The sequence below is a fragment of the Nocardia sp. NPDC051900 genome (assembly GCF_044452545.1).
Taxonomy (GTDB): Bacteria; Actinomycetota; Actinomycetes; order Mycobacteriales; family Mycobacteriaceae; genus Nocardia; species Nocardia sichangensis.
Map to the genome: position 1 here is coordinate 226172 of NZ_JBITBU010000006.1, position 168056 is coordinate 394227.

Here is a 168056-nt window from a genome sequence, read left to right on the forward strand (position 1 = left end):
GAGCGGCTACCCGCGATCTAGCCTGCTGCGGAGAAATATCTGCGCTGGGCCGATGAATTTCGTTCGTGCACATCGTCCGCATTCCGAAGAGGGAACCGACTGCACGAGGAGAACCCATGACCCATCTGCCGTCCGCGGTCACCGCGCGGACCCTCGACGTCCCGGGTGCGCACCTGTACTACGAACTGCGTGGCGCGGGCCCGCTGGTCGTACTGGCGGGCGCGCCGATGGACGCCGCCGCGTTCGCGCCGTTGGCCGATCTGCTCGCCGTGGACCACACCGTGCTCACCACCGACCCGCGTGGGCACCAAGGTTCCACGCTGAAGGACGCCGAAGAGGACTCGACGCCGGAACTGCGCGCCGACGACCTCGTCCGGCTCATCGCGCACGTCGACGCCGGGCCCGCCGTGGTCTTCGGTTCCAGTGGCGGTGCGGTGACCGCGCTCGCACTCGCCCAGTCTCGTCCTGATCTCGTCACTACGGCGATCGCGCACGAACCACCGATCAACGCGCTGATCGCCGACCGGGACGCGCATCGAGCCGCGACCGACGACCTCGTCGCCACCTATGCCCGAGGCGACGTGCTCGGCGCTTGGCGGAAGTTCTTCGCGGCCGCGAACATTGCGATGCCCGAGCCGGTGCTCGAGCAGATGTTCGGCCCGGAGCGCGACCCGCGGCAGCTGGCCAGTGAACGTTACTGGTTCGCCCACGAGATCCGCGGCACCACCACCTGGGAACCCGATATCCGCGCCCTGCGCCACGCGTCCACTCGTCTCGTCATCGGTATCGGCGCGGAATCCGCCGGGCAATTCTGTGATCGCACCTCGCGCGCGCTCGCCGCGGCGCTCGACCTGACGCCAACGCTGTTCCCCGGTGGACACACCGGATTCGTCGACGATCCCGGCGCCTTCGCCGACCGGCTGCGCGAAATCCTCGACAAGTCCTGAATCGGCTGGAGTCGCCTGCGAAGTCTCGGGATCCGGCTCACAACGTGAATCTGCGGCCCTTCGCGGCCCACTCGCCGCGGCCGCGCGGCGTGATGGCCCAGCGGCCGCGGTGCTGGCAGTCCATGATCAAACCGCGCGACTGCAGGCGCAGCAATGCGCTGCGCACCGACCAGGCGGTCAGTCGCGCCTGCTGCGCCAGCTGCTCCACAGTGAGCAACCCGCCCGGCGCCAGCACACCCAGCACCGCGAAATCGGCGGCAGTCCTGGGGCGTCTCATCATGTCGCGGCCCTTTCCCTCGAGGAGAAGGCAGCCCGGGACCGACATCGGCGCAGTGGCCCGGGCTGCCGAATCGACGGTAGAAGCCACACCGATACCGCCGCCCACATTTTGCGCGACTTTGCGAAGTGCGTTGACCGGCATCGGGTCCGGTGGGGACGATTGCACGACATCGTCCGCCCGCTCTCGCAAAGGATCAGCTATGAACCTGCGACTTCTCGGATCCGGATCCGACCATGGAGCTTGCCCCGCCGTGTATGCGACCGACACCGGCGTGCTCGTGGTGCAGGGCGATGCCACCGACCGCACGGGCACGGTGCGTGTACCGCACCAATTGCTGGACTGGCTGGAACCAGGCATGTGGCTACGGGTGGAGCCGAGTGGAACCTGCGGTTCGGTGCTGGTGGCCGGCGAACCGGTCACCGACCCCGAACTGCTCGCCCAGTTGACCCTCGACTGTCACGAAACCGCCGTGGTGGTGCGCTGATGCTGCACGTCGCCGGTGACCGCTGTTTCGAGCCGCTCTTTCGGGCGGCTCGATTCCGCGCTTTCCACTTGGAGGTGAGAGATCAGTACCTGATGGAGGACGAGCAGGAAGCGTTGCGCCGCTTCGATGCCGGAGTAGCGTACGAGCGAGAGGAACAGCCCGAGTCGTGGAAAGCCTGGGATGCTCTGATGGTCGAGTCGGCCACCCGCGGAGTCACGCTGGAGCGACTACGTGTCGTGACGGTCCCGCATACCGGCTACACCCGGTGGTTGTTGTCGGCGACCGACGACAACATCGCCACCGGCGAGGCGGTGCGCTGGCTACCGCGGCATCTGGTCGACGCGGCGGATCTGCCGCACGACGACTACTGGCTGTTCGACTCGGACACGGTGGCCTTCAACACCTTCGCCGAGAACGGGGCGTTCACCGGGCTGTCGATCAGTACTGATCCGGCGCTGGTCGCCCGGTACCTGCGGGTGCGGGAACGGCTGTGGCCCATGGGCATCGATCATCAACGATATTGCGAGAGTGAGCACGTACCCGAGTGAACGGTGTGTCGGACGCACGCGAGGTGCTGGGCGCGCGCCTGCGTGAACTTCGTCGCGCTGCCCACCTCACCGGCCTGGAGCTGGCCGCGAGGTGCGGCTGGCATTCGAGCAAGGTCTCCCGGATCGAGGGCGGCAAGCAGACGCCGTCGGAAGCGGACCTCGCCGCGTGGTGTGAAGCGTGCGGTAACACCGCCGTGCTGGACGATCTGGTCGCCAATGCGCGCAATCTACAGTCGATGTACCTGGAATGGCAGCGCACCGTCGCCTCCGGGCACGCGCGCAGGCAACGGCAATCGATCCATTTGGAATCGCAGACCACGCAGATCCGCTGGTACGCGCCGGACACGTTACCGGGCCTGCTGCAAACCGAGGGCTACGCGCGCGCGATCCTGACCGCCTGCATCGCGGTGACCGGTGGGCGCGACGACCTGGAAGAAGCGGTGGCCGCGCGCATGACCCGTAAGCAGGTGCTCTTCCGGGCGAAACACCGGTTCCACTTCGTGGTGAACCAGGCCGCGCTCTGGCGCACGGTCGGCGACGCGACCGTCATGGCCGAGCAGCTCGCCCACCTGCTCGCGGTGATGGCCAACCCGACTGTGCGGTTGGGCATCATCCCGATCTGCGCCGAGTACCGCGCCCCCGCGACGAACTTCGTCATCTACGACCGCTCACAGGTGCTGACCGAGACGGTCTCGGCGGAGCTGACCATCACGCGCCCGTCCGAGATCGCGCTGCACGAGAAGACCTTCGCGATCCTTGCCGACCAAGCCGAGTACGGCGATCGCGCCCGGGCGCTGATCGCGAAAGCGCTGCAAGGCCGGCGCGGCGCCTGAGTGCATCGAGCCAGCCGTGAGACGACGATGCCGCCGCGGTCGTGCGGCGGCATCGGGGCGAGCGGGCCGGTCAGCGAACGAACGTCGCCGCCTGCTCGGCGAGGTCGAGCAACGGCTGCGGAAAGACACCGAGCGCGAACGTGATCGCCGCGGTGACCGCCACGATCGTCGTCGTCAGCGGCGGGCTGACCAGCACCGGCGCGTCGGCGGGCGGGTCGGTGAAGAACATGAGCACGATGACCCGCAGGTAGAAGAACGCCGCGACGGCGCTGCAGATCACGCCGATGACGACCAGTGGCGCCGCGCCGCCCGAAGCGGCGGCCTCGAAGACGGTGAACTTGCTGACGAAGCCGCTGGTGAGCGGCAACCCCGCGAAGGAGAGCAGGAACAGCGCGAATACCGTTGCCAGCCAGGGTGACCTGCGGCCGAGCCCAGCCCACCGTGGCAGGCCGGTGGCCTCGTCACCGTCCGGCTCGCGGACCGAGCTGACCACCGCGAACGCGCCGAGTGTGCCGATTCCGTAAGCCAGCAGATAGAACAGCACGGCCGCGACACCGCGGTCGTTGGCCGCCACCGGGCCGGTGAGCAGGAACCCGGCATGCGCCACCGAGGAATACGCGAGCATTCGTTTGACGTCGGTCTGCGTGATCGCCATGACCGCGCCGACGGCCATGGTGGCGATCGCGACGGCCGCGAGGATGGGCCGCCAGTCGTCGCGCAGACCGGGCACCGCGACCTGCAGCACACGCACCAACGCGCCGACCGCGGCGATTTTGGTGGCGGCGGCCATGAACCCGGTGATCGCGGTGGGAGCGCCCTGGTAGACGTCGGGCACCCAGGACTGGAACGGCACCGCGCCGATCTTGAACAGCAGGCCGACCGCGAGCATCGCGATCCCGAGGACCGCCAGCGTCGCGTTGTCCGGATGCTGGGCGATCGCGTCGGCGATGCCGCCGAGTCGCACCGTAGCCGCCTGGCCGTACAGCAGCGCGACGCCGTAGAGGAAGAACGCCGAGGAGAACGCGCCGAGCAGGAAGTACTTCAGCGCCGCCTCTTGGGAGAGCAACCGCTTGCGCCGGGCCAGACCGCACAGCAGATACAGCGGCAGCGACAGCACTTCGAGGGCGACGAACATGGTCAGCAGGTCGTTGGACGCCGGGAACAGCAGCAAGCCGCCGACGGCCAACAGCGTCAGGGGGAACACCTCGGTGGTCGCGACACCCGCGCGCAGCGCCGCGGCTTCGGTCGCGCTGCCGGGCACCGCCGAGGCCTGGGGCGTGAAGGCGTCCACGCCGCGTTCGAGGGTGGCGGCGGCTCGGCTCCAGGTTCCGGGGCCCGACCGCGCCCGCAGACGCGGCTCGGCTCCGCGCTCGGCGATGAACAGGATCCCGAGCAGCGACACCACCAGGATCGTGCCCTGCAGGAACAGCGTCACGCCGTCGATCGCGACCGCACCGGCGACAGCGGTGGATTCGGTGCCCGCCAGCAGCACCACCGCGATCAGCGCGGCGACCAAGCCGACCACGCTCAGTACCAGATGGGTGGCATAGCGGTAGTGCCGGGCGACGAACGCTTCGGCCAGTACACCGAGTACGGCGGCGCCGAACACGATGAGCATGGGGGACAGGGCGCCGTATTCGATGCTCGGCGCGGGAACGCTCGCGGCGAGCGTCGCGGTGGAGGCGAGGTCGGTCATTTGTGGACACCTCCGGGATGGTGGGTCGATCCCGCTTCCGCCGGTGGTGTCGACGGTGCGGGGTCGGTCCGGCCGATGGTGGTGAGGGTCTGGCTCACCGCGGGATTGATGAAGTCGGTCAAGACTTTCGGGTAGATGCCGAGGAACAGCAGCGCGGCGATCAGCGGTATCACGACGGCGAGTTCGCGCGGGGCGAGATCCCAGATCCGCTCGTTGCCTTTCTTCACCGGTCCGGTCATCATCCGCTGGTAGAGCCACAGGACGTAGAGTGCAGCGAGCACCAGCGCGCTCGCGGCGATCACGGCGGCGAACTGGTAGCGGGTGAAGGTACCGATCAGCACGAGGAATTCGCTGACGAAGGGTGCGAGCCCGGGTAGCGAGAGCGTCGCGAGACCGGCGATGAAGAACGTGCCCGCCAGCACCGGGGCCACCTTCTGCACGCCGCCGTACTCGGCGATGAGCCGGGTTCCGCGCCGGGACACCAGGAATCCGGCCACCAGGAACAGTGCGGCGGTGGAGATGCCGTGATTGACCATGTACAGCGTCGCGCCGGTTTGACCCTGGCTGGTCATGGCGAAGACGCCGAGGATGATGAAACCGAAGTGGGAGATCGAGGTGTAGGCGATCAGGCGCATCACGTCGGTCTGCCCGATGGCCAGCAGCGCGCCGTAGACGATGCCGATCACCGCGAGCGTGATCACCAGCGGCGCATAGGTGCTCGACGCGTCGGGGAACAGGGGCAGGCAGTAGCGCAGCATGCCGAAGGTGCCCACTTTGTCGACCACCGCCATCATCAGCACCGCGCTGGAAGGCGTGGCGGCGACGGCGGCGTCGGGCAGCCAGGTGTGCAGCGGCCACAAGGGCGCCTTCACCGCGAAAGCGAACATGAACCCGAGGAACAGGGCATTGAGCACCGCGGGACCCGCGCCGAGCTGCCCGGCGTTGGCGGCGGCGACCACGGTGCGGAAATCGAACGTCCCCGAGGACCCTTCGCCCAAACCTTCGCGGGCGGTGAGTACGTACAACCCGATGACCGCGGCCAGCATGATCAGCCCGCCGAACAGGTTGTACAGCAAGAACTTCACCGCCGCGCGCGAGCGCTGCCTGCGCACCAGCGCGTCGCCGGTACGCGGCCCGAACCCGCCGATGAGGAAGTACATCGGGATGAGCATCGCCTCGAAGAAGACGTAGAACAGCAGGATGTCCAAGGCGACGAAGGAGACCAGCACCATCGCCTCGACGAGCATGATGAGCGCGACGTAGGTGTGGGCCACCCGCTTGCCGCTTCCGACTTCGCGTTCGTCGTGCCAGCCCGCCAGGATCAGCAGGGGCACCAGTGCCGCGGTCAGCAGCACCAGCACCAGTGCGATGCCGTCCAGTCCGAGGGTGTAGCCGGCGCCGAACGCCGGAATCCACTGATGGGATTCGACGAACTGGTATTGCGCGCCGCCGGGATCGAAGCGCACCGCCAGCGCGATGCCGATACCGAGCGTGAGCACCGAGAAGGCCAGTGCCACCGCGCGCGCGAGCGTGCGTCGCGCGGCGGGCAGCACGAGCACGATCGCCGCACCGACGACCGGTGCCAGCCACAGCGTCGTCAACCAGGGGAACTCGCTCACCACAACCTCACCGCCAGCAGGGCTGCGGCCACCAGGGCCGCGCCGGTGAACATGGACAGGGCATAGGAGCGCACGAAGCCGGACTGCACACGCCGGGCTCGTGCGGACAACCCGCCGATCAGCGCCGCGGTGCCGTTCACGACGCCGTCGATGCCGCGATTGTCGAGGAATACCAGCGCCCGGGTGAGGTACCGTCCCGGCCGCATGAACGCCGTTTCGTTGACCGCGTCGCCGTAGAGGTCGCGGCGCGCCGCGACGGTGAGCGCGGAGACGGCTTCGGGTGCGGTCTCGGGGATGTCGCGCTGCGCGTACTGCGAGTAGGCCACCCAGACTCCGACGGCGACCACGCCCAGCGCCAGTATGGTGACCAGCGCCGCGGGAACGGTTTCGGTGCCGTGGTGGGCGCCCACGACCGGTTCGAGCCAGTTCTGCAGCGAGGAGCCGAAGACGAACACCGCGCCCGCCCCGATCGAGCCGAGGGCGAGCAGGATCATCGGCCCGGTCATCACCGCGGGGGCTTCGTGCGGGTGGGTGTCCGGTTTCCAGCGCCGTTCGCCGAAGAACGTCATCAGCATGACCCGCGTCATGTAGAACGCGGTCAGGCCCGCGCCCAGCAGCGTGACCAATCCCAGCGCGACTCCACCGAGACCGCCTTGGTTGAACGCCGCCTCGATGATCCGGTCTTTGGAGAAGAATCCGGCGAACGGCGGAACACCGATGATGGCGAGGTAGCCGAGGCCGAAGGTGACGTAGGTGATCGGCAGCAGGGTGCGCAGTCCGCCGTAGCGGCGCATGTCGGTTTCGTCGTTCATCGCGTGCATCACCGAACCGGCGCCGAGGAACAGCCCGGCCTTGAAGAACCCGTGGGTGAGCAGGTGCATGATGGCGAAGGCGTATCCGGCGGGGCCGAGTCCGGCGGCCAGCACCATGTAGCCGATCTGGCTCATGGTGGAGGCGGCGAGCGCCTTCTTGATGTCGTCCTTCGCGCAGCCGATGATCGCGCCGAACAGCAGGGTGACCGCGCCGACCAGCACCACGCCGAGGCGCGCGTTCGGTGCTAGGTCGAAGATCGCGTTGGAGCGCGCGATCAGGTACACGCCCGCGGTGACCATGGTCGCCGCGTGGATGAGCGCCGACACCGGGGTGGGGCCTTCCATCGCGTCACCGAGCCAGGATTGCAGCGGCACCTGCGCGGACTTGCCGCACGCGGCCAGCAGCAGCAACAGGCCGATCGCGGTGAGTGTGCCCTCGCCCGCGGCGGACGCGGCGCCGAACACGACGTCGAAGTCGATCGACCCGAACGTCGCGAACATGACCATCATCGCGATCGCCAAGCCCATGTCGCCGACCCGGTTGACGACGAAGGCCTTCTTGGCCGCCGTTGCCGCCGAGGGCTTTTCGTGCCAGAACCCGATCAGCAGGTAGGAGGCCAGGCCGACGCCCTCCCAGCCGAGGTAGAGCACGAGGTAGTTGTTCGCCAAGACCAGCAGCAGCATGGCCGCGAGGAACAGGTTCAGGTAGGCGAAGAACCGCCGCCGCGCCGGATCGTGGCTCATGTAGCCGATCGAGTAGATGTGGATCAGCGAGCCGACGCCGGTGATCAGCAGCGCGAAACAGATCGACAGCTGATCGAGTCGCAGCGAGAAGTCGACCTGGAGACCGGCTACCGGAACCCAGCTGAACAGATCCTCGCGCACCGCGCGGTCGGCGGTGTCGCGTCCGAGCATGTCGGCGAACGCGAGCGCGGCGACCACGAACGAGGCCAGGGCCAGCGCGGTGCCGAGCAGATGGCCCCACTTGTCGGCGTAACGTCCGGTCAGCAGCAGGACGATCGCGCCCGCCAGGGGGAGGGCGGGCAGCAGCCACAGCGTTGCGGTGTCCACGTCAGAACTTCAGCAGGTTGGCGTCGTCGACCGAGGTCGAGCGGCGGGTGCGGAAGATGGTCATGATGATGGCCAGGCCGACGACCACCTCGGCCGCGGCGACCACCATCGTGAAGAACGCGAACACCTGTCCGTCGAGGTTGGCGTGCATCCGGGCGAAGGTGACGAACGCGAGGTTCACCGCGTTGAGCATCAGCTCGATGCACATGAACACGACGATGGCGTTGCGCCGCAGCAACACTCCGGCCGCGCCGATCGTGAACAGCAGGGCGGACAGGAACAGGTAGTTCTCGGGATTCACCGGTTGCCTTCCTCGTCGCTGGGTGTGTCGGCCGCGTCCGCCGCGGGCGTGGTGCCGACCGAGATGACGGCCGCTTCGGTGAGCGCCCTGGTGCGGCGGTGCCGCAGGATGGTGCTGACCGACAGTTCCTCGAACGACCCGTCGGGCAGCCGCGCGGGGATGTCCACCGCGTTGTGCCTGGCGTAGACGCCGGGGGTGGGCAGTGGTGTGGCGCGGTGGCCCTTCTCGCGGAAGCGGCGGCGCGACAGTTCACGCTGATCGGTGCGGGGGCCGAAGTGCTCGCGGTGCGCGAGCACCATGGCGCCGATGGTTGCGGTGATCAGCAGGGCGCCGGTGAGTTCGAAGGCCCACACGTAGCGCAGGAAGATCAGTTCGGCCAATTCGGCGATCACGTTGCGGCCGGGGAAACCGTTGGCGGGGAAGGTGGTTCCGGATTCGCGTACGCCGTGGGCGATGCCGCCGCTGAGCAGCAGCCCGAAGCCGATGCCGACCGCAGCGGCGGCGAGTCGCTGGCCGCGGATGGTCTCTTTGAGCGATTCGGCGGAGTCGACGCCGACGAGCATCAGCACGAACAGGAAAAGCATCATGACCGCGCCGGTGTAGACCACGATCTGCACGATGCCGAGGAACAGTGCGTCCTGGGCGATGTAGAACGCGGCCAGCGCGATCATCGTCGCGGCCAGGCACAGTGCGGAGTGCACGGCCTTGGGGGCGAACACCATGCCGAGCGCGCCGAGCACGGCGATAGGGGCGAGGATCCAGAATTGGACGGTCTCGCCGGTGGATGCGCGAGTCAGTGGCTCCGCGGCCAGGATCAGTTCGGTCATCGTGTCACTCCTTCCGCGCCGGCGGCGGCGGGCTTGCGGAGCGCGTCGGTCGCCGTGGCACCGCTGGTGGCAGGCGCGCCGGGCACCCGGCCGAGGTAGTAGTCGGCCTCGTCGGCGCCGGGGTGCATGGCGTGCGGCGGTGGGGTCATTCCGGGCTGCAACGGGGCGAGCAATCGGTCCTTCTCGTAGATCAGGTCGGCCCGGTTGTCATCGGTCATCTCGTAGTCGTTGGTCATCGTCAGCGCCCGGGTGGGGCAGGCTTCGATGCACAGGCCGCAGCCGATGCAGCGCAGGTAGTTGATCTGATAGACCCGGCCGTATCGTTCACCAGGCGAGAATCGTTCGGTCTCGGTGTTGTCGGCGCCCTCGACGTAGATCGCGTCGGCGGGGCAGGCCCATGCGCACAGCTCACAGCCGATGCACTTCTCCAAGCCGTCGGGATGCCGGTTGAGCTGGTGTCTGCCGTGGTAACGCGGCGCGGTCGGCGTCTTCTGCTCGGGATAGAACTCGGTGTTCGGCTTCTTGAACATGGTGCCCGCGGTGACCGCGAACCCGCCCAGTGGATCGAACAGCCCGGCTTTGGTGCGGGTGGCGTCGCGTGTGTGCGCGTCGGCGGGCAGCGGCGGAACCGGGAAGCCGAGGAAGACCGTCGACTCGGGGGAATCCGCGGTCACGGGTTGCTCGACCGGTGGCGGCGCCGCCTGCGCCCGGCCCGCCCGCAGGAATTGCAGCACCAGCAGACCGGTGACCACCAAGCCGCCGATCACCAGGATGGGGGTTTGCACCCGATAGCCCTCGGCCTGCAACACCCGTGCGGTGGCCACCACCATGACCCAAGCCAGCGAGGTCGGGATCAGCAGTTTCCAACCGAGGTTCATGAACTGGTCGTAGCGCAGCCGGGGCAGTGTGCCGCGCAGCCAGATGAACACGAACAGGAACGTCCAGACCTTCGCGGTGAACCACAGCACCGGCCACCAACCGGAATTGGCGCCGTCCCACATGTTCAGCGGCCACGGGGCGTGCCAGCCACCCAGGAACAAGGTGGTGGCCAGCGCGGACACCGTTCCCATGTTGACGTACTCGGCCAGCATGAACATGGCGAACTTGAGCGAGGAGTACTCGGTGTGGAAGCCGCCGACCAGCTCGCCCTCGGCCTCCGGCAGGTCGAACGGCGCCCGGTTGGTCTCTCCGACCATCGAGACGCAGTAGATCAGGAACGACGGCAGCAGCAGGAAGACATACCAGGTGCCTTCCTGCGCGGACACGATGCCGGAGGTGGCCATGGTGCCCGCGAGCAGGAACACCGTCGCGAAGCACAGCGCCATCGCGATCTCGTAGGAGATGACCTGCGCGGTCGAGCGCAACCCGCCCAGCAGCGGATAGGTCGAGCCCGACGACCATCCGGCCAGCACGATGCCGTAGACGCCGATGGAGGTGATCGCGAGGATGTACAGCACCGCCACCGGCAGATCGGTGAGCTGCAGCGGCGTCATGACACCGAAGAACGACACCTCGGGCCCGAAGGGGATCACCGCGAACGCCATGAACGCGGGCACCACCGAGATGACCGGCGCCAGGATGTAGATCGGCTTGTCCACGATCGCCGGGACGATGTCCTCCTTGAGGGCCATCTTCACGCCGTCGGCGATGCTCTGCAACGAGCCGAACGGCCCGGTCCGGTTGGGGCCGATCCGCATTTGCATGCGTGCCACGATCTTTCGTTCCGCGAGCACGGCGATCAGCGGAATCAGCATCAGGTAGACGAAGACGGCCAGCGCCTTGACGATCACCAGCCACAAAGGGTCGTGCCCGAAGCCCGCGGGCGCGTAGGGATCGGAGGCGGCGTGGGTAACCGTGGAGGTCAAGGCGAGCGCGGCGAGATCACTCATGACGGTGCTCCTTCATCCTCTCGTCGGCGTGCCGCAGATGCACGATCGCGCCGGGCTGCACGGCGAGTTGCTCGGCGATGGAGCAGCCGGGCGAGTGCTGCGGCAGCCAGACCACCCGGTCGGGCAGGTCGCTGATCAGCAGGGGGAGCGTGACCGTGCCGCGGCTGGTGGCGACCGTGACCGGGTCGTCGGGTTGTACGCCGATCTCGGCGGCGGTGGCTGCCGACAGGCGCACCACCGGGGGCCGGGCGATACCGGCCAGATTCGGTTCGCCGTCCTGCATCCGGCCTTCGTCCAGCAGCATGCGCCAACTGGCGAGCACCGCCGTTCCCGGCTCGAGCCGCGGCAACGGGTTCGGCGGGTGCGTGGGGGCGGTGACGGGTGCGCCGTCCCACGCGCCGAGTTCGGCGAGCTCGGCGCGGGCGGATTCGATGTCGGGCAGGCCGAGGCGCACCGACATCTCCTCGGCGATGGCGTGCAGCACGCGCTGATCCGACAGCGGCGCGGTCTGGCGGCGCACCATGTCGTCACCGAGCGCGGCGGCGAACGGGCGCGGCCTGCCCTCCCAGGTGCGGAAGGTGCCGGACTTCTCCATGGCCGCGGCTACCGGGAAGACCACGTCGGCGCGTTCGGTGACCGGGCTGCGGCGCAGTTCCAGACTCACCACGAACCTGGCCGCGTCGATCGCGGCCAGCGCTGCGGCCGGGTCGGGCAGGTCGGCGACATCGACTCCGCCGATGACCAGCGCGCCGAGGCCGGAGGCGGCCTCCAGGATCGCCGTGGTGTCCCGGCCCGCGCCGACGGGCAGCTCCGGCACGTTCCAGACAGCCCGGACCTGTTGGCGGGCACGGGGATCGGCGACGGGCCTGCCGCCGGGAAGCAGGCCGGGCATGGCGCCCGCTTCGACCGCGCCACGTTCGCCTGCCCGGCGCGGCACCCAGGCGAGGGCGGCCGCGGTTTCGTCGGCGAGGCGCACCGCGGCCGACAGCGCGCCCGCGACGCCCGCCATCCGCTCGCCGACCATGATCACCGCACCGGGTTCGCGCAGCAGCCGGGCCAGATCGGCCAGCTGGGCGGGATCCGCGCCGGGCGTGGTGATCTCGCCGGTGCGGATGGCGTCGAGCAGATGCGGTTCGGCGCCCGGCACGGCGCGCATCAGCCGTCCGGACATGCGCTCGAGCCCGCGCGAGGAGTACGGCGCGAGCGAGTAGATCGGCAGGCCGCGCTTGCGGGCCGCCTTGCGCAGCCGCAGGTAGACGATCGGCGACTCTTCCTCGGGTTCGAATCCGACGAGCAGGACGACCGGTGCGGCTTCCATGCTGTCGTAGGTGACCGCGCCGTCCTGGCCCGCGACGCGGGCGGCGAGGAAATCGGCCTCCTCGGCAGAATGCGCGCGGGAGCGGAAGTCGACGTCGTTGGTGCCGAGGGCGACTCGCGCGAACTTCGCGTAGGCGTAGGCGTCCTCCTCGGTGACCCGTCCGCCGACCAGCACGCCGGCGTTGCCGAAGGACGCGGCCAGCCCCTCCGCGGCCGCGGCCAGCGCCTGCGACCACGAGGCGGGGGCGAGTTCGCCGTCCCAGCCGCGCACCAGAGGGGTGGTGAGCCGGTCGGGTCCGGTGGCGTAGGCGAAAGCCCACCGGCCCTTGTCGCAGTTCCACTCCTCGTTGACCTGCGGGTCGTCTCCGGCCAGCCTGCGCAACACCTTGCCGCGCCGGTGGTCGGTGCGCTGGGCGCAGCCGGAGGCACAGTGCTCGCAGACGTTCGGGCTGGACACCAGGTCGAACGGGCGCGCGCGGAATCGGTAGGCGGTGCCGGTGAGCGCGCCGACGGGGCAGATCTGCACGGTGTTGCCGGAGAAATAGGAGTCCAGCGGTTCGGCCTGCGCGGTGCCGACCTGTTGCAGCGCGCCGCGATCCATCAGTTCGATGAACGGGTCGCCCGCGATCTGCTGGGAGAAACGGGTGCAGCGGGCGCAGAGTACACAGCGCTCTCGGTCCAGCAGCACGGCCGTGGACAGCGGAATCGGTTTGGGATAGGTGCGTTTGCGGCCGTCGAACCGGCTTTCGGCCCGGCCGGTGGACATCGCCTGGTTCTGCAACGGGCACTCGCCGCCCTTGTCGCACACCGGACAGTCGAGCGGATGGTTGATCAGCAGCAGCTCCATCACGCCCTCCTGCGCCTTGTCGGCGGCGGGGGACGTGAGCTGGGTGCGCACCACCATGCCGTCGGCGACGGCCATGGTGCAGGAGGCGACCGGCTTGCGCTGCCCTTCGACTTCCACCAGGCATTGACGGCATGCGCCGACCGGGTCGAGCAGCGGATGGTCGCAGAAGCGGGGGATCTGGATGCCGATGAGCTCGGCGGCCCGGATCAGCAGTGTGCCGGGCGGCACGCTGACGGCGGTGTCGTCGATGGTCACGGTCACCAGGTCGGCGGGCGCGGGCCCGCCGTTGTTGTCACGCACGGCGGCAGGCCCGTTTGCCGCCCGGCCGCCACCCCTGATCGAATCGCTCCGCGATACCGGTTTCATCGGACCTCTTCTCCTGACTCGGCCCATGCCGTGCTGCGCGCCGGGTCGAACGGGCAGCGGCCAAGCCGCAGGTGTTCGACGTACTCCTCGCGGAAGTACTTCAGCGAGGAGATGATCGGGCTGGCCGCGCCGTCGCCGAGGGCGCAGAACGACTTGCCGTTGATGGTGTCGCTGATGTCGAGCAGCTTGTCCAGGTCGGATGCGACGCCGGTGCCCGCCTCGATACGGTGCAGCAGCTGCACCAGCCAGTAGGTGCCCTCCCGGCACGGGGTGCACTTGCCGCAGGACTCGTGGGCGTAGAACTCCGTCCAGCGCAGCACGGCGCGCACCACGCAGGTGGTGTCGTCGAAGATCTGCAAGGCTTTGGTGCCGAGCATGGATCCCGCACCCGCGACGCCTTCGTAGTCGAGCGGGACGTCGAGGTGTTCCTCGGTGAACAGCGGCGTGGACGAGCCGCCCGGAGTCCAGAACTTCACCCGATGCCCGGCGCGCACGCCACCGGCGTAGCCGAGTAGTTCGCGCAGCGTCACGCCCAGCGGGGCCTCGTACTGCCCGGGCCGGGTGACGTGACCCGACAGCGAATAGAGCGTGAAGCCGGGCGAGCGCTCGCTGCCCATGGAGCGGAACCACGCGATGCCGTTGCGGATGATGGGCGGCACGCTGGCGATGGACTCGACGTTGTTCACCACGGTCGGGCAGGCGTACAGACCCGCGACGGCGGGGAACGGCGGGCGCAGCCGAGGCTGGCCGCGGCGCCCTTCCAGCGAGTCCAGCAGTGCGGTCTCCTCACCGCAGATGTAGGCGCCCGCGCCCGCGTGCACGATCAGCTCGAGGTCGTAGCCGGAGCCGAGGATGTCGTGACCGAGGAAGCCCGCCTCGTAGGCCTGGGCCACCGCGGCCTGTAGCCGCCGCAGCACCGGAACCACCTCGCCGCGCACGTAGATGAACGCGTGCGCCGCGCGGATGGCGTAGGCGGCGATGACGACGCCTTCGATCAGCGCGTGCGGGGCGGCCAGCATGAGCGGAATGTCCTTGCAGGTGCCTGGTTCCGATTCGTCGGCGTTCACCACCAAGTAGTGCGGCTTGGTGACACCGTCGGGACCGGGCCCCTGCGGGATGAAACTCCATTTCATGCCGGTGGGGAAGCCCGCGCCGCCGCGCCCGCGCAGGCCCGCGTCCTTGACGGTCTGGATGATCTGATCCGGGTCCATCCGCAGGGCGGTGCGCAGGGCCTGATAGCCGTCGTGGCGCAGGTAGGTGTCCATCGTCCAGGACTGCGGATCGTCCCAGTAGGTGCTCAGCACCGGGGTGAGCGTCATCGCCTGCCCTCCGCGTCCTCTTCCGGCGTGGGGGCGCGCATGCCCTGTTCGCGGGCCACCCGCAGGCCGGCGAGTGTCGCGTCACCGGCCGCGCCGTCGAGCACACCGGGGCGCTCATCGGGGAAACCGGCGAGGATGCGGGCGGTCTGCTTGAACGTGCACAGCGGCGCGCCCCTGGTCGGGGTGACCTGCTGTCCGGCTCGCAGCGCGTCCACCAGCGCCCGCGCGGACTCGGGGGTCTGGTTGTCGAAGAACTCCCAGTTGACCATGACGACCGGCGCGAAGTCGCAGGCCGCGTTGCACTCGACGTGCTCCAGCGTGATCGATCCGTCCGCGGTGGTCTCGCCGTGCCCGATGCCGAGGTGGCGCTCGAGTGCGGCGAGGATGGCGTCGCCGCCCATGACCGCGCAGAGCGTATTGGTGCAGACGCCGACGTGGTAGTCGCCGGTCGGTGTGCGCCGGAACATCGAGTAGAAGGTGGCGACCGCGGTGACTTCGGCGCCGGTCAAGCCCAATTGCTCGGCGCAGAACTCGATTCCGGTGCCGGTGACGCAACCCTCCTCGGACTGCACCAGGTGCAGCAGGGGCAGTAGCGCCGAGCGCGGATGCGGATAGCGCGCGATGATCTCCTTGGCGTCGGTTTCGAGCCGTTCGCGCACGAAGGGCTGGTACGGCTCGGGCCGGGCGCTGAGCTTCAGCAGGACCCGCGTGCCGCCGGTCCCGTAGCCGCCGTTCGGGGTATCGCCGTCTGTTGCCGGGTTCATCGGTCCACTCCGCCCATGACGGGGTCGATGCTGGCGACCGAGGCGATGACGTCGGCGACCATGCCGCCCTCGCACATCGCCGCGACCGCTTGCAGATTGGTGAACGAGGGGTCGCGATAGTGCACGCGGTAGGGCCGGGTGCCGCCGTCGCTGACCATGTGCACGCCCAGCTCGCCGCGCGGTGACTCGACGGCCGCGTACACCTGGCCGGCCGGAACGCGGATGCCTTCGGTGACCAGCTTGAAATGATGGATCAGGCCCTCCATGGACCTGCCCATGATCTTGCCGATGTGCTCGGGAGAGTTGCCGAGTCCGTCGGCGCCGAGTTGCAGGTCGGCGGGCCAGGCGATCTTCTTGTCGTCGATCATGACCGGGCCGGGCCGCAACCGGTCCAGGCACTGCTCGACGATCTTGAGCGATTCCTTCATCTCTTCCACCCGGATGACGTAGCGGCCGTAGCAGTCGCATCCGGTGGTGATGGGGACGTCGAATTCGTAATTCTCGTAGCCGCAGTAGGGCTGGGCTTTGCGCAGGTCGTGCGGCAGGCCGGTGGCGCGCAGCACCGGGCCGGTGATGCCGAGGGCCATGCAGCCCTGCAGGTCGAGATAGCCGATGTTCTGGGTGCGGGCCTTCCAGATCGGGTTGGCGGTGAGCAGGCGCTCCATATCGCGCAGCCGTTCGGGCAGCAGCGCGAGCAGTTCGCGCACCTTGGTGACGCCGTTGTCGGGGAGGTCCTGAGCCAGGCCGCCGGGGCGGATGAACGCGTGATTCATCCGCAGGCCGGTGATCGTCTCGAACACGTCGAGGATCAGCTCGCGTTCGCGGAAGCCGAACAGCATCGGCGTCAACGCCCCGAGCTCCATGCCGCCGGTGGCCAGGGCGACCAGGTGCGAGGAGATGCGGTTGAGCTCCATCAGCAGCACGCGGACGATCGTGGCGCGCTCGGGGATCTGCTCGGTGATGTCGAGCAGTTTCTCCACGCCAAGGCAGTACGCCGTCTCGTTGAAGAACGGCGACAGGTAGTCCATCCGGGTGACGAACGTGACGCCCTGGGTCCAGTTGCGGAATTCGAGGTTCTTCTCGATCCCGGTGTGCAGGTAGCCGATTCCGCAGCGGGCCTCGGTGACCGTCTCGCCTTCGATCTCGAGGATCAGGCGCAGCACACCATGGGTGGACGGATGCTGCGGACCCATGTTGACGACGATGCGTTCTTCGCCCGCGCCGGACAGCGTCTCGGCCACCTGGTCCCAGTCCTGGCCTGCGACGGTGACCGTGGCGGGCTCGGGCGCGGTGACCTCGGGTTCGGTGTCGGTGTCGCTCATCAGCTGTATGCCCTCCGCTCGTCGGGCGGCGGGATGCGCGCGCCCTTGTATTCGACCGGGATCCCGCCGAGCGGGTAGTCCTTGCGCTGGGGGTGACCGCGCCAGTCGTCCGGCATGGTGATCCGGGTCAGCGAGGGGTGCCCGTCGAACCGGATGCCGAAGAAGTCGTAGGTCTCGCGCTCATGCCAATCGGTGGTCGGATACACCTCGTAGAGCGAGGGGATGTGCGGGTCCGCGTCCGGTGCGGAGACCTCCACGCGTAGACGGCGGTTGTGCGTGATCGACATGAGGTGGTAGACGGCGTGCAGTTCACGGCCGGAGTCCGCCGGGTAGTGCACGCCGTCGACGCCGAGGCAGAGCTCGAATCGCAGCGCGGGATCGTCGCGCAACGCGCGGGCCACCGTGGGTAGATGCTCCCGGCGCACGTGCAGAGTGAGTTCGCCACGGAAGACGATCACCTTCTCCAGCGCGGCGTCCGAGCGGGCGCCGGTGGCGGCGAGCGCGGCGTGGAGCGCGGCGACCAGCTCGTCGAAGTACCCGCCGTAGGGGGCGGGCGTGCCGCCGGGCAGGGTGACGGGGCGGACCAGGCGGCCGTAGCCGGAAGTGTCGCCGGTGCCGGTGACGCCGAACATGCCGCGGCGCACGCCGATCACGTCGGCCTCCGCCGGCCTGGAATCCTCTTCGGGCAGTGTGCCTTCGGGGCCCGCGGTGGCGGCGGCATCGATCGCGTCGTGCGCGGGCGGTGTTTCGGTGTCGTCAGGGGTGTCGAAGGTCATCGCAGCAGACCCTCCATCCGGATTGTCGGCGTCGAGGCGAGCGCGGCCTGTTCGGCGGCGCGAATGGCCTCCTCGCGGTTGACGCCGAGCGGCATCTGTTGAATCTTGGCGTGCAATGCCAGGATCGCGTTCAGCAGCATCTCCGGCCGGGGCGGGCAGCCGGGTAGGTAGATGTCCACCGGCACCACGTGATCCACGCCCTGCACGATGGCGTAGTTGTTGAACATCCCCCCGGAGGAGGCGCAGACGCCCATCGCCAGCACCCATTTGGGTTCGGTCATCTGGTCGTAGACCTGGCGCAGCACCGGAGCCATCTTCTGACTCACCCGGCCCGCGACGATCATCAGATCGGCCTGCCGCGGCGAGGCGCGGAAGGCCTCCATGCCGAAGCGGGCGATGTCGAAACGGCCCCCGCCGGTGGCCATCATCTCGATGGCGCAGCAGGCGAGCCCGAAGGTGGCCGGCCACAGGGAGCCCTTGCGAAGGTATCCGGCGAAATCCTCGACGGTGCTCAGCAGGAAGCCGCTGGGCAGTTTTTCCTCGAGACCCATGTTCTACTGACTCGCTTCCACTCGTCGGCTACGAATTCGGCTGCGCGGTGGTCAGTCCCAGCTGAGGCCACCCCGTCGCCATTCGTAGGCGTAGGCCACCGAGACGTTGACGATGAACAACGCCATCGCGGCCAGACCGAAGAGACCGAGCGCATCGAAGTGGACTGCCCACGGGTAGAGGAACACGATCTCGATGTCGAAGATGATGAACAACATGGCGGTGAGGTAGTACTTCACCGGAAAGCGTTGCCCGGTAACGTTTCCCGGTCCGCCCGCCACGGCATGCGGCGTGGGTTCGATACCGCATTCGTAGGGTTCCAGCTTTGCCCGGTTTCGTCGTTTCGGGCCGACCAGGGCGGACAGGACGATGGAGAACAGCGCGAACGCCGCCGCGATCGCGCCGAGTACAAGTGTCGGCACCTCGATGTTCACGACTGCACTTCCCCTCCTTGCGAGCGGCAGCTGACAACAGCGTCCGAGGCGGGCTGACGTCGTTGTCCGCCTCGGCCAGACTCGCCCCTCGGCTCCACCCGGGGACGGTCATGACCGGATCCGTCTCCGTGTGAGGTAGGGCACAGCCTACAACTGAACCGGCGGCCCGCACCGCGTTTGGCGACGGCGTTTGATCGAATTCAGTACAAGCATTTATGACCGAAACGGTGGTAATCCGCGCGAAGGGTCCGCACCGTTGGGTGAACGGTCAGTTGGAAACGTTGAGGTGTCGGGTACGGCGACGTCAAATGTGGTCCCGAGCGGGTTCGCAGTCGGAAAAGGCGGCAAACTGCGCGGCGAACAACGGCGCCGAGGGGCGGCGCGGTCGAGGGTCGTTACCGGCGGTCCTGGCGCGGTGGAGCGCCCGGGTGGATTAATTCATGATCGCTATGAATAACTGGCGGGATCAGGCCGCCGAGCGGCTGCGCAGCAGAGCCACGACGGCCTCGGTGAGGCGGAGCGGATCGATGGGATGCGCCACGGCTGCCTCCGCGCGCGACCAGCTGGCAAGCCATGCGTCGTCGGCCCTGCCGGTGAGCACCAGCAGCGGCGGGCACGGATCGACTTCGTCCTTCAACTGCTTCGCGATGCCGAGCCCGCCGACGGGGGCGGCCTCGCCGTCGAGCACGGCCAAGTCGATGCCACCGGCGTCCAGCTGCGCGATCACCACGGGAGCGGTGGCGACCTCCAGGTACTCGAACTCCGGTAGCTCCGCGCTCGGACGCTTGCCCAAGGCCTGGATCACCTGGCGCCTGGTGTCGGCGTCGTTGCTGTACACGAGGACCCGCAGTGGGGTGGAACGAGTGGAATCGGCCACGAACGGCATGGTACGTCCGCGAGGGCGTACCGCGTGGCAGGTTCGGCGCAGATGGTTCGCACGCGTCGTGCGCGGCGCGTCACCAGTGCGGTCGTCCGGCGAAAGCCGATGGCAAGCAGTTGATAAGGATCTGCCGGTAAAGTCCGGCCAATGCGGGGAGATATCACGCAGGCCCTCGTCGACACCGACGTATGGACCGATGAAATGCTCGGCAGCGCCGGGATTCCGGTGTTCGACGTACCGTTCGTGACCATCGGCAGCGGGATCGGATCGTTCGTCACCTACGACACGCTCCGGATCTTCGGCGTGCCCGCTGAAGCGATGGCGGTGCTCGGTCCGCAGGAGCACCCGTGGACCTCCTACGAGTACCTCACCAGGGTGTCGCAGATCCCCCGTGGCGAACGCCTGCGCAGCGACTCGGCCTCCACGCCGGACAACATCTGGGGCTTTCCGTCCTACGCGGTGCGGGAGGCGATCGCGGACAAGTCGATCAAGCCGCTGTGGAACGTCTTCGTCGAGCCGATCTTCGCCAACTACTACACCCCGCGTGCGGGCCAGGCGTTCGCCTCCATGGAGCGGGAGTTCCACCGCATCGGCTATGCCCGCTCGTTGCACCGCGGGCACGTGCGCATGGTCCGCAAGCGCCACGGCGGCGGATACTTCACCATCCTCACCCCGCCCGCGGGTTCGGCACCGACCAAGCGGGTCGCTTTCCGCAGCACGTACGTCCATGTCGCCGTCGGCTATCCGGGGCTGAAGCTGCTGCCGGATCTGCAGGAGTATCGCGAGACCCATCGTGATCCCACCCGTGTGGTCAATGCCTACGAGCCGCACGAGCACGTCTATCAGGCGCTCCAGCGGCGGCCCGGCACGGTGCTGATCCGCGGCAGCGGGATCGTGGCCAGCCGTGTCCTGCAACGGCTCATCGACGATCGGGACAAGTACCGGCTAGACACCCGGATCCTGCACCTGTTCCGCACCTATATCGCCGGCTCGCACGGCAAGAACATCTTCAGCAGGCGCAAGGGCGGCGACGGATGGGCCTACCAGGGTTTCAACTATCCGAAGTCGGTGTGGGGCGGTCAGCTCAAGCAGAAGGTGCGACGACTGCAAGGCGAGGAACGGGCGCGCGCGTACAAGGAGATCTCCGGCACCAACACCCCCATCCGCGACAACTGGCAGGAACAGTTGCGCCGTGGCCGCCGGGAGGGGTGGTACCAGGTGATGGCCGGCACGATGCGCGCTCCGCGTCCTGCCGCTGGACGGCAAGGCGTGGTCGCCACGATTCTTCCGGATTCCAGCGCGCCCTTGCCTTTTCCGCCGCCGACGCAACCGTTCGACACGACCGTCGACTACATCATCGACTGCACGGGGTTGGAAGCCGACGTCCGGGAGCACCGGCTGTTGGCAGACCTGCTCGACCACACCGGCGCGGGCCGTAATCCGCTCGGTCGGCTGGACGTGGACACGACTTTCGAGCTGATCGGCACCCGCAGCGGCACAGGACGGATATACGCCTCCGGCAGCGCGACGCTCGGCGGGCCGTTCGCCGGGGTGGACACCTTCCTCGGCTTGCAGATCGCCGCGCAGGAGATCGCCGACGACCTGGCCGCGGTCGGGTTCTGCCGCAGGATGGGGCCGCTGCGCTCGACGCGGCAATGGTGGCTGTGGGTTACGAACGAGAAGATCTGAGCGATGCTTCCTACCTTGAACGGGCGAATCCAGACCCGTCTGCTCGCGCTGAGCGTGATCGGCTTCGTCGTCGCGCTGCTCATCACCCCGTTCCTGCCGACCGGGTCCTCGAGCATCGGTCAGGCGTACCGGGTGACGTTGTCGGTGCTGCTGGCGACCGTTCTGGTCGGTGTGCTCTGGGAACTGCTCTACCACCTGCTCCAACAGTTCCGCTGGGAGAAGGACTGGCCGACCTTGTTCGGTCTGATCACCATCCTCAACGAGGGAGCGCTGATCTGGGTGCTCGTGCGCTACACCACGGTGGTGCTGCCCGAGCATCTGCGTCCGCCGCTCGCTGCCTTCCTCATCCAGTTCGTCGTCACATGGATCGCCTTCTGGCTCATCGTGAACGGGCCGATGCGGGTGGTCTTCCATCGGTGGCGCTTCCAAGGCGGCCGGTTCCTGTGAGCGCGCAGATCGAGGTGTTGCCCGGCGCCCACCTGGTGGCGAGCGCGAATGGCGCAGTCGTGGTCGTCGCGCACCGGGGCGACGGGCTCCTCACGGCGGACACGGTCGCTGCCCGCACGATGACGGCGCTGCTGGACATCGTGCGCGAAGCCGTCGCGCGCGACCGGCGCCGCAGCGGGCGCGCGGTGGCGCGACTGGCCACGACCTGGTTGATGGGCCTGTCCAACGGCGAGGAGGACGAAGTCGAATTCGGGGTGATCACGCCGGTGGACCAAGGTCTCGCGGTGTTCCTGCACGGTGGGGTCACCGCGGTGCTCGCCGGTCCGGGCCACACGGAGGTGCTGCGCGGCCGGGACGCCGGATTCACCGTCGACCGCATGGTGACGCCCGCACCCGGCAGCGGCGCCGGGTTGTTCGTGGACGAGGCGGGCTGGACCGCGGAATCGCTACCGGGGCGGGGGATTCTGTCGCTGGATGCGGGCGCCGCGCCAGGGTCCGGCGCGGTGCTGTGGTCGGGCGCGCTCGGTGATGAGCCGGACAGCCACGGTGACGCCGAGTCCCCGCGGCGACCGGACGCCGGATCCGCGCCGCCATCTTCCGTCGAGCCCCGGCCGGAGCCGCCGCACGTCGCGCCACGACCGGCGGCCGAACCGCATCGCGTCGAGGATCGGCCGCCGATGCCGGATCAGATGCCGCAACCGAGTCGCACCGCCGGACCGCAGGCGATGCCGCAACCACACCGGCCGGGCGGGCAGGCGGGTTCCGGGGCGTCCGAAGCGCAACCACGGCGGGCGCCGAGCCTGCGGAAGGGCGAGGAGTCCGGCGATGCCGCGACGGAAGTCGATCTCCAACCGCCGGCGCGGCGGGCCACACCACGCGAAGGCGTGACGCCTCCGGCGGCGCAGCCCGTACCACCGGCGCCGGACCAGAGCCCGGCTCGGCCCGCGCACCGCACCGATCGGGATCACGCGATCGCCAACGACGCGAATCTCGCCGAGACGATGGTTCCCTCGACCGGCGTCGTCGCCGACGCGCTCGGGTCGACCGGCTCGAACGCGCTGGGACATCGCGTGATCGTGCCGGGTTTCCAATGCGCCCGGCATCATCACAACGATCCTCGGGTGTCGTTCTGCGCGGTCTGCGGGATCCGGATGGATCAGCTCACCTGCGTGCTCAGCGAAGGGGTGCGCCCACCGCTCGGTGTGCTGCTACTGGACGACGGCACGTCGTTCGTCCTGGACAGCGACTGCGTTCTCGGCCGCGAACCGGAGCATTCGGACGCGGTCGCGCGTGGTGCGCGCCCGGTGCGGCTGGAGGACAGCTCGGGCGGAATGTCGCGGGCGCACGTGGAGATCCGCCTCGTCGACTGGGATGTCACGGTCGTGGACGGCGGTTCCACCAACGGCACCCACATCCGTCATCCCGGACGCCAGGACTGGGTCCGAGCGGTCCCCGGCCAGCCGATCGCCCTCACACCCGGAGCCCAGATCCAACTGGGCGGCCGTGTGCTCACCTTCGACTCCCAGCACGGCCAGCTGTAGCCGCGGGCGGCGTCGCTCAGGTGTGGCGGAAACGGATGATGCCCGACCACGGGGTGCGCATGGGTTTGCGGGGGTCGGGCTGGGGGAGATAGGTGAAGGGACGTAGGTACCAAGGCGCGCGGTGGAACTTGCGGGCGTGCAGCAGCAGGCTTTCCAGTTCGATCGGCTGCCAGCCGAGGTCTTCGAAGAAGCGGACGCCGTTGGCGGGTTCGAACTGCATCGGCGCGTTGGCGAAGGTGTCGCCGGAGCGCATCTTGCGCATGCCCAGACTCAGATCCAGCAGCCACCAGGCGATCTCGGGGCGGGCCAGTGCGGTCGCGAGATCGGTGACCGTCGGCGGGTCGAGGTACATCAGCAGCCCCTCGGTGAGCACCAGGGCCTTGGACGCGCCGGTGGCGTTCGGGCCGATCGCGCCGAGCGCCTCGTCGAGGAACTTCGTCCGCGCGTCCGGGTCGGCGAGGTCGACCGCGCGGCGGATGAGCACGCAGTGCGGCGTCTCGCCGGCGAGGGCGCTGTCCTTCTCGGCGACGATCTCGGGTAGGTCGGCTTCGATCCAGAGCAACTCGTCGGGCAGATCGAGCCGATAGGGGCGAGTGTCCAGACCGGCGGCGAGGTTGAGGACGCGGTCGCAGCCCTCGCCGATCGCTGTGGCTATGAGGTCATCGATCAGTTTGGTCCGGGTGACGATCGGCCACCCGTGGCGCATCACCCTAGGCGCGTTGTCGGCGATGGCGTGGCCGCGTTCGCCGGCCAGCCGGTCGGCGAGCGGATCCTGGAACAGCGCGTCCGGGCGGATCGTCTCGCGTGCCCGGTAGGCCGCGACCCAGCGCGCGGTGTCCGAGACGTTGGACGGAACATCCCCTCGGGTCATGCGAGTCAGTCTGTCATATCCGTCCAGTCGGTTTCCGCGGCGGCTGTGGTGCCGGTTCGCGCAGGTCGCGGGCCTCAATGCGGGTGGAAGGCGTCGGAGCCGACCTCCGTGGGGTCGAGCAGATGGGCGAGGAACAGGCGGGTGGTCGGCGTCGGTGTGCGGGTGGTGATGGCATGCCAGGGACGATCCAGCGGGGTGCCCTCGACCGGGAGGACGCGCAGCGCGCCGTTCTCCAGGTCCTGGGAGATGGCGTCGCTGTGGATCAGCGTCACGCCGAGTCCTTCTCGCGCGGCGGCGAGGACGGCGCCGTGGGAGCCGAGAGTGAGCACGGGCGGTTCGATCCGGAGTTGGTCGAGCAAGGCGAGGGTGGCCTCGCGGGTGCCGGAGCCGCGCCCGCGCAGCAGCCAGGTGGTGCGCAGCGGGTCGAGTTCCGGCAGGCCGACCACGACCAGGCGGCTGGGCCGCCGGGCGCGCACCACCAGCCCGGTGTCGCGTGGCGGGCGGCCCGCGATGACGAGATCCGTTTCGTGGTGCTGCAATTCGAGGAACAGTGCGTCGCGCGGATGCACCGACAGGCTCAGTTCGATGTCGGGGAACCGGCGGCGGAACGAGGCGAGCGGCCGCAGCAGGACGTACTCGCCCGCGGTGGCGACCACGCCGATTCGCAGCCGCCCGGTCTCGGCGCGGCGCACGGCCGCCTGCGCCTCCTTCATCAACCCGAGGATGCCGCGGCAGTACTCGGCGTAGACGCGCCCGGACTCGGTGAGCGCGATGCCGCGCCCGGACTTCGCGATGAGCTTTGCCCCCAGCTGTTTCTCGATGTGCGCGACGGCCGCGGAGACGGCGGCCTCGGTGATGTGCAACTGCGCCGCGGCGCGGCGGATGCTGCCGTGGCGGGCGACGGCCAGGAAGGTTTCCATCCGAGCCGCGCTCACCATACCCACCGGAGAACGGTAACAAACTCAACGAATACGTTGAGTATCGCGAGAAACAATCAAATTGTTTGTCGGTATCCGGCCCGTCATCCTGGAAATCCCAAGGCACGCCCGTTCGCCCGGGTGCGGGTGTCCCGCAGTGGCACAGCAGGAGGAACGATGGCCGAAGAAACCGAACGCGACCGCTGGGATCCGGGTGTCCAATCCTATGCGTCGATGGGGTATTACGCGCCCGACTACCAGCCGTCGGATACCGACGTGCTCGCCGTGTTCCGGGTGACTCCGCAGCGCGGTGTCGATCCGATCGAGGCGGCGGCCGCGGTGGCGGGTGAATCCTCCACGGCGACCTGGACGGTGGTGTGGACCGACCGGCTCACCGCCCACTCGCGCTACCAGGCGAAGTGTTACCGCATCGACGAGGTCCCCGGGCGGCCGGGGGAGTACTTCGCCTATATCGCTTACGATCTCGACTTGTTCGAGGAGGGATCGATCACCAACCTGACCTCCTCGATCATCGGCAACGTGTTCGGGTTCAAGCCGCTGCTGGCGCTGCGGCTGGAGGACATGCGTATTCCGGTGGCGTACGTCAAGACGTTCCAAGGGCCGCCGCACGGCACGGTGATGGAACGCGAATATCTCAACAAATACGGCAGGCCGCTGCTCGGCGCGACGGTGAAACCGAAACTCGGGCTATCCGCCCGCAATTATGGACGCGTCATCTACGAGGCATGCAAAGGCGGCCTGGATTTCACCAAGGACGACGAGAACATCAACTCGCAGCCGTTCATGCGCTGGCGCGACCGGTACCTGTTCGCGATGGAGGGCGTCAACCGCGCGATGGCGGAGACCGGCGAAATCAAAGGCCATTACCTGAATGTGACCGCGGCGTCGATGGAGCAGATGTACGAGCGCGCGGAGTTCGCCAAGGAACTCGGCAGCGTCGTCATCATGATGGATCTCACCGTCGGCTTCACCGCGATGCAGTCGATGTCGCATTGGGCGCGCCGCAACGGGGTGCTGCTGCATCTGCATCGCGCGGGGCATTCCACCTACACCCGGCAGAAGACGCACGGCGTCAGCTTCCGGGTGCTGGCCAAGTGGTGCAGGCTGATCGGCGTCGACCATCTGCACGCGGGCACCGTGGTCGGGAAACTGGAGGGCGACCCGGCGACGACCAAGGGGTTCTACGACACGCTGCGGGAGAACCACATCCGGACCGAGCCGGCCAACGGGATCTTCTTCGACCAGTACTGGGCGAGCCTGCCCGGTGTGATGCCGGTGGCTTCCGGCGGCATCCATGCCGGGCAGATGCATCAGTTGCTCGACCTGTTCGGTGACGACGTGGTGCTGCAGTTCGGCGGCGGCACGATCGGGCATCCGCTCGGCATCGCCGCGGGCGCGGAGGCGAACCGGGTCGCGCTGGAGGCGGTCGTGCAGGCCCGCAACGAAGGCCGCGACCTGTTGAAGGAAGGCCCCGATGTGCTCAGGAAGGCGGCCGAGATCTGCCGTCCGCTCGATGTCGCGCTTGCGACCTGGGGCGATGTCACCTTCGACTACACCTCCACCGACGCGCCGGACGCCGTGCCGACGGCCAGCCGCTGACAATCCAGGAAGGACGAGCCGATGTATCTGAGGCACGGAACATTCTGCTACCTGCCACCGCTGACCGACGAGCAGATCGCCGCCCAAGTGCGCTACGCGTTGCTCAACAGCTGGCCGGTATCCATCGAGTACACCGACGATCCGCACCCGCGTAATGCCTATTGGGAGATGTGGGGGCTGCCGCTGTTCGACTTGGACGAGCCCGACGGCGTACTGGCCGAGATCGACGCGTGCCGGGCGACTTTCCCCCGGCACTACGTGCGGGTGCTCGCCTACGACGCCCGCTACACCAGGCAGACGACGGCGCTGAGTTTCCTGGTGCAACGACCGCCCGACGAGCCGGGTTTCGCGCTCACCCGCACCGAGGGTCCCGACCGGATGCAGACATACGGCCTGCATTCGTATGCCACGACCGTCCGGCCGGGAGAGCGGTATGGCGGCTGAGCGCAACGGCTCCGGATTCCGTCTGCACCGGCCGGGGGCAGATGTCCCCGGCGCGGTGCGGACGGCGTCGCCCGATCCGGAAGAGTCGGAAATCCTGGCCGAGGACGCGGTGCTGGACTTGTCGAGCGACATCGCGGGTCACGACGTCGAGGAAACGTTGCGCAGGCTGGACGCGGAGTTGATCGGGCTGGCTCCGGTGAAGCGGCGGGTCCGCGAGATCGCGGCGCTGCTGTTGATCGACCGTGCCCGGCAGCGTTTCGGACTGACCTCCTCGCGGCCGACCATGCACATGAGCTTCACCGGCGGTCCCGGCACGGGCAAGACCACGGTGGCATTGCGGATGGCGCAGATGCTGCACGCCCTGGGCTACATCCGCAAACCGAAAGTGCACACGGTCACCCGCGACGATCTCGTTGGTCAGTTCATCGGGCACACCGCACCGAAAACCAAAGAGGCGCTGGCCAAGGCGGCCGGCGGGGTGCTGTTCATCGACGAGGCCTACTACCTGTTCCGGCCGGAGAACGAACGCGACTACGGGCAGGAGGTGATCGAGATCCTGTTGCAGGAGATGGAGAACGAACGCGCCAGCCTGGTGGTGATCTTCGCGGGCTACCCCGACCGGATGGACCGCTTCTTCTCCGCCAATCCGGGCCTGTCCTCGCGGGTGGCCCACCACCTGGAGTTCGCCGACTACACGCACGCGGAGCTGCTGGGAATCGCCGAGCTCATGGTGGCGGCGGAGAACTTCCACTTCGACGACGCGGCGCGCACCGCTTTCGGGGAGTACCTGGAACACCGGATGGCCCGCCCGCGCTTCTCCAACGCGCGCAGCGTCCGCAACGCGCTCGACCGTTGCCGGTTGCGGCAGGCCAAGCGTCTCGTGGAACTGCGCAGACCGCTGACCAAGACCGATTTGATCACGCTGACCGACCGGGATGTCTACGGCAGCAGCGTGTTCACCGACCCCGAGCCCGCCGGCGAGCCGACCGTGTGACCCCGGTGACGAGATCGAGGCGTTATGCCAGAAGGACTGAAGACCCTCACCCGCTTCACCATCGAACAGGAGCATCGGCATCCCGGATCGTCCGGTGAGTTCTCCGCGCTGGTGAACGTGATCGCGACCGCGACGAAGATCGTCGCCAATCAGGTCACCAGGGGCGCGATCGTCGGCTCGATCGGTGCGTCCGAGCCGGACAATCTGCCGCCGACGGTGCATCGCAAACTGGACGCGATCACCAACGACATCATCGTCGCCGAAACTCAATGGACCGGACACCTTTCGGCGTTGCTGTCCGAACAGATCAGCGAGATCCATCCGGTGCCCGCCACCCATCGGCGCGGGAAGTACCTGCTGGCCTTCGATCCGCTGGACGGTTCGTCGAACATCGACGTCAACCTGCCGGTGGGCACCATCTTCAGCGTGCTGCGCGCGCCCGCGCAGGGCCCGGGCCCTGCGGCGGCCGACTTCCTGCAGCCCGGCGTCGAGCAGGTGTGCGCGGGGTTCACCCTGTACGGGCCCGCGACCATGCTGGTGCTGACGACCGGCAGCGGGGTCGACGGGTTCACCCTGGACCGGGAGATCGGCGCGTTCGTGCTGACCCACCCGCGGATGCGCATCCCCGAGGACACCTCTGGATTCGCGATCAACGCGGCGAATGAGCGGTTCTGGGAACGACCGGTGCGCCGCTACGTGCACGAGTGCCTCGACGGCGTCGACGGCCCCCGCGAGCGGGATTTCAATATGCGCTGGGTGGCCTCGCTGGTCGCCGACACCTTTCACATCCTGACCCGAGGCGGGGTGTACCTGTACCCCCGCGACACCCGCCCGCCCACGCGTCCGGGAAGGGTGGCATTGCTCTATGGCGCCAATCCGATCGCGTTCATCGTCGAACAGGCCGGGGGCTCGGCGACCACCGGCAGCGAGCGAGTGCTGGAAGTGACGCCCGGCGACGTCCATCAGCGGGTGCCGCTGATCTTCGGCTCCCGCAACGAAGTCGAGCGCATCGAGCGGTATCACCGCGAACCGGACGAGGGCCCCAGCTTCGACAGCTCGCTGTTCGGCAGGCGGTCGCTGTTTCGTCCGGCCCAGCGCTGAAGAGGAGAACCATGTCGGTCAAGCACCCGGTCGTCGCCATCACCGGGTCCTCCGGGGCGGGGACCTCCAGCGTGACGCGGACCTTCCAGGAGATCTTCCGCCGCGAAGAGATCAACGCGGCCATCGTCGAGGGCGACGCGTTCCACCGTTACGACCGCAACGAGATGAAACTGGCCATGGCCGAGGCCGAGCAGAGCCGCAATCTGCGGTTCTCGCATTTCGGGGAGGAGGCCAACCTGCTGAAGGAGCTGGAGACGCTGTTTCGCGACTACGGCGAGACCGGGGTCGGAACGGTGCGCCGGTACCTGCACGACGAGGCCGAGGCGAAGCCCTACGGCCAGCCGCCGGGCACCTTCACGCCGTGGGAGGAGCTGACGCCGGGCAGCGACCTGCTGTTCTACGAGGGCCTGCACGGCGCGGCGGTCACCTCCACCGTGGATGTGGCGCGATACACCGATCTGCTGGTCGGCGTCGTGCCGATCATCAATCTGGAGTGGATTCAGAAGGTGATCCGGGACAAGACCGAGCGCGGGTACTCCAGCGAGGCCGTGATCGACACGATCCTGCGGCGGATGCCGGACTACGTCACCTACATCTGCCCGCAATTCTCCCGCACCTACGTCAACTTCCAGCGGGTGCCGACCGTGGACACGTCCAATCCGTTCATCGCGCGCACCATTCCGACGGCGGACGAGAGTTTCGTGGTGATCCGGTTCGCGGACCCGAAGGTGATCGACTTCCCCTATCTGCTGTCGATGCTGCACGACTCGTTCATGTCGCGGACGAATTGCATCGTGGTGCCCGGCGGGAAGATGGAGCTGGCCATGCAGCTGATCTTCACGCCGCTGATCCTGCGGTTGATGGACAAGCGGCCGAAACGCTCGTACTGAGGCGTGGCTAGTCGGGGAGAAGGGGAACCGAGAGGCCCTCGCCGCGGGTGAGGAGGGCGGCGCGGGTGACGGCGGCGGAGCCGAAGCGCTTGCGCAAGTCGTCGAGGGTGGTGTCGAGGCTGTTGGTGGCACGGGCTTCGAAGGGCAGGGTGAGCTGGACGGAGTCGGCGTCGTCGAGGTTGGTCAGCGCGAGACCGATCAGGGTGAGGCCGCGTTCCTGGATGACCGGCATCGCCCCGGCGAGCAGGGTGCGGGCCGCGCTCAGGATCGTCTCGGTGTGGTCGGTGGCCCCGGCGAGAGTATGCGAGCGGGTGGCCCGGGTGAAATCGTCGAAACGCAGGCGTAGCACCACGGTTCGGCACACCCGGTCGGCGGCGCGTAGGCGACGGCCGAGCCGATCGGCGAGCCCGTGCAGGTAGGCCTCGATCTCGTCCGGCGGCCGGTGCTTGCGGCCGAGGGCACGCTGGGCGCCGATCGAGCGCCGCCGCCGGCCGGTCTCGACCCGGCGCGGGTCACGCGCCCAGGACAAGGCGTAGAGGTGGCGTGCCGCGGCGGGACCGAGGATCGCCCGCAGCGGGCGCTCGCCGAGTTCGGCCAGTTGGCCCACCCGCGTGATGCCGTGCTCGTGCAACGTGTGCGCGGTGACATCGCCTACACCCCAGAGCCTTTCGACCGGCAGCGGATGCAGGAAGTCCAGTTCGCCGTCCGGCGGCACCAGCCGTAATCCGTCGGGTTTGGCGACGGCGCTGGCCACCTTGGCGAGGAACTTGGTGCGAGCGATGCCCACCGAGATGGGCAGGCCGACCCGGTCGCGGACTTCCGCACGCAGCCGCGTCGCGATGGCGACGGGCTCGCCCGCGATCCGGCGCAGTCCGCCGACGTCGAGAAAGGCCTCGTCGATCGAGACGCCCTCGACCACGGGTGTGGTGTCGCGGAAGATCTCGAAGACGGCTCTGCTCGCCTCGGCGTAGGCGGACATGCGCGGCGGCACCACGATCGCGTGCGGGCACAACCGGCGCGCCTGTCCGCCGTTCATCGGGGTGCGCACTCCGAACGCCTTCGCTTCGTAGCTGGCAGCCAGGACGACGCCGCCGCCGACGATCACCGGTTTGCCGCGCAGCCACGGGTCGTCCCGCTGCTCGACCGAGGCATAGAAGGAGTCGAGGTCGGCATGCAGGATCGATGCCTCCGGCCGCGCGAGAATCCGGGGCCTGCCGGATCGGGAGACGGGCGCGTCGGACACGAACATATGTTCGCATATGGCCCCGACAGGGTGTGGTCGGAGCGGACGGATCTACTGGTTGCCTCCGTAGTAACCCACCCAAACCGGTAACCTGTTCCCACGACGGGGCACAGCTCGGATGAGGGAGTCGGTACGGTGCGTGGATTCGGGGATCTGGAGGCGGTGATCATGGACCGCATCTGGGATCAGGACGCAGAGGACACAACGGTGCGTGAGATCTTCGACGAACTGTCGGCTCAGCGCGACATCGCGTATACGACGGTGATGTCGACCATGGACAACCTGCATCGCAAGGGGTGGCTGGCGCGCGAACGCGCGGGCAAGGCCTATCGATATTGGCCGACGCTCACCAGGGAAGAACACAGCGCCCGGCTCATGCTGGAGGCGCTGGGTTCCGGCGGACGCTCGGATCTGGTGCTCAGCCATTTCGTCGATCGGATCAGCGCCGAGGAGTCGGCTGGGCTGCGTGCCGCGCTACGCAGACTCGCGGCGCGTAAGTCACCAGAAGTGCCGTGAGCCTGGCCCTGGCTCTGACGTTGTACGGCGGCGTCGTGGCGGCCTTCGGTCCGCCCGTGCTGCGCAGACTGACCCATCGCGGGATCGCGCCGCGGCTGGGTGTGATCGCCTGGGTTGTCGCGATCATCGGCGCGCTGAGCGCATGGGGGGTCGCGGCGGCGGTGCTGACCGTCGAGTTCGCCACCTACTGGGGACATCCGAAGGACGCGTTGCACGCGTGCGCCTCGTTCCTGTGGGCTCCGGTGGATGCGCACGGCGCCGCGGCCGGCCGTGCGGCCACGTTCGCGGTGGCGGCACTGGTGTCCACCGGAACCGTCGCGCTGGTGGCGCGCGCCGTGGGAGTCGTGCTGGACATGCGCAGGCGCACCAGCGTCCACGCGCGGGCGGTCCGTCTGGTCGGCAGGCCGGTGCCGGGAATCGGGGCGGTCGTGCTCGACTCACCGGAGCGGCAGGTGTATTGCGTGCCGGGACGACCCGACACCATCGTGGTCACCACCGCCGCGCTGGCGGCGCTGGACGAGGATCAACTCGCCGCGGTACTCGCGCACGAACGCGCGCACCTGTCCGGCAGGCACGCGGCGTTGACCGCGGTGCTGCGCGGGGTGGCCACCACACTGCCCGGCTTGCGGTTGTTCACCGGTGGTGCGGCCGAGATCGCCCGTCTGCTGGAGATGTGCGCCGACGACAAGGCCGCCGACGAGCACGGTTCGCTGCCGCTGCTGGGCGGGCTGCTGGCGATCGTCGGCATCGTCGAGCCCGCGCCGCCGGGTGCGCTGGCCGCGGCGGGCACGGCGGTACTGGCCCGCGCCGAACGGCTGGCCGACCCGGTCGGCGCGATTCGGCGCGCCACCACCCGCACCGCTTTGCTCGGCGTGATCGCGATGACGGTCGCCGGGTCGGCGCTGGCCGCCGCGCTGGTCGCCTGCGCGGGCACGATGCTGAACTGAGCACGAGAAGGAGCGCGAATGCGGGCCACCTGGGATCAGGTTTTCGCCTGGCGGCTGGACCGGCACTATGTCTTGTCCCGGACCGACGAAGGTGCGGTAGCGGTGGCCGGGCGTCTGTGCGGTGTCCAGGCTCAGGTCACCTCGGCGGCCGAACTGGCGGTCGCACTGCGCAGCACGAAGCCCGAATCCGGCGCGCTGGTGCGCGCGCTCGACGAGGGCGCGCTGATGAAGACCTGGGCGATGCGCGGCACGCTGCACGCGCTGCCTTCAGAACAGGCCGCCGCCGTTCTCGCGCTCATCGGTTCCGCGCGCACCTGGGAGAAACCCTCGTGGCAGAAGAACTTCGGCGCTTCGCCCACGGAGGTGGCGGCACTGACCGAGGCGGTCGCGCAGGTACTCGACGCCGCGGTGCTCACCCGGGAGGAGTTGGTCGAAGCCCTGGTGTCCGCACCGGAATTCCATCGGCTGGGGGAGGAACTGCGATCCGGTTGGGGTGCGCTGCTCAAACCGCTGGCCTGGCAGGGCGTGCTGTGTCACGGCCCGGTACGAGGCACCAAAGTGACGTTCACCAGTCCCGCGCACCTGGTGCGCGACTGGCCCGGCCTGCCCGATCTCGACGCCGCGGCGCGGGTGGCGATCCTCGGCTATCTCGGCGCCCACGGCCCGGCGACGCCGGAGACCTTCGACGCCTGGCTCAGCCGCAACAGCCTGCGCAAGACCACGGTGCGCCGCTGGTTCGCCGAGTTGGGCGACCTGATCACCGAGATCGACGTGGAGGGCCGCCGCGCCTTCCTGCCGACCGACCAGGTCGACGCACTGGCCGCCGCCGCGCCGAGTGCGCCGGTGCACCTGCTCGGCGCCTTCGATCAATACGTGCTGGGACCGGGCACCGGTGACACCGAGCTGCTGCCTGCCGCGCACCGTGCGAAGGTGAGCCGCGCCGCGGGCTGGATCTCACCGATCGTCGTGGTGGGTGGGCGCATCGCGGGTGTCTGGGAGCTCGCCGAGGACGCCGTCGAGATCACCATGTTCGACGGTGCGCCGTTGCCTGCGCGGGGCCTGGAAGCGGCCGTCGCCCACGTGGCGCTTGCGGCCGGGCGCGAGAGCCTCACGGTGCGAGTCGCGTAGCGTTGCCACGCTGTGGCATAAGGGTGTTGCAGGCTGTCGAGGACGCACTGCCGACCGAAACGGGCTACTGATGCCGATTCTGCCGCTCGTGGTCCGGCGATTTCAGCGCCCAGCCGCTGAACTGCCCGTCGCGTGGGACCCTGGTCGGCGTCCGGTGCTGTTCGGACGTCGACCAGGGATCGACCAAGTGTGCGGCCGATGACAGCCACTACGGACAGCGCCGCGATGGATCCGGAAATTGCGGCCGCGGATCGCCGAGCAATTGGCGGCGCGACCCGCGCTTTCGAATCAGCGCTGTCGAGCGGAGTGTCACGCACGGGCCATGGGCTTGGATCCGGATCAGGCGACGGCCGACTCGATAGCCGATTCTGGCTGTGCGACAGTAGGTTTCGGCATACGCGCGGTCGCGCCGACCAAACCCGCGAGGACCGCGACAACGGCCGTCGCGTACCACCCGTGCCGGAACGCGTCGAGTGTCGCCTCCGGGCTTGTAGGTGAGCCGAGCACCGCGACCAGGCCCGCGACGCCGACGGCGAGACCGAGCTGGCGCGCCATGCTCAGCACGGCCGATCCGGTGGCGAACCGCTGCGGCGGCAGTCCGCCGGTGCCCGCGGCGAAGGCGGTCGGCAGGGTGAGGCCGACGCCGATGCCGCTGACCACCATGCCGCCGAGCAGGCCACCGACATAGTCGGGCGTCAGGGTGACCGCCCGCGCCCACCACAGCATGCCCGTGCCGAACACGATCCCGCCAGCGGCGATGACCGGCCCGGCCCCGATCCGGCCGATCAGCCGTCCCGCCAGGGCGGCGACCACCGGCACCATCAGCGGGCCCGGCGCGATGGCCAGTCCGGTGCGCAACGCCGACCAATCCCAGACGTTCTGCGCCCACAGCACTACCGACAGCAGCATCGCGCCGAAGGCCACGTTGAACAACACCGCGTTGCCGGTCATCCAGGCGAAGTTGGGCGCGCGCAGCAGCGCCGGATCCACCACCGGGCTGTGGTGCCGGGCCGAGGAGACGACGAACGCCACCGTCAGGATCGCCGCCAGCGCGAACGCGACCAGCACCCGCGCCGACGACCAGCCCCAGCCTTCGCCCTTGACCAGGCCGAGCACCAGGCTCGCGATGGCTCCGACCAGCAACGCCGCACCAAGCAGGTCGGGCAGCCGCCCGCCGTCGCCCTCGGGATCGGGCAGCGTCCGCAGTCCGACCACCACGGCGGCCAGACCGATCGGCACATTCACCAGAAATACCCAGCGCCAGCCGAATTCGACGAGAAGGCCGCCGAGGACCGGGCCGAGCGCCGCGCCGAGCCCGCCGAAGGCGACCCACAGCCGCACGGCGGCGGCGCGGCGCGATGGCGGGCTGGCCGCGAGCACCAAGCCGAGCGAGGCGGGTGTCAGCAGCGCGCCGCCGACTGCCTGGAGCACGCGGAACAACACCAGCGACCCGACGTCCCAGGCGGTGGCGCACAGTGCCGATCCGACGACGAAGATCACCAGCCCGAGCAGGAAGGTGGTCCGGATGCTGCGACGGTCGCCCAGTCGTCCCGCCGGGACCAGCAGCGCGGCGAACACGATCGCGTAGGCGTTGAGTACCCAGGACAGTCCCGAGATCTGCGCTCCGCCGAGGTCGGCGGCCATGTCCGGCAGGGCGACGTTGACGATGAACAGGTCCAGGCTCGACAGCAGGACGCCGAGGGAGACGACGGCGAGCACGACCCGGTAGTCGGTGGCCCGGTTGGGCGGCGTGGATGGAGAATGCACGATCGTCTCCGTTCAGCCGAGCACGCGGCGGGTCTGGCGGGCCGAGGCGAGCAGCAGGCCGCTTCGATCCCAGATCGAGGTGTCGTCCACCGACCAGCCGCCGCCGGTCGAGGAGTTCACCGTGCGCACCAGCACCGGCGAGCCCTCGGTCGGCACGTCGTGCAGGTGCATCGACAACGCCACGGTGGGAATCGCGACGGGCGCGCGCAGTGTGGGAAAGACGGCGGGCGGCAGGGCATCGGCGAGGATCGCGAGGGCCGCGGCATCGGTGGGCAACTCGGGGACGAGTTCGATCCACGCGCACATCATCGGTTCGTCCGCACCGGTCAGCGGCAGCGGCCCGGCTGCCGGACGGATGTCGAAATGAGCGCCCGCGGGAACGATTTCGGGCGGGAGGGCGAAGTGCGCACAGGAATCGGGATCGGGCACTCGCGGCGCGGGCGCGCCTGCGTAATCCGCGACGCCCGATGCCATGGCGCGACCGAACGTGACGGACGCCCCGGCGACCGGGCTGCCGTCCTGGTCGGCGCCCACCTCCACCACGACGGTGCTGCGGCCGACGGCGCGTGCGGTCGCGTGGAAGGTGAGCACTTCGTCCGTGGGGCGGCCCAGGAACCGGAGGTCCACGGCCCGCACCGGCAGCGGTTCCGCGGCGGCCGCGCGAGCCACCTCGATGAGCAGTGCCGCGATCACGCCGCCGTGCGGGCCGGTCCAGCCGCGCCAGGACCGGTCGACGCGCGCCTGCCACCCAGCGGTGCCGGTCTCGGTGAGCGCGAACTCCTCGGCGAGCGTCCGCTTAGTGAGTTGTTTCATGCAACGCACCATAAGCGAGTGAGTTCTATGAAGCAACCGACTATGCTGACGGATATGCGCAGGACGAGCTTCGAGGACATGAACTGCTCGCTGGCCCAGTGCCTCGAGGTGGTCGGAGAGTGGTGGACGCTGCTGATCGTGCGTGACGCTCTGTTCGGCGTGACGCGCTTCGACGACTTCCACGCCCGTCTCGGCATCGCCCGCAACGTGCTCACCCAGCGTCTCGAGCATCTGATCGAGCATGGGGTACTGACCAGAGAGCCATACCAGGACAATCCGGTTCGCTACGACTACCGGCTCACCCCGAAAGGCCGTTCGCTGTGGCTTGTCGTCACCGCGATGCGTCAGTGGGGCGACGAATGGGCCGCCCCGGACGGCCCGCCGGTGCAGACCGTACACACCGCGTGCGGGAACCTCGCGACCGTCGAACCGGTGTGCTCCGAGTGTGGTGAGCACATCGCCCCACGCGACCTGCGCCCCGTTCTCGGCCCCGGCGCCAAGGATCCTTCCCTCCTGCCATCGCGCTGAGGCGGGTGCGGCCGGTTCCGCGTTCACCGCCGCGCGGCGATAGGCTGCGGCGGTGGCGGACGGGCGAGTGCGGCAACTGATCGACACGGTGGCGTGGGTGCGCATCGAGGAAGGACGCATTCTCTGCGCCAGACCGCGCGGCAAAGGCGTCTTCTACATCCCGGGCGGCAAGCGCGAGGGCGCTGAAACCGACCTGCAGACACTGCTGCGCGAGATCGAGGAGGAACTCACCGTCGCCCTGCTGCCGGAGACCGCAGCGCATGTCGGCACCTACGAGGCGGTGCACGGCCCGACGGACGGCGCGCTGGTGCGGATGAGTTGCTACACCGCGGATTATCGTGGAACGCTGGCCGCCAGCAGTGAGATCGAAGAGGTCGCGTGGTTCTCCTATGCCGATCGCGCCCTCGTACCCCCCGTTGATCAGCTGCTGTTCGACGATCTGGTGCACGCGGGTCTGCTGCGGTGAACCGCGGGCCGAACAGCGCTACCGTCGGCGATATGTCCTGGTTTCGGCCGCTTCTGCGCTACGCAGCCTACGCACTCCGGGCGCTGCCCCTGGCGGCGCGGCGAATTCCCACCCGATTGCGCGTGCCGCGGCGAATGCTCGGCGAATCCGTTCTGCCGCATAAATTCTCGGCTCTCCGGTCGGTGTCGCACTCGGTGCTCAGTGGTGGGGTGGGCCTGGTGACGTGGTTCCTGGCGTTCCTCGCGGCCCTGGGCGCGTTCCGCGGAGTCTGCTATCCGCTCGTCGCGAGTGATGATCTCGAAGATTCCTGGGGTGGCCCGACATTGGCGGGGGCGTGGGCGGTGCACGCGGCGCTCGGTGTCGGGTTGCTGCCGGTGTGGTTGCTGGCCCTGGCCGGACTCGGCACGTTCCAATTGCGGCTGACCCGCGGTTTGCTCGGCCGGAACGGGCCGCGGTGGCCCGCTCCGGCGGCGGTCGTGCTCGTCGCCGGTGGCGCGCTGCTGTTCGTCGCCTGGCTGCGGCAGGTGTGAGCCCGGAACTCTCGGGGTTTTCAGTCGCCTAGGGAGTGCACCGCGTGTGAACACGCGGCGCGATCAGGTGGTGGCGTGTGCGCGCTGTGCCCGCTGGATCAGATGCTCGACGAGGGTGAGCAGGACGTCTTTGCAAGAGCTGCGGTCGCGGGCGTCGCAGAGCATGACGGGGGTCACCGTGTCGAGGTCGAGGGCGTCACGCACTTCGTCGATGGTGTATCGCGGTGCGCCGTCGAAGCAGTTGACGCCCACCATGAACGGCAGACCACGCCGCTCGAAGAAGTCCACGGCGGCGAAGGAGTTGCCCAGTCTGCGGGTGTCGGCCAGCACGACCGCGCCGAGCGCGCCGCGCGCGAGTTCGTCCCACAGGAACCAGAACCGATCCTGGCCGGGCGTGCCGAACAGGTAGAGCACCAGCTCACGGTCGATGGTGAGCCTGCCGAAGTCCAAGGCGACCGTGGTCGTGGACTTCTGCTCGACGCCCGACAGATCGTCGATGCCGGTGCTCACCTCGGTGATCAGTTCTTCGGTGCGCAGTGGCGCGACTTCGCTGATCGCGGAGACCATCGTGGTCTTGCCGACGCCGAACCCGCCGGCGACGAGGATCTTGACCGAGGCGGCCAGTTGCGGTGTGCCGCTCGGGTCAAAGTTTTCGGATTCCATCCAGTACCGCTCGCAATATGTTGAGGTCATCGGGTCCGGCCTCCGTCGGAACGGGAGCGCGGAAGATCAGTTGCCCGTCGCCGATCAGGTCACCGACGAGGATCTTCGTCACCGCCAGCGGCAAACGCAACTGTGCGGAGAGTTCGGCGACGGTCTGCGAGACCCGGGACAGGCGAAGGATTTCGGCGTACTCGGGTTCACTGCGTCGCAGTGCGGCCGCGGAGGTGTCCGCGACCACGGTGGTGAGCATATCCAGTTCGGGTCCGGCGCCGCTGGTGCGCCCGCGCGTGAGCGCGTAGGGACGCACCAGCGGACCGGCCGCCTCGTCGAACCAGGGCTCACGCGGATTGGTCATGGCGGTCGCTATTCGACATGTCCGACGAGGTCTTGGCGCGGAGTTGTGGACAGGTAGTTGCCTACGCGCTGGACGGTGAGGTTCATCTCGTAGGCCACCATGCCGAGATTGGCCGATTCGGCGGCCTGCAGTGCCAGGCAGGCGTTGTCGCCCGCGGAGGTCACGAACAGCACCGCGCGGTCCAGTTCGATGACCGCCTGGCGGACCCCGCCGCCGTCGAATCGGTTGCCCGCGCTGCGCGCCAGCCCGTAGAGCGCCGAGGACATCGCACCGAAGTGTTCGGCGTCCTCGCGGTTCATTCCGCTGGAGCGGCCCAGCAGCAGCCCGTCGGTGGACAGCACCACCGCGTGGCGCACGCCGGCCAGCCGGTCGACGAGATCGTCGAGCAGCCAATTGAGATCACCTGCGGGAGAAGCGGACACACCTAGCCTTCCTGTTCGTCGGAGATGGCAGCGCGACGGCCCTGCCTGGTCCCGTTCTCGATGGCGGACATCAGATCGCGGGCTTGCTCGGCGGAGCGGGGCGGCTGCGCGGGTGCGGCCTGCTCCTGGACCGGCTGCACCAATTGCGGTGCGAGGTTGGTCTGTCGGCTCCGGCGAGGCAACGCCGGACGGCCGTCCGGACCCGCCTGCGTCGGCGCCTCGGTATACGGGCGCGGTCCGTAGCGCGGGGGTGCGGCCGGTTCGGCGGAAAGGGTCGCCACCGGCGATGCCGCCTGCGCGAACGTCCCGGTATCCGCCGCGACCGCGGCACCGGCGACGAGTTTGCGTCGGCTGCCGGGATCGGTGAGTTCCGCCGGTGTCTGCGGTGCGACGGAATCCGTCGCGATCAGCGCGGTCGGAATGAGAACGATGGCCTTGATACCGCCGTAGTCGGAGTCCGACAGCCGCACCGCGATGCCGTGGCGCGTAGCCAGCTGCGCGACCACGAACAGCCCGAGCCGGGAGTCCGCCGACAGCGCCGCCACGCCGAAATCCGGCGGGTTGCGCAGCATCTCGTTCATCTTGGTCAGTTCGGCTTCGGACATGCCCATGCCCTGGTCGCCGATCTCGACCACTACGCCCTTGCCGACCACGTTGCCGGTCACCTCTACCCGCGACTGCGGCGGGGAGAAGGAGGTCGCGTTGTCCACCAGCTCCGCGAGCAGGTGAATGAGGTCGGCGACCACCGTACCGAGCACGCGGACCTCGGGCAGCCGCGCCACCCGGACCCGCGCGTAGTCGAGGGTCTCACCGACGGCGCTGCGCACCAAGTCGACCAGCGGCACGGGGTTGCGCCACTGCCTGCCCGGCTTGCCGCCGCCGAGGATGGTGAGGTTCTCGGCGTTGCGCCGCTCCCTGGTCGCGAGATGATCGAGGCGGAACAAGGTGTCGAGCAGGATCGGGTCCTCCTGCCGCTGCTCGGCTTCGTCGAGGATCTCCAGTTGCCGGTGCACGACGATCTGGCTGCGGTGCGCGATGTTCAGGAACACCGCTTTGACGCCCTCCCTGGTACGAGATTCGGCGACCGCCGCGGAGACGGCCGCGGAATGCGCGTGCTGGAAAGCCTTGGCCACCTGGCCGATCTCGTCGCTGCCGTAGTCCAGATTCGGGGATTCGACCGCGGGATCGACGGTCTCTCCGTCGCGCAGCCTGCGCATCATCTCCGGCAGCCGCTCATCGGCCAGGGCCAGCGTTTGACCGCGCAGCCGCTTCAACCGGCGGATGACCCGATTGGCGATCACCACGGCGATGAGAAACGCCAGCACGCTGACCACCAGCACGCCGCCGCCCGCGAACGCGGATCTGGCCGCCGCCGCGGCCGCCTTGTCCTCCGCGAGTTTCTGCGATGCCCGGTTGTGCCCGGTCCAGGCATCCATCAGGCCGCGGTTGACCTCGGCGGCGGCGCTGCGCCATTCCTGCGTGTTCAGTGGCAGCGGCGGCGGAGTCGATGAACGCGTACCGCTGCCGGATGTGCTCGAGCCGGTCGGCGCGGCAGGAGTCACGGCGCGCTGGGCGATGGCGTTCTCCATCGCGGTGAGCTGCTGCCAGGCCGGGCTCGCGGTCAGCGTCTGCAGTTGGTGCTGTTCGGCGCCCTGCAGTTCGGCGCTGAGCGCGGCGATCTCGGTGTGGTAGAAGCCGATCTGACGGACGTACTCCTCGGCGGGAATGGCCGGTGGCGCGGTGGCGCCGTCGACGTACAGGCCGCCGAGCGCGTTGCTGCGCGCCATCGCCTCGGTAGCGTTGAACAGGCGCATGCCGGTGGCGATCCGCACGCCGATTTCGGTGTACGGGGCGGTCTGCTCGGCGACTTTGGTGCCGACGGAGATCACGTCGAGCAGGCGGTTGAAGAACATGTACGCGTCCGAGGGCGGCAGCGCCGCGGCGTCGACGCCGGAACGCACGGCGGTCATGTTCTGCGTGAGGGTGGTGAAGTTGGCGACGTTGTCGCCGAGCTTGGAGTCGTCGATGTCGCGGAGGCCCTCGGAGGCCTGGACCAAGCCGCGCAGCGCACCGTCCAGTCGCATCCGCGCGGCGCCGAGTGGTACCGCCGCCGTGGGGTCGCCGCTCAGCTGCGCGAGCGTCAAGTAGCGTTCCTGCTGGACCGCCTCCATCAATTCCCTGGTCGAGGGAATGGCCTTCTGGTTCTCGGCAGCCCAGTCCTTGGCTTTGGTTCCTTCCGCGACCAGATAGCTCGCAGCGCCCACGCCGACGACAAGCAGAGTCAGGCTCGGAATGAGCGCGATCGCCAGAATCCGGGTGCGGACCCCGAGCCTCGCTCTGAACATCGGCACAACGTAATCCACGAACCCGGCGATCCGGGCGTCCTGTCCCGGTGAGCGGGACTCGAGTTGACGTGACACGCGTCCTCGTGATCTGGCGGCGCTCTACCGAAAATTATTGCCGGAGCACATAACTGGGAGGCGATGGCGTCCGGCGCGGCTCACCTGAGCGGTCGGCCGTGGCCCGATACGCCCCGAGATCCTCCCGTGGCCGGTTCAGCGCGCCTCGAACGCGGCGTAGATTGTCCGTATCCCTCGGTTACTCACAAGTAGGAGGCAACGATGCCCGCGCCGGAAGCCGATGTATTCGACCGCCTCAGCGCGCTGGCCGCGATCGAGGCGCCCGCAGATCGTCAGCGCAGGACGATCGCCGAGACCTTCACCGGAAAGCCGCTCGGCAGCGTGCCGGTCGGCACGGCAGCTGATGTCGCCGCCGCCTTCGAGAAGGCCAGGGCCGCGCAGCGGAGCTGGGCAGCCAAGCCGGTGGCCGAACGCGCCGCCGTGCTGGATCGTTACCGCGCGCTGGTGGTGGAGCACCGTGAATTCCTGATGGACGTCGTGCAGGCCGAGACCGGCAAAGCGCGCTGGGCGGCCCAGGAAGAGATCATGGGCCTGATGTTCGCGGCCCGCTATTTCGCCAGGATCGCGCCGAGCCTGCTGGGCGGCCACCGAGTACCGGGCGCCTTTCCGGTGCTCAACCGCGCCTCCGTGCGGTACCAGCCCAAAGGCGTGGTCGGCGTCATCGCTCCGTGGAACTACCCGCTGCTGCTGTCGATCGGCGATTCCATACCGGCGCTCATCGCGGGTAACGCCGTGGTGGTCAAACCCGACAGCCAGACTCCGTTCTCCACGCTGGCCAGTGCGGAATTGCTCTACCGGGCCGGTCTGCCCCGGGAGCTGCTCGCGGTCGTCCCCGGGCCGGGCGGCGTTGTCGGCACCGCGATCGTCGAGGCCTGCGACTACCTGATGTTCACCGGGTCGTCGGCGACCGGCCGCACCCTGGCCGAACAGTGCGGCCGCAGGCTGATCGGCTTCTCCGCCGAACTCGGCGGGAAGAATCCGATGATCGTGGCCGCTGGCGCCGACCTGGACAAGGCCGCGCGGGCGGCCGTGCGCGCCTGCTTCTCCAACGCCGGGCAGTTGTGCATCTCGATCGAGCGGCTCTATGTCGAGCGTCAGGTCGCCGCGGCGTTCACCGAAAAATTCGTCGCCGCCACGAACGCCGCCAGACTCGGTGCCGCCTACGATTATTCGACCGACATCGGCAGCCTCATCTCCGAAGCGCAACTGGAGACGGTGTCCAAGCACGTCGCGGACGCCACCTCCAAGGGAGCGAAGGTCCTCACCGGCGGAAAGGCCCGCCCGGATCTGGGTCCGCTGTTCTTCGAGCCGACCGTCCTCGGCGAAGTGACCGACGAGATGGAATGCGGCCGCGACGAAACCTTCGGACCGCTGGTGTCGATCTATCCGGTCGACGATGTCGAGGAGGCCGTGCGCCTGGCCAATGACACCGCCTACGGTCTCAACGCCTCGGTGTGGGCGGGAAGCAAGTCCGAAGGCGAGCGGATCGCGGCGCGGCTGCACGCGGGCACGGTCTGTGTGGACGAGGGCTACGCGCCGGCATGGGGCACCACCGGGGCGCCGATGGGCGGTATGGGTATCTCCGGTGTGGGGCGCCGCCACGGGCCGGACGGCCTGCTCAAATTCACCGAGCCGCAGTCGATCGTGGTCACCCGTTTCATGAACCTCGACGCGCCGAAACTGTTCCCCAAGGGCAAGTGGCAGCCGTTCCTGATGACGGTGGCCCGGAGTCTGCGTTTCCTGCCCGGGCGCTGAGACACGACGTCCGTCCGGGTGGTCGTGCCCACCCGGACGGACGACCCGCCGGTTCGGTCGTGCAGGGGTCACGCCAACCGGTCGGCTCCGGTGCGCGGCGGCCCGCCCGCCGCCATCGCCGCTGCTTCTTCGTCGGTGAGCAGCCGTGATCTGATGACGAAACGCATGTCCTCGAGTGCGTCCGAGGGGCCGCCGCCGGGCTCGTCGGCCACGTCCACGGTGAGGTGGGCGTGCTTCAAGTGCTCGTATTGCTCCCCGCTGATCCACAATTCGGTGTGCCAGGGAAGGCTGCCCAGCAGAACGTCCTCGCCGCCGATCCGGGACTCCCGGATGGGCAGGCAGCGGGGCGATCCGCTGTCGTGGTGTCCGCCGGATTGGTGCAGCAGCACGGCCCCGTGCTGGTCGATCACATGGCGCAGCACGGCCCTGGCGCGGTCGGTGATGTCCACCCGATGCGTTCGGTGCGCCGCCGTACCGCGTGGGCGACGGAGCCGGGCGTCGGGTAGTCGGCGATGCCGGAGTCCGGCCCCCGGTCTGGTGTAGCTCATGATTCCTCGCAGATATCTCGGACCGACCCACTATGGTCCGCCGAGGTTGGTGCGAGGTTGGTGGGAAAATCTCAGTCGCGCAGCGCGGTATGCAGCCGAGCCGCGACCAGGGCGCGGCGCACGTCGTCGGGCGGCAGCAACCGCAGCGCGTGCTCGTGCACCGCGATGTCACGGGGCACGCGTTCGCCGAACGCCACCGCGTGCTCGGCGCGGTCCCCGGCGAGCACGGCGGTGCGCACACCCACGTCGAGATGATCACGCCACTGCAGCACGGCGGGCGCTTCCGATCCGGGCAGCAGTGGCCCCCGGTACAGCCAGACCGCCGAGGTGGTGTCGCCCGCGGTGACGGCGGCGAGCAGGTCGACGGCGTCGCAGGACACCGGACCGGTGAGGGCATAACGGCGATTGCTGATCTCGCCGCCGATCGCGCGGCGCAGGTGCGAGACGTCGGCTTTCAGCGTGCTGATGGAAACCGCGCGGTCACCGTAGAGGGCGGCGTGCAATTGCTCCGGGGAGAAGCCGTCCGGCTGGAGCGCCAGCAGCGCGAGGATCTCCAATTGCCGAGGGGGCAGGGGCAGCGGCACGCCGTCGCGCACCAGTCGCGCGGCGCCGAGACATTCCAGCCGGATTCCCGGCTCGGGCACGGGCGCGGCCGTGCGCAACATCGTCTCCACCGCCGTCACCAGCGCGCGCACCGAGGTCCGCACCGCGGGATGGGAACGGTCCCAGGTACTGGACAGATCCAGCGCCCCGACCTGCCTGCCGTCGGGGCCGTGGATCGGTGCGGAATAGCAGACCCAGCCGTGCAGGGCGGCGACCAAGTGCTCGGCGGAGAACACGGAGGCAGGGCGATCGGTGTGCAGCGCGAGGGCGAGGCCGTTGGTGCCCATATGGCTTTCGTCCCAGCAGCCGCCTGGTGCGAGATTGACCTGCTCGGCCTGCCTGCGCAGGGTGCGGTCACCGCAGGACCACAGGACGGTGCCCGCGCTGTCGGTGACCACGGCCAGATAACCGGAGTCCTCGGTGACGGCGCGCAGTTCACCCGCCAGCGCCGTCACCGGATCGCGCAACGGGGAAGCGACCCAGCGGTCGCCGATGTCGTCCACTCCCGGCGCGCCGGTGGTGCCCGGATCGACGGTGTGCAACGACCGCCGCCAGGATTGCGCTACTTCGTTGCGCAGGACGGTGTTCCGTGGCTCCGGTGTCGCCCGCGGAGCCGTCGCCCAACGCTCCCATTCTCTTTCCAGTTCGACCCGCTGTTGCGTGAGGGTGCGGAACCGCGCCACGTGGAAGACCCATCGTCGTGTGAGCTCGTATTCGCACTCTCATTCTGGCGGACGCCGGTGACGGTGGCGAACTGTTCGAGCCCTACCGGCTGGTCACGCCATAAGCTGCTGGCATGGCGACCGGTACTCCACGTGCACGCCTCGCCGACGTGCACGCAGTGGCCTCGGGCATGCCCCACGTGACGCGCGTCGACGGACCACGCGGCAACCCGATCTACCAGGTCGGGGGCAAATCGTTCGTGTTCTTCCGCAATCCGCGTCCGGACGCGGTCGACCCGGCGACCGGCGAGCGCTATGCCGATGTGATCGTGATCTGGGTGCCGTCGGAGTCGGACAAACAGGCGCTGGTCCAGGACCCGGACTCGCCGTTCTTCACCACGCGGCATTTCGACGGACATCCGTCGGTCCTGGTGCGCGCGGCCGAACTCGGCGAACTGAGCCGTCGGGAGCTCACCGAGGTCATCCAGGACGCCTGGCTGGCCCGGGCCTCGCGTAAGCGCGCGGCGGACTGGCTTGCCGCCCATCCGCCGCGCTGAGCGGTCACTTCCGGATGAAAACGCCTGCGACGTCGGCGTTCTTGATCGGGGTGTCGGCATTGGCCTGAGCGCCGCACAGCAAGTCGACCGAGACCATCGTCGCGTCCACCACGGTCCCCGCCGGCTCGCGGTCGTCCTTGCTCTGTTGCTTGACGAACTTGGTGATCGTCGTGCGCTTGGTGTCCTGGTCCTGCTTGATGTACTCGCTGCACGGGGTGTCGCCGCCGCGGTTGAGCGCGCGTTCGATGTCGGTGCAGCCCGCGAGCGCCATGGCGACCATCGCGATCCCGAGGCCGGTTCGGCCGGTCCGTGACAGCGTGGCGTTCATGGGACTCCTCCTGAGGTTCGGCGGCGCTGCCCGCCGCGATCGGACTCCAGACTAGAGCGCTCCCGGGCGTATGTTCACCACGACAGGGGCTAGGCGCGAAAGACGCACAGCGGGACGTCGATCTCCGCGGGGGTGAGCGAACCGTGGTGACCGACCAGCCGGGACTGCAGCGGTTCCGCGCCGGTCCGGATGACGCCGCGCCGCCCGTGTGCGACCACGATCAGATCGCCGATGCGCTGGGCGATCGCGGGGTCCACGGTGGGCCCGAACCAGCCTCGGCGCACGGTTTCCGCTTTGCCGAGCACCTCGAAGTCCGCGCCGAGGGTGGCCTGCCAGGCTGCCGCGACATCGGATTCGGCGCCCGGCTCGGTGTAGACGTGCCGGGCGCGGGCTTCACCGCCGAGTGCCCGGACACCCTCTTGCAACACGGGAGTGGTGTCGAAATCGATACGGTCGTCCAGCAGCACCATGCCGTGATCGGCGGTCACCAGCAGCGCCGCTCCGGCGGGCAACTCCTCGGCGAGCGCGGCGGCGAGCCGGTCGGCATGGGCGAGTTCCAACTCCCAGGATCGCGAGGCGGGTCCGCGCACGTGTCCGGTGAGGTCGAGATCGCCGTGGTAGGTGTAGACCAGGGAGCGTGGACCGGCGCGCAGCGCCTCGCTCACATTGGCGACGAGATCGCCGAACGACAGCTGGGGACGGAACTCGCAGCCGCGCAGAACCGCCTCGGTCAGTCCCGATCCCGCCTGATCGCGCGGCGACACCTGGGCGACGGCGATGCCGTCGGCGGCGGCGCGCTGGAAAACCGTTGTGCGCGGCTGGAACTCCGTCGGAGCGAGTTCCTTCCGCAGGTCGGACTTCGGTACGCCGTGCAGCCGCCAGGACAGCGGAGTGAACAGCGAGTCGTAGCCGGGGACGTGGAACAGATAGCCGACGATGCCGTGCTCGCCGGGAGGAACGCCCACCCCGAGCGAGGCCAGGCTGGTGGCCGTCGTCGTCGGGAAACCGGCCGTGAGCGAGGTCGGCGCGAGACCGGACAGGAAGGGCGCCGCAGCGGGATTCGCGACCAGATCGTGGTAGCCGAGCCCGTCCACCAGCAGGACGCAGACCTGGTCGGCGTCGAGCTCCAGCCCGAGGCGGTCCGCCTCGCCGGGCACGCCGAGACCGGCGAGGACGGAGGGGAACAGGTCGGCCAGGGAACCCGTACCGTAACGCGGCGCGACGAACACGAAGGTCAGGATGTCAACGCGGACGGCAGGCTGGCAAGGGCGTTCACGCCTGCCCGGTCTCGAAACGGCTCACCTTGCCTTCGCGCAGGACGAATCGCCAGGTGGTTCGCATCGAGCCCCAGCGTGTGTTGGTGTAGTCGGCGACCAGTTCGGTGCCGTCGTCGCCGACCGACTCGACTTGCATGCGGGCATTGCTGTCGAAGATCTCCGCTTCGGTCCACTGGGCGAGGTTGCGCTCCACACCGTCGTCGGACATGGTGGCGTCGTCGGTGAGCACCGCGTAGAACCGGTCTTGATCATTGGCGTTGAGCGCGTCGACGAACTCCTGCACCGTCGGATCCAGCTGCGCGGTCATCCGTGTCGTCCTCTCGGATCGGTGTGGGGAGCATCGGAGGAGCAAACGTCTGGCGTTCACTCTAGGGCAGCGGCGGCGCGCCGGGTTCGATCAATGTCGCGAAGGTCCGCATCACGTCGTCCACCAACGCCGAGCCGGTGGTGCCGAACTGTCCCGCGCGCTTCTCCAGCTGTCCGTCCAGCCACAGCGAGGCCAGGCCGTGGCCGAGTCCCCAGAACATGACGGCCAGTGTGTCGGCTTTGTCGGCGGGCAGCGCGCCCGCGCGAACGCACTCCGTGATCGCGTCGGCCAGCACTCCGAAAGCCGCGTCGCCGGCTGCCATGGTGTCGGGATGCTTGTCGGGCTGGGAGAGTTCGGGCCGGAACATCAGGCGGAAGTAGGCCGGTTGCTCGCGGGAGAACCGCACGTAGGTGTTCGCCAGCGCGGTCAGGGCGGCCATGGGCGTTTCCGCCTCGGCGCGGGCGGCCGCCAGTTGCGCTCCGAGCATCTGGAAACCCTGGGTGGACAGTGTTGCCAGCAGCGCGGCTCGGTCGGGGAAGTGGTGGTACGGCGCCGCGGTGCTCACGCCTGCCTCGCGAGCCACCCGGCGCAGGCTGACCGCGGCGAGCCCTTCGGTTTCGATCAAACGCAGGCAGGCGGCCAGCAGCGCGTCGCGCAGGGCGCCGTGGTGGTAACTGGTCCGCGTCACCGTCCGAGCGTATGCGACGTGTCCTGGACAACCTAACTATGCGGTGCTTAGATTATCTGAGCGGCGCTCAGATGGGTGCGGCGCAGCCACTTCACGAGACGGATGAAGAAATGAGCACACGGGTATCGGTCACCGGCGCAACGGGTTTCGTCGCCGGTCACGTCATCGCCGAATTGCTGGAGCATGGCTACGCCGTGCGCGCGACGGTTCGCGACCTCGCCGACACCGGCAAACGGGCACACCTGGTCGAGCTGGCCCGGCGAACCGGGAGCGAACTGGAGTTCGCGCAAGCCGACCTGAACGGCGACGACGGCTGGGCAGCCGCCGTCGCGGGTAGCGCCGCGGTGCTGCACGTCGCCTCCCCGTTCCCCACCACCCCGCCCGACGACGAGCGAGAACTCATCGACACGGCGGTCGAAGGAACGCTGCGCGTGCTGCGCGCCTGCGCCGCCGCGGGCACCGTCCGCCGGGTGGTGCTCACCTCCTCGATCGCGGCGATCGTCGCCGGGCACACCGAGGACGTTCTGCGCACCGAGGCCGACTGGACGGTGGTCGAGCGCAGCCCGGCCTATCAGAAGAGCAAGACGCTGGCCGAGCGGGCGGCCTGGGATTTCGTCGCACGGCTTCCGGCGGGTGAGCGATTCGAACTGGTCGTCGTCAACCCGGGAATGGTGCTGGGGCCGGTGCTGTCCACCACGACGAGCACCTCGCACGAGCCCATACGGAGACTGCTCGCCGGGGACGTGCCCGGCACGCCCCGCGTCGGCTGGGCGCCGGTCGACGTGCGCGATCTCGCCGTGGCGCATCGGCTCGCCCTGGAAACGCCGGAGGCCGCAGGCAACCGCTACATCTGCGCGGGCGAGCACCTGTGGATGGGGGAAATGGCGCGCATCCTCACCGAGGAATTCGGGCCGCGCGGATTCCGGGTGCCGACCAGACAGTTGCCGAATTGGCTGGTGCGCGGCGTAGCGATCTTCGACAAAGGCGTCCGGCTGACCCTGCCGGCCCTGGGGCGCACCGAGTCGCTCAGCGCCGAGAAAGCCCGGCGCGAACTGGGCTGGACCATGCGCCCGGTCCGGGAAACCGTGCTGGACACCGCCGAAAGCTTGCTGCAGCACGGGATCGTCGCACCACCGCGAGGCAAGTCCACCTCCCGGGCGGTCGCGCCGCGCGCCGTACGCGTCTGAGGAGGCGGGCATGCTGATCGCGACGTTGATCATCACCACGGTCGCCATGACGCGGCGCTGGTTCGCCCGTCGATCCCCGCGCGCGAACGCCGTAGCGCGCAACGCTCCCGGCCCGGTCCGTCGGGCCCTGCGCAGGCCGGTACCGGTGGTCGCCGCTGTCGTCGCGCTGCTCGGCATCGTGGTGGCCGCGGGTGCGCTCGCCCAGTGCTGAATCGGCCCCGAAGTACGGCGGTCCGGCCCGGTTCGCTAGACAGGACACGTGACTGCGCAGCGCCCCTTCCGGTTCGGTGTCAACATGGTGGTCCCCGAGTCCAGGTCGAATTGGATCGAAAAGTGCCGTCGAGCAGAGGAACTCGGCTTCGACGTGGTGGGTGTCGCCGACCATCTCGGCCTGCCCGCGCCGTTCCCCGCGATGATCCTGGCCGCCGAGGCGACCGAGCGGGTGCGGTTGAACACCTTCGTGCTCAACACCGCGTTCTACAACCCCGTCCTGCTGGCCCGCGACGTGGCCGGTGCCGACCAGTTCACTGACGGGCGGGTCGAACTCGGGCTCGGCGCCGGCTACGTGCAGGCGGAATTCGAGGCAGCGGGCATCCCGTTCGAAAGCGGGAGCAAGCGCGTCGAGCACCTGGAACAGACGGTGGTCACATTGCGCGGCCTGTTCGCCGATCCGGAGTATCAGCCGCAACCCGCGCAGCCGTCGGGACCGCCCGTGCTCATCGGCGGATGGGGTGATCGCTTGCTCGCCGTCGCCGCGCGGCACGCCGACATCATCGCCTTCACGGGCGCGGCGGCTGCGCGCAATGGCGGGCCACTGCAGATGGCCGGGCTCGACGAGATCGAGGAGCGCGTCGCCTATGTGCGGGATCTGCTCGGTCCGCGGCTGGACAAGGTCGAGTTCAACATCCTCGTGCAGCGGGTGGTGCCGCCCGAGGAGCGCGCGAGCGTGCTGGAGGTCTTCGGTCCGGCGCTGCCGCCCGATGTCGCCGACTCCCCGGAGGAACATCCGATCCTGCTCATGGGCACTCCCGAGGAGATGGCCGACCGCCTGCGCGATCGGCGTGATCGCTACGGCATCACCTACATCACCGTTCTCGAGGACAGCATGGAGAAGTTCGCCCCGGTCATCGCGTTGCTGCGCTGATCCGCCGGACGCGAGTCACGGCAGCGGATCGATGATGACGCGCGGATCGATCTGCCTGAGCCGCCTCGGGCGGCTGGTCAGGCAGGGCCAGGTGCGGGCGACCGCCTCGCGGGTGACATGGCCCGCGGCGACGAGGGCGTCGGCGGGGGCCGCGCCGCCGAGTGGTGTGAGCGGCGGGCTCACGGTGCGGTCGAACGACGGGACGACGGTGTGCGGCAGGCCGACCAGCACGGCCAGGAGGTCGAGCCGATCGGCCGGAATGTGCGTGCGCGCCGCCGCGAGAACGGTGCTCGGAACGACGATGGTGTTTCCCGCGTCGACCGTCGCCCAGACGACCGCTTGGGCGTAGTTGGCGCGGTTGGCGAACGCGACGACGGCGGCGGCGTCGAAGACGACTCCGCCGAGTGCGCGGGTGGTCACGCCGCGCCTGCGTGCCGTACGTCCACCTCCTCGCCGGGTAGTAGCGGTGGCGTCGGCACGGCGTGGTCGGGCAGCGTGCGGATGGCCTTTCGCGGTCTGTGCTCCCGAAGCGGCGGCATGCCCACGACTCTAGCCGGGTGCGTCCTCGCGATGGACGATCACGCGGGTTTGTGCCACAGCAGTGTGTAGCGCCACATGAGCCGCCGCCGCATGCGCGCTCCGGGCAGGAGTTCCGCTGCGGCGGAGCGGATCTCGGCGTATCCGTCCACGGGGTCGCGCGTTCGCGCACTGGGCCAGGAGACGCGGTGCGCGAGGTCCATCGCCCGGGTGAGCGGCACCAGTGGGAAGTAGTGGAAGTCCGTGCGCGGCGTCATCTTCCACACCCCGACCACGGCGAGCACGCCGCCGGGCGCGACCAGGTCGCGCAGTGCCGTGAGCCCCGCCCGCAGCGAAACATGATGCAGCGTGGCCACGGTGGTGACGACATCGAAAGAGCCCGCGTAGTCGAGGAAGTCGGCCTGTTCGAGCGACACGCCCGTCGTGGCGGTGGCTGCGCCGATGATGTCCGGGTCGACGTCGATCCCGGTGACCGCCAACCCGCGTCCGGCCAGTTTGCCCGCCAGCAGCCCGTCCCCGCAGCCGATGTCGAGGGCGGTGCGCGCGGAGAGTGGCACCTGCTTCAACAGCCAGGGGTGGTAGCGGGTGTTGTGATTCCAGTAGGGATCGTCGCGCACGTTGTCATCGTAAGGCGGTGGCTAGCCGTTGGGCTCCGTCACCGTGAACCGCTGGGCACCGGTCACCCGGAGCAACTCCAGGGCCGACGCTTCCCGGCTGCCGGGCGCCGCCGAATAGACGACGACGGCTTGGTCGGTGTCCGGGACGAGCAGGGTGTCGCAGTCCAGCCGCAACGAGCCCAGGTCCGGGTGATCGATCGTCTTGGTCGCGCTGCGCCACTGCCCCGACCGCCGCGCGTTCCACAGTTGCTCGAATCGTGGACTGCGGGAGCGCAGTTCGGAGACCAGGCGTAGGAGGCCGGGATCGTCGGGGTAGCGCGCGCGGGCGCTGCGCAGGCTGGCGACCGAGAACGCCGCGGCATTGTCGGCCTCGGCGGGTGTCATCATCACCCGTCCGGGTTCGGTGCCGAGGAAACGCTGCCAGATGATGTTGCGCTGGGTGGGCGGCCACACGGAGAAATCGCCGAGCAGCGCGGTCGCCATCGGATTCCAGGCCAGCAGATCAGCTTTCGCCGACAGCACCAGCGCGGGCAGATCCGCCATCCGGTCCAGCAGACGCAAGACGCTGGGCCGCACCACCATGTCGATGCGGCCCTCCTGCGGAGGCGCCGCGCCCGCGAACTGGAACAGCAGCGTGCGGTCCTCGTCGTTGAGCCGCAACGCGCGGGCCAGCGCGGCCAGCACCGAGCTGGACGGACGGGGACCGCGCCCCTGTTCCAGCCGCACCACGTAGTCCACGCTGACGCCGGCGAGCAGCGCCACCTCCTCGCGCCGCAGTCCCGGCACCTGCCTGCGCGAGCCCGCGGGCAGCCCGACGTCCACCGGACGCACTCGCTCGCGCGCCTGCCGGAGCAACGCGGCCAGCTCGGTTCGATCCACATCCCGATCATGCCGCAGCCGGTCGACGCCGGGGTGGGAGCGCTGCTCCCAGGAGTTGGCAGCCCTGGTGCGCGGTTGCTTGGACACGTGACGCTGGCACCCGTGAACGACACGACTACGGCCCTGGTGACCGGGGCGAACAAGGGCTTGGGACGCGAAACCGTCCGCAGGTTGGCGGATTTGGGCTGGCGGGTGTTCCTGGCCGCGCGGGACGAGAAGCTGGGGGAGGCGGCTGCGGCGGAGCTGACCGCGACGGGGGCGCCGGTCGAGTTCATCCCGCTCGACGTCACCTCTGCCGCGTCGATCGCGGCCGCGGTCGAGCAGTTCCGGCAGCGCACCGCGCGGCTGGACGTGCTGATCAACAACGCGGGTATCGGAGGGACCCGGAAGCTGCCGGATCAAGTCGAGGCCGCGGATATGCGCGCGGTGTTCGAAACCAATGTCTTCGGTCCGGTTCAGGTGACGAACGCGTTCCTGCCGCTGCTGCGTGCCGCCGAGCAGCCGCGGATCGTGATGGTGTCCAGCGGTATCGGTTCACTGGCGCGAACCTCCGACCCGGCCCGGATCGAATCCACGTTGCTCGGCCTGCCGTATCCGGCGTCGAAGACGGCGCTGAACATGATCACCTCGCAATACGCCCGCGCGCTTCCCGGCATCCAGGTCAACGCGGCCGACCCCGGCTACACCGCGACGGACCTGAACGGTCACTCCGGCTTCCAGACCGTCACCGAAGGGACCGACGCGATCGTGCGGCTGGCGACGCTCCCGCCGGACGGACCCACCGGCGGGTTCTTCGACCGCACCGGGCCGGTCCCGTGGTGAGCTGACGACGGGACCGGCTACCGAGGCGAAGTCCCGAAGGTGCGGGCCGATGGGCGCCTCGGTCCGGGCTCGCGCAAGTCAGCGGGCGCCTCCGTTGACATACAGCGTCTGGCCGCTGACGTAGCTCGCCTCGTCGCTGGCGAGGAACGCGATGACCGCGGCGACTTCGTCGGGCTGTCCCACCCTGCCCAGCGGCGTACGGTCCGCGGCGGCTTTCTGATGGTCTTCGGCCGTCACACCGACCCGGTCCGCGGTGGCGGCGGTCATGGCGGTGGCGATATAGCCGGGCGCCACCGCGTTCACCGTGATGTTGTAGGGCCCGAGTTCGAGAGCGAGCGTCGCGGTCAGTCCCTGGATGCCTGCCTTGGCGGCGGCATAGTTGGCCTGGCCGCGATTGCCGAGCGCCGACCGGCTCGACAGCGACACGATCCGGCCGTATCGCTGGGCCACCATGAACGTCTGCGCTATCTGCGCACAGTGGTAGGCGCCGGTCAGATTGACCGCGAGTACCGCGTTCCAGTCTTCCTCGGTCAGGCGGAAGAACAGGTCGTCGCGCGTGATCCCCGCGTTGTTCACCAAGATCTGCGGACTGCCCAGATCGGTTGCGACACGGTCGAATACGTTCTGCACCGACGCGCGGTCGGTGACGTCGCAGACGTAACCGCGCGCCACGCCGCCCGCCGCGGTGATCCGCGCGGCGGTCTCGCCGGGCTCCTCGCGGTCGAGTACGGCCACGGCGGCGCCCTCGGCGGCGAGGCGCAGCGCGGTGGCCGCGCCGATGCCCTGAGCCGCGCCGGTGACAACGGCGACCCGGTCGGTGAAGCGGTGCATCGGAGGTACTCCTGTCAGAACGCGGCGACGCCGGTCAGTGCGCGGCCGATGAGCAGTTTCTGGATCTGGCTCGTGCCCTCGTAGAGGGTCATCACCTTGGCGTCGCGCAGATACTTGCCGACGGGGAATTCGTCGATGTACCCGTAGCCGCCGAAAACCTGCACCGCGCGATCGGCCGCACGGACCGCGGCCTCGGAAGCGAACAGCTTCGCTTTGGAGGACGCCAGGGCGAATTCCTCGCCGCGGTCGACGAGATCGGCGACCCGCCACACCAGCAGCCGCGCCGCGTCGACGTCCAGCGCGATGTCGGCGAGCAGTTCCTGCACCAACTGGTGGGCCGCGATCGGCTTGCCGAACTGTTCCCGCTGGGTGGCGTAGCCGACGGCGGCGTCCAAGCACGCCTGCGCCAGCCCGACGCAACCGGCCGCGACCGACATGCGGCCCTTGGCCAGCGCCGCCATCGCCACGGTGAAGCCTTTGCCCTCGGCGTGCAGGCGGGCGCTGTCGGGGACGCGCACCCCGTCGAGCACGAGTTCGGCGGTGGCCTGTCCGCGCAGCCCGAGCTTGCCGTGGATCTCCCGCGCGGTGAAGCCGGGGGAGTCGGTCGGGACCAGGAACGCGCTGATGCCCCGATGCCCTTCGCCGCCGGTACGCGCGAACACCAGCGCCACATCGGCCCACGTGCCGTTGGTGATGAACATCTTCGTGCCCGACAGCACCCAGTCCGAGCCGTCGCGCACCGCGCGGGTGCGCAACTGGGCGGCGTCGGATCCGGTACCTGGCTCGGTGAGCGCGAAACAGCCGAGCGCCTCGCCTGCGACCAGCCGCGTGAGCCAGGCCTGCTTCTGTTCCTCGGTGCCGAAGTGGTGAATCGACTTGGCGACCAAGCCGAGCGACACCGACACGATGCCGCGCACGGAGGAGTCGCCGCGCCCTAATTCCTCCAGGACCAGGCAGTACGTGAGGTGGTCGCCCGCGCTGCCGCCGTACTGCTCGGGGATGGTGAGCCCGAGGAAGCCCAGTTCGCCGAGCCGGGCGACGATCGACCGGTCCACCTGTTCGTCGCGATCCCACCGGGTGGCGTGCGGCGCGATCTCCCGGTCGACGAAATCGGCCGCCAGCTGTCGCGCCGCCGTCTGCTCGCCGGACAGTTCGAGGTTCATGCGCGGTAGGCTAGCGAAGAAAAAACTTGCACCGCAAGTTTTCGGCGTGGAGCGTTCGCGGAAGGCTGGGTCGACCGTCGTTTCACCCGCGAATGCGTCGTGCCGCTATCGGCCCGTCGCACATGGCCGTGGTGACCGGGCGAGCGGCCCCGAAGGGGAGGAGCCGTGATCGGAGGTGGGTTAAGCGGTGACCGCTCCGAATTCCGTCGCGAGCCAGGCGGGGAACTCGGTGAGGTCGGCAAGCACCACGTCCGCGCCCGCCGCGCGCAGTTCGTCGGCCGAGCACGGACCGGTGCTGACGCCGACCGCGAAGACGTCCGCGGCGCGCGCGCCGTTCATGTCGCCGACGTGGTCGCCGACGAACAGATTCGCACCCTGTTCGCGCAGCGTCGCCGCCTTGCCTGCCGACCAGAGGTCGCCCGCGAGATGATCGACGCGCCAACCGAGTTCGGCGAGGTGCAGCTGCGCGAGCGGGGCGTGCTTGCCGGTGACGACGACCACTCGTCCGTCACGTGCCTCGACAGCCGCCAGCGCGGCTTGCGCGCCGGGCATGGGGGGAATGCTCGACACGATCGTCGGATAGAGCGCGCGGTAGCGGGTCACCAGGGCCGGAACGAGATCCTCGGGTGCGCCCGCTTCGACGAGCAAGGTGGCCAGCGGCGGGCCGAGCCGATCGACGAAGGTCGTCCCGTTCAGCGGCAGATCGAATTCGATGCCGAGCAGGTCGATGGCCCGCGCGACGCCCGGCCGCGAGTCGATCAGCGTCATGTCGAGGTCGAAGCCCACGGTCCAGGTCACCTGACCGACCCTAATCGCCCATGCCGCGGCGTGCCGGTCCGGATGTTGTGATTCACAACTCGGCCGCGCGAGTGGTGGGATCGTGCGGAGCGTGTCGCGTGGTGGCGGTGCCCGTCGTGATCCACGTGGAACCGCCGATGCACTCGATGCCGGATAAAAGATTGTGCCGCAGAATGTTTCGGCAGCGAGTGCAAATCGGCGTCAGGTGTATCGCCGAGTCAGGATCCGGTCGGCGGGGCGGCGTCCAGCCGCGGTTCGGCGAGGGTGGAGCGCTTGCGTCCGTATCCGAGGTAGACCGCGATGCCGACCAGCACCCACACGCCGAACCGCACCCAGGTCAGCGCATCCAGCGTGGTCGCCAGCAGCAGGCACCCGATCAGCGCGAGCACCGGAACCACGGGCACCAGCGGGGTGCGGAACGGGCGTTCGCGCTCGGGCTCCACCCGGCGCAGCACCAGCACGCCCACGCACACCACCGCGAACGCCGACAGCGCGCCGATGTTCACCAGTTCCACCACGATGTCGATCGGCAGCAGTCCCGCGATGACCGCGCCGAGCGCTCCCAGCAGCAACGTCAGCCGCACCGGAGTGGCACGTTTGCCGGTGGCCGCGAGGGAGTAGGGCAGCAGCCGGTCACGGCACATCGCGAACATCAACCGCACCTGCGCGTACACGATCAGCAGCAAACCCTTGGTGAGCGCGATGATCGAGGCGATCACGATGACGTCGCCGATCCAGCCGATGCGCACCGCGCCGAACGCGGCGGCGATCGGTGCGCTGTTGTTCAGCGTCACGAACGGCACCATGCCGGTGAGCACGGCGCTGACCAGCGCGTAGAGCACGGTGGCGATGAGCACCGTGCCGATGATGGCGAAGGGTACGTCGCGCCGAGGGTTGCGCGCCTCCTCCGCCGACGCGGCGACCACGTCGAAACCGAGGAAGGCGAAGAACGCGATCGCGGCGCCGCCGATGATCCCCCCGAGCCCGAACGGCGCGAACGGGGTCCAGTTGTCCACGCTCACGTGCGGGGTGCCGACGGCGATCACCAGCACCAGCACACCGATGGTCACCAGGACCAGCGCCTTGGTGATGCGGGCGGTGAACGTCACCTCACCCACCAGCACCGCGACGACGGCGGCGACGATCAGTACGGCGGGCAGGTTCACCACGCCGCCTTCTCCGGGCCCCGCGACGAGTGCGTGCGGGACGGTGATGCCGAACAGTGAATCGAGCGCGGACACCGTGGTCGCGGACCAGCCGATCGCCACCGCGGCGCCCGCGATGACGAACTCCAGCAGCAGGTTCCAGCCGACCAGGAACGCCGGTGCTTCGCCAAGGGTCGCGTAGGTATAGGTGTAGGCGCTGCCGGAGACCGGCACCATCGCCGCGAGTTCGCTGTAGCACAGCGCTACCAGCACGCACACCGTTCCGGCCAAGGCGAACGACAGCATGATGGCGGGCCCGGCCTTCTCCGCGGCCGCCACGCCGGTGATGACGAAGATCCCCGCGCCGACGATGGTGCCGACGCCCATGGCGGTGAGATCGAGCCGACCGAGCCTGCGCGCCAGCGTGGGCGCGCCCGCTTCGGTCGCGGTGTCGGGCAGGCGGCGGCGCCATCGCCGGGCTGATGCGGTGGTCATGACTCCCTCGGGAACGGTCCGTCGGTCGCGGCCGGTGTGCCGGACAGATAGACCATTCTCGCCGCGCAGCAGCGCGTGGGAATAACTGGGGTGTTGCGCTCAGCTGCCGGATGACGTCGCGAAGGGCGTGGCGGCGGCGATGTGCTCGGTGCGGTTGGGATGCCGCCACAGGCCTTTGCGCTCCAGGATCGGCAGCACGCCTTCGCCGAACCAGTACGCCTCTTCCAAGTGCGGATAGCCGGAGAGGATGAAGTGGGTGATGCCCAGGCGCGCGTATTCGGCCAGCCGTTCGGCGACTTCGGCATGCGAGCCGACCAGTGCGGTGCCCGCGCCGCCGCGGACCAGGCCGACGCCCGCCCAGAGGTTGGGCGCGATCTCCAGCCGTGCGGTGCTGCCGCCGTGCAGTTCCAGCATGCGCCGCTGGCCTTCGGATTCGCTGCGCGCCAGGTTCGCCTGCACCCGCTCGATATCGGCGGGGTCGATGCCGGCCAGCAGCCGGTCGGCCTCGGCCCAGGCTTGCTCGGAGGTGTCACGGCTGATCACGTGGATGCGCAGGCCGTAGTCGAGGACGCGTCCGTGGTCCACCGCCAGACGGCGGATCCATTCCAGCTTCCTGCTCACCGCGAGCAGCGGCTCGCCCCAGGTCAGGTAGGTGTCGCTATAGCGGGCCGCGATCGGGCCCGCGGGTTCGGAGGAACCGCCGAAGAACACCGGCGGCACCGGGTCCGGTCGATTGCTCAGCAGTGCCTGCTCGACTCGGATGTGTTCGCCTTCGAACGTCACCGGCTCGGTGGAGGTCCACAGTTCCCGCACCACATGCAAGAATTCGCCGGTGCGTGCGTAGCGCTGGGACTTGTCCAGGAAGTCGCCGTAGGCCTGCTGCTCGTGCGGCTCGCCACCGGTCACCACGTTGAGCAGCAGCCTGCCCCCGGAATGCCGCTGGAAGGTGGCCGCCATCTGTGCCGCGAGCGTCGGGCTGACCAGGCCGGGGCGGAATGCCACCAGGAACTTCAGCGTCTCGGTGGTCTCCACCATCATCGCGGTGGTCAGCCAGGCGTCCTCGCACCACGCGCCGGTGGGGGTGAGCACGGCCTCGAACCCGTTGTCCTCGGCGGCGGCGCCGATCTGGTTCAGATACCGCAGGCTGGCCGGGCGGTCACCGGACATGAAGGTGCCGTGCCCGCCCGCGACCAGTCCGCGGGAATCGCCGTAAGTGGGGAGGAACCAGTGGAACGACAGACTCATGCTGAGCCAACTCCCTTCCGGAGACCGCGGCCGAGCCACCGCGGTGACCAGCTCGCACGCGAAGCGACCCGAACCGGTGTCGCGGCCACAACGGCCCCGCGGCACCTCGGGTGGGACAGATCGGGCGGTGCGCCTTGTGGGCGCGCCGCAGTGATCCATGCTGGGCGCACCGCCGGCTCAGGTCACGATTTGAAACCATGCCGGTTTTTATTCCGGTCTCGGTACGTGTCACTATTCGTGACTAGACGTAACCACGAATAACATGTAATCTGGCCTCAGCACGCACCCTCAGGTGTGCGAGGCGGACCGGACGAAACGAGTACCTCAATGACGCGGCATGTCGACGTATTGATCATCGGCGCTGGGCTGTCCGGAATCGGCATGGCCTGCCATCTCACCAAAGAGCAGACGGGACGCAGTTACGCGATCCTGGAACGCAGGCACGCCGTCGGCGGCACCTGGGATCTGTTTCGTTACCCCGGCATCCGATCCGATTCCGACATGTACACCTTCGGCTACGGCTTCCGCCCGTGGAACGGCACCAAGGTCCTCGCCGACGGCCCGCACATCCGCCATTACATCGAGGAGACGGCGGCCGAGTACGGCGTCACCGAGCACATCCGGTTCGGCCGCAAGGTCACCACGGCCCGCTGGTCGAGCGAGACGGCCACCTGGACGGTCGAGGCGGTCGACGAGCAGACCGGCGAGACCGAGATCCACACCAGCGACTTCCTGGTCGGCTGCACCGGCTACTACGACTACGACAACGGCTACCGTCCGCAGTTCCCCGGTGAGGAGAACTTCGGTGGGCGCATCGTGCATCCCCAGCACTGGCCGGAAGACCTCGACTACGCAGGCAAGAGGGTGGTGGTGATCGGCTCCGGCGCCACCGCGATCACTCTGATCCCGGCCATGAGCGACGCGGCGGCGCACGTCACCATGCTGCAGCGCTCGCCGACGTACATCACCGCGCTGCCCGCCGACGACCCGGTCGCGGTGGGGATGAAAGCCGCCAAGGTGCCGGAGAAGCTGGCCTACCGGATCGGCCGGGCCCGCAATATCGCCTTGCAGCGCGCGAGCTTCCAACTCTCCCGCACCAACCCGGAGGCGGCGAAGAAGCTCCTGCTGGCCGCCGTGCGCATGCAGGTCGGCCCCGGCATCGACATGCGCCATTTCACGCCGAACTACAACCCGTGGGACCAGAGGCTGTGCGTGGTTCCCAACGGTGACCTGTTCAAGGTGCTGCGCAGCGGCAAGGCCTCCATCGTCACCGACCGCATCGAGACCTTCACCGAGACCGGCATCCGCTTGGCCTCCGGCGAGGAACTGCCCGCCGATCTGGTCATCAGCGCCACCGGCCTGAGCGTGCAGATGCTCGGCGGCATGACCCTGGAGATCGACGGCGAGCCGGTGGTGACCCGGGACCGGGTGGTCTACAAGGGGGCCATGCTCGACAGCGTGCCGAACGCGATGATGGTGCTCGGCTACACCAACGCGTCCTGGACGCTGAAAGCGGACTTGGCGGCCGAGTACTTCTGCCGGGTGCTCAACCACATGAGGAAGAACGGTTTCACCCGGGTCGAGGCCGTCGCCACCGAGCGCGACCGAGGCGCCGACTCGGTGATGGGCGGGGCACTGACCTCCGGCTACATCCGGCGCGGCGACGCGGTGATGCCGCGGCAGGGCACCAATGGCCCGTGGCAGGTGATCAACAACTACTTCCGCGATCGCAAGCTGCTGCGCAAGGGCGCGCTCGAAGACGGGGTGCTGACCTTCAGGCGGACCGAGAAGTCGACCGCCACACGGCCACTGGAAGGTACGCGCAGCGCCTGATCGCGGGGCGTCGCACCGCGGCGGGCACGACGATGTGCCTGCCGCGAGTGCGTGTCGTTTTCGAATCGCGCCGAAGACAACCCTGGACACGAAATAGCGCATGCTCAACGATCGCTGCACTGCGACGCGATGGCGCGTCGGCGGATGTATCGAGGGAGAGTATGAGCGTGATAACGCGCAGTAAGTTTTTAATAGGCGCGGTAGTCGCCACAACTCTGGCACTGCTTTCGACCGCATGCGGTGGCGGGGAGGTCCGCACCTCCGGCGGTGTGCCGGTCCTGCGGTATCAAGGCTGGGCCTCGCAAGTTGTCATTCCCGAACTCGCGGAGGATCTGGGCTTCTTCGACGGCAAAGTGAAGCTCGAATGGCAGGGCAATACCATCAGCGGTCCGCAGGACATCCAATCGGCGGCGACCGGTCAGGTCGATTTCGGCGGCGCGTTCGGCGGCGCGGTCGCGAAACTGGCGCAGGGTGGTGCGCCGATCACGGCGGTGGTGAACTACTACGGATCCGATGAGAAGACGTTCACCGGATTCTATGTTCCCGAGAACAGTCCGATCAGAACTCCGAAAGATCTGCTGGACAAGAAGATCGGGGTGAACACCCTGGGTGGTCAGTCCGAGGCGGACATCCACACGGCGCTGAAGAAGGCCGGTTTCAACGAGCAGCAGATCAAATCGGTTCAGCTGGTAGTGCTGCCCCCGCCGAATACCGAGGACGCCGTGCGGCGCGGCCAGGTCGACGTGGCCGCGCTGAGCGGACAATTCCAGCAGCGCGCGATCGCCAATGGCGGCCTTCGTCCGGTCTTCACCGACTACGAGGAGTTCGGCCTCTTCAACGGCGGCCAGTACGTGTTCCGCAACGACTTCATCGCCAAGAACCCCGACAGTGTCCGGGCATTCGTCGACGGGGTCGCCAAGGCGATCGAATGGCTGAAGACGACTCCTCGTGACCAGGTGGTCGCGAAGTTCACCGAAATCATCGAGAAGCGAAAGCGTTCGGGGGAGGACGCCTCGTCGGTGAAGTACTGGCTTTCGGTCGGAGTGCCTGCCGTAAACGGCGTGATCGTCGATGCCGACTTCGTGCGCTGGGAGGATTGGTTGCGGGATACCGGCGCCATCACCGGTTCGTTCGAGCCGTCGAAGTTCTACACCAACAAGTACAACTCGCAGGCTCCGAAGTAATGCATGCGACGGATCGGGTGTCGTTGCGCGCGAGCCCGATCCGTCTTCCTCATTCGGTCGGCCGAGAACGGTAACTACGGCTGAACTGCGCGATAGCTCGGTTTGGGCCAAGGGATGTACACCGGAATGTATCGCGCCATCACCCCGGCGCCGAGGGCCGACACGCCTCCGATGGCGAGGACCGCCACGGCCAGCGGACCGATCGCCGCCAATCCGCTGATCACCAACGGGCCCACGAAGAAACCGCCGTCGTGGGTGAGCCGCCACGCGGCGAGGAACTCGGCACGGGTTGCGGCGGGCGCGATATCGGCGCCGATGGTCATGATGACACCGTTGCCGATGCCGTTGCCGATCCCCATGACGATCGCCGCGATGCCGAGTGTGAGCGCCGAATCGGTCAGCGGCACCGACAAATACGCGACGGCCAGGATGACCAACGACGGCACGGCGATGAATCTCCTGCCGTACCGGTCCATCAAATGTCCTGCGGGATATGCGCACAGTACATCGAGGCCCGCCCCGATGCCGAAGATCAGGCTCGCGGTAGCGGCGTCGACGCCGAGATGATCGGCCCAGAGCGGCAGTACGGCTTCCCGTGACGAACGCGCCGCACCCATCAACAGCGACCCGGCTCCCAGCGTCAGCAACAGCGCGCGATGTGCTCGCGTGATCTCGACCAGGGACAGCGGCGGTTTCGGTATCGCTCCGGCGGCCGAGGTCTGCGGGTCCGGCAGCCGGGCCATCAGCCATCCGGCGATCGCGATGGCGATCAACTGGACGACGAATCCACCGCGCGTGCCGAGGCCGGTGATAGCGGCCGCGCCGAGAAATGGTCCGGCGAAGAATCCCAGTCGCATGGCTCCGCCGAATAACGACATCGCCCGCGCTCGGCGTTCGAACGGCACCACTTCCGACAAATAGCTCATTCGAGCCAATCCCCAGACCGCATTGGACAGTCCGACGATTATCAGCCCTGCACCCAGAATCGGCACCGCCGGTGCGAACACGCACAACAGCACGCCGATCGAACCCGCCGTACTCGCGGCGATGATGGAGATCCGCTCACCGAGCCGGGCGACGACCTGGCCCGCGGGAATGTCGCCGAGTATCTGCCCGAGGCCGACCAGGGCGACGGTCAGACCCGCGACGGCGGCCGACGCGCCCAGGTCGAGCGCGGTGAGTGCCATGACGGGCGCCGCGGCCCCCATGCCGATCCCGTACGCCGCCGCGGGTACATAAACGGTGAACAACAATGGCCGAAGTGAGGGAAGTTCGACCGACGATCCGTCCTGCCGGTAGGTGGTCATACGACAACTCGGATATGCGCCGGTAAGTAATGCGCCCTGCACAGATAGGATGATGGGACCATATGGCCCCATAGTACGGATATTCTCACCCGCTCCATATTGTGAAAATCGCGGTGATTTTTATTTCGATACCGCCGGGTTCCGCTCTCGCGTTCGCGTCAGGAATCCGTGCGAGCCGGTGTCCGTACGGCTATTTCGCCGCTCAATGCGTAGTCGCCGGATAGTTGCAGTCGGTCTCCGCTCCAGAATCGGCCCGGGTCGTACCAGTCGGGACTACGGCGCTCGGGCAGCAGGCCCATCGCTTGGTATGTGGCGGCGACGATTTCGGCACAGTACGCGTTCTCCAGCTCGCGGGCGGTCGATCCACTCGTCTTCCTGCGGGGCAGACGCGCACGACCGCGGAGCCAGCGCCCCGCCAAGCCCGCGGTGGAGGGGAACGGAGTGCCGTCGAGCCGGGCGATGGCGCGCAGCGCGCCGTCCTCCATGGCGCGGGTGGCGGGAGGGTTCAACTGGCGCAACCATGCCTGCTGACCGTAGCGGTGTGCCCAGACCAGCACGGCATCGCGCAGATTGTGCAATTGGGCGCCACGGTGCGCCGTTCCCGACCACATGTCGGTGAGTGATCGTCCGAGCTCCGCGTGCCAGATCAGCGCGGGCAGGTCATCGATCACGACGGACATCCCGACATGGTTCACCGGACTGTTCGTCGTCATGCGAATCACCCGGTCGGCTGTGGAATGGCCACGGAAAAGCCAGATGTCACCCGTCCTGGTGACCTCGACCGCTCGGTCGAGATCGATGCCCGTCCCCGTCATGGTCGTAGCCTATGCGGTATGAGGTGGTGGAAGGCAGTGGGATTGGCGGGTGTGGCCGGTGTGGTCGCCACCGGTGTCGTGGTGGTGCGCGCCGAGCGCCGCCGCCGTGCCTACACCCCGGACCAGGTGCGCGAACAACTGCACGCGCGATTGGCCCAGGCGGCGTCGGCCGCGGCGAACGTCGAAACCGTCCGTGCGCAGCCACAGCCCGCGCCGGGGCTCAGCGAGCGTGTCCGGCGGTTGTTCCGTCGCTGGTCGAGACGGGAGTAGTAGGCGCGAGCCAGCGCAGACGGCGGTTCACAAAGTGATAGGCGCCATCGGGGCGAGGCCGAGTTCGGCGAGCGCGGCCGCGCCGCGTGCGGCATGCTCGCCACCGGCCAGCACCCTGGTGCGCGCCGACTGGTAACGGCAACCGGCGGCGTCGAACGCGGCCGCCGTGGCAAGCAGCCGTTCCAGGTCACCGGCATGCAGTGCCGCGGCGCGCTCCACGATGGCCCCGGCGAGGGGATTTCCGGCGACGACGGTCCTTGCCTCGGCGAGGCGATCGGCGGCATCGGGCGCCCCGGCGAGCACGGCGGCTTCGGCGCGCAGCGCCACATACCAATGCAGCCAGATCCACGTGACCCATCGCCACACCTCGCCAGGCTCGGATGCCGTCCGTTCCAGCGCCTCGTTCACCTGACCACGGTGGAGCAGGGCGAGCGCATCGAAGACCGCGCCGTAGCCGTGGGTGTGCGCTGGTGACGTGCCGAGTTGGCTTGTGACAGCGTCCCATTCGGCCCGAGCGTCATCGTCGCCGCGTAGGTCGTGGATCATCGCCACCCCCGCTACCGCCGGACCGAGGACCGACTTGACGGGATCGCCGACCCGATGCCACGACTCCAGGAACCGGATGCTGTTGGTGCGAACCCCCTCGACGTTGCCCGCCAGCGTGTCGGTCACCAGCAGCCAGCTCGTCGCGCGATGTCCGACCTCGGCGAGCAACGGATGATCCGCGAGCTGCTGCGCCCATCGGCGCGCGCCCAGCAGATCACCCGCGCCGAGTCCGGCCTCGGCGGCCTCGCCGAGCGCGTCGATCAGCTCATGGGTACCGGCCGGGGTATGCGGAGCGGACTTCAGCAACACCATTCGGCTGCGCGCGACGGCTGCTGCGGCGAAGGTGTCACCGGCCATGCTGTGCGCACCGGCGAGTGTGTCGAGCGCGGCGGACTCCGCGAGCGGATCACCTGTGCGCCTGGCGAGTTCGACGGCACGTTCGGCGCGCGCGATGGTCTCGGGCACGAGGTCGTCGGATGACTGTGGGCCGGTGAGGGCATCGGTGAGCGCTCGTCCGGCTTCGGCCAGCGCCACGGCGGCCTTGGCGGCCGGGTCAGCACCGGCGAGCTGCCGCGCCTCGGTGATGAGCGTGATGGCTTCCTCCGGTGCCAGGGGCCGGACGAACTTACTCGCGAACCGGTAGCCGTTGGCAGCGGCGGTCGCTAGTTCGCGGGCGGCGCCGGCGGAGTCGCCGGACCTGAGGGCCGCCTCCGCGGCCGCGCGGTGCAGGCGGTGCATATCGTCGCCCCGCATCTGACATCCGGCCGCGGCAGCGGCATGGCGCAGCATCGAGGCGGCGGCGGACGGGTCGTCGGCGAGCGCGGCCGCCTGCTCGTAGCGCATCTGGGACTCACCGATCAGATTGCGGGTGAAGCACAGTCGCCCCAGATGCTGGGCGAAGCGGAGGGCATCCGCGCGGTGCTCCGGCTGATCGCCCGCCCACGCCATCGCGGCGCGGAAGTCGTCGGCCACCGCATCGAATCGTGCCCGCCAGTCCGCTTTCACCACCGTCAGCTCGGCGGCCTCGGCCAGGCACCAGCGGAGGTGCCCCGCACGGGTGCCTGCCAGTTCACCGGCCTGCGTGAGCTGCTCCGTCCCGTACTGGCGGATGGTTTCCAGCGCCCGGTATCCGGTCCCACTCGGGAATGCTGTCACCGCGAGCAGGCTCTGCTCGGCGAGTCGGGCCAATCCGTCTGCGACAACGGCTTTCTCGGACGCCGCTACCTGCGCCGCCGCCTCGACGGTGAACGCACCCATGAAGACCGACACCCGACGCAGCAGCACTCGATCGTCCGGCTCCAGCAAGGCGTGGCTCCAGTCCAGCGCTGCCCGCACCGACCGGTGCCGGTCCTCGGCGCGCGGTCCCCCGGCGAGCATCCGGAGCTGATCCGACAGTCCGGCTTCGAGACCATCCAGCCCGAGCGTCGTCCAGCGTGCGGCAGCCAACTCGATCGCCAGCGCCACACCATCGAGTCGCTCGCAGAAGGCGGCGACCTGGTCGCGAAGGGCGTGATTCGGCGGCCAGCCGCCGGCCGCCGCGCGGTCCATGAACAGTTGGACCGCATCCGAGTCGCCATCGCCGGCCAAGGACATCGGCGCGACTGTGTACACCCGCTCGAACGGCACCATCAGCCGGGCCCGGCTGGTCGCCAGCACCGTCAATCGCGGACATGTCGCGAGCAGTCGTTCGATGAACGGCGCCACCCCGTCGCGCACGTGCTCGCAGTTGTCCAGCACCAGCAAGGCGTGCCGGTCGGCCAGCGCGGTGAGCACCGACTCGTCCATGCCGCGGCCGGGCTGCTCGCCGAGGCCGAGCGCGAGGGCGACCGTACCGGCGATCACGCCGGTGTCCGCGCTGGTGACCGGCACCAGGTCGACGAACCACACCCCGTCGGTGTACGCGGCGGCCATCTCCGCCGCGACGGCCAGCGCAAGCCGGGTCTTGCCCACTCCGCCGGGACCGACCGCGGTCACCTGCCGGTATTCGCCGATCATCTCGGTCAGTTCCGCGCGCTCCCGGCCGCGGCCGATGAAGGAAGTCAGCGGCCTCGGCAGGACCGGCGCCGGGTGCGGCCGGTCGTCGCGTACCGAAGCGGACGCGCGCTGGGCCAGTGCCCGCCGGTCGGGCACCTCCAGTTTGCGCAGGAGTGAGGAGACGTGGCTCTCCACGGTGCGCACGGAGATGAACAGCTTCGCCCCGATCTCGGCGTTACTGAGATGTTCCCCCACCAGCGCCAGCACCTCGGCTTCCCGAGCCGAGATCTCCACTGTCGCCACCATGGCACCGATTCTGCCGTATCCCTTCGCTCTCATACTTCTCGGTCTGTTTACCCGGGTACGGATTGCTGCCGTAGTCGATCGGTGGCCCGATCAGTGGACGGTTCCGTGGTCGCCACGGATGTGCGTCGCAGTCGCCGGGAGAGATGCTGTGAGCACGCCCGGTTCGCCCGACAGAACGGCACACCGGGACGACGTGACCGACGAGTTCAGGAGTGATCATGACCAGCTCTCCCACCCAGGGAATCAAGACCGTGCTGCATCCCGTGTCCGACCTGGCGGCAGCCAAGGCGCTGTTCACCGCTTTGCTCGGCACGGCGCCGCAGACCGACTCGCCTTACTACGTCGGCTTCGAGGCCGAGGGCCAGCACATCGGGCTGGTGCCGAATGGCGGACCGCAGGGAATGACCGCACCGGTGGCCTACTGGCACGTGCCGGACATCGAGGCGAAGCTGGCGGAAGTGACCGCCGCGGGCGCCACTGTGGCGGAGTCCGCCCACGATGTCGGCGGCGGCCGCCTGGTGGCCACCGTCACCGACGTCGACGGCCACGTCCTCGGGCTGATCCAGGACCGATGAGCGCCCGAACCACCATCGAAATCACCCCTGTCCGAGACGAAGGAGACACACTCATGACCGCGCAGAAGTCCGCCACCCGCACCAGCGCCAAGACCAAGACCGCGGTGGGATTCACCGACGAGGAACGCGCCGCGATGAAGGAGCACGCCCAAGAGTTGAAGACGGCCGCGCGCCGCGGCTCGCGCGCGACGAAGGCGGACGGGGAGAAGGACGTGCTCGAGAAGATCGCCGGAATGGCCGAATCCGATCGCGTCATGGCCGAGCGGGTGCACGCCGTCGTCCGAGCCAGCGCTCCGGATCTGTCGCCGAAGCTGTGGTACGGCATGCCCGCCTACGCCAAGGACGGCAAGGTCGTGTGCTTCTTCCAGAGCGCGGAAAAGTTCAAATCGCGTTACGCGACTCTCGGTTTCAGCGATATCGCCACCCTCGACGACGGCGCCATGTGGCCGACGTACTTCGCGCTGACGAAGGTGACCGCCGCCGAGGAGGCGAGGATCGGCGAACTGGTGCGCAAGGCGGTGGGCTGAGCGCCGAAGCGTCAGGTCACGATGCGGAGTGGATGTTCCAGCAGGTCCTTCAGTTGTTGCAGGAACTGTGCGGCCACGGCTCCGTCGATGGCGCGGTGGTCGGCGGACATGGTGACCCGCAGAATCTTGCGGGTCACCATTTCACCGTCGTCCAGACGCAGTTCGTCCGTGGCCGCGCCGACGGCCAGGATGGCGGCCTCCGGTGGGTTGATGACGGCGGTGAAGTGCTCGATGCCGAACATACCGAGGTTGGAGATGGTGAAAGTGCCGCCGCTCATCTCGTCGGTGCGCAGCTTGCGTTCGCGGGCGCGTTCGGCTTTGTCCCTACTCTCGGCGGCTATCTCGGACACGCTCTTGCGATCGGCGTCGCGCAGCACAGGAACGAGAAGGCCCGCGGGCGTCGCGACCGCCATACCGAGGTTGATGCCACGGTGCCGCAACAATTTGTCGCCCGCGAAGGAGACATTGACCGCAGGGTTGTTCCGCAGCGTCACGGCGACGGCCTTGAGCAGCAGATCGTTGACGCTGACCTTCACACCTGTCTGCGCCAGCGTGGCGTTGACCTGTGCGCGGAAGTCGAAGAGGTCGGTCACATCGACCGCGTTGGTCAGATAGATGTGCGGAGCTTGTTGTTTGCTCTCGGTGAGCCGCGTGGCCGAGACACGCTGGATGGTGGTCAGCGGAATTTCCTCGTAGTCGCCTGCGGCCGGAGCGGGAAGCTCGCTCGGGGGAGCGGGGACGACTTTCCGCGGCGGATCGAGTTCGGCTGCACGATGGGCGGATTCGACATCCTGCCGGATGATGCGCCCACCGGGGCCGGTGCCGACGACGGTGGTGATGTCGACGCCGAGTTCGTCGGCGATCTTGCGCGCCAGCGGCGACGTCTTCTTTCGCTGCACCGTTGCGCGGGAGTCGACGGTGGGTTCGGTCACCGTGACAGCCGGAACCGGGCGAGTGTCCGGCTCCGCACCGTGTCCGGCAGGAGCTTGCTCCTCGGCGGGGGCGGGCGTACCCCCGTTCGGGCCGCTCGCGGTAGTTCCGCTGCCGTCGCCGATGACGCCGATGGGTGTTCCGATCGGCACCCGCGCGCCCTCACCGGCGAGGATTTGCTCGAGCACGCCGCTGTCGTACGCCTCGAGCTCCATGAGAGCTTTGTCGGTTTCGATCTCGGCGAGGATTTCGCCTTGTTCGACCGGATCGCCCACCTGCTTGAGCCAGGAGACGACGACGCCTTCCTCCATGGTGTCGGAGAGGCGGGGCATGGTGATTTCGGGCATGAATGTCCTCTGGTCTTTCAGCGTCGCTTGCCCACTGCCGCAAGGGTTTCCACTGCGGCGGTGTACAGCGAATCGGCCGACGGCAGGGCGAGTCGTTCGAGCGGCTTGGCATAGGGCAGCGGCACCTCGGCCATGGCCACCCGGCGAACCGGGGCGTCGAGGTAGTCGAAGGCGCCGTCGGAGATGGAGGCCGCGACCTCTGCGCCGATGCCGTAGGTGAGCCAGTCGTCTTCGCCGATGACGGCGCAGCCGGTCTTACGGACGGACTCGATCAGGGTGGCGCGGTCCAGCGGACGAAGGCTGCGCAGGTCGATGACCTCTGCCGAGAAACCGTCGGCGGCGAGTCGTTCGGCGACCTCGGAGCAGATCGTCGCCATTCGCGAGTACCCGATCAGCGTGATGTCGGAGCCGGTTCTCGTGACCGCGGCCTTGCCGATCTGGGCGCTCGGAAGATCTTCCGGCACTTCGCCTTTGGTGTTGTACAGCGACAGGTTCTCCAGGAACAACACCGGATCGTCGTCTTCGATGGCGGCTTTCAGCAGCGCACGCGCGTCGGCCGGAGTGCTCGGCGCGACCACCTTCAGGCCCGGCACGAAGGCGTAGTACAACTCCACGTTCTGCGAATGCGTCGCGCCCAGTTGCTGCCCGCCGCCGCCCGGGGTGCGGATGACCATGGGCACGCTGGTCTGGCCGCCGAACATGCCGTAGATCTTCGCGGCGTGGTTGACGATCTGATCCAGCGCCAGCAGTGAGAAATTGATCGTCATGATCTCGACGACCGGGCGCAGTCCGAGCATGGCGGCGCCGATGGCGGCGCCGACGAAACCCTCCTCGGCGATGGGAGTGTCGCGCACCCGCTTCTCGCCGAATTCGGCCAGCAGTCCCGCGGTGATCTTGTAGGAGCCTTCGAAGATGCCGATCTCCTCCCCGATGAGGAAGACATCGTCGTCGCGCCGCATCTCCTCGCGGAGGGTCTCGCGCAGCGCTTCACGATAGGTCATGACAGCCACGGTGATGTCCTTAATGGGTGAAGAGCGGATCGGCGGGCAGGCGACGCGAATCGCCCGCCACGGGCGTCGCGTAGTTGTAGTCGAACAGGCTCGACGGCTCCGGATGGGGGCTTGTGTCGGCGAATTCGACCGCCGCGGCGACCACGGCCGTCACCTCCGCTTCGAGCGCGGCCACGGACCGATCGTCCAGCACACCGGCGGCGAGCAGCGCGTCGCGCCAGCGCACGATGGGATCGTTGCCGCGGGCGATCGAGACCGCCTCTTCGGTACGGTATTTCGCCGGGTCGACCACGGAGTGGCCTTTGAGGCGGTGACTGACCGCCTCGAGCAGCGCGGGTTTCTTCTCGCGCCGAGCGGTTTCGATCAACTCACCGGCCACATCGCGGACGGCGAGCACATCGGTGCCGTCGACACGCTCCCCGCGCATGCGGTATGCGGCGGCGCGCTTCCACAGATCCGGCTCGGCGGAGGAGCGCTCGACCGTGGTGCCCATGCCGGTCTGGTTGTTGATCACCAGGAACACCACCGGCAGGTTCCACAGGGCCGCGATGTTGAGCGACTCGTGGAACGCACCGATGTTCGTCGTGCCCTCACCCATCTGGCACACCACCACGTCGTCCTCGCCGCGGTAGTCGATGGCCAGCGCCGCGCCGACGGCCAGCGGAACCTGGCCGCCGACGATGGCGTAACCGCCCAGCATGCGAGTCGCGGTGTCGTACATGTGCATGGAACCGCCCCAGCCCTTGGAGGTGCCGGTGGAGCGGCCGTACAGTTCCGCCATGACGCGGCCGGGCTCGATGCCTTTGGCCAGCGCGTATCCGTGCTCGCGGTAGTTGGTGAACAGATAGTCGGTCGGGCGCATGGCCGCGCCGAGACCGATCACGGTGGCTTCCTCGCCCAGGTTGAGATGGCAGTAGCCGCCGATCTTCGCCTGCTGATAGCTCTGGGCGGTGCGCTCCTCGAACCGGCGCACGAACAGCATGTCGCGGTACAGGCCGCGCAGGCTGTCGGGATCCTCCGCGGCGATGCGCGCGTCGGCCGGAACGGAGTCGTCCTGCGTCCGTGCGGGTTCGGCGGCGTCGCTCTTGCGCTCCTCGGCGACCGGCGCGGAGGTGTGTGCGGCCGTCGACCGAGCCGTCTTGCGACTCGGTTTGCGGGATGCGGTGCTGGTGGTCACGGCAGGCTCCTCAACGCTTCCGGGGCGGGATGTGCACGGGCAGTCCGAGTCCGGCCATGGCCGCCTCCATGCCGATCTCGCCGAGAGTGGGGTGGGCGTGGATGGTGTCGGCGAGTTCGTCGAGGGTCGCCTCCAGCGCAATGGCCAAGGCGCCCTCGGCGATCAGGTCGCTGGCCGACGGGCCGATGATGTGCACCCCGAGCACTTCTCGATGACGCTGTCCGGCAACGATTTTGACGAAGCCCTCGGTTTCGCCGAAGGTCTTCGCCCGGCCGAGTGCCGCGAAGGGGAATCGGGCGGTGACGACCTCGTGCCCGGCGGCGCGGGCCTTCGCCTCGGTGAGCCCGACGCTCGCGATCTCCGGGTGGGTGAAGGTGGCGGCCGGGATCGCGGTGTAGTCGATGTGCGCCGGATGGCCGGCGATCACGTCCGCGGCGGTGAGGCCCTGATGCGAGGCGACGTGTGCGAGCAGGGCACGCCCGGTGACGTCACCGATGGCGTAGACGTGTTCGACGCCGGTGCTCAGCCGTTCGTCGACGGGGATGAATCCCCGAGGGTCGGTGCCGATTCCCGCGCGGTCCAGGCCGAGGTCGGCGGTGTTGGGACGGCGTCCGACGCCGACAAGTACCACCTCCGCGTCGAGTTCACCGGCGTGCTCGCCCGCGACGGTGACGCGCAGGGCATCGGTCCGTGCGATGGCTTCGACGGTCGAGCCGGTGAGCACGGTGATGCCGCGCTTGGTGAACGACCGTCCCAGGGCGGCGCCGACGTCGGCGTCCTCCAGCGGCACCAGGGTGTCCTGTAGCTCGACGATGGTGACCCGGCTGCCGAAACTCGCGAACAGGCTGGCCCATTCCGCGCCGACCGCGCTGCCGCCGATGACGACGAGGCGTTCGGGCACCTCGGTCAGCCCGAACGCGCCGTCGGAGGTGATGACGCCCGGCAGGTCCGCGCCCGGAATCGGCAGTCGAGCGGGCACCGATCCGGTCGCGATGATCACGTCGCTCGCGCTGATCGTCCGGGTGGCGGTGGCTGTCGGAGCGGCGGCGTAGCGGGGGCCGCCTGGGAAGATCGGCGATTGTCCCGCCTCGAATACCTCGACGCTGGTCGGACCGGTGAAGCGGGCGTGTCCCTCGATCACCGTCACGCCGTTCGCGGCGAGCAGGCTCGCCACACCGTCGGTGAGTTGCTTGACGATGCCGTCCTTGCGCTGCCGCACGGCGGCGAAGTCATAGCGCACGTTGTCGGCGTACACGCCGAAATCAGCTGCGGCGGTGATGGTTCGGAAGATCTCGGCGGACCGCAGCATCGCCTTGGTCGGAATGCAGCCCCAATTGAGGCAGACGCCGCCCGGGCGCTCCTTCTCCACCAAGCCGACCCGCAGGCCGCGCTGGGCCGCGCGGATGGCGGCGACGTACCCGCCCGGGCCGCCGCCGACCACCAGTAGATCGAAATCCGGCACTCGTGGTGCTCCTCGTCCTCGATGATCCGATCCGCCTCCGGTTGTGGGGCGAATCATCGCTATCGAGTGTTGCCGTAGCGTAGTGCACACACAATTGCCACGAAGCCCAGTAGTGCAATCGTCGGATTGGGCGCAGCGCCCAATCCGATGAGGTCGGATCAGGCTCTATCCGCTGGCCGGTCGAGGTCGAGGGCGGCCAGGGCCAGCGACAGTTCCACATAGCTGCGCTGGCCTTCGAGCGGGCGGCCGAGCAAGGTCGAGACGCGATGGAGGCGGTTGATCACGGTATTGCGGTGGCAGTGCAGCCGTGTCGCCGCATGGGCCGCCGAGCAGTCGTGCGCCAACCATGCCGCGAGCGTGTCGAGCAAGGTCGTGCGCTCGGCGGCGGGCAGTGCGAGTACCGGACCGAGGGTGTGGGCGACCAGCATGTCGGTCACGTCGGTCGAGCGCAGCAACAGCGCATGTTGGAAGCGTTGGTGCAGCGGCACGAGTCCTGTCGCGTCCTCGGGCAAGGTTTGCAGGGTGAGCAGTGCCCAGCCGTGTGCGGTGCCGACCTGCGCCAGGCCGCCGACGGTCGGCGAGGCGCCTGCTCGTCCGCGAACATGCGGTTCGATCCGTCGCAACACCGAGGCGACGTCGTGGCGCTCGACCGCTATCAGCCCGACCGTCGAGTCGACGCGATCGTGCCACACCGAACGAATGCCGACCGCGGCCAAGGCCGTCTCGGTGCCGGTGTGCATCGCCTCGCCCGCACCGCAGGCGACGACCACGAGGTAGTCGCTACCGGCTGGAAGGTTCAACTCACGTGCGGCGCGCGCGGCGAAGGTGGTGTCGTTGCCTCGGCCGGCGAGCAGGTCCTCGATCAGGGCGTGCCGACGGCGTTCGTCGCTGCGCAACTGCTCCAATTCGGTATTCCGGTAAGACGTGACCAGCGACGTGGACAGCCCGTCGATCACGGCCCACAACGCGGTGCCCGCCGCGCGGATCTCGCCGGGAGCGAGATCGTCCGCTCGGTCGAGCAGGACCTCCCAGACGATCCGGCCGCCGAGCCGGAACGTGCGCAACATGGCTTCCAGCGGCACGCCCTGTTCGGCTCGGCGGCGCCCGATGGACGCGGCGACATCGTCGTCGAACGCGGTCGTGGGAGCACCCAACAGGTCGAGGATGCGGGTCACGTACCGGCGACAGCCGTCGACCAGATCGGCGCGGGCGACCCGCGAATAATCGGTCCAGTCGGGGTTGTCGGTGAAGATCTCCGAGATCAGCCGATCGGTCAGCGCGGGGATCTCCGCACGGCAGGCGGCCACCAATTCCCGCGTGCGCGCGTTCGGATGCGCCTTCTTCGATATCGACATGTCGCTCGGGTTCCTTGTCGTCTGCCATGCGCCACGACTGCGCGAGCGGTGGCCTATCACGACCGTATAGCCGTCGGATTGCCGCATCGACAGCGACGCTCCACCCCGGCGGGTAGGTGACATCGCCGCACTGCGGCGCAGTCCGGCTGGTGAAGACATCGACAACGCCCTGCCGTCACGAGAAGCCGCCGGGCGCGGGCGAACGAGAGTACTCGAAGTAGCGGATCTGACCGACTATCTTTACCGTGAATGCGGCAATAAACTGTCGCTCGTGTCGAATCTACGGATCAGCGAAGCCGCCGCGTTGCTGGGTGTCAGCGATGACACGGTGCGTCGATGGATCGATCAGGGCCGTCTGACCGCGATTCAGCTGGACAACGGCCGCAAGGGTGTCAGCGGCCGCGAGCTCGCGGAGTTCCTGCGCGCCACTGCCGAGGCGCCCGCACCCGGTGCGACGGTCGCGGCGTCGGCCCGCAACCGGATGCGCGGGATCGTGACCCGGGTGGTCAAGGACACGGTGATGGCGCAGGTGGAGATGCAGGCCGGACCGTTCCGGCTGGTGTCGTTGCTGAGCCGGGAATCGGTGGACGAGCTCGGTCTGGAAGTCGGCAGCGTCGCTGTCGCATCGGTGAAGTCCACGCACGTCGTCGTGGAGATACCGGAAAGTTGACGAGGATGAGGATGATTCGCAAGTTGGGTGTCGCCACCGCGACGGTGGTGGCTGTGGTGACCGCGGCCGGCTGTGGTTCGGACGACGCGACCGAACACACCGGCGCCGAGCATGTCTCGGGCACGGTGACCGTGTTCGCCGCCGCCTCGCTGACCGAGACGTTCACCGAACTCGGCAAGCAATTCGAGGCCGCCCACCCGGGCGTGAAGGTGATCTACAGCTTCGGCGCGAGTTCCGCGCTCGCCGAACAGATCAACCAAGGAGCACCGGCCGACGTGTTCGCCTCGGCGGCGCCGAAGAACATGCAGCAGGTCCGCGACAAGGGCGAAGTCACCGCCGCGCCGGTCACCTTCGTGCGCAACAGGCTCGAGATCGCGGTGCCCAAGGGCAACCCGGGACACGTCACCGGGTTGGCCGATTTCGGCAGGACCGAGCCCAAGCTCGCGCTGTGCGCGGAGCAGGTGCCTTGCGGCGCGGCGGCCAAGACGGTGTTCGAGACGGCGAACATCACCCCGCAACCCGATACCCGCGAGCAGGACGTGAAGGCGGTGCTGACCAAGGTGACGCTCGGCGAGGTCGACGCGGCGCTGGTATACCGCACCGACGTGAAGGCGGCGGGCGACAAGGTCGAGGGCATCGACTTCCCGGAGTCCGGCAAGGCGATCAACGACTACCCGGTAGCGCCGCTGGCGCACGCGCCGAACGCGGCCGCCGCGGCGGCGTTCGTCGACTTCGTGACCTCGGACAAGGCCGAGACGGTCTTCGCCGCGGCGGGATTCGACACGCCGTGATCGCGCCCTCGCGGCGGCGGGCGGTGCTCGGGCGGCGACCGGTCGCGCTGATGCTGCCCGCAGGCTGCGGGCTGGCGTTCCTCGCCCTACCGCTCATCGGGTTGCTGGCGCGAGCGCCGTGGGCGACCATGCCGGATCGGTTGTTCAGCGTCGAAGTCGGCCAGGCACTGCGGCTTTCGCTGGTGTGCGCGACCGCGGCCACGGCGATCTGCGTGGTCCTCGGCATCCCGCTGGCCTGGGTGCTGGCGCGCGCCGAACTGCCGGGGCGCGGGCTGATCCGGGCCTTGGTCACCGTACCGCTCGTGCTGCCGCCGGTGGTCGGCGGTGTCGCACTGCTGCTGGTGCTGGGACGGCGGGGGCTGATCGGGCGGTATCTCTACGAATGGTTTGGTGTCTCAATGCCGTTCACCACCGCCGGGGTAATCGTGGCCGAGGCATTCGTGGCCATGCCTTTCCTGGTGATCTCCGTCGAAGGAGCGCTGCGGGCGGCCGATCCTCGCTTCGAGGAGGCGGCCGCCACGCTCGGCGCCACCCGCTGGTACACCTTCCGCCGGGTGACCCTGCCGTCGGTATTGCCCGGAGTGGTCGCGGGCGCGGTGCTGTGCTGGGCCCGTGCGCTCGGTGAGTTCGGCGCCACCATCACCTTCGCCGGTAACTTCCCCGGCCGCACCACCACTATGCCGCTGGCGGTCTATCTCGCGCTGGAGACCGATCCGGACGCCGCGATCGTGCTCAGCCTCGTTCTGTTGGCCGTCTCGGTCACCGTGTTGGTCGCGTTGCGCGAACGGTGGATCCGGGGAGCGATATGAGCTTGGAGGCCGACCTGCGGATCGACCGAGGGCATTTCGCGCTCGAACTGCCTCTCGCCGCCGCACCGGGCGAGGTGACCGCTCTGCTGGGACCGAACGGGGCGGGCAAGACCACTGCCCTGCGAGCCCTGTCGGGGCTGATCGCGCTGACCCGCGGGCACATCCGGCTGGACGGAACCACCTGGGACGCGCCACCGTCGGCGTTCGTTCCCGCCGAAGGTCGACAGGTAGGCGTCGTGTTCCAGGACTACCTGTTGTTCGGGCATTTGTCGGCACTGGAGAACGTCGCATTCGGGCTGCGCGCCCGCGGATGTCGGCGTGCCGTCGCGCGGGAGCGGGCCACCGAATGGCTCGCGCGGGTCGGACTGGCCGATTACGCACTTCGCAAACCCCGGGCACTGTCCGGAGGACAGGCGCAACGGGTCGCCTTGGCCCGCGCGCTGGCCACCGAACCGCAGCTGTTGCTGCTCGACGAGCCACTCGCGGCACTCGACGCCGGCACCAGGGTCCAAGTGCGCTCGGACCTCGCCCACCATCTGCGCGACTACCCCGGCCACACCGTGCTGGTCACCCACGACCCCCTCGACGCCATGGTCCTCGCCGACCGGCTGATCATCCTCGAAGATGGCAAGATCGTCCAGCAAGGACCGCCCGCGCAGGTCGCGGCGAGACCACGCTCGGACTACGTGGCGACTTTGATGGGCCTCAACCTCTACCGCGGCACGGCTCGCGGCACGACTGTCGACCTGGACGGTGGCGGCAGCCTCACCATTGCCGAACCCGCCGAGGGGCGAGTCCATGTGGCCTTCGGCCCGAACGCGGTCGGCCTGCATCCGGAACAACCCGTCGGCAGCCCCCGCAACAGCTGGCCGGTCACGATCACCGGCATCGAGCAACACGCGCACATCACCCGGATTCGTCTCGACGGCGCACCGCCCGTGCTCGCCGACATCACACCGGCCACCGTCGCCGAGCTGCGACTGCGTCCGGGCCAGCGGCTGTGGGCTGCGGTGAAGGCCACCGAAACTCGTTCCTACCCAGCGTGATTCAGCGTACGCGTCGAGCCGCCGTGCCGTCGGCCGAGCTGCCCGGATGTCTTGGAAGCCGTGGCAATCCGATGTTCTGGCTACATGGTCGGAAAAGAGCGGGGCCGCAGGCGCGGGTAGGTAGGACGAGCCCATCCCCGGGTGCGGAAGCATGGGCCGAGCGATTCGTCGACGGCGTGGAATGTGCGCATGACGTGATACGCAAGGTCCGGCTCGAGAAAGGGTGGCGGCGTACCCGCGGCTGCGCATCGTGACTGTTTCAGATTTGCTACACGTAAGCTGTTCACTTTTCCGGTTGAGATGGCGCACACTGTGAAGGTCGCATCTCTCGTGTAGGGGATGCGGCGATCGGTTGCGCTGGGCTGAGTTGTCCGTTCGGTCGATTCCACTGAGGAGTGCCCATGAACGCGTATCCACCGATCGCTGAGCACGGTATCGTCGGTGATCTGCAAACCGCGGCGCTGGTGTCCTCGGCGGGCACGATCGATTGGTGGTGCACTCCGCGATTCGATTCGCCGAGCGTCTTCGCCGCACTGCTCGACAGCGAGCGCGGCGGTAGCTGTCAGTTGTCCGCGGATCTGGCCGAGGCCGAAGTGACGATTCGTCAGTTGTACCTGTCGGACACGGCCGTACTGGTGACCCGGTTCATGGCGGAGAGTGGGGTCGGCGAAGTCATCGATTTCATGGAGCCGATCCGTGATCCCGCCCCTACTGACCGGCATCGGCTGGTGCGGATCGCCCGGGTGGTGCGGGGCACTTTGCCTTTCGTGCTGAGCTGCCGACCACGGTTCGACTACGCGCGCGCCGCACACACGCTCACTTTGCACGATCAGTGCTCGGCGATCTTCCGAGGTCCGGGCACCGATCTGCACCTGCAGGCGACCGACCCGGTGTCGTTTCACGCCGAAGGCGATGACGTGTCCGCGCGGTTCACCCTGTCGGCGGGGGAGACGACAGTGCTCGTGTTGACGAGTATGGACAGCGACGGCGCCGTACCGGTCCCGCTGGTGCGGGAAGCGGTCATCGCCGAATTCGAGGCTTGCCGCGCGTTCTGGCAGTCGTGGCTGCGTTCGTCGACCTACCGGGGGCGCTGGCGGGACATGGTGAATCGCTCGGCGATCACGCTGAAGTTGCTCACCTACGCACCGACCGGCGCACCGATCGCCGCGGCCACCATGGGCCTGCCCGAGCAGGTCGGTGGCGAACGCAACTGGGACTACCGCTATACCTGGATCCGGGATGCGTCCCTGTCGGTGCGGGCGCTGAACGATTTGGGTTTCGCCGAAGAGGCGTATGCCTTCCGGCGCTGGTTGCGCGAGCGGCTGGAAGCCGGTGACACCACTTCTGGTGAGCCGTTGCAGATCATGTATCGCATCGATGGCGATCCTCGACTGGAGGAGGAGATTCTCTCTCATCTGGAGGGTTACCGCGGATCGGCGCCGGTGCGGGTCGGTAACGCGGCGGCCGATCAGATCCAGCTCGACATCTACGGTGAGGCGGCCGACGCGCTGGCGCAGATGTCCGATATCGGCGGAATCTCGGGCTGGCGGGCGATCGCGAACCTGATCGACTGGCTCACCGAGAACTGGGACCGGCGCGACGAGGGGATTTGGGAAACTCGTGGTGGTCAACAGGAATTCACCTACAGCCGTCTCATGACCTGGGTCGCGTTCGATCGCGGTGTACGGCTGGCGATCGAACACTCTCGGCCCGCGGACGTCGCGCGCTGGACACGGGAACGGGACGCCGTGTTCAACCAGATCATCGAGCGCGGCTGGAGCTCGAAGCGGCAGGCGTTCGTGCAGCACTACGCCACCGAGGTGCTGGATGCGTCGCTGCTGCTCATGCCGCGGATGGGCTTCCTGTCCTCGCAGGATCCGGCGTGGCTGAGCACGCTCGACGCGATGGACGAGGAATTGGTCAGCGACAGCCTGGTCTACCGTTACGACCCCGAAGCCTCCCCGGACGGCTTACGCGGCGTCGAGGGCACGTTCAATCTGTGCAGTTTCCTATATGTGGAGGCGCTGGCCCGTGCTGGGCGATTGACCCAAGCCCGCTACGCGTTCGACAAGATGCTCACCTACGCCAATCACGTCGGTCTCTTCGCCGAGGAGATCGGCCCGTCCGGCGAGCAGTTGGGCAACTTCCCACAGGCGTTCACGCACCTGGCCTTGGTCGCCGCGGCGATGGCGTTGGACGAACAGCTCGACCGAGCCGAAGCTCGGCCGGACGGTTCCTGACCCGGGGCGCGTGGATGGCGGAGCCGACCGGGTCCAGACCGCGCGGGGTGCTGCTTCCTCTCGCGCTGGCGCAGTTCATCTGTAGCTTCGCCGGTTCGAACATGAACGTGATGATCACCGACATCAGCGCCGACCTGAACACCACCGTGCACGGGGTGCAGGTGACGATCACGATCTTCCTGCTGGTGATGGCCGCGCTGATGATCCCCGGCGGAAAGCTCACCGACCGATTCGGTCGCAAGCGATGTTTCGTCGTCGGCTTGGCCGTCTACGGCGTCGGCGCCGTGCTCAGCGCTCTCGCACCGGCGCTCGGTGTGCTGATCCTGGGCAATTCGATCCTCGAAGGTGTCGGCACCGCGCTGCTGATCCCACCGGTCTATATCCTCAGCACCTTGCTGTTCACCGAGACGACGTCTCGCGCACGGGCCTTCGGCGCCATCATGGCCATGGGCGGCATCGGCGCCGCGGCCGGACCGTTGATCGGCGGACTCATCACCTCCGGGCTCAGCTGGCGCGCCGCCTTCGGCTTCCAAGTTCTCGTCATCGTGGCGATCATCCTGCTCAGCCGCCGCATTACCGACCCGCTGCCCGCGGACCCCACGCGGCCTTTCGATCTCGGGGGTGCGATTCTGTCGGCGGTCGGTCTGATCCTGCTCGTCATGGGCATTCTGGCCGCCGACGACAATTTCTGGTTGATGCTGGCGCTGCTGTCACTCGGTGCGATGTTCCTCGCCTGGTTCTTCGTCTCTTGCCGCAACAAGGAGCGCGCCGGGCATGAGCCGCTGCTGTCGACCGGCTTGTTCCGCAACCGCACGTCGAACCTCGGCCTGGTCACCCAGAACATCCAGTGGTTGCTGTTGATGGGCACCTCGTTCGTCGTCTCGGCGTATCTGCAGGTTGTGCGCGGATACAACGCCATTGAGACCGGCGTCATCTTCACCGCCGCCACCATCGGCCTGCTGGTCTCGTCACTGTCGGCCGGACGACTGGCGCGGCGCCGCGCCGCGCGCACCCTCATCATGGGTGGTTTCCTGGTGACCATCATCGGCGTGGTGGTGCTGCTGGCATTGGCGGGCAGCGCGCTGAACCCGTGGGCGTTCGCCCCCGGACTGTTGTTGATCGGGCTCGGCCTCGGCGTGATGCTCACCCCGTCGGTCAACGTGGTGCAGTCCAGCTTCGGTGAGGAACTGCAGGGCGAGATCTCGGGGTTGTCGCGCAGCGTGTCCAACCTCGGTTCCTCGCTCGGTACCGCGGTGGCCGGGACGATCCTGGTCGCCGATCCCGGCGGTCACGCCTACGCCGCCGCGATGAGCGTTCTCGCCGCGATCGGCCTCGGCGGACTGCTCGCCGCGGCGCTGCTGCCCCGCCGCACGGTGTCGGCGCCGCCCGTGGCGTCGCGCGACACCTGACCCGCACCGGCACCGCGGCCGCTGCCGGTCACATGCGGCTCGGCTCCCAGGTCGTGACCGCCCAGATCACGACGACGTCCAAGGCGATGACGATGGTCGACCACCACGGGTAGTACGGCAGCCACAGGAAGTTCGCCAGGATCGACAGCGCGGCGAGGAACACCGCTGTGACCCTCGCCCACATAGCGCCGGCGATCAGCCCGACCGCCGCGATCACCACCAAGATGCCGAGAACGAGATGGATCCACCCCCAGGTGGTGGTACTGAACTGATAGGTGTAATTCGTTCCGGAGACCAGAAGATCATCCTTGGCGATCGCGGAGATCCCCTGGAAGATCGACAGGAGCCCGGCGGCCAACAGCAGGACCGCGGCGCCGATCGAAGTAGTGGCCGCGACCGCCTGCTTGACGGAATGGTCATCAGTTGCTGACATTTGCCGGTCACCTCTCTCATCGGCGATGCACGGAGCGATGCATCGGTCTGACGGGGCGTCTTGCCCGATCCGCATGGGACGTACCGAAAACCTGGAACAACAGAGCCCGCACACGTCGCCGTGCGCCGGTGTTCAGCATAATCCCCAGCGATCTTCTGGCTACTATTTAGTAGGCCTTGCCGCGGGCTCGGCACGACTCGGAAAGACGGATGGCCCGGCGACGAACTCGGTGAGAGGTCGATGGAAGCCAGCAGACAAGCATTCCTACACGGACCGCTGTTCTCCCGGAGCGCTCCGCTGGACCGCCGCAACGCGGCCAGCCGGATCAGCGCCTATGTCTACGGGAACGTGCTGATACTCGCGGCGCTGATACCGGTGACGACCTCCGCCGAACACGTCGGCATCTTGATCGTCCTCGGGACGGCTTTCTCGACGTTCATCGCACACTCTTTCGCCGAAGGGGTCGGCCAGAGCGTCCAGCAGAACCGTCCTATCTCCGCTCGGGAGCGCTGGATGGACATGCGGGACTCCGTGCCGATCCTCAGCTCGGCGGTGCTGCCTTGCGTGATCCTCGGCATCGCCGGTCTCGGATGGCTCGAACCGCGCACTGCGCAGCTGCTCGCGGAGGTGGTCATGCTGATCCGGATCGGCGGAATCGTGTTCGTCATCGAGCGGCTCAACGGTGCGCGTCCCCGGCGTTCGACCTTGCTCGAGGCCCTGCTGCTGGCGGTTGCGGCCACCACCGTCGTGGTGGTCAAGGTGATCATGACCCACTGATCGCGCGGATGCTGTGGCCGAACCCCGCCTGCTCTGCTTCAATCGATATATGTGCAGGTGGATGGCTTATTCAGGAGAGCCGATCCGGGCCGAGGACCTTTTGTTCCGGCCGACGCATTCGTTGATCGACCAGAGCTTGCACTCCCAACTGGGTGCGACGACCACGAACGGTGACGGCTTCGGGATCGGCTGGTACGGCGATGGCCCGCGACCTTCGGTGTTCAAGAACACCGAACCGGCATGGAACGACCGCAACTTGCGGGAGATCGCGGGCGCGGTGCGCACGTCGCTGTTCTTCGCGCACGTGCGCGCGTCGACCGGGACCTCGGTGCAGCGCAGCAACTGTCACCCGTTCCGGCACGGGCACTGGTTGTGGATGCACAACGGAGCGCTGCGCGGGTTCCGCCAGTGCAAGCGTGATCTGATGACGGCGGTCGATCCGCTCCTGTTCGCCGACATCGAGGGATCTACCGATTCCGAGTTGCTCTTCTTCCTTGCCCTGACCTTCGGGCTCGTCCACGACCCGTTCGAGGCGGTCGCCCGCGCGGTCGGCCTCGTCGAAGACGTCGGCCGGGCGCACGAGGTCGAGGCTCCGGTACAGATGACCGTCGCGACCACCGACGGCGAATCCATGTGGTTCTTCCGGTATTCCACCGAGCGGCAGACGCGATCGCTGTTCTATTCCAACGATGTCGCGAAAGTGCGCGCCCTGCATCCGGAGGTGAAAGCTCTCCGCGCGCTGGGGGAGGAGGCCCGGTTCGTGGTCTCCGAGCCGCTGCGTGACCTGCCGGGAGCGTGGAACGAAGTCCAGGAATCGTCGGCAGGCGTCGTCCGCCTCGGTCACGATGAAACGCGCCCGTTCGAGCCGGTCGCACCGTGACCCACCGGACGGCCGATCGGATCGCCACCCGCGCCGAACGTGCCGAGCAGGGTGAATCCGCTCGGCGGACTACCCCTTTCGCCGCTCTCGCCGAACACGACGCCACCGGCAGGGACCCGGTCGACCTGCTCGATCGGCAGGCTCGATCCAGGATTCCGGAACTGGTTCCGGTGCGGTACGGCCGCATGGCGAACTCACCGTTCGCCTTTTATCGCGGCGCGGCCCTGGTCATGGCGGACGATCTGTCCCGAGCGCCCACGACGGGGCTGCACACTCAACTGTGCGGTGATGCCCACCTGAGCAATTTCGGAATCTTCGCGACACCCGAACGCCGCCTGGCCTTCGACATCAACGATTTCGACGAGACGTACCCCGGTCCGTTCGAATGGGATGTCAAACGGCTCGTCACCAGCCTGGCGGTCGCCGCCGGAGAGAACGGCTTCTCCGCGAAACAGCGGCTGAAAGTCACGCGAGCGTGCGCGGCGGAATACCGGACCACGATGCGGGACCAAGCCGAGCGGAGCACCACAGCCGTGTGGTACTCGCGCATCGATCCCACCGCCGAATTGCCCGAATTGCGCGACGAGCTGGACACCTCGACCCAGGAGCGGGTGCGCAAGGCGCTCGCGAAGTCGCGGACGCACGACAGTCACCACGCCCTGGCGAAGCTGACCACTCGTGTCGACGGCAGGCCGCGGATCATCAGCGACCCGCCCCTGCTCGTCCCGCTCGAGGAACTCTTCGCCGATGTCGACGCCGAGCAGCTGTATCGCGAACTGCGCCAACGTCTCAGCGATTACCGTGCGACTCTGCAGGACAATCGCCGCGCGCTGCTGGACCAATTCGAGTTCGCGCAAGCCGCGCGCAAGGTGGTCGGCGTGGGGAGCGTGGGCACCCGCGCTTGGATCGTCCTGCTGCTGGGAGTCGACGGAGATCCGTTGTTTCTGCAGGCGAAAGAGGCCCAACCGTCGGTATTGGCACGGTATCTGGCGGGCCCGTCGTATCCGAACCAGGGGGAGCGGGTAGTGCGTGGGCAGCGGCTGATGCAGGCGGCGAGCGACATCCTGCTGGGCTGGCAACACGGTCCCGACATCGACGGCGAGCAGCGGGACTTCTACTTCCGGCAGCTACGTGACGGCAAGGGCTCGGCGGTGATCGAGACCATGGGTCCCAGGGGACTGCGGCTCTACGGCCGACTGTGCGGGCGGGTGCTGGCTTACGCACACGCCCGCGCGGGCGACCGGATAGCGATCGCTTCGTACCTCGGCACGACAGACGAGTTCGACCATGCCATGGCGGAATACGCCGAAACCTACGCCGACCAGAACGCGCGCGACCATGCCGAACTCGAGCGCGCGATGCAGGAAGGCCGCATCACCGCGCGAACCGGAATGTAAGACCGTCGTCGTCTGCGAATGCCCGTGGGCGCCTTGCTCATTGCGCAGGACGGTTAGGCTGCGACCTTGTGCGCGAGCTGTCGTCGGTGTCGAGGTTGTGGGTCGTTTGGGTGGTTACTCGATTACTGATGGTGGTGTTCACCGGTGTGACGGCGTTGCCGCACAGCGTCTGGGATGCCTCGGCGGCGGACTTGACCCTGTACCGCGCCTGGGCCGAACATATCGTGCACCAGAACGCTTTCCCGTTGGACGACGAACGCTGGCAGTATCCGCCCGGGGCGGGTGCGTTGCTGGTGGTGCCCTGGCTGATCGGCGGTGGGTTGGGCTACAACTGGTTGTTCTTCGCGCTGGTCGCGGCAGCGGATGCCGGTGTGCTCAGCTTGTTGATCAGGGCGGCGCGGGCTGACGGGCTGCGGACAGCGCAGGCCGGGCCGTGGATTTGGACGCTCGGAGTGGCCTTCCTTGGCCGGGTCTGTTACGGCCGATTCGATTTGATCGTAGCCGCGACCGCGATCGCGGCACTGTTGTGGTCAGCGCGCCGACCGGCGGCGGCAGGCGTGGCCGCCGCCGCGGGTGTGTTGCTGAAACTGTGGCCGGTGGTGGTCGTGCTCGGGTTGCGCCGACGGACGCTGTGGCGCATGAGCGCGGCGGCGGCCTGCGCCGGTCTGGTTGCGATGGCGGGATTGACCGCGTTGGGTCCGGGCGCGTGGTCGTTTCTGGAGTTTCAGTCGAAGCGGGGATTGCAGATCGAATCCGTCGCTGCCACGCCGTTGTTGGTTTCTCGGCTGATGAACGGCGGCTGGACCATCGTGCATCGTTACGGGGCGGAGGAGCTGTCCGGCCCTGCGGTGTCCGCCGTGGCCAGGGGATGCGTGGCCGTCATGATCATCGGGGGCGCGGTGTTGCTGATCACCTGGTGGCGCGTGCGTCCTCCGGCGACGGATCTGGCATTGGCGGCGGTGCTCCTCGCCTTGGCGGCCAGTCGGGTGCTCAGCCCGCAGTACTTGGTGTGGGCGGTCGGGGTCGCCGCGGTCTGCGCGCTCGACCCGCGCACCACGCAGCGGCCTGTGCTGGTGCTGGTACTCGCGACGGCACTGGCGAGTCAGGTGGAGTTCCCGTTCCTCTACGACCGGGTCGCCACCGGAAGCGGGCCGGGAGTAGTGGTCCTGGCAGTGCGCAATGGCCTGCTGCTCTGCGCAACCGCGTGGTCGCTCGTACGTCTGTGGCGCGACAACTTCCAACCGTCTCGTGAAAGCCCGGAAGTGCCGATAACGGTCGTCGGGGCCGCGTCGTCGGCCTGAACGACGATGTGCACTTCCGGCGCGTGCGGCCACGTCCCCGAACTTTCCACTGGCGGGAGGGACAGTCGAGCCGGGCGATCGATGTTCCGGGAAAGATGACGTGTCGTCGGCCCCCGGACCGGCAGCTCACCGTGAGAAGGAGCCGAATTCGATGAGGATCACCCGAACACTTCGCCTCGGTATCGGGGCGATCGCCGTCGCCCTCGTCGCCGCCGCCTGCGGTGGCGGCAGCGACGCCGCGACCACCGCCGATCACGTGCGGGACGGCAAGCTGACCATCGGCATCAAGTTCGACCAGCCAGGACTCGGATTCCGTGAAGCGGACGGCTCCTACCAAGGCTATGACGTCGAGATCGCCAAGTACGTAGCGAGCAAGCTCGGCGTGCGGCCCGACGGCATCACCTTCAAAGAGACGCCGTCGGCCCGGCGGGAGACGATGATCATGAACGGCGAGGTGGACTTCATCGTCGCCACCTATTCGATAACCGACGCGCGTAAGGAGAAAGTCGACTTCGCCGGACCGTATTTCGTGGCCGGGCAGGCGCTGCTGGTGAAGAAGGAGACCACCGATATCACCGGTGTCGAGTCGCTGAACGGCAACAAGAAACTTTGCTCGGTCAAAGGCTCCACCCCGGCGCAATACGTCAAGGATCATTACGCCAAAGATGTTCAGCTGGTGGAACTCGACACCTACTCGCAGTGCATCGAAGCTCTGCGCCGCGGTTCGGTCGATGTGGTGACCACCGACGACATCATCCTCGCCGGTTTCGCGGGGCAGGCGTCAGGGGAACTGAAGCTGGTCGGCAACACGTTCACCACCGAGAAGTACGGTATCGGCCTGAAGAAGGGCGACCAGGAAACCCGGAACAAGATCAACGACGCGATCGAGCAAATGGTCGCCGACGGTTCTTGGCAGAAGGCGTTCGAGGAAACGATCGGGCCGCTGCGTGATTCGACGTTGACGCCGCCCGCCGTCGACCGATACTGATCGGCACTCACCGATTCCGGCAGCCGCACGAACAGCATCCCGCTGCACATTTCGTGCATGCGGACGGCATATCCACCGTCGTGTCGAGCAAGCCCCGGTTTGGGGCGGGGGTGAGGTAGCCGGTTGTCACGTCCGCGACGCCTACTGACACCCCCGTCGGCAATCCCCGCCACCCGGGCCGGGCGTGCGTACCATCACCGGCATGCAGCTATCTACCCGCAACCAACTCGACGGCGCCGTCGTCTCGATCACCCGCGGCGAAGCCATGGCCGTGGTCCGGGTCCGGCTCACCGGGGGTGATGAGATCACCTCCTCGATCACCCGCGACGCAGTCGATGACCTGCGACTCACCGAAGGCACACGCGTCAAGGTCCTCATCAAGTCGACCGAGGTGGCGCTCGGCGTCGAATAGCCGGGCGCCACCGTCGCCAATTCCGCTGGGACGGCCCTATATTCGTTGGTCACATCATCTGCGGACCGGATATTGTCGGCAGATTCCGCTTCGACTCATCTACACGGCGGACGCGCCCGACCCTGCGAGGCATGCTGAGGTCGAGAAGCGTGGACCGGCCACCCGACGCGTGGGTTTGATGCTTCTTGCCAGACCGAAGCGAACGCACTGGCCGAATGTGGGATGGGTGCTGCCAGGATGTCCATACCGGGCGCAGACGGGGAAGAACCAATTTCTCTTCCCTTTTAACATATATCGCACTGGGGGACTTGCGGCAAGGCCCGGGTAGTGCTGCAAAATCTTCGGCCGAAGCCAGAACCTGCGGAAATCGGCGATTCGCGAGGCACGTGCGCTCGCGGGTTTCCGCCGGACCAGCTGGCCGAGATGCGACACCAACGGATGGGCGGTTCATGTTTGACGTGATCATTGTCGGCGGCGGACCGACCGGCTTGATGCTGGTCAGCGAGTTGCGGCTGCACGGCGTGCACACGCTTGTACTGGAGAAGGAGACGGAACCGTCCACGCTGTCCCGGGGGCAGGGCCTGCACGCGCGCAGTGTCGAGATGATGGACCAGCGCGGCGTGCTGGACCGGTTCCTCGCGGTCAGTAAAAAGTTCCAAGTCGGCGGTCTTTTCGGCGGCATCGTCAAGCCGTGGCCGGACCGGTTGGAGACGGCGCACCCGTACGGTCTCGCCACTCCACAGCCCGTCACCGAACGGCTGCTCAACGAGCACGCCCTCGAGGTCGGCGCCGAGATCCGGCGCGGCTGCGAAGTGGTGGGGCTGAGTCAGGACGAGCACGGGGTGACCGTCGCGTTGGCCGACGGCACGCGACTACGCTCGCGCTACCTCGTCGGCTGCGACGGCGGCCGCAGCACGGTGCGCAAACTGCTCGGCGTCGGTTTCCCCGGCGAACCCACCAAAGTCGAGACGTTGCTCGGTGAAATGGAGGTGACCGAGGACCCGGCGAAGGTGGCCGCGATCGTCGAGGAAGTCCACAAAACGCAGAAGCGGTTCGGCGCCGCCCGCTCCGGTGACGACGGAAGGCTGTTCCGTATCGTCGTGCCTGCCGAGGGCGTGTCGGACGATCGTGCGGCCCCGACCCTGGAGGAGTTCAAGCGGCAACTGCGGGCGTTCTCGGGCACCGACTTCGGGGTGCACTCCCCGCGCTCGCTGTCCCGCTTCGGCGACGCTACGCGGCAGGCCGAGCGTTACCGGGTCGACCGGGTGCTGCTGGCCGGCGACGCTGCGCACATCCACCCGCCGACCGGCGGGCAAGGGATGAACCTCGGCATCCAGGACGCGTTCAACCTCGGCTGGAAACTGGCTGCCGAGGTGAACGGCTGGGCGCCGGAGGGATTGCTCGACAGTTACCACGCCGAACGACACCCGGTGGGCGCGCGTGTGCTGGAGAACACCCGTGCGCAGATCACGCTGATGGGAACCGATCCTGGCGCGACCGCGCTGCGCGAGCTGTTCTCGAAGTTGATGGACTTCGAGGAGGTCAACCGGTATATCACCGAGATCATCACCGCGGTCGGGGTCCGCTACGACTTCGGCGAGGGGCACGACCTGCTCGGCCGGCGGATGCGGGACGTCGGGCTGAAGCGGGGTCGTCTCTACGAACTGATGCACGGCGGGCGTGGGTTGCTGCTCGACCAGACGGGCCGGCTTTCGGTAACGGGGTGGGCGGATCGGGTGGACCACGTCGTCGATGTCAGCGAGGAACTGGAGGTGCCCGCCGTGCTGCTGCGGCCGGACGGCCACGTGGCCTGGGTCGGTGCAGACCAGCAGGATCTGCTCGAGCACCTGCCCCGGTGGTTCGGCGCCGCAGCGGGCTGATTCGCCGACTGGCCGCCGGACCCCGCGAGTGCACCGGGGACAGCGGGATAGGGCGGTCAATGGTTGTCTCGGTCTGGCGGTGGACGCATGGTCTGCTGGCGCCGCCAGGCCGAGGGCCCGGCCCCGTGGGCGCGTTTGAACGCGACGCTGAAAGCGAAGGCGTCGTGGTATCCGACTTGATGAGCGATGGTCGCGACGGTGGCGTCGGTATCGCGCAGGGCGTCCGCGGCCAGGGTCATTCGCCAATCGGTGAGATAGGTCAGCGGCGGGCGTCCGAGCAAGGCGGTGAAGCGGGCGGAGAAGGAGGCTCTGGACATGTTGGCCTCCTCGGCCAACGCGGCAACGGTCCAGCGGTGGGCCGGATCGTTGTGGAGCGCGTGGAGAGCACGGCCGATCCGCGGGTCGATCATCGCGTGATACCAGCCGGGTGGTGTCGCGCCGGGCGCGGCCCACCAGGCGCGCAGCGCCAACACGAGCACCAGATCGAGCAACCGATGCAGGACGGCGTCTTGTCCCGGCTCGTCCCGGGCGGCTTCGGTGGTGAGCAGATGCAACGCGGCGCTGGTCCGGGATCCGGCAGGTACGACCGCCACGGGTGGCAGCAGATCGAGTACTCGCTCGCCCACGTCGCCATGAAGTACGAAGGAGCCACGCAGCACTGTCGTGGCTCCTGGCAAACCGTCACCGTAGGTGCGTGGGCCCATATTCCGGAGCGCGCCCGGTTCCCGGCTGTGGTCGAGGACGACTTTGCGCCCCTCCTCGATCAAAATCTGAGGCGGGGTGGTCGGACTATCGGCAACCGTATATCCGCGGGTCGTTTTCACCACGGCGATACCGCCCTCGGGCACCGGCACCTTTGTCGTGTGGGCATCGTCGAGCCGCAAGTGCGCCGGACCGCCCAGCACCGCGACGACAGCGAGCGCTGGATGTCCGGATGCGGCGAAGGTCAGTGACCACGGCGGCCGCTGGATGAGCTGGCGCACCTCGGTATTGCCCACTCGCGCTCGATGCAACAGATCACTCAGCACGTCCACAGCGAGCAACGTTAGACGATCACAAAGAAATCCCGGATCTTCTCGCATGGATCGTCTGACTGCTGCTCGATTGGATGATTGCCATGACCAACATCCTGATTCTCGGCGGCACCGGTAAGACCGGCCGACGGATCGCACGCCACCTCCGAGCCGCGGGCCATCCGGTACGGGCGGTCGCCCGCACCGGGGGCGATATGTCGTTCGACCTGGGCGACCCGACGACTTGGTCGGCCGTGCTCGACGGCGCCACCTCCGCCTATCTCGTGGAACCGGCCCTGCAATTCACCGACGAGGGCCGAGCGCGTATTCCGAAATTCATCGAGGCGGCGGTCGGGGCCGGTGTCCGGCGACTCGTACTACTGTCCGCACCGGCCGCCGACCAGGCCGATCATCCCCTGCACGCCGCCGAGCGCGCGACCCGGGACAGCGGGCTGGAATGGACCATCCTGCGACCCAACTGGTTCGCGCAGAATTTCAGTGAAAGTTTCTGGCTATCAGGCATTCTCAACGGCGCGCTGTATATCCCCACCGGCGACGGCCGTACCCCGTTCGTGGACGCCGACGACATCGCCGAAGTCGCGGCGCGAGCACTGATCGATGACCGGCACAGCGGTAACACCTACGAGCTGACCGGCCCGAGGGCGATCAGCTTCGGCGAAGCCGTGGACCTGATCGGAGCGACCGTCGGCCGCACGATCCGCCACGTCGACATCGACCCCGTGACTTTCGTCGAACAGCAAATCGGCTTCGGTGTCTCGCCCGAGGCTGCGCGGCTACTCACCGACATTCTCACCCGCCTTCCCCACGGCGGCCCGGGCACGACCCCCACCGATGACGTGCACCAGGCCTTGGACCGTCCGGCGCGGACATTCGAGAACTATGTCGCGCAAGCCGCCGCCTCAGGCTGTTGGCGCCCGACCACTACCTCCTAGCGCAACAGCGCGGCTGGTGCTGACAACGGGATGGTCGGGTCGAAACTGGCACAATCGCGACCTTTCACTAGGTTCTGGCCGCAGAAAGAGTGGGTGGCGAATCGGGAGGACCGGCTCAGCTATCAGTTTTCGAGAGCAGCTCCCGGGTAACACGAACTCGTTGGATGCGGGAATGGGGAAGGGATCGACCATGGGAAAGCAATCGTTCAGCAAAGGCGACGAAGTCGAATGGAACAGCCACGGCAGTACCGCCGAGGGCGAGGTGGAAGAAGTGATCACGTCCGACACCGAAGCGGCGGGCCGAACGGTACGGGCCTCCGAACAAGATCCGCAGTATCGGGTGCGCAGTGCGAAGAGCGGCCGTGACGCGGTGCACAAGCCCGGCGCGCTACGTCCGCACGACGATTGACATCGAAAATCGGAGCCGCGCCATGACGACGGAAGACAAAGACACGCGTACGGAATTCGACAACATCGTCAACATGACGGCGAAAGAACTGCGCCGGTGGCTCGACACCGACGAGTCGAAGTCGGTGGGGCAGAAGCCGAAAGACGGCGGCGAGTCGACCGGGCACGCCAGCGGGCGGCGCATCGCGGACATCCTCGAGAAGAAGAAACCGACCGACGATGATTACGCGCACATGCGCAAAGTCATCGGCTATGCGCACCGCCATCTCGAGCAGCGACCCTCCGGCGAAATCGAGAACACCAAATGGCGATACTCGCTGATGAACTGGGGCCACGATCCGATGAAAAGCTGACGGCAGCAGCGAATACGCGACGCCTCCAGCGTCTCTTGCCGATTCGAGCCGTCTCCGGCGGGCACGGGCAGACGCCGGGCGCCGCTAATCGCGCCAGACAGGTGGGCGCTTCGCCAGGAAGGCCGCCATTCCTTCGCGGGCGCCGGGAAGTTGGGCGGCGGCGGCCATGACTTCCAGGGCGAGGGCGTAGGCGTCTGCCTCGGGGCGGTCGAGCTGGCGGTAGAGGGTGCGTTTGCCCAGTGCTTTGCTGGCGCGGCTGCCGCGGGTAGCTCGGGCGAGCAGCTCGTCGACGGCGGTGTCGAGCTCGGCGTCCGGCACCGCTCGGTTGATCAGGCCCCACTGTTCGGCGGTGCGGGCATCGATCGGGTCGCCGGTGAGGGCGAGTTCCATCAGTCGTTTGCGGCCGACGGCGCGGGCTACCGGCACCGCGGGGGTGTGGCAGAACCAGCCGCCCTTGCCGCCGGGGAGCGCGAAACCGGCCGATTCGGCGGCGACGGCCAGATCGCACGAGGCCACCAGTTGGCAGCCGGCGGCTGTGGCCAAACCTTGCACCCGAGCGATCACCACCTGCGGGACCGATTCGATGGTCGACATGAGCTCGGTGCACAGTGTGAGCAGTTCCCGCACGCCGAGCAGGTCGCGTGCGGCGACATCGGCGAAATCATGTCCCGCGGAGAACACCGGACCGGCTGCCCCGAGCACTATCCCGGTGGCGTCCGTCTCGCCCGCAGCGCGGAAGGAGGCGAGCAACTCGGCCAGATGTTCGCCGGACAGGGTATTGCGTCGCTCCGGCCGGTTCATCGTGATGCGCACTGTGTCGCCGTCCCGCGCGACCAGCACATGCTGATACTCCAAGGCGGTCATATCTCCACCGTAGAGCTATACGGGGAACGACACGACACTTCCGGGATGATCTCCGAACAGCTCGCACGGCTGGGTCCTCCGCTGGGCGGCGGTGGTGGCGGGGCCGCGTCCCGGCTGTGGGACCTCGATGCGGATGGCCTGCTCGGCATCTTCCTCGCCGCAGGCGCCCGATCGGACGCAGTTGACCCTTCACCGAGCGCTAAGGCTTGTTCGGCATCGAAGTCGGTAGCGACGCGGCCGACGCTCGGATACCGCAGTGCTCATGTTCGTCAGGATTGGCAACACTGCAAACTGATCGGATGATTGTGGGGATCGACGGCTCATGTTCAGCTCGATGCCAACTGGCGGTCGGGCTCGGACGGTACGCATCGCTGGTGAGAATGCACCGCAGTACCCGAAGCGCGCTCGTCATGGTCGCCGTGTGCGCGACCGCCGTTCTGTCCGCTTGCTCGTCGTCGAACTCGGAGGCGGGCTTCACCGCCGCCAAGGACCAGCCCTTGGTGATCTCGCTGGATGATCTGCTGGCCGCGACCGGCGGCAGCGCCGCGGTCGGGATCGCCGATCCGCAGCACGGCACGATCACCCGCCGCACCGACGGTGCGGTGGTGTACACGCCTGTGGCTGGATACACCGGTTCCGACAGCATCACCGTGACCACCACCGACGCCGTGAAGCTGTTCACCACCGATATCCCGCCGCTCGGTGACTTCGGTGGCGTGAGTCTGCAGGGCAGCGGATACGGGTCGGCGTTCACCCCGGTGCCCGGATCGGTCGACGAGTTCTACGGTCTCACCGACCGCGGTCCGAACGTGGACGGCAAGGGCAAGAACGAGAAGCTCACGCCGATACCGACTTTCACGCCCACCATCGCGAAATTCAAGTTGGTCGGCACCAAGGCGGTGCTGGAAAGCACCATTCCCCTGAAGAATTCAGCGGGCCAGCCGTTCAACGGCCTGGTCGACACCTCCGCAAGCACCGGCGAGACCATCCGCGACCTCAACGGCACCGTCCTGCCGCCGACCGATCACGGCATCGACAGCGAAGGCTTGGTCGCGATGCCCGACGGCAGCTTCTGGGTGTCCGACGAGTACGGGCCGTTCGTCGTGCACTTCGACGCCAACGGCGCCGAGCTCGAGCGGCTCGCACCGGGACGCGGTCTGCCCAAAGAGCTTTCGCTGCGCACCCCGAACCAGGGTATGGAGGGGCTCACCATCACGCCGGACGGCAGAACATTGGTCGGCATCGTGCAGAGTGCACTGAACGAGCCAGGTGTCGCGTCGGCGCGTGAGGTGCCGATGACCCGGATCGTCACCGTGGATCTGAAGACCCGGGACGTCAAGGAATTCGTATATCCGCTGGAGAATCCGAAGCAGAAGCTCGCGGTCTCCGAGATCACGGCGCTGAGCGACACCACCTTCCTGGTCGACGAACGCGACGGCGGCAAATCGCCCAAGGCCGACAAGAAGCTGTGGACCATCGACATCACCGGCGCCACCGACATCGGCCCGCAGGCGAAAATCCAGAACGCGCACTACGATCCACAACTCGGCCTGCTGGTCGACGGCAAGCCGCTGGAACTCCTCGTCGGTGCCGTGCCCACTGCCGAAGGCGTCGCCACGCTGCGGAAGGCGGGTGTCACCCCCGTCACCAAGAAGTCCGCCCTTGACCTCGGCGGTCTGCTGGACGGCCTGAACGCCGACGGCAAGTTCTTCGGCCACGACAAGATCGAGGGCGTCGCCACCCGCGACGGCGGCAAGACCCTCTACATCGCCGACGACAGCGACTTCGGCATCGAGGCCGCCACCGGCGACCAGCCGCCGTTCGGACTGAAGGCCAAACTCCTCGCCAACGGCGCCCAGGACACGGGTGAGGTGCTGATGGTCGACACCACCAAGCTGCCCGCCAAGACGCAGACGCGGACGCTCACGATCACCGTGAAGTAGCGGACGTATGGCGCCGGGCACCGTCGCGAACCCTCCCGGAAGTGGCAACAGCCGTGACCGGGAGGGCGCCATTGGTCAGTGCGAAAACACGTGTTCGGTCCTCTGGAGCCGCTATTCCCGGGGTGACGCCGTGCCCTGCCCGCCGTCCGGCCTGTGCCCGGGAGTCGACCAGCTGGTGCGACCGGTTTCTCGGCGGCGAATGGCTCGGCGCAGGGAAGAGGAGTCGGCGTAGCCGACTCGATGGGCGGCAGCCTCCGCAGTGGTTCCCGATCGGATCAGCGTCAACGCGGTGTCCGTGCGTATGTACTGGACGAAGGCTTGCGGGCTGAGGCCGGTAGCGCGCTGTAGGCGTCGTGCGAGTGTGCGGGTATGAAGTCCCACCGCGTCGGCGAGATCGGTGGTCGTGAAGGATCGGCGGAGATTGCTGACGATCCAGTCGTGGGCGTGCACCAGATCGGGGTCGTCGGCGATCAGCACGGTGAGCATCATGTAGGGACGCTGCGAGGTCCGGCGGTCGATGAGCTGATAGCGGGCGCACAGATCGGCCACGTCCGAGCCGGTGAGCATCTCGATCGCCGCGAGCATGACGTCGACATGGGCGAGTGATGCTCCGCCGGTGACCGTGCGGCCGTGCCGGACCAAGATCTTGTCGGGTTCGACGGTGATCGCGGGGTGCCGTGCCTGGAGTTCGGCTGCGAGGAACCAGGATGTCGTCGCGCGGCCACCGTCGAGCGCTCCGGTTCGGGCGAGCAGGAACACGCTCGAACAAGAGGCGGCCACCCGAGCCTGCGAGTTCACGGCCTCGGACAGAATTCGCATCGACCACGGATCGCTCGCTCGCGCCAGAACGGCGTCCAGCTCGCTCACCGATACGCACCCCATTCCCGGAATAGCGAGCAGATCGAGCGCGCCGGGCAATTGATCGCCAGGGCGCAATGCGGTGATCTCGAAAGGGCGGGGCCGGCCGAGAGCTTCCGCGGCTCGGTTGGCCGACTCGAGCATGTCGTGACTGATCGCGATTCCGGTGGCTCGCATATCCGGCAGTTCGAGCACTGCGGCTTTCACGTCTCGATCATATCCGGTTCGTGTCCGCGCAGAATTCGTGGACGATCGTGGCGGGTGATTGTCGCCTCGGTCAATTCTCGTTCACCGAGTCCCAATTATTCCCGCAGGCCGATGGTACTCATGACCCCGGACGGTAACAGTGCCCGCCGATTGCCACGGGCGCTCGACCGATCATCTGTCACGAGTGGTCTCTATTTTGTCCAACTCGGCCCTGGTCCTCGATATTCGAATACTCATAGGGTCGAGTTCATCGATTTCCGAAGGAGGACAGACTGTGACTTCCGCCGTGTCGCTCGCCACGACGTCGAACATCGCATTCGACCAGTTCTGCCGCGCCGTCATGGGCCTGGTACACGAGAGCTGTTGCGCGGCACCGAGTCTATCCGTGGTGCGATCGCGTCCGGCACAGCCGATGCGGCAGAACAGCCTGTTCAAGCGGCTCGGCCGAGACGCCTGGACCGAGACGGTGTCCACACGGGACTCGATCCTGCCCACGATCCGTGGCGCCTTCGTCCTGCCGGATGTGACCATCGCCCACTTGGACAGGCCGGATGCGGTGCATGTCGACGTCTATGTGGTCGACGGCCAGATCGACAGCATCACCCCGGCCGGTGCGATGCAACCTCCGCCACAGGCGACGGTGTTCGAGGAAGCTCGCGGCGGCTTCGTCGCGAGCGCGCTGATCGACATGCATGTGCACATGCCCCCTGACAGCGTGCTTCGGCTGACCGATCTGTTCCTACTGCAAACCCTGCGGCACGGGATCACGGTCGTTCGCGACGCGGGCGACACCGACGGGACGGCGACACCGGCGGCGCTGGCATCGGTGGTATCCGGCGCCCTGCCCGGACCGGAGATCCACTACGCCTACGGGTTCGTGAACTCCCCACCGGCACGGTGGTCGAACTCGTTCGGCTACGCCGATCCGGAGCAGGCGCCGGACATCATCGATCGGCTGCGGCACCTGGGGGCCACGTGGGTCAAATCTTATGAAAATCTCGATGTTCCGCGCATCGTCGCGCTCAAAGCAGCGGCACGTGCGGCCGGCATGGGAGTTCTCGGACACGTTCCGTACGGGCTCGGGCACGAGGATGCGCAACTGCCGGATGGGCAGCACCTGTTCGGTATGGCGCCGCCGGCCAGTATTCGGCGGGACCACGTCTTCAATCGCATGATCGACTGGGACGCGGTCGACGACCGCCGCATCGATCTCGTCCGGCAGGTGAGCGCAGACCGCGGGCTCGCGGTCACGCCGACGCTGAACACCTCCACCGGCGTCCTCGATCTCGAGCGGCATCACCAAGCGCGCGACGAGCCCACAGCGCGAGCGCTGCCGTCGTTCTACTCGGCCATCGTGTGGCACCCTCGACACGGCATCCCCGCCTATCGCGACATCCGACGCGAGGACTTCGATCGGTGCAGGCGCGCCGTGGAGCGCAAACACCTGCTCGTCAACCGTCTCTTCGGTGACGGTGTGCCGCTGCGGTTGGGTACCGACACCCAGCAACCGTTCGTAGCGCCGGGGATCGCCCTGCATCGCGAACTCGAGGCCTTCGAGCAAGCCGGTATCCCACGCCGGGACTCGTGGCGGCTGGCCACCGCCACCGCGGCGAGCGCGCTCGGACTCACCGATATCGGCACCGTGGATCGTGGTGCGCGCGCCGAACTCGTCGTCACTCGATCGGATCCACGCCATTCGAGCTGGTCGGTGAGCCGGGACCTGACGGCGACGGTGGCCAAGGGAACGTTGATCACCGCAGCGGATCTCGACGTGGCCATCGGCAAAGAGCTCGCCCGCTTCGAGGGTGCCTTCGGCGAGTTCACCACGCGATTGCTCGCGCGCCTGACCATGCGGCGGCTCGCCAGGAACTTCGTCAGTTGACCCTGCGATATCCCGTGCGCGCCCGACCGCTCGGCCGGTTGGGCGCATTGACATGACGGACATCATGCGAGAGCGTAGTTCACATGATGGTCGACATGCGAAATTCTCCCTCCGGGGAGGGGCAGCGGGCGCGACAGAAACGAGAGTCGTTGACGCGCATCCTCGACGCGAGCGCCGCTCGGCTGCGGGCGGATGGTCCCGATGGCGGCGCTATCGGGAAGGTCATGCGGGACGCGGGCCTGACGCACGGAGCCTTCTACTCACACTTCGCGAGTAAGGACGATCTGGCCATCGCGGCCTTCCGGCACGGGCTCGCCGAAAGCCGGCCGCGTTGGATCGGCAAGACGCGCGACGCGTCCTGGGGCGCCCGCGCGGCCCGACTCGCGCGCGGCTATCTCAACCGGACCCACCGCGACGAGCGGGCGGATTCGTGCGCGTTCTCGGCGATCGGATCCGACGCCGCGCGCATGCCCGCCGAGTTCAGGTCAGCCTACGAGGAGGAACTGCGCAAGACTCTCAACGCGATGGGTGGCCGTCCGGTGGACGATCCGCAGGAGCACGAACTCTATGACGAAGCCATCGCGACCCTGGCCTTGTGTATCGGCGGACTCGTGCTGTCACGGGCTGTGGAATCCGAGTCCTTCTCGTCGCGGATTCTTCGCGTGTGCCGGAACGCGGCGGCGCGGATGGGCGCCGCGGTCGACGAGCGCGCCGAGCGCGGGCCTGGGGCTGAGGTGTGAGTGATCGGACTGCCGCAGCGGCATAGACCTGCCTTCAACGGGACACCTACACATAAGGAGACTCTGTAATGCCATACAGTACAGCGCCTTTCGCGGCGAAGAAATTCTCGGATGTTCGCGGACAGCGCATGGCCTACATCGACGAGGGGCAGGGCGACGCCATTGTCTTTCAACACGGCAATCCCACATCGTCGTATCTGTGGCGCAACGTCATGCCGCACTGTGCGGGGCTGGGACGGTTGATCGCCTGCGACCTCATCGGCATGGGTGATTCCGGCAAGCTCCCCGATTCCGGTCCCGACCGATACACCTATGCCGAGCACCGCTCGTATCTCTTCGATCTGTGGGATGCGCTCGATCTCGGCGACAATATCGTGCTGGTCCTCCACGACTGGGGGTCGGCTTTGGGATTCGATTGGGCCAACCAGCACCGCGACCGCGTCCGGGCAATCGTCTACATGGAAAGCATTGTCATGCCGGTGACGTGGGAACAGTGGCCCGAAGGCGCACGGGGCGTGTTCCAGGGTTTCCGGTCGCCTGCCGGTGAGGGAATGGTGCTCGAGAAGAACATCTTCGTCGAGCGGGTTCTCCCCGGTTCGGTACTCCGGGCGCTGAGCGACGCGGAGATGGCGGAATATCGGCGGCCGTTCGCGTCGCCGGGCGAGGATCGCCGGCCCACTCTGAGCTGGCCTCGCCAGATCCCGATCGAAGGGGAGCCGAAGGATGTCGTCGAGGTGGTCGAGGACTACGGACGATGGTTGAGCACCAGCGATGTCCCGAAGTTGTTCGTCAACGCGGAACCGGGCTCCATTCTCACCGGACCGCAACGCGAATTCTGCCGCACCTGGCCCAATCAGCGCGAAACGACCGTCGCGGGATCACATTTCATTCAGGAAGACAGCCCTGATGAAATCGGCACCGCCATAGCGGAATTCGTCAAGGAAGTAGGCTACTGAAGGTGCGTAAGTCGCCGAGGCGACAGCGACTGGGCCGGTCGGCGAGCGTATGTCCAGCAGCCGCGCTGGTCCGGTGGAGTCACGGATCCCGGTGAGGTCGATGATCACGGCGGTGTACTTGTCGCCGCGCGGTCTTCGGGGGCGGTGATCGTCCGGTGACGCTGGTCCCGTCAGACGCGGTCGTGGAGAGTGACCTGGTAGCCGTCGGGGTCGGCGAAGGTGAATGTCCGACCGAAGGGGCCGTCGATCGGTGCGGAGACGATGGTGTGACCGTCGGCGACGAGAGCATCGTGAATGGCCTGGACGTCGGTGGCGTGGAGCCAGATCGCGGCGCCGATGCCGGGCTGAGCGGCGGATGCGAGATCGGTGCCGGGAACGACGTCGCGGAGTGCGAACGCGATCGGCTTCGTCTCGAAGACGACGGCGTGGGGAGGTCCGGCCTGCGAGCGGACGAGGCCGAGGTACTGCTCGTAGAAGGCCTGCGAAGCGGCCAGGTCGCGCGCTTGCAGCGAGATGAAGTCGGGGCCGGTAACGGGCATGATGATCTCCTCATTCTGTGTCAGTTTTCTGACACATGGCAATCTATGTCAGAATACTGACATGAGTCAAGACCGTGCGGGCGTCGACTTGGAAACGTCACTGGGCTACCTGCTGAAAGAGGCGTCGAGCGTCCTGCGCGTAGCCATGGAGGAGGTGCTGCGGCCACTCGGGATGAGCGTGACGCACTACTCCTGCCTCGAGCTGCTGGCGCAACGACCGGGCCTGTCGAACTCCGAGCTCGCGCGGGGCGCGTTCGTGACACGGCAGACGATGAACGTGCTACTCCAGGCTCTGGAACGAGACGGCTACGTGACCAGGCCCGCGGAGGCGCCCGTCGGGAAGGTTCTTCCCACACGGCTCACGCCCCGCGGACGACGGAGCCTCGATAAGGCGACCGTGGCGGTCCGGTCCGTCGAGGTCAGAATGCTCGCCGGCCTGACCGAGACCGAGCGGTCCAGCGCGTTGCGGATCCTGCGGAGCATGATCCATTCCCTGCGCGATGGCAACGACGGTGCATAGCTCGTTCCCCGGCGCACGTCTCGTCGCGCTCGGATAGTAGGGCGGCAGAACGTGAAAATGCCCGCCTGTCTGGCAATGATCCCATTACCAGATAGGCGGGTATTCCGCGTCAGCGGCCGATGAACTCCTCGTCTTTGGCGAGGAAGGCCTCGACGGCCATGGGTGGGTCAGGCCGGCTGCTCGACGGTGTCGGGCCTCGGTGTCTTGCGGGCGAGAGCCTGGAGCGCCTCGTCGTACTGGGCCTTGAAGCGAGCCACCAAGTCCGCGACAGTGAGGTTTTCCTTGATCGCGCCGATGCCTTGTCCGGCGCCCCAGATGTCCCGCCATACCTTGGCGCTCGCATTGCCGCCGGAGCCGAAATTCATGATGGAAGGGTCGGAATGGGGGAGGTTGTCCGGGTCCAGGCCTGCGGCGACGATGCTGCCGCGCAGATAGTTGCCATGGACACCGGTGAACAAGTTGCTGTACACGATGTCCTTGGCTCGGGAGTCGACGATCATCTGCTTGTATTCCGCAGCCGCTATCGCCTCGACGGTCGAAAGGAATGCCGAACCGATATAGGCGAGATCAGCGCCCGCGGCCTGCGCGGCGAGGATGGAACGGCCGTGGGCGATCGCGCCGGACAACAGCACCGGCCCGTCGAACCACTCCCGGATCTCCTGGACAAGCGCGAACGGCGACTGCGTTCCGGCGTGGCCGCCTGCGCCTGCAGCGACGGCGATGATGCCGTCCGCGCCCTTTTCGATTGCCTTCCGAGCGAACTCGTCGCTGATCACGTCGTGCAGGACGATTCCGCCGTAGGAGTGCACGGCGTCGTTGATCTCCGGGCGTGCGCCCAGAGAGGTGATCACGATAGGCACGCGGTGCCGCACGATCACGTCCATGTCGTGTTCGAGGCGGTCGTTGGTCCGGTGGACGATCTGATTGACGGCGAACGGCGCGACGGTGGCGTCCGGGTTCGCCGCCGCGAACGACGCGTTTTCCTCGGTGATGCGGTCCAGCCAGTCCGCCAGCAGTGACGCCGGACGTGCGTTCAGCGCGGGAAAGGATCCGATCACCCCGGCCTGGCACTGCGCGATCACGAGTTCGGGTCCGGAGGAGATGAACATCGGCGAGCCCACGATGGGCAGGGTGAGGCGACCGGACAGAGCGGCGGGTAAGGCCATGATGACGTCCTTCGAGGAGTTCTGAAGCGTTGACGCGCGGCGATTCTGGCCGCATAGCGCTCCGTTACGACGAAGCTATCGACGCACCCCGCATTCATGCAATAAGTTGCAAAAACATGTGTGGCCGATCACACGCCCGGTGGTCACGGCTTCATAAGTTGCCGGATCCCGGGCCGCGCAAGGTCCCGCGCACAGCCTTCGCCGCGGATGCTCCGGATTCAGGTCGCGGGACCAACGCGCTCGACGCTCTCTAACATGGGGCCGTGGCACTGCAGTTCGCGATCCTCACCGCGTTGACCGAACGGGCCTCGACCGGCATCGAACTCGCTCGGCGCTTCGACCGCGCGTTCGGATACTTCTGGTCGGCCACCCATCAGCAGATCTATCGCGAATTGGATCGGCTCAGCGGTGGCGGTTTGGTCGCCGAGGTTTCGCAGCCACAGGCGCCGGGGCGTGGTCAGCCGAAGCGTTTCTCCATCACACCGGCGGGCACGGCTGCGCTTCGCCGTTGGGTGTGCGAGGTCGACGAGCCGCCGCAGCAGCGAGAAACGCTGCTGATCAGGTTGCGGGCAGCGGCCGCCACCGGGGACTTCGAAGGTGTCCGCGAGGTCGTCGCACACCACCTCGCGGTGCACGAGAAGACGTTCGCGACCTATCGGGAGATCGAGGCACGGGATTTTCCGGCTGTCGGCGACGATGCGGGCGCGATGAGGCATCTGATCCTGAAGGCCGGTCTCGGGACCGAACGTGCCTGGATCGACTGGTGTCGGGAAGTCATCGAAGCCCTCGATGCCATGCAGACGCCGAGCGAATCGCGCTCGACCTGAGCCTAGGCTCGTCGCGGCCGCAGCCTGCCGGCGAAGTTCGGGGTCGAGGCGGGGGTCCGATGGATGGCCTGCACAGAGCGCGGGCGGCCGCGTGGCGTCATCAAGTGCATGGTCTATCTATGAAACCGATATCCTCGCTGAATGAGGCGTACATCCTTCGCACGGTGGCCATGCTCCGTCGCGCGCACGATGGATCTGCTCGGTGATTGGTGGACCCCGCTGGTGATGCGTGAGGCCTTCTATGGAGTACGCCGTTTCGAGGACTTCCAGCAGCAGTTGGGCATCGCGCGCAATACCCTCAGCAACCGTTTGCGTCGTCTGGTGGACGAAGGCTTGCTCGAGAAACGGCCGTATCAGGTCGAGCCGACCTGGTACGAGTATGTGCTGACCGAGAAGGGCGCCGACTTCTGGAGCGTGTTGCTGGCGATTTCGAGCTGGGGTGATCGCTGGCTCGCCGACGAATCGGGTCCGCCGGTGCTCGTGCGGCACACCGCGTGCGGTCATGACACGCAGGTCAAGGTGGTCTGCGAGCACTGTGAACAGCCTGTCCCGATCGAGGAATCCCGCCTGCGCATGGGTCCGGGCTACCCCGAACATCTGCGCGAACGTCCCGACGTCGTGGAGCGCTTCGCGCGGCAAGAGTCGAAGTAACTGACGAAAGTTCACCGGGGCCGGTTTCAGGTCCCGAGGTGTAGCGGCACACCGAGTTGCTGGTCCACCGCCATCGTCGCTTCGGTGCTCTGCTCTGCCGAAGGACACTCCGAACGAGGCGGTAGGCGCACAGTGGCCGCGTTCTTCGCGAGCCGAATTCACCTGCCTCACCAGCACTTATATGCATGTTGTGTGGCAGATCACATCGATAAATGCGGGCCGTCGGTATTGACCGCGGCCTGTCCGATCCAGCATCGTATGCGCTGAATAAGCGCTTAGTAAGTAGCTGGGAGGTTGGGCACATGCCCGAAGCCGTCATCGTCTCCGTCGCCCGGTCGCCGATCGGACGCGCCGTCAAGGGCTCGCTGAAGGACATGCGCCCCGACGATTTGGCGGCGCAGATCGTCAAGGCCGCGCTGCAAAGGGTGCCCGCGCTCGATCCGGCCACGATCGACGACCTGATGCTCGGCTGCGGCCAGCCCGCGGGCGAATCGGGTTTCAACCTCGGACGGGTGGTGGCGGTACTGGCCGGGCTCGATCGGGTGCCCGGCGTCACGGTCAATCGCTATTGTTCGTCGAGCCTGCAGACGACCCGGATGGCGCTGCACGCGATTCGAGCCGGTGAAGGTGATGTGTTCGTCTCGGCGGGCGTCGAGACCGTCAGCCGCTACAACAGCGGCAATGCCGATGGCCTGCCGGGCACCCAGAACTCCCTGTTCGAGGACGCGGTCGCGCGGACGTCGAAATTCGCTGCGGGAGGGCAGGTTTGGTCGGACCCCCGCGAAGACGGAGCACTGCCCGACATCTATATCGCGATGGGGCAGACCGCCGAAAACGTCGCGCAGTTCGCGGGTGTCAGCCGCGCGGAGCAGGACGCCTTCGGCGTGCGTAGCCAGAACCTCGCCGAAATCGCGCTGTCGAATGGATTCTGGCAACGCGACATCACCCCGGTGACTCTGCCCGACGGCACGGTGGTGTCGGCCGATGACGGTCCGCGCGCGGGTGTGACGCTGGACGCGGTCGCGGCGTTGAAGCCGGTGTTCCGGCCGGACGGCACGGTCACCGCGGGCAATTGCTGCCCGCTCAACGACGGTGCCGCCGCGGTGGTCGTCATGTCGGATACCAAGGCGGCGGAACTCGGATTGACGCCACTCGCGCGCATCGTCTCCACCGGCGTCAGCGGCCTGTCGCCGGAGATCATGGGCTTGGGCCCGGTCGAGGCATCGCGGCGGGCGCTGGCCAACGCGGGCCTGACGATCGGCGACATCGACCTGGTCGAGATCAACGAAGCCTTCGCGGCGCAGGTCATCGCGTCCATGCGCGAACTGGACATCGACCTCGACAAGCTCAACGTCAACGGCGGCGCGATCGCCGTCGGCCATCCCTTCGGGATGACCGGTGCGCGGATCACCAGCACCCTCGTCAATTCGCTGCAGTTCCATGACAAACAGTTCGGCCTGGAGACCATGTGCGTCGGCGGGGGCCAGGGCATGGCCATGGTGCTCGAGCGGCTGTCCTGAGCGCGCACCGCTGTCGTCCACCGGTTACGCGTGGACCGTCGAGCATCTGTCCATCTCGAAGGAGAACACCATGAGCGATCGCGCAGATTCCCGTCGCGCGAGCGGGGTCGCCCGAGGATGTCGCACACACCGTCTCATTCCTGGCGAGCGAGGGTACGGGATTTGTGTCGGGGCAGGTCGTGTACGTCGCCGGAGGACCGAAGAACTGACCGACACGGTTCGCGACCGTCCGCGAGCGGGACCTGCAGCTGACCAGATTCGCTGTGGGGCAGAGTTTCCCGACGGCAACGGACGCCGTCCCGGACGTATGGCCGAATCGATGAGAAGAGGAATGTCATGACGAAGACTCAGCAGATCCGTCTCGCGCGGCGTCCGTCGGGGCTGCCCGGCGACGACACCTGGAGCCTGACGACCGAGGAACTGCCAGGGCCCGCCGAAGGTCAGCTGCTGGTGAAGATCGACTTCATCTCCATCGATCCCGCCATGCGTGGATGGCTGAGAGATCAGCGTTCCTATGTGCCGCCGGTCGGGATCGGCGAGGTGATGCGGTCGTTGGATATCGGCACGGTCGTGGAATCGACGCACCCCGACTTCGCCGTCGGTGACACGGTCAGCGGCACTTTCGGGGTGACCGAATACGCGATCAGTGACGGCAGTGACGTCTCGAAGGTCGATCTGACCATCGCCCCCGGCCCCACCTGGCTCGGCACCCTCGGAATGCCCGGCATGACAGCGTATTTCGGCCTGCTCGAGGTCGGGAAGCTGCAGGCAGGCGACACCGTGGTGGTCTCGGCGGCGGCAGGCGCCGTCGGAAGCGTGGTCGGTCAGATCGCCAAAGCCAAGGGCGCGGAGGTCATCGGGATCGCGGGTGGCCCGGAGAAGACCCGGTTGCTCACCGAGGAACTCGGCTTCGACGCGGCTGTCGACTACCGCAACGACAACGTCGCGAAGCGGTTGCGCGAGCTCGCCCCGCAGGGCATCGACGTCTTCTTCGACAACGTGGGCGGTGACATCCTCGATGCCGCGCTGATGAACTTGCGCCGCGGGGCCCGCGTGGTGCTGTGCGGCGCGATCTCGGCCTACAACGCCGAGCAGCTGCCTCCCGGTCCGTCGCGCTATATGTCACTGCTGGTCTTCCGCGCCTCGATGACGGGATTCGTAGTCTTCGACTACGCCGATCGCTACGGCGAAGCCGTCGCGCAGATCGCGAAATGGCTGGCCGAGGGCAAGCTCGAGAGCCGCGAGCACGTCGTCGAGGGAGGCGTCGCGCGTTTCGGCGAGACGCTGAACATGCTGTTCAGCGGCGCCAACAACGGAAAACTCGTGCTCGCGCTCTGAGCGGCGGCCACCGCAGCGTATCCGGGATCACAGCCGTGCGACGCGCCGAAGGTCACGACAGCATCGACGCCGGTCGCGCGAGGCCCGGACCGATACCGTCCGGAAGTGTTCGATGGCAGGATGCGAGACTGTTCAAGTGACCGAATCACGTGCGGACGACACACGAGCTCGGCTGCTGGATGCCGCGGTCGTCGCCTTCGCCGAGCGGGGCTTCCACGGCTCGACCACTCGCGACATCACTTCGATCGCGGGGCTGAGCACGGCAGCCATCTATGTGCATCACCGCTCGAAAGAGGAACTTCTCTACGAGGTCTCCCGGACCGGTCACCACAACACGCTGAAGCGCATAAAGAGCGCTGTCGCTTCCGCTGACGATCCGGTAGATCAGTTGATCGCGGCGGTCCGGGCCTTCACTGTTTTCCATGCTCGGGCGCATACCGTGGCCCGGGTCATCAACTACGAACTCGCCGCACTCAGTCCGGAGCATCAAGGCGAGATCAAGGCGATCCGTCACCTCATCGACGCGGAGATGCGGCAGCTGATCGAGCGAGGCGTGGCGGCGGGTGTGTTCGACAACCCGAATCCGCATATGGCGGCGGTCGCTCTGCTGTCGCTCGGCATCGACCTCGCTCGCTGGTACCGGGAGGACGGCTCGCTCTCGCCGGAGGAGATCGGCGACTATTACGTGGACCTCGCGCTGCGCATCGTGGGTGCGTCCAAGTAGGCCGGCCTCCCGGTGAATGACCGGCTACGGATCGCCGGATTTTGCCGACGCCCTCGTCGGAGAGCCATCGATTACCCCGGCCGGTCATGTCGGCGATCGATGAAGCGACGCCCCGTCTAGGGGCGTCCGAGAGTCGTCCCCAGTGGATCAATCGTGCGGGGTGCCGGGACGATCACAGTTCGCCGACGATGTGCGCGGCATACTCCCATCCCCGTGAGTCCAAATGTGGAACTCAGCTGTTGAGTGCGCTGAAGAGACCGTTGTAGTGCTTAGTCTATCTATGCAACTATGGGCGAAACAGCCGGAAGGAGCTGATCGTGGAGTGGACCGGGCAGGTGTATGCCGACACCCCGACCGTGGCAGTTCAGACCTTCATCGACGCGCCACCGCGACGGGTGTGGGCATTCGTCAGCGATATCCACCTCATGCCGCGGTTGAGTGAAGAACTACAGAGCGTGGAATGGCTCGACGGCGCCACCGGACCCGCGGTCGGCGCGCGGTTCATCGGCCGCAACGCCCACGAGGCCATGGGGAACTGGGAAACGACCAGCACGGTCGTGGAATTCGAGCCGGAGCGGCGCTTCGCCTGGGCTGTCGGCGATCCCGGATACCCATCCAGCATATGGCGTTTCACCCTCCAACCCGAGGACGCGGGCACCGTCCTGGAGCAGTGGACCCAGATGGGTCCCGCGCGTTCGGGACTCAACTTCGCGATCGATGCCATGCCCGAGAAGGAGCAGAAGATCGTTTTCGTGCGCCTGCGCGAGTTCGAGTTCGGCATGGCGGCCAATCTGTCCGCCATCAAGGCTCTAGTGGAGAAGGACGCGTGATGCGCACGGCCACCACCATCGAGGCCTCGGGGGCGAACTGGCCGGACCTCGTCGAATTCGTAGTCGAAGCCGAGAAACTCGGCCTGGACATCTGCTGGATGGCCGAGGCGTGGGGGAGTGATGCGGTGACACCTTTGGGTTTCCTCGCCGCGCGCACCGAGCGAATGCGGTTGGGTACCGGCATCATTCAGCTCGGCACCCGGTCGCCGGTGCTGATCGCCCAGACTGCCATGACCCTGGCACGACTGTCCGAAGGCCGATTCCTGCTCGGTCTCGGCGCTTCCGGCCCGCAGGTCATCGAGGGTCTGCACGGCGTGCCGTTCGCCCGTCCGCTGGCGCGCATGCGCGAGACCGTGCAGATAATCCGGGCGGCCTGCACCGGCGAGAAGATCGTCTTCGAGGGCCGGCACTTCACAATCCCGCTGCCCGGTGGCGAGGGCAAACCGATGCGGCTGAGCGTGACCGCGGTCACGGTTCCCATCTACCTGGCCACCCTGTCACCGAAGATGCTGGAGTTGACCGGCGAGATCGCCGACGGCTGGCTGGGCACCAGCTTCGTCCCCGAGGGAGCGGACGCCTATTTCGAGCATCTCGACGCCGGGCTGGCCCGTGCCGGCCGGGACCGCGCGGATCTGGACATCTGCCAGGGCGCGGAGATCAATATCGTCGCCGACGAGGCCCAACTCGACGAGGTCCTCGGCAGCCGCAAGAAGGAACTCGCCTTCTCGCTGGGCGGAATGGGATCGGGCTCGACCAACTTCTACAACAACGCCTACAGCCGCCAAGGCTGGGCCGATGTCGCCGCTCGAGTGCGTGAACGGTGGCAGAGCGGTGATCGCGATGGCGCCGCCGCGCTGGTCACCGACGAAATGGTGCTGGCCACCACGCTGATCGGCACCGAGGACATGGTCCGCGAGCGGTTGCGAACCTGGCGCGACACCGGCGTGGACACGGTACGTCTCTATCCCGCGGGCGACACCCTGCACGCGCGACTGGACAATCTCGGCCGCGGCATCGATCTTGTGCACGGGCTGGATGGTCGTTCGACGATCTGTCACTCCCAGGGTGGTTAGACGCATGCTCCGGCGCGAGTGGCGTGCTCTGACCAGCCGGTGAAAGACTGTTGTGATCAGAAGCCGAGGCGTTGTGCCTGGCCACGCGACGGGGGATCGGCGGGAATCCCGGACCGGTCCAGTCCGATGAGCCGCACGGCAGTCAGGGCGACGTAGAGTTCGGCGGCCGCTTTGGGATCGGAGCAGCGGCGGTCGGTCAGGGTTTCGATGCGGCGCAGCCGGTAGTGGATGGTGTTGCGGTGGTAGTGCAGACGTTGCGCGACTTCGGTATTGGAGCCTCCGCATTCGAACCACATGGCGAGCGTGTCGAGAAGGGGATCGCACTCCTCTGGTGGCAGGTCGAGTACGGGTCCGAGGATTTCGTGCGCCATTTCGTGCGCAGCGGACGGAGCATGCGCCAGGACGAGCGGGATGGGTGTGTCGCCGTAGACGGTGACCGTGGCGGCGCCTGCCGGTGCGCAACGCCCGGCCAGTTCGGCCTCCCGCAGTGCGGCGCCTGCGTCCCCCGCGGTCGAGAACGGGCGGCTCACGCCGACCCGGCCTGTGGCGTGTTGCCGCAGTTGAGCGAGTACCTGCTGGTGCGCGCGCTCGGTGGCCGGGCTGAGCAGCCCGATGCGAGCGCCGGCTTCGGTGATCCAGATCGATTCGACGTATTCGGCGCGGAGCCGGGACTCGATGCCCATCAGTGGCGCCAGTGCTTCGGGATCGGCTTCGGCGTGCACGACGACGAAGCTGCCCAGCGGGGGCAGGTGGAGGGCGCGGGCGATGTCGCGTTGTGTCGGATCGTGGGAATCGCCGTTCAGTAGACGGCGCAGCAGAGAGCGGCGTTCGGAATCGTCGTGGCGGACTCGCTCGGTCAGATAGTCGCCGTAGGCCTCCGCCGCCGCCCCCGAATAGTCGTCGATGATCCGCCACATCTCCGACCCGAGCTGGGGCAACACGTCGAGTCTCGTGCCGGTGGCCACGGCGAGCGCGCGTTCCCACAGCAGTCGTCCGGCCAGCCGGTACGCGTGTAGCACCGCGGGGAGGGGCACGCCGAGCTCGGCTTTGACCCGGCCCACCACGGTAGCGGGCTGCAGCCGACGCCCGACACCGCCGGAGAGCTGGCCCAGCAGCGAGACGAGGTTGTCGCGGACGACGAAGCCCAGCTCGGCGTCGGTGAGCGCGGTCGATTCCGCGTAGGCGTGGTCCCCGGTCCGGATCCGGCCGACGAGTTCGGCGGTGAGGTCGTCGACCTCCGCGAGCAGCGTGCGCGCCACCGCGGCGGAATCATTCACGGGCGGCTCCGTCAGCGTGGTCATGGATAGATGGTAGGCATTCGCCGGGAATGCGCTTGTGCTCTGGCACACATATCCGCCGTGGATCGGTAGGCCCGTGCACATGGTGGTTCGAGGCATCCCCCCAGCAGTATCGACTTCGACAGTGACCGGGGTCATAGCGCCCCGATTCGAGAATTGATTTCGAGAGAGGTGCCGACCGTGTACGACTATGTCGTCGTAGGCGCCGGATCCGCCGGATCCGTGCTGGCGAGTCGATTGTCCGAGGACCGGCGGGTCCAGGTGGCCGTGATCGAGGCGGGGCCGCAGGACACGGCGGACGAAATCCATCTGCCGGTCGCATTTCCCTCTCTGTTCAAAAGTCCGCTCGATTGGGATTACGACACCGAGCCCGAAGCCGGGCTGCAATTCCGCCGCGCCTATCTGCCGCGTGGGCGTGTGGTCGGCGGAAGCAGCTCCATGAACGCGATGATCTACATTCGCGGAGCACGTGCCGACTACGACGGATGGGCCGCGGGCGGCGCCGACGGATGGAGCTTCGACGAGGTCCTTCCCTATTTCATGAAGGCCGAGGACAACGAACGCGGGAAGGACGCCTACCACGGCGTCGGCGGGCCGCTGGCGGTGAGCGAAAGCCGATCGCGGCATCCGCTGGGCGACGCGTTCCTGCGCGCCGCCGAGCAAGCGGGCCACCTCCGCAACGAGGACTTCAACGGGTCCACCCAACTGGGCGTCGGTCGCTATCAGGTGACACAGCGCAATGGCATGCGGTGCAGCGCCGCCGTCGGTTATCTGCACCCGGCCGCGTCGCGCCCCAATCTGACGGTGGTCACCGGCGCGCTCGCCCATCGAGTCGTCATCGAGAACGGCCGCGCGACCGGTGTGGTCATCGGCCGGGACGGCAGCACGGAAGTGATCCAGGCCCGGCGCGAGGTTGTTCTCGCCGCGGGCGCATACGGATCGGCGCATCTGCTGCTGTTGTCGGGTGTCGGCCCGGCCGATCAGCTGTCGGCGTTCGGGATCGAGACGATCCGCGACCTGCCGGTCGGGCGGAATCTGCAAGACCATCTGTCGGTGTTCCTCAACTACCGCACCGATCGCGAGTCGCTGATGACCGCACTGACCCCGGAAAACCTCGCTCTGCTGCAGGAACAAGGACGCGGCCCGCTGACCTCCAATATCGGCGAGGCAGGGGGCTTCATCGAGACCCGCGGCGGTCTCGCGGGGCCCGACATCCAGTTCCATATGGCGCCGGTGCTGTTCCACGGTGAAGGCATGGGGGCCGCGACGGAGCACGGATACGCCTTCGGCCCGTGCCTGATCAACCCGACGAGCCGCGGCGAAGTCACCTTGCGTTCCGCGTCCCCCGGCACGGCGCCACGTATCCAGCACAACTATCTCCAGACCGAAGAGGACCGCCAGAGCGTGATCGCCGGGCTGCGCAGCGCCCTCGGGATCGCCGATCAACCCGCGCTCCGGGAGCTCACCACCGGTGAATTCTCGACTCCCACTGGCGATTCCGATGCCGAGCTGCTCGATTTCGCGGCTCGGACGGCGCAGACCCTGTACCACCCGACGTCGACCTGCGCGATCGGCGCCGTCGTGGACCCGCGATTGCGCGTGCTGGGATTGCGCGGTCTGCGCGTGGCCGACGCGTCGGTCATGCCGTCGGTAGTGCGCGGAAACACCAACGCTCCCACGATCATGGTCGGCGAGAAGGCTTCCGACATGGTCCTCGAGGACGCCGAATCGGAAGGAACCGAAGCATGACCTCGACCGTGACGGCAACCGTCGGCGCCGCGGTCTCCGCACTACGGCGTGGTGAAGTCGAATGGGCGCGCACCGCGCTGCCCGCACGGCGCCGACTGCTGGATCAGATTCATGTCAACACGGCGCGGCATGCGCAGGAGTGGGTCGAGACCGCGGCCCGGATCAAGAAACTGACCTCGGATTCGCCCTTGCTCGGTGAGGAGTGGGTGAGCGGACCGTATTCCCTGCTGACCGGGGCTGCCGCGCTCGCGGAATCCCTGCTGGCATTGGAGGAGGGGCGCAGCCCGGTCGACGGGTACCCGATGCGTCCGGCCCCCGGTGGCCGGACGGCCGTCGAAGTGTTTCCGCACGGAGTGTTCGACGCCCTGCTGCTCAACGGATTCCGCGCCGAAGTCTGGTCGCGGCCCGGCGTCGACGCCGAAACCGTTCGCGCCCGTGCGGGCCTGGGGCAGCGCACGCCGACCAGCACCGGCGGCATCGGCGTCGTCCTGGGGGCGGGCAACATCTTCTCGATCGCCCCTCTGGACGTGTTGTACCAGCTCTACGCGGACAACAGGGTGGTGGCGCTGAAGCTCAACCCGATCACCGATCCGCTGCTGCCGGTGCTGGAGAAGATCTTCGCTCCGGCGATAGAGCGCGGATTCGTGCGCCTGATCACCGGCGGCCCTGAAGTCGGCGCGGCCTTGGTGCACCACCCGGATGTGGACGCCGTCCACATGACCGGCAGCGCGGCGACCCACGACGCCATCGTGTTCGGCACCGGAGCGGAGGCCGAACGGAACAAGGCGGCAGGCACGCCCAGACTCACGAAGCCGATCACCAGCGAACTCGGCGGTGTTTCGCCCACCATCGTGGTGCCGGGCCGATGGTCCAACGCGGACCTGCGCTTCCAAGCCGAGCACCTGGCGACGCAGCGCCTGCACAACAACGGGTACAACTGCATCGCCGCACAGGTGGCGGTGATCTCCGCGGATTGGCCGCAAAAGGAGCGGTTCCTCGCCGAACTCCGCGCGGCTATCGGCCGCGCGCCGCAGCGGCCGGACTACTATCCCGGATCCTCGGACCGTGTCGAGGCCGCCCGACAGAGCTACCCGCAGGCGCAAGTGATCGGCGCACGCACCCTCATCGAGGGCCTGACACCGAATCGGCGCGAACCCGCTCTGCACACCGAATACTTCGCCCCGGTGCTCGGCGTGATCGAATTGCCCGGCGGCGACCCGGCCGAGTTCCTGGCGCGGGCGGTGCAGGTATGCAACGACGAGTTCGAGGGCACGCTCGGCGTCAACATCATCGCCCACCCGGCCACCATCAAACAGTTGGGCGACCGATTCGACACGGCCGTCACCGAACTGCGCTACGGCACGATCGCTGTCAACGCCTGGACCGGCTTGGGCTACCTCACCGCCCGCGCGTCGTGGGGCGCCTTCCCTGGGCACTCTCTGACCGATATCCAGAGCGGCATCGGTGTGGTGCACAACGCCTTGCTGATCGCCGAACCGGAACGAACCGTCCTGCGCGGGCCGTTCCGCCCCTCGCCTCGGTCGCTGCTGCACGGCGAATTCAGCCTGTCGCCGAAGCCGCCGTGGTTCGTCACCAACCGGACGGGCGCCACGACCTTGCGGCGTTTGACCAACTTCGCGAAGAAGCCCGGCGTCGCCCCGCTCGCGCCGATTTTCGCCTCCGCGCTGCGCGGCTGAAACCCACGAGACCAGCCCGGGCCCGGCGGCAACGTCGGCCCGGGCTCACCACGTTCCCGTCGGCCGGGCATTCTTCGAGAAAGACGAGCACGAAATGACTTACCACGAGCACGACCTGCCGATGCCGAGCACCATGCAGGATGAACCCCTTTCCTTGGCGACGCTGCTGCGCTACGCCACCACCGTGCACGCCGATGCCACGGTCCGTACCTGGACGGGCAGCGGGTCGCGGGTACTGACCTACCGCGAATTCGGTGACCGGGCCGCCCAACTCGCGCACGCCCTCACCGCGCTGGGAATCGGCCGCGGCGACCGAGTGGGCACTTTCATGTGGAACAACAACGAACACCTCCTCGCCTACTGTGCCGTACCCGCCATGGGCGCGGTGCTGCACACCCTGAATATCCGTCTCTTCCCGGAACAGATCGCCTTCGTCGCGAATCACGCGGGGGACAAGGCGGTGATCGTCGACGGTTCGCTAATGCCCGCCTTCGAGCAGGTGCTGCCGCAGTTGCGTACGGTCCGCCACGTCATCGTCGCCAACGGTGACGCGGCGGCGCTGCGCGCACCCGAGGGTGTGGCGGTACACGAACTCGACACGCTGCTGGCCGGACATTCGTCCACGTTCGACTTCCCCCTGCTCGACGAACGATCCGCCGCCGCGATGTGCTACACCTCCGGCACCACCGGTGACCCGAAAGGCGTTGTCTATTCGCACCGTTCGAACTGGCTGCACTCCATGCACGCCTGCACCACCGACGGCATGGGCATCAGGACGGGGGATCGGGTGCTGGCCATCGTCCCCTTGTTCCACGCCAACGCGTGGGGCCTGCCCTACGCCGCGCTCATGGTGGGCGCCTCGCTGGTGATGCCGGACCGCTTCCTGCAGCCGTCGCCGCTGCTGGAACTCATGGCAGCCGAACGCCCGAGTTTCGCCGCCGCCGTACCGACGGTGTGGAACGGTGTGCTCGCCGCGGTCGACGCCGCACCGCAGGACCTCGGCCATCTGCGAGCGGTCGTGGTCGGAGGCTCGGCCGTGCCGCCGCAACTGATGCGCGCCTTCGAGGACCGCCATGGAGTGCGCATCATCCAGGCATGGGGGATGACCGAGACCTCGCCGCTGGGCTGCGTCGCGTGGCCGCCACCCGGAATTGAGGGCGAAGACGCCTACGCCTACCGGGTCACCCAGGGACGCTTCCCCGCTCCGGTGCAAGCGCGCCTCGTCGGAGATGACGGCACGGAGCTGCCCCGCGACGGAAAAGCCGTGGGGGAGCTGGAGGTTCGGGGCCCCTGGATCACCGCGTCCTATTACTCGTCCGATGCGGGAACGGTCGGCTCCGACGCGTTCCGTGACGGCTGGCTGCGCACCGGTGACGTCGGGACCATCACCGCCGACGGCTACCTCACCCTGGTCGATCGAGCCAAGGACATCATCAAGTCCGGCGGCGAATGGATCTCGTCGGTCGCGCTCGAGAACGCGATCATGGCGCACCCGGACGTCGTCGAGGCCGCCGTGTTCGGCGTACCCGACGAGAGATGGGACGAGCGACCGGTCGTCGCCGCCGCGTTGCGGGCCGGAGCGGAGGCGGACGCGGGCGTGCTGCGTGCGTTCTTGGCCGGTAGGACAGCGAAATGGCAACTGCCCGAGCGTTGGACTTTCCTGCCCGAAGTACCCAAGACCAGTGTCGGCAAATTCGACAAGAAAGCCCTGCGCGCCCGGTACTCGTCAGGCGAACTGGATATCGTCGTCATCGATTCGACCAGCACGCAGACGAACTCGGACAGCAGGGCGGGTTGATCGGCACAGGCTCGCCGACCCGGCTCCGCGCAGTCGCGAACCCATCACGGAGATGGCCGGCACCGCTGGAGTCATGCCCACGGCCACTGCCGACGTCGCCGCGAGGTCGAACGACCGTCGGCCATGGCGGCGTAAGTGAGGGAAGTGACCAGCCCGTACGCAAGATGTGGCACGAGATCACTGAGCCAGTCGGAACGTGTCCATCGGCGGGGATCGGAAACACCCAAGTCGAGAAGCGACAGCGCCGTGACGGACATGGCCGTGGCGGTATTGACCGTGCTGGCGGCGAGAATCGACGGCTGCCATCTCATGGAACGGGCGAAACCGTAGGCACAGCCGACCGAAACGCCGGTCCCCGTGCCCAGTAGCGCACCCGCGCCGGAAATCCGGCTGCGCCGTTGTTCCTCGTCACCGGGCACCTGCACGCCCAACCTGTCGGTCATGCGCTCGACGCTCTGTTCGGGCGTGCGACTCGGTGGTCGGCCGCGCGCGATCATGTCGAGGAAGGTGACGGCGTTCAACGCGGTCGTGCCCGCGGCTCCCGCCGCGGCGCCGCGGAGGATCGACTTCAGCATCGCTACACACCTCACATCGGCACGATCGTCTTCAGCCAGCCGTCCTCGCGCCGGTCGAACGTCTCGTAGGCCTCGATGATCGAGACCGGGTCGGCGCGCTGGGTGATGAAGGCGGTCGGATCGATGTCGCCCCGGGCCACCCTGCCCAGCAGGCCAGGGACGTAGCGGCGGTGGTTGCAGTTGCCGCCCTGAACGGTGAGATTGCGGTTGACCACGGCGCCGATCGGGAAAGCGTCGAAATTCGGCGGATAGACTCCGATGACGCCGACGCTACCGGCTTTGGCGACTGCCTCGAGTGCCCACCGCGCCGCCAAGCTGGGCGCGTCGCCGGCCAACCACTGCGCGCCCTCGGTCCTGCCCTGCGGGGCCGCCTTCTCGCGCTCGGCTTCCAGCGTCGAATCCGAAACCGGAAGGTCCTGCGCGGCCGGTCCGGACTTCGGGCGTTGGGCATCCACACCGACCGCGTCGATCACCCTGTCCACTCCGATACCGCCGGTCAGCTCGCGCACCGTTGCCACCGGATCCTCGGCATTGAAATCGATCGGCTCGGCGTTCTGCGCGCGAGCGGTCGCCAGACGATCGGCGATACCGTCGATGACCAGCACCCGTGCCGCGCCTTGACGCTTCGCTGCGGCGATCGCGCATTGCCCGACCACGCCCGCACCGAGCACCAGTACCGTGTCGCCCTGCCCGACTTGCGCCAATCGGGCGCCGAACCAGCCGGTCGGCAGCACATCGGAGACCATGATCGCCTGTTCGTCGGACACCGAATCCGGGACTTTCACCAGCGTGGTGGCGGCGAAGGGGATGCGCGCGTAAGCGGCCTGCAGCCCCGCGACGGGGCCTGTGCTCTCCGGTCCGCCGAAGAAACTGGTTCCCGCCTGCGGTCCGTTCGGGTTCGCGGTATCGCACTGGGCGAAGTAGCCCGCACGACAGTAGGAGCAGGTCCCGCATGCGATGGTCGAGCACACTACGACCCGATCGCCCTGGCTGAACCCGCGCACCGCTGCTCCGGTCTCCTCCACCACTCCGACAGCCTCGTGCCCGAGCACTGTTCCCGGCTGCATGCCCGGCATCGTGCCGCGCACGAGATGGAGATCGGTACCGCAGATAGCCGAGGTCGTGATCCGCACGAGCGCATCGGTCGGTTCCACTATTTTGGGATCATCGACTTCGTCGAGCCGGATATCTCCCACGTCGTGCCACACCACTGCCTTCATCGAAGCACCCTCCTCGCCGTCAACTTGCAGAGCGCACACCCGTCCGCTCGATTCGCGATGCGGAGTTCACGACGGCTGGAGTGGGTCGTGTCCGAGTGACATCAGATGCCTGCGCCAGTCGTCTCTGCCCGCGCGCGGCTCGCGCTCTGCTTCCGCACCGCGCGCCGCGGTGATCTCGTCTACGGCCCGGCGCATCACCGCGATGTCGTCGGCATCGAGGTCGGTACGACGTTTGCCGAGAACCGCAAGGATGCGCCGGCCGATCTCTGGCCCCGCGCGATCGGGTTCCGTTTCGGTGCCGGTATCGGCGCCTTCGGTGCGCAGCCAGTCGCGCAACTGCCGGGACGACATATTGACCAGGCGGTGGAATTCCTCCCACAGCTCGTCGTCGATGACGGTTTCGGCCATGGCTTCACCTCCAGTCGGTTGTCCCGGCGGACGCGTGGCGACTACCCGGGCCTGGGTCGGCCAAACCACCGTTCGGAGCGTATTCCGAACGCACTCGCGGATTCGGATTCGTGCACGCCGAACCGGGTACGCGCCGGATGTGTATGGCATGAATCTCAGAGAAATAGCGCAACGGCGGGGCCCGTTCGTCTCGCTCTGCGTCGACGCCTCGCACAACACCGAAGACGCCGAGCAGCAAAAAGCGTTACGGTGGCGCTCGATCCGCGAGCAATTGGCCGCCCAGCACGTTCCCGAGAAGACGCTGACGCTACTCGACGACGCGATCAGCAAAGTCAAGGCGGAGAAAGGGCGTGCAGGCCGCCTGCTGATCGCCGATTCGGACAGCGTCCTCGTCGATCACATGCTCGCCGAGCCGCCCGCACGGGAGACAGTGCGGGTGTCGGCGCTTCCGTATCTGTTGCCTCTCATCGAGCAGCAGTCCCGCGAGGTGCCGCATGTGATCGCGGTCGTCGATCGTGTCGGCTGCGATCTGTACGGCGTCGACGAGGACGAGAACCTGATCGAGATGACCGCCGAAGGCACCGCGCATCCGGTGCACAAGATCCGTCACGGCGGAGGGTGGGCACACCTTTCGATGCAGCGCCGGGTAGAGGAAGTGGTCCGCCGGAACGTCGGGGAGGCCGCCACGGCGGTCCGCGATCTCGCGGATCGCGTCGGAGCGCAGGTCATCGTGCTGGTCGGTGAGGTCGGCGCCCGCGCAGCGCTGGCAAAGGCGCTCGATTCGCCTACCGCTCGGATCGTCGAGGTCGAGGCCGGTGCCCGGGCCGCGGGTGCGGACTCCGCCGCGCTGGAAGCGCAGGTGCAGCAAGCGGTGCGGACGCAGGCACGGCAGCACCAGGGACAGGTTGTCGAGCAACTGAATACCGCGCGGGGCAGGGCCGACGGCTTGGCCGTGGAGGGGCTGCCCGAGACGGTCTCGGCGCTGCTGGCGGCGAACGCCGATACTTTGCTGATCGATCCGGACACCGTGGGGGACCGATCCGTCGAACTCGATCCGGAATTGCTTCGCGGCATCACCGCGGCGCAGTGGATCGATGATGCGTCATCGTCCAGCGCCTACCGCGCGGACGAAGCGTTGCCGGTGGTCACATTGCTGCAGGGTGGCTCGATCGTGCCCGTCGAAGGTGCTGTCGTACCCCGGGAAGGGGTCGCCACCCTTTTGCGCCACCGCTAGCGCGCCGTGTCCAGCAACCGCAACAGGAGAAAATCCCATGGAACGAGGAAATACCAAGCACGGTCCCGTACACGACGACGAGTTGGCCCACGAGTTGGAAGGCACGATACGAGGCAATCGTTCCAGCCGAGCAGAAGAGTGGCATGACCCCGAGCCGCCGGCTGACGACGACACCCTCATCAACGAACAGGTGCAACGGACCGAACATCCGTAGCACTTCGAACTGAATCATCGAATTTGCCGGACGCTGTAATACAGCAGTGCGGAATGGTGGACGTACGCACGTTGCCGCGGTTCGAGGTTGCATCTTGTACCTGGGTATGGGCTTACCGTGAGGGCATGATGATCACGCCTCCCGCCGGGGATTGGGTACCGGACTCGTGCACGCTGCCCACCGTTGAACAGTCGGTACGAGTCGCTGAGTTCGACCGGTTCTTCGCCGAATCGGTGCGGCGCACGGATCGGCCCGCGCGCACGCGACTGGATCTCTTACTGGCCGCCGGCGCGGAGGAGGAGAGCCGTGACCTCGCCGCGCGCGAGTCCGGTTGCTGCTCGTTGTTCACCTTCGGCTTCGATGCCACCGAGGACGGTCCGGTGATGCGTATCGCCGTTCCCGACAATCAGGTCGCGGTACTCGACGCGCTGGCCGCGCGGGCGGACGCCTGGATCGGCGGCGATCGGCGTTGACCGGGTTGCGCACCGGCGAGCTGGCCGCGGCCACCGGGGTGAACACGCAGACGTTGCGGTACTACGAGCGGCGTGGTCTGCTCGCCGAACCGCAGCGGTCTCTCGGCGGGCATCGACTGTATCCGGAGCGGTACGTCACGGTGTTGCGTGTGATCAAGGCGGCCCAGCGGCTGGGGTTCACCCTCGACGAGGTCGCCGAGCTTTTGTCCGCCACCCCATCGGGTCGCCGTACTGCTGTCGGGCTACAAGCGCGCGCGGCGGCCAAATTGGCCGAGATCGACGCGAAACTCACCGAGCTGACCGCGGTGCGCGACACCCTGCATGCCGCATTGGAGGCAGGTTGTGACGACTTGCTCGCCTGCAGCGAAAGCCCTTGCTGCCCAGTACCGTTCCCCACCGACTCCGCCGGTGAAGGAGGCGAGTGTGGGTGCTGAGCGCACGCGGACGCGACGCTGGTGGGTACCGATCGGGCTGGGCGCGCTTCTGTGTGTCGGATGCTGCGCGCTTCCAGTCCTGGTCGCCGCCGGAATCTTCGGCGGCGGGGTGGCGTTGGTGAGCATTTCGTGGCTGGAGTCGCTGGGCATCGCCCTCGTTGTCGCCGGTGCGATCGGTCTGTTGTGGACCCGCGCCCGGCGCGCCGGATGCACGACCACCTCGGGGCATTGCGCGGATGCTGGATGCGGCTGCGACACGGGCGCCTCACTTCGAATTCGCCGCGCTTTTCGAACGACGGCTGGCTGTGCCGTGCCTGGTGCGTTCGGCGGTGACGTGACCTGCGGCTTTGACCGTGGCGAGTACGGGTGTCACTTCCAGTGTTCGAATGGCGTCGTCGCTGCCGAGGCGGCGGGTCAGGTAATGGTGCAAGGCGCTGGGATTCGGGCACATCGCCTGGGCCACGAGGTTACTCGGACCGGTGGTGGCCAGCACGAAGGCGAGTTCGGGATGCCGCGCCAACTCGAGGCCGACCTGGTCGAGCCGTGCGGGAGCGACCGACATCCACAGCAGTGCCTGGGTGGCGGCGCCGAACAGGGTGTCGTCGGACTGGACATCGAAGAAGATCTCGCCCTGCGCCCGTAGATCGGCCAGGCGGCGCGCGACCGTCGCCGGGGACCATCCGGTGGCTGCCGCCAGCTCGGCCAGCCCGGCCCGTCCATCGGCTTGCAGCGCGGACAACAGGGCATCGTCGGCGCTGGAGAGCCCGCGTGCGGACAGCGCGTCGTGATGGGGTGGCGTGAGTTGTCGCTGCTGGTGCTCGGTGAGCGTTGCGACTTGTCCGTGCCACGGCGTCGGACCGCCCAAATAGGTGTGGAGCACGTAGTGAGCCGACACGGTCGTGATACCGGCGGTGCGGGGGATCTCCTGCAGCAGCAGCGGATGTGCCGCGTCCGCCTGGTGCGACATGCGAAGGATGAGAAGGATTTCCGTGCCACCCGACAGGAGTTTGATCCACGAGGTGTCGGGACGTCGGGCGAGGGAATGCGCGAGTGTCCGGGCTGCCGTCGTGGTGGCGCCGAGGCGGACCAGCCAGCGGGTGTGGTCGTCGCGGTCGAGACGGCTCAGACCGACCACCCGCAACCCGGCCTCGGCGCGCAGTCGCCGGTAGCGCCGGGCCACCGTCTGCGTCGACACCCCGAGCACCGTGCCGATACGGCTGAACGGTGCGCGGCCATCGATGTGCAGCGCATGGACGATGCCCCGGTCCAGCTCGTCTATCACGGTCATTTCTTTCAGCATTCCGTCTTCAATGGAAAATTTCCACCGATATCTCCCTGTGGATGGAGTTGGCGGGCGCTCCGGGCCGATGCTGGGTCCCGTCGTCGGACAGGACGCGACGACAACGATCCACTGAAGGGACTCTCATGATTCTGGTTACCGGCGCCACCGGCACTGTCGGCCGCTCGCTCGTCGACCGACTCGTCGCCGCGAAGGTGCCCGTGCGCGCGATGACCCGTCGGCCCGCCGCCGGTGGTCTTCCCGCTGCCGTCGACGTCGTCGCGGGCGACTTGAGTGATCGCGGCAGCATCGCCGCGGCGCTGCGCGGGGTGGACCGCGTGTTCCTGCTTTCCGCCGGCCCCGACATCCCAACCCACGACGCGAACCTGATTCGCGAAGCCGTACGCGCCGATGTCGCGCACGTCGTCAAGCTGTCCTCCGGGCGTACCGGCGACGACACCGCGACCGACCCCATCCCGAGCTGGCATCGCCGCGGTGAACAGGCACTGCGCGACAGCAGCATTCCGTGGACGATCCTCGGCCCGCTCGGGTTCATGGCCAACGCATTGCACTGGGCCGACTCGATCAGGAACCGCGACAGCGTGTTCGCCGCCTATGGCCACGGCCGCATCGCGGTCGTCGACGAACACGACATCGCCTCCGTCGCCGCCACCGTGCTCACCACCGACGGTCATGACGGGCGAACCTACCGGCTCAGCGGACCGGAGGCTTTGACCCCCGCCGAGATGACCGCCGTACTCGCCGACGTGCTGGGCAGGCCGCTACGGTTCTTGGAAGTCGAGCCGGCCGCCGCCCGTCAGGCGATCTTGGACCACGGACTTTCCGAGATCATGGCCGACGCCATCATGGCACTGCGCGCCACCGCACTGGAGTCGTTCACCTCCGTCGTGCATCCGACGGTGCAAGAAGTCACCGGCGTGCGGCCGACCTCGTTCCGCGAGTGGGCAACCCGACACCTTGCCGACTTCGCGCGTGTGTGACAGCGCGCGCACATCTCGATTCCTACCGTTTCAGATTTTCGTGCGGCGTGTCGCGGAAGGTCAGTCCGCAGCGTCGGATTTGAATGCAGGCTGGCCGGTCGACAAATGCGCGAACTACTGGAGGTAGAAGATCGTGATCCGGCGGTTTCTTTTGCCCGGCAGCAGGCGCAGCGGTGCGATCGGCGGTGTGGCACTCGGGCTGCTCTTGGCGACGACGGCAACCGCGCAACCGCTGTATCCACTGCCCGATCCGGACCCGTTCTATGCCGCCCCGGCGGATCTGGCGGCACACGAAGCAGGGGATGTGCTGGGTGTGCGGGCGCTGCCCGCGCTGGCGATCTTCCCCGCAGCCACTGTCACGCTGGTCAAGTTCCGGTCCACCGACTCGCATGGAGCGCCGATCGCTGCGACTACGACGGTTCTGACTCCCTTCGCCCGACAGCCCGGCGGGCCGCTGTTGTCGTATCAGCATTTCATCAACGCGCTCGGCACCGGCTGCGCGATATCGCACAAGCTGTACAGCGACGATCTGAACCTGGTGGCGACCACGCCGATCTTGAACGTGGCGCTGGCGCGGGGCTGGACTGTGGCGCTGCCGGATCACCTCGGACCGCAGTTCGCTCTCGGGGCAGCGCGTTTGGGTGGCCAGGTCGTATTGGACGGCATCCGTGCGGTGAAGCGGCTACCCGCACTCGCCGTGGAGCACAGCCCCGCGGTCATGGCCGGTTATTCCGGCGGTGGCCTGGCCACCGCATGGGCGGCCGCGTTGCAGCCGGCATACGCACCGGAGCTGAAACTCGCGGGTGCGGCCATCGGTGGTGCCCCGATGAATCTGATGACGATGGCCGAGACACTGGGCCTGGACCGGCACCCCTCGTTCGGGTTGGCCATGGCGGCGGCGATCGGTCTGGAGCGGGAGTACCCGGACAGACTGCCGACGAGCTCGTATCTCAACCCGCGCGGCCTCGCGGTCGCTCAGGACATGGCCAACAGCTGCAGCAACGACATCCTCACCGCGGGCGTCGACGGCAGCGCTCGGGAGTACCTCGACAACACCTCGATCGTCGACAGCCGCGAAGCCCGCTCGGTGGTGGAGGAGAACAGCCTGGAACTCTATCCCGGGATGCCGGAAAATCCGATCCTCGAATGGCATTCGCCGAAGGACCAGCAGATTCCGCTCGGTGCGATCGAGAATACCGTCCGCCGTTGGTGCGCGGCGGGGGTGCGGGTGCAGACGGTGCTGGTGCCGTCGGTTGAATTGCCTTCCGCGCTGGAACATTTGGCCCCTGCGGTATTGGGTGCGCCTGCGGTGCTGCTGTGGCTCGAAGGCCGGGCCCGCGGAGAGCTCGCCCCTACCAATTGCTGACATCGACGCCCACGTAGCGAAGCGGAACTGCGGCAGGTGGCTGCCGAACTCGCGATGGGCGGATGGCCCTGGCCGGCAGGAGGTAGACCGCGTCGGTGTGGTGCGCGGTCACTTCATGAGTGCGAAGTTGCGCCAGAGGTTGATGAGGCTTTCGGTTCCTCCGAACAAGGTGGTGAAGTTGGTGGAGTCGATCATGACGATGTCGCCTGCGCGTCGGTCGGTGGGCGGCAGCCAGATCAGGGTGTTGAATTCGGTGTTGCCTTCGGCGGTGAAGGGGTGTGGGCGGTCGAGGTCGATGGGTTGCCGGGCGAGCAGGCGCACCGATGCGCTTGCGGGCGCGGTGAGGTGATAGTGCGGGAGGTGAGGGTGGAAGTTGAATGTGGTGACGTTGTCGAGCAGGTGCAAGTCATCGAGGTCACGAAATGTGCTGAGCGGCGCAATGGATTTCGTGCCTTCGGCGACGGCGGGTCGGAGTCCGTACATGTTGTGCACCGGAACGTCGAGGGCTTTCATCAGTGAGCGGGTGTAGGCGCTGAAGCGTTGTTGGCGCGGCACCAGCGGGTCGCCGTGGTGCTGGTATTCGACTTGGCGTTGCTGGAGGTCGTGGGTGCAACCCACGTCGTGATGAGGCGCCAAAAGCAGACAGGTGCCTTCGCGTCGCAGCCATTCGTCGAGGGCCGCGATCTCGTCGGGCGCGGCTTCCGCCTGACCGAGAACGTGGTCGAGGCCGAAGATCATGAGAGTATCGGTGTCGGCCAGAATGCGTTCGTCGAGGGGCAGTTCGAACCCGGCTTGATCGATGCGCTGGAAGACCGCGACGGGGTGACCGGTGGCCTCTCCGGCGATCTGCTGGAAGGTGAGGGTGGAGCGGTGGAACAATTCCAGCGTTCCGGCGATCCCTTGCAGAAAGTGCGCGGCGTCGTACTCGGGCGTCTCGTAGGCAGGCCAAGCCGCTTGGCGCACCTCGGTCATGGTGGAGAAGCGGTTGTCGAGCGCGGCGGGATCGCGCTGGGCTTCCCAGGGATAACTCCAAGTCCAGTAGATGCTCAACCGGCGTCTGCCGGGAGTGTAGGTGCGTGGCAGCTGAGATTGGTTGTAGGTGCGTGCCTGGGTGACGGTGCTCATGGTGCCACCTCGTTGTCGGTAGGGGTGCAAAGGTAGCGCAGTGCGCGAACACCGGGCATGAAGAAGTACGCGCCACCCCTGAGAGTTGTGAACGCCGGTAATCCTCTGATGGTCTTGCGGATCGGACGTTTGGGGATCTTGTATTCCAGGGTGCCGTCTTGGTTGCCGATGATCGGATCCCGCTCGTTGCCGAGTTCGTGGAACGTCTTGTCGTTGATCCACACGTTCTGGGCGAATTCGAATTGGCGCACCAGGCTGGCACACAGCACGAAGGCCGCGATTCCGCGCTCGGCGCCGTCCTCGGAAACGCCTTCGGGGAGGTGCGGTCCGTAGGTGGCGCCGCGGCGGATCATGCGCCGCCGCTGCATGTTCACCGCGGTGTCGCGGGGATTCAGCCTGCGGATGTGCGAGCCCAAAGGCACGGCGTACCCGTAGGGGTCCATCTGTTTGTAGTTGAAATCGTTGTTTCGCCGCATATCTGCCCCGAGTTCGGGATCGTCCCGCTCGGGGGCGAGCACCAGAGGGGCGCCGCTGCGCCAGCGGCCCATGAGTTTCGCGGCCAGCAACTCCTGTTCCTCCGGGGTGTCGGTGTGCTCGGCCAGGAACTCGCGGAATCGCCCGACGTGTTCTTGTAAGCGCCGGTAGGCCATGTAGCTGCCGTTGCGCGACAACACCTCCGGTTGCGGCAATCCCACCGGAGGACCGTCCTCGTCGGGATATCCCAGGATGAACTCGCCGGCCTTGAGCGGGGCACCCGTGCCCGGTGTGGGCTGCTCACCGGAGCCTTCGATCACCGGCTGCGACAACCTGTCGCGGTAGCCGAAATGGTCGTGCGGGTACTCCAACGGCGGAACGGCCGCGAGGTCCAGCGACGACAGCACCGTCACTCCGGTGCAGCGGCCGACCAGCTGCTGGTGCTCGTGCACCCAGCGAGCGCGTTCGGCGTCGTCGTGGGCGAACAGGATCGCGATCGCGTGCAGATCGTCGCCCGCCAATCCACCGACCCAATGGTCGGGGTGATCGGTCCCGGTGTCGCCCAGGACGCCGGCCCGCGCTGCCATGCCCTGGCGGAACTCCTCGGGGAACGTTGCCAGTGACTGTTCGGGCACGCCGAGTGCGCGCAGGCCGGTCCAGGTGAACGCGAGTGTCACCCATCGGCGGTCGGTGGTCACGGAGCGTTGTGCGTCGGCGGCCGAGGCCACGCGGTCGACCATGGCCGACAGCCACGCCCGCCCACCGGTGGCACTGGCGAACGACAGGAACTCGTAGCGTCCGGTCAGCGCTGGGACGCGGGTCAGCAGAATGTGCTGGATGTCGTCGAGTTCGAGCATCAGCAAACCTCTCGGTCCCTACTGCATCTGGTCGAGCATGTCGGAAAATGCCGCCTTCACGCGCAGCGCCTTCTTGACCTCGTCCGCGGTCACATAGGGGTACTCGCCGTACTCCAGGAAGCTCGGGAATTGATGCTCACGAAAGAACTCGACCACCGCATCGGTATTGGTCTTCCAGTCTTCGGGGAACCCTTCGAGGTTCACGAATACGGTTGTGATGCCCGTCGACAGGAACAAGGCGATAGCATCCTCGACGTACTTGTCGAAGTCGGTGTCGAAGATCCCCTGATATTGGAAACACAACCCGTCGCCGATGTCGAACAGTACCCACCGCAAGTAATGCAGCCGGAGCGGCGCCAGCACAGTGGGATCTTCGGCTACCGCGGCCTCGATTTGCTTGCCGTACTCCCGGATCGCCTCCTCACGGCCGGGTTTGACCCGCGCGATGATCGAGAAGCCGTAATTGGCGGGTGTGCGGGGAAAGACCGGCCCGTACCGGCCTTGCTCGAGCTCGAAGAACCCCTCCTTCGGCAGGGCCATCGCCGCCGGCTTGGACCAATCCGCATCGCCTGTGGTCATTTCCGCCTCCATCTCGATCGGTGCGGCGCGGAGCGAGCTGAAATCCCTTGGCCGAACCGCTCTCGTCGTTGTTATCTGATCGTTTGTCCGAGGTGTGGGTCTCGGAACCCATCGCTTCCCTTGGGTAAGCGGATTGCGACGATCGCTGGAGCCGGGGATGGATGGGGCTGCTGCTGGTCCGCATTGCTGCCTGCGACAGCGGGCCGCGCGCCGGTCGAGCCGACCCGCCGCATCTCGACCGTGGCACGGCTGGTCTCGGGACAAGGATCCGATTTTTCGCGGGTCCATGTTCCGGTCAAGAATGCGGTGGGTTCGGGACCCGCGTCGGACGGGAACAACTCCCAATGAAATGTCGCGATGGTGTGCGGCTCGTTCGATTCCGCGGAGCAGGGAAAGGGGATGCTGTAATCGGTCCGCCAGACCCCGCCCTCGAGCCTCAACATCGGAGCGAAGACGGCGCGAGGATCTTTGCGCGGATCTGTGCCGGAATTTGTGTCCGTCGTTGCGGCGCAGCGGTCGCCCTCACGCATGCACAGGGTGTTGTATTGCTGCCGGAACTTGCTCGGCGGTGGGGGATTGGGAACGTCTGGTGTCGCGGTATATGTGATGGTTACGTCGTAGGAGCCGCTGATCGGCGCGATGGTCGGGCTGGGACCGCGGTCGGGGATGGTTTCGGGAGGGACGACGTCGACCTTCGGATCGATCTCGCCGACGCGGGAAAGCTTCATCTCTTGTTGTTGGGTGTATGCGCAAGGGCCGCCGACGAAACTGAAGGAGTTTCCGGTCCACGCCGGGATGCCGGGTCGGAATTCGAGTCTCTGCCATGCCGGGACGTTCTGCGGCACCTTGGTGATCGGATTTTCGCAATCGGGGTCGGGGCGGGCCCGTATGTCTCTTGTGATCGTCCACGTGCCGTCGCGATAGTCCGCGCTGAACTTGGCCGGGGCTGTCTCCCGCTCGGACGTGCTCTGGCTGGTTATCGAGGCCACGCAGCGTTCGCCGTGCGATGGACAGTCGGATCGGACTGACCATATCCTTTCTTGCGGGGGACTGTTGTCCGGCTTCCCGTTGAGAGTTTTGGGCGTGTAGGTGACTTCGTATTTGCCGTCGAAAGCGACTTCAGGCTTCGATGGCCGGGTCAGCCACCAAATACCCGCCCCTAGTGCCGCGGCGATGAACGCGGCGACCACGGTCACCACTACACCCACGACAGGCCGTTTACGTCGAGGCGGTGTGGTGCCGTCGCGTGGGATCCCGCCCGATTCGGATCGGATGGGCTGAAGACCGGGCAGATCTACGGGAGGTCCAGCGTTGATCGTGGACTTTTGCTCCGCGTACGGCTCTGTGGAGGGTACCGGCGGCGGCGTCCCGGGCCGATCGCGGAGACCTCCGAAGCCGGGGGGCACCGAAGTGGGGCCGGCTCGGGGGGCGCTTCCGGCGGCAACCGCAGGAGCAGTGGTGAGAGCGTGTTCGGCGGCGGCTGCCAGCTCTCCTGCGGTCTGGTAGCGGTCGTCCGGGTCCTTCGCCATGCCCCGGGCGATGACATCGTCGAACCCGACCGGTAGGTCGAGCCGCCGCATGCTCGGCGCCGGGGGTGCTGCGGTCAGGTGCGCCGCGACCTGTTGTTCCGTGCTGGTGCTCGGGTAGGGCGGTATTCCGGTCAGGAATTCGCACAACACACAGGTAAGGGCATATACGTCGGACCGAGCGTCGGCGACCCCGCTGGTGAATCGCTCCGGAGCCATGTAGGCCAAGGTGCCGATCATCGTGCTGGTGCTGGTCAGCGGGGTATTGCTGGCCGAGCGCGCGATACCGAAGTCGATCAGATAGACGAAGCCGGTATCGGTGACCAACAGGTTGGATGGTTTGACGTCGCGGTGTACCAAACTTTGGGCGTGCGCCGCATCCAGTGCCGCCGCGACTTGGGAGATCACCCCAACCGCTGTCGCCGGCTCCATCGCACCATCGCGGTTGAGCAGGGTTCTCGCGTCGTCGCCATCGATCAAGCGCATATCGAGATAGAGGTGGCCTTCGATCTCGCCGTAGCCGTGGATCGGGACCACATGTGGTTCGCGCAGTTGAGCGGTGTCGTGAGCCTCGCGTCGGAACCGCTCCCGGAAGCTGGGATCAATCGCACAGCGCTCGGGCAGCAATTTGATCGCCACGATGCGGTCGGTAGCGGTGTCATAGGCCCGCCATACCTGGCCCATGCCGCCTTCGCCGATCAACTCGTGCAACCGGTAGCGACCGAACGCTATGCCGTTCACCGACCACCTCCCGCACGGATGAATCGCGTTCGCTATGGAGGATCAGCATTGTGAAAAGGTCGCGGTATCGATGATATCGGCCTCGGCATTCCTACTGCATCATTGTCGCGATGCTGCCCGCGTCGCACCTATCCGAGACAGTTTTCGACGGGCTGGCCGACGCGTCGGATCCTCACACTTTCTCGGTGGCGGGCAGATGGGCCGCGCAGACCGCCTCGACGAATTCGCCGACGGTGCTATCGGACAGATTGCGGGCCAGATCGGCCTCGGTGATGATGCCGACCAACATGCCGTTGTCGGTGACCGGGAGCCGCCGGATCCGCTGCTGCTCCATGAGGACCAGCACGTCGCGCACATCGGTGTCGATATCGACGGTGTGCAGTCGGTCGGCGCCCTGCGCCAATTCGCCGGCTGTGGTGGTCTTCGGATTCGCGCCGACACCGACCACCTTCACGACGATATCCCGATCGGTGACTATGCCGACGGGACGGCATTCGCCGTCGCAGATGGGCAGTGCGCCGATGTCGAGCTGCCGCATGCGTTGGGCGGCTGCCTCCATGGTTTCTCGAACACTGATGTGCTGTACGTCGGGCCGCATGATGGTCCGCGCGGTCGTCATGATGCATCTCCTTCTATTACGGCGGCGTGTTCGCTACTCCGATCATCATTCGACGGTGGCGAAGGTATCGACAGGGCAGAAGGTCCTCTGGCGACCGCCTCGGGACCGTTGCACGCCCCGGAGAGTGAGTGTACAGTCACTCACATGAGCAGACGTGCCACTCTTTCCACCGCGGAACTCCGGCGCGAGGCCGTCGTCGACGCCGCGATCGACGAGTTCGCCCGCACCGGCTATCACGGCACGCCGATCACGAGCGTCGCGGCACGCGCATCGATCTCGCCCGCGTACGTCTTCAAGTTGTTTCCCGGCAAGGTATCGCTGTTCGTCGCCGCGCTCGATCGCGCCTTCGAACTGATCGAGGAAGCGCTGTCGGCCGGTGCGTCCCGGCCGGGCGAGACCGACCCGGATGCGATCCTGTATCGGATGGGTGGCGCCTACGCCGAGCTCATCGCGGACAACCGACTGCTCATGGTGCAGGTGCACGCCCAATCCGCGGCCGGCATCCCGGAAATCGCCGCCGCTATGCGCAACGGGCTCGAACGGGTCACCGCGTTCGCCGCGGAGCGGTCCGGCGGTAGCGCCGAGCAGGTCCAGCGCTTCATCGCCTACGGCCAGCTCTGTCATCTGATCACCACGCTCGACATCGACGCGAGCGCAGGAGAGTGGGCGGCAATGCTCGCCAAGGGGATCCGGCACCCGAACCGCATGTAATCGACGTCCTGAGCGGCGAAATCGCCGTTTACCCACAGAGTGATTGATCAATCACACACTAGGAGGTTCCGAGATGAGCACACCGAACGTGACAGTTACCGAGATCGTGTTGCCCGGCAGAGTCGAACCGAGCGGACTGCGGGTGCGGCAGCGCGAACTGCCGTCACCCAGTCGGGGGCAGGCGCTGGTGCGGGTAGAGGCCACTGGAGTCTCCTTCGCCGAGCAGCAGATGCGGCGTGGCAAGTACTACGACCAGCCGCCGTTCCCGTTCGTGCCCGGCTACGACTTGGTCGGCGAGGTCGTCGCCGTGGGTTCGGGAGTGGACGCGGCGCTGCGGGGCCGCAGGGTCGCCGCGCTCACCAAGACCGGCGGCTGGCGCAGCCACGTGCTGCTGGACGCCGCCGACTTGGTGCCGGTGCCGGACGGGCTCGACCCGGCCGAAGCGGAGACGCTGGTCGTCAACGGGATCACCGCGTGGCAGATGCTGCACCGGGTCGCCGGAACCCGGCGCGGTGCGACGATTCTGGTGCACGGCGCGAACGGCGGCGTCGGCTCCACGCTGGTGCAGCTGGCCCGCGCGGCCGGTATCGCGGTGATCGGCACCGCGTCGGCCCGCAACGAGGACGCGGTCCGGGCGCTCGGCGCGCAGTGGGTGGACTACCGCGGCGACGTGCCCGCCCAGGTCCGGGCGCTGGCGCCGAACGGTGTTGACGCGGTGTTCGACCACGTCGGCGGCCCCGGTATCGTGGACTCCTTCCGGCTGCTCGCGCCCGGTGGCACCCTGGTGTCCTACGGCACCGCGGCCACCCGTGACGTCGAAGGCGATTCCCGGCTTCCCGTGCTGAAACTGCTCGCCCGGCTGCAACTGTGGAACGCGGTGCCGAACAAGCGCAGAGCGCACTTCTTCAATCTGTGGGCGGGCAAGCGCGACGCCGCGGCCTTCCGCGCCCGGATCGCCGAGGACCTCGGGCAGGTGTTCGATCTCGCGGTGGCCGGGTCATTGCGGGGACAGGTCGCCGCCCGGTTGCCGCTCACCGAGGTCGCCGAGGCGGTGCGGCTCGCGGAGTCGGGCACGGTGGTCGGCAAGGTCGTGCTGGAACCGTGAACCACGGCTCCCGGACTCCCGATGGTCGCACGGCATGCCCGAGATCATGTCTCCGGTCTCGGCGAGTACCGCGGCAGCGCCGCGCCCGGGAAGCATGCCCACTGAGCTGCTCGGCGTCCGCCCGGCTCGGCAGCCGAAATGGTCGCCACCGTATCCGAATGGTCACAGCGATCGGCATTCCGCATCAGGTCGGGTATCCCGGGGGTAGCGTCCTTGTCGCAGTGTGCACGTTCTCTCCTGAGCACCAAGCAGTTTCTGCTCGCTACCACTCGGACTGTTCGTCCGGGACGGTTACCGATTCAGACCGCACGGAACCAGGACAAGGAGATCGTCATGAAAGCCACACGCCTCGTTCGTTTGGGTCTTCCCCCGTTCTTCGCCGCCGCGGCGGCGCTGTTGTTCTGTCCGCCGACCGCCACGGCGCAGGAGATGTGGAACTACAACTGTTCGTCCCATTCGCCGGTGTGGGAAGGCAGAGTGACCGCTATGGACTGCACGCCGTCGAACGGTGCGCCCGCGAGTGGAGAGATCACGCAGCCGTTCCAGGTGAACGGCGGCGAGGTCATGAACTGCTCGTCCGGATGGGCGCACCTCCCCGACTTGATGGGCAAGGAATGCGGACCGGCACCGATGCGATAGCTGATCGACCGCGTCGGCGGGTGGACCTTGTCGATTCCGGCAAGGCCCACCCGCTTTCTGCTACCAGGATGATGCGATGACCATCACTGCCGAGGACCTTTCGCACCTGCGCCGCTGCGTCGAACTCGCCCGGGAGGCGCTCGACGACGGGGACGAGCCGTTCGGCTCGCTGCTGGTCTCGGTCGACGGGGAAGTGCTCTTCGAGGATCGGAACCGGATCAAAGCGGGTGACGCGACACGTCATCCCGAATTCGAGATCTCTCGCTGGTCCGCGGCACATCTGTCGCCTGACGAGCGCGCCGCGGCCACCGTCTATACCTCCGGCGAGCACTGCCCGATGTGCGCGGCGAGCCACGGATGGGTCGGCCTCGGGCGGATCGTGTACGCCGTGTCGTCCGGTCAATTGGCGTCCTGGCTGGCGGAGTGGGGTGTCCCGCGTGCCCCGGTCGCGGCGCTGCCGATCACCGAGGTCGTGCCGGACGCCGTGGTCGACGGGCCGGTCGCCCAACTAGCCGACTCGATCAAGGCGCTCCACCGTGCGCACGCTTTCCGCAGCTGAAGCGGCGCCACTCAGCCGCAATGGTGTTCAGTTCTCGGCGGTGACGGGACTCCGGTCCAGAATGGTCCTGCTGTGCCGTTCGGCCGGTCCGGACGACGGCGTGTCCAGCGCCGAGGTGTCCCCGGACGGGCGCAGTCTGTACGCGACCACCTTGTCGCCTAGACAGTTGGTGCGCTTCGACATTCACACCGACGGCACCCTGCCGGTGGTCGAACAGCGTATATCGGCACCGGCGTGAATCCGATCTTCCCCACCATCACACCGGACGGGCGGGCACGGTCGTTGCCGACGGCCGGACGATGACCTCGGTGCCCAGTCGCTGAACTGTCGGAGCGCGAAGGCGACGGTCGTTCCGAGCGGCATAGCTCTCGCGCGGATTCAGGAGAGGTTCGCCGGCTCCTCGTCGATGAGGTGGTGGCCGCACTCGAAACCTCCCGTTCCCGAATCACATTCGCCGATTCATTCGGTAGGCGGATGCCGTACGGCTCGAGTGGCGCATCCGGGGCGACTGGATCTGCTGGTGCAGTCGTCCCCCGGGCGATGCCGCAGGGGGATGTGGCGTCGATGTATCACCGGAAACCAGCTGATCATCAACTGCACCAACCGGTCTGGCGGGTGCTTGTGGGGGTGGAAGCGGTTCGGCGAAGCTGCCGCCGAGCCCCTTCGCCTGGCCGGTGGCGGTTCGGGAGGTTATGATCAACGCGATGATGACTCCATCTGTTCAAAGATTGGGGGTTCCGTTCGCACAAGGTGAGTGCTGATGCTCACTCACATCGCGAACGAGGACGACTCCCGCCTTTCCTTCTGGCTGCGTGTGCGTGAATTCGCCGTGCCGCCCTCCATGATCGAGACTGCTACCGCCCGCCGTCGCGTGGGGGACTGGGCGGGCGCGTGTGCCGCGGCAGGCTTCGATGTCGATTTCACTGTCCGGTCGGTGGCGCGTAGCCACGGGCACGAACTCGCGGCTCGAATCCGGGCCGACCTCCGCCATCTGGCTCCTGACCTGTTGCGCTGGCATCTGCCGAGAGTCGCTCCGGACGGGTTGTTGCGGCCGGGTCTGACCATCGCCTTGGCGCGGTACGACACGGCACCGGACCAGCGCGGCGGCGCACGTCCCATGCACCTTGTCGTTCGGACCGCGCCGACTTGGGCGGATGCCGGTCAGCGGATCAGTCTCGCGCTGTGGGACGGATCCGCCGCCGGGACCGGTGCGGGGCTCCATCCGCATCCTCGTCCCGACCGGCGTTTTCGCCTGGATCTCCATCGCCATTTGTGGGACGCGCGCAGGGTCGGCGAGCTGCGGACACGGTCCGGGGCCGAGCGGCCCGAGAATACTTGCGCGATGCCGGAACCCGAACTGCTCGCCGCGGTGCCGCAGATCCGTCCGTGCGCCGTCGACCGCTGGGCGGCCGAGGCGGAGATTCTGCGCCACGCCGAGGGACGGCGTAGCGGTACTTTCGTGGTGCGGCTCGGGGCCAGGCAACGGTTGGTTCTGGACTTGGACGGCAACGGTTCTGGGCCGCCCATGGTGCGGATCGCGTCGAGATACCCGGTTGGCGGCGTCTCCGCGCTGCCCGTCCTGCCCGACGCGGCGACCTGGGTGCTGCCCGATCTGGAACTGCTTCGTGCCGGCGCGATAGCGGCCGATCGGCTGCACCCGCTGGTCGCATCGGCACTGGTACCCGACTACTCACCGAACGATGTGCCCCGCGTCCCGGACCGCGCAGGTCAACCGCGCCTGGTGCAGTGCAGGGGAGAACAGCACAGGATCGGGCTGGTCGACGGGGTCCTGGCCGCGCTGGACCACGACCAGGTCGAGATCCGGCGGGAGGAACTGCTGGTCGCCCTGAACGGCACTCCGCTGCCTTGCCTGCAGGCCATCGATGAGACGCACCGCCATCCGGACTGTCTGGTCGGCGTCCGCGAGCGTTTGGACCATGGCGACACCGCCGGCGCGCTGGCCATCGTAGCGGGACTGCTCGGTCCCGACGCGGTACTGCGCGACGGTGCTCTGCGCGACGAACTGGAAACGTCGGCGCGACAACGAATTACCTACGGACTGTTCAAGGCGGGCCTGTCCGAGCCAGGGATCGGGCGCGTTCCTCCGGTGCGCCGTCCACGCGACCGCCGCGCGCACCCACGCAACGCGACCTCGCGCTGACCCGTCGACCTCGCCGCACATCCACTCGACAACGCAACCCCTTTCAGGTGATCACACATGCTTACTGCTGTCCGTACGTCCGCCGATCCGGCCCGCCCCGCCCAACTCGATGTGGCCGACGAGTTGCTGAGTCTCCTCCGCGAGGTAGCCACCGAACCGCGCCCCGATAACCAACTGGAGGCCTTGGCGCTGGCCGTGGCCGCCGACCTACCGGTTCTCCTATGGGGTGAACCAGGGATCGGGAAGACCGCGGCCCTGACCCAGCTCGCCGCCGACTTGGACCTTCCGCTGACCACGGTGATCGCGAGTGTGCATGAGCCGTCCGACTTTTCGGGTCTTCCCATCATCGGGGACGATCCCGCGGAACACGGAGTCCCGATGGCTCCGCCGGATTGGGCCGTACGGCTCGTCCGGACCGGGCGCGGACTGCTGTTTCTGGACGAACTGTCCACCGCCCCGCCTGCCGTGCAAGCCGCCCTGCTCCGTCTGGTCCTGGAGCGGCGGATCGGCACCGTGCAACTGCCGCCCGGTGTCCGGATCGTCGCCGCGGCCAATCCGCGATCCTCGGCGGCCGATGGCTGGGAACTCAGCCCGCCGCTGGCCAACCGGTTCGTGCATCTGCAATGGACCCACGATCACGATGTGGTCGTTCGCGGCCTCGGCGGGACCTGGCCCCACGCGACACTACCGCGGCTGGCCTCCGAAAGATTGGGCGAGGCTGTGGCTTTCGCGCGCCGAGCGGTGTGTGCGCTTCTGGCGGCTCGTCCCGCTCTCGTGCATCAACTCCCCAGCACCGAAACCCGCCGAGGCGGTCCCTGGCCGTCGCCTCGAAGCTGGGAGATGACATTGCGGCTGATCGCCTTCGCCACCGCGGCCGGTTCATCCCGGGATGTGCTTTCCCAGCTGGTTCGAGGCACTGTTGGCGACGGGCCGGGCTTCGAGCTGCTGGCAAGCTTGGACCGGATGGACCTCCCGGACCCGGAAGTACTGCTCGCCGACCCGGCGGGAGCAGTCCTGCCCGAGCGGGGGGATCTGCGGCAGGCTGTGCTCGACGGCGTTGTGGCTGCGGTCCGCAAACGGCCGGAGAAATCCCGCTGGGATGCGGCATGGGCGCTTTTGGTCAAGGCTTCGGAAACCGGGGCGCCGGATCTGATCGTGGTTCCCGCAACCACTCTCGCCACGCTGCGCCAGGACGACTGGGACGTGCCCGCGGCCATCGAGGAACTCGCCGGAGTGGTATCGGTGTCCACGGAAGCGGATCGGGCAGCGGGCCGTGGCGCGGCGAAGGCAGGCCGATGACCGCGAACGCGCTGCGGACGCTGGACCGCGACAAGCTCTTCGCCGCCCGATTGCACGCCGCCAGGGTCCGGCCCTACCTGGCGACCGCTCTGTTCGCGCTGTGCGTCGTCGAATCGCGCCGAGTACCGACGATGGGTGTCGACCGGCACTGGCGCTGCTACGTGTCGCCTGCGTTCGTGGACCGGACTGCGGTAGCGGATCTGGCCGGTGTGTGGGTGCACGAGGTGTCGCATCTGCTGCGCGACCATCACGGTCGCAGTGACCGCTTCGCCCGGCAACACGACTTGACCGGCCCGGCGGAACGACTGCGGATGAACATCGCCGCGGACTGCGAAATCAACGACGACGCATTCGGCGACGGGCTGCCCCGCCCCGATGACGCTGTTACGCCCGAGTCGTTGGGGTTGCCCGAGGGGGAGCTCATGGAGGACTACCTGCGCAAGTTCCGGCTCGGACCCACTACGCAGGGCATAGCGTGGCTCGACTGCGGCAGCGGCGCAGACGGATTGGAACGCGAATGGGAACTCGGGCCCGACGGTGCGGACGGACTCAGCGAACACGAACGAGACGCCGTCCGATTCCGGGTGGCGCAGGGCATCATCGGCCGTCCGGGGAACGCCTCGAAAGGGTGGCGGCGCTGGGCGGAAGAGGCGTTCCATCCGCCGCAACCATGGCGGGATCTGCTGGGAGCGGCTCTCCGCTCCGCGGTCTGCGTCGCCGGTGCGGGTGCGGACTACACCTATGGCCGGCCGGCACGGCGCTCGGCGGGGGTGCCCGGCGTAGTGCTGCCGAGTCTGCGGCGAACGCCGCCTCGGGTCTCGGTGCTCATCGACACCTCGGGGTCGGTCAGTGATACGGAACTGGGCAGCGCGCTGCTCGAGGTGGCCGCCATCGCCCGTGCCGTGGGCGGCCGCCGCGACCTGGTCACCGTGCTGCCGTGCGACGCGGCGGCGAGGATCGTGCATCCCTTGTGCCGTGCCGAGCGGATACCACTGGTGGGCGGCGGCGGCACTGACCTGCGCACGGGCATCGCCAAGGCGATACGAGCCCACCCCCGCCCCGATGTCCTCGTGGTCCTGACCGACGGCCACACACCTTGGCCGACCACACGGCCACCGTGCCGGACGGTGGTGGGCCTGTTTCGTCGGCAGTACGCCGCTTTGTGGCGCGAAAACGATCCCGATTACGTGCCGGACGCGCCTCCCGCATGGGCCCGAGTAGTCGATATCGGATAGGCGCCCGCTGCTCGGATGATGATGCTCGGTCGGTGCCGCCACCTGGCGATCTCACCAGGGGGGATCCGGCCTCGGTGAAATCGGGGCCCTCATTAGCATCGATACGCGTGTAAATCGAGGAGATCCGAGGACCTACGTTGACTACCGAACAACTCGACCGCTGGAACGCCCAGGAAGCCGCCGCCGAGGCGATGATTCCCATCATCGGCACGTTGTATCGGGGGAAGGGCGTGACGATCCTGCTGCACAGCCGGTCGCTGGTGAACAAGTCGGTGATCAGCATCCTGCGGACGCACCGCTTCGCGCGGCAGATCGACGGTGAGGAGTTGTCGGTGGACGAGACTCTTCCCTTCCTGCGAGTGCTCAGTGAACTGGATCTCGGGCCCTGCAAGATCGATCTCGGTCAGTTGGTCATGACCTACCGCGCCGACGATCGCGGACTGTCGATCCGCGAGTTCACCGCTGCGGTGCTGGCCGAGGTGACCAACGGCAACAAGGCTCTGTCACCGGGCCCGAGGGATGTCGTCCTCTATGGCTTCGGCCGCATCGGTCGCCTGGTCGCTCGCCTGCTCATCGAGAAGGCCGGATCCGGCAACGGGCTGAACCTGCGTGCCGTGGTGGTGCGCAAGGGAGGCGACGACGATCTGAACAAGCGAGCGTCGCTGCTTCGCAGGGATTCGGTGCACGGCGCATTCAACGGCACGATCAAGGTCGATACCGGCAACGACACGATCACCGCGAACGGCAACACGATCAAGTTCATCTACAGCGATGATCCGACGACGATCGACTACACCGAGTACGGGATAACGAACGCGATCCTGATCGACAACACGGGCAGGTGGCGTGATCGGGACGGGCTGTCGCAGCATCTGCGCCCCGGCATCGCGAAAGTCGTTCTCACCGCGCCCGGTAAGGGCGATATCCCGAATATCGTGCACGGCGTGAACCATCGCGGCCTGGACCTGTCGCAGCAAATCTTCTCGTGCGCCTCGTGCACGACCAACGCGATCGTTCCGCCGCTCAAGGCCATGGACGACGAGTACGGCATCATCCGCGGCCACGTGGAGACGGTTCATTCGTTCACCAACGACCAGAACTTGCTGGACAACTATCACAAGGCGGACCGGCGCGGTCGTTCCGCGCCGTTCAATCTCGTGCTCACCGAAACGGGTGCCGCGTCCGCGGTCGCGAAGGCTATGCCGGATTTCAAGGCCAAGATCACCGGCAACTCGATTCGTGTTCCCACCCCCGACGTTTCGGTCGCGATTCTGAACCTGCAGCTTCAGCGGGAGACGACGAAGAGCGACGTGCTCGCTTACTTGCGCGGGGTTTCGCTCGCCGGACCGTTGAGCCGAAACCTCGATTACACCGCCGCCACGGACGTGGTTTCCAGCGATTTCATCGGATCGCGCGCAGCGTCGATCATCGATGCCAATGCCACGATCGTCGAGGGTGACACCGCGATTCTCTATGTCTGGTACGACAACGAATTCGGCTACTCGTGCCAGGTGGTGCGGACGGTGCAGTACATCTCGGGCATCGAGTACCCGACCTATCCTCAGGCCGGCGCGCGGCTGGACGGCACCGCCGACGCCCGCGTGCTGACTGCGACCGACGCTCGGTAACTCGCACAGCCGAGATATTGGTCGGCAACCGGCCGAGCAGCGCGACGGACATATGTCTCGCGCTCGCCGATGTCTGTGCAACCCGATCGTCACGCGGATGTGTCGTCGATCGGCACATCCGTTCACCTCGCGGTGGTCTCCTCGCGCGACTCTGTTCCCGAGCCAGGCGAGTCTTCCGCGCTGACTTCCGATAGCCTGCTGTCGTCGACGCCGGGTATGGAAGGACAACGGTCCGAGCCCGGAAACCAACAGTGACAACAGGATGTGCAGGCAATCCGTGGTTCTCGAAGGTTCTACCGGTCGGACGATGCCGACATCCTCCGTCACGACAACCGCGCTCGCGGACTATGACCCGATCGATCCGGACGGACAGCAAGCAGCGCCGGTTGCTTCGTCGCCGACCGCCGAGACCAAGGAAAACCGACCGGCGCGTGGCAGCGAGTATGCGGTGTTGCTGCGTCGAGTGCGCCAAGCCGGGCTACTGGATCGGCGGTTGCGGTATTACGTCTGGAAGAGTGCGGCCACCGCGGTGGCGTTCGCTGCCGGGTGGGCGGTGTTCGTCATGGTCGGCGACTCGTGGTGGCAGCTGGTGGTTGCCGCGTTCTTGGCAGTGGTATTCGCGCAGATCGCGTTCCTCGGCCACGATGCCGGGCACCGACAGATCTTCGCCGGTCGGCGGGCCAACTACTTGTTCGGTGTGATCGCGGGCAATCTCGGCATCGGGGTGAGCATCGGCTGGTGGGTCAGTAATCACAACCGCCACCACGCTCACCCCAACACCGAGGGTTCGGATCCGGACGTGATGGGGGTGCTGGCCCATTCCGGCGATCGAGCACGGACCGGCAAAGGCATCCGGCGGTTGATTTTCCGCTATCAAGCCTGGCTGTTCTTTCCGATGTTGTTGCTCGAGGCCGGCAGTCTGCACTATGCGAGTGTCCGGGCGGTGCTGCGCTGGGCGATACCCAACCGCGTCTGGGAGGCCGCGCTGCTGGCCGCGCATGCCGCCGGGTATCTCGCCGCGGTCTTCCTGGTCTTGTCGCCGGGTAAAGCGCTTGTCTTCATCGCTGTGCACCAGGGCCTGTTCGGGTTCTATATGGGCTGCACTTTCGCGCCCAACCACAAGGGGATGGAGGTACTGGCCGAAGGCGAGTCGACAGACTTTCTGCGTCGGCAGGTGCTCACGTCCCGCAATGTCCGCGGCGGCCGACTCGTCGACGCCGCCCTCGGCGGACTGAATTACCAGATCGAGCACCACCTGTTCCCGTCCATGCCGCGGCCCAACCTGCGCCGGGCCAAGCCGGTGGTCGAACAGTTCTGCGTCGAACTCGAGGTGCCCTACTGCGAGACCAGCGTCCTGGACTCCTACCGCCAAGCGCTGAGCCACCTCCACGCCGTCGGCCGACTCGCCGGCCCGCAATCTTCTGCGGTAGCCGACAGTCGACCCGACTGACTTCTCACCTCAGCTGAACCATTACAGCGCTGTCTACCGGCTTCTGGGCTGGTAGCTCGTTCGTTCCGCGGCACAGCAGGACACTCGGACTCGATCCTGTCAGCGGACCGAGCACCCTTTCGCCCGCTCGGCGTGACATTTTCGCGACCATTTCGTAATGTATCGGTGACCTATTCTCGACTGTAATCGGTAGCCGACATCATGCCTGGTCAACACCGTAAACGGACCGCAGCCCGGAAGCTCAGTGCCCTGGCCGTATGCGGCATCGCCGCGGCCCTCGCCGTCGTGTTGTGGGCGGTAACGCGACCGGGCCTGGAGGCTCAGCATGCCGCAGCGGCCGATTCGCCGCCGTCGGCCGCCGTCGCGCCGCCGACCAGCGTGCCGTCGATCACTCGGCCGACAGCGGCGGCGTCCGCGGCCGAGCAACCACCACCGTCGGCCAGGGAGGCTGCGCAGCACCTGCCACCACCGCCTCCCCCTGTACCGTGCTCGACCGAACTCGCAGGCACGCGGCCGCACGTGGCGCAGGTGGGCAACCTACTCAAGAAGACGTTCGCCGTCGCCGACATCGGCGGCGCCATCGGCCGTAGCGACGGCGACCACGGCGCAGGCTTGGCACTCGATCTCATGACACCCGATTCCGCGCGGGGCGACGCGATCGCCGAATACGTGCTGGCCAATCAGCAGCGTTTCGGTGTGACCTACGTGATCTGGCGGCAGCGGTACAACGATGGCAGCGGTTGGTCCTATCTGGAAGACCGCGGGAGCCCGACCGCCAATCACTACGACCATGTGCATGTGTCGTTCGACAAGGCCGCCCAGGGAGACGTAGCCTGCTGAACTTCATTCGGTGGGTGGCCCGAAAAAAAGTTCGTGCCGTCCGGCGACTTCGCCGGGCGGCACGAACCTGTGTTCAAGGAAGCTCAGCGCTCGCAGCACTGGGAGCTGTCTCCCTAGTGGGCAAACGGAATCTTGGGGTCCGCCCGCCGCATCTGCTTCGATGCGGCGAATCGACTAGTTCAGCTGTAGCGAATTCACCGCTGTAGTGCGGGCCGCGGTGTGGAGCGGAGCGGCGCAGGGAAGTCCGGCCCCGAAGGGGCAGACGGACGATGCGGTGATCTACCGAGACCGGATCAGGAGGCGGGCTTGGGCTGGGTCAGGTCCCGGATGCCGGTGATCGCATCGATGACGTTGACGACGGCGGAGGTGCCCCCGTCGAGGGCCGAGCTGCCGGAGTCCAGCATGGCGGAACCGGAGGACGAGCCGGCCGAACCAGTGGACGAGCCACCGTCGGCCGAACCCGAGGCCAGGCCCGCGGAACCGGTGCCGGCGGCGGAGTGGGCGGCGGAGGCCACCGCGACCGGGCCGAAGAACAGGGCAGCGGCGGAGACGGTGCTGGCGGCGAGAAGGGCCTTACGAGAGAACATCTACGGAGCTTCCTTTCACAGTGGGATAACGACGCCATCACGGGCGCACCAGCAACGTTAAGAAAAAGAAATCTACAAATCCACTTCTATTGCTGTGGTAATCATCACCGTTAATAGTTGGCTAACTGAATATTTTGCGGAGGTAACACAAATTGATCTTCATCCACCGGTGAAGTCGATGATCAAATCGAGTCGATTTCTCGGCACCCCGCGTATCAACGTGCGGCGGAGTCGATCTCGCGGTGCGCTTCCATTCTGTTCGGCGTGAGTCGAGCCGACGGCACACTCGGCGCCACTAACCTGTGTCGTCCGGTTTTACCTGCTAGGGGACGGGTCGCACTGCGGTATGTCGGTACAATTTGGCATCCGATGCACGTCCTGCGGCGGCTCCCCCGTGCTCAACCGATGCATTCGCCTACCGAACGCCCCTCCGGTCGATCCATCCAAGTGGAAGCATGCTCTCCGGTTTCGGTCGAATATTGCGCAAATCTGCGGATCCTCGGCGTCGTGATCGCTTTATGGCGCAGAAATAAACACGTCTTCTGCAAATATGCAGACAATGCATGAGCCTGGACGGACTGTTGTTGAAGATGAAATCGGCGACTGCATCCCGTTACGGACCTGCCGGATGTGCTGGCTGGTGCCGCTGAGACTGCCCTGGGGCCTTGGCGTCGACGTGATAGACGAGCACGCCGCCTGCGCTGAGCCCGCACAGCACGATCGGCCGGTTGTCCCGGGCCCGGTCGTGTGCGGTGAGGTCGACGAGAAGGTCGACCCAGTCGCCGATGATCGGGTTCGCGTCGGGCTCGATCGCTCCGCCCCTGTCTCGGCTCGATGCTCCGACGACCGGTAGTCGAGTCGAATCGGCTGATCTTGAATGGGGTATGTTCGAAAGGCTGGCATGGCAGGAGGATTCGAGGGTGACCGCAGTGAACGGTATGTCGGTCGACGTCCGGACATCCGACGGTGTCGCTGACTCGTATGTCGCCTACCCCGACGATGGCGCCGCCCATCCGGGAGTGCTCGTGATTCAGGACGGTTTCGGACTGCGGCCCAGCCTGCGATCACTGGCCGATCGTATTGCCGCCCATGGCTACACCGTTCTGCTGCCGAACGCCTATTACCGGCACGGGCGTGCGCCTGTGATCGAGCTGCCGGACTTCATCGACCCGGGGGAGCGGCCGGAGATCTTCCAACAGGTCTTCCCGATGATCCGCGAGCTGACCCCGGAGCTCCTGCGTTCGGATGTCGGCGCATATCTCGAGTGGCTGGCAGCGTCGCCGCAGGTCATAGCGGGAAAGGTCGGCGTCACGGGTTACTGCATGGGTGCGCGGCTGGCGGTGCTGACCGCCGCCATGTTCCCCGATCGGGTTGCGGCGGTGGCAGGATTCCACGGCGGACCGCTGGTGACCGACACCCCGGACAGTCCGCATCTCACCCTCGGAAACATCACGGCGGAACTGTATTTCGCCCACGCGGGCGAGGATCACCACATGACTCCGGAACATATCGCCCTGTTCGACAAGGCGCTGGATGCCGCCGGTGTCCGCCACCGCACCGAGGTCTACGAGGGTGCCCAACACGGCTACACCCAGGCCGATACTTCCGCACACGATCCCGAGGCCGATGAACGGCACTACCGCGAACTGCTGGCCCTGTTCGACCGCAATTTGCGCCGCTAGCCGGGCTCAGCCGACCTCGCGGAAGCACCTGTCAGGTCGGCGGCGCGTGTCGGATGCCCCGCCACCCTAGCGGGAATCGGACCCCAGAGGCCTGGACGTCGTGAATCAGCTGCGCGTAGCCTTCGCAGGCCTCACCGAGGTGAAACCATGCCTCGTGCCGCACGTCGTTGTCATCGACGTGTAGCACCGTCCACCACGCGTTGGCATAGATCTTTGCGATATGGCTGATCACCTCTCCCAGGGAATGGGTGTGCCTGCGCGCTCCGGGGGCTCTCGGAACATGGACGAACGCCCACGAATCGATCTCGCTGACGATCTCGGCAATGTCGATGTGGACGCGGGCTTCATCGAATTCGGCGGGAAGACGCGTTCGATTCAGGCGCACTGGGATCAGTGCCGCGTGCAGATCGCCCAACTCCCTAGCCCACTCGATCAGCGATGATCCTTGCGTAAGGTGACCAGCGATCGCCGCCAATAACTGATCAGGCCCGAGCAACGGTGCTTTCCCTTCCTCCGGATCGCCGTCGTCGCGCGGCCGGAGTGGTTCGGCCCGGGAGCAGAAGACCGTGGCGGTCATCGTCGCACCTCATACCGAGGCGCGACGGAGGTCGGTGCGGTTTCTTCGGCAAGGTGAACCGCGTGGCGGAGTCCCTGACCATGAGCTGCGCCGGAGGTGAATTCGACGCGTTCGTCCAAGCATCCCACTGGAGTTCCTTCAAACCGGGTTTTGCCGTTGCTGTCGATGGCGGTCGTCGCCGATGACCTGTGCGGACGGTGGAGATCTGCCGCACCTTGATACCTGATCGGCCATTATCAGCAGAGTGTATACACTATGGCATCAGAGAATGCGCTCGTCAACGGTTCTGTGCCCGAAGGTAGGCGTGCGACGAGATGCGGGCTCGAACGGGTTCCCGCTCAATGCCATTCGTAGGTGCCGCGGCCGAGTGACAGGCGCATCGAAACGCTGCCCTCGTTGAGGCGCCACCGATGAACGACGAAGCTGCGCAGACCCGCCGTGACGAACGGATCCGCTGACGCGATGGCGGTTGCGTCGGCTTCGTCGGAGGCGCGCAAGACCGTGACGCCCGATCCCGGACCGGCGCCGGGGCCGCTGACGAGGGGGCCCGACAGGAAGACGAGGCCGCGTTTCTCGAGGTCCAGCAGCCAGGCTATGTGCGCGGGGGCGAGGGCGGCGATGTCCTCGGAGGTCGTCCCGGCCGAAGGGGTGGAGGTCAGCATCCAGTAGTCCTGGCCCAGGAGCAGTGAGGGGTCAGGGGCGTCGCGATCGGCGGCGGGGGGCAATAAACTCATCGCATAACTGTATGCAATTTCCGTGCGGCAGCAACATCCGGAAGAACCTTGACAGTAAAAGTGCATACACATTACGGTCGGACGCGTAGGGAACAGGAGTGACGCCACCTGCGGACTCCTCGGCCGGGCGGTTCCAGGAGCACTCGATCGACCAGCACATGACCCGGCCGCCACCACGGGAAGGAAAATTCACCATGCCGATCGCTGAACTCGGTCATTTCGGAGTTTTCTGCGATGACCTGGAAGCCAGTACAGCGTTCTACCGCGACGTCCTCGGACTGACGGTCACCGATGAGGACCTGAATCTGGGCATGCGGTTCTTCAGTGCCCGGCCGAACTTCGAACACCACGAGTTCCAGCTCGTCGAAGGCCGGACCGTGGCGCGCGCCGACGAGAACACCAAACTCATTCAGCAGGTCTCGTTCCGGGTCAATCATCTGACCGAGTTGATCGAGTTCCACCGCAGATTCATCGAGCACGATGTCGACTTCGACATGATCGTGACGCACGGCAACGCGTTCGGCATCTATTTCTTCGATCCCGAGGGCAACCGTTGCGAGGTGTACTGGCAGACCGGACTGCCCGCCCGCCAGCCATTCCTGGCAGCGATCGACCTCACCGAACCGATCGAGAAACTGCTGGCCGACAACGCGGCGCTGGTAGCTCGGTACGGGGAGACCGGCTATCTGCAGCCGGGGCTGGTGAAGAACCTCATCCCGGACGCGATCGACTCCTGACACCGTGCGTTCGGCAAGTTTCCACAGGAGAGAACACCCATGATCACGCTGACCGACATCGCCTATGTGCGGTCAGGAGTCGCCGATCTCAGGACCGCCGTCGACTTCGCGACCCGCATCGTCGGTCTCGAACTCGCCGGTGAGACCGAACCAGGGGTCGCACACCTTCGCGCTGACTCCCGCCACCACTGTCTGGCTTTGGTCGAGGGGGTGTCGGGGGTTCTGGCCTCCGGGTTCACCGTCGCCGACATGGATGCGCTGGAGGCTGCCGAGAACGAACTCGAGCACGCCGGTTTCGCCGTGCGGCGCGGGTCGAGGCAAGAGGCTCGCTCGCGACGCGTGGCCGAGTTCATCGGCTTCGACGATCCCTTCGGCAATCGCATCGAGCTGGTCAGCCAACAGGAGACGATCACCCGCCCCGTCGCTTTCGCTCGGCCGGCAGGCATCACGGAGTTCGGGCACCTCTGCCTCGACGCACCGGATGTGCACGAGGCCTACCGGTTCTGGAACGGGCACTTCAACGCCCGCGTGTCGGATTGGATCGGCGACGCCGCGTGCCTGATGCGGATCGATCCCGTCCACCACAAGCTCGCCGTATTCCAGGGCGAGAGCGCTGGTCTGTGCCACATGAACTTTCAGGTGGAGTCCATCGACGACGTCTTCCGTTCCTGGCACTTCCTGCGAGAACGCGACGTCCAGATCGAAATGGGCCCTGGTCGCCACCCGCAGTCGACAGCGGTGTTCCTCTACTTTCTCGGTCCCGAAGGCTTCACCTACGAATACTCGTTCGGGGTGCGTCGCATCGAGGACGACGCGGCTTGGCGACCGCGCACGTTCGATCCGGATGAACCCGGCTCGATCGACATGTGGCTGGGTCCGGTCAAGCGGGTCTCCACGCAGCACGCGGCCTCGATGGCCGGAACCCGACCCGCCCCGACGAGGAGTTAGCAAGTGGCCGTCATCACCAGCGATCATCCGACCGCATCGATACGCGAAGTCGATGGGGTACGCACCGCTGTCATCGACACCGGGGAGCCCGCAGGCGAGAGCGCGCAGCCGCCGCTGCTGCTCCTGCACGGATCCGGTCCCGGTGTGAGCGCCGCGGCCAACTGGCGACCCGTGCTGCCGTCCCTTTCGCAGAGTCGGCGCGTCATCGCCCCCGATCAGTTGGGCTTCGGTGGCACAGCCACCGGTGCGGCGCGCACGTGGGGCCGACAGGCGTGGACCCGGCACGCACTCGCGCTCATGGACGAACTCGGCATCGAGACCTACGACATCATCGGCAACTCGATGGGCGGGGCAATCGCCTTATCACTCGCGGCCGAGCGTCCGCAGGCCGTTCGTCGACTCGTTCTCATGGGCTCGATGGGTGTCGCGATGGCGCTACCGCAAGGGCTCGACACCGTCTGGAACTACCGGCCGGGAATCGAGAACATGCGCGAGATCATCGGGCTGTTCGCCTACGACCGGGGACTCATCACCGATCAGCTGGTCGAGATGCGATACGGGGCAAGTGTCGAGCCCGCCGTCGCGAACTCGTGGGAAGCGATGTTTCCCGAACCGCGCCAACGCTGGGTCGACGACCTGGCCCTGTCCGGTGCCGAGTTGACCGGGGTGGCACAGCCGACCCTCATGATTCACGGGCGAGACGACCGGGTGGTGCCGTGGAAGGAATCCTCGGGGGCATTGCTGGAACTTCTTCCTGACGTCCGGCTGCATGTGCTCGGCAACTGCGGCCACTGGACCATGATCGAGAAGACCGCCGAGTTCCTCGGCGTCGTGGAACCGTTCCTGTCCGAGGCCTGACCTCGCTCAATGTGGCTTTCTGTGGGGAAGTCATCGATGGAAGAAGGAGTTGCGATGTTGAGCACTATGCAGGACGAGCCGTTGTCGTTGGCGACGTTGCTGCGCTACGCATCGACGTTCGCTGGGGATTCGACTGTGTCGACGTGGACGGGTACCGGTGTGCGCACCATGACCTATCGTGAGGTCGGGGCGGAGTCGGCGCGGTTGGCGAACGCGTTGGGTGGGCTGGGTATCGGGGTGGGTGATCGGGTGGGGACGTTCATGTGGAACAACAACGAGCATCTGGTGGCCTATATCGCGGTGCCCGCGATGGGCGCGGTGCTGCACGCGTTGAACATCCGGTTGTTCCCCGAGCAGGTGGTGTATGTGGCCAACCACGCCGAGGATCAGGTGGTGTTGGTGGACGGCAGCCTGGTGGCGTTGTTCGGGCAGATCCTGCCGCACCTGGCCACGGTGCGGCATGTGATCGTGGTCAACGGCGACGCGGCGACGTTGACCGCGCCCGAGGGTGTGCAGGTGCACTCCTACACCGAACTGCTGGGTGCGCAGCCGGATACCTACGAGTTCCCGGTGATCGACGAGCGCGCGGCCGCGGCGATGTGCTACACCTCCGGTACCACGGGGGATCCGAAGGGTGTGGTGTATTCGCATCGGTCGAACTGGCTGCACGCGATGCAGGTGGCCGTCAACAACGGGATGGGCTTGTTCGAGACCGATTCGATTCTGGCGATCGTGCCGTTGTTCCACGCGAACGCGTGGGGTCTGCCGTATGCGGCGTTGATGGCGGGGGCGAATCTGTTGATGCCCGACCGGTTCCTGCAGCCGGGTCCGTTGCTGGAGTGCATGGCCGCGCAGCGCCCGACCTTCGCCGCGGCGGTGCCCACAATCTGGGGTGGGGTGCTGGCCGGGCTGGCGGCCAACCCGCAGGACATCACGCATCTGCGTGCGGTGGTGGTGGGTGGTTCGGCGGTGCCGCCGTCGATGATGCGCACCTTCGAGGACAAGCATGGGGTGCGGGTGCTGCACGCGTGGGGCATGACCGAGACCTCGCCGTTGGGTAGTGTGGCGCATCCGCCGGCGACCGCGGTCACCGAGGAGCAGAAGTGGGCGTATCGGGTGACTCAGGGTCGTTTCCCGGCCGGGGTGCGGGCGCGTCTGGTCGGTGACGAGGGTGTGGTCCCCAACGACGGGGTGGCGTTGGGGGAGTTGCAGGTGCGTGGTCCGTGGATCACCGGGTCGTATTATTCGCCCGACGGCACGGTGATCGATCCGGAGAAGTTCGACGACGGGTGGTTGCGGACCGGGGATGTCGGCAAGATCAGTCCCGATGGTTATCTCACGCTGGTGGACCGCTCGAAGGATGTGATCAAGTCCGGGGGTGAGTGGATCTCGTCGGTGGATCTGGAGAACGCGGTGATCGCGCATCCGGCGGTCGCGGAGGCCGCGGTGATCGGTGTGCCGGACCAGAAGTGGGACGAGCGGCCGTTGGTGGCGATCGTGCTGGCCGAGGGCGCCGAAGCCGAACCCGAAGAACTGCGGGAGTTCTTGGCCGACAAGTTCGCCAAATGGCAGCTGCCCGAACGGTGGACGTTCATCGCCGAGGTCCCCAAGACCAGTGTGGGCAAGTTCGACAAGAAGCGGCTACGCGCCCAGTACGCCGACGGCGACCTGGAAGTCACCACCCTCGGTTGAATCCTGCTGCCCCGCGTCACCACCTCAGCATCGGCAGTGGTGACGCGGGGTGACTACGCAACCGCCGCGCGGGCTGCCGGTGTCACGGGCGCGAGCCGGGTCTCGACCTCATCGCGAAGATCATTGGCTTCACGGCGGTTGCTCACCCGTCAGTCCGGAACGCCGACCATCTCCAGGGCCAATGGCACAGCGGTCGGCTGGTAGTCGGGCGAGGTGTCGCTCAATACTTTGAAAGCGGTGTGGGCCAAGTGACTCGCCATGCGGGCTTGGGCCGTGGCCTTGGCGCCCTCCACCAGCGCGGACAGAATCTGCGCGTGTTCGTGATCGCCGGCCTTGTGCCAGCTGTTCGGCTCGCCACCCTGGTAGATCCGGATGTACCGGACACACCGGTCGGCCAGTTGACGCAACTGCTTCTGCATGGTGTCACCGGCGCCGCAGGTGATCGTGCGGTGGAACGCCGAGTGGATGACGAACCAGCGCTCGGTCTCACCTTCCTCCGCGGCCACGCGCATGGCCGCCAGTTGCTCGGTCGCGTGATCTCGGGCGGCGTCGTCGAAGCTGTCCACTGTCATGGCGACGGCCAGTGACTCGAGCACGACTCGGCTGGCATAGATCTCGTCGAGTTCACGCGGGTCGAGCATGGAGACGCGGGTGCGCTGGTTCGGTTCGATCTGGACCAGGCCCTCCTCCTGCAGCATCCGCAGCACCTCGCGCAACGGCGTGCGGCTGACGCCGAGCTGCTCGGCCAGCGACACCTGAGAGAGCTTCGTCCCAGGCCGCAGCGTGCCGTCGAGAATCCTTTCGCGCAGGTAGGCGTGTACATACGGGATAGCTTGGCGTGCCTCGGGTAGTTCCACCCTGGTGATGTGCGGGACGAGCACTTTGCGACTCATACCCCTAGCCTAAGCGATGTGTATACATATTCCTTCTCTTTCGGATGTCGCCCGCGTAAACTGCATACAGTATTTCGGAGTTGTGGCGTCGCCGAAGGCGTCCCCTCCCCGCGCGAAAACCCGTGAGGACGTGACCAATGTGAGAATTATCGGAGTCATCGGACTGGGCAAGATGGGCCTGCCGATCGCTGAGAACTTGCTGGCCCGGGGGTTCGACGTCGTGGGGTACCGGCGCAGCATCGAGTGTCCCGAGCTCGAGGCCGCGGGCGGCACCGTCGCGTCGTCGCCGGCGGAACTGGCCACCTCGTGCGAGGTCATTGTGTCGATCCTGCCGACCGCGGATGACGTCCAGCGCGTGGTCAGCGGACCCGAGGGCACGCTGTCGACGATGCGCCCCGGAGCGATCCACCTCGAGATGAGCACGATTCCGGTGACGCGCAAGCTCGCATTGATGCGTCAGCTCCAGCATGTCGGGGCCACCATGCTCGACTGTCCGATCAGCGGCAGCCCCGGAATGGTCGGCCCGCGGCTGGCCAGGATCTTCGCCTCCGGAGCGGCGGAGGCGATCGATCGAGTCGCCGACGTCTTGGACGCCATCTCGGGGCCCTGGGTCAGAACCGGTGACTTCGGGACCGGCACCCACCTGAAGTACATCTCTTCCATGCTGGTGGCGACCCATACGGTCGCGGCCGCGGAAGCGATCGCGCTGGCCCGCCGCGACAACTTGGACCTCGAGATGGTCCAGTGCGCCCTGGAGACGTCCATCGCGGGCTCGGCGCTGCTCGAGCAGCGAGGTCCCGTGATGGCGCAACGCTCATGGCTGCCCGCTCCCGGGCCCATCGCGACGCTGCACGAGATCCTTGACCAGATCGAGGCGCACCTGCACGAGGTCGGCGAGCATCGGCCGGTGTTCGAGGCGGCCAAAGCGGTCTTCGACCAGGCCTTGGCCGACGGTTGGGGAGAACTCGATATAGCCAGCGTGCACGACCAGATCTCCGCCCAGAACGCACTCGCACAGGAAGTCACCAAATGATCTACGTCACTCACCGCCTCCCGGTCAACGAGACCGGCGAGCCGACGCTCGATCGGACTGCCGTGTGGCAGGGCCTGGTCATGAAGGCCGACAATGCGCTGCCCTTCGTGCCGGCCATGTCCCACTGCCTCGTCACCGCTCGCCTCGATGACGTGACGTTCGAGCGCGAGATCGAGCTGTTCGGCGACCGCTATTCCGAGCGAGTCAGCCTCCAGCCGCAGCAGCGGGTGATTTTCACGCGCATCTCGGGGCCGGTCCTCGGCACGATCGTCAACGACATCGAGGAAGACGAGGGGGAGCTGTTCCTCCGGTTCAGCTTCGCGCTGGTGCTCGAAGGCTTACAGAGTGGTTCTCCCGAGGAGGCGGCGTACGCCGAGGAAATGACGACGCAGTACATAGCGGCGGTCGGCGCAACGCTCGCGGCCATCCGTCGGGTCGCCGGTGGAGAAGCGTCCGTCACGCTGCCCATGAGCTGACGTCCGGACCGTGGGCGACGGCCCCGCGTTCCGGCGCGGGGCCGTACGCCTGGTCGGGGTACGCACACGCCCGAATTCGCTTCCACCGCAACCTGATCCAGTCCGGTCAGCATGGCGACGGAGTTCAGCGGCGTCGAGCCTTGGGCGGCATACGCGCGTGGGATCATCGGGCGGCGCGCGTCGTCGCCGCTTTGCGCAGCAGGTGTGCCCCCAGTCTGGGCAGTAGCTCGTGTTTGACGGCTTGCCATGAGCGAACCTCTTCCGCCGACATGGCGGCGACTGGTGCGTCCCTCGTCTCGAGCCAGACGGTGCACGCGGCGGCAAGCACCGACATGGTGGCGACTGCGGTGGCGGGGTCGGCTGCCACCGTGATCGCGCCGTTGCCGCGCAGAATGAGCGCGTCCGACGCGCCGATCGCCTCGGCGAGTCGCAGGCCGCGGTCGGCTTCGCGGACCAGTAGCGCGGAGGGGTACACCGGCACGGAATCGCCCAGCCAGCACGCCTGGCCGTGGGTCGGGGCGATGCGGTCGGCGAGCATGCCGACAGCCAGCGATGCCGCCGGCTGGGCCCGCGCGATCGCTCCGGTCGCCGGGAAACGGTTGTAGAGGGCCAAATGGGCCCACGCCTCGGCCGGGCATCCGGGTGGCAAAGACGTCGCGTTCAACGGGACACGGATGCAGTTCGACGCCTCGACGGTCTCGAGATCCGCGGCGGGTGTGATCACCATGTGGTCGAAGTCCCTGGCGGATACATGCCCGAACGCGTCGACCAGCCCCATGGTGGCCATGGCGCGCGCTGCGTCGGAAACCCGGACTTCGATGGGTTGGGTGGTGGAAGAGCTCACCGGATAACTGTATGCACTTTTTAGCCTCAGCGCCAAGCCCGGGGCGAAAATCGACGCTCCGGGCAGTTCATTCCGCAAAGCGGAATTTGCGCTCAGGGAGATGGCCGGACGTGACTGGATCGGGTCAAGGTGTATGCAGCTCATCTCGAAAGGATCCAATTATGACCAGCGCTTTGACCGCCGCCGTGTTCCACGCGGTCGACACTCTCGACTCGAAGGCCTTTGCGGGACTTTTCGCCCATGATGGCAAGACCGCCTTCGGCAACGGCCCCGTTCTCGAGGGCCGCGAGGCGGTCGAGGCGGGCACTGTCGGCTTCTTCGGCATGCTCAGTGGGATGCACCACGAGATCGTCCACGAGTGGGTCGTGGGCAACGACACCATCGTCGAGCTGGTTGTCACCTATACGCGTAAAGATGGCCGAGAGGTCTCCATTCCGGTGGTGTCGATCTGGACTGTCGGTGACAGCGGCCTGATCGATAGCTATCGTGTCTTCTTCGACGTGGCCCCGGTTTTCGCGTGACCAAGCCGACGTGACCACGGCGTGTCGCGGTCGTCACCGGAGGCGCCGCCGACCGGTGCCGACCGCACCGCCGCGACCGACTATGGGCCGGTCCGGACCGCCGGGTTCATGGCGGGGCGCAAGGCCTGGCCGCGGTCGGTCAGCCGATAGGACTGCGGCCGGCGGAGTGCGTCAACGCTGGAGTGACCAGCGCGAGGCGAGGCCCCGACCTTCAGGCGAAGTTCTCGGCGATCGCGGACGCGGTCGCCCGGACGTCGGGTACGAGGTCGACGAGGCGCCTGCGGCTGGAGCCCGCCGAAGGGCACGCCAACACGACCGCGGCGATGACCATGCCGGGCCGGGTGGTGACCGGGACGCCGACGGCGTTCACACACTGCTCGTTCGTCTCCAGGCACAGGGCATAACCCTGCCTGCGGACGACACCGAGTTCACGACGGAGCGCGACGAGCTCACGCGTCGAGCCATCACGCATTCGGACGTGGCGGTCGGGGTAGAGCGCGACCAGTTCGCTGTCGGGAAGCTGGGCCAGGAGCACCTTGCCGCCCGATGTGGTGTGTGCGGGCAGCAAGTGCCCGACACGACTCCGGACACGGTGGGCGCGGCTGCTCTCGACGCCGTCGATGAACCGGCAGCCGTTGCCCTCCAGGGTCACCAGGAAAGTCGTACAGCCCGACCGCCGCGAAAGGTCGGCCAGATAGGGATGGCCGAGGACGCCGAGGTCGTGTGGCGGCTCGGCGCCCCGCGGGAATTGCGTCAGCCGTGGTCCCGGCAGGTAGGCGCGTTTGCGGTCCTGTTCGGCGAACCGGTGCCGCTTGAGGGTGGACAACAGCCGGTGTGCGGTGGGAGGCGTCACCGCGAGCAGTTCCGCGGCGTCGGCCACGCGCAACCTACCGTTCTCGCGCAGAGCGACAAGAAGCGTGAGCACGTTCTCGGCCGAAGAGATCGACTCGTGGGATGGCATGGTCCCTGCCCTCATCGACGATGGAGGCTCCCGGTCATGCCGCGACCATTCTGTTCTCCAGTCGACCGAGGCCGTCGATCTCGCTGACGACCAGGTCGCCGGCGTTGAGGAAAGTCTTGCGCGGCAGGCCGACACCGGCCGGCGTACCGGTCAGGATGACGTCACCCGGCTCGAGGGTCAGCACGCGGCTCGCGGCGGCGATCAACCGCGGCACCGTGATCACCATGTCGGCGGTGGACGCTTCCTGCTTGATCTCCCCGTTGACCGTCAGCCGAAGCGTGAGGTCGTGCGGATCGCCGATTTGCCAGCTGGGCACGAGTCCGGGCCCCAATGGGCACGACCCGTCGAATGCCTTGTGCTGGAACCAGTCCCAGCCGAATGGCGCGAGGACCGCGTCTTTCCTCGGGAACAGTCCCCGAGCGGACAGGTCGTTGGCGACCGTGTAGCCAGCCACGTGATCGAGGGCCGCGCGCTCATCGATATCGTGACCGCCCGCGCCGATGACGACGGCCAACTCGACCTCCCAGTCCACGTCGGCGCGTTCCGGCAGACGCACGTCGTCGTGCGCGCCCAGGACCGTCGTGGTGGGTGGCTTGAGGAAGAAGAAGGGCTCACCGTCCGGATCCGGACGCTGCGTGCCCATCTCCTCCGCGTGTCCGTAGTAGTTCGCCCCGGCGCAGATGACCTTGCGGGGATAGGTGAGAGGTGCGACGAGTTCGACATCCGGTATGACCTCGAGCGCCGAGGGCTGGAAGTTCCGGAGCAGGGGCGTGAACTCGGCCCACCGATCGAGAACTTCCAACAAAGTGAGGCCCGATAGCGGCTCCGGCGGCCGGCCGACTTCGCCGGCGGCGAGCACGCCGACACTCGGCTGCGCTCGGTTGCTCCCGACGAACTGGACTAGACACCACTGCTGCGACGACATGAAAACCCCTTAGAAATCAAGAACTCGCTAAAGTGCACACACTTTTGCGGCGGATGTCAAGCCGGGCCGCTCGACAGGCTCGCCAGTCCGGAGCCCGTGCGCAATGGCGGTGGAGTGCGGGCGCTGCGTCACGTCGAACGGCCGCGACGGTCCGCTCGTAGTCCAGCGTCGGGTACGCGCCTCACGAAACTGCCTGTTGCCCAACCAAAATCAGATACGCGACCGCGACGGCAGCGATCGCTATCGCTGGGATCAGCTGCGCGAACCGGTCGCGAACGCGGAGGTGGCTGATAGCGGCGCCGACCATCAGTGCCACGATGCCCACTGCGGCGAGGGCGCCGACGGCGGGGATCGTCAGCCCCAGAAGTACTCCGATCGCACCGAGCAACTCCAAGGCCCCGATACCGCGGAAGGCGTTGACGCTGAATCCGAGGTGCGCCGCGGTGTCGCGTTGGAAGCTGACGGCCAGGGTCATGGTTGTACCGGCCCCTAGCAGAACGATCGCGAGCAAAGCTGCGAGGATGGTTGTTGCGGTCATGGTGATCTCCTGTTTTCGATGTCGAGAATTGGTCCCTGGATGTCAGGGCGGTGGGCACAGCTGAGTGCTGTCTGCCTCATATGAGGCTCGAATGCAGCCCCTCGGTTCGGGGGTGGGGCTGACGCCGACGATCTGGATCTCGCCGATGTCGACGGCTCCGTCCAGCGGTTCGGCGCGGGCCTGCCCTCAGGTCCGGGGCCGCCAGCCGCAGGTGATATGGGTGGCTCGAGATGCCACCCGGTACAGGTGTGCTCTTGCCGTGTCCGGTCGTAGACGAGGGGAGCGCGGGGCGAATTGTCGGGCCGTCCCTGTTCACTCTCCTTCCAGGATCGGCAGGAGCAGACGTGATCTGGAGTGCACCGTATTGACGCTCGGACTGCCGACGGGGGCGTGACTGAACAGGAGCATGGGGCGGAAGTCCTCGCGGCTGTCGTCACTGGTGAGGATGAGCCGGATGCGGTGCCCGCGGCGGAATCGGCGGGCGTTGGCCACCAGCGGGATGCGGTAGTCGACCGGGTCCCCCGCAGGGACGGGCTCCCACGTCCTCATCGGGAGGACGGGCCTGCCCGTCGCGCTCGCGTCCTCGTCGACATAGCGCATGCCGGCTCGCAGCCAGCCTTGGGTGACGTCGATGGCTTTGCCGTCCGGTCCGACGTCTTGGAGGAGCAGGATCCATCCCGTGTCGGCCGCACTGCTGGTGGCGGTGAGCCGTAGCTCGGGGTGACCGACCATGTCGAGGTCGCCGAGAAGGGGATCGCTGGTCCAACTCAGTTCTGCGGGCATGGCGTTCGCGCCGTCCGTGGCGTAGCTGCGCTCGCCCGGTTGCTCGTCGCCGGTGAGGGAGCCGTCGGAGTTGAGCGACAAGGCCATGTGTGTCGCAGGCGGGGGCCAGGAGTCGGCGGTGAGCCACCGTTCGGCCCCGGGCAGCCAGTAGCGGATGGCGGGGCCTTCGAGAATGCCGGTGTCCCGCCCCTTGAGCCAGTGGTCGAACCAGGCGAGGGCCTCGATGTGCATGCTCTCCCATGGCCAGGGCAAGCTGTGCTCCCCGAGCATGGTCATGCGCACGTGCGGGTTGTGGGCGAGGGCCTTCCAGGCTTGGAAGAGGCCGGGTAGATGCAGGGGGACGTTGGACCACTCGCCGCCGAGGTAGACGGGGATGTCGACGCGGGACAGCAGTTCGGTCAGGTCGCGGTCGTCCCACCACGCATCCCGGGTGGGGTGTTCGGTGGCCACCGCGTTCAACAGGGCCTCCCATGGGTGGGCATCGTGGCGGAAGCGGCTCACCAACCGCAGGCCGAGAGTCGCCTGGACGCCGTCGGTGTGCCTGAACCGACGGTGGACGGCGGGAATCGCGAGAATTCTGCGCAGGAGGCGGGACAGGCCCTTGCGGTAGAGAGAGTCGCCGTGGGCGGACAGGACGCCTAGCGCACGGAACCACGGGGTGATGAAAGCCTGGCTCAACAGGCCGTTGTGGTAGGAGGCTTCCCAGGCCTGAACCGTGACATTGAACGGGAACAGGGCCTTGAGATGAGGTGGGCGCTGGGTGGCCGCCGCCATCTGGGTCATGGCGTAGTAGCTGATGCCGATCATGCCCACGTTGCCGTCGCACCACGGCTGACCGGCGACCCACTCGACCAGGTCGAACAGGTCCTGGCGCTCCTGCTCGTCGAAAAAGGTGTAGGTGCCGTCCGAGCCCACTGTGCCACGAAGGTTGGCGATGACATGGGCGTAGCCGCGTGGAACCCAGAAGTCGGTGGTGCCGGCCTCGATGACCGCCGCGGGGGCACCGAGGTCCTGGAGTTGGCGGGGATAGGGTGCCGCCGCGATGAGCGCGGGAAATCTCCCGTCGGCGGCGGGGCGGTGAATGTCGGCCAGCAGCCTGGTGCCGTCACGGACCAGGACAGGCACATTGTTCTCGCGGGTCGTCCCGTGGAGAGCGGGGGACAGGTCGCGATACTCGCGACCTGTGGTCTGCGGTCCGTTCAACTGACGCTGACCGGGCTCCGCACCGGCTGCTCTTACCCGAGCCACGGCATCCTCATTTCCACATATACAGAAATTAACGGGCTCACGGTACGCCCGGCGCCCCGCTGCAGGCAAGAGCAATTTCCATACATGCTGAAATATTGGTCGTCGGCGGCCCGCGCGCCGCGCTCGGCGGGGCGAACGGTGACGAGCATGGTGCGGCCGCCGGCGTACTCGACCGCGGCGCCGACCGACTCATCCCTGCGGGGTCATCCGCCGCTCAGGCGCTCTCCGAAACATCCGTGCCCAAGGGGCCGGTGAGGTAGTGCTGCACGGTCGGCCCGATCAGGCGGACGACCTGCTCCGTGTGCAGATCGGCAATGCTGTCGAGGGCCCAGACATAACGCGTCATGGCCAGTCCCACGATCTGAGTGGCCACCAGGTCCGCCCGCAGGCCGGCCTCGTCGTCGGGAAGGCTCGCCGACACCACCTGCAAGACAAGATCGGAGAAGACGGCGCGGAGGCGCTCCATGGCGAAGGGCTCGTGACTCGCGGCGAGGATGATCGACCGCAGAATCTCCGAGGTGGCCGGATCGTCCCACATGCGCAGCGCCGCCTCGACAAAGGCTCGTCCGCGCTCCTCCAGTGGCACTCGAGCGGCCTCCCCGATTGCCGCACCAAAGGATTCCGGCGGCTCCAGCGCCGCCTTCAGCAGTCCCATCTTGTTGGAGAAGTAGTAGTTCACCAGGGTGGGGTCCACTTCGGCTGCCTTCGCCACGGCTCGCAACGAGGTTCCGCTGTAACCTCGCTCGGCGAAGGACTTACGCGCCGTTGCGAGGATGCGGTCCGCCTGCGCGCCACGTTCCCCCCGAGGCCCGCGCCCCGCTCGTGCCACCATGTTCCACCGTCTCCTCTGCCGGTTCCGCACTTCCCGACTGCGTGCGACCAAGTTTCCACACACACTGAAATCTGTTTCAGCCTACCGGGCAATTCAGCTCCCGGTCCCGCGGGAGGCTTCGCACAGCCGTCCGAGCACCGCGAGAGAAAGTGACCCGTATGGCCGCGAGGGCCTTCGAAGGGTGTCCTACCGCTATCGCCGCTGTCCGGGCGTAGGGGGAATGAGGGAGAGGGCTTGGGCCTTTCGCAGCGCTGCGATGCGATCGTGCACACCGAGCTTGCGGTAGAGGTTCTCGGTATGTTTCGTCACCGTCGCCGCCTTGATCCCGAGTCGGGTGCCGATGGCATGCGCGGTAAGGCCGTCGCACAGGAGCGCGAGCACCGCCGACTCCCGGGGAGTGATCTTGTACTCCGCGGGATCCGCGCGCATCGTGTGGTGTGCGAAGGCTGCCGCCTCGTGCGCTTCGACCGTGTCGAGCAGCGACCTGGCGAGCACGGCGTATTCGAGATCCCGGTCGCTGAACCCGCCACCGCTGCGGCTCATGATGACGCCGCGGATCCGGCCGGGTTCGGAACTCAACGGCAACGCCAGCTGGCGGTCGATGCCGATGGCATCCTTTCCTGCCCGGTATGCCTCACCCTTCCACCAGCGATCGTCGGCTGCCTCGTCCATCGTCAGCGGGGTTTTGTCTCGCGTCAGCGCATAATGCCGAAGCAGGGGGTGAGACCGCATATGCGCGTGGATCAGTGCGTCGAGCGGTGCCTCGTGTAGCCAGTCCGGCGATCCGGTGAGCGCATGGCCGGTTCCTGCCCGCCAGTTCAGGTCGATGAGAACCGCCAAGTCGCACGGTAGATCGGCGGTCAAGCGTTCCATCAGCAGCGGCCAGACCCGCACCGGCTCCTTCTCGGTGATGATCTGCAACGCGAGATCGTGGATGCGTTTGGCGTCTCCCCCTGGCACAGCGTCCATTCCAGCATTGTGCAGCACCGGTTCCCGGAGATCGGCTCGAGCTGAGAACGGTATACGAAGTTCTTCGTATATCCGCCTTGGAGCACCGAAATTATCGTTGGTCTCCGTAAGTATCCGGCGGACCGTCCCTTTGGATCGACACGGCGTCGGCCGCATCGAAGGATGGTTCGCCCGGAAAGCGGACCAGGAAGCACGCTGCGCTGGAAGCGCGCGCAAGTTTGCCGGGGGAATGTATGCGAACATTTGTCGTCAATCTCGATCGTGACACCGAGCGACTGACCGTGATCTCCGAGAATCTGGCGCGCCACGGGATGCTCTTCGAGCGGTGGCCTGCCACCGACGGGCGGACGCTGGATTTCGATCATCCGGAGCAGGGCGAAGTTGTCCAGGACTTCGGCCGCTGGGCGTCGCTGGAGGCTGCCTGCGGGATCAGTCATATCAGGCTCTGGCGCCATATCGTCGACCACAGGATTCCGTGGGCGATCGTGCTCGAGGACGACGCCGAGCTGATCTCTCCGCTACCCCACGACGTCGACGAGTGGGGACTCCCTCCGGACTGTGATCTCGTCTTTCTGAGCAGCAGGGCCACACCGGGCCGGATTCGTTCGACCAGCGGCAGGTTCTCCTACGCTGACCTGATCGGCGGGGCCGGTACCGAGGGGTATCTCGTCGGACTCGCGGGTGCGGTCAAACTCCTGCAGATCATGACTCCACTCAAGGATCCGCTCGACTTCCAGATGTACGCCCATGCGGAGTCCGTACAACGACACGATGCGTTCCCTTACTTCTGGAAACTGCCCATCAATCCGGCCGCGGCGCATGTGCGGCTCGACGCCTACCGCCTCGTTCCCGATGTCGTACGCCATACCGGAGCGGAATCCAGTATCGGGAACAGCCGCCATCCCAGAGCCAGATTCTACTGTCGGCTGCTTCTCGGGCTGGACTTCGCCGACGGAGGATACGGATCGGGCGGCTACACGAACATTCGAGCCGAGCCGGCCCGGCACACTGGCGATTTCGCCGCACGACGACCATCCCGGCACGTCACCGACTTCTTTCACGGAGTCGACTTGTCGCACTGCCCGGGTGGGCGCGCGTACGAGGTCGCGACGACACTCGCCGACCACGGAGTGAACAGCGTTCGCCTGAGCGTATGGGTCGACGACAACTCGCCGATGAACCTCGAGCACGCCATCGGCTTGGCTCAGGCCGCTCGATCCGCCGGACTCGCGATATGTCTCACTCTGCACTATTCCGACACCTGGGCGGATCCGGGTAAACAGTGCAAGCCACGGGCGTGGGCATCGCTGCCGATCCGGACGCTGATCGAGGAAGTTCGCCGCTACACCGCACACACCCTCACCGAGTTCCGCCGTCATGACATCCAGCCGGCCATGGTGCAAGTCGGCAACGAAATCACCAACGGGATGTTGTGGGCGGAGCCGGGACAGGATCCACGCAGCGGCGCGCGGCTACACCCGGAAGACGGCGTCGAGAGCGACTGGAATTCAGCCGATCAATGGGTGATTCTGTCCGAGCTCTTGCGCGCGGCGACGATGGGCGTGCGGGAAACCGCCGATTCCACCCTCATCTCTGTTCATCTCGACCGCGGCGCCGACGTCGAGGGCGCCGAGTGGTGGTTGCGGTACGCGGACCATTTCGACGTCGACTACGACGCCGTGTCGCTGTCGTTCTATCCACTGGCACATCACAACGCTACGATTTCGCGGCTGCGCCGAATCGAATCCCTCTGCGCATCGCGACCGCACAAGAGCGTGTTGATCGGCGAGACGGCGTATCCCTTCAGACCGATCGCGGGGAACGACCGTACCTACACCGACATCGAGCGGGAGTTCTCCTTCGACGCGCGCGGGCAGCACGAATACCTCAGATCCGCTCTGCGAACCATTGGAGACCTGTCGACAGGATGCGGACTGTTCTGGTGGGGAGCATGTTTCATCGACGACAGCGTCGAGCGGTCCGTCGACTACTTCCGCGCCCACGCCCTCTTCGACGCCGATTGGCGCCCTCTTCCTGCACTCTCGGCCTTCAAGGAGAATCCGGGGTCGAGGGCCAACACACTCATAGCCGAAGCCGCCGGGCCACGTTAGTGCCGTACGCCACGCTCGACCGGACAGCCCCGGGCCCGAGCGCTGGATCTAGGCCTCTTCAAGGGCTTCGCCGATTTGGTGAGCGACGCGATTGTGCTGGTCCTGCGCCAGCCAGTGACCGGCCGCGAGGACCACCGCAACGGGCCATTCGATGATCTCCGCCGCAGCCAGCGCGCCGAGTGCACCGTAGTACGCCAACTGTTCGGGTCGAGGGATGCGGACCCGGCCCACTACCGGCAGTTCCACCGCGAAACCCTGCGCGGCCAGCACGCGATCTACGGCATTCCGGTGGCCGGTGTGCGATTTTTCGGCCATTTTTTACCTTCCGGTAAGAGTGTGTTGGATAGGTCGATGCCTGGCATCCGCACGGTGTCCAGTGTGATGACAAATGGTGCAGGCGGCGGCTCGGATCAGCTGACGGGCGCGCTGACGCAGGTTCTGGCCGTGCCGTTGCGTGAGCTGTACGCAGTGCTGTGGCGCCTCGGGGTCGTCGAGATCGTCGACTGATCACCACGTTGCCGACCGCCCGCGGCGAACAGCCACGGGGGCATGTCGGCGACGGCGGTCGACAACGCCTCGCGCCGACCCACCGGGGCGTACCGCAGGTCCACGTGCGACGACTAATGCATGCTCGGCGAGCGCTGCGCCCGGCCCGCGCTCTCCGGCGCGGGAATCGCACGCTCGTCGTCTCGACGGGCGGACTGGCCGCTCTGCGCGTGCGGCTCGGGGCGCCCGGCGCGATCACCGGCCTCGGGCGGCGGCAGCCTGCCCGATCGCTGCCCGAGCTTCTGAACCACCAAGGTAGCGCCCCCGACACCCAGCAGCACCGGCCAGTCCACCAGACCCGTGGCGCCGATCGCCACCAGAGTCAGTGCTGCCGCCGGTGTCGAGTGGCTGCCGCTGCCGAGCCCCTTCTTCACGCCGATCGCGGCACCTTGGATGCCGCCGATCACACCGTTGACAGCGGCGCCGCCCACGGCGCCTGCCGCAGCCGTTGTCGCGCCGGCCGTCCGGGCGATCATGTCCACCACGCCTTCGGAAATCTTCATGGGTCACTCCGTTGCGTTCACCATTTGGACACCTACGAGCAAACCAAAGTTTACCTCTGACGAGAAGTCAGAGCGGGTGTTGCGTCAGTCCGCGATCACTCGCTGTATATCGCGCTGACCTCTGCGGCGAAGTCGCGGAGTACGAGGTTGCGTTTGAGCTTCAACGATGGGGTGACATATCCGCTGTCCTCGGTCAGCTGGGTGTGCAGCAGGCGGAATTTGCGGACGGCCTCGGCGCGGGACACGGCTCGGTTGCCGTCGTCGACAGCGGCCTGGACAGCGGCCAGTAGATCGGGGTCCGCGGCGAGATCGTCGACACTGGCGTCCTGGGGTTTGTCATGCAGCTGTTTCCACAGGGGAAAGTGCTCATCGTCGATGGTCACCAGGCAACCGACGAACGGTTTGCCGTCGCCTACGACGATCACCTCACCGATGATGGCGTGGGCGCGGATGCGGTCTTCGATCACCGCGGGAGCCACGTTCTTACCGGCGGCGGTCACGATGATCTCCTTCTTGCGCCCGATGATGGTGAGGTACCCGTCGTCATCGAGAGTGCCGAGGTCGCCTGTGGCGAACCAACCGTCGCGGAACGACTCGGCGGTGGCACGCGGATTGTTCCAATACCCGGTGAACACGTTCGCTCCGCGCAACAGGATCTCGCCGTCCTCATCGATCCGGACCGAGGAGCCCGGGAGCGGTTGGCCGACCGTGCCTATCTTCGGCCGGTCGTCCGGATTGAACGTGGCGGCCGCGCATGTCTCGGTCAGCCCGTAGCCCTCCAACACAGTGAATCCCACTCCACGGTAGAAATTGCCGAGGCGTTCGCCGAGCGGCGCGCCGCCGGATATGGCGTGCGTGGCGCGGCCGCCCAGCGCGGCGCGCAGCCGCCGGTAGACCAGCCGGTCGAACAGCGCATGCCGGATCCGCAGCGGGAGCGGTATGTGCCCGGCGCCCCGGGCCCGGCCGTAGTCGATGGCGGTCGTGGCTGCCATATCGAAGACGCGCTCGCGGTGGGCGAGTTCGGCTCGAGCGCGTGCGGTGTTGTACACCTTCTCGAAGACTCGTGGCACGCCCAGGATCAACGTCGGACGGAATGCGCCGAGTTCGGCGGTGACATCTTTGACATCGCTGACGTTCGCGATGTCGACCGGGACGTAGGCCGCCGCGACTTCGGCGATTCGGCCGAGCACATGTGCCAGCGGCAGAAACAACAGCACCGAAGACTCTCCGGTGCGGAACAGCGTCGGCATCCGGGCGGTGATGTTGCCGAGTTCGGCGAGGAAGTTGCCGTGGGTCAGCTGACACCCTTTCGGGCGGCCGGTGGTACCGGAGGTGTACACGATCGTCGCAGGCGCGTCGGCCGCTACGGCGGTCCGGCGCTCCACGACGGTGGCGTCGCTGATCCGTGCGCCCTCCGCCGTCAGGTTCGCTATGGCGTCGGCCTCGATCTGCCAGCTGTGCGTCAATTTCGGCAATTGGTCGCGTACTGCGGCGACCACGGCCGTGTGGTGATCGGTCTCTGTGACGATGGCGGACGCGCCGGAGTCGGACACGATCCACTGCACTTGTTCGGACGAGGAAGTTTCATAGACGGGGACCGAAATCGCGCCCGCGTACCAGATCGCGAAGTCCACCAACGTCCACTCGTACCGCGTGCGGGACATGATGGCCACGCGATCGCCTGCCTGGATGCCGTTGGCGATCAGTCCTTTCGCCGTCGCCCACGCCGCGGCGCGGAACTGGGCGGCGGTCACATCTTGCCAGCGGCCGCCTACCTTGCGGGAGATGACGGTCAGATCGGGGTACCGCTCGGCGTTACGTTCGATCAAGTCGGTGAGGTTCGCCTCGGCGGGCACTTGGTACAGAGCCGGCAGTCCGAATTCCCGCATGATCGGTCCTCCTCGGCGCTGCCGGAGGGCGCACGATGCGCTCGACCTGGGTGAGCCGCGCACTACCGAGTATGGTCCGCGGCGCATCGATGCGGCGATGGACGTTGGCAGTCGCGCTCAAGGACATAGGTCCTCTTCAGTGCTGAGTGGTAGGCCCACGACGCCGTACGCCCAGGTTCTCGGCAGCCGGTGACGTGCCAGAGTGCCCGCTGTTCGGTGACCTTCGGCCGTCACCTGCGCCACGGGTTCGCGCGATGCTGAATCCAGGCGAAAGCGGGCCCACCGGTTCCTGGTCACCGAGGCCACCTGCCGGACCGGCTCGGAGTTCGTACTGGACGGTGGCGCGGCCGCGGATCCGGTTTCGCGCCTGCCGGACGAATCTCGATGAGAGGCAAGCGATGCCGAGAACACACCCCGATTCCGAGACACTGCGATCCGCGTTGGCGCTGGCATCTCGTGCGCCATCGGTGCACAACACCCAGCCCTGGCAGTGGCGGCTGGGACGCGAGACCGTCCACCTGTACGCCGACGAGAGCCGAAGGCTCCCGCACACGGACCCTGACGGACGTGACCTGCTGCTGAGTTGCGGTGCGGCGTTGCATCATCTGCGCGTCGCCGCTCGCGCGGAGGGGTGGGAGACGGTGATCCATCGGCTACCGAACCCTGCCGCGCCCGAGCATCTCGCCGCCGTGGAATTCCGTCCGACCACATGCACGCCCGAGCACGTCGAGTTGGCGCGCGCCATCGGCAAACGCAGCACGGATCGCCGCCGCTTCAGCTCGTGGGAGGTGCCGTCCGCGCATATCGAGGCCATCGTCGCCGCCGGGGTGGCGACCGGAGTGCTCGTGCGCGATGTCGAGGCCGAACCGGCGCGGACCCAGTTGCTGCGAGCGTTCGAACAGGCGGCCTGGCAGCACGCCCGTGACGTCTCCTACGGCGCCGAACTCGCCCAGTGGAGCGGCAGGCACGCGGCGCCGCAAGGGGTGCCGGCGCGCAACGCGGTGGCGACCGAGGCCGACCCCACGGTGCGTCCGTTCTCGAACCCGGGATTGCCGCAGGCGGTGGTGCGTGACATCGATGCCGCCGACCGGATGATCCTGCTGAGCACCAGCAGTGACGATCGGTTGTCCCAGCTGCGGGCCGGTGAGGCCACGAGCGCGGTGCTGTTGACCGCCACGTCGCTCGGGCTGGCCACTTGCCCGTTGACGGAGCCGATGGAGTTGGCCGACACCAGGGAACGCATCCGTGCCCACGTTCTCGACGACAGCGCGCATCCGCAGATGATCGTGCGGATCGGTTGGGCGGTTCCGAGCGCGGATCCGGTCCCGCCCACGCCGCGCCGCCCGCTCGACGAGGTGGTGCATCCGCTGGATCGTTCTGGTTCATGACGAGGCGTGCCCCGGAGGGGTGATCCAAGGTGGCGCGGTATCCGTCGCGGACGGTTCGCCTGTGGCGATGGCGGCCGTGGAACGGCAATCCACTGATGCGCGCTTCGGACCGGTGGGAGGCACTGGTGCGGCTGTTCGCCGCGATGGCAGTGCTGATCGCCGTGCCGCTCGCCGTTGTCGCGGGCACGGCAGGCAGCACGAAGGCCGCGGAGCGGATCCGAGTGGAGAACTCCGCCAAGGTGGCCGTGACGGCGACGGTGGCAGGCGCACCGGAACCGGTGCTGACAGTCGCTGGACAGGACGACGCACGGGCACGGTTCCAAGCGCCGGTGCGGTGGAGCCGGGACGGCCGCGAAGGCAGCGCGACCGTCCCGGTCCCCGGCGCGGCGGAACCCGGCAGCCACGTCACGGTGTGGTTCGATTCGGCCGGGAAGACAACCACACCGCCGCGGCCGTACTCGGACGCGCTGTGGGCCGGAGTCGCGCTCGGCTCGGTCACCTTTGTCGGAATGTGTTTCGGTGCGATGGTTTCGGCTTCATCTACCGCACGGTTGCTCGACCGAATGCGTGGCGCTCGCTTGGCGGCCGAATGGCGGCGTCTGAGCGGACCGATCGGAACGGACATGGAATGACGGACCTGGGATCGAGGAGAGCGCCATGACGGAGAACTCGACCGCGCACGTGGAACCGCCGGATCGGCCGATCGTCGTCGCCGTCGATGGTTCGGCCAGCTCGTATCACGCTGCGGCGTGGGCCGCGGCCGACGCCGCGCTGCATCGTTCCCGACTGCACATCGTGACGTCCGTCGCTGTGCCGCCCGGGTTCGGCCTCGGCGCCACACTGACCGAATCCGATATGGAATGGCTGCGCAAGGACGGGGAACGGGTGCTCACCGAGGCTGCCCGCGTCGCCAGGACCACGGCATCGGGGGAGGCGCTGGCGATCAGTACCGAGTCGACGCTCGAGCCGATCATCCCGGACCTACTGGCCCGGTCCGAGCACGCGAGAATGCTCGTCGTCGGCAGCCGCGGGCTCGGTGCGTATCGGCGCGAGTTGCTCGGATCGGTGAGCACGGCGGTGACGCGGCACGCACACTGTCCGGTCGCGGTCGTGCGCTCGACTTCGGCGACCGACGCCTTCTCCGCGGGAAAGCCCGTGCTGGTCGGGGTGGACGGAACCGACAACAGCGTGCCCGCCATCGAAGTCGCCTTCGAGGAGGCCGCGCGCCGTAAGGTCGGGCTGATCGCGCTGCACGCGTGGAGCGATTCGAGCGGTATCGATCTCGTGCCCGGCTGGGATGCGGTGGGGGAACGGGAGGACGCGTTGCTCGCCGAGAATCTCGCCGGATTCGGCGAGCGCTACCCGGAGGTGCCGGTGCGGCGTGTGCTGGTGCGTGACCGGCCGGTTCGTTCTCTCGTCGATCAATCGGACGAGGCCCAATTGCTCGTGGTGGGTAGCCACGGCCGCGGCGGGTTCACCGGCATGCTGCTCGGTTCCACCAGCGCGGCGTTGCTGCATACGGCGGAGTGCCCCGTCATCGTGGTGCGTCAGAGCTGACGCGGGCGTCGTTTCGCACCGAGAGCGCCTGCTCGAGTAGCACGCGCCGTTCGGCGGCGGTGATCGCCCGACGGGCCGCGGGCACCGCGTCCGGTGTCACCGAGATCGAGGTGATGCCCATCCGTACCAGGTG

169 protein-coding genes and 1 pseudogene (1 of these 170 cut by a window edge) are annotated in these 168056 nt (G+C 67.4%); 93 read left to right on the forward strand and 77 right to left on the reverse strand.

The window, feature by feature from the left end; translation table 11 throughout:
• Both ACIA5H_RS12065 and ACIA5H_RS12070 read left to right on the forward strand, forming a co-directional pair.
• On the forward strand, positions 1–21 hold the final stretch of the coding sequence (locus ACIA5H_RS12065; protein ID WP_397075813.1) for a YceI family protein. Its footprint begins 801 nt before the window's first position; only the last 21 of its 822 coding nucleotides appear in the window; its start codon lies beyond the left edge, outside the window; the stop codon is at positions 19–21.
• Between the two features lie 95 nt (positions 22–116).
• On the forward strand, positions 117–947 hold the full coding sequence (locus tag ACIA5H_RS12070; protein ID WP_379254464.1) for an alpha/beta fold hydrolase: 831 nt from the start codon (positions 117–119) through the stop codon (positions 945–947).
• Positions 948–984: 37 nt separating this feature from the next.
• Here the strand turns inward: ACIA5H_RS12070 and ACIA5H_RS12075 are convergent, their stop codons facing one another.
• On the reverse strand, positions 985–1227 hold the full coding sequence (locus ACIA5H_RS12075) for a helix-turn-helix domain-containing protein (RefSeq protein ID WP_159929549.1): 243 nt from the start codon (positions 1225–1227) through the stop codon (positions 985–987).
• Between the two features lie 250 nt (positions 1228–1477).
• Here ACIA5H_RS12075 and ACIA5H_RS12080 point away from each other — a divergent pair, with 250 nt between their 5' ends.
• Genes ACIA5H_RS12080 through ACIA5H_RS12090 form a run of 3 tightly spaced genes read left to right on the forward strand, consistent with a single transcriptional unit; the run spans position 1478 to position 3092 of the window.
• Positions 1478–1711 carry a hypothetical protein gene (locus tag ACIA5H_RS12080; protein ID WP_355074014.1) on the forward strand — a complete coding sequence of 78 codons (234 nt, stop codon included), beginning with the start codon at positions 1478–1480 and terminating at the stop codon, positions 1709–1711.
• Positions 1711–2259 (forward strand): DUF6879 family protein, encoded by a 549-nt coding sequence (locus tag ACIA5H_RS12085; RefSeq protein WP_355074012.1) that lies wholly within the window; start codon positions 1711–1713, stop codon positions 2257–2259. The genes ACIA5H_RS12080 and ACIA5H_RS12085 overlap by 1 nt, the downstream gene beginning before the upstream one ends.
• Before the next feature lie 5 nt (positions 2260–2264).
• Positions 2265–3092 carry a helix-turn-helix transcriptional regulator gene (locus tag ACIA5H_RS12090; RefSeq protein WP_355074010.1) on the forward strand — a complete coding sequence of 276 codons (828 nt, stop codon included), beginning with the start codon at positions 2265–2267 and terminating at the stop codon, positions 3090–3092.
• Between the two features lie 70 nt (positions 3093–3162).
• On the opposite strand, the gene nuoN is transcribed toward ACIA5H_RS12090, so the two are convergent.
• The 14 genes from nuoN to ACIA5H_RS12160 form a co-directional block, all read right to left on the reverse strand.
• A complete protein-coding gene (gene nuoN / locus ACIA5H_RS12095) occupies positions 3163–4788 on the reverse strand; it encodes an NADH-quinone oxidoreductase subunit NuoN (RefSeq protein ID WP_379254461.1) in 1626 nt (541 codons plus the stop codon).
• Positions 4785–6407, reverse strand: coding sequence for an NADH-quinone oxidoreductase subunit M (locus tag ACIA5H_RS12100; RefSeq protein WP_397075817.1), 1623 nt, complete (start codon positions 6405–6407; stop codon positions 4785–4787). The genes nuoN and ACIA5H_RS12100 overlap by 4 nt, the downstream gene beginning before the upstream one ends.
• Complete coding sequence (nuoL, locus tag ACIA5H_RS12105; protein ID WP_379254457.1) at positions 6404–8290, reverse strand: NADH-quinone oxidoreductase subunit L; 1887 nt, start codon at positions 8288–8290, stop codon at positions 6404–6406. The genes ACIA5H_RS12100 and nuoL overlap by 4 nt, the downstream gene beginning before the upstream one ends.
• 1 nt (position 8291) lies before the next feature.
• Positions 8292–8591 (reverse strand): NADH-quinone oxidoreductase subunit NuoK, encoded by a 300-nt coding sequence (gene nuoK / locus ACIA5H_RS12110; RefSeq protein ID WP_355074002.1) that lies wholly within the window; start codon positions 8589–8591, stop codon positions 8292–8294.
• Positions 8588–9418 carry an NADH-quinone oxidoreductase subunit J gene (locus ACIA5H_RS12115; protein WP_355074000.1) on the reverse strand — a complete coding sequence of 277 codons (831 nt, stop codon included), beginning with the start codon at positions 9416–9418 and terminating at the stop codon, positions 8588–8590. The genes nuoK and ACIA5H_RS12115 overlap by 4 nt, the downstream gene beginning before the upstream one ends.
• Entirely contained in the window at positions 9415–11307 is a 1893-nt protein-coding gene (gene nuoH / locus ACIA5H_RS12120) for an NADH-quinone oxidoreductase subunit NuoH (RefSeq protein ID WP_379254455.1), read from the reverse strand. Before nuoH ends, ACIA5H_RS12115 begins: the two co-directional genes overlap by 4 nt.
• A complete protein-coding gene (locus ACIA5H_RS12125) occupies positions 11300–13837 on the reverse strand; it encodes an NADH-quinone oxidoreductase subunit G (protein WP_397075821.1) in 2538 nt (845 codons plus the stop codon). The genes nuoH and ACIA5H_RS12125 overlap by 8 nt, the downstream gene beginning before the upstream one ends.
• Positions 13834–15156 carry an NADH-quinone oxidoreductase subunit NuoF gene (gene nuoF, locus ACIA5H_RS12130; RefSeq protein WP_379254453.1) on the reverse strand — a complete coding sequence of 441 codons (1323 nt, stop codon included), beginning with the start codon at positions 15154–15156 and terminating at the stop codon, positions 13834–13836. Before nuoF ends, ACIA5H_RS12125 begins: the two co-directional genes overlap by 4 nt.
• The gene (gene nuoE / locus ACIA5H_RS12135) at positions 15153–15920 is read right to left on the reverse strand and encodes an NADH-quinone oxidoreductase subunit NuoE (protein ID WP_379254452.1); all 768 of its coding nucleotides are present in this window, start codon (positions 15918–15920) and stop codon (positions 15153–15155) included. The genes nuoF and nuoE overlap by 4 nt, the downstream gene beginning before the upstream one ends.
• Entirely contained in the window at positions 15917–17242 is a 1326-nt protein-coding gene (gene nuoD / locus ACIA5H_RS12140; RefSeq protein ID WP_379254450.1) for an NADH dehydrogenase (quinone) subunit D, read from the reverse strand. Before nuoD ends, nuoE begins: the two co-directional genes overlap by 4 nt.
• Positions 17242–18018, reverse strand: a complete 777-nt coding sequence (locus tag ACIA5H_RS12145; RefSeq protein ID WP_364426410.1) for an NADH-quinone oxidoreductase subunit C — start codon at positions 18016–18018, stop codon at positions 17242–17244. Before ACIA5H_RS12145 ends, nuoD begins: the two co-directional genes overlap by 1 nt.
• A complete protein-coding gene (locus ACIA5H_RS12150; RefSeq protein ID WP_040866749.1) occupies positions 18015–18569 on the reverse strand; it encodes an NADH-quinone oxidoreductase subunit B family protein in 555 nt (184 codons plus the stop codon). Before ACIA5H_RS12150 ends, ACIA5H_RS12145 begins: the two co-directional genes overlap by 4 nt.
• A gap of 51 nt (positions 18570–18620) precedes the next feature.
• Positions 18621–19001 carry an NADH-quinone oxidoreductase subunit A gene (locus ACIA5H_RS12155; protein WP_067807371.1) on the reverse strand — a complete coding sequence of 127 codons (381 nt, stop codon included), beginning with the start codon at positions 18999–19001 and terminating at the stop codon, positions 18621–18623.
• Between the two features lie 466 nt (positions 19002–19467).
• Positions 19468–19887: a hypothetical protein gene (locus tag ACIA5H_RS12160; protein WP_355073991.1), complete on the reverse strand. Its 420-nt coding sequence runs from the start codon at positions 19885–19887 to the stop codon at positions 19468–19470.
• A gap of 141 nt (positions 19888–20028) precedes the next feature.
• On the opposite strand from ACIA5H_RS12160, the gene ACIA5H_RS12165 reads away from it, so the two are divergent.
• From ACIA5H_RS12165 to ACIA5H_RS12175, 3 genes are read left to right on the forward strand one after another with little or no spacing between them, the layout of a single operon-like run.
• Complete coding sequence (locus tag ACIA5H_RS12165; RefSeq protein WP_397075826.1) at positions 20029–21570, forward strand: hypothetical protein; 1542 nt, start codon at positions 20029–20031, stop codon at positions 21568–21570.
• Positions 21571–21573: 3 nt separating this feature from the next.
• Complete coding sequence (locus ACIA5H_RS12170) at positions 21574–22017, forward strand: hypothetical protein (protein WP_355073988.1); 444 nt, start codon at positions 21574–21576, stop codon at positions 22015–22017.
• Positions 22014–23558, forward strand: a complete 1545-nt coding sequence (locus ACIA5H_RS12175) for an FHA domain-containing protein (protein WP_397075829.1) — start codon at positions 22014–22016, stop codon at positions 23556–23558. The genes ACIA5H_RS12170 and ACIA5H_RS12175 overlap by 4 nt, the downstream gene beginning before the upstream one ends.
• A 16-nt stretch (positions 23559–23574) precedes the next feature.
• On the opposite strand, the gene ACIA5H_RS12180 is transcribed toward ACIA5H_RS12175, so the two are convergent.
• Positions 23575–24429 carry a class I SAM-dependent methyltransferase gene (locus ACIA5H_RS12180; RefSeq protein WP_397075831.1) on the reverse strand — a complete coding sequence of 285 codons (855 nt, stop codon included), beginning with the start codon at positions 24427–24429 and terminating at the stop codon, positions 23575–23577.
• A 74-nt stretch (positions 24430–24503) separates the two neighbouring features.
• Positions 24504–25367: a LysR family transcriptional regulator gene (locus tag ACIA5H_RS12185; RefSeq protein ID WP_379254548.1), complete on the reverse strand. Its 864-nt coding sequence runs from the start codon at positions 25365–25367 to the stop codon at positions 24504–24506.
• A 156-nt stretch (positions 25368–25523) separates the two neighbouring features.
• Here ACIA5H_RS12185 and ACIA5H_RS12190 point away from each other — a divergent pair, with 156 nt between their 5' ends.
• Genes ACIA5H_RS12190 through ACIA5H_RS12210 form a run of 5 tightly spaced genes read left to right on the forward strand, consistent with a single transcriptional unit; the run spans position 25524 to position 30395 of the window.
• A complete protein-coding gene (locus ACIA5H_RS12190) occupies positions 25524–26966 on the forward strand; it encodes a form I ribulose bisphosphate carboxylase large subunit (RefSeq protein ID WP_355073982.1) in 1443 nt (480 codons plus the stop codon).
• A 21-nt stretch (positions 26967–26987) separates the two neighbouring features.
• Positions 26988–27410 carry a ribulose bisphosphate carboxylase small subunit gene (locus tag ACIA5H_RS12195; RefSeq protein WP_397075834.1) on the forward strand — a complete coding sequence of 141 codons (423 nt, stop codon included), beginning with the start codon at positions 26988–26990 and terminating at the stop codon, positions 27408–27410.
• Positions 27400–28404, forward strand: a complete 1005-nt coding sequence (locus ACIA5H_RS12200; protein WP_397075836.1) for an AAA family ATPase — start codon at positions 27400–27402, stop codon at positions 28402–28404. Before ACIA5H_RS12195 ends, ACIA5H_RS12200 begins: the two co-directional genes overlap by 11 nt.
• Before the next feature lie 24 nt (positions 28405–28428).
• Positions 28429–29505, forward strand: coding sequence for a class 1 fructose-bisphosphatase (locus ACIA5H_RS12205; protein ID WP_355073977.1), 1077 nt, complete (start codon positions 28429–28431; stop codon positions 29503–29505).
• A gap of 11 nt (positions 29506–29516) precedes the next feature.
• Positions 29517–30395: a phosphoribulokinase gene (locus ACIA5H_RS12210; RefSeq protein ID WP_355073975.1), complete on the forward strand. Its 879-nt coding sequence runs from the start codon at positions 29517–29519 to the stop codon at positions 30393–30395.
• Positions 30396–30402: 7 nt separating this feature from the next.
• On the opposite strand, the gene dinB is transcribed toward ACIA5H_RS12210, so the two are convergent.
• A complete protein-coding gene (gene dinB, locus ACIA5H_RS12215; RefSeq protein ID WP_397075839.1) occupies positions 30403–31644 on the reverse strand; it encodes a DNA polymerase IV in 1242 nt (413 codons plus the stop codon).
• A gap of 129 nt (positions 31645–31773) precedes the next feature.
• On the opposite strand from dinB, the gene ACIA5H_RS12220 reads away from it, so the two are divergent.
• Genes ACIA5H_RS12220 through ACIA5H_RS12230 form a run of 3 tightly spaced genes read left to right on the forward strand, consistent with a single transcriptional unit; the run spans position 31774 to position 34229 of the window.
• Positions 31774–32154: a BlaI/MecI/CopY family transcriptional regulator gene (locus ACIA5H_RS12220; protein ID WP_043691105.1), complete on the forward strand. Its 381-nt coding sequence runs from the start codon at positions 31774–31776 to the stop codon at positions 32152–32154.
• Positions 32151–33101: a M56 family metallopeptidase gene (locus ACIA5H_RS12225; RefSeq protein WP_355073971.1), complete on the forward strand. Its 951-nt coding sequence runs from the start codon at positions 32151–32153 to the stop codon at positions 33099–33101. The genes ACIA5H_RS12220 and ACIA5H_RS12225 overlap by 4 nt, the downstream gene beginning before the upstream one ends.
• A gap of 18 nt (positions 33102–33119) precedes the next feature.
• Positions 33120–34229 carry a DNA glycosylase AlkZ-like family protein gene (locus ACIA5H_RS12230; protein ID WP_379254438.1) on the forward strand — a complete coding sequence of 370 codons (1110 nt, stop codon included), beginning with the start codon at positions 33120–33122 and terminating at the stop codon, positions 34227–34229.
• A 339-nt stretch (positions 34230–34568) separates the two neighbouring features.
• On the opposite strand, the gene ACIA5H_RS12235 is transcribed toward ACIA5H_RS12230, so the two are convergent.
• Together ACIA5H_RS12235 and ACIA5H_RS12240 are read right to left on the reverse strand one after the other, a co-directional pair.
• The gene (locus ACIA5H_RS12235; RefSeq protein WP_397075842.1) at positions 34569–35996 is read right to left on the reverse strand and encodes an MFS transporter; all 1428 of its coding nucleotides are present in this window, start codon (positions 35994–35996) and stop codon (positions 34569–34571) included.
• Between the two features lie 12 nt (positions 35997–36008).
• Positions 36009–36809 (reverse strand): thioesterase family protein, encoded by an 801-nt coding sequence (locus ACIA5H_RS12240; RefSeq protein ID WP_397075844.1) that lies wholly within the window; start codon positions 36807–36809, stop codon positions 36009–36011.
• 54 nt (positions 36810–36863) lie between these two features.
• Here ACIA5H_RS12240 and ACIA5H_RS12245 point away from each other — a divergent pair, with 54 nt between their 5' ends.
• Genes ACIA5H_RS12245 through ACIA5H_RS12255 form a run of 3 tightly spaced genes read left to right on the forward strand, consistent with a single transcriptional unit; the run spans position 36864 to position 38333 of the window.
• A complete protein-coding gene (locus tag ACIA5H_RS12245) occupies positions 36864–37337 on the forward strand; it encodes a winged helix-turn-helix transcriptional regulator (protein WP_379254434.1) in 474 nt (157 codons plus the stop codon).
• Positions 37338–37389: 52 nt separating this feature from the next.
• The gene (locus ACIA5H_RS12250; RefSeq protein ID WP_355073963.1) at positions 37390–37803 is read left to right on the forward strand and encodes an NUDIX domain-containing protein; all 414 of its coding nucleotides are present in this window, start codon (positions 37390–37392) and stop codon (positions 37801–37803) included.
• A gap of 32 nt (positions 37804–37835) precedes the next feature.
• The gene (locus tag ACIA5H_RS12255; RefSeq protein ID WP_397075847.1) at positions 37836–38333 is read left to right on the forward strand and encodes a hypothetical protein; all 498 of its coding nucleotides are present in this window, start codon (positions 37836–37838) and stop codon (positions 38331–38333) included.
• A gap of 63 nt (positions 38334–38396) precedes the next feature.
• Here ACIA5H_RS12255 and ACIA5H_RS12260 read toward each other — a convergent pair whose 3' ends face one another.
• The 4 genes from ACIA5H_RS12260 to ACIA5H_RS12275 are packed head-to-tail and all read right to left on the reverse strand — an operon-like array spanning position 38397 to position 42118.
• Positions 38397–38996, reverse strand: coding sequence for an ATP/GTP-binding protein (locus tag ACIA5H_RS12260; RefSeq protein ID WP_355074427.1), 600 nt, complete (start codon positions 38994–38996; stop codon positions 38397–38399).
• Entirely contained in the window at positions 38977–39351 is a 375-nt protein-coding gene (locus ACIA5H_RS12265) for a DUF742 domain-containing protein (protein ID WP_356964326.1), read from the reverse strand. The genes ACIA5H_RS12260 and ACIA5H_RS12265 overlap by 20 nt, the downstream gene beginning before the upstream one ends.
• Before the next feature lie 8 nt (positions 39352–39359).
• Positions 39360–39773, reverse strand: a complete 414-nt coding sequence (locus ACIA5H_RS12270) for a roadblock/LC7 domain-containing protein (protein WP_355073958.1) — start codon at positions 39771–39773, stop codon at positions 39360–39362.
• A 2-nt stretch (positions 39774–39775) separates the two neighbouring features.
• Positions 39776–42118: a nitrate- and nitrite sensing domain-containing protein gene (locus tag ACIA5H_RS12275; RefSeq protein ID WP_397075850.1), complete on the reverse strand. Its 2343-nt coding sequence runs from the start codon at positions 42116–42118 to the stop codon at positions 39776–39778.
• 276 nt (positions 42119–42394) lie between these two features.
• Between ACIA5H_RS12275 and ACIA5H_RS12280 the strand changes: the two genes are divergently transcribed.
• Positions 42395–43948, forward strand: a complete 1554-nt coding sequence (locus tag ACIA5H_RS12280; RefSeq protein ID WP_397075852.1) for a succinic semialdehyde dehydrogenase — start codon at positions 42395–42397, stop codon at positions 43946–43948.
• A gap of 68 nt (positions 43949–44016) precedes the next feature.
• Here the strand turns inward: ACIA5H_RS12280 and ACIA5H_RS12285 are convergent, their stop codons facing one another.
• Positions 44017–44496, reverse strand: coding sequence for a DUF779 domain-containing protein (locus tag ACIA5H_RS12285; protein ID WP_379254430.1), 480 nt, complete (start codon positions 44494–44496; stop codon positions 44017–44019).
• A gap of 71 nt (positions 44497–44567) precedes the next feature.
• Positions 44568–45782: a transcriptional regulator gene (locus ACIA5H_RS12290; RefSeq protein WP_397075855.1), complete on the reverse strand. Its 1215-nt coding sequence runs from the start codon at positions 45780–45782 to the stop codon at positions 44568–44570.
• A gap of 113 nt (positions 45783–45895) precedes the next feature.
• Here ACIA5H_RS12290 and ACIA5H_RS12295 point away from each other — a divergent pair, with 113 nt between their 5' ends.
• Positions 45896–46318: an MmcQ/YjbR family DNA-binding protein gene (locus ACIA5H_RS12295; protein WP_397075857.1), complete on the forward strand. Its 423-nt coding sequence runs from the start codon at positions 45896–45898 to the stop codon at positions 46316–46318.
• A gap of 4 nt (positions 46319–46322) precedes the next feature.
• Here the strand turns inward: ACIA5H_RS12295 and ACIA5H_RS12300 are convergent, their stop codons facing one another.
• The 4 genes from ACIA5H_RS12300 to ACIA5H_RS12315 all read right to left on the reverse strand — a co-directional run bounded on the left by ACIA5H_RS12300 (position 46323) and on the right by ACIA5H_RS12315 (position 48918).
• A complete protein-coding gene (locus tag ACIA5H_RS12300) occupies positions 46323–46646 on the reverse strand; it encodes a hypothetical protein (RefSeq protein ID WP_379254426.1) in 324 nt (107 codons plus the stop codon).
• Between the two features lie 89 nt (positions 46647–46735).
• Positions 46736–47875, reverse strand: a complete 1140-nt coding sequence (locus ACIA5H_RS12305; RefSeq protein WP_397075859.1) for an alkaline phosphatase family protein — start codon at positions 47873–47875, stop codon at positions 46736–46738.
• Between the two features lie 43 nt (positions 47876–47918).
• Entirely contained in the window at positions 47919–48230 is a 312-nt protein-coding gene (locus ACIA5H_RS12310) for a nuclear transport factor 2 family protein (RefSeq protein ID WP_355073947.1), read from the reverse strand.
• Positions 48231–48291: 61 nt separating this feature from the next.
• A complete protein-coding gene (locus ACIA5H_RS12315; protein ID WP_355073945.1) occupies positions 48292–48918 on the reverse strand; it encodes a TetR/AcrR family transcriptional regulator in 627 nt (208 codons plus the stop codon).
• Between the two features lie 110 nt (positions 48919–49028).
• On the opposite strand from ACIA5H_RS12315, the gene ACIA5H_RS12320 reads away from it, so the two are divergent.
• The 3 genes from ACIA5H_RS12320 to ACIA5H_RS12330 are packed head-to-tail and all read left to right on the forward strand — an operon-like array spanning position 49029 to position 51249.
• On the forward strand, positions 49029–50105 hold the full coding sequence (locus tag ACIA5H_RS12320; RefSeq protein ID WP_397075862.1) for an SDR family oxidoreductase: 1077 nt from the start codon (positions 49029–49031) through the stop codon (positions 50103–50105).
• A 10-nt stretch (positions 50106–50115) separates the two neighbouring features.
• Positions 50116–50316 (forward strand): hypothetical protein, encoded by a 201-nt coding sequence (locus ACIA5H_RS12325; RefSeq protein WP_379254422.1) that lies wholly within the window; start codon positions 50116–50118, stop codon positions 50314–50316.
• Between the two features lie 48 nt (positions 50317–50364).
• The gene (locus tag ACIA5H_RS12330; protein WP_355073940.1) at positions 50365–51249 is read left to right on the forward strand and encodes an LLM class F420-dependent oxidoreductase; all 885 of its coding nucleotides are present in this window, start codon (positions 50365–50367) and stop codon (positions 51247–51249) included.
• A gap of 15 nt (positions 51250–51264) precedes the next feature.
• Here the strand turns inward: ACIA5H_RS12330 and ACIA5H_RS12335 are convergent, their stop codons facing one another.
• Genes ACIA5H_RS12335 through ACIA5H_RS12350 form a run of 4 tightly spaced genes read right to left on the reverse strand, consistent with a single transcriptional unit; the run spans position 51265 to position 53369 of the window.
• The gene (locus ACIA5H_RS12335) at positions 51265–51669 is read right to left on the reverse strand and encodes a hypothetical protein (protein ID WP_397075865.1); all 405 of its coding nucleotides are present in this window, start codon (positions 51667–51669) and stop codon (positions 51265–51267) included.
• The gene (locus tag ACIA5H_RS12340) at positions 51666–51788 is read right to left on the reverse strand and encodes a hypothetical protein (protein WP_355073936.1); all 123 of its coding nucleotides are present in this window, start codon (positions 51786–51788) and stop codon (positions 51666–51668) included. Before ACIA5H_RS12340 ends, ACIA5H_RS12335 begins: the two co-directional genes overlap by 4 nt.
• 39 nt (positions 51789–51827) lie before the next feature.
• Positions 51828–52403 carry a class I SAM-dependent methyltransferase gene (locus tag ACIA5H_RS12345; RefSeq protein WP_397075868.1) on the reverse strand — a complete coding sequence of 192 codons (576 nt, stop codon included), beginning with the start codon at positions 52401–52403 and terminating at the stop codon, positions 51828–51830.
• Positions 52404–52424: 21 nt separating this feature from the next.
• Entirely contained in the window at positions 52425–53369 is a 945-nt protein-coding gene (locus ACIA5H_RS12350) for a helix-turn-helix transcriptional regulator (RefSeq protein WP_397075870.1), read from the reverse strand.
• A 15-nt stretch (positions 53370–53384) separates the two neighbouring features.
• Between ACIA5H_RS12350 and ACIA5H_RS12355 the strand changes: the two genes are divergently transcribed.
• Entirely contained in the window at positions 53385–54104 is a 720-nt protein-coding gene (locus ACIA5H_RS12355) for an SDR family oxidoreductase (RefSeq protein ID WP_379254414.1), read from the forward strand.
• A 78-nt stretch (positions 54105–54182) separates the two neighbouring features.
• Here the strand turns inward: ACIA5H_RS12355 and fabG are convergent, their stop codons facing one another.
• From fabG to ACIA5H_RS12380, 5 genes are all read right to left on the reverse strand, one after another.
• Positions 54183–54935, reverse strand: coding sequence for a 3-oxoacyl-ACP reductase FabG (fabG, locus tag ACIA5H_RS12360; protein ID WP_397075873.1), 753 nt, complete (start codon positions 54933–54935; stop codon positions 54183–54185).
• Positions 54936–54949: 14 nt separating this feature from the next.
• Positions 54950–56098 carry an acyl-CoA dehydrogenase family protein gene (locus ACIA5H_RS12365; RefSeq protein ID WP_356964311.1) on the reverse strand — a complete coding sequence of 383 codons (1149 nt, stop codon included), beginning with the start codon at positions 56096–56098 and terminating at the stop codon, positions 54950–54952.
• Between the two features lie 180 nt (positions 56099–56278).
• Positions 56279–56896, reverse strand: a complete 618-nt coding sequence (locus ACIA5H_RS12370) for an HAD family hydrolase (RefSeq protein WP_397075875.1) — start codon at positions 56894–56896, stop codon at positions 56279–56281.
• A gap of 218 nt (positions 56897–57114) precedes the next feature.
• Complete coding sequence (locus ACIA5H_RS12375) at positions 57115–58536, reverse strand: amino acid permease (RefSeq protein ID WP_355073926.1); 1422 nt, start codon at positions 58534–58536, stop codon at positions 57115–57117.
• Positions 58537–58635: 99 nt separating this feature from the next.
• Positions 58636–59781, reverse strand: a complete 1146-nt coding sequence (locus ACIA5H_RS12380; protein ID WP_379254410.1) for an LLM class flavin-dependent oxidoreductase — start codon at positions 59779–59781, stop codon at positions 58636–58638.
• Between the two features lie 327 nt (positions 59782–60108).
• Here ACIA5H_RS12380 and ACIA5H_RS12385 point away from each other — a divergent pair, with 327 nt between their 5' ends.
• Both ACIA5H_RS12385 and ACIA5H_RS12390 read left to right on the forward strand, forming a co-directional pair.
• Positions 60109–61614, forward strand: coding sequence for a flavin-containing monooxygenase (locus tag ACIA5H_RS12385; RefSeq protein WP_379254409.1), 1506 nt, complete (start codon positions 60109–60111; stop codon positions 61612–61614).
• 170 nt (positions 61615–61784) lie between these two features.
• Entirely contained in the window at positions 61785–62798 is a 1014-nt protein-coding gene (locus tag ACIA5H_RS12390; protein WP_397076044.1) for an ABC transporter substrate-binding protein, read from the forward strand.
• A 74-nt stretch (positions 62799–62872) separates the two neighbouring features.
• On the opposite strand, the gene ACIA5H_RS12395 is transcribed toward ACIA5H_RS12390, so the two are convergent.
• Entirely contained in the window at positions 62873–64105 is a 1233-nt protein-coding gene (locus tag ACIA5H_RS12395) for an MFS transporter (protein WP_397075879.1), read from the reverse strand.
• A gap of 158 nt (positions 64106–64263) precedes the next feature.
• A complete protein-coding gene (locus tag ACIA5H_RS12400) occupies positions 64264–64920 on the reverse strand; it encodes a hypothetical protein (protein ID WP_355073917.1) in 657 nt (218 codons plus the stop codon).
• 18 nt (positions 64921–64938) lie between these two features.
• On the opposite strand from ACIA5H_RS12400, the gene ACIA5H_RS12405 reads away from it, so the two are divergent.
• Positions 64939–65190 carry a hypothetical protein gene (locus ACIA5H_RS12405; protein WP_397075882.1) on the forward strand — a complete coding sequence of 84 codons (252 nt, stop codon included), beginning with the start codon at positions 64939–64941 and terminating at the stop codon, positions 65188–65190.
• A 27-nt stretch (positions 65191–65217) separates the two neighbouring features.
• Here the strand turns inward: ACIA5H_RS12405 and ACIA5H_RS12410 are convergent, their stop codons facing one another.
• Entirely contained in the window at positions 65218–68016 is a 2799-nt protein-coding gene (locus ACIA5H_RS12410) for an ATP-binding protein (protein ID WP_397075884.1), read from the reverse strand.
• Positions 68017–68234: 218 nt separating this feature from the next.
• On the opposite strand from ACIA5H_RS12410, the gene ACIA5H_RS12415 reads away from it, so the two are divergent.
• Together ACIA5H_RS12415 and ACIA5H_RS12420 are read left to right on the forward strand one after the other, a co-directional pair.
• Positions 68235–68591, forward strand: coding sequence for a VOC family protein (locus tag ACIA5H_RS12415; protein WP_356964301.1), 357 nt, complete (start codon positions 68235–68237; stop codon positions 68589–68591).
• A 53-nt stretch (positions 68592–68644) separates the two neighbouring features.
• On the forward strand, positions 68645–69118 hold the full coding sequence (locus ACIA5H_RS12420) for an iron chaperone (protein ID WP_397075887.1): 474 nt from the start codon (positions 68645–68647) through the stop codon (positions 69116–69118).
• Between the two features lie 11 nt (positions 69119–69129).
• On the opposite strand, the gene ACIA5H_RS12425 is transcribed toward ACIA5H_RS12420, so the two are convergent.
• From ACIA5H_RS12425 to ACIA5H_RS12445, 5 genes are all read right to left on the reverse strand, one after another.
• A complete protein-coding gene (locus ACIA5H_RS12425; protein WP_397075889.1) occupies positions 69130–70395 on the reverse strand; it encodes a dihydrolipoamide acetyltransferase family protein in 1266 nt (421 codons plus the stop codon).
• Between the two features lie 17 nt (positions 70396–70412).
• Positions 70413–71396, reverse strand: coding sequence for an alpha-ketoacid dehydrogenase subunit beta (locus tag ACIA5H_RS12430; RefSeq protein ID WP_379254401.1), 984 nt, complete (start codon positions 71394–71396; stop codon positions 70413–70415).
• Between the two features lie 19 nt (positions 71397–71415).
• Complete coding sequence (pdhA, locus tag ACIA5H_RS12435) at positions 71416–72582, reverse strand: pyruvate dehydrogenase (acetyl-transferring) E1 component subunit alpha (protein ID WP_397075891.1); 1167 nt, start codon at positions 72580–72582, stop codon at positions 71416–71418.
• Between the two features lie 10 nt (positions 72583–72592).
• The gene (gene lpdA, locus ACIA5H_RS12440; protein WP_397075893.1) at positions 72593–74044 is read right to left on the reverse strand and encodes a dihydrolipoyl dehydrogenase; all 1452 of its coding nucleotides are present in this window, start codon (positions 74042–74044) and stop codon (positions 72593–72595) included.
• Between the two features lie 158 nt (positions 74045–74202).
• Entirely contained in the window at positions 74203–75399 is a 1197-nt protein-coding gene (locus tag ACIA5H_RS12445; RefSeq protein WP_397075895.1) for a PucR family transcriptional regulator, read from the reverse strand.
• Positions 75400–75670: 271 nt separating this feature from the next.
• Between ACIA5H_RS12445 and ACIA5H_RS12450 the strand changes: the two genes are divergently transcribed.
• The 6 genes from ACIA5H_RS12450 to ACIA5H_RS12475 all read left to right on the forward strand — a co-directional run bounded on the left by ACIA5H_RS12450 (position 75671) and on the right by ACIA5H_RS12475 (position 82364).
• Positions 75671–76069 carry a TOBE domain-containing protein gene (locus ACIA5H_RS12450; RefSeq protein WP_355073899.1) on the forward strand — a complete coding sequence of 133 codons (399 nt, stop codon included), beginning with the start codon at positions 75671–75673 and terminating at the stop codon, positions 76067–76069.
• 11 nt (positions 76070–76080) lie between these two features.
• Positions 76081–76860 (forward strand): molybdate ABC transporter substrate-binding protein, encoded by a 780-nt coding sequence (modA, locus tag ACIA5H_RS12455; RefSeq protein WP_379254396.1) that lies wholly within the window; start codon positions 76081–76083, stop codon positions 76858–76860.
• 50 nt (positions 76861–76910) lie between these two features.
• Positions 76911–77669: a molybdate ABC transporter permease subunit gene (modB, locus tag ACIA5H_RS12460; protein WP_397076046.1), complete on the forward strand. Its 759-nt coding sequence runs from the start codon at positions 76911–76913 to the stop codon at positions 77667–77669.
• Positions 77666–78715: an ABC transporter ATP-binding protein gene (locus ACIA5H_RS12465; RefSeq protein ID WP_397075899.1), complete on the forward strand. Its 1050-nt coding sequence runs from the start codon at positions 77666–77668 to the stop codon at positions 78713–78715. The genes modB and ACIA5H_RS12465 overlap by 4 nt, the downstream gene beginning before the upstream one ends.
• 401 nt (positions 78716–79116) lie before the next feature.
• The gene (locus ACIA5H_RS12470) at positions 79117–80955 is read left to right on the forward strand and encodes a glycoside hydrolase family 15 protein (RefSeq protein ID WP_397075901.1); all 1839 of its coding nucleotides are present in this window, start codon (positions 79117–79119) and stop codon (positions 80953–80955) included.
• 14 nt (positions 80956–80969) lie between these two features.
• Positions 80970–82364 carry an MFS transporter gene (locus tag ACIA5H_RS12475; RefSeq protein WP_397075903.1) on the forward strand — a complete coding sequence of 465 codons (1395 nt, stop codon included), beginning with the start codon at positions 80970–80972 and terminating at the stop codon, positions 82362–82364.
• Positions 82365–82392: 28 nt separating this feature from the next.
• On the opposite strand, the gene ACIA5H_RS12480 is transcribed toward ACIA5H_RS12475, so the two are convergent.
• Positions 82393–82797: a hypothetical protein gene (locus tag ACIA5H_RS12480; protein ID WP_379254392.1), complete on the reverse strand. Its 405-nt coding sequence runs from the start codon at positions 82795–82797 to the stop codon at positions 82393–82395.
• Between the two features lie 240 nt (positions 82798–83037).
• Here ACIA5H_RS12480 and ACIA5H_RS12485 point away from each other — a divergent pair, with 240 nt between their 5' ends.
• The 7 genes from ACIA5H_RS12485 (at position 83038) to rox (ending at position 90432) form a co-directional block, all read left to right on the forward strand.
• Positions 83038–83574 carry a hypothetical protein gene (locus tag ACIA5H_RS12485; protein WP_379254391.1) on the forward strand — a complete coding sequence of 179 codons (537 nt, stop codon included), beginning with the start codon at positions 83038–83040 and terminating at the stop codon, positions 83572–83574.
• Positions 83575–83635: 61 nt separating this feature from the next.
• Complete coding sequence (locus ACIA5H_RS12490; protein ID WP_355073888.1) at positions 83636–84454, forward strand: class II glutamine amidotransferase; 819 nt, start codon at positions 83636–83638, stop codon at positions 84452–84454.
• Positions 84451–85851: a DUF2252 domain-containing protein gene (locus tag ACIA5H_RS12495; RefSeq protein ID WP_397075906.1), complete on the forward strand. Its 1401-nt coding sequence runs from the start codon at positions 84451–84453 to the stop codon at positions 85849–85851. The genes ACIA5H_RS12490 and ACIA5H_RS12495 overlap by 4 nt, the downstream gene beginning before the upstream one ends.
• Positions 85852–85979: 128 nt before the next feature.
• The gene (locus ACIA5H_RS12500; protein ID WP_397075908.1) at positions 85980–87152 is read left to right on the forward strand and encodes a glycosyltransferase 87 family protein; all 1173 of its coding nucleotides are present in this window, start codon (positions 85980–85982) and stop codon (positions 87150–87152) included.
• A 151-nt stretch (positions 87153–87303) separates the two neighbouring features.
• The gene (locus ACIA5H_RS12505; RefSeq protein WP_397075910.1) at positions 87304–88140 is read left to right on the forward strand and encodes a glutamate ABC transporter substrate-binding protein; all 837 of its coding nucleotides are present in this window, start codon (positions 87304–87306) and stop codon (positions 88138–88140) included.
• A gap of 202 nt (positions 88141–88342) precedes the next feature.
• Positions 88343–88552: a molybdopterin-binding protein gene (locus ACIA5H_RS12510; protein ID WP_379254384.1), complete on the forward strand. Its 210-nt coding sequence runs from the start codon at positions 88343–88345 to the stop codon at positions 88550–88552.
• A 449-nt stretch (positions 88553–89001) separates the two neighbouring features.
• On the forward strand, positions 89002–90432 hold the full coding sequence (gene rox, locus ACIA5H_RS12515; RefSeq protein WP_397075913.1) for a rifampin monooxygenase: 1431 nt from the start codon (positions 89002–89004) through the stop codon (positions 90430–90432).
• A gap of 56 nt (positions 90433–90488) precedes the next feature.
• Here the strand turns inward: rox and ACIA5H_RS12520 are convergent, their stop codons facing one another.
• A complete protein-coding gene (locus ACIA5H_RS12520; protein ID WP_397075915.1) occupies positions 90489–91466 on the reverse strand; it encodes an AraC family transcriptional regulator in 978 nt (325 codons plus the stop codon).
• Between the two features lie 83 nt (positions 91467–91549).
• On the opposite strand from ACIA5H_RS12520, the gene ACIA5H_RS12525 reads away from it, so the two are divergent.
• The 3 genes from ACIA5H_RS12525 (at position 91550) to ACIA5H_RS12535 (ending at position 93159) form a co-directional block, all read left to right on the forward strand.
• Entirely contained in the window at positions 91550–92398 is an 849-nt protein-coding gene (locus tag ACIA5H_RS12525; protein WP_397075917.1) for an NAD(P)H-binding protein, read from the forward strand.
• 190 nt (positions 92399–92588) lie between these two features.
• The gene (locus ACIA5H_RS12530) at positions 92589–92807 is read left to right on the forward strand and encodes a DUF2945 domain-containing protein (protein ID WP_379254380.1); all 219 of its coding nucleotides are present in this window, start codon (positions 92589–92591) and stop codon (positions 92805–92807) included.
• A 22-nt stretch (positions 92808–92829) separates the two neighbouring features.
• Positions 92830–93159 (forward strand): DUF3140 domain-containing protein, encoded by a 330-nt coding sequence (locus ACIA5H_RS12535; RefSeq protein WP_355073873.1) that lies wholly within the window; start codon positions 92830–92832, stop codon positions 93157–93159.
• 84 nt (positions 93160–93243) lie between these two features.
• Here the strand turns inward: ACIA5H_RS12535 and ACIA5H_RS12540 are convergent, their stop codons facing one another.
• A complete protein-coding gene (locus ACIA5H_RS12540) occupies positions 93244–94023 on the reverse strand; it encodes an enoyl-CoA hydratase-related protein (RefSeq protein ID WP_397075921.1) in 780 nt (259 codons plus the stop codon).
• 45 nt (positions 94024–94068) lie between these two features.
• Between ACIA5H_RS12540 and ACIA5H_RS12545 the strand changes: the two genes are divergently transcribed.
• Positions 94069–94326, forward strand: a complete 258-nt coding sequence (locus ACIA5H_RS12545; RefSeq protein ID WP_397075923.1) for a hypothetical protein — start codon at positions 94069–94071, stop codon at positions 94324–94326.
• 77 nt (positions 94327–94403) lie between these two features.
• Positions 94404–95966 (forward strand): esterase-like activity of phytase family protein, encoded by a 1563-nt coding sequence (locus ACIA5H_RS12550; protein WP_397076048.1) that lies wholly within the window; start codon positions 94404–94406, stop codon positions 95964–95966.
• Between the two features lie 111 nt (positions 95967–96077).
• Here ACIA5H_RS12550 and ACIA5H_RS12555 read toward each other — a convergent pair whose 3' ends face one another.
• Positions 96078–97031: a GlxA family transcriptional regulator gene (locus ACIA5H_RS12555; protein WP_397075925.1), complete on the reverse strand. Its 954-nt coding sequence runs from the start codon at positions 97029–97031 to the stop codon at positions 96078–96080.
• A gap of 274 nt (positions 97032–97305) precedes the next feature.
• On the opposite strand from ACIA5H_RS12555, the gene ACIA5H_RS12560 reads away from it, so the two are divergent.
• The 3 genes from ACIA5H_RS12560 (at position 97306) to ACIA5H_RS12570 (ending at position 100609) form a co-directional block, all read left to right on the forward strand.
• Entirely contained in the window at positions 97306–98913 is a 1608-nt protein-coding gene (locus ACIA5H_RS12560) for an amidohydrolase family protein (RefSeq protein ID WP_397075928.1), read from the forward strand.
• Positions 98914–98996: 83 nt separating this feature from the next.
• Entirely contained in the window at positions 98997–99653 is a 657-nt protein-coding gene (locus ACIA5H_RS12565; protein WP_397075930.1) for a TetR/AcrR family transcriptional regulator, read from the forward strand.
• Between the two features lie 68 nt (positions 99654–99721).
• A complete protein-coding gene (locus tag ACIA5H_RS12570) occupies positions 99722–100609 on the forward strand; it encodes a haloalkane dehalogenase (RefSeq protein ID WP_379254372.1) in 888 nt (295 codons plus the stop codon).
• A gap of 170 nt (positions 100610–100779) precedes the next feature.
• On the opposite strand, the gene ACIA5H_RS12575 is transcribed toward ACIA5H_RS12570, so the two are convergent.
• Positions 100780–101148, reverse strand: a complete 369-nt coding sequence (locus ACIA5H_RS12575) for a VOC family protein (protein ID WP_397075933.1) — start codon at positions 101146–101148, stop codon at positions 100780–100782.
• 61 nt (positions 101149–101209) lie between these two features.
• Between ACIA5H_RS12575 and ACIA5H_RS12580 the strand changes: the two genes are divergently transcribed.
• The gene (locus tag ACIA5H_RS12580) at positions 101210–101668 is read left to right on the forward strand and encodes a MarR family winged helix-turn-helix transcriptional regulator (protein ID WP_397075935.1); all 459 of its coding nucleotides are present in this window, start codon (positions 101210–101212) and stop codon (positions 101666–101668) included.
• Positions 101669–101835: 167 nt separating this feature from the next.
• Here ACIA5H_RS12580 and ACIA5H_RS12585 read toward each other — a convergent pair whose 3' ends face one another.
• The gene (locus ACIA5H_RS12585) at positions 101836–102834 is read right to left on the reverse strand and encodes an NAD(P)H-dependent flavin oxidoreductase (protein WP_397075938.1); all 999 of its coding nucleotides are present in this window, start codon (positions 102832–102834) and stop codon (positions 101836–101838) included.
• Between the two features lie 263 nt (positions 102835–103097).
• Between ACIA5H_RS12585 and ACIA5H_RS12590 the strand changes: the two genes are divergently transcribed.
• From ACIA5H_RS12590 to ACIA5H_RS12625, 8 genes and pseudogenes are all read left to right on the forward strand, one after another.
• Positions 103098–103661, forward strand: a complete 564-nt coding sequence (locus ACIA5H_RS12590) for a PadR family transcriptional regulator (RefSeq protein WP_355073850.1) — start codon at positions 103098–103100, stop codon at positions 103659–103661.
• Between the two features lie 141 nt (positions 103662–103802).
• The gene (locus ACIA5H_RS12595) at positions 103803–104312 is read left to right on the forward strand and encodes a helix-turn-helix domain-containing protein (RefSeq protein WP_355073848.1); all 510 of its coding nucleotides are present in this window, start codon (positions 103803–103805) and stop codon (positions 104310–104312) included.
• A 302-nt stretch (positions 104313–104614) separates the two neighbouring features.
• A complete protein-coding gene (locus ACIA5H_RS12600) occupies positions 104615–105832 on the forward strand; it encodes an acetyl-CoA C-acetyltransferase (protein ID WP_397076050.1) in 1218 nt (405 codons plus the stop codon).
• A gap of 74 nt (positions 105833–105906) precedes the next feature.
• Positions 105907–106041 (forward strand): annotated as a pseudogene (locus ACIA5H_RS12605) (SDR family oxidoreductase); the annotation flags it as partial.
• 127 nt (positions 106042–106168) lie between these two features.
• Positions 106169–107170, forward strand: coding sequence for an NADP-dependent oxidoreductase (locus ACIA5H_RS12610; RefSeq protein ID WP_397075941.1), 1002 nt, complete (start codon positions 106169–106171; stop codon positions 107168–107170).
• 136 nt (positions 107171–107306) lie between these two features.
• Positions 107307–107894 (forward strand): TetR/AcrR family transcriptional regulator, encoded by a 588-nt coding sequence (locus tag ACIA5H_RS12615; protein WP_397075943.1) that lies wholly within the window; start codon positions 107307–107309, stop codon positions 107892–107894.
• 317 nt (positions 107895–108211) lie between these two features.
• Positions 108212–108724: an SRPBCC family protein gene (locus ACIA5H_RS12620; protein ID WP_397075945.1), complete on the forward strand. Its 513-nt coding sequence runs from the start codon at positions 108212–108214 to the stop codon at positions 108722–108724.
• Positions 108724–109797: an LLM class flavin-dependent oxidoreductase gene (locus ACIA5H_RS12625; protein ID WP_397075947.1), complete on the forward strand. Its 1074-nt coding sequence runs from the start codon at positions 108724–108726 to the stop codon at positions 109795–109797. The genes ACIA5H_RS12620 and ACIA5H_RS12625 overlap by 1 nt, the downstream gene beginning before the upstream one ends.
• 56 nt (positions 109798–109853) lie before the next feature.
• On the opposite strand, the gene ACIA5H_RS12630 is transcribed toward ACIA5H_RS12625, so the two are convergent.
• A complete protein-coding gene (locus tag ACIA5H_RS12630) occupies positions 109854–111098 on the reverse strand; it encodes a PucR family transcriptional regulator (RefSeq protein ID WP_397075949.1) in 1245 nt (414 codons plus the stop codon).
• Positions 111099–111275: 177 nt separating this feature from the next.
• On the opposite strand from ACIA5H_RS12630, the gene ACIA5H_RS12635 reads away from it, so the two are divergent.
• The 3 genes from ACIA5H_RS12635 to ACIA5H_RS12645 all read left to right on the forward strand — a co-directional run bounded on the left by ACIA5H_RS12635 (position 111276) and on the right by ACIA5H_RS12645 (position 116339).
• Positions 111276–112844 (forward strand): GMC family oxidoreductase, encoded by a 1569-nt coding sequence (locus tag ACIA5H_RS12635; protein WP_397075951.1) that lies wholly within the window; start codon positions 111276–111278, stop codon positions 112842–112844.
• Positions 112841–114541 carry an aldehyde dehydrogenase family protein gene (locus ACIA5H_RS12640; RefSeq protein WP_397075953.1) on the forward strand — a complete coding sequence of 567 codons (1701 nt, stop codon included), beginning with the start codon at positions 112841–112843 and terminating at the stop codon, positions 114539–114541. The genes ACIA5H_RS12635 and ACIA5H_RS12640 overlap by 4 nt, the downstream gene beginning before the upstream one ends.
• A gap of 121 nt (positions 114542–114662) precedes the next feature.
• Positions 114663–116339 carry a long-chain fatty acid--CoA ligase gene (locus tag ACIA5H_RS12645; protein ID WP_397076052.1) on the forward strand — a complete coding sequence of 559 codons (1677 nt, stop codon included), beginning with the start codon at positions 114663–114665 and terminating at the stop codon, positions 116337–116339.
• A gap of 71 nt (positions 116340–116410) precedes the next feature.
• Here ACIA5H_RS12645 and ACIA5H_RS12650 read toward each other — a convergent pair whose 3' ends face one another.
• The 3 genes from ACIA5H_RS12650 to ACIA5H_RS12660 form a co-directional block, all read right to left on the reverse strand.
• Positions 116411–116914, reverse strand: a complete 504-nt coding sequence (locus tag ACIA5H_RS12650; RefSeq protein WP_379254346.1) for a hypothetical protein — start codon at positions 116912–116914, stop codon at positions 116411–116413.
• Between the two features lie 11 nt (positions 116915–116925).
• Positions 116926–118134, reverse strand: a complete 1209-nt coding sequence (locus ACIA5H_RS12655; RefSeq protein WP_397075956.1) for a zinc-dependent alcohol dehydrogenase — start codon at positions 118132–118134, stop codon at positions 116926–116928.
• Positions 118135–118200: 66 nt separating this feature from the next.
• Complete coding sequence (locus ACIA5H_RS12660) at positions 118201–118542, reverse strand: DUF3140 domain-containing protein (RefSeq protein WP_356964245.1); 342 nt, start codon at positions 118540–118542, stop codon at positions 118201–118203.
• A 148-nt stretch (positions 118543–118690) separates the two neighbouring features.
• Between ACIA5H_RS12660 and ACIA5H_RS12665 the strand changes: the two genes are divergently transcribed.
• The 4 genes from ACIA5H_RS12665 to ACIA5H_RS12680 all read left to right on the forward strand — a co-directional run bounded on the left by ACIA5H_RS12665 (position 118691) and on the right by ACIA5H_RS12680 (position 120897).
• Positions 118691–119776, forward strand: coding sequence for a Vms1/Ankzf1 family peptidyl-tRNA hydrolase (locus ACIA5H_RS12665; RefSeq protein WP_379254343.1), 1086 nt, complete (start codon positions 118691–118693; stop codon positions 119774–119776).
• A gap of 37 nt (positions 119777–119813) precedes the next feature.
• A complete protein-coding gene (locus ACIA5H_RS12670; protein WP_355073830.1) occupies positions 119814–119990 on the forward strand; it encodes a hypothetical protein in 177 nt (58 codons plus the stop codon).
• A gap of 125 nt (positions 119991–120115) precedes the next feature.
• Complete coding sequence (locus ACIA5H_RS12675) at positions 120116–120463, forward strand: hypothetical protein (protein WP_397075959.1); 348 nt, start codon at positions 120116–120118, stop codon at positions 120461–120463.
• Positions 120460–120897, forward strand: a complete 438-nt coding sequence (locus ACIA5H_RS12680; RefSeq protein ID WP_397075961.1) for a MerR family transcriptional regulator — start codon at positions 120460–120462, stop codon at positions 120895–120897. The genes ACIA5H_RS12675 and ACIA5H_RS12680 overlap by 4 nt, the downstream gene beginning before the upstream one ends.
• A gap of 265 nt (positions 120898–121162) precedes the next feature.
• On the opposite strand, the gene ACIA5H_RS12685 is transcribed toward ACIA5H_RS12680, so the two are convergent.
• Positions 121163–122185 carry an Lrp/AsnC family transcriptional regulator gene (locus ACIA5H_RS12685; protein WP_397075963.1) on the reverse strand — a complete coding sequence of 341 codons (1023 nt, stop codon included), beginning with the start codon at positions 122183–122185 and terminating at the stop codon, positions 121163–121165.
• Positions 122186–122322: 137 nt separating this feature from the next.
• On the opposite strand from ACIA5H_RS12685, the gene ACIA5H_RS12690 reads away from it, so the two are divergent.
• The gene (locus ACIA5H_RS12690) at positions 122323–123177 is read left to right on the forward strand and encodes an NAD(P)H-binding protein (RefSeq protein WP_397075966.1); all 855 of its coding nucleotides are present in this window, start codon (positions 122323–122325) and stop codon (positions 123175–123177) included.
• A gap of 136 nt (positions 123178–123313) precedes the next feature.
• Entirely contained in the window at positions 123314–124543 is a 1230-nt protein-coding gene (locus tag ACIA5H_RS12695) for a lipase family protein (RefSeq protein WP_397076054.1), read from the forward strand.
• 108 nt (positions 124544–124651) lie between these two features.
• Here the strand turns inward: ACIA5H_RS12695 and ACIA5H_RS12700 are convergent, their stop codons facing one another.
• The 5 genes from ACIA5H_RS12700 to ACIA5H_RS12720 form a co-directional block, all read right to left on the reverse strand.
• Positions 124652–125668, reverse strand: a complete 1017-nt coding sequence (locus ACIA5H_RS12700; RefSeq protein ID WP_397075968.1) for a hypothetical protein — start codon at positions 125666–125668, stop codon at positions 124652–124654.
• Entirely contained in the window at positions 125665–126999 is a 1335-nt protein-coding gene (locus tag ACIA5H_RS12705; RefSeq protein WP_397075971.1) for a Dyp-type peroxidase, read from the reverse strand. The genes ACIA5H_RS12700 and ACIA5H_RS12705 overlap by 4 nt, the downstream gene beginning before the upstream one ends.
• An 18-nt stretch (positions 127000–127017) precedes the next feature.
• A complete protein-coding gene (locus ACIA5H_RS12710; RefSeq protein ID WP_397075973.1) occupies positions 127018–127578 on the reverse strand; it encodes a hypothetical protein in 561 nt (186 codons plus the stop codon).
• A 71-nt stretch (positions 127579–127649) separates the two neighbouring features.
• The gene (locus ACIA5H_RS12715) at positions 127650–129815 is read right to left on the reverse strand and encodes a protein kinase (protein ID WP_397075975.1); all 2166 of its coding nucleotides are present in this window, start codon (positions 129813–129815) and stop codon (positions 127650–127652) included.
• A 202-nt stretch (positions 129816–130017) separates the two neighbouring features.
• On the reverse strand, positions 130018–130464 hold the full coding sequence (locus tag ACIA5H_RS12720) for a CBS domain-containing protein (protein ID WP_379254330.1): 447 nt from the start codon (positions 130462–130464) through the stop codon (positions 130018–130020).
• 144 nt (positions 130465–130608) lie between these two features.
• Here ACIA5H_RS12720 and ACIA5H_RS12725 point away from each other — a divergent pair, with 144 nt between their 5' ends.
• From ACIA5H_RS12725 to ACIA5H_RS12775, 11 genes are all read left to right on the forward strand, one after another.
• Positions 130609–131175 carry a TetR/AcrR family transcriptional regulator gene (locus ACIA5H_RS12725; RefSeq protein ID WP_397075978.1) on the forward strand — a complete coding sequence of 189 codons (567 nt, stop codon included), beginning with the start codon at positions 130609–130611 and terminating at the stop codon, positions 131173–131175.
• A 73-nt stretch (positions 131176–131248) separates the two neighbouring features.
• Positions 131249–132280 (forward strand): medium chain dehydrogenase/reductase family protein, encoded by a 1032-nt coding sequence (locus ACIA5H_RS12730; protein WP_397075980.1) that lies wholly within the window; start codon positions 131249–131251, stop codon positions 132278–132280.
• A 333-nt stretch (positions 132281–132613) separates the two neighbouring features.
• Positions 132614–132919, forward strand: coding sequence for a hypothetical protein (locus ACIA5H_RS12735; RefSeq protein ID WP_364426146.1), 306 nt, complete (start codon positions 132614–132616; stop codon positions 132917–132919).
• 76 nt (positions 132920–132995) lie between these two features.
• Positions 132996–133478 (forward strand): nucleoside deaminase, encoded by a 483-nt coding sequence (locus ACIA5H_RS12740; RefSeq protein WP_397075983.1) that lies wholly within the window; start codon positions 132996–132998, stop codon positions 133476–133478.
• Positions 133456–133716 carry a hypothetical protein gene (locus tag ACIA5H_RS12745; RefSeq protein WP_397075985.1) on the forward strand — a complete coding sequence of 87 codons (261 nt, stop codon included), beginning with the start codon at positions 133456–133458 and terminating at the stop codon, positions 133714–133716. Before ACIA5H_RS12740 ends, ACIA5H_RS12745 begins: the two co-directional genes overlap by 23 nt.
• A gap of 522 nt (positions 133717–134238) precedes the next feature.
• Positions 134239–135639 carry a hypothetical protein gene (locus tag ACIA5H_RS12750; RefSeq protein ID WP_397075987.1) on the forward strand — a complete coding sequence of 467 codons (1401 nt, stop codon included), beginning with the start codon at positions 134239–134241 and terminating at the stop codon, positions 135637–135639.
• A gap of 57 nt (positions 135640–135696) precedes the next feature.
• Complete coding sequence (locus ACIA5H_RS12755; RefSeq protein ID WP_397075989.1) at positions 135697–136938, forward strand: AAA family ATPase; 1242 nt, start codon at positions 135697–135699, stop codon at positions 136936–136938.
• Complete coding sequence (locus ACIA5H_RS12760) at positions 136935–138173, forward strand: VWA-like domain-containing protein (protein WP_397075991.1); 1239 nt, start codon at positions 136935–136937, stop codon at positions 138171–138173. Before ACIA5H_RS12755 ends, ACIA5H_RS12760 begins: the two co-directional genes overlap by 4 nt.
• Positions 138174–138310: 137 nt before the next feature.
• On the forward strand, positions 138311–139801 hold the full coding sequence (locus ACIA5H_RS12765) for a glyceraldehyde-3-phosphate dehydrogenase (RefSeq protein ID WP_397075993.1): 1491 nt from the start codon (positions 138311–138313) through the stop codon (positions 139799–139801).
• Positions 139802–140108: 307 nt separating this feature from the next.
• Positions 140109–141251 carry a fatty acid desaturase family protein gene (locus ACIA5H_RS12770; protein WP_397075995.1) on the forward strand — a complete coding sequence of 381 codons (1143 nt, stop codon included), beginning with the start codon at positions 140109–140111 and terminating at the stop codon, positions 141249–141251.
• Positions 141252–141452: 201 nt separating this feature from the next.
• Positions 141453–142091, forward strand: a complete 639-nt coding sequence (locus ACIA5H_RS12775) for a hypothetical protein (protein WP_397075997.1) — start codon at positions 141453–141455, stop codon at positions 142089–142091.
• A gap of 293 nt (positions 142092–142384) precedes the next feature.
• Here ACIA5H_RS12775 and ACIA5H_RS12780 read toward each other — a convergent pair whose 3' ends face one another.
• On the reverse strand, positions 142385–142678 hold the full coding sequence (locus ACIA5H_RS12780) for a hypothetical protein (protein WP_355073792.1): 294 nt from the start codon (positions 142676–142678) through the stop codon (positions 142385–142387).
• A 920-nt stretch (positions 142679–143598) separates the two neighbouring features.
• Between ACIA5H_RS12780 and ACIA5H_RS12785 the strand changes: the two genes are divergently transcribed.
• Positions 143599–144360, forward strand: a complete 762-nt coding sequence (locus tag ACIA5H_RS12785; RefSeq protein WP_379252195.1) for a dienelactone hydrolase family protein — start codon at positions 143599–143601, stop codon at positions 144358–144360.
• 31 nt (positions 144361–144391) lie between these two features.
• On the opposite strand, the gene ACIA5H_RS12790 is transcribed toward ACIA5H_RS12785, so the two are convergent.
• Both ACIA5H_RS12790 and ACIA5H_RS12795 read right to left on the reverse strand, forming a co-directional pair.
• Entirely contained in the window at positions 144392–144937 is a 546-nt protein-coding gene (locus ACIA5H_RS12790; protein WP_379252196.1) for a hypothetical protein, read from the reverse strand.
• A gap of 338 nt (positions 144938–145275) precedes the next feature.
• On the reverse strand, positions 145276–145671 hold the full coding sequence (locus tag ACIA5H_RS12795) for a YciI family protein (protein WP_397076000.1): 396 nt from the start codon (positions 145669–145671) through the stop codon (positions 145276–145278).
• 98 nt (positions 145672–145769) lie between these two features.
• Here ACIA5H_RS12795 and ACIA5H_RS12800 point away from each other — a divergent pair, with 98 nt between their 5' ends.
• From ACIA5H_RS12800 to ACIA5H_RS12815, 4 genes are read left to right on the forward strand one after another with little or no spacing between them, the layout of a single operon-like run.
• Complete coding sequence (locus tag ACIA5H_RS12800; protein ID WP_379252198.1) at positions 145770–146408, forward strand: VOC family protein; 639 nt, start codon at positions 145770–145772, stop codon at positions 146406–146408.
• A gap of 39 nt (positions 146409–146447) precedes the next feature.
• Positions 146448–147356 carry a VOC family protein gene (locus ACIA5H_RS12805; protein WP_379252199.1) on the forward strand — a complete coding sequence of 303 codons (909 nt, stop codon included), beginning with the start codon at positions 146448–146450 and terminating at the stop codon, positions 147354–147356.
• A gap of 3 nt (positions 147357–147359) precedes the next feature.
• Positions 147360–148214: an alpha/beta fold hydrolase gene (locus ACIA5H_RS12810; protein ID WP_397076003.1), complete on the forward strand. Its 855-nt coding sequence runs from the start codon at positions 147360–147362 to the stop codon at positions 148212–148214.
• Between the two features lie 54 nt (positions 148215–148268).
• Complete coding sequence (locus ACIA5H_RS12815; protein ID WP_397076005.1) at positions 148269–149906, forward strand: long-chain fatty acid--CoA ligase; 1638 nt, start codon at positions 148269–148271, stop codon at positions 149904–149906.
• A gap of 149 nt (positions 149907–150055) precedes the next feature.
• On the opposite strand, the gene ACIA5H_RS12820 is transcribed toward ACIA5H_RS12815, so the two are convergent.
• Complete coding sequence (locus tag ACIA5H_RS12820) at positions 150056–150799, reverse strand: GntR family transcriptional regulator (RefSeq protein WP_355078195.1); 744 nt, start codon at positions 150797–150799, stop codon at positions 150056–150058.
• A 139-nt stretch (positions 150800–150938) separates the two neighbouring features.
• On the opposite strand from ACIA5H_RS12820, the gene ACIA5H_RS12825 reads away from it, so the two are divergent.
• Together ACIA5H_RS12825 and ACIA5H_RS12830 are read left to right on the forward strand one after the other, a co-directional pair.
• Positions 150939–151832: an NAD(P)-dependent oxidoreductase gene (locus tag ACIA5H_RS12825; protein WP_379252202.1), complete on the forward strand. Its 894-nt coding sequence runs from the start codon at positions 150939–150941 to the stop codon at positions 151830–151832.
• Positions 151829–152308, forward strand: coding sequence for an SRPBCC family protein (locus tag ACIA5H_RS12830; RefSeq protein ID WP_379252204.1), 480 nt, complete (start codon positions 151829–151831; stop codon positions 152306–152308). The genes ACIA5H_RS12825 and ACIA5H_RS12830 overlap by 4 nt, the downstream gene beginning before the upstream one ends.
• Before the next feature lie 163 nt (positions 152309–152471).
• Here the strand turns inward: ACIA5H_RS12830 and ACIA5H_RS12835 are convergent, their stop codons facing one another.
• Complete coding sequence (locus ACIA5H_RS12835; RefSeq protein ID WP_397076009.1) at positions 152472–153152, reverse strand: class II aldolase/adducin family protein; 681 nt, start codon at positions 153150–153152, stop codon at positions 152472–152474.
• A 161-nt stretch (positions 153153–153313) separates the two neighbouring features.
• On the opposite strand from ACIA5H_RS12835, the gene ACIA5H_RS12840 reads away from it, so the two are divergent.
• On the forward strand, positions 153314–153673 hold the full coding sequence (locus ACIA5H_RS12840; protein ID WP_397076011.1) for a nuclear transport factor 2 family protein: 360 nt from the start codon (positions 153314–153316) through the stop codon (positions 153671–153673).
• A gap of 211 nt (positions 153674–153884) precedes the next feature.
• Here the strand turns inward: ACIA5H_RS12840 and ACIA5H_RS12845 are convergent, their stop codons facing one another.
• The 6 genes from ACIA5H_RS12845 to ACIA5H_RS12870 all read right to left on the reverse strand — a co-directional run bounded on the left by ACIA5H_RS12845 (position 153885) and on the right by ACIA5H_RS12870 (position 159929).
• A complete protein-coding gene (locus ACIA5H_RS12845; RefSeq protein WP_379252207.1) occupies positions 153885–154634 on the reverse strand; it encodes an IclR family transcriptional regulator in 750 nt (249 codons plus the stop codon).
• A 34-nt stretch (positions 154635–154668) separates the two neighbouring features.
• Entirely contained in the window at positions 154669–155559 is an 891-nt protein-coding gene (locus ACIA5H_RS12850; RefSeq protein ID WP_397076013.1) for a fumarylacetoacetate hydrolase family protein, read from the reverse strand.
• 181 nt (positions 155560–155740) lie between these two features.
• Positions 155741–156097, reverse strand: a complete 357-nt coding sequence (locus ACIA5H_RS12855) for a DoxX family protein (RefSeq protein WP_364425257.1) — start codon at positions 156095–156097, stop codon at positions 155741–155743.
• 312 nt (positions 156098–156409) lie between these two features.
• On the reverse strand, positions 156410–158128 hold the full coding sequence (locus ACIA5H_RS12860; RefSeq protein WP_379252209.1) for a CocE/NonD family hydrolase: 1719 nt from the start codon (positions 158126–158128) through the stop codon (positions 156410–156412).
• A 214-nt stretch (positions 158129–158342) separates the two neighbouring features.
• A complete protein-coding gene (locus ACIA5H_RS12865) occupies positions 158343–158960 on the reverse strand; it encodes a TetR family transcriptional regulator (RefSeq protein WP_397076016.1) in 618 nt (205 codons plus the stop codon).
• 192 nt (positions 158961–159152) lie between these two features.
• On the reverse strand, positions 159153–159929 hold the full coding sequence (locus ACIA5H_RS12870) for a response regulator transcription factor (protein WP_397076018.1): 777 nt from the start codon (positions 159927–159929) through the stop codon (positions 159153–159155).
• Positions 159930–160162: 233 nt separating this feature from the next.
• On the opposite strand from ACIA5H_RS12870, the gene ACIA5H_RS12875 reads away from it, so the two are divergent.
• Positions 160163–162040, forward strand: coding sequence for a glycosyl hydrolase 53 family protein (locus tag ACIA5H_RS12875; protein WP_397076021.1), 1878 nt, complete (start codon positions 160163–160165; stop codon positions 162038–162040).
• A gap of 48 nt (positions 162041–162088) precedes the next feature.
• On the opposite strand, the gene ACIA5H_RS12880 is transcribed toward ACIA5H_RS12875, so the two are convergent.
• Complete coding sequence (locus tag ACIA5H_RS12880) at positions 162089–162355, reverse strand: hypothetical protein (protein ID WP_355078183.1); 267 nt, start codon at positions 162353–162355, stop codon at positions 162089–162091.
• A 66-nt stretch (positions 162356–162421) separates the two neighbouring features.
• Between ACIA5H_RS12880 and ACIA5H_RS12885 the strand changes: the two genes are divergently transcribed.
• Positions 162422–162547, forward strand: a complete 126-nt coding sequence (locus ACIA5H_RS12885; protein ID WP_364425270.1) for an Rv1535 domain-containing protein — start codon at positions 162422–162424, stop codon at positions 162545–162547.
• Between the two features lie 113 nt (positions 162548–162660).
• On the opposite strand, the gene ACIA5H_RS12890 is transcribed toward ACIA5H_RS12885, so the two are convergent.
• Together ACIA5H_RS12890 and ACIA5H_RS12895 are read right to left on the reverse strand one after the other, a co-directional pair.
• Positions 162661–163089: a hypothetical protein gene (locus ACIA5H_RS12890; protein ID WP_379252213.1), complete on the reverse strand. Its 429-nt coding sequence runs from the start codon at positions 163087–163089 to the stop codon at positions 162661–162663.
• Between the two features lie 95 nt (positions 163090–163184).
• A complete protein-coding gene (locus ACIA5H_RS12895) occupies positions 163185–164978 on the reverse strand; it encodes an AMP-dependent synthetase/ligase (protein WP_397076024.1) in 1794 nt (597 codons plus the stop codon).
• Between the two features lie 398 nt (positions 164979–165376).
• Here ACIA5H_RS12895 and ACIA5H_RS12900 point away from each other — a divergent pair, with 398 nt between their 5' ends.
• From ACIA5H_RS12900 to ACIA5H_RS12910, 3 genes are all read left to right on the forward strand, one after another.
• Positions 165377–166366 (forward strand): Acg family FMN-binding oxidoreductase, encoded by a 990-nt coding sequence (locus ACIA5H_RS12900; RefSeq protein WP_364425274.1) that lies wholly within the window; start codon positions 165377–165379, stop codon positions 166364–166366.
• A gap of 95 nt (positions 166367–166461) precedes the next feature.
• Complete coding sequence (locus ACIA5H_RS12905; protein ID WP_379252215.1) at positions 166462–166998, forward strand: hypothetical protein; 537 nt, start codon at positions 166462–166464, stop codon at positions 166996–166998.
• Positions 166999–167023: 25 nt separating this feature from the next.
• Positions 167024–167923, forward strand: coding sequence for a universal stress protein (locus tag ACIA5H_RS12910; protein ID WP_397076027.1), 900 nt, complete (start codon positions 167024–167026; stop codon positions 167921–167923).
• Positions 167924–168056: the final 133 nt, after the last annotated feature.

Coding starts and splice junctions, on each gene's coding strand:
- ACIA5H_RS12255 (WP_397075847.1), top strand. CDS start 37,836: ATGTCCTGGTTTCGGCCGCTTCTGCGCTACGCAGCCTACGCACTCCGG.
- ACIA5H_RS12160 (WP_355073991.1), bottom strand. CDS start 19,887: ATGCCGTTCGTGGCCGATTCCACTCGTTCCACCCCACTGCGGGTCCTC.
- ACIA5H_RS12150 (WP_040866749.1), bottom strand. CDS start 18,569: ATGGGTCTCGAGGAAAAACTGCCCAGCGGCTTCCTGCTGAGCACCGTC.
- ACIA5H_RS12395 (WP_397075879.1), bottom strand. CDS start 64,105: ATGACCACCTACCGGCAGGACGGATCGTCGGTCGAACTTCCCTCACTT.
- ACIA5H_RS12720 (WP_379254330.1), bottom strand. CDS start 130,464: ATGACGACCGCGCGGACCATCATGCGGCCCGACGTACAGCACATCAGT.
- ACIA5H_RS12540 (WP_397075921.1), bottom strand. CDS start 94,023: ATGACCGCCTTGGAGTATCAGCATGTGCTGGTCGCGCGGGACGGCGAC.
- ACIA5H_RS12205 (WP_355073977.1), top strand. CDS start 28,429: ATGCCAGAAGGACTGAAGACCCTCACCCGCTTCACCATCGAACAGGAG.
- ACIA5H_RS12900 (WP_364425274.1), top strand. CDS start 165,377: ATGCCGAGAACACACCCCGATTCCGAGACACTGCGATCCGCGTTGGCG.
- ACIA5H_RS12670 (WP_355073830.1), top strand. CDS start 119,814: ATGGAACGAGGAAATACCAAGCACGGTCCCGTACACGACGACGAGTTG.
- ACIA5H_RS12865 (WP_397076016.1), bottom strand. CDS start 158,960: ATGGTGGCACGAGCGGGGCGCGGGCCTCGGGGGGAACGTGGCGCGCAG.
- ACIA5H_RS12375 (WP_355073926.1), bottom strand. CDS start 58,536: ATGACCACCGCATCAGCCCGGCGATGGCGCCGCCGCCTGCCCGACACC.
- ACIA5H_RS12240 (WP_397075844.1), bottom strand. CDS start 36,809: ATGAAACAACTCACTAAGCGGACGCTCGCCGAGGAGTTCGCGCTCACC.
- ACIA5H_RS12325 (WP_379254422.1), top strand. CDS start 50,116: ATGCTGATCGCGACGTTGATCATCACCACGGTCGCCATGACGCGGCGC.
- ACIA5H_RS12340 (WP_355073936.1), bottom strand. CDS start 51,788: ATGCCGCCGCTTCGGGAGCACAGACCGCGAAAGGCCATCCGCACGCTG.
- ACIA5H_RS12530 (WP_379254380.1), top strand. CDS start 92,589: ATGGGAAAGCAATCGTTCAGCAAAGGCGACGAAGTCGAATGGAACAGC.
- ACIA5H_RS12200 (WP_397075836.1), top strand. CDS start 27,400: ATGGCGGCTGAGCGCAACGGCTCCGGATTCCGTCTGCACCGGCCGGGG.
- ACIA5H_RS12085 (WP_355074012.1), top strand. CDS start 1,711: ATGCTGCACGTCGCCGGTGACCGCTGTTTCGAGCCGCTCTTTCGGGCG.
- ACIA5H_RS12655 (WP_397075956.1), bottom strand. CDS start 118,134: ATGAAGGCAGTGGTGTGGCACGACGTGGGAGATATCCGGCTCGACGAA.
- ACIA5H_RS12210 (WP_355073975.1), top strand. CDS start 29,517: ATGTCGGTCAAGCACCCGGTCGTCGCCATCACCGGGTCCTCCGGGGCG.
- ACIA5H_RS12490 (WP_355073888.1), top strand. CDS start 83,636: ATGGCTTATTCAGGAGAGCCGATCCGGGCCGAGGACCTTTTGTTCCGG.
- ACIA5H_RS12895 (WP_397076024.1), bottom strand. CDS start 164,978: ATGCGGGAATTCGGACTGCCGGCTCTGTACCAAGTGCCCGCCGAGGCG.
- ACIA5H_RS12070 (WP_379254464.1), top strand. CDS start 117: ATGACCCATCTGCCGTCCGCGGTCACCGCGCGGACCCTCGACGTCCCG.
- nuoE (WP_379254452.1), bottom strand. CDS start 15,920: ATGAACCCGGCAACAGACGGCGATACCCCGAACGGCGGCTACGGGACC.
- ACIA5H_RS12665 (WP_379254343.1), top strand. CDS start 118,691: ATGAATCTCAGAGAAATAGCGCAACGGCGGGGCCCGTTCGTCTCGCTC.
- ACIA5H_RS12595 (WP_355073848.1), top strand. CDS start 103,803: ATGAGGCGTACATCCTTCGCACGGTGGCCATGCTCCGTCGCGCGCACG.
- ACIA5H_RS12420 (WP_397075887.1), top strand. CDS start 68,645: ATGACCGCGCAGAAGTCCGCCACCCGCACCAGCGCCAAGACCAAGACC.
- ACIA5H_RS12585 (WP_397075938.1), bottom strand. CDS start 102,834: ATGGCCTTACCCGCCGCTCTGTCCGGTCGCCTCACCCTGCCCATCGTG.
- ACIA5H_RS12275 (WP_397075850.1), bottom strand. CDS start 42,118: ATGTTCAGAGCGAGGCTCGGGGTCCGCACCCGGATTCTGGCGATCGCG.
- ACIA5H_RS12545 (WP_397075923.1), top strand. CDS start 94,069: ATGATCTCCGAACAGCTCGCACGGCTGGGTCCTCCGCTGGGCGGCGGT.
- ACIA5H_RS12475 (WP_397075903.1), top strand. CDS start 80,970: ATGGCGGAGCCGACCGGGTCCAGACCGCGCGGGGTGCTGCTTCCTCTC.
- ACIA5H_RS12820 (WP_355078195.1), bottom strand. CDS start 150,799: ATGAGTCGCAAAGTGCTCGTCCCGCACATCACCAGGGTGGAACTACCC.
- ACIA5H_RS12145 (WP_364426410.1), bottom strand. CDS start 18,018: ATGACCTTCGACACCCCTGACGACACCGAAACACCGCCCGCGCACGAC.
- ACIA5H_RS12415 (WP_356964301.1), top strand. CDS start 68,235: ATGACCAGCTCTCCCACCCAGGGAATCAAGACCGTGCTGCATCCCGTG.
- ACIA5H_RS12700 (WP_397075968.1), bottom strand. CDS start 125,668: ATGAGCACCGTCACCCAGGCACGCACCTACAACCAATCTCAGCTGCCA.
- ACIA5H_RS12780 (WP_355073792.1), bottom strand. CDS start 142,678: ATGTTCTCTCGTAAGGCCCTTCTCGCCGCCAGCACCGTCTCCGCCGCT.
- ACIA5H_RS12165 (WP_397075826.1), top strand. CDS start 20,029: ATGCGGGGAGATATCACGCAGGCCCTCGTCGACACCGACGTATGGACC.
- ACIA5H_RS12445 (WP_397075895.1), bottom strand. CDS start 75,399: ATGTCGATATCGAAGAAGGCGCATCCGAACGCGCGCACGCGGGAATTG.
- ACIA5H_RS12470 (WP_397075901.1), top strand. CDS start 79,117: ATGAACGCGTATCCACCGATCGCTGAGCACGGTATCGTCGGTGATCTG.
- ACIA5H_RS12710 (WP_397075973.1), bottom strand. CDS start 127,578: ATGACCACAGGCGATGCGGATTGGTCCAAGCCGGCGGCGATGGCCCTG.
- ACIA5H_RS12735 (WP_364426146.1), top strand. CDS start 132,614: ATGAAAGCCACACGCCTCGTTCGTTTGGGTCTTCCCCCGTTCTTCGCC.
- fabG (WP_397075873.1), bottom strand. CDS start 54,935: ATGCACCGCTTCACCGACCGGGTCGCCGTTGTCACCGGCGCGGCTCAG.
- ACIA5H_RS12775 (WP_397075997.1), top strand. CDS start 141,453: ATGCCTGGTCAACACCGTAAACGGACCGCAGCCCGGAAGCTCAGTGCC.
- ACIA5H_RS12505 (WP_397075910.1), top strand. CDS start 87,304: ATGAGGATCACCCGAACACTTCGCCTCGGTATCGGGGCGATCGCCGTC.
- ACIA5H_RS12770 (WP_397075995.1), top strand. CDS start 140,109: ATGCCGACATCCTCCGTCACGACAACCGCGCTCGCGGACTATGACCCG.
- ACIA5H_RS12310 (WP_355073947.1), bottom strand. CDS start 48,230: ATGACCGCGCAGCTGGATCCGACGGTGCAGGAGTTCGTCGACGCGCTC.
- ACIA5H_RS12890 (WP_379252213.1), bottom strand. CDS start 163,089: ATGAAGATTTCCGAAGGCGTGGTGGACATGATCGCCCGGACGGCCGGC.
- ACIA5H_RS12300 (WP_379254426.1), bottom strand. CDS start 46,646: ATGAACGCCACGCTGTCACGGACCGGCCGAACCGGCCTCGGGATCGCG.
- modA (WP_379254396.1), top strand. CDS start 76,081: ATGATTCGCAAGTTGGGTGTCGCCACCGCGACGGTGGTGGCTGTGGTG.
- ACIA5H_RS12755 (WP_397075989.1), top strand. CDS start 135,697: ATGCTTACTGCTGTCCGTACGTCCGCCGATCCGGCCCGCCCCGCCCAA.
- ACIA5H_RS12690 (WP_397075966.1), top strand. CDS start 122,323: ATGATTCTGGTTACCGGCGCCACCGGCACTGTCGGCCGCTCGCTCGTC.
- ACIA5H_RS12365 (WP_356964311.1), bottom strand. CDS start 56,098: ATGAACCTCGAACTGTCCGGCGAGCAGACGGCGGCGCGACAGCTGGCG.
- nuoH (WP_379254455.1), bottom strand. CDS start 11,307: ATGAGTGATCTCGCCGCGCTCGCCTTGACCTCCACGGTTACCCACGCC.
- ACIA5H_RS12910 (WP_397076027.1), top strand. CDS start 167,024: ATGACGGAGAACTCGACCGCGCACGTGGAACCGCCGGATCGGCCGATC.
- ACIA5H_RS12115 (WP_355074000.1), bottom strand. CDS start 9,418: ATGACCGAACTGATCCTGGCCGCGGAGCCACTGACTCGCGCATCCACC.
- ACIA5H_RS12320 (WP_397075862.1), top strand. CDS start 49,029: ATGAGCACACGGGTATCGGTCACCGGCGCAACGGGTTTCGTCGCCGGT.
- ACIA5H_RS12535 (WP_355073873.1), top strand. CDS start 92,830: ATGACGACGGAAGACAAAGACACGCGTACGGAATTCGACAACATCGTC.
- ACIA5H_RS12575 (WP_397075933.1), bottom strand. CDS start 101,148: ATGCCCGTTACCGGCCCCGACTTCATCTCGCTGCAAGCGCGCGACCTG.
- ACIA5H_RS12880 (WP_355078183.1), bottom strand. CDS start 162,355: ATGGCCGAAAAATCGCACACCGGCCACCGGAATGCCGTAGATCGCGTG.
- ACIA5H_RS12730 (WP_397075980.1), top strand. CDS start 131,249: ATGAGCACACCGAACGTGACAGTTACCGAGATCGTGTTGCCCGGCAGA.
- ACIA5H_RS12625 (WP_397075947.1), top strand. CDS start 108,724: ATGCGCACGGCCACCACCATCGAGGCCTCGGGGGCGAACTGGCCGGAC.
- ACIA5H_RS12260 (WP_355074427.1), bottom strand. CDS start 38,996: ATGGAATCCGAAAACTTTGACCCGAGCGGCACACCGCAACTGGCCGCC.
- ACIA5H_RS12295 (WP_397075857.1), top strand. CDS start 45,896: ATGGCGACCGGTACTCCACGTGCACGCCTCGCCGACGTGCACGCAGTG.
- ACIA5H_RS12855 (WP_364425257.1), bottom strand. CDS start 156,097: ATGACCGCAACAACCATCCTCGCAGCTTTGCTCGCGATCGTTCTGCTA.
- ACIA5H_RS12750 (WP_397075987.1), top strand. CDS start 134,239: ATGCTCACTCACATCGCGAACGAGGACGACTCCCGCCTTTCCTTCTGG.
- ACIA5H_RS12650 (WP_379254346.1), bottom strand. CDS start 116,914: ATGCTGAAGTCGATCCTCCGCGGCGCCGCGGCGGGAGCCGCGGGCACG.
- ACIA5H_RS12600 (WP_397076050.1), top strand. CDS start 104,615: ATGCCCGAAGCCGTCATCGTCTCCGTCGCCCGGTCGCCGATCGGACGC.
- ACIA5H_RS12485 (WP_379254391.1), top strand. CDS start 83,038: ATGGAAGCCAGCAGACAAGCATTCCTACACGGACCGCTGTTCTCCCGG.
- ACIA5H_RS12550 (WP_397076048.1), top strand. CDS start 94,404: ATGCACCGCAGTACCCGAAGCGCGCTCGTCATGGTCGCCGTGTGCGCG.
- ACIA5H_RS12500 (WP_397075908.1), top strand. CDS start 85,980: ATGGTGGTGTTCACCGGTGTGACGGCGTTGCCGCACAGCGTCTGGGAT.
- ACIA5H_RS12230 (WP_379254438.1), top strand. CDS start 33,120: ATGCGGGCCACCTGGGATCAGGTTTTCGCCTGGCGGCTGGACCGGCAC.
- ACIA5H_RS12840 (WP_397076011.1), top strand. CDS start 153,314: ATGACCAGCGCTTTGACCGCCGCCGTGTTCCACGCGGTCGACACTCTC.
- ACIA5H_RS12570 (WP_379254372.1), top strand. CDS start 99,722: ATGCCATACAGTACAGCGCCTTTCGCGGCGAAGAAATTCTCGGATGTT.
- ACIA5H_RS12405 (WP_397075882.1), top strand. CDS start 64,939: ATGAGGTGGTGGAAGGCAGTGGGATTGGCGGGTGTGGCCGGTGTGGTC.
- ACIA5H_RS12580 (WP_397075935.1), top strand. CDS start 101,210: ATGAGTCAAGACCGTGCGGGCGTCGACTTGGAAACGTCACTGGGCTAC.
- ACIA5H_RS12610 (WP_397075941.1), top strand. CDS start 106,169: ATGACGAAGACTCAGCAGATCCGTCTCGCGCGGCGTCCGTCGGGGCTG.
- ACIA5H_RS12740 (WP_397075983.1), top strand. CDS start 132,996: ATGACCATCACTGCCGAGGACCTTTCGCACCTGCGCCGCTGCGTCGAA.
- ACIA5H_RS12125 (WP_397075821.1), bottom strand. CDS start 13,837: ATGAAACCGGTATCGCGGAGCGATTCGATCAGGGGTGGCGGCCGGGCG.
- ACIA5H_RS12630 (WP_397075949.1), bottom strand. CDS start 111,098: ATGACCACGCTGACGGAGCCGCCCGTGAATGATTCCGCCGCGGTGGCG.
- nuoN (WP_379254461.1), bottom strand. CDS start 4,788: ATGACCGACCTCGCCTCCACCGCGACGCTCGCCGCGAGCGTTCCCGCG.
- ACIA5H_RS12815 (WP_397076005.1), top strand. CDS start 148,269: ATGTTGAGCACTATGCAGGACGAGCCGTTGTCGTTGGCGACGTTGCTG.
- ACIA5H_RS12245 (WP_379254434.1), top strand. CDS start 36,864: ATGCGCAGGACGAGCTTCGAGGACATGAACTGCTCGCTGGCCCAGTGC.
- ACIA5H_RS12805 (WP_379252199.1), top strand. CDS start 146,448: ATGATCACGCTGACCGACATCGCCTATGTGCGGTCAGGAGTCGCCGAT.
- ACIA5H_RS12190 (WP_355073982.1), top strand. CDS start 25,524: ATGGCCGAAGAAACCGAACGCGACCGCTGGGATCCGGGTGTCCAATCC.
- modB (WP_397076046.1), top strand. CDS start 76,911: ATGCTGCCCGCAGGCTGCGGGCTGGCGTTCCTCGCCCTACCGCTCATC.
- ACIA5H_RS12385 (WP_379254409.1), top strand. CDS start 60,109: ATGACGCGGCATGTCGACGTATTGATCATCGGCGCTGGGCTGTCCGGA.
- ACIA5H_RS12705 (WP_397075971.1), bottom strand. CDS start 126,999: ATGCTCGAACTCGACGACATCCAGCACATTCTGCTGACCCGCGTCCCA.
- ACIA5H_RS12380 (WP_379254410.1), bottom strand. CDS start 59,781: ATGAGTCTGTCGTTCCACTGGTTCCTCCCCACTTACGGCGATTCCCGC.
- ACIA5H_RS12760 (WP_397075991.1), top strand. CDS start 136,935: ATGACCGCGAACGCGCTGCGGACGCTGGACCGCGACAAGCTCTTCGCC.
- ACIA5H_RS12850 (WP_397076013.1), bottom strand. CDS start 155,559: ATGTCGTCGCAGCAGTGGTGTCTAGTCCAGTTCGTCGGGAGCAACCGA.
- ACIA5H_RS12185 (WP_379254548.1), bottom strand. CDS start 25,367: ATGGTGAGCGCGGCTCGGATGGAAACCTTCCTGGCCGTCGCCCGCCAC.
- nuoF (WP_379254453.1), bottom strand. CDS start 15,156: ATGACGCTCACCCCGGTGCTGAGCACCTACTGGGACGATCCGCAGTCC.
- ACIA5H_RS12265 (WP_356964326.1), bottom strand. CDS start 39,351: ATGACCAATCCGCGTGAGCCCTGGTTCGACGAGGCGGCCGGTCCGCTG.
- ACIA5H_RS12285 (WP_379254430.1), bottom strand. CDS start 44,496: ATGAGCTACACCAGACCGGGGGCCGGACTCCGGCATCGCCGACTACCC.
- ACIA5H_RS12170 (WP_355073988.1), top strand. CDS start 21,574: ATGCTTCCTACCTTGAACGGGCGAATCCAGACCCGTCTGCTCGCGCTG.
- ACIA5H_RS12480 (WP_379254392.1), bottom strand. CDS start 82,797: ATGTCAGCAACTGATGACCATTCCGTCAAGCAGGCGGTCGCGGCCACT.
- dinB (WP_397075839.1), bottom strand. CDS start 31,644: ATGTTCGTGTCCGACGCGCCCGTCTCCCGATCCGGCAGGCCCCGGATT.
- ACIA5H_RS12195 (WP_397075834.1), top strand. CDS start 26,988: ATGTATCTGAGGCACGGAACATTCTGCTACCTGCCACCGCTGACCGAC.
- ACIA5H_RS12660 (WP_356964245.1), bottom strand. CDS start 118,542: ATGGCCGAAACCGTCATCGACGACGAGCTGTGGGAGGAATTCCACCGC.
- ACIA5H_RS12465 (WP_397075899.1), top strand. CDS start 77,666: ATGAGCTTGGAGGCCGACCTGCGGATCGACCGAGGGCATTTCGCGCTC.
- ACIA5H_RS12795 (WP_397076000.1), bottom strand. CDS start 145,671: ATGAGTTTATTGCCCCCCGCCGCCGATCGCGACGCCCCTGACCCCTCA.
- ACIA5H_RS12510 (WP_379254384.1), top strand. CDS start 88,343: ATGCAGCTATCTACCCGCAACCAACTCGACGGCGCCGTCGTCTCGATC.
- ACIA5H_RS12075 (WP_159929549.1), bottom strand. CDS start 1,227: ATGATGAGACGCCCCAGGACTGCCGCCGATTTCGCGGTGCTGGGTGTG.
- ACIA5H_RS12425 (WP_397075889.1), bottom strand. CDS start 70,395: ATGCCCGAAATCACCATGCCCCGCCTCTCCGACACCATGGAGGAAGGC.
- ACIA5H_RS12675 (WP_397075959.1), top strand. CDS start 120,116: ATGATGATCACGCCTCCCGCCGGGGATTGGGTACCGGACTCGTGCACG.
- ACIA5H_RS12400 (WP_355073917.1), bottom strand. CDS start 64,920: ATGACGGGGACGGGCATCGATCTCGACCGAGCGGTCGAGGTCACCAGG.
- ACIA5H_RS12685 (WP_397075963.1), bottom strand. CDS start 122,185: ATGACCGTGATAGACGAGCTGGACCGGGGCATCGTCCATGCGCTGCAC.
- ACIA5H_RS12640 (WP_397075953.1), top strand. CDS start 112,841: ATGACCTCGACCGTGACGGCAACCGTCGGCGCCGCGGTCTCCGCACTA.
- ACIA5H_RS12875 (WP_397076021.1), top strand. CDS start 160,163: ATGCGAACATTTGTCGTCAATCTCGATCGTGACACCGAGCGACTGACC.
- ACIA5H_RS12845 (WP_379252207.1), bottom strand. CDS start 154,634: ATGCCATCCCACGAGTCGATCTCTTCGGCCGAGAACGTGCTCACGCTT.
- ACIA5H_RS12905 (WP_379252215.1), top strand. CDS start 166,462: ATGCGCGCTTCGGACCGGTGGGAGGCACTGGTGCGGCTGTTCGCCGCG.
- ACIA5H_RS12885 (WP_364425270.1), top strand. CDS start 162,422: ATGACAAATGGTGCAGGCGGCGGCTCGGATCAGCTGACGGGCGCGCTG.
- ACIA5H_RS12280 (WP_397075852.1), top strand. CDS start 42,395: ATGCCCGCGCCGGAAGCCGATGTATTCGACCGCCTCAGCGCGCTGGCC.
- ACIA5H_RS12430 (WP_379254401.1), bottom strand. CDS start 71,396: ATGACCTATCGTGAAGCGCTGCGCGAGACCCTCCGCGAGGAGATGCGG.
- ACIA5H_RS12790 (WP_379252196.1), bottom strand. CDS start 144,937: ATGACCGCCACGGTCTTCTGCTCCCGGGCCGAACCACTCCGGCCGCGC.
- ACIA5H_RS12525 (WP_397075917.1), top strand. CDS start 91,550: ATGACCAACATCCTGATTCTCGGCGGCACCGGTAAGACCGGCCGACGG.
- ACIA5H_RS12725 (WP_397075978.1), top strand. CDS start 130,609: ATGAGCAGACGTGCCACTCTTTCCACCGCGGAACTCCGGCGCGAGGCC.
- ACIA5H_RS12870 (WP_397076018.1), bottom strand. CDS start 159,929: ATGGACGCTGTGCCAGGGGGAGACGCCAAACGCATCCACGATCTCGCG.
- ACIA5H_RS12410 (WP_397075884.1), bottom strand. CDS start 68,016: ATGGTGGCGACAGTGGAGATCTCGGCTCGGGAAGCCGAGGTGCTGGCG.
- ACIA5H_RS12830 (WP_379252204.1), top strand. CDS start 151,829: ATGATCTACGTCACTCACCGCCTCCCGGTCAACGAGACCGGCGAGCCG.
- ACIA5H_RS12565 (WP_397075930.1), top strand. CDS start 98,997: ATGATGGTCGACATGCGAAATTCTCCCTCCGGGGAGGGGCAGCGGGCG.
- nuoD (WP_379254450.1), bottom strand. CDS start 17,242: ATGAGCGACACCGACACCGAACCCGAGGTCACCGCGCCCGAGCCCGCC.
- rox (WP_397075913.1), top strand. CDS start 89,002: ATGTTTGACGTGATCATTGTCGGCGGCGGACCGACCGGCTTGATGCTG.
- ACIA5H_RS12645 (WP_397076052.1), top strand. CDS start 114,663: ATGCCGAGCACCATGCAGGATGAACCCCTTTCCTTGGCGACGCTGCTG.
- ACIA5H_RS12180 (WP_397075831.1), bottom strand. CDS start 24,429: ATGACCCGAGGGGATGTTCCGTCCAACGTCTCGGACACCGCGCGCTGG.